The sequence below is a fragment of the Mycoplana sp. MJR14 genome (genome assembly GCF_029210525.1).
In the GTDB taxonomy this organism is placed as follows: domain Bacteria; phylum Pseudomonadota; class Alphaproteobacteria; order Rhizobiales; family Rhizobiaceae; genus Mycoplana.
On record NZ_JARGEO010000003.1, the window covers coordinates 113,253 to 341,591 of the forward strand.

Below are 228,339 nucleotides of genomic sequence, written 5' to 3' on the forward strand. Positions count from 1 at the left end.
TTCGCGCCGACGGCGGCCAGGAGCGGGAAGGGGGAGGCGAGCTGCCGGGCGAAATGGTGGACGCGGAAATAGGCGCCGTCGGCCCCCAGTTCCTCGGCCGCCACGGCGAGATCGATCGACTGCAGCAGCGCATCGCCCGCCGAGCGGGTCTGCGACTGGGGAGAGGGGGCCCAGTGGCCGAAGGAGAGAAATCCGATTTTCTTCATGATGATATCGCCCGATGCTGCCTCGTTTCGACCCTTGATGGCACAAGACGGAGCAGAGCGACAGGCGCGGAAACAAGAACGCTCTGTTCAGCGAGGCGAGCCTTTCGGTTACAGCCTCGCCGGGACGGCACCCGCAGGAACCGGCGAAGAGCAGCCGCAGTGAGCAAATTTCCCTAACGGGCAAGGCTGCGTGGGTGCGGGTGTTAACCATTTGTTAACCGTGAATCGCGTAGGTATCGAGAAGGAAAAATTAACGAAGATTTCCAACGTGTTAACAGATGCTCGCTCGATCCGTATCAAGGGCCGGTCCTTCCTGGCGCTGATGCTCTCGCCGGAACTGCCGCTGGACGAATGGCTGGCGCGCCTGGACGACCTCGCCGGACGTTCGGCGGGCTTCTTCCTGGAGCGGCCGATCGTGCTCGACGTCGCCGAGCTCGACATCGACCGGCACCAGCTGAAGGGACTGCTCGACGAGCTTGCCCGGCGCAACGTGCGCGTCATGGGCATCGAGGGCGGGCGGCCGTCGCTGTTCGAGCCCGGCATGCCGCCTGCGATGCGCGGCGGACGTCCCGCCCCGGACATCGAAGTGCCGGCGGCCGAGCCCGTGGCCACAGCGGCCGAGACGGCGCCGGCAGTTCGCCGGGAGCCGCAGGCCGCAAAGGCCCTGTCGTCGATGATCGTCCGGGAGCCGGTGCGCTCTGGCCAGTCGATCATCTTTCCGGAGGGCGACGTGACGGTGATCGGATCCGTCGCCTCGGGAGCCGAGATCATCGCCGGCGGCTCGGTGCACATCTACGGCACGCTCAGGGGAAGGGCGCTGGCGGGATCGGTCGGCAATGCCGGCGCGCGGATCTTCTGCCGGCGGCTGGAGGCGGAGCTGCTGGCGATCGACGGCGTCTACAAGACCGCCGAGGACATGGCGCCGGACCTGCGCGGCCAGGCGGTGCAGCTGTGGCTCGAAAACGATTCGATCAAGGCGGAAAGACTAAACTGAGCCGGCTGCCGGCCAGCAACAGGAGCGGGAAGATGGCAAAAGTAGTCGTGGTGACATCGGGCAAGGGCGGCGTCGGAAAGACGACTTCGAGCGCCGCTCTCGGGGCGGCGCTGGCCCAGCGCAACGAGAAGACCGTCGTCGTCGACTTCGACGTCGGCCTGCGCAATCTCGACCTCGTCATGGGCGCCGAGCGCCGGGTCGTCTACGACCTCGTCAACGTCATCCAGGGCGATGCCAAGCTGACGCAGGCGGTGATCCGCGACAAGCGCCTCGATACGCTGTATCTGCTGCCGGCCTCGCAGACCCGCGACAAGGACAGCCTGACGCCCGAGGGTGTCGAGCGGGTCATGAACGAGCTGAAGGAACAGTTTGACTGGATCATCTGCGACAGCCCGGCCGGGATCGAGCGCGGCGCCACGCTCGCCATGCGCCACGCCGACGTCGCCGTCGTCGTGACCAACCCGGAAGTCTCGTCGGTGCGCGATTCCGACCGCATCATCGGCCTCCTGGACGCCAAGACCGAGAAGGCCGAGCGCGGCGAGCGGATGGAAAAGCACCTGCTGCTCACCCGCTACGATCCGGCCCGCGCCGAGCGCGGCGACATGCTGAAGGTCGACGACGTGCTCGAGATCCTGTCGATCCCGCTGCTCGGCATCGTTCCTGAAAGCATGGACGTGCTGAAGGCCTCGAACATCGGCGCCCCGGTCACCCTCGCCGACAGCCGCTCGGCCCCGGCGCTCGCCTATCTCGACGCCGCCCGGCGGCTTGCGGGGGAAACCGTACCGATGACCATTCCGGGCGAGAAGCGCGGCATCTTCGGCAAGATTTTCGGACGGAGGGCAGCATGAGCATTTTCAGCCTCTTCCGCAAGCAGACCTCCGCCCCGGTGGCACGGGAGCGTCTGCAGGTGCTTCTGGCGCACGAACGGGCGTCGGTCGGCCAGTCGGACCTCGTCGCCATCCTCCGCGAGGAGATCCTCGCCGTCATCGCCAAGCACGTCGAGATCGACGACGAACGCGTGAGCGTGAAGATGGAGCGCGGCGAGCACGTCACCACGCTCGAGGTCGACATCGAGATCCCAGTCACCGTGACCATCCGCGCCGCCTGAGCACAGCCAATCGATCCGCGAGGTCAGCCTCGCGGATCGGCAAGGACTATCGGACACACTCCACATGCCGGTAGGCGACGACACCCATCCGACGTGGTCGTCTTGCCGATGGATCCGGCCCATGGGCTCCTTGCGGGTTCTTCGGGGTGCGCATCGCGCACCGGTGATCGCGGCGGTCCCCTTCGTCGTGTGGCGCTTGCATGCCGAGAGGAACTGACAAGGCGTTCGCCTTGCTGTAAAACCATCGAGGATTGAACCGGCCGGGCAGCATGATCCCGCGCCGCGGCAGCGGATAAACGGTGTGCCCGTGGACGGCATGAGCCTGTCGTATTGCACGGCGATACCGTAGCCTGCCTTTCCGTTGCAGTCTGCATCTGGGCGGCATGGCATTCCGCCGGGCGCGTCGGGTTCATGGTGGGGGAGGTTCATTGTCCAAGATCAGCGAGACGAGCACCCTGACCCAGGCGACCTGTCCGACCGAGGCGGTGATCCGCGTGGAGCGCTACGCCGCGACGTCCCGCATCCTTCACTGGATCGTGGCGGTGCTGGTGCTGGCGATCTGGCCGCTCGGCTTCTTCATCAAATTCACGAAGAAAGAGGTGACGCTCGACTTCTACATGGTCCACGAGAGCCTGGGGTTCCTGGTACTTTGGATCATGCTGGTGCGGGTCGGCAACAAGCTGCTGGTGAGGGCGCCGCAGCCGGAGGGCCCCGCGATCGAACGCCTGGTGGCCTCGGTCGTCCACGGCCTGCTCTATCTCTTCCTGATCATCATGCCGGTCAGCGGCTTCCTCGCCACGAACGCGCACGGATTTCCGCTTCTCTGGTTCGGCCTCGTTCCGATCTGGAGCCCGGTGGGCAAGGCGCCCGACATTGCCTGGACGCTTTCGGCGATCCATGCCTGGAGCGCATGGATCCTTCTGACGCTTTTCGCGTTGCATATCGGCGGCGTCCTGTTTCATCATGTGATCAGACGCGACAACACCCTATACCGGATGCTCTAGGGAGCGCGATGTTCAAGTTGGAGATGGATGAGGCGACCTGGTCGCGACTGCTGGTCCTTCGGCAGGGCGGGGGCGAAGGCGTGCCCACAGAGGCGGCCTATCGCCTCTACGCGCCGATCGCCGGGGCAACCGGTCGGTTCGTGATCGCGCAGGTGGGCCAGTCGCTCGACGGGCGCATCGCGACGCCCACGGGCGATGCCCGCGACGTCTCCGGTCAGGACGGGCTCGCCCATCTGCATCGATGTCGGGCGCTGGTGGATGCCGTGATCGTCGGCATCGGCACGGTCAGGGCCGACGATCCGAGGCTGTCGGTGAGGATGGTCAAGGGCGCGTCGCCGGTCCGCGTGATCGTCGACTGCCATGCGGAACTGGACGGCAGCGAGAGCCTGTTCCATGACGGCGGAGCGCCGGTGATCGTGTTTCGGAGCGCACGCGCCAAGGGCATCGTCCTGCCGGGTGCGGAGATCATCAGCCTCGAGCCCAAGGCCTGCGGCCTCGACCCGCACGACATCCTCGACGCCCTGGCGCAGCGCAGCCTCGATCGCGTGCTGGTCGAGGGCGGCGCCCGCACGATCGCGCGCTTCATCGCGGCGGGCCTCGTCGATCGGCTGCATGTGGCCATATCCCCGATCATCATCGGCTCCGGCCCGAGCGGCATTGCGCTCTCGCCGATCGAGAGCCTGGCCGGGGCCTATCGCCCCGTCACCGAGGTCTACGATCTCGGAACCGACATCCTGTTCGACTGCGCGCTGCGGCCGCAACGGGCCTCAGGCCGGCAGGGCCAGGAGGTCCGCGTGGCCAACGAGGCCTGAACCGCCGGGCGTGCCGATGGCCCCCAGCCGGTATTCCAGCCAGCCGTCGACCGTCGCCTCAGGCAGGTCCGAGATTTCGAGAAGCGGCCGGCGCAGGCCCTGCAGCAACTGCGCCTGCAATTCGGCGCTCTCCGCATCCAGGTGCCACGGGCTGTCTTCGACCCGCACCGTGAACCCGCGCGCGGCAAGATGGCGCGCGAGGCAGGCGGCCGCGTCGGGACCGAGCGCCGGGCCGAACCCCTTGTCCGTGCGCTGGTGGCTGTTGAACAGCGCCACCATCTGCGCATCGAGCGGATGCGACGGCGACCAGCGCATGGTCCCGTCATAGTTCAGCGCCGCGTAGAGACCGCAGCGCGCCGAGGCGAGCCGGTCGGCGAGCGCGGCGCAGAAGGGCTCGGAGCACAGGTCGAACAGGGCCGAGGCGGTGACGACGCCCACGCCCTCCAGCGGCAGGGCGTCGATGTCGGCGAGGTCGTGCCGGCGGAACGTCACGCCGGCATCCCGGCCGATCCGGCGCGCGGCCTCGTCGAGCAGCAGCGGATCGTTGTCCAGCATCAGCCAGCGCGCGCCGGCGGGCAGCCGGCCGGCGAGGCTCCGCCAGGTGGACCCGGTGCCGCAGCCGATGTCGAGAACAAGGGGATCGGGCAGGCTGCGGACATAGCTGGACAGCGCCTCCGTCAGCCCGCCGTGACGGGCGCGGCGATCGGCGGGCTCGCGCAGCGCCAGCCAGGCCTTGTCGAAGCCGCTCATCGCAGCGTCTCCAATGCTTGTGCGATGATCCCCACGGTCACGTCCCAGCCGGGCAGCGACGCGCCGGCGCGCCTTGCGGCGGCGGCCTTTGTCCGGCGCAGGCTCTTGTCCGCGACCAGGCTCCGCAGCGCGCGGGCGAAGGCGCTCACGTCGTCGACCGGCACCAGCATGCCTGCGTCCTCCGGCACGACCTCGGGAACGGCGCCCGCCCGGCAGGCGACGATCGGCAGCCCTTGCGAAAGGGCTTCGGCGAAGACCATGCCATACCCTTCGAAGCGGCTCGCAAGCGCGAAGACATCGGCGTCCGCCAGCAGCGCGCGGGTGTCCTCGCTTTCGCCGGCAAGCGATATCCGTTCCGCAAGGCCGAGCCTTTCCACCTGCTTTTCCAGAGCGGCGGCGGTTTGCGGATCGAGCTTGTGGCTGCCGACGATCGTTGCGCGCCAGGGCAGATCTTCGATCTCCTTCAGAGCGGCGATGAGCACGTCGTGCCCCTTGCGCGGGGTGAGCGTGCCGATGGAGAGGATATGCGCCGGGTCGCCCTCGCAGGTGGCCATCCGGGCCGGATCGGTGCCCGGGACGGCGACCACAAGCCGGTCGGGGCGGACATCGTAGTGTGCGGCGAGCGCGCGCGCGGTCATGGGCGAGGTGACGATGACGCGTCTGGCGAAGGACAGCGCGCGGCGCTCGCTGTCTTCGAACCGGCGCTGCTGGCCGGTGTCGAGCCCGGTCTCGAGGGCCAGCGGATGATGGACGAGCGCAACGATGCGCAGGCGCCGGGCTTCCCGCTCCGCCCACTGGTCCAACACGCCGAAGGCGAGACCGTCGACCACGAGCAGCCCGCCGTCGGGCAGTTGCGACAGCCGGCGCTCGGCTTCCTCCTTGACCTCCGGCGCGGGAAAGGGAAAGCCTTCGCCGAGCGGCAGGCACGCGACCGACCAGTTGCGTTCGGCAAGCCCGGCGATGACCCGGCGATCATAGGCATAGCCGCCGGTGTTCAGGGCCAGGTCGCCGGGAAAGGCGAAGGTGACATGACGGCTCAAAGGTCGGCCTCGTACCAGCCGCGGGCGGCATGCGATTCGTGAAGGGTCACCTTCAGCCGGCAGATCCGGTGGCTGCCCGGACCGAGCTTCTTCTCCGCAACGGCAGCCGCGAGCGCGTCGAAGATATGCTTGGCGATGACTTCCGTCGTCGTGACCTTGCCGGCGAAGACCGGGAGCGTGTCGAGGTTCTGATAGTTCAGCGGCTGCAGCACCTCGCCCAACACCGTCGTCGCCGCCCCGATATCGACCGCCAATCCGTCCTCGTCGAGATCGCGCGTGAAGAAGGCGGCGTCGACCACGAAGGTGGCGCCATGCATGCCCTGGGCGGGGCCGAAGACCGGGCGGGGAAGGCTGTGGGCGATCATGATGTGGTCGCGGACTTCAACGGCGAACATTCTCTTCCTACTCCGTGTAGCGGATACGATGGCAAAGGGTTTCGGCATCGGCAAGGATAGCCGGATAGGCGGCGGCGAGGTCGGCGAAGTGGGTCTCGCCGGAAATCAGCCTGTCGAGGCGGTCGTCGCGCAAGAGCTCCAGCGCCTTTTCGAGCCGTCGGGCATGGGGCCAGCGCGCGCGCCGCGCCGGCGGCAGCGAGCCGACCTGGGAACTGGCGATGGTGAGCCTGTGGGCGTGAAAGGCGCCGCCGAGCGGCAGGCTGACGGAGCGGTCGCCATACCAGCTCGCCTCGACGATGCGGGCTTCCTGTCCGGCGAGTTCGATGGCTCTCGACAGCGCTTCGGCCGAGCCGGAGGCGTTGACGAGCACGTCGAACGGGCCCGCCGCCGTCTCTCCGGTCGCAAAGCCGAGGCCGAGTGCCGCCGCCAGCGTCCGCCGGGCCGGATTGCGGTCGATCAGCAGGACGTCGGTGCCGATGATGCCCGCGGCGAGTTGGGCGACAAGGGCGCCGACGACGCCGGCCCCGAACACGGCGACCCGGTCCCCCGGCAGGATATCGGCGTCCCAGACGATGTTCAGCGCGGTCTCCATGTTCGCTGCCAGCACGGCGCGTGCCGGGGGCAGTCCCTCGGGCAGCGGCGTCACCGCGTCCGCGGCGACGGTGAAGACATCCTGATGCGGGTGGAGGCAGAACACCGTGCGGCCGGCAAGCGATGGGGGGCCCTGCTCGACCCGGCCCACGGCCGAATAGCCGTATTTCACCGGAAACGGAAAATCGCCGCCCATATGGGGGCCGCGCATGCGCTCGAACTCGCTCACCGGGACGCGGCCCTGAAAGACGAGGTTCTCCGTGCCGCGGCTGATGCCGCTGAACAGCATGCGCGCCCGCACTTGTCCGTCTCCCGGCGGAGGCAGCGGCTGCTCGCGGATCTCGCATATGCCGGCCGCCGGAATCCACAGGGCTCGGGCGCTGGCGGCGCCTGCCATTCCGGCTGTGCCGGTGTCCGGTTTCATGCGTCTCTCCCTGGCCAGCGGTGCGGCGGGCTCATCATCTCGCGGGATGCGGAGCCCGGGTCAAGATGCGCCGAATCTGCGGGGCGTGCCAATAGGTCTGTCTCGCCCGTTCTTTCGGTTTCAGGCTGAACGGGCAATGCCGCAGGCAGCGCGCTTGCGCGGAGGTACAATTTTCTTGTCATTCGATAGGCGTGATTGCCAAGGCAACGGTCTTCGCCAATAGTCCGGTGGAGATTGCTTCGCGTTCCGATGGAGGCATCGAGGTTGCGAGCCGCATTCCCCTGACGGGTGAGGTGAGGGTCGAGAAAGCCGTCTGTCCAACGACCAGGAAGGGAGAGAGCCGGTCACATGTTCGAAATCGCGATCCTTCTCGCAGCGGAGTAGGCGAAGATGCTGTTGGAGGAGACACCGGTCCTGCAGGGGCGTGTTGCGGAAGGCGCGCCGTCGCGAGCGCTGCGGGCCAATGCGCTGACCGTGCTCGGCTGTGTCTTCGCCGCTGCCGTCGCCGCCTATATGCTTGTCGCCTATCACCTGCCGCTCGGCGGTGGCGTCGTCATGGCCGCGGCGGTGCTGCTCCTGTTCATCTTCGCGCTCGTCCTCAGGGGCCTGCAGCATCACGGACACCAGCGCTTCGGCCTCGCCAACACCGTCACGGCGGTCCGGGCGGCGTTGGTCAGCATCATCGCTGCGGCCGTGTTCTATCCGGGCGCAGCGCAGAACATCGCGAATGCACCGTGGGTCTTCGTGGCCCTCGTGCTCGTGGCGCTGGTGCTGGATGGCGTCGACGGATTTGTGGCACGTCGCGAGGCACAGGTGTCCGCGCTGGGGGCACGCTTCGACATGGAGGTCGACGCCCTGCTGATCCTCTGCCTCTCCACCGCCGCCTTTCTGCTGGGCAAGGCAGGCGCATGGGTCCTGCTCATCGGGCTGATGCGCTACGCATTCCTGCTCCTGCACTATCCCGTGCCGCGTCTTGCGGGCGCGCTGCCGCCGTCGCTGTGGCGCAAGTTCGTCTGCGTGGTGCAGGTCGCGGTCCTGTGCCTGATCCTGGTGCCCGATATCGTCCAGCCGGTCTCGTCTTGGCTTGCGGCGATCGCCCTGCTTCTGCTTTGCCATTCCTTTGCGGTGGACTGCTTCTATCTCCTGACCAAGGCCGAGGTGCGGGAATGAACGTCCTGTCCAGTGTCGACACGGCGATCGGCGTCACGCGGTCGATGCTGATCTACTATGGCCAGCCGTGGCGCCGCCGGCAGCTCAGGCGCTTCTATCGCGAACTGGTCTCGCCCGGCGACCTCGTGTTCGACATCGGCGCCCATGTCGGCAGCCGCAGCCGGACGTTGATTTCGCTCGGCGCCGCGGTGGTGGCGGTGGAGCCACAGCCGGTCTTCGCCGACATCGTCGCGATGCACCTTTCCAGACAGTTGAAGGGCCTCGAGCGCCTGGCGGTCGGGGCCGCCGAGGGCGTGGCGACGCTTCATGTCTCGAGCCGCCATCCGACGGTCACGACCCTATCGAAACGCTTCATCGACGGTGTCAGCCACAGCGCCGGCTTTCGGGACGTGGTCTGGGACAGCGAGATCCGGCTGCCGGTGACCACTCTGGACCGGCTGATCGACAAATACGGTCTGCCCGCCTTCTGCAAGATCGACGTCGAGGGCGCGGAAAGCGACATCTTGCGCGGCCTTTCCAGACCGATCCGGCTCATCGCCTTCGAATATATCCCCGCCCTGCCGGAGGTGGCGCGCGAGGCAGTCGACCGGCTCGGGCAGCTCGGCAACTATCGCTTCAAGCGCGTCATCGGCGAGACCCACCGCTTCGTCGATGCCGAGTGGAAGGATGCGGCCGCGCTGTCGGCCGACCTTACCACGCTTTCGCCGGACAGCCCGTCAGGCGACATCTACGCCCGCCTGGCGCCGTGACATCGATGGCTGGTTCCCGTGCTTGCGAATGCCCCCGGCCTGCGCACGGTCATGTCGATCCGGCCGTTGCAAGTTGCGGCCCGATGGTCTGATGTGCGGGCGAAAGGGTGAAGCGGATGGTGCGGCTGAATTCGGAAGGTAGGGGCAAGCGGGTCTTCGGGTGGAAGGCCGCCCTCTCGGTCCTTGTCTTCGTCGTCATCGGTTCTGCCGCCTGCATCCTGCCGGACAGTCCGGACGCCTTCCATCCACAGGCTCTCCTGCGCCTGCCGATCGAGGTGCCGCTGACAGCGCTCGCCCTGCTGTTGCTGCCGCGGCGGGTGGCCATCGTGTGCGCGCTCCTTGCCGCGAGCCTCCTCTTCTGTCTCCTGTTCCTGAAGCTTGCGGACATCGGCGTGCTCTCGGCCTTCCAGCGCCGTTTCGATCCCTATCTCGACATGAAGATGCTGTTCGACGGCTGGAACATGCTGTCCGGCGCAGTCGGCACGGTGGGTGCGGCGCTGGCCATCGGCCTGGCGGTCGCTGTCCTGACCATGCTGGTCGGCATCTTCTTTTGGGCCTGCGTGGCGATGACGCGGCTCGGCCGGACTGCCAGGCGGATTGCCGTTGCAGGCTTTTCGATCGTTCTGGCCGCTGGCCTCGCACTCCTGGCGGCCGGCCCGCGCGGGGGAGGACAGGGCTTCGCCGATCTGCGGGCGGCGTCCTTTCTCGGTGCGCGGCTTTCGCTTGTGGCCACCTCCGTCGCCGACATCCGGGCGTTCGAGGCCGAGCTTGTCGCCGGGGACGCGCATGGTGCCGGCAAGCCGCTTTTCTCCCGCGTCAGGGGCCGCGACGTGATCCTCGTCTTCGTGGAATCCTACGGTCGAAGCGCCATCGAGGATCCGCGCTATGCCGGACTGATCGGGCCGCGGCTCGGGGACATCGGGCGGCGGCTTCAGGGCGCCGGCTTCGCCGTGGCCAGCGGCTGGACGCGCTCGCCGACCGTCGGCGGCCTCAGCTGGCTTGCCCATGGAACGCTGCTATCGGGCCTGTGGATCGACAGCCAGGCGCGCTACGACCGGCTGATGGAAAGCGATCGGGCGAGCCTGAACCGTCTGTTCCGTGATGCCGGATGGCGGACGGCGGCGGTCATGCCGGCGATCACGATGGACTGGCCGGAATCGGCCTATTTCGGCTATGACCAGATCCTGGCCGCGAAGGACCTCGGATACCGCGGCAGCCCCTTCAACTGGGTGACGATGCCGGACCAGTACACGCTTTCGGCCTTCGAGCGCCTTGCCCGTTCGCCGGCGAAGGCCGCGGGCAAGCCCGTCATGGCCGAAATCGCGCTGATTTCCAGCCATGCGCCGTGGACACCGGTGCCGAAGCTGATCGATTGGGATGCGGTCGGCGACGGCACCGCCTTCAACGGCCAGGCCGACAGCGGCGAGACGCCGGCTGTGGTCTGGGCCGATCACGATCGCGTCCGCCGGCAATACGTCGAAACCGTCGACTATGCGCTCCAGGCGCTGGGCGACTACATGCTGCGCTTCGGCGGGGATGCCGTCTTCGTGATCCTGGGCGACCACCAGCCGGCGGCGCTAATCACCGGTCCCGATGCCTCGCGCTCGGTTCCGATCCACATCGTCAGCCGCGACCACGCCCTCGTCCAGGGTTTCATCGCCGATGGCTTCGACGCCGGCATGACGCCGTCTCCGAAGGGGGCGGAACCGTCGATGGACAGCCTGCGGGAACGCCTGATCCGGCACTTCAGCAGGCCGTGATACCTGGCCACTGAACTTCCCCGCGCGCTACTCGGTGAAGGCCTCCTCGCGCTTGCGGCTGATGCTGGGCGACAGCACGAGACCGAGCACGACGACGGCGACGAGCAGCAGCGACAGGCTGAGCGGGCTGCGCACGAAGATCGTCGGATCGCCCTGGCTGATCAGCATCGCCCGGCGCAGGTTCTCCTCCAGCATCGGCCCGAGAATGAAGCCGAGCAGCAGCGGCGCCGGCTCGAAACGCATCTTGCTGAGCGCAAAGCCGACAACGCTGAAACCGGCCATGACGAACACGTCGAACACGCTGTTGTTGATGCTGTAGGCGCCGATGCAGCAGAAGCCGATGATGGCCGGAAACAGCAGATGATAGGGCACCGTCAGCATCCGCACCCAGAGCCCGATCAGCGGCAGGTTGAGGATGACGAGCATGAGATTGCCCGACCACATGGAGACGATCATGCCCCAGAACAGGTCGGGCTCGTCCGAGATCACGTTGGGGCCGGGGGTGATGCCCTGCAGGATCATCGCGCCGACCATGAGCGCCATGACCGGATTGCCGGGGATGCCGAGCGTCAGCATGGGAATGAAGGACGTCTGCGCACCGGCGTTGTTGGCCGATTCCGGCGCGGCGACGCCTTCGATCGCGCCCTTGCCGAATTCGGCGCCGTTGGGCGACAGGCGTTTCTCCATGGCGTAGGAGGCGAAGGAGGCGAGCATCGCGCCGCCGCCCGGCAGGACGCCGAGGAAGGAGCCGAGCGCGGTGCCGCGCAGCACCGGCCAGCGAATGCGCCTGAAGTCCTCTCGCGTCAGCATCAGCCCGGTCACGCGCTTGACGCCCACGGAGCGCTCCTGCTCGTTCTCGAGATTGCGCAGGATCTCGCAGATCCCGAAGATGCCCATGCTGACGGCGACGAAGTTGAGGCCGTCATAGAGTTCGGGAATGTCGAAGACGTAGCGCGGGGTGCCGCTCTCGACATCGGTCCCGACGGTGCCGAGCAGCAGCCCGAAGACGATCATCGCCATCGCCTTCTGCAGCGAGCCGCTGGCGAGCGCGACCGAGGCGACGAGGCCGAGCACCATCAGTGAGAAATATTCGGCCGGCCCGAAATTGAGTGCGACTGAGGCAAGCGGCGGTGCGGCCACCGCAAGCAGGATCGTCGCGACCGTGCCGGCGAAGAAGGAGCCGAGTGCTGCGGTCGCAAGCGCAGCCCCGGCGCGGCCGTTGCGGGCCATCTGGTAGCCGTCGATCGCTGTGACGACCGAAGAACTCTCGCCCGGCAGATTGATCAGGACCGCGGTGGTCGAGCCGCCATACTGCGCGCCGTAGAAGATGCCTGCGAGCATGATCAGCGCGGATTCCGGCGGCAGGCCGAAGGTGATCGGCAAGAGCATGGCGATGGTGGCGGTGGGGCCGAGTCCCGGCAGCACGCCGATCGCCGTGCCCAGAAGGCAGCCGATGAAGCCATAGAAAAGGTTCATCGGCAGAAACGCCGTCGAGGCACCGAGCCAGAGGTTCGAGAAGATATCCATATGCAATCCAATCCGGTTTCGCGGCTGGCGGGGAGTGTCAGGAAAGACCGCCGACGAAGGGGACCCAGGGCCCGAAGGCGCTGACGGGAAGCGACAGGAGCTTCGTGAACAGCAGCACGCAGCAGGCGGCGAGGAAGAGGCCGAGCAGGATCGAATGACGCCAGTTGGCATAGCGGCTGGCCGACGCGACGCCGACGATCAGGAAGAACATGGTCGGCGCAAGGCCGAGGCCCGCCAGCACCAGGCCGAAGCCGATCGGCGCAAGGATCACCAGGCCGTAGGCCTTCCAGTTCCAGGTCTCGGGGCCGTCCTGTTCCGCCTCGACCACCAGCGACTGCACGATGATGAGCGCGCCGAGCGCCATCAGGATCAGGCTGAGCATGGTCGGGAAATAGCCCGGTCCCATCTGGAAGGAGTTGCCGGCTTCCAGTTCGCGGCCGAACCAGATGAACAGCAGGCCGACAAGGATCATGGTTGCGCCGCCGACGAAGTCGCGGCCGTTTCTTATCTTCAGCATGGCATGATACTCGCGCGTGATAGATATGCCGGCCGGAGACGAGCTCCGGCCGGCAGCCGTTCTCACTGAAGCGGCACGTTGGCGGCCTTGATCACCTCGGCCCACTTCGCGGTTTCCTTGTCGATGAAGACCTGGAACTCTTCGGACGTGCTGCCCTCGGGCGTCACGCCCATGGCCTTGAGCTTCGCCTGCATCGCCGGATCGGCGATGATCGCCTGGACTTCCTTGCTGAGCTTTTCGACGATTTCCGGCGGCGTGCCGGCAGGAGCGAACAGGCCGTGCCACGAGGTCGCCTCGAAGCCGGGGATGACGCTTGCCATGGTCGGTACGTCCGCCAGGAGATCGGCCTTTTCCAGGCTGGTCACGGCGAGCGCCTTGACCTTGCCGGCCTTGACCTGCTGGGCGGCGGTCGGGATGTTGTCGAACATCATGTCGACATGGCCGGCGACCACATCGAGAATGGCCTGGCTGCTGCCCTTGTAGGGGACATGGGTCATCGTGACGCCGGCCTTGGTGGACAGAAGCTCGCCCGCGAGATGGATCGACGTGCCGACCCCCGAGGACGCGTAGGTGTGCTTGCCCGGTTCCGCTTTCAGAAACGCGATCAGTTCCTCGACGTTGTTCGCCTTGATCTTGTCCGGGTTGACGACCAGCACGTTCGGCAGGCTCGCGATCAGCGAAATCGGCGCAAAGCCCTTTTCCTTGTCGTACGGAAGGCTCTTGTAGAGCGTCTGGTTGATGGCATTCGAGCTCACCGTGCCCATGCCGATCGTGTAGCCGTCCGGTTCCGAGCGGGCGAGATCGCCAAGCCCGATATTGCCGCCCGCGCCGGGCTTGTTCTCGACGATGAAGCGCTGCCCCAGCCGCTTGTCCAGTTCCTCGGCGACGAGACGGCCAAAGGTGTCCGTGTTGCCGCCGGCCGCGAACGGCACGATGACCGTCACCGTCCTGGATGGGTAATCGTCGGCGCGGCTCGGCTGCATGCCTGCGGCACCCATTGCGGCCGCAACGGCCGCAAACGTCATGAAACGCTTGAGATTCATACTGTTTCCTCCACTTGCCTGGCTCTTGGCCAGCGCGACTGCCCCACTCTTCGAAACCCTCCTGACGAAGAAATGGAAGCGCTTTCATTTTAACTTCAAATTTCCTCACGGCAACCACGGGAGAAAAATTTAATGTCGTTTTGAATCAGCCTTTTAATGTGAATAGTTGCTAAATTTCGCGCAAGGGCACTTGATTGTCTGCAAAATGAAAGCGTAACTCATTTTGGCAGAGATGGCGGACATGGCCGAACACGACAAAGCAAAACACTTCAGGACCAACGGCCCGGTGACGTTGGCCGATATCGCCAGACTCGCCGGGGTGTCGCCGGTCACCGTCTCGCGCGCGATCAATACGCCGAATCTGGTCAAGCCGCGCACGCTGGATGCCATCGAGCGCGTGATCGCGAGGACGGGCTATGTGCCGAACCTGCTGGCAGGCGGGCTCGCCTCCCGGAAGACCCGGCTGATCGCCGCGATCGTGCCGTCCGTCGCCAGCACGATCTTTGCCGAGACCATCGAGGGGCTGAACGCCGAACTGGTGTCCGCGGGCTACCAGCTCCTGCTCGGCCTGTCCGGCTACGATGCCGGCCGGGAGCTCGAACTGACCCGGGCCATCCTGGCACGCCGCCCGGACGGCATTATCCTGACCGGCATCTCGCACCTGAAGGAGACGCGCGCGATGCTGACGGGCGCGGGCCTGCCGATCGTCGAGATATGGGATTCCACGCCGTCGCCGCTGGATACCGCCGTCGGCTTCTCGCACTACGCGGTGGGAAACCTGGTGGCGGAGCATCTTCTCCTCAAGGGTTACGACCGCTATGCCCAGGTGGGCGCGAACGACCCCCGCGCCGTCCAGCGCCGCGACGGTTTCGTCAATCGCCTGGCGGGGATCGCCGAGGTCGAACTGCCGACGATGGACATGGGCACGCCTTCCACCTTCCAGGACGGACGCGTTGCCATGGCGCAGCTTCTGGATCGCGGATCGGGCACGCTCGGGGTGTTCTGCTCGTCCGACGTCGTCGCGCACGGGGCCATGACCGAAGCCCATGCCCGGGGCTGCAGGATGCCGGACGATCTCGCCATCGTCGGCTTCGGCGATTTCGATTTCGCGCCCTTTACCCATCCGCCGCTGACGACCGTGCGGATAGACCGCCGCGACATCGGCACCAAGGCGGCGCGATCGATCCTGCGAAAGATCGCCGGCGATGAGAACGTGGAGGCGATGATCGACGTCGACTTCCACATCGTTGCGCGCGGAACGGCCTGATCCGGCCCGTAGGTTTAGCGCCCGGCCCGTCCGTCGCATCATCGGCGCCGCCGATCACGGGCCATCATGGCTGCAGCTATCGAACCAGGCATGGCCGCTTGTTGTCGAACCGCCAGTCGGGGACAAGGTATTGCATGGCAACCGCATCGTCGCGGGCGCCGAGGCCGTGCTCCAGATAGAGCTGATGCGCCTCTTCCACCCTTTCCATGTCCAGTTCGACGCCGAGCCCGGGGCGATCGGGGACCGCCACATGGCCATCCTCGATCCGGAGCGGTTCGCGCGTGAGGCGCTGGCCGTCCTGCCAGATCCAGTGAGTGTCGAGCGCGGTCACCCGGCCCGGTGCCGCAGCGCCCACCTGGGTGAACATGGCAAGCGACACGTCGAAATGGTTGTTGGAGTGGGAGCCCCAGGTCATGCCGAAGGTCTGGCAGACCTGCGCCACCCTGACAGATCCCTGCATCGTCCAGAAATGCGGATCGGCAAGCGGGATGTCGACGGATTGCAGCTGGATGGCATGGGACAGCTGCCGCCAGTCGGTTGCCACCATGTTGGTGGCCGTCGGCAGACCGGTCGCCCGGCGGAACTCCGCCATGATCTCGCGGCCGGAATAGCCCTGCTCGGCGCCGCAGGGGTCCTCGGCATAGGCCAGCACGTCGCCGCGCCCCTTGCACAGGCTGATCGCCTCGTCGAGCGACCAGGCACCGTTCGGGTCGAGCGTCACGCGCGCCTCCGGAAAGCGGCGGGCGACCGCGGTCACGACCTCGATCTCCCGTTCGCCGGCCAGCACGCCGCCCTTCAGCTTGAAATCCCGGAAACCGTAGCGTCGCTGTGCGGCTTCGGCGAGGCGGACGATGGCGTCGGGCGTCAGCGCTTCCTCGTCGCGAAGGCGCGTCCAGTCGTCCGTCGCGCCGCCGCCGGCGCGGTAGGGCAGGTCGGTCTTCTTCCGGTCGCCGACGAAGAACAGATAGCCCAGCATTTCCACGCGGTCGCGCTGCTGCCCCTCGCCGAGGAGGGCTGCGACCGGCACGCCGAGATGCTGGCCGAGCAGGTCCAGCATCGCCGATTCCAGCGCCGTCACCACATGGATCGTGGTGCGCAGATCGAAGGTCTGCAGGCCTCGCCCGCCGATGTCGCGGTCGCTGAACGTCTTGCGGACCCGGTCAAGCAGCATGTTGTAGCTGCCGATCGTCTGCCCGACGAGCAGCGGGGCTGCCTCTTCCAGCGTCCTGCGGATCGCCTCGCCACCGGGCACTTCGCCGATGCCCGTCCGTCCCGTGTCGTCCTCGACGATGGCGATGTTGCGCGTGAAGAACGGGGCGTGGGCGCCGCTCAGGTTCAAGAGCATGCTGTCCTGGCCGGCAACCGGGATGACGCGCACGGCAACGATCCTGGCCGTCTCCTTCATGAGATGGAGGTCGCGGTGGCTGTTCGCGGGCGTCTGGATCAACATGCTGTCCTCATCGATTGAAAATCCTGTGCTGCCGGGCAACGCCCGAATCAGGGCGGCGGGAAGGTCTGCTGCGCGAATGGCAGGCGCTTCCGGCGCCGCATGAAAGGCTCCCTTCCTTTCGCCGGCCCTATAAGTCGGCCTGTGTCCAGATTTGTCAATATCAGTAAATATTAGTAAATCTGCCGCTTGGAAAGTTCGTATCCCCACGCTAGGGTCCATCATGATCGAGACGAACCAACAGACCCGTCCCGTCGGCGATCTCTCGTCGCACGTGCTGGCCCAGCTTCAGGAAATGCTGGAATCCCCGTCCTGGTATGGCGGTGGCCGGCTGCCGCCGGAAGCCGAGTTGGCGCGACAATTCGGCGTGTCCCGCCCGGTGCTTCGCAAGGCGCTGGCCCATCTGCGCGAGAGCGGACGCATCATTTCCCGCCGCGGCTCTGCAAATTTCGTCCAGCCGAAGGCCGAGGCCGTGGCCAAGGCGTCGGATGTCCGGAGTCTTTCGATCCGCACCGTGTTCGACATGAAGCGATGCATGCGCTTCCGCCAGATCGTCGAATGCGCCGCCGCCGCCGATGCCGCACGCCGGCGCGATCCCGCCGGCATCGCCCGCATCGAAGAGGCGCAGTCGCGGATGCTGTCGTCGCCGGCGGGCGAGAGCATCTTCGAAGCCGATTTCGCCTTCCACATGGCCATCGCCGCGGCCACCGACAATCCCTATTTCACCTTTGCCCTGGCGACGATCCGCGACCAGATCAGGCTGACGGTGGAGTTCACGCGAAAGCTCCAGGGCCGTCCCGCCGACCAGGTTGCGCCCCGCGTCGTCGACGAGCATGGCGCGATCCTGGCCGCCATTCGCGCGGGCGATCCCGACGCGGCGCGGAAAGCCATGCAGGTCCACATGCGGCAGACCGCCATGCGGCTGCTGGCGGAGGAGTTGGACGGCTTCTCTGTCCTGGAAGACTAGAAGATCCGCGCTCCGGATCAACCATCACGCAAGCTTTGACAATGGAGGGAGGCCGTCATGTCGAGGAGACTGGCAGCGTCGTCGAGGATACCGGCAAACAGCACCTGGTTGCGCGCAAGGGCGACGCGCCGATGAAGACCGAACGCACCCTGCTGGCGGCAGCGCTGATGGTCGTGGCCGCCTTTCTCAACAGCCTGGATGCGGTGATCGTGCGCACGCTGGCGGGCGAAGTGCATCCGCTGATGATCGGCTTCTTTCGCTCCTTCTTCGGCCTGGTCGTCGTGCTGCCCTGGGTGTTCGCACGGGTTGACCTGAAGGCCTCTCCCTACCGCTTCCAGCATGTGCTGCGGGCCGGGCTGAAGCTTGCGTCGCTCGTTGCGCTGTTCGTGGCGTTCGCGCATGCGCCGCTGGCCGACGCCACGGCCATCAATTTCACGATGCCCGTGTTTCTCGTGCTCGGGGCTTGGCTGCTTCTCGGCGAAAGGATCGGGCTTTCGAGCATTGTCGGGGTGATCGCCGGCTTTGCCGGGATCGTCATCATCATCCGGCCCGGCGCGTCCGCCTTCGATCCATGGCTGCTGTTTGCGCTGGCCGGCGCGATCCTCACCGCGGCGAGCCAGCTGATGCTGCGCCGCATGGCGGTCCACGACACCACGCAGCGCCTCGTCGCCTGGAACCTGATCGCCACCGTGCCGCTCGGGGTTCTCGCCATGCTGCCGGTCTGGGTGACGCCCACGGGCGGGCAGATCACGCTGCTCGCCCTGCAGGGAGGGCTGGGGGCGCTGAACATGACGCTGATCACCAGGGCGTTCGGTCTGGCGAGCGCATCCTTCCTGGCACCCTTCGATTTCCTCAGGCTGCCGGTCGTCGCCTTTTTTGCCTTCCTGCTGTTCGGCGAGGTGGCACCCGTCGAGACCTGGGCCGGCGCGGCCATCATCTGTGCAGCGGCGTTGTTTTCCACCGGCAGCACCCACTTCCGGCGCCGCAAATAAGACACCTTGTGATTTTTCAAAAAAGGTGGTTCACAAAAATTCCAGATGCACTAGTATATCACTTATGGGTATGGTCGTCCGGGAACGGGCGACCATTTGGCCAATAGAGGAGATTGGTGCCACCCCGGCGCTCCGCCGCAGCGGAGAATCTCAAAACCAGGTGTGAAAACCGCGCATCATTCGCTTCGGGAGGAGACGCATGAGAAGTTTTTTGGGCAAGCGGGCGATAGCCAGCGGCGTTTCGCTGCTGGGTCTGATCGTGCTCGTGTTCTTTCTGTCGCGGCTGACGGGAGACCCGACCAATCTCTATCTGCCGCTTGATGCTTCGACCGAGGCACGCGAGCAGTTCCGCGAGATGCACGGGTTCAACGATCCGCTGATCGTGCAATTCGGCCGTTACGTCGCCGACCTGGCGCAGCTGAATTTCGGCCAATCCCTGCGGCAGGCCCGTCCTGCGATGGAAGTCGTGATCGAGGCGTTCGGCTGGACGCTGTGTCTCGCCGCGGTGACGATGACCATCGTCACCGTCAGCGCCATCGTCATCGGCTCGCTCGCCGCCTTCCGGGTCGGCGGCATCTTCGACCGGATGGCGACCTTCTTTTCGCTTGTCGGCGCATCGGCGCCGGACTTCTGGCTGGCGATCGTCGCGATCGTCATCTTCGCCGTCAATCTCCATTGGCTGCCGACATCGGGCACGGGCTCGGTCGCCCACTGGATCCTCCCGGTCAGCGTCCTGTTCATCCGGCCGTTCGGCCTCATCCTGCAGGTCGTGCGCGGTTCGATGATCAACGTGCTGTCGTCGGCCTACGTGAAGACGGCCCGGGCGAAGGGCGTGCGCAGCCGGTCGATCATCTTCGTCCACGGCCTGCGCAACGCCATGCTGCCGGTCATCACGGTGATCGGCGACCAGGCCGCCTCCATCCTCAATGGCGCCGTCGTGGTCGAAACCGTCTTCGGGTTCCCCGGCATCGGCAAGCTGATGATCGATTCCATCCTGCTGCGCGACTTCACCGTCGTGCTCGCCGTGATCATGGTCTCCGCACTGGCCATCTTCATCATGAACCTCTTGATCGACCTTGCCTATGCGATGCTCGATCCTCGAATTCGGTATTGAGCTATGACCATGACGGATGCACGGATCCTCACCGAAGAGACCCCCAAACGCAGCGGCGCGTTCTCGCGATGGCTGTCGATGCTTTGGGCGGACAAATTCGCCTTCTTCGCCGCCATCTTCCTGCTGATCGTTCTTCTCTGCGCGATCCTCGGCCCCTATTTCCTGGGCGATGCCGCAAACAAGATGAACCTGCGTGGCCGCAACGCGGCTCCCTTCCACCTCCGGCACGGCATCATGTACGTCCTGGGCGCCGATGCGCTGGGCCGACCGCTTCTGGCGCGGGTGATCGTCGCCGCCCAGAACACCATCCTGGTCGCGGCCGCGGCGGTCTGCGCCTCGGCCCTCCTCGGCAGCGCGCTCGGGCTCGTCGCCGGCTACAGCCGCCGCAGCGCGGCGCAATGGATCATGCGGCTCGGCGACGTGATCATGTCCTTCCCCTCGCTGCTTCTGGCGGTGATCGTGCTTTACATGCTGGAGCCGTCGGTCGCCAACATCGTGCTGGTGCTCGCGATCACGCGCATCCCGATCTACCTGCGCACCTCCCGCGCCGAGACGCTGGAAATCCGCGAGCGGATGTTCGTCCAGGCGGCAAAGGTGATGGGCGCGTCGAACACGCGCATCATCTTCCGCCATATCCTGCCGGTGATGCTGCCGACGCTGGTGACGATCGCAACGCTCGACTTCGCCTTCGTCATGCTGGCGGAATCCTCGCTGTCCTTCCTCGGCCTCGGCATCCAGGCACCGGAAATCACCTGGGGCCTGATGGTCAGCCAGGGACGGCCCTACCTCACCAACGCATGGTGGCTGTCCTTCTGGCCGGGCCTTGCGATCATCCTGACCACGCTCTCGCTCAATCTCCTGTCGAACTGGATGCGCATCGCGCTCGACCCGACGCAGCGTTGGCGCCTCGAAATGGGAGGACGGAAGAATGGCTGAGCATCTGCTTGAAGTGAAGGACCTCTCGGTCGAGTTCCACACCGCTGCCGGCACCGTCAAAGCGGTCCAGAACGTCAGCTGGCATCTGGATCGGGGCGAAACGCTTGCCATCCTGGGCGAAAGCGGTTCGGGAAAATCCGTATCCGCCTCCGCGGTCATGAACCTGATCGACATGCCGCCGGGCAAGATCACCTCCGGCACGATCCTGCTCGACGGCCGCGACATGCTGAAGATGACGCCGGAGGAACGACGCGCCATCAACGGCGCCAAGATCGCGATGATCTTCCAGGATCCGCTGGCGCATCTCAACCCGGTCTATCAGGTCGGCTGGCAGATCGCCGAAATGATGACCACCCATGGCGAGAGCGCGGAGAATGCGAAGAGCCGGGCGCGCGAGCTGTTGAAGCGCGTCGGCATCCCCGACCCCGATGCGGCGATGCGCAAATATCCCTTCCAGTTTTCCGGCGGCCAGCGGCAGCGGCTGATGATCGCCATGGCGCTCGCCTGCAAGCCGGACATCCTGATCGCCGACGAGCCGACCACGGCACTCGACGTGACGATCCAGGCGCAGGTGCTGGCGCTGCTCGACGAGTTGCAGCAGGAAACCGGCATGGGCATGCTGCTGATCACCCACGATCTCGGCGTCGTCGCCGAGATTGCCGATCGCGTGGTGGTCATGAACGCGGGCAACATCGTCGAGACGGGCGATGCGGCCGAGGTCTATCGCAATCCGAAGCACGCCTACACCCGCAAACTGATCGATGCCGCGCCGGGCAAGGGCGAGATGCCCGACGAACGCGACAGGAGCGGCGCGCCGCTTCTCCGCGCCGTTGGGCTCGAGAAGAACTACGGTGCGTTCCAGGCCCTCAAGGGCGTCGACCTGACGATCATGCCGGGCGAGACGGTGGCGGTGGTCGGCGAGAGCGGTTCCGGCAAGTCGACGCTTGCGCGCGCCATCCTCAGGCTCGATGATCCCGACAGCGGCAAGGTTCTCTACAACGACCGGGACCTGCTGACGATTTCCGACAAGGAGCTGTTCGGCCTCAGGCGCGACCTGCAGATGGTGTTCCAGGACCCCACGCAGTCGCTCAATCCGCGCATGACCGTCTTCCAGCTGATCTCCGAGGCCTGGGTCATCCATCCCTCCATCCTGCCGAAGCCGCAATGGAAGGAGCGGGTCGCCGAGCTTCTGGTCAAGGTCGGTCTCAGGCCGGAAATGGCCTCGCGCTATCCGCATCAGTTTTCCGGCGGCCAGCGCCAGCGCATCGCCATTGCCAGGGCGCTGGCGATGGAACCGAAGCTGATCGTCTGCGACGAGGCGGTCTCCGCCCTCGACGTCTCGATCCAGGCGCAGGTGATCGAGCTTCTGGACGGGCTGCGGCGCGAATTCGGGCTCTCCTATCTCTTCATCGCCCACGACCTGCCGGTCGTTCGCGACTTCGCCGACCGGGTGATCGTCATGCGGGCGGGAGAGATTGTCGAGGAAGGCCCGGTGCGGCAGATATTCGAGGCCCCCCGCCAGCCCTATACCCAGGCGCTTCTTGCCGCGAGCCTTGACCCCGATCCGGTGGTTCAGGCGGCCCGTCGCGATGCCCGGCAGCAACAGAAAGGACTGATGCCCGCATGAAACCCGATGTTCTCGTTGCCTATCCGCTGATGCCGCGCCAGATGGCGAAGCTGGAGGAAACCTATACGACGCACCGCCTCGACCGACTGGCCGGTGACGAACGGGAGGCGATGCTCGCCGCGGTCGGCCACAAATGCACGGCGATGGTGATCAACGGGCATGTGGCGGTCGACGAAGCCTTTCTCGACAAGCTGCCCGCGCTGAAGCTCGCCTCCTGTTCCTCGGCCGGCTACGACAAGATGGACGTCGCGGCGATGACGCGGCGCGGCATCAAGCTGACCAACACATCCGACGCCTTGCTCGACGATGTCGCCGACACGGCGATCCTGCTGATGCTGGCGGCCAGGCGCAGGCTCGTCGTGGGCGACCGCTATGTCCGTTCGGGCGACTGGGGCCGCAAGGGCATGCTGCCGCTGACCTCGTCGACCTCCGGCAAGAAGGCCGGCATCGTCGGCCTCGGGCGCATCGGCCAGGCCATCGCCCGGCGCTGCGAGGCGATGGGCATGACGATCGGCTACTACGGCCGTTCTCGCAAGCAGGGCGTCGACTACGCCTACTTCGCCGATCTGGTCGAGCTTGCCCGATGGGCGGACGTCCTGCTGGTCGCCACTCCCGGCGGGGCGGAGACCGAAGGGCTGATCTCGGCGCGCGTTCTCGATGCGCTCGGACCGACCGGCAGCTTCGTCAATATCGCGCGGGGCACGGTGGTGGACGAGCCGGCGCTGATCGCCGCACTGCGGGAAGGGCGGATCGCCTCGGCCGGCCTCGACGTCTTCTACAACGAGCCCCATCCGGATCCGGCCTTCGCTGCGCTCGACAACGCCGTGCTCTATCCGCATCACGCCAGCGGCACGGAGGAAACGCGCGACCGGATGGCACAGCTTGCGCTGGACAATCTTGCCGCCTTCTTTGCCGGAAAGCCGCTCCTGACGCCGGTGAACTGACGGATCGCAGGGCCGTTCGCGCGAATGCGGACGGCTATGCGAAATAGTCCGGGAAGGCCTGCCGCAGTTCCTCGACGCGGGCCACGGTCCGGCTCAGGTGATCGCGGATGGCCTCGACCGCGCCGTTCTCGTCCCTGGCCGCGATCGCCTCGATGACGGCCTTGTGCCCGCTGAGGATGCTGAGGATCTTGCCCTTTTCGGGCAGGTGGAGACGGCGGATGCGTTCCAGGTGCCCGGATCGCTCGCGGACGAGCTGGTGTAGGCCGGTACGCTTGACGCCGGCGAACAGCGTCTGGTGGAAGAGCTCGTCGAGCTCCTGGAATATCGCCAGCTGCTCGGGGTCGTCGGCGACGGCCTCCTGCATCTTGATGATGGAGCGGGCCCTGGTGATGGTGCCGGGATCCGGTTCGGCCGCGAGGCGACGGCACACCTCCGTCTCCAGCGCCACGCGCAGGAAATGCGCCTCGTAGACCTGCGGGACGTCGATCCGCGTCACGACGGTGCGCGACTGGGGATAGATCCGGATGAGGCCTTCCTGCTTGAGGAGCTGCATGGCCTCGCGGATCGGTGTCTGGCTGACCTCGTAGGTTTCGGTCAGGTCGGCGCGGGACAGCATGGTGTCCGGCGGCAACTGGATGGTGATGATCCGCTTGCGCAGATCGTCATAGATGCGCTGCACCGTGCCACCCGCCATGACCGGGAAGCCAGGTGCCGAAAGACCCAATGTGGCTGCGAGCGGTGTGTTCATTGCGAAAATTCCCTTTCGTCCCAATTTATCCACTGGCTCATTAGTCGACAAGAATGGGGCAGCGAAATTTACGCAAAAAAGCGGTTGATATAAATGTTCAACTGAAATATTAGTTAGTCCATGGAGCGCGGCGGCGGTTTGCGGTCGCGTAGGGAGTACAGCATGAGCCGGAAAAAGACCTACGACCAGTTGCGTTCGGCGCGCTGGATGGCGCCCGATGACCAGCGGTCCTTTGGGCATCGGTCGCGAACGATGCAGATGGGCTACGCGCCGGAGGACTGGCAGGGACGGCCGATCATCGCGATCCTGAACACATGGTCGGATGCGCAGCCGTGCCACATGCACTTTCGCGAGCGGGTCGACTGGGTCAAGCGCGGCATCCTGCAGTCCGGCGGCTTTCCGATGGAGCTTCCCGCGCTTTCGCTTTCGGAGAATTTCGTCAAGCCGACCACCATGCTCTATCGCAACATGCTGGCGATGGAGACGGAGGAGCTGTTGCGCAGCCATCCGGTCGACGGCGCCGTGCTGATGGGCGGCTGCGACAAGACCACGCCGGCACTGGTGATGGGTGCGGTCAGCATGGGCATTCCGTTCATCTACCTGCCCGCCGGCCCGATGCTGCGCGGCAACTATGCCGGCAAGGCGCTGGGTTCGGGGACGGACGGCTTCAAGTACTGGGACGAGCGCCGCGCCGGTACGATTTCCAAGGAGGAATGGCAGGGAATCGAAGGCGGCATCGCCCGCAGCTACGGCCACTGCATGACGATGGGGACGGCCTCCACCATGACGGCGATCGCCGAGGGCATGGGCCTGACCCTGCCCGGCGCCTCGTCCATTCCTGCGCCCGATGCCAATCACCAGCGCATGTCCGCCGCCTGCGGCCGGCGGATCGTCGAGATGGTCTGGGAGGACCTGACGCCCGACAAGATCATCACGCCGGCGGCGGTCAACAACGCCGTGACGGTCGCCATGGCGACGGGCTGTTCGACCAATGCGATCATCCACCTGATCGCCATGGCGCGGCGCGCCGGCGTTCCGCTTCAACTCGACGACCTCGACCGCATCGGCCGCACGACGCCGGTCATCGCCAATATCCGCCCCTCCGGGACCACCTACCTGATGGAGGACTTCTTCTATGCCGGCGGGCTCAGGGCGCTGATGAAGCAGCTCGGCGACAAGCTCGACCCGACGGCGATCACCGTGACCGGCAGGCCGCTGACCGAAGGGCTCGACGAGGTGAAGGTCTACAACGAGGACGTCATCCGGCCCCTGAGCAACCCGGTCTATCACGAGGGTTCGCTCGCCGTGCTGAAGGGCAATCTGTGTCCGGACGGCGCGGTCATCAAGCCCGCCGCCTGCGATCCCAAGTTTCACCGTCATCGCGGCCCGGCGCTCGTCGCCGACAGCTATCCGGAGCTCAAGAAGATCGTCGACGATCCGGATTATCCGCTGACCCCCGACACGGTGCTGGTGCTGCGCAACGCCGGCCCGCAGGGTGGGCCGGGCATGCCGGAATGGGGCATGATCCCGATGCCGAAGGCGCTGCTGAAGCTCGGCCTGCGTGATATGGTCCGTCTGTCGGATGCGCGCATGTCGGGGACGAGCTTTGGCGCCTGCGTTCTCCACGTGACGCCCGAAGCCTTCGTCGGCGGCCCGCTGGCGCTCTTGAAGACCGGAGACATGGTCGAGCTCGACATCCCGGCCCGCAGCCTCAACATGCTGGTTTCCGAGGCCGAGCTCGAGGCCCGCCGGGCCGCCTGGGTGGCGCCCGAGCCCCGTTTCGAGCGCGGCTACGGCTTCATGTTCACCAAGCATATCGAGCAGGCCGACAAGGGCTGCGACTTCGATTTCCTGAAAACGGAGTTTGGCGGAAAGACTGCCGAGCCCGTCATCAACTGAGGTAAGGACCATGTTGAATCTGAACAACCTGAGCATTCCCGCCCAGCCGCCCAAGGCCGGCTTCGCAAGCGGGCCGGCAAAGCTGGACGCCATCCGCTCGGTCACGCTTTCCTTGGCCTACCTGCCGCTGGCGCGGCCGATCAGCGATGCCAAGGTTCTGACGGGACGGCAGAAGCCGTTGACGCAGGTCGCCTTCCTCTTCTGCGAGATCACCACCGAAGCCGGCCATAGCGGCCTCGGCTTCAGCTATTCCAAGCGCGCCGGCGGCCCCGGCCTCTACGCCCATGCCTGCGAAATCGCCGACAACCTGATCGGCGAGGATCCGAACGACACCGCCAGGCTCTGGGACAAGCTCTGCTGGGCCGGCGCGTCGGTCGGCCGCTCCGGCATCGCCACCCAGGCGATCGCGGCGATGGACATCTGCCTCTGGGACCTGAAGGCCAAGCGGGCCGGCCTGCCGCTGGCCAAGCTCATCGGCGCGCAGCGCGACAGCGTCGCCTGCTACAACACCTCGGGCGGCTTCCTGTCGTCCAGCATCGAGGAGATCAAGGCCGCCATCGACAAGTCGCTGGATACAGGCATCGGCGGCATCAAGATCAAGGTCGGTCAGCCCGACCCGATGGAGGACCTGCGCCGCCTCGACGCCGTGATGACGCATGTCGCCGGGCGGGTCCCGGTCATGGTCGATGCCAACCAGCAGTGGGACCGCACGACCGCCCTGCGCTTCGGCCGACTGGTCGAGCCGCTCAATCTCGAATGGATCGAGGAGCCGCTCGACGCCTACGATGCCGAGGGACACGCCGCACTCGCACGCGAACTGGCAACGCCGATCGCCACCGGCGAGATGCTGGCCAGCGCCGACGAGCACATGGCGCTGATCCGCGCCGACGCCGTCGACTTCATCCAGCCGGACGCCCCGCGCGTCGGCGGCATTACCCAGTTCCTGAAGATCTGCGCCCAGGCGGAAGCCAAGCGCATGCGGCTTGCGCCGCATTTCGCCATGGAAATCCATCTTCACCTGGCGGCCGCCTATGCGCACGAGCCCTGGGTCGAGCATTTCGACTGGCTGGCACCGCTGTTCAACGAAGAGCTCGAGATCAAGGGCGGCCGCATGATCGTTCCGGGTCGACCCGGCCTCGGCTGCAGCCTGACGGGCAAGGCCCGCGACTGGACGGTCGAGACGAAGAGCTTCGGTGGCTGAGGAGACAGGACGATGAACCCCGCAACCCGCGAAAAACTGATGGGCGTCTCCGTGGCGACCCTGTGTTCGGCGCTCTTCAAGCGCGGCCTCAAGAACCAGACCATCCAGGACGTCCGCCCGGTCCGCGGCAAGGGCCGCAACATGGTCGGCCCTGCATTCACGCTGCGCTACATGCCGGCCCGCGAGGATCGCAACCCGATGTCGATCTTCCGCAATGCCGACCATCCCCAGCGCGTCGCGGTCGAGACCTGCCCCGAGGGCCATGTGCTGGTCATGGACAGCCGGAAGGATGCGCGCGCCGCTTCCGCAGGCGACATCCTGATCACCCGGCTGATGGTGCGCGGCGGCGCCGGCGTCGTGACCGATGGCGGTTTTCGCGACGCCATGCGGATCGCCGAACTGGACATTCCCGCCTATCACAGCCGCCCTTCGAGCCCGACGAACCTGACGCTGCATGAGGCGATCGACATCAACGTGCCGATCGGTTGCGGCGACGTCGCCGTCTTCCCGGGCGACATCATGGTGGGAGACGACGACAGCGTGATCGTCATCCCGGCCGAAATCGCCGACGAGATCGCCGACGAGGCCGTCGAGATGACCGCTTACGAGGATTTCGTCGTCGAGCGCGTCAAGCAGGGCGAGACGATCATCGGCCTCTATCCGGCGACGCGGGAGGAAAACCTGGCGCTGTTTTCCGAATGGCGCAAGGCGAACGGCCGCTAGGGCCGTCCGCACACCAAACAGTCTGGAACATGAAGAAGCCGGAACGCTGTTCCCGGCAAGGAGGATGATTTTGACCTGGGAACCGTCCGGCAAGCACCTGATTGCAGGCGAATGGGTCGCCGCGGAGGCGACCTTCCGCTCCGAGCCCGCGCACGGGCCTGCGCATGCCTTCTCCGTCGGAACCGTCGAACTGGTGGACCGCGCCTGCCAGGCCGCGGAGGCGGCCTTCGACGCCTATTCCGCAAAGAGCCGCGAGGAGCGGGCAGCCTTCCTCGATGCCATCGCCGAAGAAATCGAGGCGCGCGCCGCGGCGATCACCCTGATCGGCACGCAGGAGACCGGCCTGCCGGAAGGACGCCTCAACGGAGAGCGCGGCCGCACGACGAGCCAGCTGAAGCTGTTCGCCGAGCATATCCGCAAGGGCGCGCATCTCGACCTGCGCGTCGATGCCGCGCAGCCCGAACGTCAGCCCGCACCGCGCCCGGAAATCCGGCTGGCCCAGCGGCCGATCGGCCCTGTCGCAGTCTTCGGCGCCTCGAACTTCCCGCTCGCCTTTTCCACCGCCGGCGGCGACACGGCCGCGGCACTGGCGGCCGGTTGCCCGGTCGTCGTCAAGGGCCATTCCGCCCATCCCGGCACCGGGGAAATCGTGGCGCAGGCGGTTGCCGCGGCGGTTGCCCGCACCGGCATGCCGGCCGGCGTCTTCAGCCTGATCCAGGGTGGCCGCCGCGATGTCGGCACCGCGCTCGTCACCCATCCGGCGATCAAGGCGGTCGGCTTTACCGGCTCGCTGGCCGGCGGCCGCGCCCTGTTCGACCTCTGCGCCCAGCGCCCGGAGCCGATCCCGTTCTTCGGCGAACTCGGCAGCGTCAACCCGATGTTCCTGTTGCCGCAGGCGATGGCCGCCCGGGCGGAGCAGCTCGGTTCCGGCTGGGCCGCGTCGCTGACGATGGGGGCCGGCCAGTTCTGCACCAATCCCGGCGTCGCCGTCGTGATCGACGGCGCCGATGCCGACCGTTTCCGGGGCGCGGCGAAGGCAGCGCTTCAGGAGGTCGGCGCACAGACGATGCTGACCGACGGTATCGCCTCTGCCTATCGGGACGGCGTCGAACGCTTCAAGGTCAGCAATGCCGTGGCGCCGGTGCTTTCGAACGACAGCGCCGGGCGGGCGGCGCTGCCGAACCTCTTCGAGACCACCGGCGCGGCATGGCTGGCCGACCATTCGCTGGGCGAGGAGGTCTTCGGTCCGCTCGGGCTCATCGTCCGGGTCGGCTCGGCCGCCGAGATGAAGGAACTGGCGGCCGCCTTCCATGGCCAGCTGACGGCCACCATCCACATGGACGATGGCGACCTGCAGGCCGCGCAGGCGCTTCTGCCGGTTCTGGAGCGGAAGGCCGGCCGCGTGCTGGTGAACGGCTATCCGACCGGCGTGGAGGTTGTGGACTCCATGGTCCACGGCGGTCCCTACCCAGCCTCCACGAATTTCGGCGCCACCAGCGTCGGCACCCTTTCGATCCGCAGGTTCCTGCGTCCCGTCGCCTACCAGAATTTCCCTGCGGCGCTTCTGCCGCAAGATCTGCGCAACTGATCCAGGAGAAAATCATGATCGCCCCGACCGACCTGCGTGAAATCATCCGCAACGGCCTTCTTTCGTTTCCCGTCACCCCCTTCGACGCGGAGGACCGCTTTGCCGCCAAGCCGTTCGCCGCCCACCTGGAATGGCTGTCGTCCTATCCCGTCGCCGGGCTGATCGTCGCCGGCGGTACCGGCGAGCTGTTTTCGCTCGCGCCGAGCGAAGTCGTCGAGGTGGTCAAGGTCGCCCGCAGCGTTTCCGGCCATGCGCCCGTGATCGCCGGCTGCGGCTACGGCACCCGCATGGCCTGCGACATGGCGCGGGAGATCGAGAAGGCCGGCGGCGACGGCATCCTGCTCCTGCCGCACTATCTCACCGAGGCTCCGGCCGACGGCATCGCCGCGCGCGTACGCGCCGTCTGCAAATCGACCAACATGGGCGTCATCGTCTACAACCGCGGCCAGGCCCGCGTCTCCGCCGACCAGCTTGCCCAGTTGGCCGACGAGTGCCCGAACCTCATCGGCTTCAAGGACGGCACCGGCGACATCGACACCGTGCGCCGCGTCACCGTCGCGATGGGCGACCGCCTGTCCTACATCGGCGGCATGCCGACCCACGAACTGTTCGCCCAGGCCTACAAGGGTGCGGGCATGCCGACCTACTCCTCGGCCGTCTTCAACTTCGTGCCGGAGACGGCCCTGAAGTTCCATGCCGCCTTCACCGCCGGCGACGATGCGACCTGCGAAAAGATGCTGCAGGACTTCTACTATCCCTTCGCCAAGATCCGCGATCGCAAGAGCGGTTATGCCGTGTCGGCCATCAAGGCGGGCGTGCGTCTGCGCGGCTTCGAGGCGGGGCCGGTGCGTGCGCCGCTGACCGATCTCACCGAGGAAGAGGTCGACATGATGCGCAGCCTGATCGCGTCTGTCCGATGACCGGACCCGACCTTCGGGCCGCGCTCGGCGGCATCTCGGGCATCCTGGTGACGCCGTTCGATACGGACGACGTCATTGCGCCGCAGCGCCTGGCGCCGATCATCGATCGGGCGCTCGGTGCGGGGCTGCACGTCCCCGTCGTCAACGGCAACACCGGCGAGTTCTATGCCCTGACCGTCGACGAGGCTGAGCAGATGGCCGGCGAAGTCTGCGCGCTGGTCGCCGGCCGGGCGCCCGTGCTGGCCGGCGTCGGACGGTCGGTCAAGGATGCCTGCCGGCTGGCCGCTTCGGCGAAACGCGCGCACGCGGCCGGACTGATGGTCCACCAGCCGCCCGATCCTTTCGCAGCGCCGCGCGGCGTCGTCGACTATGTCCGGCGCGTCGCCGATGCCGGCGACGGGCTGCCGCTGATGCTCTACCTGCGCAACGACGCGATCGGAACCGCCGCGATTGCGGCGCTTTGCGCGGTGCCGGGCGTGATCGGCGTGAAATGGGCGACGCCGAATCCTCTGAAGCTCGCCGAGGCCATCTCGGCCTGCGACCCGTCGATCATCTGGGTCGGCGGACTGGCGGAGGTCTGGGCGCCAGCGCTCTATGCCGTCGGCGCGCGCGGCTTCACCTCGGGCCTCGTCAATGTCTGGCCGGAGCGGTCGCTGGCGATCCATGCCGCGCTGGAGGCCGGCGACTATGCCGGAGCGAGGGCGCTGATTGCGGAGATTGCCGTCTTCGAAGAGGTGCGGGCCATGGAGATGAACGGCACCAATGTCACCGGCGTCAAGAGCGCGCTGGCGGCGATGGGCCACGACTGCGGACCGACGCGGCCGCCGGCCGCATGGCCGCTGGCGCCCGAGCAGCACGCCAGGCTGACGGCGTTCCTGGTCGCGAACCGTCTGGTCGCGTCTTGAAACATTTGCTCAACTGGAATATTAGTGTAGATATGCATCAGTTCGATGGGGCCGTTGGAGAGAGGCGGCCCGGCATCGGAACAACCGACCGGCAAGGTCGAATTTAACCCGGAGATCGACACGCACCCGAAATGGTGCAATGGGAGGAGCCTGAAATGAAACTGCGCCTAGCAGCCCTGAATTTTTCGACCGCACTCGCCGTTCTGGCCAGTGGTGCGGCCTATGCCCAGGACGCCAATCGGGACGTGACAGTCGTCCTGGCGGAAACCGTCGATGTCGTGGAGCCCTGCATGGCCGCGCGCCAGGATGTGGGCCGCGTCATCTCCGAAAACGTCAACGAGATGCTGGTCGAGTTCGACTACTCGAACGGCGGCCTGAAGCCGCGGCTTGCCACCGAGTGGAAGCAGCTCAGCCCCGAGACGTGGGAATTCAAGCTGCGGCCGGGCGTCAAATGGCATGACGGCAAGGACTTCACCGCCAAGGACGTGCAGTTCACGATCGAGCGCAACACCGCCAAGAAGGTCAACTGCGAGGTCGGCGGCAAATATTTCGGTGGCACCGAGTTCAGCTTCGAAAGCCCCGATCCGAACACGATCCGCATCACCACCAAGCCGGCCCAGCCGATCCTGCCGCTGCTGATGACGATCATGCCGGTCGAATCGGCGGAGGCGACGCCGGAGGCCGAATATACCCGCAAGCCGATCGGTACCGGGCCCTATACCTTCGACAGCTGGACGGTCGGACAGTCGATCGTCCTGAAGCGCAACCCCAACTACTGGGGCGAGCAGCCGCAGGTGGAAAAGGCAACCTACCTGTTCCGCTCCGACAGCGCCGTGGCGGCCGCGATGGTCGATGCCGGCGAAGCCGATATCGTTCCGTCCGTATCGGTGCAGGACGCCACCAACGCCGAAACCGACTTCGCCTATCCGAATTCCGAAACCACGTCGCTGCGCATCGACACGCGCGTCGCGCCGCTCAACGATCGCCGCATCCGCGAGGCGATGAACATCGCCATCGACCGCCAGGCGATGCTCGGGACGCTGTTCCCGGAACAGGCGCAGATCGCAACGCAACTCGTCGTGCCGACCACGCTCGGTTACAATGCCGACATCAAGCCCTGGCCGTATGATCCGGAGCGGGCGAAGAAGCTGGTGGCCGAGGCCAAGGCCGACGGCGTGCCGGTCGATCAGGAGATCCGCATCATCGGCCGCAACGGCCAGTATCCGAACGCGACGGAAGCCATGGAAGCGATCATGGCGATGCTTCAGGAGATCGGCCTGAACGTCAAGCTCGACATGTACGACGTCTCCGTCTGGAACAACTACTTCGTCGCGCCCTTCGTGGCGGATTCGGGGCCGACGCTGACCCAGTCGCAGCATGACAACGCGACCGGCGATCCCGTCTTCACCGCCTATGTGAAATACGCCGAGGGCGGCTCCCATTCGATGGTCCGGGATCCGGCCGTCGACAAGATGATCGCCGAAGCCACGGCTGCCACGGGCGACGAGCGCACCAAGCTCTGGCAGGCGCTGTTCGCCAAGGTCAACGAGGAGATCATCGCCGACATCCCGATGTTCCACATGGTCGGCTTCACCCGCGTGGCGCCGCGCCTCGACTTCGAGCCGACGATCGCCGCGAACTCGGAACTGCAGCTGTCGCAGATCAAGTTCAAGTAACACCCGCAGGCGGGCCGCATGAGGCGGCCCGCCTCGCTGTTTCGCGGAACCCTTTCCGGTTTCGCGCGACCGTCGAAATGCAGGAATGATGGATTGAGCCATGCCGCTTGTTGACCGCGCAGCCCTTACCGATTTCGCCTACCGCATGCTGACCAGCGCCGGCATGGAGGCCGACAAGGCCGAGGCGACCGCCGCCATTCTGGTGGAGGGCGACATGATCGGTCACGAAACGCACGGGGTCAGCCTGTTGCACTGGTATGTCGAGGCGCTCGACGACGGATCGCTTGCCAGGTCCGGCTCCTACGAGGTCATTAACGACCGCGGCGCGGCCTTCGTCTGGGACGGAAAGCTGCTGCCCGGCGCCTGGCTCCTGACCAAGGCGCTCGATCAGGCCTGCGAGCGGGTGCGCGACTTCGGCATCGTCTCCGCGGCGATCCGCAACTGCCACCATACCTGTGCGCTGTCGGCCTTCATGCGCCAGGTGACCGAGCGCGGCCTGATCGTGCAGCTCTCCGTCTCCAACCCGGCCGCGAGCCGCGTCGCCCCCTATGGCGGGACGAAGCCGCTCCTGACGCCGAACCCGATGGCGGCCGGCTTTCCGACTTCGTCCGATCCCATCCTGATCGACGTTTCCTGCTCGATCACCACGACGACGATGACCCAGACGCTCGCCAAGGCCGAACAGAAGTTCCCCGAGGCCTGGGCGGTGACCGCCACCGGCGAGCCGAGCGACGATCCGAAGGAGATTACCGAGCGCGGCGGGTCGATGATGCCGCTTGGCGGCCAGTCGAAGGGGCACAAGGGTTTCGGGCTCGGACTGATGGTCGAACTGATGGGGCAGGGGCTTTCCGGCAAGGGCCGGGCAAACACCAGGCCCGGGCCGTTGTCGCAGAGTGCCTATCTGCAGGTCATCGATCCCGAATTCTTCGTCGGCCTCGACGCCTTCACCGAACAGGCGGACTGGATGGCAGCAGCCTGCCGCGACAACCCGCCGGCCGCCTGGAACAAGGGCAAGGTCCGCATGCCGGGCGACAGCGCCGCCCGCAGGCGTCGGGACGCGCTGGAGAAGGGCGTGCCCGTCTCCGATCTCACCTGGGAAAAGCTCCTGCGCGACGCGGAGCGCCTCGGGGTCGCGCCCGGTATCTGACGCGCAGGACGCCAATTCCCGCGTAGCCGCGATCGGTGAAAGAATATTCCTCCATCGTCATCGGAAATAATCCATAAAATCTATAAACTAAATTCTAGTTTGATAGGCTGGCCGTATCATTCCACGTGGGGACGTACGATGAGCCAGCAATCCGAAAGCATTTTCTCCGGGGGCCTGTCGCGCCGGGGCCTGATCAAGGCGGCCGGGGTGACGGCGGTGGCGGCGACCGCCGGCGTGATCGGCGCGCGTTCGACGCGCTACGCCATCGCCGGCAACCTCATCCCCATCAAGCTCGAGTGGACCGAGGTCGCCGCCTGCCATTCCCCCGTCGGCTTCGGCCTGTCCAAGGGGATCTACGCCAAGCACGGCCTCGAGGTGGAGCTGTTCTATCAGGGCGCCAGCGGCCAGACGCTCATCCAGGCGCTCGCCACCCGCAAGGCGGAGGCCGGCCCGGGCCTGCTCTACGACTGGCTGAAGCCGATCGAGCAGGGGTTCGACGTGCGGCTCTTCGCCGGCTCGCATGGCGGCTGCCAGAGCATCCTGGTGAAGCCGGACTCCGACATCAAGACGCTGACCGACCTCAAGGGCAGGACGATCGGCACTTTCGACGTCATGTCGCCCTCGCGCGTCGCCTTCTCCGTGGCGCTCGCCAAGGCCGGCCTGAACCCGGAAACCGACGTCACCTGGAAGGTCTTCCCGTTCGATCTCGTCGCCGAGGGCGTGCTGAAGGGCGAGGCCGACGCCGTCGCGCACATGGATCCCTGGGCCTATTCCTACGAGAAGAAACACGGCTTCCGCCGCGTCGCCGATACGCAGACCGGAACGTTCAAGGACCGGGTCTGCTGCGTTCTCGGAGTCAACGGCGACTACTACGAGGCCAACAAGGACGCCATCAAGCGCGTCGCGGCCGCCAACCTCGAAATCCACCAGTACACGGCCAAGCATCCGGACGAGGTCGCCAAGTGGTACTTCGAGACGCTGAAGCCGGGCCTGTCGCTGGAAGACCTGACGGAGGTTCTTGCCGCCTTCACCTATCACGACCACTGGTTCGGCAAGGATCTCCTGAAAGAGGTGAAGATCGGCTACGAGGACCTCAAGCTGACGGGCGTCATCGACGCGGGCACGGACCCCGAGGAGATCGCCAACCGCATCACCATCGACATCTTCGCGTGATGCCATGAGTGCTGCGGTCGAGGACACACTCGGCGGGGCCGGGCGGCGAACGCTCGCCCTGCCTTTCGGGGGCATCTGGCGCAACGGGCTTCTGGCGGCCGGCACGTGGGCTCTCGCCGCGGCGCTGACCTATGGTCTGCCCGACGTCATCGCCTGGGGCGCGACGGGGCTCTTTGCCGCCGTCATGCTCGTCGGCGCGGGGATCTTGCTTGCGCTGTCGGTGACGGTGCACAGGCTCGGCGGCTTCGGCCGCACGCTCATCCACTACGGGCCGTGGTTCATCGTGCTCGGCCTCTGGCTCGGCCTGTGGGAAGTGCTGACGGCCAAGCTCGGCTGGTTGCCCAAACCGTTCTTCTCGCCGCCGCAGGGACTGCTGCACGTCTATGTGACGGACTGGGAGCGGCTTCTGATCTGCATCGCCTATACGGGGCGGCTGTGGGGCCTCGGCTTCTTCTCCGGCATTCTCATAGGCTTCGCCGGCGGCGTGGCGCTCGGCTGGTCGAAGCGTTTCGCCTATTGGGGCATGCCGCTCCTGAAGCTCATCGGCCCGGTGCCGGCGAGCGCCTGGATCCCGTGCACCTTCTTCATCTTCCCGTCGACCTTCCATGCCTCGATCTTCCTCGTGGCGCTGGCGTCGGGCATTCCGGTGGCGATCCTGACGGCGGCGGGCGTCAGCCAGGTGAACCGATCCTTCTACGACGTCGCCCGCACGCTCGGGGCGGACAACCGCTTCCTCGTCTTCAAGGTCGCGATCCCCGCCTCGCTGCCGAACGTCTTCGTCGGCATCTTCATGGGCCTCTACTATTCCTTCGCCGTGCTGGTCGTCGCCGAGATGCTCGGCGCCAAGTTCGGGCTCGGCTGGTATCTCCAGTTCAACACGGCCTATTCGGCCTACGCCAACGTCTATGCCGCCCTCGTCATCATGGCGCTGATCTGCGCCGGGCTCGTGCGCCTGCTCTTCGTGGCGCGGGATCGGCTGCTCGGCTGGCAGAAGAGGATACTCTGATGGCGCTCGCTCTCGCAGCAACCACCCCTTCCGACAGCATCGCGCTCGATGTGGAAGGCGTTTCCCACCGCTATGAGCGCGACGGCACGGAGTTGCAGGTTCTCGACAATGTGAGCCTGACGATCGCGCCGGGCGAATTCGTCGCCCTGTTGGGGCCGTCGGGCTGCGGCAAGTCCACGCTGCTGCGGCTCGCCGCCGGCCTGGAGACGCCGACGACGGGCAAGGTGCTGGAAGACGGCAGGCCGATCACCGCGCCGAACCCGGACCGCATCCTCGTCTTCCAGGATGCGACGCTCTTTCCCTGGCGCACGGTGCGCGCCAACATCGCCACAGGCCTGGAGGCCCGTGGCCTGCTCGGCGAAAAGGGCCATCGGATCGACGAGGTGCTGAAACTGGTGAAGCTGGAAGGCTTTGCCGACTTCTACCCGCACCAGCTCTCCGGCGGCATGGCGCAGCGCGCAGCCCTTGCCCGCGCGCTCGTCAACGATCCGAAGCTGCTTCTGCTCGACGAGCCGTTCGGCAAGCTCGATTCGCTGACCCGGCTGCGCATGCAGAACGAACTCCTCGACCTCTGGAAGAGCGCCGGCTTCACCGCGCTGCTCGTCACGCACGATGTCGAGGAGGCGCTGCTTCTCGCCGACCGGGTGATCGTGCTCTCCGACCGGCCGGCCGCCATCATCGCGGAGGTGCGGGTCGACGAGCCGCATCCGCGCCAGCGCGACGATGCCAGTCTCGTTGCCCTCCGTCGCGCGCTGCTGGAAGAGCTGGGGATTTCCCATGACGTCTAGCGCTCGGCTTTCCTACCGGGCGGTGGCGGCTGTCGGCGGCGGGCTCGCGCTGCTCTCCCTCGGCTGGTGGTGGCTGATCTTCAGCAAGGTCGTCGAGAACGACTACCTCACCGTCCGCCAGGCCGTGACCTGCATTGCCGGGGCGACGGATCTGTGCGCGCTCGCCCAGGCGCTGTGCACCGACGCGCATCTCTACGGCATCCGGTGGTATGCGCCGGAAGCCTTCTGGGCCGCAACGGCCATCCTCGCCGCCGGCGTCCTTCTGTCCGTCCGCCCCTCGCACCGTTGAGTGCGTCTCACCAAAGGAGAAGTGTCATGACGATCCATCAGACCCCCGAGGTCGCCGAACAGGACATCGTGCAGGTTCCCGCCGGAACCGCCACCTTCAAGAGCCGCCATCCGGAAACGATCGCGCTGCACGGCGGCAGCTTCCGCTTCGATCCGGCAAGCGGCGCGGTGGCCGTGCCGATCTACCAGACCAGTTCCTTCCAGCTGCCCGGCACCGATGGCGCCGACAAGCTCTTCGCGCTGGAGGCGCCCGGCCATCTCTACACCCGCGTTTCCAACCCGACGCAGGATGCCTTCGAGCAGCGCCTGGCCGAGCTCGAGGGTGGGGCTGCCGCGCTGGCGCTCTCCTCCGGCCAGGCGGCTTCCGCCTTTGCGATCCTGAATGTGGCGCGCGCCGGCGACAACATCGTCAGCGCCGCCGGGCTCTATGGCGGCACGTGGGCGCTCTTTGCGGCGACCCTGAAGAGTTTCGGCATCGAGACCCGCTTCGTCGATGCCACCGATCCGGACGCCTTCGACAAGGCGACGGACGAGCGCACGCGCGCCTACTATGCCGAATCCCTGCCGAACCCGAAGCTGGAAGTGTTTCCGATCGCCGAAGTCGCCGCCATCGGCCGGCGCCACGGCATTCCGCTGATCGTCGACAACACCGCCGCCCCGCTGATCATCCGGCCGCTGGAGCATGGCGCGGCCGTCGTCGTCTATTCGACGACGAAATACATCGGCGGCCACGGCACTTCGATCGGCGGCGCGATCATCGACAGCGGCACCTTCCCCTGGACGGAGAACCCGACCCGCCAGCCGAACCTCACCGAGCCGGACCCGAGCTACCAGGGCAAGACCTGGATCGAGAAGGCGGCGGCGATCGGCTTCCATCCCTATATCCTGCGCGCCCGCGCCGTGCTCTTGCGCGATCTCGGCGCGGCGGTCAGTCCCCAGAACGCCTTCCAGTTCATCCAGGGCCTCGAGACCCTGCCGCTGCGCCTGCGCCAGCACAACGAGAATGCGGTCAGGATCGCCGAATACCTGAAGGGCCACCCGAAGGTGGAGCGCGTGATATTCCCGAAGTTCCAGGACGGCGCTGCGCGGGCGCGGGCGGAAAAATACCTCAAGCCCGGCCACTTCGGCGCGCTGGTCGGCTTCGAGCTGAAGGGCGGGCGGGAAGCGGGGCGCCGCTTCATCGACAGCCTGCAGCTGTTCTATCACCTGGCGAACATCGGCGATGCGCGGTCGCTGGCCATCCATCCCTCCACGACCACCCATTCGCAGCTCTCGCCGGAGGACCAGCTCGCCACCGGCGTCACACCCGGCTACGTGCGCCTCTCCATCGGTCTGGAACATCCCGACGACTTGATTGCCGATCTGGAGCGCGCGATTTCGCTCGCATGAGGCTTGCCGGCGATCGGCGCGGCGCCGGAGCGCGCCGTGCCACCTATTCCCAGCATTGGAGGAACCCGATCCATGACCATCCACACCAGACCTGTTCACCTGCCGACGGTCGACTTCTCCCGCTTTCACGGGAGTGCCGCCGAGCGCGAGAGCTTCATCAGGGAGCTGACGCTCGTCCTGCACGATCACGGCTTCTTCTACCTGACGGGCCACGGTGTGCCGCAGAGCCTGATCGACGATGTGCTGGCGACCTCGAAGCGCTTCTTCGCCCTGCCGGAGGAGGAGAAACTGGCCATCGAGATGGTGCAGTCGCCGCATTTCCGCGGCTACAACCGCGCCGGCTACGAGCGCACGCGCGGCGAGCAGGACTGGCGCGAGCAGCTCGACATCAACACCGAGGGCCAGCCGGTGGCGGCCGGGCCGGATACGCCGTGGAACCGGCTCTACGGCCCGAACCAGTGGCCGGAAGCCCTGCCGGAGTTGAAGCCGCTCCTGTTGCGCTATCAGCAGGAGGTCACCCGCATCGGCATCGATGTCCTGAAAGCGATCGCCCTTGCGCTCGGCCAGCCGGAGAACGTCTTCGCAGAGATCTATGAGCCTTCGCCTTCGCAGCTCCTGAAGATCATCCGCTATCCGGGCCGGGAGGCCGCCGGCAGCGACCAGGGCGTCGGCGCCCACAAGGACGGCGGTTTCGTCACCGTGCTTCTCCAGGACACGACACCCGGCCTGCGGATCCGCACCGAAGACGGCGTCTGGATCGAGGCGCCGCCGGTGCCCGGCACCTTCGTCATCAACAGCGGCGAGTTGCTGGAGCTCGCCACGAACGGCTTCGTGCGTGCCGACGTCCATGATGTCGTCACCCCGCCCGCCGGCACGGAGCGCTACTCGGTCGCCTTCTTCCTGGGCGCCCGCTACGACGCCACGATCCCCGTCATCCCGCTGCCGGACACTCTGAAGCGCGGTGAGCGCGGCGTCACGGTCGACGCGCTGAACCCGATCTTTCGCGAGGTCGGCATCAACCATTTGAAGAGCCGCCTGCGCTCGCATCCGGACGTGGCGGCAAGGCATCATCCGGACCTGCTCCACCTTCTCGATCTGCCGACCAGGGCCTGATCGAAAGACGGCCGACGCTCGGGGACCTTCAAGAACGAGTGCCGCGAAGCGAGAGATGAAGGAAATGCGCCCTGCCGGGAGAACCAGTCGCTGGTTTCCCGGCAGGCTTTTGCGTTTCGAGCCTTACCGATGCGATGCCCAGGGGACGAGGCGGCGCTCGACCAGCCGGGCGAGGAATTCCAGCAGGATGGCGATCAGCGCGATCACGATGATGCCGGCAATGACGATGTCGGTGACGAGGAACTGCGCCGCCGACTGGATCATGAAGCCGATCCCGCTCGTCGCGGCGACAAGTTCGGCGGCGACCAGCGTCGTCCAGCCCGCGCCGAGCGCGATGCGGATCCCGGTCAGGATCGACGGGACCGAACTCGGCAGGACGACCTGCGCCAGGATCTGCCTCGGGCTCGCGCCGAGCGAGCGCGCCGCGTTCACGTGTTCGCGGGAGACGGAACGGACGCCTGCGGACGTCGACAGTATGATCGAGGGCAGCATGGCCAGCGCGATGACGGTGATCTTGGATGCCTCGCCGATCCCGACCCAGATGATGACGAGCGGCAGGTAGGCGAGCGGGGGCAGGGGGCGCAGGAACTCGACGATGGGATCGAGGATGCCCCGGCCGAGGCGGCTCGTTCCGATGGCCAGGCCCGCCGGGATGCCGATCAGGACGGAGGCGATCAGGGCGCCGAAGATGCGATAGAGGCTCGCGCCCACGTGTTCGAAAAGCGTCGCGTCGACAAAGCCGGTGACGACCAGATTGTAGCCGGCGATGACGACCTGCCGGGGCGAGGGCAGGAAGACCGGCGAGACCACGCCCCGGGCAGAGGCGAGGCTCCACAATCCGATGATGGCAGCGATGGTGAGCGTCGAGATCACGGCGATCGGCACAGGTCTTACCGTCGCGGCAGCCTCCGCGGCCGGCCGTATGCCGGCGGGCGCTTCATTCTTCGCTTCTTCGGCGGCCTCTGCTTCGGCAAGGCGCGACAGGGGGCGAAGTTCGGTGAACAGGGTCATGCGGCGGCCTCCTCGTTCGGGAGCGAATGGATCAGGCTCGTCAGGCCATCGTGCAGGCGCTTGAACAGCGGCGACGCCCTGACCTTTTCGGTCGCGGCGCCGGCCAGGATCTCGGCGCTGAAGCCGGCCTCGATCTCGGCGGTCAGGCGACCGGGGTGAGGGGAGAGCACCAGCACGCGCGAGGCGAGGATGAGCGCCTCGTCGATGCTGTGGGTGATGAGGACCGCACCGGCGCCGCTGCGGGCCTGGATGCGCAGGAGAAACTCCTGCATGCGCGTGCGCGTCAGCGCATCGAGCGCGCCGAGCGGCTCGTCGAGCAGCAGGAAGCGCGGCTCCGCCGCCAGCGCCCGGGCGATGCCGACGCGCTGGCGCATGCCGCCCGACAGCTCCCAGACGTGGTGGTCGCCGGCGTCGCCGAGGCCCACCAGTTCCAGGAGCTGTTGCGCCCGCGCCTGGCGGGTTGCGCGCGGCATGCCCTTCAGCTTCAGCGGAAATGCGACGTTGTCCCGGGCATCGAGCCAGGGATAGAGCGCGTCGTCCTGGAAGACCACGGCGCGGTCGGCGCCAGGCCCCGGGATCGGCACGCCGTCGACGGCAATGGTGCCCGATGTCGGTGCGATGAAGCCGGCGGCGAGGTTCAGCAGGCTGGTCTTGCCGGACCCCGACCGGCCGATGATCGCGACAAGCTCGTTGGAGGCGACCTGCAGGTTGATGCCGTCGAGAACGAGACGGTCGTTGCCTGCGGCGCGGGACCCGGGCCGCGGCGGATAGCGCAGCGAGACGTCGCGAAACGACAGGATGCTCATGGGCGGGTCCCTCCTCTCGGATGTGGCAGTGTTCCGGCATCCGTCCTTGCGGAAGTGGCGGCCCGGTCGCGCACTGACGCGCTCGGGCCGCCGGTCCGCCGCAAGACGGCTGTGGCCTTATTGGGAGGGCTTGGCTGCATCCGTGACCCAGCGGGCGGATACGTAGGGCGAATAGTCGGAGAGTGCCGCCGGGATCTTGCCCTGCTCGAGCAGGAAGGCGGAGGTATCCGCCACCGCCTTCGCCGTGCCGCCGCCGAGCAGGGCCTCGCCGACCTGCTCCTCGAGCGTCGGGAAGGTGTAGCCCTTCAGCAGGGTGGGCACGTCTTCCTGCCTGGCTCCGGTCAGGCGCGCGATCTTCTCGGCTTCCGGCGAGGTGGCGTTCCAGGCGTCCGGATTGGCACGATAGGCCGCCGTCGCATCGCCCGTCACCTTCACGAAGGCCGTCACGATGTCAGGGTGCGCGTCTGCGAAGGCCTTGCTGACGATCCAGGCGTCGAAGGTCGGCCCGCCCCAACCGGCGACGTCGGCCGAGGTCGCAAGCACCTTGCCCGACGTCTTCAACTGGGCCAGGACGGGATCCCACACATAGGCGCCATCGATGTCTCCGCGTTCCCAGGCCGCGGCGATCTCGGGCGGGCGCAGGTTGAGGATCTCGACGGCCTTCGGATCGACGTTCCAGTGCTTGAGCGCCGTCAGCAGGCTGTAGTGGGCCGTGGAGACGAAGGGTGTCGCGATCTTCTTGCCCACGAGGTCTTCCGGCTTTGCGGCGGACTTGACCGTCAGCGCTTCCGCTTCGCTGATCAGCCCGACGACAAAGATGGTCTCGATGGGCAGCTCGCGGCTCGCCGCGGCTGCGAGCGGCGATGAGCCGACATAGCCGATGTCGAGCGAGCCGGACGCGATCGCCGCGATGACGTCCGCGCCGCCGTCGAACTTCTGCCAGTTGATCTTGGCGCCGGTGGCCTTTTCATAGGCGCCGTCGGCCTGGGGGACCCGTGACGGCTCGACGATCGGCTGGTAGCCGATGTTGAGCGTCACGTCATCGGCGGCTGCCGACTGGAACTGCGCTGTGAGGGCAACGGCAGCCGTTGCCGCCAACAAGGCCCTGCGGGTGATGTTCATGGTGGTCCTCTCCTCAATCTGATCCTGCCCCGCTCGGTGCCGGCGGGTTGGATTTAAGCTATCTAATCGATAAAAATAGTAGAGAAATTTTCGCCTCAAAGTTCAGGGGGCGCAGCAATTGATTTTGCGTCGTCTGTCGGCCGCTGAAGAATGCCTATCCGGCTGGAAGGCGGGGACGGATTTGCGTCGGTCCCACAATTGGCCGCGGGCAGGCGACGCGGGTGATGCCGAACGATTACGCCGCCTGCGCAAAAGTGATGGGCTTCCTGGAAAAGCACCTCAATATCATTGTTCTAGGGTGTATAAATTAATTACACAGTTTTTATATGATTTACGCAAATCCATGCCTAGAATGAGCCGGAATCATTTCCATTGAGTGGCCGCTTCCAAGGCACGCCAGACGTCGCAAGTTTTTTTAGAGTGGGCTGAAATGCTGACGAAAAAAGGAAAATACGGCCTGAAGGCGCTCGTTGACCTAGCGCGACTGGCGCCCGGCGAGACGGCATTCGTCAGCGAGATCGCCCTGCGCAACAACATTCCCAAGAAGTTCCTGGATACGATCCTGCTCGAGCTTCGCAACGCCGGCATGCTTCGCTCCAAGAAGGGGCCGGGCGGCGGCTACTCGCTTTCCCATCCGGCTTCCGAAATTCGCATTGGCCATGCCATTCGCGTCCTGGATGGTCCGCTGGCACCGATCCGTTGTGCGAGCCGTACGGCCTATGAGGCCTGCGAGGATTGCGCCGATCCGCAGGCCTGTCAGGTGCGCCGGGCGATGACAGAGGTCCGCGACGCCATTGCCGCGATCCTGGATACGATGACGCTCGAGCAGTTCGTCGCCGTTCCCGGTGCCGCTGCCATCATCGAGGATGGGCAACCGGAGAAGCTGGCCGGTTGAGGCGACAAGCCAGCGGGAACCCTCGCGACCGAAAGTCTGCGGTCGTGCTTCAAAGCTCTTCCGGGGGAGCGCGATGCCGGTCGAGACGCAGGTTGCCCGCCTGACGCAGCATGTCGGCGGTTGGCGCGTGTTCTGCCTCCGGCTCGCCCGTTCCGTGGGTTCCCGAAGCCGGCGCGAATGCTGTTCCGGCAGCACCGACGGCATCGGCTGCGGCAAAGCGCGCTGCCGCTGCCGCCAGGTAGGCGTTGATCCGGTGCTGTTCGGCAATGCCGATCTGGGCAGCGTCGATCGCCCGCCCGGCCTGCTCCATCGCGGCTTCGGCAGCCGATAGCCGCACCGAGGCAAGACCGATCGCAAGGGCATCCGGGGCACGCGCGTCCATCGCCTGTCGAAGCCGCTTTCGGGCGACGCCGATGTGCGCCGCAGCCTCGAGCAGCAGGGCCAGCGCTTGCGGCACGTCCGTGCGCGGCGGTTCGGCGATGGAATGGAGCAGGGCGCCGTTGTCGACGAGCACGTCTTTCAGCAGGACGTGCTCCGGCGGCTGCAGACCCGTGGCGTTCGGCTCGCAGCTGTTGGCGACATAGTGCAGGCCGTCGATCCGGGCGGGCAGCAGGAGTCGGGCGCTCTTCCCGGTATCGGTCCGCGTCGGAACCAGCAGCCAGTCGGCATGGCGGGCGCAGGGCGTACAGAGCGCCTCTCCCCCCAGCCGCCAGCCGACGCCGCTCGCCGCCAGCGGGAGCGGAGCGCCGCTCTCGGCGCCGCGATGAACGGGCCGTGCCTCGCACAGCCTGCCCCCGGCCAGCGCCGCGGGGAAGACCGTGTTCTGCTGGCCCTCCGTCCCATAGCTGCGGACCTGTTCCAGCGCCAGGAAATGGGCGGTGAGGATTTCGGCCAGCGCCGCGGACGTCTCGGACGCGATCGCACAGATTTCTGCCAGCACCACGTTGGATGCGTCGAGGCCGCCGTGCTCGGTCGGGATCGAAACGCCGAGCAGGCCGGACCGGGCCAGGAGGTCCAGCCGTGCCTGCGACGTCCCTGTCGCCGCCGTGGCGATCTCGAAACCGGAGGCGATGGCGTTCGCGATGGCAATCGCTTCGTCCTCCGCGCCGATCAGGGCGGCCGTCCGCACCGGTTGGCCAATCACTGGTGTCGTCCCCATGTCGGCTGCTCCTCGCATCATGCAGTTCAGGACGCACGGACCTTATCAGAGTAGGGAGATCATATTCTATAAAAAATGTATGGATTGATGTTCCCGCCTGTGATCCGATCTGAAAGGATCTGGGCCGCCGGGCAACCTGGCAATTGCCAAGAATGGCTGGAAAGGGGAAAACTGTTTCCGAAATTAGTACATAAAAAAGATAGACTAACTGTGCTAATTCGTCGCTCCACTCTAGGGTCTGTCCGTCTGGAGCTAGGAGCAGAAGATGACCCGCCAAATCCGTTTCAACGCCTTCGATATGAACTGCGTCGGCCACCAGTCGCCGGGATTGTGGGCCTACCCAGGTGACAAGTCCTGGAAATACAAGGACCTGGACTACTGGCAGGATCTGGCGCGCACGCTCGAGCGCGGCATCTTCGACGGCATCTTCATTGCGGATGTGATCGGCTACTACGACGTCTACAAGGGCTCGAACTACCACGCGATCCACCAGGCGGCGCAGCTTCCGGTCAACGATCCGCTCCAGTTAGCAGCTCCGATCGCGCTTGCGACCGAGCACCTCGGCATCGGGATTACCGCGTCGACGTCCTTCGAACATCCCTACACCTTCGCCCGCCGCATCGCGACCGCCGACCACCACACCAAGGGGCGCGTCGGCTGGAACATCGTCACGTCCTATCTGGAAAGCGGTGCGAAGAACGTCGGCGAGGGCGGCCTGCGCCGCCACGACAACCGCTACGAGGTGGCGAACGAATATGTCGAGGTGCTCTACAAGCTGCTCGAAGGATCCTGGGAGGACGGGGCCGTCGTCCGCGACGGGGAGAAGCGCATTTTCACCCATCCGGAGAAGGTCCACGAGATCGGCCACAAGGGCAAGTATTTCGATGTGCCGGGCTACGGGCTGACGGAGCCTTCGCCGCAGCGAACGCCGGTGCTCTACCAGGCGGGGGCCTCGGGACCGGGCAAGACCTTCGCCGCGCAGCACGCCGAATGCGTGTTCGTCGCCGCGCCGACCAAGTCGCTGCTGAAGGCCTACGTCGCCGAAATCCGTGCGCGCGCCGCCGCCGCCGGCCGTGATCCGAAGAAGATCTATATCTACACGCTGCTCACCATCATCACCGACGAGACGGAAGATAAGGCGCAACAGAAATTCGAAGACTACAAGAGGTACGTTTCCTACGACGGCTCGCTCGTCTTCATGTCGGGCTGGACTGGCATCGACTTCGGCCAGTATGCGCCGACGGATCTCGTCCGGAAGGTCGAGACCAACGCCATCCACTCGATCGTCGAGAACCTCGCGGGCGGCGACAAGTCCTGGACGATCGACGAACTCGCGCAGTTCGGCGGCATCGGCGGCATGGGGCCGGTCTTCGTCGGATCGCCGCAGCGCATCGCCGACATCCTGCAGGAGTGGGTCGAGGACACCGATGTCGACGGCTTCAACCTCGCCTATGCCGTCACACCCGGCAGCTTCGAGGACGTGGTCGATTTCATCGTGCCGGAATTGCAGAAACGCGGCGCCTATCCGACCGCCTACAGGCCCGGCACGCTGCGCGAAAAGCTCTTCGGCGACGGCCCGTACCTGCCCGTGTCCCATCCGGCCAACGGCTACCGGGACATCGAGGCGGTCAAGCGGCGGGAGGCGGATGCCGCCTCGCCGGTTTCCACCCTCAAGACGGCGAAGGGCTGAGACCGGTATGGCGAGCCTGCTCGAACTCAGCGACGTATCGCTCTCCTTTCGCGGCGTGACGGCGCTGAATGCGCTGAGCTTTGCGGTGGCGCGCGGCGAGATCTGCGCTCTCATCGGCCCGAATGGGGCGGGCAAGAGCTCGCTGCTGAACGTCATCAACGGCGTCTACCGCGCCGACGCCGGCGACATCGTCTTCGATGGCCGTCGTTTCGAGGCGATCCGGCCGGGCAAGGCGGCGCGCCTCGGCATCGGCCGCACCTTTCAGCACAATGCGCTCTTCCGCCGCCTGACGGTGCGGGAGAACGTGCTGACCGGGCTGTCCCGTCATGGCGGGGCGAGCTTCATCGAGAACGTGTTCCGCTTCGGCCGCGACCGGCAGGAGCGAAGGGACTTTTCCGCCCGCGCCGACCGGGTGATCGCCTTCCTCGGTCTCGACGCCGTGCGCGACCGCATCGTCTCCACCCTGTCCTACGGGATCCAGAAGCGGGTGGACCTCGCCCGCGCGCTCGTCTCCGAGCCGAAGCTCCTGCTGCTCGACGAGCCGATGGCCGGCATGAACCAGGACGAGAAGACGGAGATGAGCCGCATCATCGCCGAGGTCAACCGCGCCTTCGGCACCACCATCGTCCTGATCGAGCACGACGTCGGCATCGTGCTCGGGCTCGCCCATCACATCGTCGTCCTCGACTACGGCCGCAAGGTCGCCGACGGCGCGCCGGACGCGGTGCGCAACGACCCGGACGTCATCGCCGCCTATCTCGGCACGGTTCACTGAGGAGACGGTGATGGCATTCTTCCTGGAAACGCTGATCGCGGGCCTCTTCGCCGGCCTCATGTACGGCCTCGTCGCCATCGGCTTCGTGCTGATCTACAAGGCCTCGGGCGTCTTCAATTTCGCGCAAGGGGCGATGGTCTTCCTTGCGGCGCTCGTCTTCGTCACGCTGGTCGAGCGGGGCGTCCACTTCTGGGTGGCTTTCGCGGCGACCTCGGCGCTGATGGTTCTTGTCGCGATCGCCATCGAGGCGCTGGTGCTGCGGCCCCTGCGCAACCGCGATCCGCTGACGCTGTTCATGGCCACGCTCGGCCTGTCCTTCGTCATCGACGGCGCGACCCAGTTCTTCCTCGGCACCGACGTCCACATGCTCGACATCGGCATCGAGGACATCGCGCAGGACTATGGCGGGCTGTTCATCAGCCAGTTCGACATCATCGCATCCCTCATCGTCGTCGCGCTCGTCGCCGCGCTCGCGCTCGTCTTCAGCAAGACGCGGATGGGCATTTCGCTGAGGGCCGTCGCGGACGATACGCTGGCGGCGCAGTCGATCGGCATCCGGCTGCCGGTGATCTGGCGCATCGTCTGGAGCGTTGCGGGTATCGTGGCGCTGGTCGCCGGTCTTCTCTGGGGGGCGCGGCAGGGCGTGCAGTATTCGCTCTCGCTGGTGACGCTGAAGGCGCTGCCCGTGCTGATCATCGGCGGCTTCTCGTCGATCCCCGGCGCGATCGTCGGCGGGCTGATCGTCGGGGCCAGCGAGGCGCTTGCCGACATCTATCTCGGCCCGCTCGTCAACGGCAGCGTCTCCACCTGGTTCGCCTACATCCTCGCCGTCGCCTTCCTCCTCGTTCGCCCGGCCGGTCTTTTCGGCGACCGCGACATCGAAAGGGTCTGACCCATGACCACCCTTCAGGACACGCTCCCCGACACCGGCCCGGCCGCGCCCATCCTTTCGAATGCCGCGTTGCTGCGCCTCGCAGTCGTCGCTGCCGGTCTCGTCGTCGCCTTCGGCATCGTTCCGGCCGTCGCGCCCGACTACTGGCTGAGCTCGATCATCATTCCGACCGTCGTCATGGGGCTTGCGGGCATCTCGCTCAACCTGCTGCAGGGCTATGCGGGACTGGTCTCGCTCGGCTCGGCCGCCTTCATGTCGGTCGGCGTCTTCTCCGCCTACAATCTGATCCTGCGCGTGCCCGGCCTGCCGCTGCCCGCAGTTCTCCTGCTTTCCGGGCTGATCGCGGCGGCCGTCGGCGTCTTCTTCGGACTGCCGGCGCTGCGGATCAGGGGCTTCTACCTGGGCGCCTCGACGCTCGGCGCGCAGTTCTTCTTCCCGTGGCTGTTCACCAACTACCCGTGGTTTTCGAACGACAGCCAGTCGTTGACGATCTCGGCCCCGCGTCTCGAATTCCTCGGCTACGACCTGCAATCGCCGCTCGGGCGCTACCTGTTCGTCGCCACCGTCACGGCGCTCCTGATCGGTCTCGCCTTCCTGGTGGTCCGCAGCCGGCTCGGCCGGGAATGGATGGCGATCCGCGACCAGGAGACGGCCGCGTCCGTGCTCGGCATCCGCGTCGCCCGCCGCAAGCTGCAGGCCTATGCCATCAGCTCCTTCTTCCTCGGCATCACCGGCGTGCTCTGGGGTTTTGCCTATCTCGGCACCGCCGACGCCCACACCTACAATCTCGACAAGTCGTTCCAGGTCCTGTTCATCGTCCTCATCGGCGGAACGGCGACGATCTTCGGCAACTTCCTCGGCGCCGCCTTCATCGTGCTGACGCCGATCCTGCTCGACCATCTCGTGCTGGCGGCGAACATCGCCTACCTCAGCGACCAGGGGGCGATCACCAACCTGCAGCGCGTCATCTTCGGCGCGATCATCATCTTCATCCTGATCAAGGAGCCGGACGGGCTGTCTGCCTGGATCCGGCGGGGTGCGGAAGCACTCCGGGCGCGGCCGAAAACCTAGCCGCCGCCCAGGTTCCGTGCGGATCGGGCATGGCGCCGGATCTTCCGCCCGTTGTCGAAAGCCCCGGCGCCATCCTCTCGAGCAACACCATGGGGGTAACCATGTCGATACTATCCAGAACGCTTGCGCTGGCGACCAGCGCCGTGATCGCCGCCGCCACGCTGACCGGGCCCGCAACTGCGCAGGACGCGACCGGCCAGCAGCTCTATCCGCTCTTCACTTATCGCACCGGCCCCTATGCGCCCTCCTTCATCCCCTTCGGCGCCGGCAACATTGACTACCTGCGCTACGTCAACGAGGTGGAAGGCGGCGTCAACGGCGTGAAGATCCTGATCCAGGAATGCGAGACGGCCTACACCATCGAGCGCGGCATCGAGTGCTACGAGCGCTACAAGGGCGGCTTCAACGGCGCGCTGACGGCCGCCATCTATCCGCATTCGAGCGGGCTGGACGTGGCGCTGACCGACAAGGCGCGCCTCGACAAGATCCCGATCGTCAGCCCCGGCGGCGGCCAGAACATCGCCACCGACGGCCGGGTCTTCCCCTACCAGTTCCCGCTGATCTTCGACTACTGGAGCGAGGCGCAGATCATCGTCGACTACATCGCCCAGCAGGCCGGCGGCTATGACAAGCTGAAAGGCGTGAAGATCGCCACGCTCTACCACGATTCCGGCTACGGCCGCGACACGATCGAACCGCTCGGCATCCTCGCCAAGAAATACGGCTTCGAGGATATCCAGATCCCGGTCCCGCATCCGGGCGAGCAGCAGCAGGCGCAGTGGCAACAGATCCGCCGCGCCGGTGCCGACTGGGTGTTCCTGCGCGGCTGGGGCGTGATGACGCCGGTGGCGATCAAGACCGCCGCGCGCGTCGGCTTCCCCGCCGACCGCATCATCGGCGACATCTGGAGCGGCTCGGAAGACGATGCCCGTCCGGCGGGCGCCGCCGCCAAGGGCTATCTCGCCGTCTCCGTTTTCCCGCCGGGCACCGACTACGGCATCCTGAAGACGCTCAAGGAGAAGATCGTCGACGCAGGCCGGTCGGATCTGAAGGACAACAGCAAGTTCGGCACGGTCTACTACAACTACGGTGTGATCGAGGCGATCACCTTCGTCGAGGCGCTGCGCACCGGCCAGAAGAAATTCGGCAACCGGCCGCTGACGGCCGAGGAAGGCCAGTGGGCGCTCGAAAACCTGAACATCGACCAGAAGCGCATCGCCGAGCTTGGCGCCGAAGGCCTGATCAGCCCGCTGAAGACGACGATCGACAACCACAAGGGCGAGACGATCGCCGCCAAGATCATCCAGTGGAACGGCGAGACCTGGGACACCAGGACCGACTGGATCAAGGCCGACGCCACCCTGTTTGCCGACGTGATCAAGGCCAAGGCCGCTGCCTACGCCGCCGAGAAGGGCATCACGCCGCGCCAGGACGCCTCCAACTGAACGCAAGCAAGGGATCGCCGATCATGACCGAACCGAAAGCCGGCTTCCTCGAAGTCCGCAACGTGGAGGCCCTCTATGGTCAGGCGATCCTGGCCGTGCGCGACGTCTCGCTCAAGGTGGAGGAGGGCAGCATCGTTGCCCTCCTCGGCGCCAACGGCGCCGGCAAGTCGACGACGCTGAAGGCGATCTCCAATCTGCTCGGGCCGGCCCGCGGCCGGGTGAGCAAGGGCGACATCCGCTGGCGCGGCGAACCCGTCAGCGCGCTATCCGCCTCGAGGCTCGTTGCCCGCGGCATCGTGCAGGTGCTGGAGGGACGCCACGTGTTCCCGCAGCTGACGGTGGAGGAGAACATCCTCTCCGGCGGGTTCGTGCGCAGGCCGTCCCGCAGTGCGCTCAGCGACGGCCTCGAGCAGGTCTACACCTGGTTTCCCCGCCTCAAGCAGAAGCGAAGGACCAAGGCCGGCCTGACCTCCGGCGGCGAGCAGCAGATGGTCGCGATCGGCCGCGCCCTGATGACGAAGCCGAAGCTCGTCCTGCTCGACGAGCCGTCCATGGGGCTGGCGCCGATCATCGTCCAGGAGATCTTCGAGATCATTCGCGGCTTGAACCGGGATTCCGGCGTGAGCTTCCTGCTCGCCGAGCAGAACGCCAGCCTGGCGCTCAAATATGCCGACCACGGCTACGTTCTCGAAATGGGGCGGGTCGCCCTTTCAGGCACCGCCGCGGAACTGCGCGCCCGCGACGACGTGCACGACTTCTATCTGGGCGGTGCGCAGTCGCGCGTTCCCCACTGATTTTCAGCCAACAAGGAGCAGTCGCTGCCATGACCTTCGTCTACAGGGAAAACGTCCAGGGCGCCCGGCCGGATCTCTTGCAAAAATACGCCCCGGTGTTCCGCCGGATCGCCGAGGGTGCGCTCGAGCGCGAGCGCCAGCGGGTGCTGCCGCACGAAGAGATCAAATGGTTGAAGGAGGCGGGCTTTGCCGCTGTCCGCGTTCCCCGCGAACAGGGCGGCGACGGAGGGTCGCTGGTCGACCTGACGGCGCTTTTGATCGCGCTCGGCGAGGCCGATTCCAACATCCCGCAGGCGCTGCGCGGCCACGTCGTCTTTTCCGAGGACCGGATCTTCGCCGATCCCAGCCCGGAGCGGGACGTCTGGCTGAGGCGTTTCGTAGCCGGCGAGATTGCCGGCAACGCCTGGACCGAGATCGGCAATGTCGGCCTCTGGCAGACAGCAACCAGCGTGAAGACCGTGGACGGCATCTTCCGCCTCGACGGCCGCAAGTTCTACACGACCGGCAGCATCTTTGCCGACTGGATTGATGTCCTGGCGCGTCGCGAGGACGGCGTCGACGTGCTGGCGCTGGTCCGCGCCAACTCCGAAGGCGTCACCGTCAGCGACGACTGGGACGGCTTCGGCCAGAAGACGACGGGCAGCGGCGAGGCGGTCTTCCGGTCGGTCGCGGTCGATCCGGACAACATCCTTCCGTTCGAGGCGCGCGTTCCTTACCAGCATGCGCTCTACCAGCTCGTGCTCCTGGCTGCGCTCGCAGGCATCGGGCGCGCGATTGTGCGCGACACCGCCGAGCAGGTGCGCAACCGGACGCGCGTCTACAGCACCGGCACCGGCCCAACAGACCGTCAGGACCCGCAGATCCAGCAGGTGGTGGGCCAGCTTGCCGGCTTCTCCTATGCGACCGAGGCGGCCACCTTGCGCGCCGCTGCCGCCATCCAGCGCGCCTTCGAGGCGAAGACGGCCGGCCCGGACGCCGTCAAGGCCGCGACCGAGGCGGCCCATGTCGAGGTCTATTCGGCGCAGATCGTCGTGACCGAACTCACCCAGCGCGCCGGAAGCCTGCTCTTCAACGCGCTGAGTGCCTCGGCTGCCCGCGACAGCCACGCGCTCGACCGCCATTGGCGCAATGCCCGCACGATCTCCTCGCACAATCCGGTCATCAACAAGGAGCGGGTGATCGGCGACTGGCATGTCAACGGCGTCGTGCCGCCGATCAACTGGTCGATCGGTGTGCCCACGCCGCCGGTGGCATAGGCAGCCGGCAACCTCCGCCGGCTTGTTGGCGGTGAGCGGCGGCAGCGCCTGATCGGTGGCACGGACGCCGGCGCAACGGCGTGGTGCGCGAAAGGCCCGGCTGGGGGCAGCGTTAGGAGAAAAAACTCATCCTTGCGTGAAGCTTGGATTTTGCGTTCTCGCAGTTCGCTAAATTCTATAGATTATATGTTTTAACAGAATTTCTCACGAGGGGACGTCATGAAAATTTCGCGCCGCATATTCTCGACCGCACTCGCAGCCTCGCTCGCCATGCCGCTTCTGGTCGAAACCGGATGGGCGTCCGACAAGGTCGTCCGCATCGGTTACCAGAAATACGGAACGCTCGTTCTGCTCAAGGGGAAGGGGCTATTGGAAGAGAAGCTTGCGAAGATCGGCTACACGGTAACATGGACCGAGTTTCCCGCAGGCCCGCAGCTGCTCGAGGCGCTGAATGTCGGTGCGGTCGATTTCGGCACCACCGGTGAGACGCCGCCGATCTTCGCACAGGCCGCCGGCGCGCCGCTCATCTATGTCGCGCACGAACCGCCGGCCGCCCGCGGCGAGGCGATCCTCGTGCCGAAGGACAGTCCCATCAAGACGGTGGCAGACCTCAAGGGCAAGACGGTTGCGCTGAACAAGGGATCGAACGTGCACTTCCTGCTGGTGAAGGCGCTGGAAGAGGCCGGCCTCAAATACACCGACATAAAGACGACCTTCCTGCCGCCGGCCGACGGCCGCGCCGCCTTCGAGCAGGGGGCGGTGGATGCCTGGGTCATCTGGGATCCCTTCCAAGCCGCCGCCGAGGTGGCAATCGAGGCCCGTGAACTGCGAAACGGCGAAGGCATCGTGCCGAACCACCAGTTCTATCTCGGCGCCAGGCCCTTCGTGGAGGGCAACCCCGAGGCGGTGGACGTGGTGATCGAAGCCGTCGCGGCGATCGACGAGTGGGCGAAGGCCAATACCGCTGCCGCCGCCGCCGAGCTCGCGCCGTCCGTCGGCATTCCCGAGGACGTGCTTGCCGTCGCGCTGGAACGTCAGTCCTACGGCATCAAGGCCATCGACGAGAGCGTGATCAAGCAGCAGCAATCGATCGCCGACACCTTCTTCGACCTCGGCCTGATTCCGAACCGGATCTCGATTGCGGATGTCGTGCGCAAGGGTGGCGCCTGATGGCCGAGACGTCGGTGGCCGGCTACGCTGCCGGCGACATTCGCAGCCCCGTCCTGAAGGGCCTGGGGAGGGCGCTTGCGCCCTGGGCCCTTCCCATCGTGCTGCTGATCGCATGGGAGATCGCGGCCCGCACCGGTCTCGTCACGGCGCGCCTCATGCCGGCGCCAACGACGATCGCCGCGGCGTTCTGGAGATCGCTTCTGGACGGCTCGCTGCTCTTCCACACGCTCGCCTCCACGCAGCGCGCCCTGATCGGGCTTGTCATCGGCGGCGGGCTCGGCTTTGTGGCGGGGGTCGTCAACGGCCTGTGGAAGCCCGCCGAGACGCTGTTCGACAGCACGCTCCAGATGGTGCGCAACATCCCGCATCTCGCGCTCATTCCGTTGGTGATCCTCTGGTTCGGCATCGACGAGACGGCCAAGATCTTCCTTGTCTCCATCGGCGTTTTCTTCCCGATCTACATCAACACCTTCTACGGCGTGCGCACGATCGATCCGCAGCTCGTCGAGATGGCCTCCGTCTACGGGCTTGACCGCAAGGCCCTGATCCAGCGCATCATTCTGCCCGGCGCGCTGCCGTCCATTCTCGTCGGCCTGCGCTACGCCCTCGGCTTCATGTGGTTGACGCTGATCGTTGCCGAGACGATCTCGGCAACGAACGGCATCGGCTACATGACCATGAACGCGCGCGAGTTCCTGCAGACTGACGTCGTGCTCCTGGGCATTATCGTCTATGCGCTTCTCGGCAAGCTCGCGGACGTCGCGACCCGCGCCATCGAAAAGCGTGTGCTCCTCTGGCACCCGGCCTATCAGGTCAAGCAGGGGGACCGGCAATGAGCGTGGCCGATTTGCATGAGCCTGAAAGCGCTGGCGGCCTGCCGATAGCCCTGACCCGGGTCGAAAAATCCTTCGGCAGGCTCAGTGTGCTCGGCAATCTCAACCTGGAGATTCCCGCCGGCCAGTTTCTGGCGGTTGTCGGGCGGTCGGGGGGCGGCAAGTCGACGCTGATGCGCCTCATCGCGGGCCTCGACACGGCGAGCAGCGGCGGCGTCAGCATCGGCGGGCGCAAGGTCGAGCGGCTCCATCCCGCAGTGCGTCTGCTCTTTCAGGAGGCACGCCTTGTACCCTGGCAGCGCGTCGGCGAGAATGTCGGCATCGCCCGCGGCGTCGACTGGCAGGCGCGGGCACGGCGCGTCCTTGCCGATGTCGGGCTGGAGGGGCGCGAGAACGACTGGCCCACCGTGCTCTCCGGCGGACAGCGGCAACGCGTGGCGCTGGCCCGGGCGTTGGTCAGCGCGCCGCAGATCCTGCTGCTCGACGAGCCCTTCGGTGCCCTGGACGCGCTGACGCGCATCGAAATGCACCGCCTGCTGGAGCAGATCTGGTCCGACAGGGGATTTACGACGGTGCTGATCACCCACGACGTCGCCGAGGCCGTCGCGCTGGCCGATCGGGTCATCGTGCTGAAGGAGGGCGGCATCGCGCTTGACATCGACATCGATCTCGAGCGCCCCCGGCAGGAGCTTGCCGATCCGCGGGCCGTCGATCTCCAGCGGCAGATCCTCGAAGCGGTCTGATCCCGTCCGGTTCGGCCGCGAGGCCGGGACGATGACGGGCGTGACAGCGTCCCGCCGGAAGCGGATGGCCTTTCGTCGAAGCGCGACGCGGCCGCGATCGGCCGGACCCTGTTTAACCGGCATCGTTGGAAACGAAAAAACCGTTCGGGTTGCCCCGAACGGTTGCTGCGCGTCTGCGGGTCGACGATTACGACGCCGATGTGAGCTTGACGTTGCCGCCGTGGCCGCCACCGCCGAAGACGTGGCGGGCGCCGAAAGAGGAGCGGAGCTGGCCGTGCGGGCCGGGCAGGCCGAGCTCGGGGAAGAGCAGTTCGGAGACCCGGTAGGCTTCTTCGAGATGCGGGTAGCCCGAGGCAATGACCGTATCGATACCGAGCGCCTGGTACTCGCGCAGGCGGGCGGCGACGGTCTTCGGCGAACCGACCAATGCGGTGCCGGCGCCCGAACGCACGAGGCCGATGCCGGCCCAGAGGTTGGGCGAGACTTCCAGCTTGTCGCGACGGCCGTTGTGCAGCGCCACCATGCGCGCCTGGCCGACGGAATCGGAGTTCTTGGTCAGCACTTCCTGTGCCGCGGCGATGGCCTCGTCGGAGAGCTTCGAGATCAGCCGGTCGGCCGCCTCCCAGGCTTCGTCGTCCGTCTCGCGCACGATGAAGTGCAGACGGATGCCGAAGGAGGCCTCGCGGCCATGGGCGGCGGCGGCCTTGCGGGCGTGGGCGATTTTTTCGGCCACCTGCGCCGGCGGTTCGCCCCAGGTCAGGTACTTGTCGACGAGGCCGCCTGCGAAATCGATCGCGGCATCGGAGGAGCCGCCGAAATAGATCGGTGGGCGCGGCTGCTGCACCGGCGGCAGGCCGAGCTTGGCGTCGATCGCCTTGATATACTTGCCGTCGAGCGTGGAATGGCCGGTCTCGATCAGCTCGTTGAAGACCTGGAAGAATTCGGCGGCGTGGTCGTAGCGCTCGTCATGCGGCAGGAAGATGCCGTCGCCGGCCAGTTCCTGGGCGCTGCCGCCGACCACGATGTTGAGAAGAAGCCGGCCGTTCGAGACGCGGTCGAGCGTCGAAGCGAGGCGGGCGTAGTAGGCGGGGGTCGCGGTGCCGGGGCGGATCGCCACGAGGAACTTCAGCCGCTCGGTGCGGGCGGCGAGGTCGGCGGCCAGCACGAAGGATTCCTCGCAGGCCGCGCCGACCGGGATCAGCACGCCCGAATAGCCGAGACGGTCCGCGGCGACGGCGATCTCGCGGAAGTAGCCGGGATCGGCCGGCCGGGCGAGTTCGTCCGAACCGAGATAGGAACCATCGCCCGAGCTGGGGATGAACCAGAGGAAATCGAGAGGCTGGTCGGTTTTGGTCATGAAATATCATCCTGCATGGGCGGGCTGTCGATCAGGGGGCAGGCTTCCGCCTGCCCGGTCGCGGACAGAATAATAAATTCTATAGTTTGAGTAAGGAATTATATTTCTTCCTGGGTGGGCTCCTGGGATTTTTCGTCGCCGGCAGGCCCTGAACGGGGCCGGGGCTATGGGCGCCTTGCGCCCGCCGTGAGCTTGTTCTCCAGCCAGCGGCTGTAGCGCGACGCGCCGAAGCAGATGACGAAATAGACGACGGCGACAACGAGATAGGCCTCGTTGTAGAAGCCGAGCCATTGCGGATCGGCGGCGGACGCGCGGGCGGCGTTCAAGAGGTCGAAAATGCCGATGACGGCGAGCAGGGAGGTGGCGAGCAGGAAGCCGATGGCAAGGTTCACCATGCCGGGAATGACGATGCGCAACGCCTGCGGCAGGATGACGAGCCGCTGCGTGCGCCAGTAGCCGAGCCCCAGCGCCGTCGCCGCCTCATGTTGGCCGGAGGGGATGGCTTGCAGGCCGGCGCGGATGACCTCGGCGATGTAGGCGGCCCAGAACAGCGTGATCATGACGATGGCGCGCAGCATCTTGTCGAGGGAGAGCGCGTCCGGCAGGGCCATCGGCAGGATGAGCATGGCGACATAGAGGATGGCGACCATCGGCGTGCCGCGCATCAACTCGATGTAGAGCACCGAGAAGGTTCTGAAACCTCCGAGCGTCGAGCGGCGGGCAAGCGCCAGGAGCACGGCGATCGGCGTTGCCGCCGCAAAGCAGACGGCCCAGACGAAGAGCGTTACCGGCAGGCCGCCCCACTGGTTCGAGGCAACGGGTGTCGACGTGAAGGCGCCTTGCATCAGAAGCCAGCAGGCAAGGATGGTCAGCGGCCAGGCGATGAGCAGCGTGCGGCCCCACAGGCGCGGCAGCGCACTCGCGGTCAGGATCGCCGCCAGGAGCAGGATGACGAGTGACGGCCGCCATTGCAGGGCCGGCGGGTAGAAGGCGAAGAGGATGAAGCGCAGCTTGGCCGTCACGAAGGCCCAGCAGGCACCCTCACGCGTGCAGGACGTGGCATTTCCCGAGAAGGTGGCATCGAGCACCGCCCAGCGGAACAGCGGCGGCAGAGTCTGCGAGAGCAGCAGCAGCGTCGCGACGGTGACCAGTGTGTTGGCGCGCGTGCCGAAGAGGCCGGTGCGTAGCGTCGTGAGCAGACGGGGGGAGGCGGCGGTCATCGGGTGGAGCCCCGCAGCGCGACGCGGTTGTTGTAGAGGTTCATCAGGGCGGAGAGCGCGAGATTTATCGCGAGGAACGTGCCGATCAGGATGATCAGCGCCTCCATCGACTGGCCGGTCGTGTTGGCGGTGGTGTTGACGATGCTGACGAGGTCGGGGAAGCCGATGGCCACGGCAAGGCTCGAATCCTTGGTGAGATCGAGATAGCTCGAGGTCGTCAGCGGCGTGATGACGCGTAGAGCCTGCGGGAGCACGACGAGGCGGATGATCTGCCCGTCATGCAGGCCGAGCGCGCGGGCGGCTTCCCACTGGCCGGTGCCGACCGACTGGATGCCGGCGCGCACGATTTCGGCAATCAGCGCGGAGAACTTGACGACCAGACCGGTGAGGAGGGCTGCGAATTCCGGCGACAGATTGAGGCCGCCGCGGATGTTGAAGCCGGCAAGGGCAGGCACCTGTACGACCGGCCGGCCGCCGGAGAGCGCAAGCACGAGCAGGACCGCGATGACCGCGGTCGCGGCGGTGGCGGCGCCGGAGCGGCGTGACAGCCGGCCGGAAAGACGGAGCAGCAGCCAAAACACCCCGCCGAGGGCGCCGGCAAGCGCCAGTGCGGGGAGGAGGCCGAAGGGGCTACCCTCCAGCGACAGGGAGGGAATGGAGACGCCGCGATTGGTGAGGAACACGGCGCCGAAGAGGGCGGGCGCCTGGCGCGGGGCGGGCAGGGCCTTTGCCAGCGCCATCCAGAAGAACAATTGCAGGAGCAGCGGCGTGTTGCGGGTGATCTCGATGAACCAGCGCACGAGGCCGGAGAGCAGGAGATTACGCGACAGGCCGGCGACGCCGATGACGACGCCGAGCACGGTGGCGAGCAGGCAGCCGAGCAGCGAGACCTTCAGCGTGTTGAGAAGGCCGGCGGCGATCGCCCTCAGATAGGTGTCGCCCGCGCGAAAGGGGATGGCGCTTTCGCCGATCTCGAAATTGGCGGAGCTGGAGAGGAAGCCGAAGCCGGGCAGGATGCCGACGCGCGCCATGGTCTCCAGCACGTTGGAGACGAACAGCCAGCCCAGAAGTGCCAGCACTCCCAGGAAGGCGAGCTGGCCGAGTGGCCAGCCGCCCCACCAGGCGCGAATCCTGCCGAAGCGGCCGGGGCTCTTGAGCCCCGGCGCGGCGGTGCGGAACAGGCGTCTGTCGGACATCAGCGGAACGGCGGCGAATAGAGCAGGCCGCCATCGGTCCACAGGCTGTTGTAGCCGCGTTCCCAGCCGAGCGGCTTGAGGTTGCGGTCATAGATCTCGCCGTAATTGCCGACGGTCTTGATGATGTTGTAGGCCCATTTCGGATCGAGGCCGAGGTCCTTGGCAAAGGACGGATCGACGCCGAGGAAGCGCTGGATGGCCGGGTCCTCCGATTCCAGGAACTCGTCGACATTGGCCGAGGTGATGCCCCATTCCTCGGCCTGGAGGGTGGCGTTCACCGTCCAGTTGACGAGCTCCAGCCAGCGGTCGTCGCCGCCGGCAATCGCCGGTGCGAGCGGTTCCTTGGAGAGGCGCTCGGGCAGAAGCACGTAGTCGTCCGGCTTCTTCAGCTGCGTGCGCTTGCCGACGAGGTCGGAGGAATCCTGCGTGATCGCGTCGACGCGGCCCGATTCCAGCGCATCGATGAACTGGCCGGTGTCCTCGATGGTGACGGGCGTGAAGGTCTTGCCCGTCTTGCGGAAGAAGTCGGCGACGTTGAGTTCGCCGGTCGTGCCGCTCTGCGCGCCGATCGTGGCGCCATCGAGATCGGCGGCCTTGGTCACGCCGAGGTCCTTGCGCACCAGAATCCCCTGGCCGTCATAGAAGACCGTCGGGCCGAAGTGGAAGCCGAGCTTGAAGGCGCGGGTGGTGGTGACCGTCACGCCCGACAGCAGGATGTCGAACTCGCCGCTCTGGAGGGCGGGAAGGCGCTGCTGCGGCGAGGACGAGGTGAACTCGACCTTGTCGGGCGTGCCGAAGACGGTGATGGACAGCGCGCGACCGAAATCGATGAAGAAGCCCTGCCATTGGCCGTTGCTGTCGGGCGCGAAGAAGCCGGGCGTCGTGCCGACGCCGACCTTGATCGCACCGCGCTGGTTGATCTTGTCGAGCGTCGGGCCGGCATGGGCAAGGCCGGACAGCATCGTGGTTGCCAGGAAGGCGGCGGCAGCGGCCGACTGCATCGCTCGCCGGATGGTATTGTGCGCTATCATATTGAAATGTCCCCATTTTCAGAAAGAACTGAGCTTCCGTCGCATGGAGGTTCCGCCAAGCGAGAGAAGATATATCTATAATATCTATAAAAAGAGTATGATTAAGAAATGTGCATCCCAAATTGTTGGATGATAGAGGAAATTACTTCCGTGGGCTTGAGGATGAGGCACTGATTCCGATCTCCGCCCTGAACGAGGCGTGCTCGCGAACGGCGCGGGTGGCATTGGCTGGTGGGATGTCTGCGGCGTCTCTCCGTCCTTGATGGGGATACCCTTGAGCGAGGAGCAGACTGTGGCGACGGCTGGGTGGCAGGCATTCGGGGAGGCGCTGCGTTCAGCCTCGTTGCGCGTGCGGCGTTGAAAGAAACGGCATTCCAATTTAAACAACATAAAAACCATATATTTGCTGTATTTTTTATGCAGACCACCTACGCTCGCCGCCAGTTCCAACCGTGACCGATCGGTCGCGACAGCGACGAGTAGAAGAGCATGACGCAAATCGAGAATGCCTGGGGCGCCGGCCCCGACGACGGATATGAGGCGCTGGCGGAACCGTTTCGCCCGATCTTCGCGGACATCGCAGCAAAGGCCACCGATCGTGACCTGCAGCGCGACCTCCCGCACGAGGCGATCCGCCGCCTGAAGGCGGCCGGTTTCGGCGCCGTGCGCCTGCCGGTGGCGGCGGGTGGCAAGGGGGCGAGCCTGCCGCAGTTTTTCAATCTGCTGATCGAGCTTTCCGCCGCCGATTCCAACGTCACGCAGGCCCTGCGCGCCCATTTCGGCTTCACCGAGGATATCCTGAACACCAAGGATGCGGAGCGCCGCGCCCGCTGGTTCGCCCGCATCGCGGGCGGGGAGACGGCCGGCAGCGCCTGGAGCGAGATCGGGGCCGGGGCGACACTCGACCGCTTCTCCACCCATGTCGCGGAGAAGGACGGGACGCTCGTTCTCAACGGCGCGAAGTACTACACGACCGGCTCGCTCTTCGCCGACTGGATCGATGTCGGCGCGTCCAATGCGGCCGGCGAGGGCATATCGGTCGCCGTGCGCCGCGAGGCTGCCGGCGTCGAGGTCGTCGACGACTGGGACGGTTTCGGCCAGACGCTGACGGCGAGCGGCACCACGACCTTCCGCGATGTCGTGGTCGAGCCGCAGGACATCGTCGTCGACGAGGAGCGCTTCAAATACGGCGCCGCCTTCTACCAGCTCGTGCATCTCGCCACGCTCGCGGGCATTGGCCGGGCGATCACCGCCGACGTCGCCAGGGCCGTGGCGGAACGTCGCCGCACCTACACCCACGCCGCCGCGGCGCGCTCCAGCGAGGATCCGCAGGTCCTGCAGGTGGTGGGGCGCGTCCGCGCTGCCGCCTATGCCGCGGGGGCGATCACCCTTCAGGCGGCACGCAGTCTGGAGCGCGCCTTCGCGGCGCATTTCGTCGACGACGCGGTGGCGGAGGAAAAGGCGAATGCCATCGCCGAACTCGAGGCCGCACAGGCCCAGACGGTCGTCTCCGATCTCATCCTCGAGGCTTCGACGCTGCTTTTCGACGCGCTCGGCGCTTCGGCGACGAAGAAGCCCGCCGGCCTCGACCGCCACTGGCGCAACGCCCGCACGCTCGCCTCGCACAATCCGCGCATCTACAAGCACCGCATCATCGGCGACTTCGCCGTCAACGGCACGCCGCCACCCTATCAGTGGCGCATCGGCGCCAGCGCCGGCTGACGACCGCAGTAAGGCAAGGCTTGCTCCCCGGAACGGCGATTCGCGGGCGCCGTCCGCCGGGCGTCGTGGCTGACGGGCTGGCGGAAAGCGAGGCGGACGGTTTCAACCTCGCCCGCACCGCCGCGCCGGACGGCTGCCACAATTTCATTGCGCATACGGGGACGGTCGCTCCAAGGCCGCCCATGGCGGCAGCCTGCGCCGCGCCTCTCCGGCCCGGGCGACCGGCTTCCTGTGCGGCGAGCGGCGATTGACCTTACCCGGTGTATTCGATGATCGACAGACCGGCATTGTAGTCGGTGGCGTAGACGAGGCCGCTTGCGTCGACGAAGACGTCAGCGGACTGGATCACCCTCGCCCGTCCCGGTCGCCTGTCGGTCATCGTGCGGGGAGGGGCGGGGACCAGGGCCGCGGTTTCCTGTGGCCGGTAGGGATCGGAGATATCGAAGGCGCGGATGCCGGCATTCTGCCAGGTCGCGAAGATCAGCGTGTCGGAAACGAAGGCGCCCGGCCGGTTCTCGTGCAGGTTATGCGGGCCGAAATGGCCGCCCTTCCGCGCGTAGTCGATCTCGCCGGGGGTCGGGAAGGTCGAGATGCTGATCGGATTGCCCGGCTCGCGGATGTCGAAGACCCAGGTGTGCTTGCGGCCGTCCTCCTCATGGTCGAGCACCGCCTCGTCGGCGACGACGAGCAGGCCGCGCCCGACCAGCGGCAGCGGCGAATGCGTGCCGCCGCCATAGGGCGGGCACCAGTTGTGGTGCTTGATCAGTTTCGGATCGGCATGGTCCCTGACGTCGAGCAGGGTCAACCCGCCGTCGCGCCAGCAGGCATAGGCCGTATCGCCGTGGACGAGGGCGTGATGCAGGCCGTAGCGGCGGCCTTCCGGCGCCGTCGAGATTTCCCCGGCCGCCTTGTTCATGCCCGGCAGCCACCAGCGACCGACCAGTTCTGGCTTCGTCGGATCGGTCATGTCGATGGTGACGAAGATGTAGTCGCTGAAGCCGTCGAGCAGCGCCGAGGCGTAGGCATGGCGGCCGCCGACGTACCAGAGGCGGTGGAAGCCTATGCCGTCGACGTCGAGCTGGCCGATCTTCCGCGGCCTGTCCGGCGTCGAGATGTCGTAGACCGTCATGCCCGCCGTCCACGCCCGTTTGGCCGACGCGCCGCCGATCGTCTCTCCGACCGGCCTGGTGTAGTAGGCCTTCTCGTCGGCAAAGGTCTCGACGCCGGCGAACAGGTCCAGGGCGTTGATCACCAGCAGGAGGTCGTCATGCGTCTGGAGATGGATGTTCCAGGTGTTCGGCGGCGCCGGCACATAGGTGACATCGCCCGGCCTCCTCGGATCGCGCACGTCGACGATGGAAAAGCCCTGCGACCAGGGATGGCCGACATAGGCGAAGCCGCGATGGACCATCAGTTGCAGTCCGTCGCCGCGGCCGCCGATGTCGGAATGACCGACCAGTTTCATGTTACGGGCGAAATCGGGGGGCGGAAGGCTCATGGTGCCACTTCCTGGGGAGGAACGGGACGCCGCAAAGCGTCCGTCGTGAAGATAGTCGGCAACTTGCCCGGCGCGCGCTCATTTCACGACCTAAGGCGGAGGCGAGGGGTGGTTGCCCGAGACTGGGGTGCTCGCGAGCGCCTGCGGAGAGAAGCGGCGCCCCACCCGCTCGTCAGGCGAAATCCGAGGCGTTCAGGGGCGTGAAGGCGCCATAGCGGCCGTTGCTGTAGACGAGCGACCGGCCGTCGCCGATCGTCACCTCGACGACACGGCCGAGGATGATGCCGTGGCTGTGGCGCTCGATGATCTCCTCGACAACGCAATCGATGGATGCGAGGGCGCCGTGGAGCACGGGAGCGCCGCTGAGCCGCGTCAGCCAGTTCGCCCCCTCGTAGCGCGCCTCGCCCTTCGTTCCGCCGATGCCGGCGAAGCGGTTTGCGATCGCCTGGTGCTCATGGCCGAGGATATTGACGCAGAAGTGGCCGTAGCGGCTGATGACGGGGAAGGTCGAGGAACTGCGGTTGATGTTGACGATCATCGTCGGCGGCTCCATCGACAGGGCCGTTGCCGATGTGACCGTCGCCCCCGTCCGGTCGGTGCCTGCGCCGGCCGTGATCACCGAGACGGCGCCGGACACCGTCCTCATGGCGGACTTCAGCAGCGCGGGATCGACGATGGCGCGCGGGCCTTCGGCATTGTCGCGCTCGTTGCGCGTCAGGCTGACCATGTTCATTCGCGACCTCTTCTCTTGCCGCCCCGTGGGAGCATTTCGCGGCCAGAATGCAAATGGTTGCTTCTATTGTCAATAAAATTTATGGATTTAATATCATTGGGAGTCGCTCCCTTGCCACTGCAGCATTCGGCGCCGCGAGCGCCAGATGCGCTCGTAGAACGGAAACGATAGGCTATGATCGCGTGTGGAACCGTAGAGTTTAGGAAAATGATTGCGACGCCGGTCATTCGTTCCGTGGCAATCGTGGGCGGCGGCTTTGCCGGCGCCGCGGCGGCCTATCATCTCGCCGGCCGGTTGCCGCACGGTACGGCCAGAATCACCGTCTACGAACCACGCGCCTTCCTGGGAGGCGGGCTTGCCTACGACACCGAGGAACCCGTGCACCGCATCAACGTACCGGCCGTTCGGATGACGTTGCTGCCGGGCGACGACGAACATTTCCTGCGCTGGCTCGCAGACAGCGGCGCGCTGGCGGACGATCCGGCGGCCACGACGGCGGACGGCCATGTGTTCGCACGCCGTTCGGCCTTCGGCCGCTACGTGGCCGCCCAGCTCGAGCCGCTCTTGGCGAGTGGCGTGGTGGAGCATCGCAAGGCGCGCGTGCGCGCCATTGCACCGGCCGGCGACGGGCGCTGGCGTGTGGAAGCCGAGGGCTGCTCGCCGCTCCTTGCGGACGTCGTGATCGTCGCCACGACCCATCCGAGCCCGCAGGCGCCTGCAGCGCTCGCGCGGGCCCTGGAAGGACACCCGCGCTATGTCCCGGACGCCACCGTTCCCGGGGCCCTGTTCCCGATCCGTTCCGGTGATCGGGTGATGATCATAGGCGCGGGCCTGACGGCCGCGGATGTGATTGCCGTGCTGGACGCCGCAGGGCACCGGGGCGCGATTGCCGCGGTGTCCCGCCGCGGACTGCGCTCGCGCGGTCATCATCTTCCGCCACAGGAGCCGTTCGGCGAGTTCGTCACGAGCCCGGCCCGTTCGGCCCGGTCGCTGCTGAGGCGCGTGCGCCGGGCGGTGGCGGAGGCGGCAGCCGTGGGGGTGAGCTGGCACGCGGTCTTTGACCGTCTGAGGACGCAGGGGAGCGACATCTGGCGGGCGTTGCCCGTCACAGAACAGCGGCGGCTCGTGCGTTTCCTGCGTCCCTATTGGGACGTGCACCGCTTCCGGATCGCGCCGCAGGTGGAAGCCGTCATCGAGCACAGGCTCGCAGCGGGCACGTTGACGGTCGATGCCGCCGCGATCGTCGGCGTCGAGCGCCAGGAAGCCGGAGAAATCGCCGTCCGCCTCCGCCAGCGCCGGGACGGGAAGACGGTCGAGAAGCGCTGCGACGCCGTCGTGGTCACCACCGGGCCGGGGCACAGCGGGGTCCTGCGAAGCCAGCCGTTCCTGGCCGGGCTCGCCGCGGCGGGCGTGCTGCAGCTCGACATGGTCGGGCTCGGCATCGCTGTCGACGATAGCAGCCGACCGCTCGCCGCCGACGGCAGGCCGGCTGAGGCGCTCTACATCGCGGGCCCCTTGGCCCGTGGCACGTTCGGCGAACTGATGGGCCTGCCGCAGGTCACCGAACACGCAATCTTCGTGGCGGAGCAGGTTGCGCGCGACCTGATGCGCGCGGACGGAATGGCGACCTCGTCGCGGTGAGCGGCAGGAGCGCCAGGCCGGGCCTGGCTTGCCTGACTGGCCTGCCAACCCTTCAAAGCGTTCCATAATGTATATTATGCGAGATATTGGTCTAGCCGGGGTGAGGTCCAGTTTCAAATGCAGCGAAGGCGATATTCCCCATGATTCCGGGAGGATGAAATGGCCGCCTGCAGTGGCACATGGACGAACAGCGCCTCCCCCCGGCGCTCCGTCCGGAGCTAGTCCAGCGTCCGTACGAGCTTGACGAGCCAGTCGACGAAGACGCGCACCTTGTTGCTGAGGTGTCGTGTCTGCGGATAGACGACGTAGAGCGGCAGCGGCTCGCAGGTCCAGTCCGTCAGCACCGGCACCAGGCGGCCGTCGGCGAGCGCTTCGCGGGCCATGAACAGCGGCGCCTGCGCGATGCCGAAGCCCGACATGATGGCGGTCATGTAGGTGCGGGCGTCGTTGGCGGAGACGAGGTAGCGGGGCACGATCTCGGTGGTCTCGCCGTTCCTCGCGAACTCCATCGGCAGGATCCGCCCGGCCTGGGCCTGGAGGTAGCCGACGGCGAAATGGTCGCGCGTCAGGTCTTCCGGTTCGGACGGCAGGCCATGCTTCTCGATATAGAGCGGGGCCGCACAGGTGATCATCCGCATCTCCGACACCTTGCGGGCGACCAGCGACTGGTCGCTGGGCGTTCCGCCGCGCAAGGCGCAGTCGACGTTCTCGGCGATGTAGTCGACCAGGCGGTCGCCGACGCCGAGGTCGATATGGATCTGCGGATAGCGCGTGTGGAAATCGCACAGGGCCGGAACGACCAGGAGGTCGGCAAAGGCGCCCGCCATCTCGACGCGCAGGCGGCCGGACGGCTGGGCCTGCGAATTGGTGAGCGAGCCGTCGAGCTCGTCGATCTCCGACAGGATCTGCGTCGCCCGTTCATAATAGAGCGCGCCGTCGGTGGTCACCATGACCCGCCGCGTGGTACGGTTCAGAAGCGTGGTGCGCAGATGCGCCTCCAATCCCTGAATGAGATTGGTGACGGTGGTCTTGGGCATGTTGAGAGCGGTGGCGGCGCGCGAGAAATTGCCCGTCTCCACCACTCGAACGAAGACCCGCATCGCCGAAAGCTGGTCCAATTCCGTCGTCCTTCTCGCTGCAATGCACTATTATTCGAAATTTGGAACAGTGATGCCCAAAATCCCGCCCTTATCCAAGGGGGATGGAATAATAATATAAGAATTAAGTTGAGCAGGCACCCTTCCCTTCCGGAAGCAGGTTGTATGCGAAAGGCCAGAGCGATGAAAAGCGAATGGCGGGAGATGGAAGTCGACGGTGCGGCGGACCGCTATATGCCGATCCGCATCTACGACAGCGCCACCCGCGGAAAGACACCGCCGCTTGTGCTGTATTTCAGCGGCGGCGCCTTTCTCGACAGAGATAGGAACGGTGAGAGCCCGATTGCAAGGGCGTTTGCCAATTCGGGGGCGGTCGTCGTCGAGGCGGACTACGCCAAGCCCTCGGAGAACGTCTTTCCGAAGGCGCTGGAATTCGCCTTCTCCGCGTTGCGCTGCCTGAGCGGCAAGCGCAAGCAGTTCGGCAGCCAGCGTTCGCTGCTGCTGGTCGCCGGCGAAGAGGCGGGCGGCAATCTGGCGGCGGGCGTGGCGCTGAAGGCGCGCGACCAGATGCCGGACGAGATCGACGGCCAGATCCTGCTGTCGCCTCTGATCGACCCGCTGATGGCCACGGCCTCCTTCCGCGAAGCCGAAGGGGCCGGGATGCGGGAACGGTGGACGGAAGGCTGGAACCACTATCTCGGTTCCGGCGGGGGGTATTGCCACCCCTATGCCGCGCCGGGACATTGTTCGCGTCTGTCAGGAGTGGCTCCCGCACTCATCCTGACGTCCGCGGATGACCCGTTGCGGGACGAGGCCGCCGACTACGCTGCACGCCTGGCGGCGGCCGGCGTGACCGTGAAGAGCCGGGTGCTCCCGGCCTGCCGGGGCTGGACGCAGATATATGGTGCGGACCGGACGGAGGGTTGTGCGCCCCCGGACGAACTCCGCAGGGAATTTGAGGACTTTATCGGGGAACTGCAAAACAGGGCCTCCTGATTTTGAGAGAACAGATCGGTCCCATCTAGGACCGCAAGGAGATAGCAATGTCGTCGAACAAGAGACGCTGGGCCCTGTGGGGCGCCGGCCTGGGAATCTTCGCGTCCGTTTCCGGCGCAGCCCTGCACCTGGATTTCACCCCGGACGCGCATGCGACGTCCGAGGCCGCAGCGCCGGCTCCGGCCGTGCCGGTCACCGTCGTCGCCGTTCAACCGCGCAGCGTGACGACCTGGCAGGAGTTTTCCGGCAGGCTCGAGGCGGTCGACAGGGTAGAGGTTCGCTCCCGCGTCGCCGGTGCGATCCAGTCCGCGCATTTCCGCGAGGGCGCGCTGGTCAAGGCCGGCGACCTCCTGGTGAAGATCGATCCGGCGCCCTTCGAAGCGGCGGTCGCCCAGGCCGAAGGCCTCGTCGCCTCGGCCCGCGCCAAGCTCGATCTCGCCGATACCGAACTCGAGCGCGGCCGCAAGCTGGTCGTAAAGAACACGATCTCCGACAGCGACTTCGCCCAGCGCCAGAGCCTTCGCAGCGAGGCGCTGGCGAACCTGCAGGCGGCCGAGGCGGCGCTGACCACGGCACGCCTCGATCTCGGCTACACCGAGATCCGCGCGCCGATCTCCGGACGCGTCGGCAAGCTGGAGATCACCGCCGGCAATCTCGTCGCCGCGGGGTCGGCCTCCCCTGCCCTGACGACGCTGGTGTCCTCCGGGCCGATCTATGCGAGCTTCAACGCCAATGAGGAGCTGGTGGCGCGCGCGCTCGCCGAGCTTCCCGCAGCCGCCAACGGGCTCGCCGCGATCGACCAGATCCCGGTCGAGATCGGCACGCTCGGCGACGAGGGCACGCCGCTCGTCGGCAAGCTCCAGCTCATCGACAACGAGGTGGATGCGCAAAGCGGCACGATCCGCGTCCGCGCCGTCTTCGACAATCCCGGCGACCGGCTCATTCCCGGCCAGTTCGTCCGCATCCGCCTCGGCGAGCCGAAGGCCGAGGAACGGCTGATGGTCAGCGAACGCGCGGTCGGCACCGACCAGGACAAGAAGTTCGTCTTCGTCGTCGACAGCGGCAACACCGTCAACTACCGCCAGGTGCAGCTCGGCGCCTCGGTCGAGGGCATGCGCATCGTCGAGAAGGGCCTTTCGCCCGGCGACCGGATCATCGTCAACGGGTTGCAGCGCGTGCGCGCCGGCGTCGTCGTCGATCCGCAGACGGAAGTGGCCGCGGCCCAGTAACACTCACGACCGGCGGGTCGCGCCCGCCGGATTTTCCGATCGTTCAACTCTGCCTGCGGCCGCCGGCCGCAAGCCGGGGACTTTGCGTCCCCCGTTCAGCCCTTTGGAGAGGGTACCGCCATGAATATCTCACGGTTCTTCGTCGACCGCCCGGTCTTTGCGGGCGTCTTGTCGCTGTTGATCGTCATCGCCGGCCTGATCGGCATGCGCTCGCTGCCGATCTCGGAATATCCCGAAGTCGTCCCCCCGTCCGTCGTCGTCCGGGCCCAGTATCCCGGCGCCAATCCCAAGGTCATCGCCGAGACGGTGGCAACCCCGCTCGAGGAGCAGATCAACGGCGTCGAGGACATGCTCTACATGTCGAGCCAGGCGACCGCCGACGGCGTCATGACGCTGACGGTCACGTTCGCGCTCGGCACCGATCCCGACAAGGCCCAGCAGCTGGTGCAGAACCGCGTCTCGCAGGCCGAGCCGCGGCTGCCGGCGGAGGTGCGCGCGCTCGGCGTCACCACGGTGAAGAGCTCGCCGGACCTGATGATGGTGATCCACCTCAGCTCGCCCGACAACCGCTACGACATCACCTATCTGCGCAACTACGCCGTCCTCAACGTCAAGGACCGGCTGGCGCGCATCGATGGCGTCGGCCAGGTGCAGATCTTCGGCTCGGGCGACTATTCGATGCGCGTCTGGATCGATCCGCAGAAGGCCGCCGAGCGCGGGCTCGCGGCCAGCGACATCGTGGCGGCCATCCGCCAGCAGAACGTCCAGGCGGCGGCCGGCGTGATCGGCGCGTCCCCGAGCGTCGACGGCATCGACCTCCAGCTCTCAGTCAACGCGCAGGGACGTCTCCAGTCGCCGGAGGAATTCGGCCGCATCATCGTCAAGAGCGGCGAGAACGGCGCGATCACCCGCCTGCAGGACGTCGCCCGTGTCGAACTCGGCGCCGCCGACTACTCGCTGCGCTCGCTGCTCGACAACAAGGCGGCCGTGGCGATCCCGGTCTTCCAGGCTCCGGGTTCGAACGCGATCGAGATCTCCGATCAGGTGGCGGCGACGATGAACGAGCTGCAGGTCGCGATGCCCGAGGGCGTGCGCTACGACATCGTCTACGACACCACCCAGTTCGTGCGCGCCTCGATCGACAAGGTCGTCCACACGCTGCTCGAAGCGATCGCGCTCGTCGTGCTCGTCGTGATCCTGTTCCTGCAGACCTGGCGGGCGTCGATCATTCCCCTGCTCGCCGTGCCGGTCTCGATCATCGGCACCTTCGGCGTGATGTACGTCTTCGGCTTCTCCATCAATGCGCTCAGCCTGTTCGGACTGGTGCTGGCGATCGGTATCGTCGTCGACGACGCGATCGTGGTCGTGGAGAACGTCGAGCGCAACATAGAAAACGGGCTCTCGCCGCGTGAGGCGACCTACCGCGCCATGCGCGAAGTGTCGGGCCCGATCATCGCGATCGCGCTCGTGCTGGTCGCCGTCTTCGTGCCGCTCGCCTTCATCACGGGCCTGTCCGGCCAGTTCTACCGCCAGTTCGCGCTCACGATCGCGATCTCGACGGTGATCTCGGCGATCAACTCACTGACGCTGTCGCCGGCCCTCTCGGCGCTGCTCCTGAAGGACCATCACGCGAAGAAGGACTGGTTCACGCGGCTGATGGACCGCACGCTCGGCTGGTTCTTCCGCGGTTTCAACCGGGCGTTCGGCGCGAGCTCGAAAGCCTACGGGCGCGGGGTGGGCGCGATCCTGTCGCGCAAGAGCATCGTCATGGTGATCTACCTGCTGCTTTTGGGCGCCACCTACCAGCTGTTCCAGGCCGTTCCCGGCGGCTTCGTGCCGGCGCAGGACAAGCAGTACCTGATCGGCTTCGCCCAGCTTCCCGATGCGGCCACCCTCGACAGGACCGAGGACGTGATCGAGCGGATGAGCGAGATCACGCTCGCCCAGCCCGGTGTCGAACACGCGATCGCGTTCCCGGGGCTGTCGATCAACGGCTTCACCAACGGCTCGAACGCGGGCATCGTCTTCGTCGGTCTCGCGCCGTTCGAGGAACGCACGACGCCCGAGCTTTCCGCCGGCGCGATCGCGATGCAGCTCAACCAGAAGTTCGGGGCGATCCAGGACGCCTTCATCGCGATGTTCCCGCCCCCGCCCGTCCAGGGCCTCGGCACGACCGGCGGCTTCAAGCTGCAGATCGAGGACCGGGCCGGACTTGGCTACCAGGCATTGGACGAGGCGACCAAGGCCTTCCTCGCCAAGGCCTACCAGACGCCGGAGCTCGCGGGCCTGTTCTCGAGCTTCCAGATCAACGTGCCGCAGCTCTACGCCGACCTCGACCGCGAGAAGGCCGAGCAGCTCGGCGTCTCGGTGACCGACGTCTTCGATACGCTGCAGATCTACCTCGGCTCGCTCTACGTCAACGACTTCAACGCCTTCGGCCGCACCTACAGCGTGCGCGTCCAAGCCGACGCGAAGTTCCGCGCCCATGCCGAGGACATCGGCGCCTTGAAGGTTCGCTCCCAGTCCGGCGAGATGATCCCGCTCGCCACGCTCTTGAAGGTCGAGGCGACCACGGGGCCGGAGCGCACCACGCGCTACAACGGCTTCCTCGCCGCCGACATCAACGGCGGCCCGGCGCCGGGCTTCTCCTCCGGCCAGGCGCAGGATGCGATCGAACGAATCGCCGACGAGACGCTGCCGCCGGGAATCGGCTTCGAGTGGACCGACCTGACCTACCAGCAGATCCTGGCCGGCAATTCGGGCGTGATCGTCTTCCCGCTGGCGCTGCTGCTCGTCTATCTCGTGCTGGCGGCCCAGTATGAAAGCCTGACCCTGCCGCTTGCGATCATCCTGATCGTGCCGATGGGCCTTCTGGCGGCGCTGACCGGCGTCTGGCTCACGGGCGGAGACAACAACATCTTCACCCAGATCGGCCTGATCGTGCTGGTCGGGCTATCGGCGAAGAACGCGATCCTGATCGTCGAGTTCGCCCGCGAGCTCGAATTCGAGGGCCGTTCGCCGGTCAAGGCGGCGATCGAGGCGAGCCGGTTGCGGCTGCGGCCGATCCTGATGACGTCGGCGGCCTTCATCATGGGCGTCGTGCCGCTCGTCGTCTCGACCGGGGCGGGTGCGGAAATGCGGGCCGCGATGGGTGTCGCCGTCTTCTCCGGCATGATCGGCGTCACGCTGTTCGGCATCTTCATGACCCCGGTCTTCTATGTGCTCGTCCGCCGCCTGACCGGCGATCGGCCCCTGAAGCAATCGGGCGAATCGACCTTCGTGGCCGCACCGGCGGAATAAGCCGGATCGACATAGCGTTTTGCGAGACCTTCGACCCCGGGATGTCCTCATCCCGGGGTTTTGCGTATGGGCGGCGCCGCGCCGGTTACGGCCGGTGCGGCAGCAATCAGGCTCGGGCAAGTCAGCATCTCTAAAGCAGGGCACGGCGGTCGAACCGCCGGTTGTATTGCGGATTTTTTGATTTGAGGGCTTTGCAATTATGACGTCGATCGTTGCCTCCATGAGCATCACCCAGATCAGGTCCCTCCCGGCCTCGACCATCGCGTCCTGGACCGAGGAGGATGCGGCTGCGCTCACCGCTGCGCAGGCCGGCGCGCTGACCTCGTCGCAGGTCGCGGCCCTGTCGGCCAAGGTCGTCGCCAGCCTGAGCGCGTCGCAGATGTCCGCCCTGTCGCCGCAGGCGGTGATCGGGCTGAACCTGGATCAACTGGCGGCGCTGTCGACGGACAAGATCGCAAGCCTGACGAACTCGCAGGTCGCCGCCCTCAGCACGAGCCAGATCGTCGGTCTGTCGAGCAAGCAGGCGGAAGCGCTGACGTCGGCCCAGGTCGCAAGCCTCAGTGCGGCGCAGATCGCAGCCCTCAGCTCCAAGGATCTCGCGACCTTCTCGGAGGCCGATATCGCCGCGATCACGCCTGCGGCGCTGCGGGGGATGTCGGCCGAGGCAGTGGCCTCGCTCACCCCGGAGCAGGTCGCCGCGATGACGCCCGCGCAGATCGCCGCCCTGAAGGGCGACCAGATCGCGGCGCTGACGCCGGACCATATCGCCGTCCTCAACGCATCCCAGATCGGTGCGCTCACCGCCACGCAGGTCGCGTCCCTGTCCGGCGAGAGCCTGGCGGCATTTTCGCCCGAGCAGATCGCGGCCCTGAGCCCGAAGGCAATCGTCGGTCTCACCGTCGGCCAGGTCGCCTCGCTGAGCCTGGAGCAGACGGCGGCGCTGACGCCGACGCAGATCGCAAGCCTCAGCCTCAAGCAGGTCGGTGCCTTGAGCGCCGAGCAGCTCGGAACCTTCTCGCCGGCCGACATCAAGATGATCAGCACCAAGGCCATCGCCGGCCTGAGTGCCGCAAACGTCGCGTCGCTGAGCCTGGAGCAGGTTTCCGCCCTGGCGCCGGGCCAGATCGCGGTCATGGCCGCGAGCCAGCTGGCGGCGCTGTCGCCCGAGCAGGTTGGCGCGCTTTCGACCGCGCAGGTGGCCGCCCTCACCGCGACGCAGCTGGCAGCCCTGCCGCTCGACAGTATTGCGGCCTTGTCCGGCGAACAGATCGCGGCCCTCAGCGGCAATGCCGTTGCCGGCCTGACCCCGGCCCAGATCTCGTCGATGAGCCCCGAGCAGACCGAGGCGCTGACGAAGGCGCAGGTGGCGCGGCTCGGCGCCAGGCAGATCGCGGCCCTGACGCCGGATCAGCTGGCAACCTTCTCGCCCGACAAGATCGCCGCGATCACGCCTGTCGCGCTTTCGGGCCTGTCCGCCGACAACGTCGCCACGCTGACGGTGGACCAGGTCTCCGCCCTCACGCCGTCGCAGATCGCGTCGCTGAAGGGCGGCCAGATCGCGGCCCTGACGACGTCGCAGGTGCAGGCCATGACGACGACGCAGTTCCGCGCCCTCAGTGCCGCGCAGGTGTCGGCTTTGCCGGGCGACAGGATCGCCGCCCTGACCACCGACCAGCTGGCGGCGCTCAGCCCCCGGGCCATCGCGGGCCTGACGCCGGCGCAGATCACCGCCCTGTCTCAGGCGCAGATCGGATCCCTGACGACCACCCAGGTGGCCTACCTCAGTTCCAAGCAGATCGCCGCGTTCAGCCCGGACCAGCTCGAAGGGCTTTCGTCCGCCCAGATCGCCGCGATCGGCGCAACCGCCTTGTCGGGCCTGGGGCCCGAGGACGTGGCCGCACTGACGCTGGATCAGGTCTCGGCGCTGTCGCCCGGCCAGATCGCGGCCTTGAAGACCAACCAGATCGCCGCGCTGACGTCGGAACAGCTCGAACGCCTGTCGTCGGCGCAGATCGGTGCCCTGAGCGCGGCCCAGATCGCGGCCGTGCCCGCCGACCGGATCTCCGCCCTTTCCGACGAGCAGATTTCGGCCCTGACCACGCGCGCGGTCGCCGGCCTGACCGCGGGCCAGATCGCGGCCCTGTCGCCGGGCCAGATCGATGCGCTGTCGACGGCGCAGATCGGCGCGCTCACCTCCACCCAGCTTGCGGCGCTGAGCGCCGAGGCGCTTGCGACCTTCTCGGCCAAGGATATCGCCGCGATCAGCCCGAAGGCGCTGCCCGGACTGAGCCCCGCAAATGTCGGCTCGCTGTCGGCCGACCAGCTTGCCGCGCTGACGGCCGCCCAGGTCGCCAGCCTGAAGCCGGCCCAGGTCGCCGCCCTTTCGCCGAGCCAGGTGTCGGCCCTGACGCCCGCCCAGGTCGGCGCCCTGACCGCAGCCCAGGTCTCGGCCCTCGGCATCGATCATATCCGGGCGCTCTCCACGGAGCAGGTCTCCGCCCTGACGACCAAGGCGATCGTCGGGCTGACGGCCGCGCAGATCGCCGCGCTGTCGCCGGTGCAGGCGGAGGCCCTGACGGCCACGCAGGTGGGAAGCCTGAGCCTGGCGCAGGTGGCAGCCCTCGAGGCGGAGGATCTGGCCGCCTTCTCCGCCGCAGACATCGCCGCCATCAGTGCCAAGGCGATCGGCGGCCTGTCGGCCGCCAACATCGCCCTGCTGAGCCCGGAACAGGTGGCAGCCCTCACGCCTTCGCAGATCACGGCGCTGAAGCCCGCCCAGGTCGCGGCGTTCTCGCCCTCGCAGGTCGAGGCGCTCACGGCGACCCAGGTGCGGGCCCTCAGCGCCAGCCAGGTCGCAGCGCTGGGTGTCGAAAGCATCCAGGCCCTTTCGATCGAGCAGATTGCCGCCCTGAACGTCAAGGCGGTCGGAGGGCTGACGGCCGCCCAGGTCGCAGCCCTCGGACCGGAGCAGACGGAGGCCTTCACGGCGGCCCAGATCGGCGGGCTCACCGCGGCGCAGGTCGCAGCCCTGGAGGCGGAGGACCTTGCGACCTTCACGCCGGAGGAAATCGCGGCCATCCCGGCGGCGGCGATCTCCGGCATGACCCGCGAGAACATAGCAGCCCTCAGCCTCGACCAGATCGCCTCCTTGACGCCGAACCAGGTCGCCGCCCTGAAGGCGGACCAGGTCGGGGCCCTGACGCTCGCCCAGGTGCAGGTGCTCTCGCCGGGTCAGATCGCGGCGCTGACCGCCACCCAGGTGGCCGCGCTGCCGCCGGAGAACGTCGCGGCGCTTTCCATCGACCAGCTGGCCGCGCTGAGCACCAAGGCGATCCCCGGCCTGACGGCAAGCCAGATCGCGAGCCTGACCCCCAGCCAGGTCGACGCGTTCTCGGCCACGCAGATCGCGGCCCTGACCGCGACGCAGCTCGGCGCCATGTCGCCTGAGCAACTGGCGACGTTCTCGCCCGAAGACATCCCGGCGATCGGCACGGGCGCCGTCCCCGGGATTTCCGACGAGAATCTCGCCGGTCTCCCCGTCGAACAGATAAAGGCGCTGACCACGGCCCAGATCGCGGCCCTCAAGCCGAGCCAGATCCGTTCGCTGACATCGGCGCAGCTCGCGGCCCTGTCGGCGGCCCAGATCGGCGCCCTCAGTGCGACCCAGCTGGCGGCCCTGTCGCCGGACCGGATCGCCGATCTTACCACCACCCAGATCGCCGCGCTCAACCCGAAGGCGATCGCCGGTCTGTCCGCAGAGCAGGTGACCGCGCTGACGCCGACGCAGGTGGATGCGCTTTCGACCCCGCAGATCGGTGCGCTGACGGCAACGCAGATCGCCGCACTCAGCGCGGAGGATCTGGCGACGTTCTCGACCGCCGACCTGGCGGCGATCAGTGCGGCGGGCATCGCCGGGATGTCGGCCACACAGCTCGGCTCGCTCGGCCCGGACCAGATCGCCAGCCTGACCGCCGCGCAGATCGCGGCGCTGACGACCGAGCAGATCGGCGCCCTGTCGCCGTCTCAGGTCGGAGCCCTGACGACGACGCAGGTGCGCGCGCTGACCGCAACCCAGGTCGCCGCCCTGACGAGCGCGGGTCTCGCCGCCCTGTCGACCGGGCAGATCGCGGCGCTCGATCCGAAGGCCATTCCCGGCCTGACGGCATCGCAGATCGGCGCGCTGACCCCGTCGCAGATCGATGCGTTCACCACGAGCCAGCTCGCCGCCCTGACGGCGACGCAGGTCGCAGCGCTCGGACCGGACGATATCGCCACATTCGCGCCTGCCGACATCGCGGCCATCACCGCGGCGGCGATCACCGGCCTGTCGACCGAGAACATCGCAGCCCTCGATCATGAACAGCTGACGGCGCTGACGACGGGCCAGATCTCCAGCCTGACCTACTATCAGCTGAAGGCCCTGAGCACCGACCAGATCAGCGCGCTCACCCCCGGCCAGATCGGCGCCCTGAACCCCGTGCAGGTGGCAGCGCTCGGAACCGAGAAGATCCCGGCGCTCTCCACCGAACAGATCGCCGCACTGTCGCCCAAGGCCGTGGCCGGCCTGACCACGGCCCAGATCGCGGCTCTGAGCACGGCCCAGGCCGAGGCCCTGACGCCTGCCCAGGTCGCCGGTCTCACCGCGGAACAGATGGCGGCACTGAGCTCGGACAACCTGCGGACCTTCTCGACCGAGGACATCGCAGCGGTGAGCAAGACCGCGATCTCGGGCCTGACGGTGCTGAACATCAAGAGCCTGAGGCGCGAGCAGCTGCAGGCGATCACGCCCACGCAGATGGAAGGGCTGAGCTCGCAGCAGATCGCGGCGATCATCGCGGCCTACGAAGCCTTCTAGAGCATTTCCAGTGAAATCCAGTTCGGATTTCACGCCCGGACAATGCGTTAGAACAAGAAGCTAGGGCATTCCCGGTGAACCCGCGCTCACCGGGAATGCCCTAAGGCCTCATGGCGGGTCCGCGAAGGCGGACGGGGTTCATCGAAGACGCCGCCGGGGCAATGCCCGGCGGGCGCGCGGCCTGCAAAACATGAAGCCGCGGCAGCGACCACTAGTGTTCCCTCAGCCAGTCCTGCAGCTCCGCTTCGGCGCGCTCGAGCGCGCTGTAGTTCAGCAGCTTCCTCAGGAACGCCACCGTGACGGCGCGCGCACGCAGATTGAAGCGGCTGTCGTCCGGGTCGGCGGCGGTGGTCTGGTAGACCTCCAGCTTGTCGTAGAGGTGCTGCAGCCGGTTCTGAACGCTGCGCAGCGAGAGGTTTCGCCGCCGCGCGATCGCCCGGTCGGTCAGGCCGAGCGCGATGTCGACCAGCACCTCGTATTCGGAATCGGTGAAGCTGCGGGCGTGGCTGAGGCTCTTCTGCTGCAGGCCGCGCACCTCGCGATCGATCACGCACTGGCTTTCGACGAAGATCGAGCGCAGCGCCAGCTTCAGCCGCTCGTCGGAGGCCGACTTCAGCACGTATCCATAGGCCGCCCCATCGGGAACGATGCGCGACACGCCGCGGACATAGGCCTCGTCGGAATAGTTCGACCAGAACAGGATGCGCGTCTCCGGGCGCTCCTTCCAGATGGCGCGGGCCGCCTCGATGCCGTTCCGGTTTGCCATCTGCAGGTCCATCACGATGTGGGCGGAGCGATGATCCCGGGCGAGCCGCTCGCCGGCAATCCCGTTCTCGGCCTCGATGACGGTGTCGCATTCGGGCAATGCCGCACTGACCGCCTCGTGCAGATACGAGCGGTGCAGCGGGTCGTCTTCCACGATCAGAACCTTCATTGCGCGTCCTTCGTCGCCATGTCGTCCTCCAGTCCGGGCCGGCCGAGCGACAGCTGCACGGTCACCGTCGTGCCGCGATTGCCGCGTCCGGGCCCCAGCGCGAACTTCGCCGATATCAGCCGCGCCCGCGTCTTCATGTTGTCGATGCCGCCGCCGATGCGGCGGCGCCTGTCTGTCAGGCCGTTGCCGTCGTCGGTGGTCTCGATTTCGACCTGGCCGTTGGCGACCCGCAGCCGCACGGTGATCGACATCGGCTGGGCGTGGCGAACGGCATTGTTGATTGCCTCCTGGGTGATGCGGAAGAGGGCGACGCTGACCGTCGGCTCGAGATCGTCGAGGGCGCCCGCGGTTTCGTCGATCAACGCCCATTCGATCGGCGTGCCGCTGTCGCGGACCGACCGGTCGAGATGGTTCTCCAGCGCCTGGGCAAGGCCGAAGAGCTGCAAGACCGACGGCTTGGCCTCCTCGATGATCTGTCGCAGGTCCTGCATGCAGTGCTGCAGGCCGCGCGACACCGGCTCGAGCGCCGCCCCTGTCAGCTCGCCCGATTTCGCCAGCCGGTCGATCCGGCGCGACAGGCGCGTCAGGTCGGCGAGCGTCTGGTCGTGCAGGTCCATGCCGATGCGCTGGCGCTCCTGCTCGAGCGCCTCGGTCAGTTTCAGCGCGCCCTGCCGCAACCCCTCCTCCCGTGCCCGTGCTTCCGCCTCGACGATGGCCGACAGCTGCGCCTGCTCGGCCGCGCGCAGCGCAAAGAAATAGGGCGCCAGGAGATCGGCGATGATGCAGGCCCGCTCGACGTCCTCCATCGTATAGATGCCCGGCTTCTGCGACGAACAGCTGAGGGCGGCGATGATCGTCCCCTGCACTTTCAGCGGCACGTGCAGCCGGCTGCGCAGCGTCTGCTCGACGATCGGCCGCTTGAACGCGCCTTCGAAATGGAAGCGCGGATCGGCCATGGCGTCGTCGGTGAGCATGTAGTCGACCTCGCCGCGCAGCAGCGAGCGGATCGGGCTGTTGGCGACGGGCGCGGAGGCGACATCGCCCCAGGCCGTGTCCATGCCGGTTTCGTAGGCCGTGTGGTAGTTGCCGTCCACCATCAGCATGCAGACATCGAGATGGTCATGCGGGATGATGTGCGCCACCTCGGCTGCGACCGCGCGGATCGCCGAGCGGAAGTCGAGCTGGCCGGCGAGCAGCCGGGAAATACCGAGATAGTGATCGACCAGCGCAGCCGGTGCCATGTGCAGCATGTCGGCAATTCCTCCCGCGGTCGCCCCGCCCCGAACCAGGTTCGGGACCAGGCGCTCCTCAACGCCGCGACCGCTTCCTACAGTAAGCGCCCAAAGGGTCGCGTGCGTCCTGCATGAAACCGCAACTCGTTGCGCAATCCCCGCAAACAAGTTGCCGCATGGCGCCTATACAGATCGCCCGTTCTCCCTCATCCTGCCCTTACTGAGAGGAGGAAGCTCAGTGCAAGAACAATTTTCGTCGGCCTGCGGATCGAACGCGGGCGATGAACCGATCCGGTCGAAGGACGGATCCTGAGGGAGGATGACATGACAATTCGCAAGATGCTTCTGGCATCGGTCGCCGTCGCGTGCGCCGCCATGCCGATCACCGCGTTTGCCGACACGTCCGGCAAGAAGATCGCGCTGTCCAACAACTACGCCGGCAACTCGTGGCGACAGGCCATGCTGACGAGCTGGGACAAGGTGACCGGCGAGGCCGTCAAGGCCGGCGTCGTCGCCGCCGCCGATCCGTTCACGACCGCCGAGAACCAGGCGACCGAACAGGCCGCGCAGATCCAGAACATGATCCTGCAGGGCTATGACGCGATCGTGCTCAACGCCGCCTCGCCGACGGCGCTGAACGGCGCCGTCAAGGAAGCCTGCGATGCGGGCATCACCGTCGTCTCGTTCGACGGGATCGTGACGGAGCCCTGCGCCTGGCGCATTGCCGTCGACTTCAAGGAAATGGGCCGCAGCCAGGTCGAGTATCTCTCCAAGAAGCTGCCCCAGGGCGGCAACCTCCTGGAGATCCGCGGGCTTGCCGGCGTCTTCGTCGATGACGAGATCTCGGCGGGCATTCATGAGGGCGTCAAGCAGTTCCCGCAGTTCAAGATCGCCGGCTCGGTGCATGGCGACTGGGCGCAGGACGTGGCGCAGAAGGCCGTCGCCGGCATCCTGCCGAGCCTGCCGGAGATCGTCGGCGTCGTGACCCAGGGCGGCGACGGCTACGGCGCGGCACAGGCGATCGCGGCGGCCAAGCGGCCGATGCCGGTGATCGTCATGGGCAACCGTGAGGACGAGCTGAAGTGGTGGAAGGAGCAGAAGGACGCCAACGGCTATGAGACCATGTCGGTCTCGATCGCGCCCGGCGTCTCCACCCTCGCCTTCTGGGTCGCCCAGCAGATCCTGGACGGCAAGGAGGTCAAGAAGGACCTCGTGGTGCCGTTCCTGCGCATCGACCAGGACAACCTCGAACAGAACCTCGCCAACACCCAGGCCGGCGGCGTCGCCAACGTCGAATACTCGCAGGAAGACGCGCTCAAGGTCATCGAGGCAGCCAAGTAAGTACCTCCCAGACTGGCCGCGTGACCCCACCGGGTCGCGCGGCCGATTTTTTTGGAGTAGAAGACGACAGCAATGACGGGTGACATGCGCAAGGCGGTGATCGCGGTCGATGACGCCAAGGTGAGCTTCGGCGCGGTAAAGGCGCTCGACGGCGTGACGCTGTCGATCATGCCCGGCGAATGCGTCGGCCTCGTCGGTCACAACGGCGCCGGCAAGTCGACGATCGTCAGCGTCATCAACGGCGGACTGACGCCGCACCAGGGCACGGTTTCCGGCGACGGCGCGGTCATCGCGCCCTACGGCATCAATGCGGCCAGGACCCGCGGCGTCCGCTGCGTGTTCCAGGAGCTTTCGCTCTGCCCCAATCTCACGATCATCGAGAACACCCGCATCATGCACCGCCATCTCGGGGGCTTCGGCTGGCGCAAGCGCGCGAGACGGGTCATTGAGTCCAGTCTGGACACGGTCTTTCCCGGCCACGGCATCGAGAGCGACAGCACCGTCGGCGAACTGTCGATCGCCGAGCGGCAGATGGTCGAGATCGCCATGGCCTTTTCCGACGCCGGCATCGCGCCGAGGCTGGTGATCCTGGACGAGCCGACCTCCTCGCTCGATGCGAGCCTCGCCGAGCAGATGCTGGCCCATGTCCGCCGCTTCGTCGCGGCCGGCGGCGCCGTCGTCTTCATTTCGCATATCCTGCACGAGGTTCTCGCGACCGCGAGCCGCATCGTCGTGATGAAGGACGGCCGCATCGTCGCCGAGCGGCCGGCGGCTGCGTTCAGCGAGCACAGCCTCGTCGAGGCGATGGGCAGCGTGGTCAAGGGCGATGCCCACCGCCGCCGGTCCCGCGATCTGGCCGATGCCCCCGTGGCGCTCGAGCAGTCCGGACGGGGCATGGCGTTCAGGGCCGGAAAGGGAGAGATCGTCGGGCTCGCGGGGCTCGCCGGCCATGGCCAGACGCGAATGCTGATGACGCTGCACGCGGCCAACAGCGGTGACTGGCTGCCCCGTCGCGATCCGCTCGTGACCTTCGTCGCCGGCGACCGCCGGCTGAACGGCGTGTTCGAGCTCTGGAGCATTTTGAAGAACCTGTCGATCGCATCGCTCGACGGCGTCGCCAAGCGGGGCGTCCTGAACGCCGGCGCCGAGGCCGGGCGCGGCGCGGAGTGGAAGCGCCGCATCGAAATCCGCACGCAGGACATGGAAAACCGCATTCTGTCGCTGTCGGGCGGCAACCAGCAGAAGGTGCTGTTCGCGCGTGCGCTTTCGACGCGCGCGCCGGTCGTCTTGATGGACGACCCGATGCGCGGCGTGGATGTCGGCACCAAGCAGGAGGTCTACGAGATCGTCCGCCAGGAGGCCGATGCCGGCCGCACCTTCGTCTGGTATTCGACGGAAATGGAGGAAGTCTGCCTCTGCGACCGTGTCTATGTCTTCCGGGAAGGCGCGATCGTCGCCGAACTGACCGGCGAGGCGATCACCGAGGACAACATTCTGGCCGCCTCGTTCGCGGGAGCCGCCGCATGAAGCGCAGGATTTCCTCCGATGCCCTGCGCCTGGCGATACCGGCGCTGTCCCTGACGGTGCTGCTCGCCGCCGTGTTCTGGCTGCAGCCGCGGGCGATGAGCTATGTCGGGCTCAACCTGCTCTTCAACCTCGCCGTCCCGATCGCGCTCGCCACCATCGCGCAGATGCTGATCATGTCGGTCAACGACCTCGACCTGTCGATGGGCACCTTCGTCAGCTTCGTCGCCTGCGTGACCGCGACCTTCCTGCGCGACGCGCCGCTTGTCGGGGCGATGATCCTGGCGGGCGCCGTGGTGGTCTACGCCGTGCTCGGCGTCGTGATCTACCTGCGCGACCTGCCGTCGATCGTCGTCACGCTCGGCATGAGCTTCGTCTGGGCCGGCCTTGCCGTGCTGCTGCTGCCGGCGCCCGGCGGGCAGGCGCCGGACTGGGCGCGCGCGCTGATGACGGCCAAGCCGCCGCTGGTGCCGATGGCGATCGTCGCCAGCATCGTCATCGCCATCGCAGCCCATCTCCTCGTCATGCGCTCCTCGCTCGGCGTGCGCATCCGCGGCGTCGGCGGCAACCAGCGCTCGGTCGAGCGGGCGGGCTGGTCGGTCGTCGCCACACGCGCTGCGGCCTATGCGCTCGCGGGCGCCTTCGCCGTCCTCGCGGGCATCGCGCTCGTCGGGCTGACGACCTCGGCCGACGCCAACATCGCGCTGCGCTACACGCTCCTGTCGATCGCCGGCGTGATCCTCGGCGGCGGCGAGTTCATCGGCGGGCGCGTGTCGCCGATCGGCGCGGTGATCGGCGCCCTCACCCTGACGCTCGCCGGCTCGTTCCTCTCGTTCCTGCGGATTTCGCCCGACTGGCAGATCGGCGCGCAGGGCGCGATCCTCATCGTCGTGCTGGCGCTCCGCCTTCTTCTGCGGCGCATCGAAACCCGGGAGCAAGCACGATGACCGCAATCGCGCGACTTTCGCGAAAGCCCTGGATCTGGTCGTGGATCGCGGCCTTCGCCGTCTGGTTCGCCACCATCCTCGTCACCGGCGGGGCGAGCACGTTCGGGCTGTCCCAGGCGGCGCTGACCTTCGCGGCCTTTTCCATCATCGTCGGCATCGGCCAGATGTTCGTCATCACGCTCGGTCCCGGCAATATCGATCTCTCCGTTCCAGCGACGATGACGCTCGCCGGTACGGTGGCGCTGAAGCTGATGGACGTCGACAACGGCATGATCCTGCCGGGGCTGCTGGTTGCCGTCGCGATCGGCGTCGCGGTCGGGATCGGCAACTACGCCCTAATCAAGGCGCTGCGCATCCCGCCGATCATCGCGACGCTGTCGATGAGCTTCATCGTCCAGTCGGCGGCGATCTGGACCAACCGCGGCCTGCGCATCAAGCCGCCCTCCTTTCTCGCCGATTTCACCACGTCCAGCACGCTCGGTGTTCCGAACGTGGCGATCATTGCGCTGCTGATATCGCTGTTTGCCTGGTTCCTGCTGGAGAAGACCATCTACGGGCGCTGGATCTCGGCGATCGGACAGAGCATGCCGGCGGCCAGGATGGCGGGTATCCCGGTGGACGGCACGCGCTTCGTCACCTATGTCTTCTGCGCCGTTCTCGCCTCGCTCGCCGGCTACCTGCTCGCCTGCTTCTCCGGCGGCGCGGCGCTGAACATGGGCGGGGAATATCTCCTGATGTCCATTGCCGTCGTGGTCATCGGCGGAACGGCCGTTGCCGGCGGCGATTCCAACGTGCCGGGCATATGGGGAGCCTCGCTCTTCATGTTCCTGGTCGTGTCCATGCTCAATACGTACGGTCTCGGTGCGGGCATCCGCCTCGTGATGACCGGGATCATCATCATCAGCGTCATTCTGCTCGCCGGCGGCCGGCGGCCGGGCATGCGCTAGTTTCAGGACGACCCATCATGGCCCGCGACAGCCTCTACCAGATCGACGACCCACGCTTCATCCACCTGACTGTCGGCAGCGCCCGCCTGGAGGAACTCTATTCCGGCTGCCGCTGGGCGGAGGGGCCCGTCTGGTTCAGCGACGCCAACCAGCTCCTGTGGAGCGACATCCCCAACCAGCGCATGCTGCGCTGGGCGCCGGAGGCGGGCGTCTCGGTGTTCCGCCAGCCCTCGAACTTCGCGAACGGGCATACCCGCGACCGGCAGGGGCGGCTCGTCTCCTGCGAACACGGGATGCGGCGGGTGACCCGGACGGAAGTGGACGGCACGATCACCGTGCTTGCCGAGAGCTACCAGGGCAAGCGGCTCAACGCGCCGAACGACGTCGTGGTCCGGTCCGATGGCACCGTCTGGTTCACCGACCCCACCTACGGGATCCTTTCCGACTACGAAGGATACCGATCCGACCCCGAACAGCCGACGCGCAACGTCTACCGGCTCGACCCGCTCACCGGCGAGCTCGATGCCGTCGTCACCGATTTCAACCAGCCGAACGGTCTCGCCTTCTCGCCGGACGAGAAGATCCTCTACGTTGCCGACTCCGGCGCGAGCCACGACCAGGTCCTTCCGCGCCATATCCGCGCCTTCGACGTCGTCGACGGGCGCCGACTTGCCAACGACCGCGTCTTCGCCCTGATCGACAACGGCATACCGGACGGCATCCGCACCGACATCGCCGGCAATCTCTGGTCGAGCGCCGGCGACGGCGTGCATTGCTTCGCGCCCGACGGCACCCGCCTCGGCAAGATCCTGGTGCCGCAGACGGTCGCGAACCTGACCTTCGGCGGGCCGAGGCGGAACCGGCTCTTCATCGCCGCAACCAATTCGCTCTATTCGATCTACGTCACCGCCACCGGCGCCCAGGTGCCCTGAGCGGGGCGATTTCCGAAGGGCGTGCGTTGCATCGGAAGGCCCGGCCGCGGGTCGGCCGGCCGATTTCCGTGCCGCCGGTTCACTTGACCTGAAGCCGCCGGATGGGGTCTACTGCCCCCCGCAAGCCCCATTCCCGCTTCCCGGCTGGCCAAGCGACGTTCCGGCCGCCGCCGATTGATGTCACGCAAACGAGACGTTGGAGCGCTATGCTATCACTCTTGGCGATGTGTGCCGTTCGAGCCTGGATTTCGGCATGATTGACCCCTCTCCCGCGGGGCGCGTGCGCGCTGCGGGCGGGTTGCTGTCGAATTCGGACGCATCGGACGGCGGCCTTCAAGAGCTTTCGCAAATGACCAGAAGGAGTGGATATGATGTCCGAGCTATCCGGCATTCCGACTGCGCAGATGCTTTCCGACGCCTATTCCTACACCCTGGACGCCTGGCAGCGTTCGATCCTCTTTCTCGACGTCATGCGGCAGCGCGGCGAACAGTACGAGCAGCACGCAGCAGCCCGGGCGCCGCACGTGCTGGACTACGATGCCGAGCTCGTCTGTGACGGTCGCGAGCTGCCGCGGCCGGTGAACTACGGGCTGGTGCGGATCATTCCGCCCGAGGGCGTCACGATCGATTTGTCAAAGCGCCCCTTCGTCGTGGTCGACCCGCGCGCCGGGCACGGACCCGGCATCGGCGGGTTCAAGGCCGACAGCGAGATCGGCGTCGCGATGAAGGCCGGGCATCCCTGCTACTTCATCGGCTTCCTGCCCGAACCGATGCCCGGACAGACGATCGAGGACATCGCGCGGGCGGAGGCCGTGTTCCTCGAAAGGGTGATCGAGCGTCACCCCGATGCCGACGGCAAGCCTTGCGTCATCGGCAATTGCCAGGCGGGTTGGGCGATGATGATGCTGGCCGCGATGCGGCCGGAGCTGTTCGGGCCGGTCATCATCGCAGGCTCCCCCCTCTCCTATTGGGCGGGCGTGCATGGCCAGTACCCGATGCGCTATTCGGGCGGCCTGCTCGGCGGCAGCTGGCTGACGGCGCTGACCGGCGACCTCGGGGCGGGCAAGTTCGATGGCGCCTGGCTGGTGCAGAACTTCGAGAACCAGAATCCGGCCAACACGCTCTGGTCCAAGCAGTACAACCTCTATTCCAAGATCGACACCGAGGCCGAGCGCTATCTCGGCTTCGAGCGCTGGTGGGGCGGGCATGTCACGCTCAACGCCGAGGAAATGCAGTTCATCGTCGACGAGCTCTTCATCGGCAACAGGCTCGCCTCGGGCGAGGTCCGCACCTCCGACGGCACCGCGATCGACCTGCGCACGATCCGCTCGCCGATCGTGGTGTTCTGCTCCAAGGGCGACAACATCACGCCGCCGCAGCAGGCGCTCGACTGGATCCTCGACCTCTACGACAGCGTCGACGAGATCCGCTCGCTCGGCCAGACGATCGTCTACGTCGTCCACGAGAAGATCGGCCACCTCGGGATCTTCGTGTCTGCCGGGGTGGCGCGCAAGGAGCACGACGAATTCGCCTCCAACATCGATCTGATCGACGTGCTGCCGCCGGGGCTCTACGAGGCGGTCTTCGAACCGACCGGCGAGGCCGTCGAGCATCCGGAGCTGGTGACGGGCGAGTGGATCATGCGCTGCGAGGTCCGCACGCTGGACGATATCCGCGCCCTCGGCGGCAATGACATGGAGGACGAGCGCAGCTTCGAGGCCGCCGCCCGTCTCTCCGAGATCAACCTTTCGCTCTATCGCGCCTTCGTCCAGCCGGCGGTCAAGGCCGCGGTCAATCCGCCGATGGCCGAGGCGATGCGGCGGCTGCATCCGCTGCGCCTGTCCTACGAGTGGTTCGGCTCCTCCAACCCGTTCATGGCCTGGATTGCGAGTGCCGCCGAGCATGTTCGCGACGACCGCCACCAGGCCACGCCGGACAATCCGTTCATCGCCGTCCAGGAGCAGATGTCGACCCGGATCGTCGAAGCGCTCGAAGGCTGGCGCAAGATGACGGAGACGATGGCGGAGGAGACGTTCCGGATCGCCTATGGCGCACCGGCGCTGCAGGCGGCACTCGGCATCGATCCGACCTCGGACACGCCGCCGCGCAAGGCGCCGAAGAGCCTGCTGACGAAGACGCTGATCGAAGCGAAGACGGACGCGCTCAGGGCCAGGATCGCCCAGGGCGGCACCGTGGAGGGGCTGGTTCGTGCGCTGCTCTACGTCGGCCTGGCCCGCGGCGCGGTCGACGAGCGGGGTTTCGAGGCCATCCGCAGGGTGCGGCGGGCGCATGGGGACGCGACGCGGCTGAAGCTCGCCGATTTCAAGATGCTGGTGCGCGAGCAGTACGACATGCTGCTGATGGACGAGGCGGCGGCACTGGCGGCCATCCGGAAACTGCTGCCGGACGACAGGGACCAGCGCCGGGCCGCCTTCGATGCCTTGCGGGGCGTGCTGGAATCGTCCGGCACGCTCGGCGAAGCGGCAGCCGGGCGCCTGCGCCGGGTGGCCGAACTTTTCGATCTCGAAGACAGCAGTCCCGGCGATGCGCCGGCCCCTGTCGCCGTCCGCAGTGCCCACCGTACCCGCAGCGCATCCTGACCAACAGCCGGAGCCTGATCATTGACCGATCCCAGCGCGACAAACGCCGCACCGTCGAAATATGACCGCCTGATCGCCGCAGCCCAGGAAGCGCCCTCGGCGGTCACCATCGTCGCCCACCCCTGCGACGAGACCTCGCTGCGCGGGGCGCTGGAGGCCGCCGAGCAGGGCCTGATCGTCCCGGTGCTGGTCGGGCCCGAAGCCAGGATCCGCAAGGTGGCGGCGGAGAACGGGCTTGACCTCGACGATCACGAGATCGTCGATGCCCCGCACAGCCATGCCGCCGCTGCGAAGGCGGTCGCCCTGATCCGCGAGGGCAAGGGTGACCTTCTGATGAAGGGCAGCCTGCACACCGACGAGCTGATGCGCGAGGTCACCGCCTCGGCCACCGGCCTTCGCACCGAGCGTCGCATCAGCCACGTCTTCGTAATGGACGTGCTGGGACACGCCGACACGCTGTTCATCACCGATGCGGCGATCAACATCTTTCCCGACCTCGACGCCAAGCGCGACATCGTCCAGAACGCGATCGACCTCTGGGTCACGATCGGGCTCGGCGAGCCGCGGGTGGGGATCGTCTCGGCGGTCGAGACGGTGACGACGAAGATCCCCTCCACCATCGATGCGGCGGCGCTGTGCAAGATGGCCGAGCGCGGTCAGATCAAGGGCGGCATCCTCGACGGCCCGCTCGCCTTCGACAATGCCATCAGTCCGGAGGCGGCCGAGATCAAGGGGCTGACGTCGCCGGTCGCCGGCCGGGCGCAGATCATCGTCGTGCCGGACCTGGAGGCCGGAAACATGCTGGCCAAGAACCTGACCTTCCTCTCCCACGCGGACGCGGCCGGCATCGTCCTCGGCGCCCGCGTGCCGATCGTCCTGACCTCGCGCGCGGATTCGGTCCGAAGCCGGCTTGCCTCCTGCGCCGTCGCCTCCCTCTATGCGGCCGCGCGGCGGCGGCAGACGCAAGTGGCGGGCTGAGGCATGGACGCCATCCTCGTCGTCAACGCCGGCTCCTCGAGCCTCAAGTTCCAGATCTTCGGGGTGGCCGACGGTCGGCTGTCGCGCAGCATTCGCGGCCAGATGGACGGTATCGGCACCCGCCCGCGCCTTTTCGCCGGCACGGCTGCGGGCGAGACGCTGATCGAGCGCAGCTTCGAGCCGGCGGCGGTGAAGGACCTGCCGGCCGCCATTGCGGAGACCCGCACCTGGCTGCAGTCGCTCGGCGGGTTCACGCTGCGGGCCATCGGTCATCGCGTGGTTCACGGCGGGCCGGACTATGCGAAGCCGATCCTGATCGATCACGATATCCTCGACCGGCTGGCGACCTTCCAGGAACTCGCGCCGCTGCACCAGCCGAACAACCTGGCGCCGATCCGGCTTGCAATGGAGATCAATCCCGACGTTCCGCAGGTCGCCTGCTTCGACACCGCCTTCCATCGCGGCCATGCCCCGCACACCGACTGCTACGCCCTGCCCCGGGACTACTATGAGCATGGCGTGCGGCGGTACGGATTCCATGGCCTGTCCTACGAATACATCGCCGAGCGGCTGGCCGAGGTGGCCCCGGACGTCGCCCGCGGGCGGGTCATCGTCGCCCATCTCGGCAGCGGCGCATCGATGTGCGCGCTGAAGGACGGCCGCAGCGTCGAGACGACGATGGGCTTCACCGCCCTCGACGGCCTGCCGATGGGAACGCGACCCGGCCAGATGGATCCGGGCGTCGTGCTCTACCTGATCGAGCACAAGGGCATGAGCGCCGGCGAGGTCACCGACCTGCTCTATCGGTCGTCCGGCCTGAAAGGGCTTTCGGGGATCTCCGCCGACATGCGCGACCTGCTCGAAAGCGAGGACCCGCGGGCCGCCTTCGCCATCGATCATTTCGTCCATCGCTGCGCGCTCAGCGCCGGTCTTCTTTCCGCCGCCCTCGGCGGGCTGGACGCCTTCGTCTTCACCGCCGGAGTCGGCGAGAATTCGGCGCCGATCCGGGCCCGTATCGCCGAACGCCTCGGGTGGCTCGGCGCGGAGCTCGATCCGGCGGCGAACGCGGCCGGCGCGACGCTCATTTCCGCCCCGTCGAGCAAGGTCGCGCTCCACGTCCTGCCAACGGACGAGGAGCTGATGATCGCCCGCCACACGCTGGCGCTGATCGCCAGATCCTGAAACCCGCAGCCAATGGAGAAGCAGCCATGTCCCTTCCGGTCGTCAGTGCACAGCTTCTCAAGGGAAAGAAGGGCCTCGTGGTCGGCATCGCCAACGATCGGTCGATCGCCTGGGGCTGCGCGCGGGCCTTCCGCGCCTTCGGCGCCGAACTGGCGGTGACCTACCTCAACGACAAGGCGAAGCCGCATGTCGAGCCGCTCGCCCGCGAGCTGGACGCGCCGATCTTCATGCCGATGGACATGGCCGTCCCCGGCCAGCTCGAGGCGGTGTTCGAACACATCGCCGGCACCTGGGGTGAACTCGATTTCCTCGTGCACTCGATCGCCTTCTCGCCGAAGGAGGCGCTCGGCGGCCGCGTGGTCGACGTCTCGCGCGAGGGGTTTGCGCAGACGATGGAAATCTCCTGCTGGTCGTTCATCCGCATGGCTCACCTGGCCGAACCCCTGATGAAAAACGGCGGCACGCTGTTCACCATGACCTATTACGGCTCCCAGATGGTCGTGGAGAACTACAACATCATGGGCGTCGCCAAGGCCGCCCTCGAAAGTGCCGTGCGCTACCTTGCCGCCGAACTCGGGCCGAAGGGCATCCGCGTGCATGCGATCTCGCCCGGGGCGCTCGCGACGCGCGCGGCCTCGGGCATACCGGAATTCGACGCGTTGCTGGAGAAGACGCGCACCAGGGCCCCGGCGCGGGAGCTGATCAGCGTCGACGATGTCGGAGCGGCGACGGCCTTCCTCGCCCACGACGCCGCCCGCCTGATCACCGGACAGGTCCTCTACGTCGACGGCGGCTACCACATCGTCGATTGACCGGAGAGGCAAAGGGCGGGGACAGACAGGTGTGACGGCGGCCTGCTTCAATCGGCCGCCGCGACCGTTCCTAACCCTGCTGGAGAAACGCCAGCACCTGCTCTCGTGTCGGGATCGGGGCGACGGCGCCGTAGCCGCAGGTCGAAAGCGCTGCGGCGGCATTGGCGTATCGCGCCGCCTCCAGCGGCGGCTCGCCGCGCACCAGCATGGACAGGAACGCGCCGTCGAAGGTGTCGCCGGCGCCGGTGGCGTCCACCGTCTCCACCTTCCGCCCGGCGATGCGCCGGCGATCGCCCGGCTGAGCGACGAGCGCGCCTTGCGGCCCGAGCTTCAGCACCACGAGCGGCACGCCGAGGCCGAGGTAGAAGTCCGCGATCGCATCGGGGTCCTCGAGCCCGGTCAGCACGGTGGCGTCTTCCAGGCTCGGGAAGATCACGTCGCAGAGCGGGATGGTGGCGTGGGTGATAGCCCGTGCCCGCTGGAGCGGCCAGAGCTTCAGGCGGAGGTTGGTGTCGTAGGACACCTTGACGCCGTTTTCCCGCGCGATCTCGATGGCGGCCAGAACGCTGTCGCAGCAGCTGTCGCTGATCGCCTGGCTGATGCCGGACAGGTGCAGGAACCTGGCCCCCGCGATATAGTCGGCAGGCAGGTCGGCCGGCTTCATCAGGCTTGCCGCCGAGCCCGCCCGGCGGTAGCTGAACACGTGGCCTGCCGGCCCGTGGGTGACGAAATAGAGCCCGGTCGGCGCCTCGCCGTTACGGATGACCCTGCTGGTGTCGACGCCTTCCTGCCGCCAGAGTTCGACGAACATGTCGCCGAAGGTATCGTCGCCGAGCGCGGTCAGGTAGCCGGCGCGCGCCCCCTGCCGGGCCGCGGCGATGATGGCATTCGACGTGTCCCCGCCGTGGCCGAGACGGTAGTTCGCCGGCTCGGTGCCACGGGACGCCTGGTTGAACTCAATCAGCGGTTCGCCGAGCGCAATGATGTCAGGTTGCATGGGCTGTCTCAAATGCGTCCGTACTTCGCGAGACCCTCGCGGAGCGAGCCGGACTCGATGATCAGGCGGGCCTGTTCGAGTTCGCGCCGGTCGATTTCCAGGGCCATTTCGAGGACGGCCTCGGCGTGCTGGCGCGGCACCACCACGACGCCGTCGATGTCGCCGACGATGATGTCGCCGGAATGGACCATGATGCCGCCGATGCGGACCGGCTGGTTGGAGGAATAGGTGCGATAGCGACCGAGCGTCGTGCCCGGCGACGCGGAGCGCGCGTAGACGGGGAAGTCGTAGTCGCGGCGGATTTCGACGATGTCGCGCACGCCGCCATCCAGGATGGCCGCCTCATGCTTGTTGGCGACGGCGCCCGCCGTCATCAGCCCGCCCCAGACGGCGACGTTCTCCTCCTCGATGACCGAGATGCAGATGACGCTGCCCGCCGGGCTCTCGTCGATGATGTCCAGCGCGTGCTGGGGCGGGACGAATTCGTCCGAAGGTCCCTCCAGGACGGTGACGGCCGGCCCCACGATCTTCTTTTCGTTGATGCGCGGCTTGATGGTGCTGTCCATGTAGCCGCGGATACCGACGATCTTGTCCACTGCGTCGGCCGCAGAGGCCGTTGCCACGGTTCGAAATCCGGCAACCAGTTCGTCCAAAGTCATTTCGCATTCTCCTGCTTGTGGTCGTTGATGGGGTCCTGGCCGGCGGTCCGTTCCCAGCGGTTGACCCAGTTGCGCGGCACCTCGCCGCGGAACACGCGGTCGATTTCCTCGCTGGCCTTGCGGCGCAGGTCCCGGACGGACTCTTCCGAGTACCAGCCCGTATGATCGCTCACGATCACGTTCGGCAGGCTGAGGAGCGGATTGTCCTTTGCCGGCGGCTCCTCCTCGAAGACGTCGAGGCCCGCGCCGAAAAGGCGTCCCTCGGACAGCGCCTCGTAGAGGGCGCCGGTGTCGACAAGCCCGCCGCGCGAGGTGTTGACCAGGATCGCGCTCGGCTTCATCAGGGCCAGCCGCTCGCGGTTGATGATGTGCCGCGACTGGGCGGTGAGCGGCGCATGCAGCGAAACGACGTCCGCCTCACTGCAGATGCGTTCGACGCTGGCGAGCTCGGCCCCCTCAGGGGGCGTGGTGAGGAACGGGTCGAACACCAGTGTCCGCTCGTATCCGAGGGCCCGGGCCTTGCGATGGAACGCATGGCCGATCCGCCCATAGCCGACGAGGCCGAGCGTGCCGCCGCGGAGGCGGTACATCGGTTCGGCCCTCGCTATGTTCCAGGCGCCGTCGCGGACGGCCCGGTCCCGTGAGACGATCCTGCGGGCGACGGCAAAGAGGAGCGCGAGCGCATGGTCGCTGACCTCCTCCACGCCGTAGTCCGGGACATTGGCGACGAAGATGCCGCGCTCGGCCGCAAACGCGCGGTCGATGTTGTCGACGCCGACGCCGTAGCGGACGATGGCCCGGCAGGCGGGCATCGCCGCGATGGCCTCGGCGTTGACGGGGCTCTCGCGGACGAGGATGGCGTCCGCTCCCTCGACGGCGCGCCGCACCGCGTCGGCCCGGCCATGGCACGGCCTTTCGACAACGCGCGCGCCGAAAGACGCCAGCACGCTCTCCTCGATCTCGGTGCCGCCATAGCCCTCGTCGAGAACGACGACGAGGGGGCTTTGCAGGTGCGACGCGATTGTCATTTCCGACCTTTCGTTCTTACTGGCTGCCGCCGGCCGCCTCGACGGCCTTGACCAGCTTGTCCACCCATTCGGCGCCGACCTCGCTTTCGAGGTGCTTGCGCACGACCGGCTGGGCGAGATCGCGGAAGGCCGCGATCTCTTCGGCGCTCGGGACGTAGACTTCCATCCCGACGTCGGTCAGCGTCTTCTCGGCGGCAAGGTCGGTCGCGCGGGTCATGTTGCGGTGAATGTCGCGGGCTTCGACGACGCAGGTGTCGACCGCCTTCTTCTCGACGTCGGTCAGGCCCTGATAGAAGGTGTCGCTCATGAGATAGGCGTGCAGGCTGTAGACGTGGCCGTCGAGCGTTGCGTATTTCTGGCTCTGGTAGAGGCTCGCCGCCATGATGTTGGTGACGCCGTTCTCCTGGCCGTCGACGGTTCCCTGGGCCAGCGCGGCCGGCAGTTCGCCCCAGTCGATCGCCGACGGGCTGGCGCCGAGGCTTTCCATCAGCGAGATGAACACCGGCGCCGGCTGCACGCGCATCTTCAGGCCCTTGAGATCGTCGGGTGTCTTGATCGGGTGCTTGGAGTTGGTGAAGTGGCGAATGCCGTTGTCGGCATAGGCGAGCAGGCGGATGCCCGTCTCCTTCAGCATCGCATCGGCGAATTCCTTGCCGAAATCCCCGTCCAGCACCTTGTAGGCGGTCTCGTGGTTGGGGAAGATGTAAGGCAGGGCGAACACGTCGAACGGGCTGTAGACGCTCGAGATGCCGCCGTCGTGGACGACCGCCAGCTCGAGCGTGCCGAGGCGAAGGCCCTCCAGCGCCGTCGTCGCATTGCCGAGCTGGCCGGCCGGGAAGATCTGCACGTCGATCGAGCCGCTGGTCGCACCCTCGACGCATTTCTCGAAGGCGAGTGCCGCCGCATGCTTCGGCTGGTCCTCGCGGCCGGGCTGGTAGTGCGTGTATTTCATGACCTTCGGCGCGGCCGCGGCCATCGTGGCGTCCAGGGCCACCAGCGCGGTGGCGAGCAGGGCGAATTTCTTGAGCATTTCAGTTCCTCCCAATTGAACTGTTCAGGGTTGGTTTGATGTCAGCGGACGTATCCGAAGAGGTTGGGCAGCCAGGTGCTGAAGGCCGGCACCAGCGTCAGCAGCGCGAGCACGACGATCTCGGCGCCGAGAAGCGGCCACAGCTCGCGCACGAGCGCGTTCATCGGCACCTTCGTGACGACGGAGGTCACGAACAGCAGGCCTCCCACCGGCGGCGTGATCATGCCGAGCGTGAGATTGAGGATCACGATCATCGCGAACTGCAGGGAATCGATGCCGACGGCGTCGGCGACCGGCGCTAGGATCGGCACCAGGATCATCACGCCCGGAAGCGGCTCCATGAAGATGCCGAAGAGCAGCAGGAAGATGTTGACCGCGATCAGGAAGCCGAACGGGCCGAGGTCCAGCGAGACGATGAACTCCGAGATCGCCTGCGGCACCTGCAGGACGGTGAGCGCCCAGGAGAAGACGTCGGAGGTGGAGATCATCAGCATGACGGAGGCCGTCATGATCGCGGTTCGCACCAGGATGCCGGGAATTTTCTCGATGGTCAGCGTCCGGTAGACGAAGCGGCCGGCAAACCAGGCGTAGAAGACGGCGACGGCGGATGCCTCGGTGGGGGTGAAGGCGCCGGTGTGAATGCCGCCGAGGATGATCAGCGGCAGCATCAGCGCCGGAACCGCCCGCCAGACGATGACGATGAACTCGCGCAGCGTCGGGCGCATGTCCAGGCTGCGGTAGTTGCGCCGCACCGATATCCAGTGGTTGGTGAGCAGCAGCGCACCGGCGATCATCAGGCCGGGCACGATGCCGGCCAGGAACAGGCCCGCGACGCTGACGCTGTTGTCGGTCAGCGCATAGATCACCATGATGATCGAGGGCGGAATGATCGGGCCGACGATGGCCGCGGACGCCGTCATCGCGGCGGCGTAGCCGGGGCTGTAGCCGGTATCCCGCATCATCTTGGTGATGAGCGCGCCGGGGCCGGCGGCATCGGCGAGCGCCGAACCGCTGATGCCGGAGAAGAACGTCATCGTCAGGATGTTGGCATGGCCGAGGCCGCCGCGAACATGGCCGACGCAGGCAGATGCGAAGCGCAGCAACACTTCGGTGAGGCGCCCGCCGCTCATCATTTCCGCGGCCAGCAGGAAGAACGGGATCGCCAGAAGCGGAAAGCTGTCGAGCCCCGCGAACAGTCGCTGCGGAACGATCATCGCCGGGAAGCGACCGTCCACCAGCACGGCGACGAGGGTGGAAAGGCCGAGCGTGATGGCGACCGGAACGCCGATGACCAGGGTGATCAGGAAGCTGCCGAAGAGAACCGCACTCATAGGACGCTGAACTCCGCAGCCTGGGCCTGGGCGTCGCCGCTGTCTCTTGCGGCAAGCAGCTTGTGGGCGGTCAGACAGACATGGCCGAGCATCAACAGCGAACCGATGGGGATCGCCATGTAGACGGCGCCGAGCGACAGCCTGAGAACTGCGCTCTGCTGGCGCCATGCGAAGCTGGCATATTGCCAGCCGTACCAGGCGACGGCGGCGAAGAAGACGACGATCGCGACAAACACCACCAGCCGGAGCAGCCGTGCCCAGGGTTCGGGCAGGGCATTCTGGAGATTGTCGATGGCAATGTGGGCGCCCTCGCGCATCGCCAGCCCCACCGCCAGCCACGACACCCAGATCATCATGTAGCGGGTCAGTTCCTCCACCCAGGGAAGCGAGATGCCGGCGGCATAGCGCAAGGCGACATTGGCGAAGACCAGAACTGCCATGATCAGCAGAAGCGTCCCCACCACGAATTGATTGGCCCAGACGAAGGCGCGATCGAACCTAGAAAGCATTGCATTCCTCCAAGGGGATGCCGCCGGGCGGCATCCCCTGCATGCGATTTAGTTGAGATATGGCTCTGCCTTGACCGGCAGGCGCCAGATCGTGAAATTCGGAACGGACGGGTTCTCGAAGTTCATGTCCTGATCCACCCAGAGGTGGAGATGGTTGGAAATGACATGCAGGCTGCCGTCCGGCGCCCAGGCCAGCGTGTCGGGCCAGGACATCTCCGGATGATAGGCGACCTGCGACAGGCGGCGCGTCGCAGGATCCCATTTGAGGACGCCGTTCAGCTGGAGCGCGGTCAGGTAGACGTTGCCGTCCTTGTCCGCGGTCAGGCCGTCGGTGTTCGAGGGCAGCGTCACCTCCTCCCGGATGGCGCCCTGCAGCTCCGCTTCGGAGACCTTCGGATCGCGCAGCAACGCGGTCGGCAGCGAGTAGAGCGTGTTGCCCGTCAGGTTGGTCCAGTAGAGCGTCTGCTTGTCGCCGGAGAGCGCGATGCCGTCGGCACCGGTGCGCATGCGGCCGTTCTTGAGCACCTGGCGGCCGTCGATGGCGAAGCCGAAGTTGGGCTCGTCGTTGGTGAACCTGGTGGCGTTCAGGACGCGGCGGGCGGTGTTGGTGTTTTTGTCGTAGACGATCAGGCCGCCGCAGAGCGGGTCGCTGAAGATGCCGCTGTCGGTGATGTAGGCAAAGCCCGACGCGTTGTCGACGACGACGTCGTTCAAAAACGAGCAGGTCTTGTTCGACACCTCCGGCCCGAAGGCCAGCCGCTGGATTTCCTTGCCGGCCTTGATGTCCCAGAGGACGAGCTTCTCATCCTTCTCGCCCGAGGGGGCGCCGGCGACGTGGCCCTGGTCGAGGATCCACATGACGTCGTTCTCGTCGATCTCGAAGCCGAGAACGGCCTTGAGACCATCGGGGTTGTCGACGTCGTTCAGGGCTTGCGACGGAAATGGCTGGAGCGCGTAGCCGTCGCCGGCCTTGACGAGCTTCGAGACGGTCGCCGGAATGTCCGCGCCGCCCCAGCGGGCCGTCGTGACATACATGTCGCCGGCCGAATCGAACTTCAGCCCCTGCACCAGCGCCTTGCCCTTCAGGGGGCTCGCGTCCCACCGCTTCTGGATGTCGGCGTCGCCGGCCTGATAGGTCAGCGCGTTCAGACGGACGACCGGCTCGGCCGACTTGTCCTGAGCGTGCACTGCGCCGGCGCCGGCGAGCATGCCGAGGACGACTGCTGTCGTCGCCTTAAGAATTGTCATGATATCCTCCCTCCCAAATGGCATCTTCCTCTATGGATGCCAAACTGCTACCTTAGACAGCAGATGAAACTAAGGTAGCAGTTTCTTCACTGTTGTAAAGGGGTCCCTGATGAAGTCCTTGGCCAAGCCGTCGCCACGCAAGACAGCCGCGACCGAGAACACCGAAAAGAGAACGACGCGGCTCACCCGCCCTGCCCTCCTGGTCGACGAGGTCGTGCGCGCCATTCGCGACATGATCGTCGAAGGCCGGGTGCTGCCGGGCGAGCGGCTGTCGGAGAACGTGCTGGCCGCCGAACTCGGCGTATCGACGACGCCGGTGCGCGAGGCGATCGCGCTCCTGCGCCGCGAGGGGCTTGTGACGGTGCAGCCGCAATCGGGAACCTACGTTTTCGAGCTGCAGCCGGGCGAGCTCAACCAGCTCTGCGAGCTGCGGTTCGCGCTGGAGCCGGCAGCCGTCCAGCTCGCGCTCGACAAGCCCGGATCGAAGCTCGGCGACGAGCTTGCGGCGATTGTCGAGAAGATGGAGCGCGCGCAGGCGGAGAAGCGGACGAAGGACTACCTGGCGCTCGACACCGCCTTCCACGACGCGATCATCGCTGCGTCCGGAAATCCTTACATAACGAACGCCTACGCCCTGATCGGCGCCAAGATGGCGGCGCTGCGCAACCGCCTCGGCGACGATCCGCACCACATGGAGAAATCGATGCGGGAGCATGTGGAGATCGTCAGCGCGATCCGCGAGAAGGACCTTTCCCGCGCCGCCAACATCCTCGTGCGGCACATCGCCCGCAAGGAAGGCTCCTATTGGGAGCACCTCGACCCGGACCAGGCCTCGTCCTTCGTCAGTCCGGCTCGCGCCGACTGAGCCCTCCGGGGCGGCGGTGCGCCGGCTTGATCCGGGCGCCGCTGCCGCCGCATCCCTCCTGCCATCCGGCGGCCGAACGCCGCTTGCATCTTTAAAGGCTGGTGCCGGGACGATAAGGCTCTATCCTTGGCAGTCACGCGACCGGCGGACTGCGGCCCGTGCCCGCCGGGAGGAGGCGGCTGCAGGCGGCCGGCGCGCAGACAGAGGAGGAAACGATGCCAGAGGCTCCCAGGCCCCATCCCCGCGGCGGACTGTACTTTGAGGATTTCGTCGTCGGCACGACCATTGCCCACCGGCTGACGCGCACGGTCACCCAGATGGACAACATGCTGTTTTCCAACATGACCCTGAACCCGCAGCCGCTGCATATCGACGCGCATTTCTGCGCCACGGAAACCGAATGGGGAAAGCCGCTCGTCAATTCGCTGTTCACGCTCGGCCTGATGATCGGCATCTCCGTCAACGACACCACCGTCGGCACCACCATCGCCAATCTCGGCATGACGGACGTGAAATTTCCAGCCCCGCTGTTCGAGGGGGATACGGTCAACGTCGCCACCGAGATCGCCGGCAAGCGCGAGTCCAAGTCGCGCCCCGATGCGGGCATCGTCGAGTTCCTGCACCGGGCCTACAAGCAGGACGGCACGCTGGTCTGCGAATGCCGCCGCCAGGCCTTCATGCTGAAGAGGAGCAGGTGATGCGCTCGCTCCTGTTCGTTCCCGGCGACAGCGGAAGAAAGCTGGAGAAGGCTCTCGCCTCGCAAGCCGATGCGCTGCTGATCGACCTGGAGGATTCCGTGTCGCTCGAGGCCAAGGACGAGGCCCGGGCGATCACCGCGGCGTTCCTGCAGGAGCATGTCACGAGCCACGGCAGGCCGCGGCTCTTTGTGCGCGTCAACGGGTTGCAGACCGGCCTCATCGATGCCGATCTCGACCGGATCATGCCGGCGGCACCCGATGGCGTCGTGCTGCCGAAGGCGGTCGGCGGCACGGATGTGGCCCAGCTCGCAGCCCGGCTGTCGATGCGCGAGGAAAGTGCCGGCCTGGCGGCGACGCGGATTCTTGCGATCGCAACGGAAAATGCCGCGGGCGTCTTCGCGCTCGGCACCTTTGCCGGCTGCAGCGATCGCCTGGTCGGCCTCGCCTGGGGCGGCGAGGATCTTTCGGCGGACATCGGTGCTGCGTCCAACCGCACCGACAGCGGGGCCTATGCCGATCCCTACCGGCTGGCGCGGACGCTGACGCTGCTGGGCGCCGCGTCGGCGGGCGTTGCCGCCATCGATGCGGTCTACACGAATTTCCGCGACATGCAGGGGCTGGATGCGGAATGCCGGGAGGCGCGGCGCGACGGCTTCGTCGGCAAGATGGCGATCCATCCGGCGCAGGTCCCGATCATCAATGCGGCCTTCGCGCCGACGCCCGAGGAGATCGCCAGGGCTAGGGCGGTCGTCGCAGCGTTTGCCGACAACCCGGGCGCCGGCGTGGTCGGCGTCGACGGCGAGATGCTCGACCGGCCGCATCTGTTGCGGGCCGAGCGGCTGCTCGCCCGCGCCGGCGAGGGGAACTGAGCGAACAGGGCGTCGTGGCGGCAGGCGGGGTCGTGTCCCTCCCCTACCCCTGCGCCGCCTTCAACGTGCGAAGACGCTGTCGAAATCCTTGAACCCCTTGACCTCGATCGGGTTGCCGCTCGGGTCGAAGAAGAACATCGTCCGCTGCTCGCCCGGCTCGCCCTCGAAACGCACGACCGGGGGGATGTCGAAGGCGATGCCGCCCGCTTCGAGCCGCGCGGCCAGGGCGAACCAGTCGTCGAGCGGCAGGACGACGCCGAGATGCGGCATCATCACCATATGGTCGCCGACCTTGCCCGTGCGGGTCACTTCGAAGGGCTTGCCGAGATGCAGCGAGATCTGGTGGCCGAAGAAGTCGAAATCGACCCAGGTGTCGGTCGAGCGGCCCTCGGCGCAGCCGAGGACGCCGCCATAGAAGCGGCGCGCCTCGTCGAGATCGGTGACGTGGTAGGCGAGATGGAAGAGGGAGCGCATCGGTTCTCCTTGATGCCTGTCTGCGAGGACGAGTTCAGCATGGGTGCGGCCGCCTGCCGGCCTCTCCTGCTTCTCACGAAAGCGTTGCGATCGAAGGTTTCTCCGTCATGCCGGCGATGGCGTCTGCGAGCGCGCTCAGTCCGTCGATCAGCAGGTCTTCGGCCTCCGCCTGCGAGATCGCGGCGAAACGGACCGGGCGCCCGCTCGGCGTCTGCGCCAGCCGCGGCAGATCGATCGAGGCGACGGTGGCGATCTTCGGATAGCCGCCCGTCGTCTGGCGGTCCGCCATCAGCACGATCGGCCGGCCGGAGGCGGGTACCTGGATGGAGCCCGCCACGGTGCCGTCGGAGACGATGTCGTGGCCGCCCGCTGCGTGCAGCCGCGGCCCGTCGAGGACCTGCCCCATGCGGTCCCGGCTGGGGGAGACGATGAAGGGCTCCTCCAGAAAGTCCCGCCAGGCCGCCGCGTCGAAACGGTCGTCCTGCGGGCCCGGGACGACGCGAATCGGGCCGCGGACCTGCTGCCAGAACCGGCGGAATGCCAGAAGCGGCCCGGCCGCGGCCCAGCCCAGCGGCAAACGATCGTCCGCAGCCAGGCGGCGGCCGTCCAGGCCGCCGAGCCCGGAGCGAAGATGGGTCGCCCTCGCCCCCAGCACCGGCGGCGTGTCGATGCCGCCGGAGAAGGCGAGATAGCCCCACACCGCATCCCGCATCGCGCCGATCGCCAGCCTCTGCCCCGGCAGGAGGTGGTGGCTTTCCCAGGGGAATGCGGCCACGCCGTCGATCCGGATGTCCACCGCGCCGCCGGTGACGGCGAACCGGACGGGCTCCCACACCTCGAAGACGCCGCCGGTGCCGGCGAATTCGAGAACGGCGCAGTCGGCACCGTTGCCGACCAGCGCATTGGCAAGATCCATGGACGGGCCATCCATCGGACCCGACCCGGACACGCCGGCATGCAGCAGGCCCTTGCGGCCGCGATCCTGTACCGTGACCATCGGACCGGCCTGTCTGACCAGAAGCTCGGTCATGCGGGCTCGGGCTCCGCCCCCGTCAGGCCGGCCGCACTGGCAGCATCGAGCTCGGCCGCCTCGTCGGGGCCGATCGGTCGAAAGCGCACGCGGTCGCCGGCACGGAGCAGGAAGGGCTCGCTGCGCGATGGATCAAACAGCCTCAACGGCGTGCGGCCGATGTAGCGCCAGCCGCTGGGGCCGGGGACGGAATTGATGCTGGCCTGCCTGCCGCCGATGCCGATCGCGCCAGCCTCGACCCGCTGGCGCGGCGTGGCGAGCCGCGGCGTGTGCAAGATCTCCGGCAGCCCGCCGAGATAGGCAAAGCCCGGTGCGAAGCCGATCATGTAGACCCGGTACTCGGCATCGGCGTGGATCGCCACGAGCTCGTCCGTGCTCAGGCCCTTCATGTCGGCGAGTTCGTCGAGATCGAGGCCCACTTCGCCGCCATAGACGACCGGGACGACGAAGCGTCGGCCCGCCCGGCGGCCGGGCGTCGCTGCCCGCAGCCGTGCCTCCAGTTCCGGTTTGAGCGCCTGCGCACGCCGGACGGCGGGATCGTAGAGGACGAGCAGCGAACGATAGGTCGGCACGGTTTCGAGGATGGCATCGATCGGCCGTTCGGCCAGATCCGCGGCCAGCGCGACGACGCGGGCATTGACGTCCTCGTCGATCCCGTCCGACAGCTCGATCGACAGGGCGCTGTCGCCGCAGGCGACGATGCGGGGATACGTCACGGGCATCGCATCATGCGTCCTTCGATTCATCCTTGCCCCGGGGGCCGTTCCACGTCATTTCTTTTCCCAGGCCGGCGCTGCCCGTATGCGTCATGGCGCGGCAGGCCGGGCCGGTGACGTCGATACGGATCGCGCCTCGTTGCCGGCTCTGCACCGCTTCAGGACGGACTTGGCAATTCAGGACACCAACTGTATGCGAACACTGAGGATCATATGGGTGGAGTCCATTGCATGCAACACGTGAGGGGTAGCCGCCCGGGCGCAACGCCCGCCCTGAGCAGAGACACTGTGAGAGCATGACGAGCATCGATCTGAACTGCGACATGGGAGAGAGCTTCGGCGCCTACAGGATCGGCGACGACGCGGCGATGATGGATCTCATCACCAGCGCCAATATCGCCTGCGGCTTCCATGCCGGCGACCCGGTCGTCATGCGCGACACGATTCTTGCCGCCAAGGCGCGCGGCGTGTCGATCGGCGCGCATCCCTCGTTCATGGATCTCTACGGGTTCGGGCGCCGGCGCATTTCCGGCGAGCGGCCGGAGGATATCGAGGCCCAGTTGATCTACCAGATCGCGGCGATCCAGGGCATGGCGGCTGCGGCCGGCTGGCCGATCACCCACGTCAAGACCCACGGGGCGCTCGCGAACATGGCCGCCGAGGATGCCGAACTCGCCGCCGTCTGCGCCAGGGCGATCAAGGCCGTCGATCCCGGGCTGGTCCTCGTCGCACTTCCCTATTCGCAGGCGATGCGGGCGGCCGAGGCGGCCGGCCTGTCCGTGGCCTGCGAGGTCTATGCGGACCGGCGCTACGACGACAACGGCATGCTGGCCTCCCGGCAGGCGGAGGGTGCGGTCATCCACGACCTCCGCCAGAGCGTCGACCAGGTGCTGTCCATGGTGGTTGGGGGGCGCATTCCGACGATCGGCGGCAAGCAGCTGCCGGTGGAGGCTGCGACCGTCTGTATCCATGGCGACACGCCCGGTGCCGTCGGCGTGGCTCGTGCCCTGCGGCAGGCCCTCGCCGCGGAGGGGATCGAGTTCGCCCCGTTCAAGAAGCCCCATCTCCAGTAGAGGACATCCTTTTGACCCGTATCGTCTACCTGAACGGCGCCTGGTTCCCCGAGGCAGACGCCAAGGTCTCCGTCTTTGACCGCGGCTTCCTCTTTGCCGACGCGATCTACGAGGTGACGGCCGTGATCGGCGGCAGGCTCATCGAGTATGCCGGCCACGCCGCCCGCCTGCAGAGGTCCCTGGCCGAACTCGCCCTGCAACTCCCCCTGTCCCCGGAGGAGCTGTTGGCCGTCCATCGCGACATCGTCCGGCGCAACGACCTGCAGGAGGGTCTGATCTATCTGCAGGTCTCGCGCGGGGCTGCCGACCGCGACTTCTCCTATCCGAAGGACGCGGTCCCGACGGTCGTCCTGTTCACCCAGGCCAAGCCGGTTCTCGACAATCCGCGGGCAAAGACCGGAATATCGGTGGTGACGCAGCCCGATCTCCGCTGGGCGCGCCGGGACATCAAGACGGTGCAACTGCTCTATCCCTCCATGGCCAAGATGGAGGCCGCACGGCTCGGAGCCGACGATGCCTGGCTGGTCGAGGACGGCTTCGTCACCGAGGCGACGTCCGCAACCGCCCATATCGTGACGCGGGACGGTACGCTGGTTACCCGGGAGCTGTCGAACGCGATCCTGCACGGCATCACCCGCGCGAGCACGCTGGAAATCGCGCGGGGGGCCGGCATTCCCGTCGACGTGCGCCCGTTCACGCCGGAAGATGCGCTGGGCGCGGCGGAGGCCTTCATCACCTCGGCGACGAGTTTCGTGCTGCCTGTGACGCGGATCGACGGCCGGCCGGTCGGCAATGGCGTTCCGGGCCCGGTGACGGCGCGGCTGCGCGAACTCTACATCGCCGAAAAGCTCGCCAGCGCCATCTGAAACTGCGACAGAGGCGCGTCCGGTGGACGCCTCGGGGCGGAATGGCCAAGCGGCGAACGCCCAGAAGCGCCGGGCCTGTCCCGCACATGGATTGCGGGGTGCGGCCCTGCCGGGCCACCCGCTTTCTTTCCTGTTGTCTCACGACCCACCGTGCGGTAGCGGACGGCGTCCTCTCCTTTTCGAAGCCCTCATGTTCCTGTCCGAGATCCTCGCCATTTCCGCCGCCGCCTGCATTGCGCTGAGCGGCATGATCATCGGCGAACTCGCCGGCCGGGTGCCGCTGCTCGTCTTGACGCGCTGGCAGATGGTCGCAAGCTTCCTGATGACGGGCGCCGCTTCGCTCGCCGTCGGAGGGTGGTCGACGATCGCGCCGTGGCAGGCGGGCGCGCTGGCGCTGTCGAGCCTGTTCGGGATCATCATCGCGAGCACCACCTATTTCGCAGCGATCTTCATCGCCGGGCCGCGCCAGACCGCGCTGCTGTTTTCGCTGACCGCACCGTTTGCCTTGTTATCCGGCTACCTTTGGCTCGGCGAGACGGTGTCGGTCCAGCAGGGTTTCGGCATCGCGCTCGTGCTTGCGGGCGTGCTGCTGGCGATCGGCGCCGGCAAGCCGCGCCAGGACGGCAGGCGTCAGGGTAGGACGGATGCGGCCTCGCCGCCCGGCCGGCTTGCCCTCGGGGTCGCGCTCGGCGTGATCACCGCGCTCGGCCAGGCGCTCGGCAGCCTGGCCGCACGACCGGCGATGGCGGCGGGCGCCGAGCCGTTCACCGCCATGGCGATCCGCTCCGGCATCGCGGCCCTCTTCTTCGTGGCACTCCTGCCGCTCGGCGTCCCCGGGACGCGGAGCGCCGTCGTCCTGCCCATGCGCACGCGCCTGCTTGCGATTGCTTCCGCCTTCTTCGGCACCGGTCTCGGCATGTCGCTGCTGATGGCGGCGCTCGCACACGGCAATGTCGGCATCGTCTCGACGCTGTCGTCGCTGACGCCGGTCCTGATCCTGCCGATGGTCTGGGCGCGGACGGGCCATGCGCCGCCCGCCTCCGCCTGGGCCGGCGCGCTTCTGGCCGTCGCCGGCACCGCGCTGATCAGCCTGCAGATCGGCCCTGCGCCCTGAAAACGCCCGGTCCGGAGCAAGATTGTGTGCCTTTTGCGCAAGCAAGCCGGTGATATCCGGCAGGCTGCATCTTTCCATTCCGGCCGCAACCCGTTAATGGCTGTCGCAAAACTGTCATACATGGGAAAACTATCGTGCTGAGTTGGTTTCGCGCCCTGATGCCCCGGGAAGACCGGTTCTTCGACCTGTTCGATGCGCATGCGCTGACCGTAGTCGAGGCCGCCGAGGCGCTCGAGCAGGTCCTCGCTGGCGGTCCGGACCTCGAGCGGCATTGCACGAGGATCGTCGAACTCGAGGACAAGGCCGACCGGATCACCGCCGACGTGCTACTGGCCGTGCGCAAGAGCTTCATCACGCCCTTCGACCGCGGCGACATCAAGGACCTGATCCAGTCGCTCGACGACGCCATCGACATGATGCACAAGACCGTCAAGACGATCCGCCTGTTCGAGCAGAAGAGCTTCGACCCCGGCATGCGGGAGATGGGCGCGATCATCGTCAAGGCCGCCCGCCTCGTCGCCGAGGCCGTGCCGCTGCTCCACAAGATCGGGGCCAATGCGACGCGCCTGAACACGATCGCCGAGGAGGTGATGCGCATCGAGGGCCGTGCCGACGAGCTGCACGAGAAGGGGCTGAAGGACCTGTTCCAGCGCCATGGCGCCGCCAACCCGATGGCCTACATGATCGGCAGCGAGCTCTACGGCGAGCTGGAGAAGGTCGTCGATCGCTTCGAGGACGTGGCGAACGAAATCAGCGGCATCGTGATCGAGAACGTCTGATGGAGGCGACCCTCGCTCTTCCGTTGCTGGTGGCCCTCATCGGCATCGCGCTCCTGTTCGACTTCCTGAACGGCCTGCACGACGCGGCGAACTCGATCGCGACGATCGTCTCGACGCGGGTGCTGCGGCCGCAGTTCGCGGTGATGTGGGCCGCCTTCTTCAATTTCATCGCCTTCCTGTTCTTCGGGCTGCATGTGGCCGAGACGATCGGGAGAGGGATCATCGACCCGGCGATCGTCTCGCCGGCGGTGATCTTCTCCGCCCTGATGGGGGCGATCATCTGGAACGTCGTCACCTGGCTGTTCGGCATTCCCTCGAGCTCCTCGCATGCCCTGATCGGCGGCCTCGTCGGCGCCGGACTGGCCAGGAGCGGTTTTGATTCGATTGTGCTGTCGGGTGTCCTCAAGACGGTGGGCGCGATCTTCCTGTCGCCGGCGATCGGGTTCTTCCTGGCCCTGATGCTGGTTCTGCTCGTCTCCTGGATCTGCGTGCGGCAGACGCCGTTCGCCGTTGACAACGCGTTCCGCGGCCTGCAGTTCGTCTCCGCTTCGCTCTATTCGCTCGGCCACGGCGGCAACGATGCGCAGAAGACCATGGGCATCATCGCCGTCCTGCTCTATTCCCAGGGGCATCTCGGCCCGGAATTCCACGTCCCGCTCTGGGTGGTGATCACCTGCCAGGCCGCGATCGCGCTCGGCACGCTGTTCGGCGGCTGGCGCATCGTCCACACGATGGGTTCGAAGATTACCCGGCTCAACCCGATGCAGGGCTTCTGCGCGGAGACCGGCGGCGCGATCACGCTGTTTGCCGCCACCTGGCTCGGCATCCCGGTCTCGACCACGCACACCATCACCGGGGCGATCATCGGCGTCGGCGCGGCGCGGCGCCTCTCGGCGGTGCGCTGGGGGCTTGCCGGCAACATCGTCATCGCCTGGTTCATAACCCTGCCGGCGGCAGCGCTCGTCTCCGCCCTCACCTACTGGATCGTCGGCCTTTTCGGCGGCCACTGAACCGGGCACACCTTCTCGGTGCGCGGGAGCTCCGCACGGGCAAACGGCCCGTAGCGGACATACGCGCGTGGTTACATGTAGCTCCCTTGATCGCACTATCTTTGCCTCCGCAGTTGGAGGATAGTGATGATCCGACGATCGACCATGCCGTGTCCGGGAGGGCTTGCCTGAAAGCGGCCGCGCGGCGATGGCGGGGCATCCGGGACTGAAGCAATGTTCGGCGCAAGCCGCGGGAGGGCTGAAGGTCATGGGATTCGACGGGTTTTCACGTTCGTTGCGCTGGTCTCTTGTCATCGCCTTGCCGCTGGCCTTCGTCGGCGGGCTGGCGCCTGTTTCCCGGGCACTGGCGCAGCAGCAGACGGCGGCTGCGTCCGGCGCCGCTGGCGAAGCGGCAGACGAGCAGCCGGATCTCCTGACCGCGGACGAGCTGGAAGTGCTGGTGGCGCGCATCGCGCTCTACCCGGACGAGCTGGTCGCCCTCGTCAGTTCCGCCTCGCTCTATCCGCTGCAGATCGTCGAGGCGGAGCGTTTCCTGGGCCAGAAGGAGAAGGACAAGGACCTGCAGCCGAAGGACAGCTGGGACGACAGCGTCATTTCGCTGCTCAACTATCCCGACATCGTCAAGATGATGAGCGAGGACCTCGAGTGGACGCAGGCGCTGGGCAGCGCGCTCGCCTATCAGCAGAAGGACGTGCTGATGGCGATCCAGACGCTGCGCGACAAGGCTGTCGCGGACGGCGTCATCAAGACCGACGACAAGGTCAAGATCGTCAACGAGGGCGACAACGTCGTCATCCAGCCGGCCGATCCGGAGAAGGTCTACGTGCCGCGCTACGAGCCGGAAATGCTCTACGAGCCCGGCTATGCGCCGGCGCCGATCAGCTACTACGAGGACCCCTACCCCAACTACTACTATCCGTCCGCGCCCTATTTCGCCGCCGCGGTCACCGGGGCTGCGATCTGGGCCGCGACCGTCGACTGGGACGATTGGGGCGTGTGGGGCGGCCGCTGGGACGGTGATGTCGACATCGATTGCGACAAGTGCTTCAACGACATCGATATCGATCGCGACAAGTTCAAGATGAACGACGTCGACTGGAAGAACGTCGACCGGTCGAAGATCAAGTTCGACAAGAACCAGTTGGCGAATGTCGACCGCGACAGGATGAAGAACGAGTTCAAGGCCAACCGCGACAACAATATTTCCAAGCGCGCGAAGGACGTCCGCAAATCCGGCGGCGACATCGCTGCCAAACGGAGCGGGAAAGTCTCGGTCGACGATATTCGCAAGAGCAAGGTGGATGCGGATCGCGCCCGCCAGCGCGCGGGCTCGGCCGACAGGGCGCGCGGCGGCGGCCAGGCTGCGGCCGCCCGCCGGGATGGCGGAGGTGCGGTCAACCGCGCAGGCGGTTCCGCCGCGAGCAAGAAGGTGGCAAGCGCCAAGCCGAAGAACGTCAACCGGCAGGCCAACAAGCCGCGCCCCGGCGGACAGGTGCAGAAGCGCTCCGGCGGCAAGCCGTCGGCGCTCGGCAAGGTGAACAACCGCAAGCAGACGCAATTCGCCTCCCAGCGCGGACGGCAGTCGATGAGCGGCGGCGGGCATCGCCGGTCGCATGCCTCCGGCGGCGGCCGCCGTGGCGGCGGCGGTGGCGTCAGGCCGCGTGGTGGCGGTGGCGGTCGCAGGCGTTGAGGCAACCGGTCGGGAGGCTAGGATGAGACGTACAGCTTTCGATAGGGTGGCATTACCGTTCGCTGCCGCAATCCTTCTGGGCACGGCGATCGTTCCGCTGCCGGCGGCCGCCGCCGAGACGGAGGAGGATGTCCCGCTCACCGAATACCTGTCGGAAAAGGATCCGCCCGAATTCGACAGCCCGGAAAAGGCGGTGGATGCGTTCAAGTCGGCGGTGACGAATGGCGGCTTCGATCAACTGGCGGAACTGCTCGGACTCGACGCGGCCAAGGCGAAGACCAACGAAGACGCGATGGATACCTTCGCCGACATCCAGGCGGGCGTGCAGGAAAAGGTCGTCCTCGTCGATCAGGGTGCGGACAAGGTCCTCGAGATCGGCAACATCCTGTGGCCGCTCCCCTTCCCGCTCGTCCGCCACGACGATGGCAAATGGGCCTTCGATACGCTCGCAGGCCTCGACGAGATCGCCGACCGGCACGTCGGGGAGAACGAGCTGGAGACCATCGAGACGCTGAAGGCCTATGTCGATGCCCAGGAGGACTATGCGTCCGAGGATCGCGACGGCGACGGCGTTCTCGAATACGCCCAGCGGCTGATCAGCAGCGAGGGGGCCCATGACGGGCTCTACTGGCCCGCCGAGCAGGGCGACGCGGAGCAGAGTCCGGCCGGTCCAGCGCTCGCCGACGGCGACGCATTCGAAAAGGCGAAGGCCGGAGAGGGCTATCACGGCTACCGCTACCGCATTCTCGGCGGTCAGGGGGACAACATCGCCGGCGGTAAATACGACTATGTCATCAACGGCAACATGATCGCCGGCCACGGTGTCGTCGCCTGGCCGGTCAGATACGGCATCTCGGGCGTGAAGACCTTCCTCGTCAACAAGAACGGCATCATCTACGAGGCCGACCTCGGCGAGAACACGCCGGAAATCGCCTCGAGGATCCGCACCTTCAACCCGAACGACGAATGGGACATCGTCGCCGAGTGATGGCGCGGGAGGGAGGGCCCTGCCTGCAGGGCCGAACGCCTGAGGCGGCCGCGCCGCTTGCCTCAGACCTGGCGGGCCAGGTCGGCGAGATAGGTGTTCTCCGCGCGCGAGCCCGCATAGGCGGCCGGATCGATCTCTGCAAAAATCAGCGCCTCCCCTTCCGCCGGCGCCTGCACCAGCAGGTTGCCGTCCGGGGCGGCGATGCGTGACAGGCCGGCATAGCCGAAGGAGGGGTCGGCGCCGCAATGATTGACGTAGGCGACGAAGACCTGGTTTTCGAAGGCGCGGACCTGGATCATCTTCTCGGCGACGAAGGTTCCGGACGCGCCCATGGGCAACGCCGTCGGCACGACGACGAGGTCGACGCCGGCGAGCGCCAGCCGGCGGACGTTCTCCGGAAACTCGACGTCGTAGCAGATCAGCATGCCGAGATTGAGCCCGCACAGCTTGACCTGGACCGAGGAGGGAACGTCGGGACGGAACCACTGCCGTTCGTAGTCGCCATAGAGATGGGACTTGCGATAGACGGCATTCGTCCCGATGCCGTCGGTAAAGAGGGCACTGTTATAGACGTCGTCGCCATCGCGCTCGGCAAAGCCCGCGATGATGGCAAGGCCGCTCTCGCGCGCGATGGCGGAGAGCCTCTCCGCGACCGCGCCGTCGGCGGGCGAGGCGATGTCGGGAAAGGCGGCACCGGCGCCGTAGCCCGTCACCGCGAGCTCCGGCGCGACGAGCAGCTTCGCCCCGCCCGCGGCGGCCCTCTTCGCAGCGTCGGCGATCCGCGCGATGTTGGCATCGACGTCGCCGGGAACGGCCTGCATCTGCACGGCTGCGATTTTCATGCATTGTCCTCCCGCTTGTTGGCGCCCTGGAATATGGGGGTTTCCTGACCGTTTGCAATCATGTCCAGCGCGGCCTGGCGCCGCATGCCGTCATGCCCGCGCGGGATCGATCGCATCGAGGAAGCGCGACACGACGTCGTCGCCCGTCACCGGCTCGCTGCCCGCCATGACGGCGACGGAAAAGCCGATCAGCGAGGAGACCGGATTGTGGGTCGTCGCACCCGCCCTGAGGTTCATGACCAGCGTCGGGCAGAGGAACAGGCCGAGCCGGAGCACCGTCCGCCAGTCGGCCGGAAGCATGCCGCGCGCCGCGAGTTGGGCGAGCAACGGCCGCCACAGCCGTTCCGCCTTCACCTGCAGCAGCCCGAGCCGCACTTCGCTCGGCGCCCAGTCGGTGGTGACGTCGAGCACGCCGTCGGCATAGGTGGCCGTCGCCGCATAGCGCTCTGCTGCCATTGCCGGATCGTAGAGCCACAGCGGGTGGGCGAGGATATTGTGGAAGGTCGTCTTGATCTCGGCAAGCAGCGTCGGCACATGCTCGCCGGCAAAGGCCGGATCGAAGAAGGCAAGCGATGCCCGGCCCTCCTTCTCCTGGTACCAGACATTGGCATTGTGGGCGTCGCCATGGGCGGTGACGCCGCCGGCGTCGGCAAGGGCTTCCGGCTTCAGCCGCTGTACGGCGGCATCGAAGAGCGCGCCGACCGTACGCGTGTAGAGGGTGCCGTTGACGCGGAAGCGTGCCTTCGCGAAGGCCTCCCAGCCGAGGCTGACGCCGGGAAAGGCGAATTCCTGCCCGACATAGAAGCCTGCGAGCCGCCCGCCGGGATAGCGGCCGTCCGGATGCTCGACGAGCCGGTCGTAGAAGAGCCGATGGACGGGCTCGGCCGCAGCCTGTTGCGGCGTCACGGCATGCAGCGTCCGGCGATAGACGGCGAGGACGGCGTCCGAGAGGCCCGTCTCGGCAGCGATGGCAAGCCTGGTTCCCTCGGCATCCGGCTCAAGATCGAGCGCGCGCAGCACGTCGGAGAAGCGCGGGTCGGTCCGGCGCCGGTAGACGAGGATCTGTTCTCCCGGCAGGACGGACATCAGCACCGGCTGGTCGACCGGCAGCCCGGCGCGGGCGAGGATGTCGGCGCGGTAGTATTCGCCGCTCATCGCCTCCTCGCCGTCCTCCTGGTGGAACTTGAAGAAGAAGCCGCCCTCCGGCGTCTCGAAGAAGCCGTTCAGCGAATTGAGGCTGTACTGGTCGCGGTTGATCGTCAGACCGGTGGCCTCGACGGCGAACAGATCGCGCAGAAGCGCGACGAGCATGGCTTCCGCCGCACCGTCGCCCGCGCCGGCGAGCCTGCGGATTTCCGCGGTTCTGCTGAGGGCAATGCTCATGGATGTGGGCTCCTGTGGGCCATGGCCGGCACGTGGCCGCCATGCTTCATCGGCTGTTCGGGCGATAGCGGCTGCCGAGCGTGTAGCGGCTGCCGACATAGGTGAAGATGTTGACGGTGGCGACGAGCGGGCCGCTCCAGGTCTTCCGGTCGAGCACCAGGCAACTGTCTCCCGGCTGGATATGGAGCAGGCGCGCCTCCTGCGCCCCGGCGGGGCGTGCGCTGATCAGATGCTCCACTTCCGTCAGCGGCGTGGCGTTCTGCAGATATTCGTAGGTGGCCGTCGTCCTGAAATCCTGGTCGACATAGCCGGCAACCAGAGCGGGGTTGACGTAGCGCTCCTCGAGCTGCACCGGCAGGTCGTTCTCGAAGTGGATGATGACGGAATGGTCCACCGGCCGGGCGGAGGCGAACTCGAAGGCGAGCAGCAACTGCGGCGTTGGCCGTTCGATCCGTTCCAGCACCACGACCTCGGCGCGGTGGCGGCTGCCGCGGCCGCGGATCTCGGTGGCGATGTTGCTGATCTCGATCAGCGTCGACTGCGGCTTCGGCGGGGCGACGAAGGTGCCGACGCCCTGGATGCGGCGCAGATGCCCCTCGGACGTCAGCTCGCGCAGGGCCCGGTGCACGGTCATGCGGGAGACGCCGAGCGCGGAGACGAGCTCGTTTTCGGACGGCAGGCGGGTGTTTCTCGCCCACTTGCCGCTGCCGATGTTGCCGAGCACGAAATCCTTGACCTTCTCGTAGAGGGGGGATGCGGAATCGGAAAGCACGTCCATGGTCTTTGTCTCCCGCCAGGTTGTCGGCCTGTTGCATGGGGCGGCGGTCGCAGCCGCCCGTCAGTCGGCGATCGCCACGATGGTCTTGAGCGCGGCCGCCTCGCCCCTCAAGAGCCGGATGTAGGCGTCGGGCACCGCGTCCAGCGACGGCAGCACCTCGCACAGGCGGTCCAGCGGATCGGCAAGCCGCGGCAGGAGCGCCACGGCCTCGGGCAGTTCCTCGGCAAAGGCATGGCAGCCGACGAGCGCGATCTCGCGTTCCACCAGGATGTTCGGATCGAAATCGAGCCGGCCATGGCTGATGCCGACGAGCGCCAGGGCGCCGCCGCCGTGCAGAAGATGAAGCGCCTGGGCGATCGCGGCGGTGCTTCCCGTCGCGTCGATCGCATAGCGCAACCGTGCGCCGCCCAAGGCCGACGCGATGGCTCCGGCATCGAGCGCGACGGGGTGGCCGCCGGTCAGTCGTGCGACAACCTCCGTCCGGGCGGCATTGCGGTCGGCCAAGACGAGCGGGCCGTCGTGCAGGTCCGAAAGCAGGAGCGCGGCCAGGCCGCCGATGGTGCCGCAGCCGACGACGAGCACCGGTTCGCCGGCACGCGGGGCCAGGCGGCGCACGGCGTGCAGCGCCACGGCAAGCGGTTCCGCCATCGCCGCGACCTTCGCCGGCACCGAGGCCGCGTGCCGCACGAGGAGCCGCGCCGGCAGCTGGACCGCTTCGGCAAAGCCGCCGTCGCAGACCTCGCCGACGAAGCCGAGCGCCTCGCAGACATTGGTACGGCCGCTCTTGCAGGATGCGCACTCGCCGCACCAGAAGCGCGAATCCGCCACGACGAGATCGCCGACGGAGAGGTCGCCCACCCCTTCGCCCACCGCCGTCACCCGGCCGCAGAACTCGTGGCCGGCCGTCGACGGTCGGCGGCTGATCCATTGACCGGTGCGATAGTTGTGCAGGTCGGAGCCGCAGATGCCGGCGGCACGAACCTCGAGGGTGACGAAGCCGGCCGGCGGGGCGCCGGGCCTTTCGACCTCCTCGACCCGCAGATCCATGGCGTCGTGCAGCCGGACCGCCTTCATCGCTCAGGCATCCTTCTTCAGGTAGGCCTCGCGCAGCGGCGAGACGGCGAGCGCATGCGAGGAGAAGCCCTCGTAGAGCGCGAGGTTGTGGGAGTGCTTTGCAAATTCCGGATAGGCCGGCGCGGTGACGTAGCCGATCGAGCTGCGCTTGACGAAGTCGGTGACCGACAGCGGCCCGAAGGTGCGCGCCCAGCGGCTGGTCGGCAGGACCGCGTTCGGCCCCAGCGAGAAATTGGCGATGCTCACCGGCGTGTGCGTGCCCATCAGGATCTCGGAGGCCTCGGTGATGTGGCCGAGATGGATGAAGGGTTCGGTGGAGAGAAGCTCCAGGTGCTCCGGAGCATAGGCGTTGACGAAGGCGTAGCTCTCCTCGATCGAGGACGTCAGCACGACGCCGCCGGTCTTGCCGGTCAGCACGGCCCTGGAGAAAGCGACGCGCTGCTCGGTCATCCTGCTCCAGTGCTCGGGGAGCGCGGCCAGCGCCTGCTCGGCGACGCGGCGGCTGTGGGTGACGAGGTAGGCCGAGGAATCCGGGCCGTGCTCGGCCTCGATCAGGAGGTCGAGGGCGGCGAGGCCGCCGTGGACGGTGTCGTCGGCGAGGATCATCACTTCCGAGGGGCCGGCCGGCAGGCCGGTGTCGATGACGCCGGAGAGCGCCCGCTTGGCGGCCACGACCCAGGGGCTGCCGGGGCCGACGATCTTCAGCGCCGGCTTCACCGTTTCGGTGCCGTAGGCGACGGCGGCGACGGCCTGGGCGCCGCCGACCTTGTAGACGGTCTCGACGCCGGCGAGGCGGGCGGCGACGAGGGTTGCCGCATCGACCGTGCCATCGGGCGCCGGCGGCGTGATGATCGCGAGATCGGGAACGCCGGCGACGACCGCCGGCACCGACGTCATCATGGTGACGGAGGGAAACGAGCCTTTGCCGCGCGGGACGTAGAGCGCCACGGACCGGATCGGCGTGAAGCGGTCGCCGGCAAAGGCGCCGGGCCGGATCTCCTTCAGCCACATGGCCTCCGGCTTCTGCTCCTCGTGGAAATGGCGGATGTTGTCGATGCCGAACTTGATCGATTCAAGGACGCTGCCTTCGACCAGCTTGAAGGCGGCGTCGAATTCGGCCTCGGTCACCTTCAGGTTCGCCTCAGTGACGGCAGCCTTGTCGAGGTCGCGGCCGAAGCGGGCCAGTGCGGCGTCGCCCTCGGTGCGCACGGCCTCGAGGATCGGCGCGACCTTTTCGATGAAGCCGGAAATATCGGTCTCCGAGCGACGCAGCAGCGCGGCCTTCGCGTCGGCGGAGAGCGTCGCATATTCGTAGAATGACACGTCAGTCATGGCTTTGTCCTTCATGCCGGCCCGTTCGGCCGCTCCGTCATTTCGATTTGAGGAATATGTCGAGGCCGACCAGCCGGTCGAGCACCGCGATCGCGATCGCCGCGCTTGCGATGAACACCACCGATATGGCGGCGAGATCGGGCGTGATGATCGAACGGATCGAATTGTAGATCTGGACCGGCAGGGTGACGCTGCGCGCATCGACCAGAAGCAGGCTGACCAGGAACTCGTTGAGCGCCAGGATGAACATCAGGAGCGAGCCGGTGATGACGCCCGGCAGCACGGCGGGAAGCGTGATGTAGAGGAAGCGCTGCAGCGGCGGCGCGCCGCAATTGGCGGCGGCGAGTTCCAGGTCGGGCGACAGGTTGCTGGCGCTCGCCGTCACCGCCCAGATCATGAACGGCAGGTTGATGACGCAGCAGGCGATGCCGACCGGCCAGAGGCTGCCGAGCACGCCCATGTTGCCGAACACCAGCATCATGCCGATCCCCGAGCCGATCAGCGGGATGGTGAAGGGCAGCAGCAGGTAGATCTGGATCGATCGGGCGAAGCGGACGCGATACTTGGCGAGCGCGATGCCGGCGAGCGTTCCGACCGGGATCGAGACGATCGTGCAGATGCTGGCGACGATCAGCGAGCGGACGAAGGCCTGGCGCAGGTCGCTCGCCTGGGCGATCGCGCCGTACCACTTCAGCGACAGTCCTTCCGGCGGGAAGGTGATGATGTTGCCGGCGGTGAACGAGGCGCCGAGCACCACGATCGTCGGCGCCGACAGCATGACGAGGGCCGTGACCACGAAGGTCCAGATGACGATGGACTTGCTGCGGCTGCCGGTCATTTGCCCACTCCCGTCATTTGCGCTCTCCCGTCATGGCGAGCGTGCCGGCGCCGAACAGCATGAAGACGAGCCCGACCAGAAGCGAGCCGACGGCGACAAGCAGCAGCGACAGCGTGGCGCCCATGCCCTGGTCGGAGGTGCGGAAGAACTGGTCGTAGATGGCGTTGGCGATGAAATCCTGCGAGCCGCCGCCGAGGATGGCCGGAATGGCGAAGTCCGTCAGCGACAGCGTGACGACGACGAGGCCGGCGCCGACCAGGCCGGGGCGGGCGAGCGGCAGCACCACATGGCGGAAGGTGCCAAGCCAGGTGGCGCCGAGCGAGCTCGCGGCCGCCTCCAGCTCGGCCGGGATCGCCGTCAGCGCCGGCGCCAGCATCAAGACGGCAAAGGGCAGCATGTACTGGATGAGCCCGAACAGGACGGCCGGGTAATTGTAGAGAAGCCGCATCGGCGGTACGCCGACGAGCCCCAGCGCCTCGTTCACCATGCCCTGGTTGCCGAGGATGATCAGCCAGCCATAGGCGCGCACCACCTGGCCGATGAAGAAGGGCAGGAACAGCGCCACCAGCAGGACCTTGCGCAGTGCCGAGGACGGCGTGCGCACCATCAGGTAGGCGTAGGGAAAGGCGAGAATCAGGGTGATCACGGTGACGATCACCGAGCCGAGCAGGCTGCGTCCGGCGACGGTGGCGAAGAAGCTTTCGGTCAGCGCCCGCCGGTAGTTGGCGAGCGTGTAGTCCTCCGACATCAGGAAGGTCGAGGTATCGAGGACGCGCAGGCTGGAATCGCCGATCTGGACCAGGCCGAGCACGAGGATGCCGACGAGGAGGACGGCCGGCGCCAGCATCAGATAAGGCAAGGCCTTCGCGAAGCGGGCCGGCCAGAGGCGGGCGGCGATGGCTTCGAGCATGTCCATGACGCGCCACGTCAGGGGATAGGCGGCACGGGATTTGAGCATGGTTTCGGTCCTGCTGGCGATCTGTCGCTGTCTTGCGGGGCAGCTTTGCGGGGCGGTGCCCGCAGGGTGTCCCGCCGCGCCGGTCGCGCGGCGGGAGCCTGGGCATCAGCCCTGCATGATTTCCTTGAACTTTGCGAACCACTGGCTCTCGTTTTCGACCTGGATCTTCGAGGAGATGCGGATGAGATGCTTGAAGTCCTCTTCGGTCGTCGGATAGGACGGGTCGCCGACGAGATCGGCCGGCGGCGTCAGGCCGGGCACCACGCCCGGAAGGCCGAGGCCGTCGAGCCAGACCTGCTGGGCTTCCTTGGTCAGCGCATGGTTGATGTACTGCTTGGCCCAGTAGAGTTCGTTCTCCGGCAGGCCCTTGGGGATCCACAGGCCGTCGGTGTCGAACTTGGCGCCCTCCTCCGGCACGACCCAGGCGAGTTCGATGCCGTTCTTCTTGGCTTCGCGGGCATTGGTGGAGATCGTGCAGGCCGCGTCGATCTCGCCCTTCTGGAACCAGGTGGTGAAGTCCGGATCCTCGCCGAGCAGCGGCTGCTGCTCCTTGATCTTGGCGATGAAATCCCAGGCCGGCTGCATGTTGGCGGGGATGTCCTCCAGCTTGCCGCCGCCTGCGACCTGGGCGGGGAAGTGGAAGCCGATGCCGTCGTTGTAGAGCGCGATGCGACCCTTCAGCTTCGGATCGAGCAGGTCCTTCCAGGACTTCGGCGCGCCGTTCGGGAAGGCCGAGGGGCGGTAGGCCAGCACATAGACATAGCCGTAGGTGTTGACGATCGGATAGCCGTCGAGGCCGACCGGCTTGGCGAGTTCGGTGGTGTTCTTCAGGTTCGGAAGATCGGACAGGTCCTCGGTGACGCCGCGCAGCGCCGACTTGGTGGCGTTGGTCGTGGTGTCCCAGTTGATGTGGATCGGCGGCACGCGACCTTGCGCAACGGCGGCCCAGACCTTCGGCTGGATCTCGTTGTCTTCGGTCAGGTCATGGCGGACGGCGATGCCGGTCGCCTTGGTGAAGCTGTCGGAGACGCCGGCCTTCAGGCTGTCGACCCAGCTGCCGCCCCAGGCGCGGACGATGATCTCGGCCGGCTTCTCGGGCTCCTGGGCGAAGGCCTTGCCGGTGCCGAGCGTGGCCGATGCGCCGACGGCTGCCATCGAGGCGAGCAGCGTGCGGCGGCGGATTTCAGTGGTCAGGAATTTATCATGCGACATCGTGCGTTCTCCTCTGGCCGAAACCTTCTCGGGTTTACTTCTTGAAGACATGCATGTCCCGCGAATTCCAGCCGAGGCAGACGGTGTCGCCCGGGCTGAACTGCAGGTGGTTGACGGGATCGTGGTCGAAGACGCGGACGAGCTGGTCGCCGAGATGCGGCACGCGCACCTCGTAGACGATGCGCTCGCCTTCGAAAATGGCATCGGCGACCGTGCCCTCGAGGATGGTGTCGAGGCGGTCCAGCGCGTCCGCGCGCGGGGCGATGCGGATCTGCTCGGCACGCACGGCACCCGCGCAGGCGCCGCCCGTGGCCGGCGCGTCGCCGACCGCGACGCCGGTCAGGGTTCGTCCATGGGCCGTGACGGAGACGAGCGCGCCGTCGCGCGCGGCCACGACGCCCTCGATGAAATTGGTGACGCCGATGAAGTTGGCAACGAAGGTGTTGGCCGGGCTGCGGTAGGCGTGCACCGGTTCGGCCTTCTGCTGGATCCTGCCGCCTTCCATGACGATCACTTCGTCGGAGACGACGAGCGCCTCGCGCTGGTCATGGGTGACGTTGATCGTGGTGACGCCGAGTTCCTTCTGGATGCGGCGGAACTCGAGCTGCATCTCCTCGCGCAGCTTGCGGTCGAGGGCGGCGAGCGGTTCGTCGAGCAGGAGCAGGTCCGGCTCGAACACCAGGGCGCGCGCGATCGCCACGCGCTGCTGTTGGCCGCCGGAGAGTTCGTTGATGCGCCGGCCGCCATAGCCGCCGAGGCGGACGAGCTGCAGATAGCGCTCGACCTTCTCCGGGATCGCACGCGCATCATGGCGGCGCATCTTCAGTGGAAAGGCGACGTTTTCGGCCGCCGTCATGTGCGGGAACAGTGCCAGCTTCTGGAAGACCATGCCGATCGCCCGGCGATGCGGCGGAACGGCGCTGACGGGGCTGTTGTTGATGAAGATCTCGCCGCTCGTCGGCGCGTCGAAGCCGGCGATCATGCGCAGCAGCGTCGTCTTGCCCGAACCGGAGGGGCCGAGGATGGTCAGGAATTTGCCCTTGGGGAGGTCGAAGGAGGCGTTGCGGACGGCGTGCACGTCGCCGAAGGCCATGCCGACGTCCCGGACGGAGACGGCGATGGATTCGCGGGAAACGCGACGTTCGGCGGAAGCGGCTGGCATGGCTGGTCCCCCTGCCCTTGCGGGCTCATGCGCGGCGTTGCAGTTTCTCGGAAGACTGCTCCTTTGCCGCCAAGTTGTCTATACAAATACATACAGAGTGCGTCAACCGCATCTGCGTAAAAAACATGCTGCGGCGCGAAATGCCTTGAATATGGGCAGGACGGGCAAAGCCCGTGCAGGCCATGCGATGTCGTCGCCTCTCATATCGAAGCGAGGTAGCCACCGTCCACCGGAATGCAGTGACCCGTCACATAGGCGGCCGCATCGCTGCACAGGAAAATCACCACGCCGCCGATATCGCCCTCGCCGCCGAAGCGCCCCTGCGGGATCTTCGCCAGCATGCGCTGCTGCCAGGCGTCGTCGTCATAGAAGACTTCGGTCATGGCGGTGCGGAAATAGCCGGGCGCGATCGCGTTGACGCGGATGCCGTGCGGCGCCCACTCGGTCGCCAGGGCGCGCGTGATGCCGAGCAGGCCGGTCTTCGAGGCGCCGTAGGGGACGGCGGTCGGAATGCCGACGAAGGAGGTCAGCGAGCAGAGGTTGACGATGGCGCCGCCGCCGCGCTCCGCCATGATCCTCCCCGCGGCGCGGGCGCAGAAGAAGGCGCCCTTGAGATTGGTGTCGACGATGTTGTCCCACAGCGCCTCGTCGACCTCGAGCGAGGGGCGGACGCTCTCGAAGCCGGCATTGTTGATCAGGATATCGAGGCCGCCGAGCGCCTCTGCCGCCTGCTCGACCGTGGCCATGGATGCGCCGGTGTCGCGCACGTCCTGCGCCAGCGGCACGCACCGCACTCCCGCCTGCTCGACCAGCGCGACCGTCTCGGCCAGCGCCTCCTGCCTGCGGGCGGTCACTGCGACGTCGGCGCCGGCGCCGGCAAGGGCGAGCGCGATCGACTGGCCGATGCCGCGGCTGGCGCCTGTCACCAGCGCGCGCCGGCCGGCAAGGTCGAAAAGGGTGCGGGGCATGGCGGCTCCTTTCATGGCTTGTGGCCGGATCACAACATTAAACGCTTTACATGTCTATACATATGTACAGACTAGGCGGGCCATAGACGACCCTGGAACGACACTCATGGAGAATACCCAAATGGCCGATCCTTCAAGCCCCATTCGCGCAGAGGTTCGCGCCATTGCTCCCTACAATGCCGGGCTCACCATCGACGAGGTCCGCAGGCGCCACGGGATCGAGGTCGTGGCCAAGCTCGGCTCCAACGAGAACCCGAACGGCCCCTCGCCGTCTGTCGCGTCTTCTTTGTCGGCGATCCATGACCTGGCGCGGCTCTATCCCGACCCGAGCGGGCGGGCGCTTGCGGCCGAGATCGCCCAAAGGTTCGGCGTGGAGACCGGCCAGATCGTCCTCGGCAACGGCTCGGAGGACCTGATTGCCGTCATCTGCCGCTCGGCGGTGCGTCCGGGCGATGTGGTTGCCACGCTCTTTCCGTCGTTCCCGCTGCATGAGGACTACACGACGCTGATGGGCGGGCGGATCGACCGCGTCGTCGTGAAGGCGGACCTCACCGTCGACGTCGACGCGCTTGTCGAGGCGGTGCGCCGCAAGCCGCGCCTGCTTCTCTTTTCCAATCCGATGAACCCGGTCGGCGCCTGGCTGACGCCGGCGGACCTTCAACGGGTGATCGCGGCGGTGGATCCGGAGACGCTCGTCGTCGTCGACGAGGCCTATGCGGAATATGCGGCAGGTGAGGACTATCCCTCGGCGGTCGATGTCCTTCGCGCCACGTCCCTGAACTGGGCCGTCCTTCGCACCTTCTCCAAGGCCTACGGGCTCGCCGGCCTGCGCATCGGCTTCGGCATCACGAGTTCCGCGACGCTGTGCGGTTTCTTCGACCGGGCGCGCACGCCGTTCAACACCAATGCCGTCGCCCAGTCGGCCGCGCTCGCCGCCCTCGCCGACACGGCGCATCTCGATCATTCGGTCGCGATGGCGCTGGCGGAGCGGGATCGGATCGGCCAGGCGCTGTTCGCCCTCGGCTACAAGGTGGCGCCGTCGAAGTGCAACTTCCTGTTCTTCGATGCCGGCATGGACGCGACGGTGCTCGCCGAAGCGCTTCTGGCCCGCGGCGTCATCGTCAAGCCGTGGAAACAGCCGGGGTTCGAGACCTTCGTCCGCGTGAGCATCGGCAGCCCGCAGGAGAACGATCACTTCCTGGCGGCACTGAAGGTGGTGCGGGGCAGATGATGCAGATGTGGCTGCATTAACAGCTGTTGCACTTTCTCATGGCACGATATCGGGATGCCAAATGAGATTATTGCTCTGATTGACAAGCCACACCTGTTGATCGCTGTCCTCTTTGTTGGAGCATTGATTGGCATGGCGGTCGAGCACTTTGCGTCTGCCAGATCGCGACGGTTCTGGTGGGACACCAAGCGCAACCACAAGGGTGGCAACGCTCACACTCGGTTCGGAGCACAGATCGGGCCACAGCTTGTCAGGAAAGAAGATGCCGCCGATCAGTTGAGGACAGTAATGAGCGCGGACTTTGTTGTCCAACCGCTCCTGTCCAAGAGCGAAGCCCGAGTGTTTAAAGAACTCGAGCGTATCGTGTCGGAATGCAGCTCGACTTGGCAGGTCATGGCACAGGTATCGCTCGGGGAGGTGCTGCATTGTGCGGACGCGGACGCCTACCGTTGCATCAACTCCAAACGCGTCGATCTGTTGTTGATAGACGGTGACTGCCGGCCAAGGCACGCTATCGAATATCAGGGTTCAGGTCCTACCAGGGAAATGCGGCCGCGCGCGACGCCGTCAAGAAGGAGGCGCTGCGTCGAGCCGGCATCGGTTATCACGAAGTCGTTGCCGGTCTCACGACGCCGTCCGACCTCAGGCGGCTGATCGAAAGGCTCATGGACCAGCCGGCTGCGCGTTCGCAAAGCTCAAAGGGCGAAATCGCCTAGGTAGTTCTCGCGTCTACCTGTCGTTGTTCGCCATCGCTCCCAGCAGCTTCGGCAGGTCGCCGAAGCGGGCGACGAGGCCGAAGATGAGGGCTGCGATCGCCACGAACAGGATCGTCACCGAAGCCATGGTCGGGGTGTAGCCGTAGCGCAGCGCGTTGAAGATCTTGATCGGTAGCGTTTCCATGGTGAAGCCGACGGTCATGTAGGCGACGATGTATTCGTTCAGCGACAGCACGAAGGCAAACGCATAGCCCGAGACGAGGTAGGGCAGGATCAGCGGCAGCACCACGGTGCGGAAGATCGTCCGGTCGTCGGCGCCCATGGTCGCGGCCGCCTCGACCAGCGAGCGGTCGATCGAGGAAAAGCCGAGCGACAGCGTCACCAGCGGCAGGGTGACGAAGAAGATCGCGTGGCTGATCGCCGCCGTCCAGGGCTGGCCGTAGAAGCCGGTCGTGGCCCAGAAGGTCAGAAGTCCGAGCGCGGTGATGACCGGCGGCAGGGTGAAGGGCGCAATGCCGAGCAACTGGAAGATGTTGGCCCAGGGCGCGTGCCGGCGCCACAGGAACCAGGCGAGCGGCAACGCGATCGCGAGCGCCAGCGCTGCCGACACGGCGGCGAGCGTTACCGAGGCGAGAAGCGCGTTGCGCCATTCCGGATTGGTGAAGATCTCGCCGTACCAGGAGAGCGAGAAGCCCTGCGGCGGAAAGGCGAGCGTCTGCTTCTCGTTGACCGAGACGCCGGCGACGACGATCAGCGGCAGCGACAGGAACAGGCCGACGACGCCGAGGAAGAGGCGCTGCAGAAGCGTGGTCATGCGGCTTCTCCCTTGCGGCCGGCGATCAGCGTGAGCGCGACCAGGCCGAGCGTGACGAGCACGAGGAACACGGCCATGGCGGCGGCGAACGGCATGTTCGACTGGTAGATCGCCTGGTCGGTGATCAGCACCGACAGCGTCCAGTGCTGCGGCCGGCCGAGGATCTGCGGCAACAGGTAGGAGCCGAGCGCGAAGATGAAGACCATGATCAGCGTCGCCACGATGGTGTTGCGCAGCGCCGGCACGACCACGGTAAAGAAGGATTTGACCGGCGAGGCGCCGAGCGTGCGCGCGGCCTCCGTCAGCGTCGGGTCGAGCCGGACGAGCGCGGGATAGAGGACGAGCACGGTATAGGGCAGCGCCTGATAGACCATCGCCGTCAGCACCGCGCCGAAGCTCGGGTTCAGCGCCACCGGCTCGCCCATCAGGCCGATCGCGACGAGAAGATTGGTGATGCCGGCGGTGCGCGAGAACAGCGTCGACCAGGCAAAGCCGATGATGACTTCGGAGAGCGACAGCACCGATAGCAGCGCCACCAGCCAGACCACCTGCGTCCTGCGGCGCGCGCGCGACAGAAGATAGGTGAAGGGCACGGCGATCACGACGCAGCAGATCGCCACCGTGATCGCGAGAAACAGGGAAAAGCCCAGCACCTTGCCGAAGAACAGGCTGAGGAAGCGGGCATAGTTGTCGAAGACGAAGGCGGTCGAATAGAAGCCGGCCGGGTCGCGCTTGAAGAACGACACCGCGATCATCGTCGCGAACGGAATGACGAAGAAGACGATCAGCATGCCCGCCGGGAACAGCAGCGGGCCATAGTCGGAAAGTTTCTGCGGCGCCTCCCGTCTCATGACTTCAGCACCACGCAGGCCTCGGGCGACAGCCGGATGCCGACCTCCTGTCCGACGTGGACGTCCGGGCGGGCGTTCGGCATGGAGACGGCGACGATCTGCTTGTCGCCGGCCTCGACGAAGGTCTCGATCGTGCCGCCGAGATCGCGGATGAAGGTGACCCTGGCTGCGATCGCGCCGGGACCGGGGGCCGTCAGGTGGACGTCCTCGGGGCGGACGGACAGGACGCCGCGGGCCAGCCCGGCGGGCGCGGCCAGGCCCTCCACGGCGGTACCGAGGACCGTGACGCGGCCGGCGCTGTCGGTGGTGAAATCGATCAGGTTGGTCATGCCGATGAAGTCGGCGACGAAGGTGTCGGCGGGGCGGCGGTAGATCTCCACCGGGGCGGCGGCCTGGCGGATCTCGCCGCCGTTCATGACGACGACGGTGTCGGCCATCGTCATTGCCTCGCGCTGGTCGTGGGTGACGACGATCGTCGTGATGCCGAGCCGCTGCTGCAACTGCCGCAGTTCGACCTGCATCGCCTCGCGCAGCTTGGCGTCCAGCGCCGACAGCGGCTCGTCGAGCAGGAAGAGTTTCGGCGAGATGGCGAGCGCGCGGGCGATCGCGACGCGCTGCCGCTGGCCGCCGGACAGTTTCGAGACCGGACGGTCGGCATAGCCGGGCAGGTGGATCATCGACAGGAGTTCGTCGACGCGCTTCTTCTGGTCTTCCTTGCCGGTGCCGCGGATGCGCAGCGAATAGGCGATGTTCTCGCCGACGCTCAAGTGCGGAAACAGCGCCAGCGATTGGAACACCATGCCGAGCTCGCGCTTGTGCGTCGGCACGCGGGTGATGTCCGTGCCGTCCAGCTTGATCGCCCCGCCGGTGGGCAGGTCCAGCCCGGCGACCATGCGCATCAGCGTGGTCTTGCCGCAGCCGGACGGGCCGAGCAGGCAGACGAAGGTGCCGTGCGGAACGGTGAGGTCGACATTCTTCACCGCGGTGAAGCTGCCGAATTCCTTGGTGACGTTTTCAAGGGCCAGGCCGGACATGGTTTTCCCGTTCATTCGCGCCGCGCGCTTGAGTAGGTTCGCGCCATCCAATGAATACACTTGGACAGCCCTGCTGCACGGAGCATTTCGTTGCGCAGTCTACACCTCCCCCTTGAGGGGGGAGGTCGCGCGGAACGCGCGGGTGGGGGTGATGCCGCTGCGGACGCCGCGTGTCACCCCACCCCGGCACTGCGTGCCGACCCTCCCCCTCGAGGGGAGGGGTGTTGGTCAGCCGACGATCAGCTCGGTCCACTTCTGGTTCAGCCAGTCGGACTTCGTCTGGTACATGTCGTAGCGCGGGATGATCGGCTCGATGTCGGAGGAGACGGCCGCGAATTCCGCGTCCGTCAGGTCGAGCATCTCGCGCTTGACCGTCGGTGCGGTGCCGACCTTGCGCGACAGCGTCGCCTGGATCGCCGGCTGGCTCATGTAGTCGATGAAGACATGCGCTTCCTCGACCTTCTGCGAGGCGCGCGACAGCGCCCAGCAGCCGGAATCCTGGATGCCGCCTTCCTTCGGGAAGGTCGAGCGGACCGGGTGACCGTCGGCCGCGGCAAGGCCGGTGACGTCGTGATAGTACTGGCCCATCGGGATCTCGCCGGACTTCAGCGCCTGCTCGAACTGCGCCTCGTCGCGATACCAGAGCGCCACGTTCGGCTTGACTTCGGCAAGCTTCTCGAAGGCCTTCAGGATGCCTTCCTCGGTGTCGAGCACGCCGGTGCCGCCCATGAAGGTCTTGGCGGTGACTTCCAGCAGGAAGGAGTTGGAGACGAGGGCCAGCAGGCCGAGCTTGTCGGCATTGGCCGGATCCCACAGCGCCGCCCAGGAGGTCGGCGCTTCCTTGAAGACGCCGGTGTTGGTGACGAGGGTGATGTACCAGGCGACGGCCCCGATGCCGGCGACGCGGCCATCCGGATACTTGTTGACGAAGCGCTCGATCAGGTTGGCGCCGTTCTTGATCTTGCCCATGTCGAGCGGCGCCCAGAGCTCGGTCGCCTGGCCCTTGAGCATGGCGACCTGCGACATCATCGAGACGTCGGCGGGCGCCTGGCCGGCGCGGGCGGCCTGCTCGAGCTGGACCAGCCATGCCTCGCCGGTCGGCTCTGCGACGGATTCGACGGCGATGCCGGTCGCCTTGGTGAATTCGGGGAAGATGTTCTTGTCGAACGAATCCTTGAAGTAGCCGCCATAGACGCCGACCTTCAGGGACTTCTCCTGGGCGCGCAGGATCGACGGCATCGCCAGCAGCGATGCGCCTGCCATGCCGGCGCCGAGCACGCCGCGGCGGCTCAGGGTCACATTGAGGATGTCACGCATTGTCTTTCTCCATTCTGCACCCGAGGGGTTCGGCCGCCGGGTTGTTCCCATATTATAGTGCAAGTCAAGCCTTTGCGCCGACCGAAGGGCTGAACACCATCAGGCTCAGGATCTCGAACAGAACCTGGGCGCCGGCATGCGCGGTGTTGGTGGTGGCGTCATACTGGGGCGCGACCTCGACGACGTCGCCGCCGACGAGATTGACGCCCTTCAGCCCGCGCAGCAGTTCCAGCACTTCGCGAGTGGTCAGTCCGCCGATTTCCGGCGTGCCCGTTCCGGGTGCGAAGCTCGGGTCGAGGCTGTCGATGTCGAAGGAGAGATAGGTCGGTCCGTCGCCGACGACCGCCTTCGCCTTTTCGATGATCGCGGCAATGCCCATGTCGGTGATCTCCTCGGCATGGATGACGGTCATGCCGGATTCATAGGAGAATTCCCAGAGGTACTCCGACGAGCCGCGGATGCCGATCTGGATCGTGCGGGTCGGGTCGAGGACGCCGTCGAGCACGGCGTTGCGGAACGGGCCGCCGTGATGGAACTTGGTGCCGTCGAAGGAGCCGCTCGTGTCGCAATGGGCGTCGATGTGGATCAGGCCGACCGGCTTGTTCTTGCCGACCGCCTTCATGATCGGGTGGGTGATCGAATGGTCGCCGCCGACCGCGAGCGGGATCACCCCGGCGTCGACGATCTGGTTGAAGCGCTTCTCGATGTCCTCGTGGCTCATCTCCAGCCGGTAGCGGCTGCGGAAGGGGACGTCGCCGATGTCGGCGACGCGCAGGTCCTGCACCGGGGCGCAACCCAGAACGTGGTTGTAGGGGCCGATCCGCTCGATCGTGCGCATCGCCCGCGGTCCGAAGCGCGAACCCGGCCGGTTCGTCACGCCGAGATCCATCGGCACGCCGGTGATGGCCACCTGCAGATTGCCGAAGTCGGGGTTCTCGGCCTCGACCGGCATGTGCGGGGCCGCGAGGAACGTCGGCACGCCGGCATAGGGCGCCAGCCGCGTGCCGCTCTTGGAAAAGATCTTGTCGGCGACCTTGCGGAAGGCCGGATCGAAAATGTCTCCGCCGTGCCCGTCGCCGAATTTCTCGCGCAATGCCTGGAGCTTGCTGTCGTCGAATGCCATCGTCCGCCTCGCTTCTGGTCGCAATGGGGCAAGCGGGGGAGCCTGGTCTGGTCGCCGATGATGTCGTTCCCCCGGGCTTTTGCCCTTGTTTCCGTGATTACGTCGCAAAACGGCTGGAAAATCAATTGACAATGTTATAGGGTTTTACGTGAGAAAATTTCACATGTGAATCCGCTTCCGCCACCATGTCGAGCCGACTGCCGCCCCTCAATCCGTTGCGCGCCTTCGAGGCGGCCGCCCGCCGCGGTTCGGTCACGGCGGCGGCGCGCGAGCTCAACGTCACCCACGGCGCCATCAGCCACCAGATCCGGGCGCTCGAGGAGTCGCTCGGCGCCGTCCTGTTCGAGCGCGGCGGCAAGCGGTTGAAGCTGACATCGCAGGGGGCGCTGCTGCTGCCGGCCGTCACCGAGGCCTTTGGCGGCATTGCGGCGGCGACCGCGCTGATGAAGCGCCCGGCCACGAGCGGCTCGCTGACGATCACCTGCGTGCCGGCCCTTCTCTCGCTCTGGATCGTTCCGCGCCTCAACCGCTTCACCGAGCAGTATCCCGACGTGAAGCTGAGCCTCGTCGCCTCCAACGAGCCGGCGCAGGTCTTCTCGCGCGACGTCGACGTGTCGATCCTCTATGGCGACGGCAACTGGCCCGATTGCTGGACCCGCCTCTGGAGCCACCTGCGGCTGTTTCCGATCGCGAGCCCGACGCTCCTCAACAGCAGGCCGCTGCGCTCGGTGCGCGATCTCTCCGACCACACGCTGCTGCACGGGGACCGGGACGGGCGGGAGTGGAACACCTGGTTCGCCGCCGCCGATGCGGTCGACCTGCCGCGCGGGCAGCAACTCTTCACCAGCGATGCGCGCCTGTCCACCGAGGCGGCCGTGCACGGGCAGGGTATCGCGCTCGGCGATACGATCACAGCCGCCAACCTCATCGCGCGCGGCGAACTGGTCGTGCCGTTCGACCTCTCCGTGCCGGCCAACGACGCCTTCTATGTCGCCTGCCGGCACGAGGTGCGCGCTGCGCCCATCGTCAAGGTGTTCATCGACTGGCTGTTCGCCTCGCTGCAGGAGGACGGTCTGCCCGGACCGCAGACCTCGGCGCGCATGCTGTTGCGCACGCGCGGCGGACGCGCCGGCGAGGGCTACCAGCCGGTGTCCTCGCCGCGCACGCGTCCGCACGACAATACAAGAAAAAGCAGGACACGCGCTTGACGCGCTCCCTCATCGCAAGGACCGATCCCATGCCCAGATTCAATCCCCTCGTTGCGAACCTTGCCGCGCCGCCCATCCCCACCGTGTTTTCATGGGGCAGGAGCTATGACGGCCGCAGCGGGCCGCTGATCGACCTGTCGCAGGCGGTCCCCGGCTATCCCGCCCACCCGGAGATGTTGCGCCGGCTTGGCGACTATGCCGCCTCGAAAGCCTATACCGGCTACGGCCCGATCGAGGGGGAGAGCGTGCTGCGCCAGGCCTATGGCGCGCATGTCGCCTCGGTCTATGGTGCAGCACTCGACGCGGAGAACATCCACATCACGGCCGGGTGCAACCAGGCTTTCATCTGTGCCGCCATGGCGATCGCAGGCGCGGGCGATGCGATCCTGATGACCGATCCCTACTACTTCAACCAGGAGACCACCCTTGCGATGCTGGGCGTCAAGGTCCGGCTGGCGGCCTGCGATCCCGACAACGGCTTCCAGGTCGATCTCGCGGCGATCGAGGCGGCGATGGCGCCGGATGTGCGCGCGCTGGCGCTCGTCTCGCCCAACAACCCGACCGGTGCGGTCTATTCACCGGAGCTTCTGTTCGCCGTGTTCGATCTCTGCCGGAGCCGCGGCGTCTGGCTCATCCTGGACGAGACCTATCGCGACTTCCTGCCGGAGGCCGGTGTCCGCCCGCACGCCCTGTTCGAGAAGGCGGGATGGCAGGACACGCTGATCGGGCTCTACAGCTTCTCCAAGTCCTTCTGCATCCCGGGCCATCGGCTGGGCGCCATCACCGCGAGCCCGGCGGTCGTCGAACAGGTGGCCAAGGTGATGGACAACGTGCAGATCTGCCCGCCGCGCTCGGCGCAGGTGGCCGTCGCCGAGGCGCTGCCGCTTCTTTCCCAATGGCGCGAGGACAACCGCCTGGAGATCGCCCGCCGCGCCACGGCGCTGCGGGAGACGATGGAGGGGCTGAACGGATGGTCGATCGGCGCGGTCGGCGCCTACTTCTCCTTCATCCGCCATCCCTTTGCCAACAGGACCTCTGCGGAGGTTGCCGAGCGGCTGGCGAAGGAGGCGGGCATCCTTTGTCTGCCGGGCAGCTATTTCGGGCCGGGACAGGAACGCTATCTGCGCTTTGCGTTTGCCAACGCCGATGCGCCGACGATCCGGCTCCTGCGGCAGCGGTTGCAGGAATTCGGCGATCCTGCCTGAGCCGGTTCGCACCGGCCGCCGCAGTCTCGCATCGTAAAAGGCGGGGCGGCTGGCGGTAGGCCGGAGGGCCACAGGAGCATTGTCGTTTATCCCCAAGCGGGTGCCCCCTACTCCGACTTAACATATTGCCAACCGCCTCGATTGAGAGGACCCTCACTTCCGGCAATGGCGAGGAGGCGCCTGATGGACACCGCGGTGGAAGTCATCGGACAGGAGGAACTCGACAGTGCCTGGATCGAGCGAAGCGTCCTGTTCCAGATCAAGCGTTCCCAGTCGCTCCTGGCGCGACGTTTCCAGACGCGCTTTGCCCCCTTCGGCGTCACACCCAGCGAATACGGTGTCCTGCTTTTGATCGCCACCAACCCCGGCCGCAAGCAGACGGAGATCGCCGACGCGCTCGGCATCCAGCGCGCCAACTTCGTGCCCCTGATCAATGCGCTGGAGCGCAGGCTTCTGACCGAGCGCCGCCCCGCCCCGCAGGACAGGCGCTCGAACGCCTTGTACCTCACCCCTGCCGGCGAGGCGTTCGTCGAAAAGATCTGCCAGGCCGAGGCGCGATTCGAGGCCGAATGCACGGCCCAGCTCGGCGGGCGGGAAGCCCGCGAAGCCTTTCTCCTCCTGCTGTCGCGGCTTTCCATCTGATGACCGGGCTGGCGCCTGAGCCCGGCCTTTGGCCTTAAGCCGAGGAAATGATTCCGTTTCCGGCCGCGCTCCGGCTTGTGCTTCCGCCGAATAGACCTTGACGGCAACCGGGAATCGCCGCACCGTCCCTAACGGAAAACGATACCCAATTCGGTTTTCCCCGTAACCTCGGCCTTCGCCTGTTACATTCGGCCCGTGACGTATGCGTGGGGCGGCAACAGGGCAATGCCGAAAAGTCTCTCTTCCGGTCAGGGCGGCGGGGCGGCAAACGGGCGGGGCGCAACCGGAATTGGGCCGGATTTGGGAAGGACGCGCATGGCCATGTCGCCGAACATGACGACGGGTGCGGAGCCGACCGCCGACGAGGCGATCGCTTCCGATGCGCGCATCCTGTCGGCCCAGCTCAAATCCATGCGCGAGCGCTTCTTTCCTCCGACCGCGCGCAAGGTGTTGCGAAGCTTCACCTCCGGCGAGGCTGCCCGGCTGATCGGTGTTTCCGACGGCTATCTGCGCCAGCTCTCGCTGGCCGGCGAGGGACCGCAGCCTGAAACGGGTCCGGGCGGGCGCCGCTTCTATTCCCTGACTGACATCAATGCGCTGCGTGCGCACCTGGCCGACCAGGCGCTTGCCAAGGGCAATAGGACGAAGGCGCGCGCCTATCGCAAGTGGCGCGACGGCGCCAGCGGCGAGCACCTGCAGGTCGTCGCGGTGACGAACTTCAAGGGGGGCTCGGGAAAGACGACCTCGGCGGCACATCTGGCACAGTATCTGGCCCTTGCGGGCTATCGCGTGCTTGCCGTCGACCTCGACCCGCAAGCCTCGCTTTCGGCCCTGTTCGGCTACCAGCCGGAAATCGATCTCGAGGGCAACGACACGCTCTACGGCGCGATCCGCTATGACGACGAGGCGCGGCCGCTGAAGGACATTATCCGCAAGACCTATTTCGACGGGCTCGATCTCGTTCCGGGAAACCTGGAACTGCAGGAGTTCGAGCATGTGACGCCGCGGGCGCTGGCCAGCCGCCAGACGATGGCGCCGGGGCAGCCGCTGTTCTTCGCGCGCGTGCACGCAGCGCTGCGGACGGTGGAGCAGGACTACGACGTCGTCGTGCTCGATTGCCCGCCGCAGCTCGGTTATCTCACCCTGTCGGCGCTCTGCGCCTCGACGTCGGTGCTGGTCACCGTGCATCCGCAGATGCTCGACGTCGCCTCGATGAACCAGTTCCTGTTCATGACGTCCGATCTCCTCGGCGTGGTGCGCGAGGCCGGCGGCCGCCTGAACTTCGATTTCCTGCGCTATCTCGTCACCCGCTTCGAGCCCAACGACGGGCCGCAGGCGCAGATCGTCGGCCTGATGCGCTCGCTCTTTGCAGACCGCGTGCTGACCTCGCCGATGGTGAAGTCGACCGCCGTATCGGATGCCGGCCTGACCAAGGAGACCCTCTACGAGGTGGGACGGGAGAATTTCACCCGCGCCACCTATGACCGGGCCATGGAAAGCATGAACGCCGTCAACGCCGAAATCGAAGGCCTGATCTTGCAGGCCTGGGGCCGCGGCACATAGCAATTGCGTCCGGTCGCAGACGATCAGCGGCCGGGCATGATGAAGCAGAAACAGGAAAGGATCAGAGCAAGAAAAAAGGCCTCCAAAACGTCGCCGCTCCGGAAGCCCTCTTCAATGTAGCAATTCAAGAGAATCACTTCCGACCGTCAAAGTCAAGAGTCCGCACGGATTTCCCCCGGCGCGGAACCGATATCCTGTTGCCCGCCCGGTTGTGGTGGATCGACAGGAATGCTCCAATTTCAATGGGTTGGAGCCATCGCGCACGCTCTTAATGAACGTGCGAACGCTTTGTTGCGCCGTCCGGTTCGGCCTCTTGCCTCCTTGAGAGGGATGACCATGACGGAGAGACTGGCAACGACGCCTTTCGGCGGCGGCAGGATGACTGCGCGCGTCTTTGCGATGCAGAAGCATGTCGCGGATACCCAGGCGCGCCTTGCGGCGGACGGGGGCGGCAACGAGAACGGCACCAGCGAGAAGTGGCAGCTCTTGCGCGCCCTGACGGAGGCGCGCGTGCAGTACGGATTGTCCGATCGGACGCTGGCCGTGCTGGAGGCGCTCCTGAGCTTCCACCCGGACCGGATCCTCGACGGGCGCGCGCCGATCGTGGTCTTTCCCTCGAACGCGGAACTGTCGGTGCGCTCCAGGGGCATGGCGCCTGCGACGCTGCGGCGGCATCTGGCGATGCTGCAGCAGGCCGGCATGATCCTGCGTCGCGACAGTCCCAACGGCAAGCGCTACTGCCGCCGCGACGACCGCGGGGTGGTGGAGGACGCGTTCGGCTTCGATCTCGCGCCACTGGCGCTGATGGCCACCGACATTCACGAGCGCGCGGAACAGGCCCGTGCCGAGGCACGGCGCGTCCATGCGCTGCGTGCGGAGGTGACGCTGCATCTGCGCGACATCGCCAAGATCGTCGAAGCAGCGCTTGCCGAAGGACGCACGGGAAGCTGGGCCGAACACCAGTTGGCCCTTGCCGGTCTCTCGGGGCGGCTGGGCCGCGCCACGCCGGCGGAAGCCCTCATCGAGCGGAAGACGGCGCTGCTTGCGCTCAGGCGGGTCGTCGAGGACGACTACCTGAAATCGCTCACGGACGAAGAAATGAGCGCCAATGACGATCAAACTGAGCGGCATATTCAGAATTCAAACTCAGACCATCCAATTGAATTAAAAGGCCATGACATAAATCAGGAGGCGCGGGCGGCAAACGAGACCAAGGCGGAAGCCGGCAAGGGCGTCGCCGTCAGCCTGAAACGCGTGCTGGCCGCCTGCCCTGAAATCGGATCCTACGCCAGGGAAGGCATTTCCAGCTGGGCGGATCTGATCAAGGCTGCGGCGCTGGTCCGCTCGATGCTCGGGATTTCGCCGGATGCGTTCGAGAAAGCGCGCGCCGCAATGGGTGAAAGTGCCGCTGCGGTCGTGATCGCCGCCATGCTCGAGCGGTCCGACCAGATCCGCTCCCCGGGCGGGTACCTGCGGGAACTGACGCGCAAGGCCGAAGCCAAGCAGTTCTCCGTCCTGCCGATGATCAAGGCGCTCGAATGAGGGAAATCCGCTCATGCTGCGGACCACCCTATCCGGCGGGCAGGACCGGCCAGGTGGTGGTGATCCGCCCGTTTTCCATGATCTGGAGCGGTCCGAACTGCTGCAGCACCGCTTCGGACTGGGTGGGGCGGAAGAAGACGAGATCGTCCGGCGCAACCGGGTGGCTCGTCGAAAACGCCATCAGCTGCTGGTTGGAAGAGTCGCCCCAGATCCGGTTTCGCTTCAGGCCGGGCGGATAGACGGGCCGGGCCATGAACTTGCCGCCATAGAGGAAGCAGCCGTTGCGCGGAAAGAGGCCGAGCGCCTGAAACAGGGCGGACATCGGCCGCGGCCCCGGCAGTCGGGTCTTCAGAACCTTCAGCACGGGCGTTGCGATGAAGATCGCCGGTGCCAGCGCCCCCAGTCCGGGCCGGTCGAAATCCGTCGGCTTGACGAGGGCTGAGCCGATCGAGACTTCGTTGGCCACCATATTGTCGCTATGCGAAAAGGCCGTCTGACTGCCGCCCGTGTTGAGGATGGCCCGCTGCCCCGGGGGAAGAACGGCGACGAATTCGGAGAAGTGGGCCCGGGCCTGGAAAAGCGCGGCTTTCGGCCCGCCGAACAGGGCGGGAATGGCCGGGACATGGGCCTCGTATCCCATCACGCCCTCACATAGCAGCAGCGGTTCCGAAGAGGCGGCGCGGACGGCGCTGGCGAGATCGGCCGGCGTCTCGAACCCGCCGCGCTGCATGCCGATGTTGATCTCGAAGGCGATGCGCAAAGGCGTGCCGAGCGAACGTGCGAAGGACGCGTATTGGCCGAGGCGGACTTCGCTGTCGATCAGCCATGTCACCCGCCCGGCGAGCGCGCCGGCCTGATCGCGATCGGCATGCGCGAAGGCTTGTGTGACGGCGGCGATCGGCATGGGCTTGCCGAACAGGGCGTGCACATCGGGAAATTCGGCGAGCACCGCCAGCGTCACCGGCAGGTGGAAGCTCATGATCTTCCGTGTTCCGAGGATGCGCATCGCATGGGCGAGAAGGGGGAGCGCGGGAAGGGACTTGTCGACGAGGCGGATCGCGGGTCCGCCGCGCATCGCTTCGCGGAGGATGGAGAGGTTGGCGTTCAGCCGCTCGAGATCGATCACGAGCGCGGGCCGATGAATGCCTGCTTCTTCGAGCGCTGCCGACATCATGCCGAAATAGGCGGTTCTCTTCATGCCGAAAGACCGAACAGGCGTGCGAGATAGGGCGAGACGAAACGCTGGTCCGGGTCGAAGCTGCGGCGGACCTCCATGGCGTCCTTCCATCGCGGATAGAGAGCGGCAAGATCTGCGGCCACGAGGTTGTGCATCTTTCCCCAGTGCGGGCGGCCGCCGTAGCGCCGGAAGATCGTCTCCGCCGCAGCCATGAAGGCTCCCGGATCCTCGGCTGCGTCGTGATGGATGGCGATCGAACAGGTCTGGCGCCGATAGAACGGGCTGAGCCAGAAATTGTCTGCCGCCACCGAGCGCACTTCCATCGGGAAATAGACTTCAGGAAAGCGCTTCTCCGTCAGGGCGATGATCTCGGCCAGCGCCTTCGGGCCTTCTTCGAACGGCAGGTGATATTCCATCTCGTTGAACTTGCGGCGCCGGTCGCTGGCATAGACGTGCAGCCAGTCCTGGACGTAGTCTTCCTCCGGCAGGCGGGCCAGTGCGGCGCCGATCAATGCACGCCGCAGAGGCGGGAACCAGCCGAGCCAGCGCCGCAGGTTCTTCAGCGTCGACAGCCCCTCCTCGTCCTCCTCGGACGGGCGCGGCGTCACCGCGGCGGTGGACGGGTCGCTTGAAATCAGCAAGGCATGCCCGGAAAAGGGAATGAAGTAGAACTCGGCCGATCGGTGGCCGTTCATGAAGCTCTCGAAGCCGGACAGGATGTCGCCGATCGGGACCACCCAGCGGCGCCGGCGCAGGCGGTAGGTCGCGACGTTCTGCAGCGTCACCTCCGTCAGCGCCCCGAAGGCGCCGAGCGTGACACCGGTGGCCTCGATCGTCTCGCGATCGTTCTCCATCGAATAGCGCCGCACCTCTCCGCGACCATCCACGATCTCGATCCTGCGAAGCTGGGTGTGGTAGGCGCCGAGCGCGGGGCCGGAGCCGTGCGTCGCCGTGCCGAGCGCCCCGCCGATCGACTGCTTGTCGATATCGCCCATGTTGGGCAGCCCCTGCCCTACTCCGTGGAGTTGCTTGGTGAGATCGCCGAGGCGTGTCGCCGCTCCCACCGTTGCCTGCAGTTCGATCGGGTCATGCGACACGAGCCCCTGGAAGCGGTCGAGGTCGAGAATGGTCCCCTCGGTCTCGACCAGCGGCGTGAACGAATGGCCGGCGCCGGCGATCCTGATCGGACCGCGCGCCGTCCGGATCGTGTCGGCAAGCTCGGCAAGGCCGCGCGGTCGCAGGATCGCTGCGTTTCTGGCGACGACGCTTCCCGACCAGTTGCTCCAGGCGAGGTTTACGGTCTGGTTCATGCGCTGCCCTTGCTCTCGCGAATAGCGGGGGCGCGCGATACCCGTCCGCGCGCGTCGAGGATGCAGAAGGTCGCGAGCAGGACGAGCGAGGCGAGCAGGCAGCCGATGCCGAACAGCGGCACGGCTCCGACGCCCCGCGCCGATATCAGGAGCGTCGCGCCGACCGGTCCGATCGCCGCCCCGAGGAGCTGGCCCGCGGGCACGAGCAGCGCCGTGCGCCGGCTGGGATCGGCGACGATCGTCATCCGGATCTGGTAGGGCACGACAAAGAGCCAGACGTAGCCGGTAAGAAGGGCTGCAAACCAGAAAAGGGCGGCGCCCGGCACAGCGGCGAAAAGGCAGGCCGCCAGAAGGGCGCCGGCGATCGACAGGGCGATGGCGAACCTGTAGTCGAGCCGCCTTTCGACGAGCGTGGCGGTGAAGGCGCCTGCCACCTGCACCGCAAGTGCTACGGCCGTGATCAGTCCGACCGTCTGCGCGGTGAGCGCGGATGCCTGACCGAGCGGCTCGAGGAAGGCCCAGAGGGCGCCGATGAACAGGTAGAACGTGAAGATGACGGCGAGCGACAGCGTCGCCATCGGTCCGCCGATGCCGGCGCTCACCTGGAGGGTGTCGGGGATCGCCTCGTAGCGGCGGGGCAGGAACGGTACGGCGGCGATCGAGGCGACCGTCAGCAGGGCCAGTGCCTCAAAACCGCCGGCGGAGCCGGATGCGGGGATGACGGCGAGCGCGAGAACCGCGGCCAGGATGCACTGGGCGCCGGTCTGAAGGGTCAGGAAGATCCCGCCGAGCCGCTCGGGCCGCGTGGAGCGGGCGACCAGTTCCGTGGCGATGGCGACCAGGCCGCCCTCCGCCAGGCCGGCCAGCCCGCGCAGGCCGATCACGAGGTGCGGGCTGGTGGCCGTCGCGGTCAGATGACAGAGGAGCGCCAGCACAAGCAGAAGCGTCGCAGCCTTCGGGCGCAGGCGGTCGGGGGCGAGCGCCAGCGCCATCACCGCCGAGCCTGCCGCGATCGCGACCATCTCGATGGTCGCGGCCAGCGCGAGCTCGTCGAACGTCATGCGGTTGTCGGCAAAGAGTGCGCCGAGCAGGACGGGTTGAAGACCGAGAATGAGCAGGCCCACGGAACCGGTCCAGAGGGCCGCGGCGACCTGGCCGGGACGTGGATCGCCGCAGAGCCACGCATTCGCCGAAAGCCCCTCTCCTGCGCGGTCCACCATGCAGACGGCCTCCTGCCCTCATACCGCCGAAATATGATAGGGTATCATATTCACGGAATCGTGATGGTTCCCCCTCGACTTGTCAATGACAAAGTGCGCGCGCGCGAACGGCCGTCAGGAGAAGTGCGGCCGATGGCGCATTTTGGGACGTTCCAGGCGGAGGCGGGAAGAGTTCATTAAGTTTGAGTTGTTTTAGTAGGCTATCATGATGATGCCTCGGTGCCTCCGCGTCCAGCGCGGCGACGCAGCTTCGTTCACGGAAGCAGCCGAGAAGAAGCGAGGGTAGGCAGGTATGACGGCAGAGGCCGATGATCTCGCGCAGCGCCTGCGGCGCAAGCCGAAGCAGGAGCGCAGCCGGGAACGCGTCGAGGAAATTCTGCGCGTTGCAAAGCAATTGATCGGTGAAAAGGGCATCGACGGAATGACGATGCGCGAGGTGGCGCTTCTGACCGGCGGGCCGATCGCATCGGTCTATCAGTATTTTCCGAACAAGTCGGCGATCATCGCGATGCTGTACGAGCAGTACAGCGCGGCGACGCGCGCCGGCATCGAGGCCAGCCTCTCGAAGCTCACCGACCTTGCAGACGTGCGCGACGCCGCCGACGGCATCTTGGACGGCTACTATCTCCGTGTGGCCGGCGACCCCGCCATCCAGGACCTGCTCAACGCGATCCAGGCCGACAAGGAACTCCAGAACATGGACATCACCGAGACGCGGCGGCAGGCGGACCTGTTCTGCCAGCTGTCGTCGCATCTTGTGGCCGAGGGCGATCGCGAGCGGTTCGGGCGGCTGGTCTTCCTGCTGTTCCAGCTCGCCGGAAGCATGGTCCGCCTGGCGATCACGCTGCCGGCGGACGAGGCGGAGAACATGCTGGTCGACTTCAAGCAGATCATCCACGGCCAGCTTGCCGGCTTCTGTCCGGCGGGCAGCCAGCGCAACGCGCCGGAAAGCGCTTGACCTTCCCACGTGGGATGGCTCCAGGATGGCCGCCTGCAACAGGGAAAGATGAGATGCCGAACGAAGCTGCCATTGCCATGATCGTCGAGGACATGACCTGCGGCCACTGTGTCCGCACCATAACGTCCGCTGTGGAGGGTGCCTTTCCCGGCGCCAGGGTGTCGGCGGACCTGGCCACCCACCGCGTCACGATCTCCGGAACCTCGGACGCGCGCGCCGTTGCGGACGTGGTGGCCGCCGAAGGCTACGCGCCGGTACTCGTGGATGCGGCTGGCGCCCGATAGCGGGCCGGGGCGACGCTGACGCCTGGAAGAGCCGGCAGGGTTACGCAAGTCTGAAAAGCGTATGGCGTCGGAATGGCGCCTGCATTGCAAAAACCCCGGAGACCAGAGGCCTCCGGGGAAGGTGGGGCTCGCCGTGCGGACCGGCGGGTCTGCCCGGGGAGGATCAGAAGAAGCCCAGCGCCTTGGGGCTGTAGCTCACCAGCATGTTCTTGGTCTGCTGGTAGTGGTCGAGCATCATCTTGTGCGTCTCGCGGCCGACGCCGGACTGCTTGTAGCCGCCGAAGGCCGCATGGGCCGGATAGGCGTGGTAGCAGTTGGTCCAGACGCGACCGGCCTGGATCTCGCGGCCGAAGCGATAGGCGCGGTTGCCGTCACGCGTCCAGATGCCGGCGCCCAGCCCATAGAGCGTGTCGTTGGCGATCTCGAGCGCTTCCTTCTCGTCCTTGAAGGTCGTGACCGAGACGACCGGCCCGAAGATCTCCTCCTGGAAGATCCGCATCTTGTTGTGGCCCTTGAAGATCGTCGGGCTGACATAGTAGCCGCCGGCCAGGTCGCCGCCGAGATCGTTGCGCTTTCCGCCCGCCAGGACCTCCGCGCCTTCCTGCCGGCCGATCTCCAGATAGGCGAGGATCTTCTCGAGCTGTTCGCCCGAGGCCTGGGCGCCGATCATCGTGGCGGGATCGAGCGGATCGCCCTGCCTGATCGCCTCGACCCGCTTGACGGCCTTTTCCATGAAGCGGTCGAAGATGGATTCCTGGATCAGCGCCCGGCTCGGGCAGGTGCAGACCTCGCCCTGGTTGAGCGCGAACATGGCGAAGCCCTCGAGCGCCTTGTCGAGGAAGTCGTCGTCCTCGGCCATGACGTCGGCAAAGAAGATGTTCGGGGACTTGCCGCCGAGCTCGAGCGTCACCGGAATGAGGTTCTGGCTGGCATATTGCATGATCAGGCGGCCGGTGGACGTCTCGCCCGTGAATGCGATCTTGGCGATGCGCGGGCTGGTCGCCAGCGGCTTTCCGGCTTCCAGGCCGAAGCCGTTGACGATGTTGAGCACGCCAGGCGGCAGCAGGTCGCCCACGAGCTCGGCCCAGACGAGGATCGACGCCGGCGTCTGTTCGGCCGGTTTCAGGACGACGCAGTTTCCGGCCGCAAGCGCCGGCGCGAGCTTCCAGGCGGCCATCAGGATCGGGAAGTTCCAGGGGATGATCTGGCCGACGACGCCGAGCGGCTCGTGGAAATGATAGGCCACGGTATCCTGGTCGATCTCGCCGATCGAGCCTTCCTGGGCGCGGATGCAGGCGGCGAAATAGCGGAAATGATCGATCGCCAGCGGAATATCGGCCGCCATGGTCTCGCGGATCGGCTTGCCGTTGTCGAGGGTTTCGGCGCGGGCCAGCAGTTCGAGATTGTCCTCCATCCGCTGGGCAATCTTCGTCAGGATATTGGCGCGCTCGGTCGTGGATGTCCGGCCCCACTGGTCCTTGGCCGCATGGGCCGCGTCGAGGGCGGCCTCGATGTCGCGCTCGTCGGAACGGGCGACCTCGCACAGCTTTCCGCCGGTGACCGGCGTGAGGTTGTCGAAATACTTGCCTCCGATCGGCTGGCGCCATTCGCCGCCGATATAGTTGCCGTAGGTCAGCTTGAACGGTGTCTCGACGATCTTCTGATGCAGCATGTGATCCTCCCTTGATCTGGCTCGCTGGAAGCGACGGGCGGGAGTGTGCGTGCGTTTTCTCTAATGGAATAGCGGGGTCGGACGCTTCGGGGGCGCACCCTGTCGCAGGATTGAAACAGATGGCGCCGGCAAATGGAGCCTGGAACGGATTGCGATTTCAAGGGGTGACGGGCGCGTTCGCGCCGCCGTCTGCGCGACCGCAGGGCGGCCGTTCACGTTCGATGGCCGAACAGGCGTCGTCCCGAAGACGGCCGACCATCGGAAGACGGCTGCGATCAATGCAGCTCGAGCTTCTTGATCTTCCGGTGCAGCGTGGCGCGGCTCATGCCGAGGGCTGCGGCGGCGCGGGAGATGTTGCCATTGGTGCGCGAGAGCGCGCGGCGAAGCGCTGCCCGTTCCGCCTCCGCCAGTTCGCCGCTCGGCGCGTCCCGGCCCTCCTGCAACGCGTCGGCGGCGGGCAAGCCGGCGGCGATCCGGCCGTCGTCGAGCTTGAGCGCCAGGCGCGCCGCCCGTGTCGCGCCGACCACGAGATCGTCCTTGTCGACGGCCAGCAGGGCGGATGCCGAGTTGGCGCCGGCCGGCAGCATGATGAAGCGGGCGTCGGTGAAGGCGCTGCGGAACAGGTTGATCTCGATGCGCATGGCGGCATCGCGGACCGCCTGCGACAGGATCGACAGCGTCATCTCGTCGACATCGCCGCGGCAGGTCGAGATGTCGAGGGCAGCCGCGAGTTGGCCGCGATGGTCGCGGATCGGGGCGGTGGTGCAGGAGAGGCCGATGTTGGAGCAGAGGAAATGCTGGTCGCGGAAGACGGTCACGCAGCGCTCGTCGGCAATCGCCGTGCCGATGCCGTTGGTGCCGACGCTCGCCTCGGTCCAGACGGAACCGGTCCAGAGACCGAGGTCGTAGAAGTCCTTGTCGTCGCCGCGCGCGCCGCGCCGTTCGAGCGCGACGCCATGCCTGTCGGTCAACAGGATGCAGTAGCCCGCCCTGCCGAGCATGGCGAACAACCGATCCAGTTCGTCGGTGGCGTTTGCCACGAGCTGGCCGGACATCTCCTGGGCAAGATTAAACTCGCGCTCGGTGAGCCGCACCGGCGTGCGCGCCTCTTCTGGCGCGAGGCGATGCAGCGTCATGCAGCGCTGCCATGAGGCGACGATCGGCGAACTCGCCGCGGCCGAGCCCCGCAGCGCGGTCGAATAGACCTGTTCCGCATGCGCAGTTTCCGCGGGCGCGGGTTGTCCCACCATCGGCTCCTCCCTGAACCGCGGCGGATTGTGGCGCAATCTGCGGTCCGGGGCAACCGCGGCCTGTCGGGATGCGGGCGGGAGCGGCACGGAAAGTGTCTCAGTCTTGCGACACCTCCGGGCTCGCGCACGTCGTCCGGTGCGATCTTGCCGCGGCGACTGCCCGTCATGCCGGAAGACCGGCACAGGAAGGCCTTGATATGTCGACAGTTTGTCTGCAAACAAGGAAGGCAGAAGGCTGCCGGACGGGCGTCGGGACGAGGTAGGAGCAAGGGTTCGATGGAGTCAAGCAGGGCACGGGGCTCCGGCACCCAGTCGGTCTACAATGCCATCCGCCAGGAGATTCTCGCGATGGTGCTGGCGCCGGGCAGTCCGCTGGACGAGGTCCGCCTTTCGGAACGCTTCGGCATGTCGCGGACGCCCGTGCGCGAAGCGCTCCTGCGGCTGGCGGCGGATGGCCTGGTGACGACGCTGCCGAACCGCAACACGGTCGTCTCGGCGATCGATTTCGCGACGTTGCCCGCCTATTTCGAGGCGCTGACCCTGATGTATCGCGCCACGACGCGCGCGGCCGCCATGCACAGGGCGCCGAAGCTGATGGAGAAGGTGCATGCCCGCCAGCGCGACTTCCGCAAGGCGGTCGAGGATCGGGACGCCTTTGCCATGATCGAGGCCAACCGCGAATTCCACGTGGCGATCGCGGAGGTCGGCGGCAACGGCTACTACACGGGTTTCTTCGCGCGGCTCCTCGACGAGGGCCGGCGGATCCTGCGGCTCTACTACTCGACCTTCGAGGACCGCCTGCCGCGGCAGTATGTCGACGAGCACGAGGCGATCATCGCCGCGATCGAGGCCGGCGACGTCGATCTCTGCGACCGGCTGGCGACGCAGCATGCCGCACAGATCGTCCGCCAGATCCAGGACTATATTGCCCGCGACCTGCGCCAGCCGATGGACCTCGCCGAACGGTGAGGCGGGATCGGGTCCGGCTTCGGCCCCTCCCCCTCCCTTGCACCGGTCAGAGGCGCGGCCCGCCGCGCTCCTTTGTCATCTTCACCAGCCGGGCAAAGACCGCCCCGGACTGGCGCACGCCGTCATGTTCGTATTCGTTGGTCACCCAGGTCTCGAGGTTGCCGACGCGCCGTGCGGTTTCCAGCGACAGCCCGGCATCGACATACATGTCGTCGAAATAGACGGCGGCGGTGACCGGGACCTCGTTGTCGGCAAGCCTTTGCGGATCGTAGAGCCGCCCATGGCGCGGGCGCGCCGCAAGCGCCTCGACGGCCGCCCGGAAGGGCCGCAGCGAGCGTATCTCCTCGAACATCCACGGATACATCATCTCGCCGGTCATCTGCAGCGGCCGGTGCGTATCGGAGAATTCCAGATGCTCGGCACGGATGCGGTCGGCCGCCCAGGCGGTCGCGCCGTCTCCCTGCGCGTAGATGCTCTCCTGCAGCACGGCGAAGAGCGGATTGGCGTCATAGGAGGTGAGATCCATCACGGAGGCGAGGAAGTGGTCGGACAGCCGATCCTCGGCGGCTCCAGAGAAGGCCTCGTCCATCAGCCAATGGATGTTTTCGAAGCCCGGCGCCATTCCGAGGTCGATGCCGATCGTCTGCAGCCTGCGCACGCTCAGCCGGTCGCCGTCCGGCAGGCGCACGTCGTTGGCGGCGATGAAATCGGCGATGCGGCCGATCCGCTTCCGATCATGGGGATAGCGGCGATAGTAGCGGGCGTTCTTCTCGGCCACGCGCGGATAGGTGCGGCGGTAGATGTCGTCCGCGGTTGCTTCCAGCCCGGCGAGGCCGCCGGTGACGTAACAGGCTGCGAGGCCTTCGGGTGCGGCGGAGAGGTAGGTCAGCGTCAGGAAGCCGCCATAGCTCTGGCCGAGCGTTTCCCACTTCACCCCGCCGAACAGCGTCTTTCGCAGGTGCTCGCAATCGGCCACGATGCTGTCGGCGCGGAAATGGCAGAGATAGTCGGCGGCCGCCTCCCCGCTTGCGAAGGCCGCCATGGTGGCGCTTTCGATGCGGGAGCTCCGGCCCGTCCCGCGCTGGTCGACGAGAACGACGCGGTGCGTCTTCAGCGCCTCCGCCAGCCAGCTCGGTCCGCCGCCCGTCGGGCGCGGCGCCTTGCCGCCCGGTCCGCCCTGCAGGAAGACCAGGAGCGGCAGGGTCTCGCGGGCACGGGCGGCATCGCAGACTTCGCGGGCGAAAAGGTCGATCGTCGCGCCGTCCGGCTTCGACCAGTCCAGCGGGACGGGAACGAGGTGGTCGCGGACGAACATTCCGGGGATCGTATATTCGCGAATGGGCACGGATGGCTCCTTGCTTGCTGGACCGCCCGGCTGCGGGGCGCGCGACGGGTTGGCGAATTTGGAACAGCACTAGCGCGAGGCGCGCTCGCCTGCACGCGAAAAACGGAAGGCGGGCATTCCAGACATGGTTCGGTGCGAACACCGAATGGCTGTCGACAAACTGCGCACAATACTCCTATGCTGCACCTTCCGCCGGTGCGCAACACCCGAATGAACCCGAAACCGGAATATCCCATGACCCCTTCCCCTCCTCCCATCTCGGACACCGAACGGCAGACCCGGTTGCAGGCGTTGCGCCGGACCATGGACGCGATTGGCCTTGCGGGCACCCTGCTCGGCTCGACGGAGAGCCTGCGCTATTTCACCGGCCTCGTCTGGCACCAGAGCGAGCGGCTGCTCGGGGCGCTCGTCACGCCGACCGGGCTGACCTACATCGTCCCGGCCTTTGAGAAGAGCCGCGTCGAGACGTTGCCGCATCTGGAGGGCGAGATCGCCGTCTGGCAGGAGGAGGAAAGCCCTGCCGGCCTGGTGGCGTCGCTGCTGGGGCCGCGCGGCCGGCTGGCGCTCGACGATGCGCTGCCGCTGTTTGCCTATCATGCGCTTGCCGGCGTGCTCGGGGCGGACCGTCTCGTCGACGGCGGCCGGCTGATCCGGGCGTTGCGGCTGGCAAAGTCGCCGGCCGAGATCGCGCTGATCGCCTATGCGATGGGCCTGACGCTGGAGGTGCAACGGCGCGCGCACGCGATCATGCGGCCGGGGATCCGGGCCTCGGAGGTGGTGCGCTACATCGACGAGCAGCACCGGGAACTGGGGGCAGCGGGCGGCTCCACCTTCTGCATCGTCTCGTTCGGCACAGCGACCGCCCTCCCCCACGGCGCCGATGGCGACCAGACGCTTGCCGCCGGCGACGTGATCCTGGTCGATACCGGGACGCGGATCGACGGCTATCACTCGGACCTGACGCGGACCTATGTCCTGGAGGAGCCGGATGCGGCGTTCGCCCGTGCCTGGTCGATCGAGCGGGAGGCGCAGCAGGCGGTGTTCGACGCCGCCCGGCTGGGCGCGCCCTGCGAAAGCCTCGACGATGCCGCACGCGCGGTGATGGCACGCCACGGGCTCGGCCCCGACTACTGCCTGCCGGGGCTGCCGCACCGAGCGGGCCACGGACTGGGGCTGGAGATCCATGAGGAGCCCTATCTCGTCCGGGGCAACGGCACGAAGCTGGCCGAAGGCATGTGCTTCTCCAACGAGCCGATGATCGTCTTTCCGGGCCGGTTCGGGATCCGGCTCGAGGACCACATCCACATGACCGCGTCCGGCCCGGCCTGGTTCACGGCGCCCGCCAAAGGACCGGCGGAACCGTTCGGCTGAGGCAGCACGCCGACAGCCGGAATCGGAATAGGCTTGCTTTTGTCGACAGTTTGTATACTGATACGGCCATCGAGAAAAAGGAGGCTTCCCATGACCACCGGCTGGCACGGCGTATTCCCTGCGGTCACGACGCAGTTCAAGCAGGACCTTTCGGTCGACTATGAAGACACGCAGCGCGTTCAGGACGCGCTCGTCAAGGACGGCGTCAACGGCCTGATCGTGATGGGCACCTGCGGCGAGAACAATTCGCTGGATCCGGAAGAAAAGCGCCGGATCCTGAAGGGCGCCGTCGAGGTCGTGAAGGGCCGCGTGCCGGTGATCACCGGCGTTTCCGAGTTCGATACCCGTCGCGCCGTTGCCTATGCGAAGGACGCCGAAAAGCTCGGCGCCGACGGCCTGATGGTGCTGCCGGCGATGGTCTATGTGCCGAAGCCCGACGAACTCGTCGCCCATTTCAAGGCAGTCGCCGAGGCGACCTCGCTGCCGATCATGCTCTACAACAATCCGCCGGCCTACCGCGTCAACATCGGCGCCGACGTGCTGCGGCAGCTCGAGGGCGTCAGGAACATCAAGGCGGTCAAGGAGAGCGCTCCGGATCCGCGCCGTTTCACCGACCTGATCAACGAATTCGGCGACCGCTTCGACATCTTCGCCGGCCTCGACGACGTGGCCCTCGAGGGCCTGTTGCTCGGCGCCAAGGGCTGGGTCTCCGGCCTCACCAGCGCCTTCCCGCAGGAATCGGTGCAGCTGGTCGCCGCCGCCGATCGCGGCGACTGGGAGGAGGCCCGGCGCATCTACCGCTGGTTCATGCCGCTGCTGCACCTCGACGCCGAACACGACCTCGTCCAGTCGATCAAGCTCGCCGAGCAGATCATGGGCCGCGGCTCGGAGCGCGTGCGCATGCCGCGCCTGCCGCTCACCGGCGCCCGCCGGGCCGAAGTGACGGCGATGGTCGAGAAGGCCGCGGCAACCCGGCCGTCGGCATCGTAAGCCAAAAGACAAGGGCCGGCGCACGATCGCGCCGGCCGCGTCTCTTCTTCAGCCTCGGGCGGTCTTCGCCCGCAGGCTCATCCTTGCGCCACGCCGGCTTCCAGCCTGGCGCCGTCGAATTCCTTGATCATCCCGAGGATCGATCCGGTGTCCGGCATCAGGCAGGCCGCCGTTGCCAGCGCATCGGCGATGGCAGCCGATGGCGCCGAGATCGAGATCGCGCGCCACTGCGCCGGCGCCGGCATTCCGGTGGCAGGATCGAGGATATGGCCGTCCCTTCCCGTCTGGTCGAAGGTCGTGCCGAGCGGGGCCGAGGTCGCGAGCGCCCGTTGGCGCAGCGCCAGGCGATCGCCCGTCTCCAGCCGCACCGGCCAGCCGTCGCCCTCCGGCCGGCCGCCGAGGGCGCGGAGCTCCCCGGTGTCGATCAGGATCTCGGTCAGACCTTCGGCCTCCAGCAGCGCGGCGACCCGGTCGGCGACATAGCCCTGGCCGATGCCGTTCAGCGTCAGCGCCATGCCGGGCCGAAGCGTGATCGCCGCCGCGTCGAGCTCCACATGGCCCCAGCCGGTCCGGCGCCGCACCGCCGCGATGGCCCGCGGATCGGGCCGTCCGCCGCCGGCGGCGGCCTCGGCCCACAGCGCCCAGAGCGGCTGTACGGTCGGATCGAACCGCCCGCCGCTCGCCCGATGGACGGCGCCGGCGAGCGACAGGCATTCCAAGAGCTCGAAGGGCGGAGCGGCGAGATGCCCGTCCCGGTTCAGGAGCGACAGCGCGCTTTGCGGACGGTAGAGGCTGAGAATATCCTCCAGCCGGTCGATCTCGGCCATGACGCGGGCGGCGATGGCCTCTGCGTCGGGATGGTCGAGCCGGATCGAGGCGCGCGCGCCGAGCGCCTGCCCCGTCCACTGGCGAGTGGTTCGCGTCGTGGCGTGCGTCATGGCCGGCAGGCCGGCCAGGGGGACGGCCAGGGCGGAAATCGCGATCAGGCGGCGGCGGGTCATCAGCATGGTTCAACCTCCGGCTTTGTTGGGCAGGGCGCGCAGGCGGCCGCGAAAATCCTCGTCGTCGACGCCTTGGTCCGCGCCGGCCTCGACCGGTGCGAGCACCATGTCGTCGGGAATGTCGGCAAGCGTCAGCACGCGGCCGCCTTCGGCGCGGATAAAGGCCTCGGCGCGCTCGCGGCTGGCAAAGGGCACCGTCTCCGGCGCGCCCATGCCGCCCTGGCGGGCGGAGCCGACGACGTAGAAGGCCTTGTCGGCGGCAATCCAGTTGCCGTCGCCGGGCCGATCCCAGGTCGCGCCGGCATTGCCCATGTCATTGACGTAGACGGCGAGGATCGGCGCGACTTGCTCCGGCCCGCGGACATAGGCGATCGCATCGCGCACCTGGCTGAAGAACAGCGGCGCGGGGCTGCCGTCCAGGAAGACCTGGGCCTTGGGGCCGGGATGCTCGAGAAGGTTCATCTGGCAGTAGTAGCCGAGGGTCTCGGGTGTCATGTCCTGCGGCACGGTGCTTTGGGCCACCTCCTCCTTGCAGGCGGAGAGCAGCGCGAGTGCGGCGAGAAGAAGTGCGGGGCGCAGGCGATGTCTCATGGCGTCACCTTCCGGAAGGCTGCAACGGCGAGCGCGATCGCGGCAAGCGGCCAGACAAGCAGCGAGGCGGCCGATTGCCAGAGCGGGATCGCGCCCGCCGCTCCGCCGATGCCGCCGGCGGCCGCAACGGCCTGCGCCGCCGACAGGTTGAAGACGCGGAAGGCGTCGGCGGGATTGGCGAGCAGCGCCAGGGGCAGTGCGTGCGTGGTAAACGCCCCTCCCCCGTCCGTGACGATCAGCGCGAGGAGCGCGAGGTCGTAGAGCACCACCGCCACCAGCCAGAGCGCGATGGCCAGCCCGGCCGCACCCGAGGGACGCCGGGCCAGCACGGACAGCGCATAGCCCGCGCCGAGGAAGGTCGCGCCGAGCAGCACCGAGGTCCAGACCAGCCGCCACAGCGAGCCGAGCCCCTTGATCGCCTCCGGGTCGGACCAGACGGCCACGAGCGCTGCCGCGCCATAGCCGAGCGCCACCGCAAGGGCGAGGATCGCCAGGTGCGCGAGCAGCTTGCCGAGCAGGATCTGCAGGCGCGAGACGGGATAGGTGAGCAGGAGCGGCAGCGTGCCGCGCTCCACCTCGCCGGCGATCGCGTCGAAGCTCATCAGGAGCGCCAGCAGCGGCACCAGATAGACGGCGAGCGAGGTGAGTGAGGCGACCGTCACCGAGAGCCGGTCGACGCCGACGTCGCCCGTCGGCGCCGATCCGGCGGCCGAAAGGACCAGCGCGAACAGCACCATCATGCCGGTGGCGATCGTGACCCAGCGATTGCGGAAGGCGATGCGGAATTCGCACATCGCTGTGGCGAGGATGCGGCTCATTGCCCGTCCCTCCGGCTGAAATGGCTGTAGATGTCCTCGAGGCTCGGCGGGATCACGTCGAGATCGGCGACCTCGCCCCCAAGGGCTGCGATGCGGGCGAGAAGCGGCAGCTTTTCCGCCTGCGCGCAGGAAAGGCGCAGGAGACCGTCGCCGCCGGCGACCGCCTCGGGAAAGGCTGCGGTGAGCGACGCTGCGCGACCGGGTGCCGGGCGAACCAGGAGGGCGATGGGCAGCGCGGCGCGGGCGCGCAGGTCGGCAAGCGTGCCTTCCGCCACCAGTTCCCCGCCCGACAGGATGAGGATGCGGTCGGTGCGGGCCTCCACCTCTGTCAGCACATGGGAGGAGAGCAGGATCGCGGTTCCTTCGGCGGAAAGGCCGTCGAGCAGGTCGTAGAAGTCCCGTCGCGAGACCGGGTCGAGGCCCGAGGTCGGCTCGTCCAGCACGAGGAGACGCGGGCGGCCGATCAGCGTCTGGGCGAGGCCGACGCGCTGGCGCATGCCCTTGGAATAGGTGCCGATCCGCCGCCGCGCGGCATGGGCAAGCCCGACGCGCGCCAGAAGCTCCATCGCCTGGCGCGGATTTTCGCCGCGCAGCGCCAGATAGTGCCGAAGCTGCTCCTCCCCGGTCAGGGCCGGGTGAAAGGCTACGTTCTCCGGCAGATAGGCCAGCTGCGACCGCGCCGCCGCCGAACCGGGGGCCGCGCCGCACACCGAGACCTCGCCGCCGTCGAAGGGGATCAGCCCGAGGATGATCTTCATCATCGTCGATTTGCCGGCGCCATTGTGGCCGAGCAAGGCCGCCCGCCGTCCCGCCTCCAGCGTCAGCGAGACCGCCTTCAGCGCCTCGACGGACTGGAAGCGCTTAGTGAGCCGAGAGATCGTCAGTGTCCGTGTCATCAAAGTTTCCTTCGGCCCAGCGGCCGGCGGCCTCGGCTTCGTAGCCGAGGATTTCGGGCGGGACGGATATGGTGAGGGGCTGCATCAGGGGGGCGCTGTCGCGCACCCCTCCGGGCAGCGTGGCGGGAAAGTCCCGCTGGCTCCAGCGCACGAGCTGCACGGCGGGCGAGCCGATCAGCAGGCTCGCCGCCGGCTGCGACCAGAGGATCTGGTCCATCAGGTCGTTGGGCCGGTAGAAGCTGTCGGCTATGCCGTCGCCATTGAGGTCGAAGGCCGGATGGTCGGACCAGAAATTGCCCCTGCCCTCGTGGCTCCATTCCATGTTGCGGGTGCCGACATATTTCACCTGCTCGCGGTTTGCGACGAAGGCATTGTCGGTCAGCACGTTCTTCTCCGAGCCGGCGGTGAAATGGATGCCGATGCCGCAGCCCTCGAAACGGTTGTTCCAGATGAGGTTCTTGTGGGCGTTGTAGATGAAGAGGCATTTCTTCGTGCCGCCGCGCACCAGGTTGCCGGTGACGTCGGCGTTGTTGGCGTAGTTCAGCATCAGCCCGTGCTCGCGGTCGCCGAGGCTGAGATTGTCGCGGATCTTCGTCCGTTCCGAGAACATGATGGCAAAGCCGAGGTGGTTGCCGACCGATAGATTGCCGGAAACCTCGGTGTTGCGGGTGTACATGAAATGCACGGCAAAGCGCAGGTCGCGCATGAGATTGCCGCGATAGACGCTGTCGGCGCTGGCGTTGGAAAAGATGCCGTCGCGGCCGTAGCGGATGACATTGCCCTCCAGCAGCGTGCCGGGGCTGTTCCAGACATAGATGCCGTTGCCGCGTTCGTTCATGCGCGGGCTGTTCGTGCCGATGATCTCGTTGCCGGTGACGGCGGCGTTGCGGCCGCCATGCACGTCGATCCCGTGCATGTTTCCGGTGACGAGCAGCTTTTCGATGCGGGCGCGATCGGCCCCTTGCAGGATCTTCACCCCGGCGTCGAGATCCTGGTTGATGCGGCCGGAGCCGGTGACTGTGAAGCCCGTCAGGGTGACGTCCGGGGCGGAGATCGTCACCACGCTGCCCCTTCCCTGCCCGTCCACCACCGCCCCGCGCGGGCCGCGGATGGTGAGCGGACGGTCGATGGTGACGGGGCCGGCATAGGCCCCGTCTGTGAGCATCAGCACGTCGCCGGGTGCTGCCCCGGCGACGGCGGCTGCGAGGCTGCCCGTACCCGGCGCGACCGCGCGCTCCGCCGCAGCGAGCGGCGAGGCGAGAAGAAGGCCGATCAGCAGGGCGAGCCGGCGCATGGATCAGGCTTCCTTCGGTTCCACGAACATGCGCCCGCGCATTTCCATGTGCAGGGCATGGCAGAACCACTGGCAATAGTACCAGTAGACGCCCGGATTGGCGGCGATGAAGGTGACCGAGCTCGTCTGCTGCGGCCCGATCTCCATCGCCACGCCATGGTTGCCCAGGGTGAAGCCGTGCGTCAGGTCGTCGATCTCGTCGAGGTTGGTGACGATCACCGTGACCTCGTCGCCCTCCTTCACCGTGAAGCTTTCCTGGCTGAAGCTCGGCGCGACCGAGGTCATGTAGACGCGCACCTTGTTGCCGTCGCGGATCACGGCATCGGTCCATTCGTCCAAGTTGACGCCGTCGGCCTCGGCCTGCTTGCGCGTCTCGGCCCACATCGGGTCCTTGCGGTCCCAGGTCGAGCGGATGTTCGGCAGGATGGACGGCGCCACGGCGATGGCGTCATGCGGCTCGGCGAAGGTCGGGCCGTCGTGCACCAGCACCATCTTGTCGCCGGAGATGTCGATCAGCTGGTCGTTCTCCGGCTTCAGCGGGCCGACGTTCAGGAAGCGGTCCTTGGAGAACTTGCACAGGCACACCAGCCAGTCATTGGTCGCATCCAGCGTCTCGCCCATCACCGACTTCAGGTGGCCCGGCTGGTACTGGACGTCCAGCTTGTCCTTGATCGGGTTGATCTTTTCGCCGGCATAGGCGCGGATGGCCTCCTCGATGTTCCACTTCACCACCTGGCTGTCGAGGAAGAGCGAGGTATAGGCGTTGCCGCGCCCGTCGAAGGCGGTGTGCAGCGGGCCGAGGCCCAGTTCCGGCTCGGCCACCACGGCGCTGCGCGGCTCGGCGTTTTCGTAGAACAGCGCGTCGAACTTCGTCACGTCGAGCACGGTGACGGTCGGCGAGAGCTTGCCGGCAATGCACAGGTGTTTCTTGTCCGGCGCCATGTTGCAGCCGTGCGGGTTGTTGGCGATCGGGATGTAGCGGGTGAAGAGGGACTTGGCCTCCTTGCGGCCGTCGACGACCTTGACGCCGTTGATCTCCTCGTACTGGCCGGCGGCGATCGCCTTTTCGATCTCGGCGAGGTTGAAGACGACGACGTGGTCCATTTCGGACTTGGTCATCTCCTCCAGCGTCGTGCCCATCTCGGAGTTGTAGCTGGTCGAGAACGCCCACTTGCCCTCGTAGTCGGCGTCGCAGTTGTCGAGGTTGCCGGAGACCTTCACCTGCCAGGCGACTTCCCACTTGTCGGCGTCGACCGCGGTGAAGATGTTCACGTAGGACGATACGTCCTTCATGTTCGAGCCGTCGTTGACGAGCGGGGCTTCGTCCTCGCCGTTGCAGAACACGTAGTTCGAGCGCGGCCATTTCTGCGGACGCAGGCCGTGGATCCCCTTGGCGTTGGGAATTTCCAGGATGGCGTCGGTCTTCATCACGTCGCAGCGCACGCGCGCCACGCGGGTGTTGGCCTTGTCGTTCATGAACAGGTAGCGACCGTCGTACCTGCCCTCGGTGAAGGACATGTGGACATGGTGCAGGTCGCCGTTGTCGTGGATCTTCTTGCCGTTGGCGGCAAGCTGCTTCTTCGTCTTCTCCGACATCGTCCGCTGGTGGATGCGGATCGATTCATTGGTCTGCCCCCAGCCGGTGGCCGAGCACCGGTTGAACACCGGCACGCGCATCAGCTCGCGCATCGAGGGAATGCCGAGAATGCGCATCTCGCCGGTCTGGCCGGAGGACCAGAAGCCGTAGTAGTCGTCCAGCTTGCCGGGCGCGACGGCACCGTCCGCCCCGGCGGCGGCGGCGCGGGCCGGGGTCGCCAGCCCCGCCGACCCGAGGCCGAGCGCGGCCGGCCCCATCGTGCCGGCCAGAACGGCGGTGCCTGCCGTGGCGCTGAACAGCGCGCGACGGCTCATTCCCTTGTTTTCCTTGGATTCCATGATCGGCTCCTTGTGGTTAGACGGTTGGTTGGTGGATCGGGGCGCCGCCGGGGCTCGCCGCGAGCTTCGCCCGCGACTTCATCTTCTTGATCACCACGGGGCAGACGGATTCGGACTGGTAGAGCACCTGGCAGTGCAGGCAGTTGATGCACTCGTTCGGGTTGATCTCGCCGGTGCGGTGGATCGCCTGCACCGGACACTGGTTGGAGCAGGTCTGGCAGGGGTTTCCGCATTCGTGGTAACGCTTCAGCCAGTCGAACATGCGGATGCGCGCGGGGATCGCGAGTGCCGCACCCAGCGGGCAGAGGTAGCGGCAGTAGAACCGCTCGACGAAGAGCCCGGCGACGAGGAGCGCGGCCGCATAGGCCACGAACGGCCAGGCGCGGATGAACTTCAGGATGATCGCGGTCTTGAACGGCTCGATCTCGGCCAGATGCTCCGCCTGCTCGACGCTCATCAGCGAGACGCCGAAAAGACCGAGGAAGATCATGTACTTGATTGGCCAGAGCCGCTCATGCAGGCCCCAGGGCAGCGTCCATTGCGGAACGTGCAGCTTGCGCGCGATCTGGTTGGTCAGCTCCTGCAGGGCGCCGAAGGGGCAGAGCCAGCCGCAATAGGCGCCCCGCCCCCAGAAGAGCAGTGCGGCGGCGACGGCGAACCACAGGATGAAGGTGAGCGGATCGAGCAGGAACGCCTGCCAGCTGAAGCCGGACACCAGGCTGCCGAACAGCGCCATCAGATTGACAACCGAAAGTTGTGCGTTGGCGTACCAGCCGAGGAAGACCAGCGTCACCGTCAGGAAGGCCATGCGGAAGATGAAGAAGCCCTTGGCGTTCCTGACCGCATAGGTCTGGAAGAAGAACACCCCCGTCAGCACCACCAGCATGGAACCGAGGACCGCGATTTTCAGCTTGGAATCGCGCCAGATGCGCCTCCACAGGTCCGCCTGCGCGGTCCCCTCCCCGCGGTCGGCGACGGCGACGACGTCCTTTGCCGGCGGCGTAACGGCGCGCAGGTATTTCTGCGGCAGCTGGTAGCCGAGATCGAAGGTGTGGAAGACCTTCTCGATCGGCCCGACCTCGCGCTGCGCCAGAAGCTGGATGCGGAAGGGCTTGGTCGGATCGAAGCCGAGGCCGGCGGGAATTCGGAACAGGTCCATCTCGGTGAATTCCGGCGCGCCGGCCAGGGCGACGCCGCCGAGGCGGCGATGGTCGCGGTCGCGGAAGCGCACCGAGACATCGTCCTGGATCAGCACGATACGGTCGAAGATGCCGCCGCGCACATAGCCCGAGCCCTTGAACGAATAGAGCCCGCGCGCCATCACCGCGATGGCATTCTCCCCCTCGCCCAGCCAACCCTCGAGATTGGCCTCCTCGGCCGGGCCCAGCAGCGCCTTGCCGACCGGGGGAACGGAGACGAGCGCCGCCTGCATGTCGATGAAGGTGGTTTGCGGCGCTTCGGCGAGCGCGCGCTCGCGGGCGCGTTCGTCGGGATGCTCGGCGAAGGCGGCATTGACCTGGGCAACATCCAGCGACAGCCGGCGCAGGGTGCCATCGCCCTCGGCCTCGGCCCAGTCCGCCGGCGGGGCGGCGGCGGGATCGATCTCGAAACGGGGGCCGGCATTGGCCGTTTCCGGGGCCAGGCCGCCGAGGCCGAGCGCGCGCGCCACCTTCAGGCCGGAACGGACGATCGAATCGTCGATCACCATCACCGTCACGGTCGCGCCGGAGATGATGTCGACTTCATGCGCCGTGCCGCCGGATTTCGCCTCGGCGACGAGGTCGAGCCCGGCATAGCCGGCAACCAGCGCCTTCACCTTCGCCTCGGGAATTCCGATGAGGACGATCGGCTCGGAATGCTTCACCAGCCTCACGCCGACGATCTTCGCATCCGTGCCGACCGCCACCAGCGTGTGGATCGGCTTGCCCGAGTAGCCGGTCGTTCCGACGAAATCGGAGGTGACGAACACCCAGGCAACCGTCTGGCCGCCCTTCAGCACCGGCGCCACGGCGAGATCGTCGCGCACGGGGCCGAAACCGTCGGCGCCCGGCACGAGTTCCGAGGCCACCGTGTCCGGCAGATACTCCTGCAACACAGTCGCTGCGCGGGCGGAGACCGCAAGGCACAGACTGGCGCAAAGCAGAACGACAAGACGGAAGAGTTTCATTCCAGGGCATTCCAGCAAATTGTTGCCGGAGCATTGGAATGTTCACACCATCAGGTCTTTGCGCTGAATCAACCGGCTCATGAATACACGGCGATGCCGGGGCCGGTGCGTAATTCGGACGCAGCGCCGCGCCCTTAATTGTGCGTCCTGGCGGGTTGCATTCGCATGACTGTGCATCTTAACCCTTCGTTAACGATAAACCGTTTGACCGGCCGGGCAAATCAGTTGAAAAACAGTCGCGACGGAATTTTTCCGACTTTCTCCAATTAACCGTCGGGCTCTCATGGAAAACGCACTCAGACGACCCCAGGACCTCCTGTCCTCCGCCGACCGGATCATGCGCCATTCGCAGTTGCTGTCGGCGCAATTGCAAAATCTCCGGCAGCAGATGTACCCGCCCGAGGCGATGAAATCGCTGCGGACATTCTCGTCGAAGGATGCGGCCGCCCTTCTCGGCGTCGCCGAATCGACGCTGCGCCAGATGTCGCTGGATGGTGAGGCGGTGATCCCCGACCGGCAGGACAACGGCCGGCGCGTCTACACGCTGCCGCAGGTTAACGAGATACGCGCCTACCTGGCCAACCGGCGCCCGACCGAGGCGCTGGAGTTTCTGCCGCGCCGGCGCGCCGGCGACAAGCTGCAGGTGCTCGCGATCGCCAACTTCAAGGGCGGCTCGGCGAAGACGACGACGACCGTGCACCTGGCCCACTATCTCGCCCTGCAGGGACTGCGCGTCCTTGCGATCGACCTCGATCCGCAGGCATCGCTCTCCACCATGTTCGGCTACCAGCCGGAATTCGACGTGGACGCGAACCAGACGCTCTATGCGGCGATCCGCTACGACGAGAACGAGCGGGTCCCCCTCTCCGCAGTCATTCGGCGCACCTATTTCGACGGCGTCGACATCGTGCCCGGCAACCTCGAACTGATGGAATACGAGCACGAGACGCCGCAGGCGATCGCCAAGGGCCTGTCGCGCGGGGACGGGATGTTCTTCCGCCGGCTGAAAACCGTTCTCGGTGAGGTCGAGGACCGGTACGACGTCGTGCTGATCGACGCGCCGCCGCAGCTCGGCTATCTCACCCTCGGGGCGCTCTATGCGGCGACGGGGCTCTTGATCACCGTCCACCCGGCCATGCTCGACGTCGCCTCGATGAACCAGTTCCTGGCGATGACGAGCGACCTGCTCGGCGTGATCGAGGACGCCGGGGGCACGCTGGAGCACGACTTCATCCGCTATGTCCTGACCCGGCACAATCCGCACGACGTGCCGCAGGTGAATGTCGTGGCGCTGCTGCGTTCGCTGTTCGGCGAGGACGTGCTCGCCGCGTCGGTCGTCGACACGACCGCCATCGCCAGCGCGGGCCTTGAGAAGAAGAGCCTCTACGAGATGACGCGAGGCAGCGTCGGCCGTGATACGCTCAACCGCGCGCTCGAATCGGTCGGCGCCGTGAACGCCGAGATCTTCCGCCACATCAAGACAGTCTGGGGACGCAAATGAACAGCGCCAGTGATCGATCCAAGCGAATGAAGGCCATGTTCGGCGGCATCAACGCCGACGAGCTGGCCGCGGCGGTCGCCCCCTCGCCGCTGTCCCAGGCCGGCCGGCGGGTATCCTCCGGTGCCGTGCGCTCGATGCAGGATTCCTTCTCCGCCATCGAGGACGAGAACGCCCGCCTGCGCGAGCAGATCGCGGGCTCCGAGGCCGTCGTCGAACTCGGCCCCGAGCAGGTGGTCGCCTCCTTCGTGCGCGACCGCATGGACGGCCAGGTCGATCCGGATCTCGCGGAGCTGGTGCGCAGCATCGGCGAGCACGGCCAGCAGGTGCCGATCCTCGTGCGCCCGCACCCGGACGGGAACGGGCTGTTCCAGATCGCCTACGGCCATCGCCGGTGGCAGGCGGCGCGCGAACTGGGCCGCCCGGTCAAGGCGATCGTGCGGGAGCTGTCCGACGACGCCCTCGTCATCGCGCAGGGCAAGGAGAACAGCGAGCGGAAGGACCTGTCCTTCATCGAGCAGGCGCTTTTCGCGCAGGAGCTGAAGGAGCGCGGCTTCGATCGGCAAACGATTGCCGCCGCACTCGGGCGCAGCGAAGACAAGGGCCTGGCCTATATCTCGATCCTGACCTCGCTCGCCGGCGCATTCCCGCAGGAGATCGTCCGCAAGATCGGCCCGGCGCCGAAGACCGGCCGGCCGAAATGGGAGAAGCTGGCGGCGCATTTTTCGGACCGCAAGCTCCCGGCCGCCCGCTCCTCTGCGGCGAACGGACTGATGTCGTCCGACCGATGGCTGCGCGCCGACAGCGATGGCCGTTTCGCCCTGCTGCTCGCGCTGCTGGAGGCCAAGGAGAAGCCGGCGCCGGCGAAGAGCGTCATCAAGGATACGGCCGGCCAGGACGCGGTTTCGATCGAGCGGGCAGGGACGGTGACGCGCTTTTCCGTCGACGAGCGGCAGGTTCCGGGCCTTGCCGAGTGGCTGGCGCGGCAGCTGCCGGAGCTGTTGCAGCGCTTCGAGCAGTCGCGCGGCTGAACCGACCTGCGGGGCCCGCCGGCGTCGGCGGGCCCTGGAGGGTTTTCGGGCGAGGGGCTGAGGGCCGTCGCCCCTCTTATTGCACTGAAATCAAAGCATAAATTTCAAGGGCGTTTCAGCTGTAACACCCCTGGTAAGCAAGCCGAGGAGCGCCGGATGGCGAATCGCGGGACGCGCCGCCACCCGCCTGCCGATCCGCCCTGCCCGTCGTCAATCGCCCGATCCAAGGCCTTGAAATATCTTGCTAATCGATTTGATTTTCTTTCAATCGATTTGGTTTAGGCTAGGCGCCGGTCGGCCTGTTGCAACGCCCGTTGCTTCTGTGATTAGTGCCAACCACCCAGGAATTTTTGTCAGAACAGGGAGATACGGAATGGCGTTGATTACCATGCGGCAGTTGCTCGATCATGCTGCAGAGAACGACTACGCGCTGCCGGCGTTCAACGTGAACAACCTCGAATACATCCAGGCGGTCATGCGCGCCGCCGATGCGACCGATTCTCCGGTGATCCTGCAAGCGAGCCGCGGCGCCCGGGCCTATGCCGGCGACGCCTTCCTGCGTCACCTCATCCTCGGTGCGGCCGAGGAATATCCGCATATCCCGGTCTGCCTCCATCTCGACCACGGCGACCAGCCCTCCACCTGCATTTCCGCGATCACCAACGGGTTTACCTCGGTGATGATGGACGGTTCGCTGCTGGCCGACGGCAAGACGGTCGCAAGCTACGAATACAATGTCGGCGTCACGGCGGAAGTGGTGAAGATCGCGCATGCGGCGGGCGTCTCGGTCGAGGGCGAACTCGGCTGTCTCGGCAACCTGGAAACGGGCGCCGGCGACAAGGAAGACGGCCACGGATTCGAGGGCAAGCTGTCGCGCGAGGAGCTCCTGACCGATCCGGACCAGGCGTTGGATTTCGTCAGCAAGACCGGCGTCGACGCGCTCGCGGTCGCGATCGGCACCAGCCATGGCGCCTACAAGTTCACGCGCGAGCCCGACGGGGAGATCCTGTCGATCGAGACGATCGCGAAGATCAACCGGAAACTGCCGAACACGCATCTCGTCATGCATGGCTCGTCCTCCGTCCCGAAGGAACTGCAGGATCTGTTCAACGCCTATGGCGGGCAGATGAAGCCGACCTGGGGCGTGCCGGTGGCGGAGATCCAGAAGGCGATCCCGCTCGGCGTCCGCAAGGTCAACATCGACACCGACCTGCGCCTGGCGATGACCGGGACGATCCGCAAGCAGTTCACCGAGAACCCGGAGAACTTCGATCCGCGCAACTACCTGAAGCCGGCGACGGCCCTGATGGTCGAGGTCTGCAAGGAGCGCTTCGAGGCGTTCCGCTCGGCCGGCAAGGCCTCGAAGATCCGCGTCAAGCGCCTGCCGGACATGGCCAAGGCCTACGCCTCGGCATGAGCAAGGCGGTCCGGCGGGGAGGGGACTTCCCGTCCGGATCGGCCAAATGATCGCCGGCGTCGCGGAGATATTCGCGGCGCCGTTTTCGGTTCTCCGGGCCACGTCCGTCGGCGCATGGGTGGGGATCGATCCCGGATCGCGTGCCGGCCGCCGGACCCCGACATTATGGTTAAGAACCAGTGAATAAAGCAAACTGCCAGTTTGCTTTCGTTGCGTGCCGACAGCGTCGATAAATCAGCCTGTTACCCCGGTTGCGGAAAGACCCGGACGACCATGAAAAGCCGCCCGACAGGGCAGGGGAGGGGCTCGTCTTGGATTTCCGATGAACAGGGACGTTTGCCTCCCCGGATCCGCGACGGCCCGTTTCACGGGTACTGGTGTGGAATGATCCGCTGCGCATCGACGGCGGCGAAGGCGTGGCCGATCGTGGCCGGATCGCGAAGCGCGCGAGACGCCAGCTGTGCGACGTCGGCCCGGTGGATGAAGCCATGGATGTCCGCGCCCTGCAGCAGAAGGCCGCGACCCGTCGCCGGCTCGGACACGAGGCCGCCGGGACGCAGGATCGTCCAGTCCAGCGTCGTCGCCCTCAGCCGTTCCTCCGCCCGGGTCTTGGCGTCCACCGCCGCGCCGAAGGCGGCGATCGCACGAGCGGAGCGAAACGGCGCCATCTCGCCGCAGCCGATCGAGGTGACGAGCAGAAAGCGCCTGACCCGGCCGGTCGCCACGGCCGCGTCGATGACGTTGATGTTGCCCTCGTCGTCGGCCCGACGCCCGTCGCGCGCCTGTCCGCCCAGCGTGGAGACGATCTCGAAGTCGCCGCTGATCCGGCTCATGACGCCCGCCACGTCGGTCGGGGACAGGGCATCGCAATGCTCGACGATCGCGCCGGTGTCGGCGAGCGCGGTGACGTCCGACTGCCGCCGGACGGGGGCGACGACATGCCGGCCAGCGGCGCATTCCAGCCGCGCCAGTTCCAGCCCGACACCGCGACTGGCGCCGAAAATCAAAAGCGGCCGCATCTCAGGCAACCGCCGTCTCGGAAAACAGCGTGGCCAGACGGTCGAAGCGTTCGACCTGGTCGGCCTTCAGCTTCTTCTCGGCGTCCCGTCCGACGTAGATCTTGAAGATGGTCTCGCCATGGGCGTTGAAGAACTGCACCGACATCGTTTCCATGCCCATGAAGGGGCGGCGGACCAGGAAGATGGCCTTGCAGTTTTCCGGGCGCAGATGGCCGGAAAGGCCGGACCCGCCGCCCTGGAGGTTGTACATGCCATGGCCCATTCTGCCCCGCGGCATCGGCCCGGAAAACTCGACGATCGCATCGCTCGTATGGACGATGAACGTGATGTCGCCCCACTCGGCGATATCGCCGAGCACCTCGACGAACCGGCTGCCGTCGATGCGTGTCACGCCGCCCGGTAGGCATTCGACGACGCACTGGAGCGACACTCCGAATTGCTGCGCCAGGGCTTCGAGGATGCCGTCCGGCTTTTCGGCAATGGCCTGCCGTATCCGGTCGTACGTTTCCGAGTGGCTGATGTCCTGCATGGGATGGCTCCTTCAAAGGTGATTTCAATCAGGCGGCATCGATTGCGGATTGCAGCCTGTGTTCGAGGATGTCGTGGAAGGCGGCGATCAGGTTGGCGTACCAGAAGCGTCCCGCAACAGTGAGTTCGACCGTGTCGCCGGCGAAGGAGAGCAGTCCGGTTTCCTGCCATTGGGAAAGAAGGGGGGCGAACGACGCCGCCACCTCGTCACCTGCGAGCGCGGCAAGGCCCACGATGTCGAGCCGGCCGACCTCGAAGCTCGCCGTGACGAAGTTGCGCAGGGGCTGCAGGGCGTCGGATGTGGTGATCATGCCGAGCGGTTTGCAGCCGGCTGTGAGGTCCTGCCGGTACTGCACCAGGTCGCTGGCAAGCGCGTAGCTGATCTCGCCGATCGAGCCGCCCGCGCCGGAGCCGAAGGCGATGCAATCCGCGCCCTCCTTGATGAGGAGGTTGTAGAGGTTTCTCTCGCGCGTCGTGCGGCCCCAGTGGTTGTTGCTGATCTGCCGCCAGTTCCGGCGCCGGAGGAATTTCGCGCCGGCGTCGTAGAAGCCGCCCAGTTCCGCAAGGCCGGGTGCGGCGGGGAACTTTCCCGCGGCAATCGCCGTCGAGAGCGGGGTGCCGGGAATGAGGTTCAGCCCGTAGAGATCGATCCCGTCCGGGGCGAGCGCTGCGGCGGTTTCAAGGTCCTGCCGCCAGACCTCCGGCGTCTGGCCCGGCAGGCCGTAGATGAGGTCGATCACTAGCGCCGCCCGGTCGCGGTCCCGCAGGTCTTCCAGGAAGCGGATCGCCTCCTCGCGGCTGGCGCGCCTTCCCTGCCTGCGGCGAACGGCCGTGTCGAAACTCTGGACGCCGATCGAAAACCGGTTCGCGCCGGCTTCGAGGCAGGCGTCGATCTTCTCAGGGTCGAAATGAATGATGCGCCCTTCGACGGTGATCTCGCAATCGGCGGCGAGCGGCAGCTCGGCCCGGACCGTCGCGATGATGCGGGACAGTTCCGTGGCGCTCAGCGCCGTCGGCGTGCCGCCACCGAGATAGACCGCATGGACCGGACTGTTGCGGATCGCCGGCGATGCCGCCTCGCGGCGGATCTCTTCCACGACGAGACCGGCGTAGTCCGCGCCCGCATCCGGCACATAGGCGTTGCGGTAGAAACCGCAGAACAGGCAGTGATTGGCGCAGAAGGGGACGTGGATATAGGCGAGACGCTTGCGCGGAGGGGAGGGGACAGACAGGATCTGCTGCCATGTCGCCTGAAACTCGCCCGGCGGGAGACGCCGCCGGCCCCGGAACGGCATGACGGCACTGCGACGGGCAAACGCGTCGCGCAACGGATCCGAGCCGTCGCCGCTTGCAAAATGTCGCGAGAACTCCCCACCCACCATCGATCTGCCGGCCCCGCCCGATTTCCTGATCACCGCGGCGGACCCTATCGACGATAAACTTGAGTACTTTGCTCCACATCAAATACGGGATTGGTTTCGCATGTTTATTGCTACGACCGTCGCCTGCAGCGTGCGGGCCCGTTCCTTCCTGTGTTTGCCGCATCGCAAACACTGCGACAATAAGACGGGCCGGAAGACTGTTCAGGGTGAGGCGTGCTTGGTAAAGGCAGGGCACGAGAGGGTTCGATGAAGAGACGGATGCAACAGCGCGGGAACGGAATGGTGGCTCTGGCCGCCGCGATCCTGTTTGCGTTGCAGGCCCTCCTCGGCACGTTCGCGACCGCGGCGGCCGCCGCCGCTCCGGCGATGGTCGATGCGTTCGGCGATCCGCTCTGCATCACCCATCTGGAACAGCAGCCGACACCCGAGCCCGGCAAGGACCACTCGGCTGCGCCGGACTGCTGCACGCTTCTCTGCGGCGTGGCGACAGGCTTCGTGCCGACCGATCCCGGTGTCGCCACCCTGTTCAATCCGCTTGCCCAGCCATCGCAGCGGATGCCTGGCGGCAATGCGGCCCCGCTCGGGCCGGCGCATGACGACCTACCCGGCCATCCGCGCGGTCCCCCACTGGCCGGCTGATCGCACGCCGGCAACCCGTTCGACTGGACATGACGTTTCGACCGACCCCGCGCGACCGCGTCTGCGGGCGGGGAGGGCAGGGGTTCCGGGGCTATCGCGCCCCGGCCGACACCTGACCTGTCGTCGACCGAGCCAGCCGGCGCCCGCGACCCCCCAATCGCTTTTTCCCATTCCAAACCATGCCGGCAAGATGACCGGCTCCATTGGAGAACGACTATGCTGAAGAAAACTCTCGTCACCGTCGCCGCCCTCGCGCTCGGCGCAGGAACCGCCTTTGCCCACGTCTCGCTGCAATTGAAGGAAGCGCCGGTGGGATCGACCTATCGCGCGATCTTCCAGGTGCCGCACGGGTGCGAAGGCAAGCCGACGAACACGGTTCGCGTGCAGATCCCCGAGGGCGTGATCGCCGTCAAGTCGCAGCCGAAGGCCGGCTGGAAGCTGGACAAGATCAAGGGCCCTTACGCGAAATCCTATGACTACTACGGCACGCCCACCAGCGAAGGGGTCAAGGAAGTGGTCTGGAGCGGCGGCGCGCTTGCCGACGACGAGTATGACGAGTTCGTGCTGCGGGTCTACCTGACGAAGGACCTGAAGGCCGGCGAGACGCTCTATTTCCCGGTCGTGCAGGAATGCCCGGACGGCATGGCGGAGCGCTGGATCGAGATTCCGGCAAAAGGCCAGTCGGCCGACGACCTCGAGCTGCCCGCACCGGGCGTGACGCTGATCGAGGCCGTGGCCGGTCATTGACACCGAGGCGGCCGGCGCCATCGTGCGCCGGCCGTGCCTGTCGTCGGAGAACCTTCGTGATCGTGCACAACCGCAATCTCAGTCGATCCGGCATCCTGGCCCTGCTGGCCGGCCTGCTGTGGTGCTGCCTCGCCGGCATGGCGATGGCGCATGCATCGCTGACTGGGGCGGTCCCGCCGGACGGCGCGGTCGTGGGCACGCCACCGAAGACCCTCTCTCTGTCGTTCAGCGAGCCGGTGTCGCCGCTGGTGCTGAAGCTGATCCGGCCGGATGGCCAGGCGACGACGCTCGACGATTACATCCTTCGCGACACCACGCTGGATATCACCACCCCCGACGGCCTCGGGGCAGGGACCCATGTGCTGACCTGGCGCGTCGTCTCGGAGGACGGCCACCCCGTCGCGGGGTCCACGCTCTTTTCGATCGGTGCGCCGAGCAAGGGGACGCAGGCTGAGGGCGCGCCGATCGACTGGCCGGTGCGATCCGCACTCTGGCTTGCCCGGATCGCGATGTATGTCGGCCTCTTCTTCGGCATCGGCGGCGTCTTCGTGACGCGCTGGCTGACGCCCGGCGAGACCCCGCGGCTCGCCCGGGCGGCAACGCTGCTGGGTCTCGTCGCGACGGTGCTGTCGCTTGGATTGCAGGGCCTCGATGCCCTTGGCGCGCCGCTGGCCGCGCTCCTCGATCCCGCCGTCTGGAAGGCCGGCTTCGCGACGAGCTTCGGCGCGACCGTTGTGGTCCTGTCGGCGGGCTTCTGCCTTGCCGTCGCTGCCGCCCGCTCCGGGTCGGCCCTTGGCCGGGCGGCATCGCTCTTGGCACTCCTTGCAGGAAGCGGCGCGCTGGCCCTGAGCGGCCATGCGAGCGCCGCCGCTCCGCAATGGCTGACGCGCCCGGCGGTCTTCGTCCATGCGATCACGATCGCGATCTGGATCGGCGCCCTTCTGCCGCTGGCCGCTGCCTTGCGCGGCGATCCCGATGTCGGCCGGCAGGCGCTCGGCCGGTTCTTCCGGCTGATCCCGCTCTGCGTTGCGTTGCTCGTCCTGGCCGGCCTGCTTCTGGCTGCCATCCAGGTCCGCGATCCTGCCGCGCTGCTATCGACCGCCTATGGCCAGGTGCTTCTGGCGAAGGGTGCATTGCTGGCGGTTCTGTTCGGCGTGGTCGCCCTGAACCGCTGGATCCTCACCGGCCCGGCGGCCGAGGGTGACTGCAAGGCCGTACGCCGGCTAAGGAAATCCATCGCCGTCGAGATCCTGATCGTCGTGGCCGTCCTTGCGGCCGCTTCGGCGTGGCGGTTCACGCCGCCGCCGCGCGCGCTCGCCGTCACGGCGGCGCAGCCGGCTTCGGTTCATATCCATGCCGACAAGGCGATGGCGCAGGTCGCCGTCACGCCGGGGCATGCCGGCCCCGTCGCGATCTCGGCCGTCGTTCTTTCCCCCGACTTCAGCCCGCTCGCCGCCAAGGAAGTCACCTTCGTCCTGTCGAACGCGCAGGCAGGCATCGAGCCGATGCGCAGGAAAGCCGCCCTGCAGGCGGACGGGACCTGGCTCGCGTCCGACGTCGTCGTTCCGCTCGCCGGTCAATGGCAGCTGCGTATCGACATCCTCGTCAGCGACTTCGAGCTCCTGCGCCTGCAGGACGCGATCACGTTGCGCCCCTGAGAGCAAAAGGTGTCGCACCAAGGAGGTGCGGCACGCTTCAGTCCAGCGCGCGGGTCACGTCGTCGAAGAGTTCGTCGACCTCGAGCTGCCGGTCGATCAGGCCCTGCTGCCAGGAATAGCGGATGATCGTCTGAAGCGTCTTGCGGTTGGCCTCGACGCCGTAGGGCCGCGTGTCGAACCCCTTCAGCCCGGCCTTGGCCTTGCTTTCCTTCAGCATCCGGTAGAGTTCGCGCACGATGTCGGGTCGCGCCTCCGACAGGTCCTTGCGGACGACGAAGACGTGGTTCAGCGGGATCACGCCGGTCCGCTCGTACCAGGCCCTGGCGGCTTCCTGCGGGTCGGGGATGACGGTCTTCAGGCGTGGATCGTCCGGCATGTTGCTGCCCAGCATGGCGGCATCCAGCGAGCCGTCCAGAAGCATGTTGACCAGCTTCTGTCCCGGCGCGCCGCGCGTCACGTTCGACGGCTCGGCATAGTTCTCGACATGGGCGTCCTCGAAGCAGACCCAGGTGATCTTTTCCAGGTCCACGCCGTATTCGTTCTGCAGGATCCCGCGCACCCAGACGCCGGTGGTCTGCGTATAGGCGCGCACGCCCACGCGCTTGCCGGCGAGGTCGCCCGGCAGCAGGACCCGGTTTTCGGCGTTGTAGGCGATGCAGTGATGCTGGAAGCGGCCGGAAATGGGGGCCGGCATCAGCACCAGCGGGGCGCCGCGGGCCTTTGCCATCAGGAAGGTCACGATCGCCAGTTCGCCGGCCTGGAAAGCCGCCTCCCGGACGAAGGCCTTGAACCCGAGGTTGGAGGGATCGTAGTCGGCATAGTCGAGCCGCAGGAGCGGGGATGTCACCTCGCCGTTGCGCAGCGCCCGGGTCACCCCGTATTCGGCCAGCAGCGTATGGATGGGGATCTGGGTTTCGGTCATGGAGTTCTCCTCGGTTCTGTCGGGGAATTTCGATCTCAGAGTTCGTCGACGGTGCGCGGAAACACCGACTGGAAGCCTTCGGCGTATTGCGCATGGCGGCCGCCGGACTGGCCGCCGGAATTGCGCATGAAATGGTTGGCGCGGTTCTGAGCGAGCCGGGTGTAGTAGTCCCAGAGGTGTTCCTGGCCCTCCATGCATTCGATGGCGGCGTGCTTCTTCTCCCAGACCGGCGTGACGTCGAGGAACACGTCCGGCTTCCAGCCCATCTGCTCGGTCTGGTGCGGCTCGAACAGGTAGAGCTGCGGCGCTCCCAGCACCTTCTCGCCCGGATTGTGACCCCAGGCCTGGGCGATCATGCGCGTCTCCAGCGCCACCTGCGTGGCGTACATGTGGTCGGTGTTGTAGGGGTCGTACTGGGAGTGGCTCAGCATGAAGGCCGGCTGCACGGCGCGGATCACGTCGACGAGGCGATACTTGTCGTCGTCGGTCAGGCGCAGGGGATAGTCGCCGAGATCGAAGCTGACCAGATCGTGCACGCCGAGTGCCTGTGCGGCCTTCTCGGCCTCCGCGCGGCGGGCGGCCTTGACCTTGCCGAGGCTCATGCCCGGCTCCTTCCAGAGCTTGGCCGATTCGCCGCGCTCGCCGAAGGACAGGCAGACGACCGTTACCGCATAGCCCAGCGATGCGTGGAGCGCGATCGCGCCGCCGCACCGCCAGACGAAGTCGGCGGCATGGGCGCTGATGACGAGGGCGGTTTTCTTCTGCGACATGGACGGTCCTCCGATTGGCTATTTCGATCCCGGCGCGTCGGCAGCCGGTACGGTTTCGGCCGGCTCCTCGCCGCCGTTCAGTTCGACGATCCGCCGCTCGCGCAGTAGAACGAGCGCTCCCATCGAAAGGATGATCAGCCCGTTGACCGCCATGGCCCAGCGCGCGCCGATCAGGCCGGCGGCGCCCGCGGTGGCGGCCGTGCCCAGCTGCACCAGCCCCCTGTTCAGCATCAGGATCGAGATGACCCGCCCCCGGATGTGATCCGGCACCCGCATCTGCAGGATCGTGTTGTTGGCGGCGTTGTAGGCGATCTGGAATGCGCCGGCGGCCAGCAGCAGGACCGGCGCCACGACGAGAAACGGATTGGCGGCAAAGACGACGAGGACGGCCCCGAAGCCGATCAGGAAGATCGTCATCCATCGACCGGAGGCGGCCACGCGGGGCAGGCTTGCGAGCATGAGCGCGCCCGCGACCGATCCGCCGGCGGCAAACGCGGTAAGCAGGCCCAGGCCCTCCGGCCCGATGCGAAAGACATCGTGGGCAAACAGGGTCAGGATGCTGAGATAGGGCTGGCCGAAGAAGGTCGGCACCAGCGCGATCAGCACGAGCAGCAGCACCGTCCGCTCGCCGCGCACATAGGCCATGCCCTCGACGATGCTCTTGCGCAGCGACGGCGAGGGCGAACGCTGCGGATCGGGCGGAAACCGCATCGCCTGCAAGGACCCGATCACCACCACGAAGCTCGCCGCGTTCAGCGCGAAGCAGAAGCCGGTGCCGAGCGTGCCGATGATCACCCCGGCGAGCGCCGGCCCGAGGATCTTGGTCAGGTTGACCGTCATCGAATGCAGCGCGATCGCGTTCGGAAGGTCGCTTCTCGGCACCAGCTCGGAGATCAGCGAATGGCGGGCCGGCATGTTGAAGGCGGTGAAGATCCCGCGTCCGGTCGCGACCGTGAGAATGGCCCAGATCGGGGCGCCGCCCCACAGAACCATGACGGCCAGGAAGGCCGCCATCGCCATCGCCGCCGACTGGGTCAGCATCATCAGCCGACGGCGGGGCAGGCGGTCGGCCATCGCCCCGCCGACAAGGACAAACAGAAGGATCGGCAGACCCCGGCACAGGTTGACGAGCGCCAGGTGGAACGGCGAGCCGGTGGTCGCGACCACGAGCCAGTTCAGCGCCACCTGGTCCATCCAGTCGCCCGTGTTCGAAACCATCGTGCCGATCCACATCAGGCGATAGTTCCGATGGCGCAGCGCCGAGAAAGCCCGTCCTATCCTGCTCGCCGACCAGCGGATCATGGTGTGTCCCGCCGTACCGATCAGGCGTCCATGCGCGCGAGCGCGGCGCCGAGCCTCGGATAGACCTTCAGCACGTTCTCGTAATAGATCATGCGGCGGTCCTCCGCCGTCAGCCAGGGAACGTTGTCGATATAGCGCTTGGTGTCGTCGAAGCGGTGGCCGGTCTCGGGGTCGATCCCCTTGACCGCCCCGATCATCTCGGAGGCGAACAGCACGTTCTTCACCGGGATCACCTTCGTCAGGAGCTGCACGCCGGGATCGTGATAGACGCAGGTGTCGAAGAAGACGTTGTCGAGCAGCAGTTCGGGCAGAGGCGGCCGTTTCAGGTCCTGGGCCAGCCCGCGGTAGCGTCCCCAGTGATAGGGCACGGCGCCGCCGCCATGGGGAATGACGAACTTGAGCGTCGGGAAATCCTTGAACAGGTCCGACAGCAGAAGCTGCATGAAGGCCGTCGTGTCGGCCGCGAGGTAGTGCGCGCCGGTGCCATGGAAGCAGGGATTGCAGGACGAAGCGACATGGACCATGGCCGGCACGTCCAGTTCCACCAGCTTCTCGTAGAGCGGATACCAGTGGCGATCGGTCAGCGGCGGATCGGTCCAGTAGCCGCCGGAAGGATCGGGATTGAGGTTGCAGCCGACGAAGCCGAGTTCCGTCACGCAGCGCTCGAGCTCCGCGATGCAGTTTGCCGGCGCGACGCCCGGCGATTGCGGCAACTGGCAGACACCGACGAAGCTCTTAGGAAACAGCCGGGTGGCGCGGTAGATGAGGTCGTTGCAGACCTCGGCCCATTGCTGCGACACCTTCGCGTCGCCCTCGTGATGGGCCATCTTGCCGGCGCCGGGCGAAAAGAGCGTCACGTCCGTCCCGCGCTCCCGCTGCAGGCGCACCTGGTTGTCCTCCAGCGTCGAGCGGATCTCGTCGTCGGAGATGACCAGCTCGTCCTTGTGCGGTGCGGCCGCCTTTGCCTTGAAGGCCTCGAGCTGGCGGGCGCGGAAGGCCTGCAGCGCCTTGGGCGCGGTCGTGTAGTGTCCGTGGCAGTCGATGATCATGTCTTTTCTCCTCCTGGGTCCGCGGCAGCCGTTCAGAAGCCGGATTCGTCGATGAACAGCTCTTCGACGGAAACTTCGCGGGCCATGAGCTTCTGCTGTTCGGCGTAGAGCTTGAGGGCCTCGATCGACGGGCGGTTGGCGGAAAGGCCGTAGGGAAGGGGATCGGCCCCGACGATCTTCATCAGCTTGCGGCGGCCTTCGTCCTGCTTGGAGGAAGCCTCGCCGGAGCGCAGTCTCTCCAGGTAGATCTGCTTGGCCTTGAGGAAGGCGTTGTAGATCTTGGGCGCCACATCCGGCCGCGCGGCCAGGATCTCGTCGCGGATCACGAGCGTCGAATGCATCGGCAGGATGCCGGTGCGGGCAAACCATTCCGCCTCGGCCGCCTTGCCGTCGGGCAGGAGCTCGGGATAGCTGTCGACCGGCGTGGCCGAAGCCGCCCAACCCTCGGTCGGCGGACCGGCGCGCCCGATCCCGGCATTGGCGGTGAAGCCGGCCTGCAGGTCGCCGGCCGCCATCATGTCGGCCAGCGATCGTCCCTCGGGGGCGTGCACGACATTGGGCGGCAGCACCATCTGGGCCACGTGCTCCTCGTCGTCGACGACCCAGGTCACCTTCGAGCAGTCGAGCCCGTATTCGTTCTGCAGGATGCCGCGTGTCCACACGCCCGTCGTCACCGAATAGGCACGCACCCCGACCTTCCTGCCCTCGAGATCCCTCGGGTGGGCGATCCCGGCATCGGGCCGGACCACGAGGCCGGTGTGATGAAACTTGCGCTCGAAGAAGATCGGCAGCGCCGTGTAGGGGGCGCCGTGCGAGCGGGCGATGTAGTAGGTGGTCGAGGCCAGCTCGCAGGCGTCGAATTCCAGGTCGCGCACCATCCGGCGATAGGCGGCGATCTGGGGTTCGACCTCGATGAACTCGAATGCGATGCCGTCGAGGGTGACGGTGCCGTCCTTCAGCGGCATGGTATGCCCCTGGCTGCGGACGGAGATGGTCAGGCGAAGCGTGTCGGCCATCGGCGCGTTCCTTTCTTCAAGCGTGCGGGATGTCAGCTGCGGCCGGCCAGCCGGCGCCCGGTATCCAGGGCCGCGAACGAGCGCACCGGTGCCGCCAGCAGCAGGTCGAACCCGTCGGCCAGCACCTTCTCGACATTCTTGGAGCCGACATGCGGGTGGCCGACCCGCATTCCGCGCGCCTTGCAGGTGCGCACGATCTCGGCCATGGCCGCGACCACTTCGGGATGGTCGTATTCGCGCGGGTGGCCGAGTTCCTGGCTGAGGTCGCCCTCGCCGATCATCACAGCCCCGATTCCCGGGACCTTGGTCAGCATCTCGTCGAGGTTGGCGATGCCGGCCAGATCCTCGATCATCAGGATCACCAGGATCTCGCCTTCCGGCGCCAGCGGCCAGACGTCGGCCTTGCCGTAATACTCTCCGGTCCCGATCCCCCAGAAGCGCGCCGCCGTCTTGGGGCTGTCGCCGCGGATCCCCTGCGGCTCGAAGAGCGGAGCCGTCTCGCGCCGCGGGTAGCGGCAGGCGGCGACGGCGTTGTAGGCCTGTTCGGCGGTGCTGACATGCGGCCAGACGACGCCGAAGGCGCCCATGTCCAGCGCCTGCTTGGCCAGGAACTGGTTCATCTCGCCGCCGTTGGCCGGAATGCGCACGATCGGCGTCACGGCGGGGGCGCCGGTGGCGGCAATCGACTTGCGGCTCACCATCCATTGCAGCGTATCGCGCAGTTGCGCCGGATCCCAGGGACGATGCTCCATCTCGTAGATGACGCCGTCATAGGGGGCCTCGGTCACCCATATGGCGGATTCCATGTCCGCCGGAGCGAAGGTGCCGAAGGCCTTGCGTCCCTGCTCGAAAGCCGCGATCACCGAATTCAGTCTGGCCATGGCCGTCTCCTTTTTTTCCTGCTTCAAGCCCGCCCCGCCGGTCAGGCGGGCAGGTCCGCCCGCGCTGGCGGCAGGCGTGTCGTGTTGTCGAACAGTCCATCCACCGCGACCGGGTTCGGAGTGCGCCCCACGCGCACCCGTCAGGCCAGGCGCGGGTAGAGGATTTCGGCGGTTCCGCCGAGGATCATGTCGCGGTCCGCCGCGGTGAGGGAGGCGAGGTTCTGCCTGGCGCGCGCCACGATCTCGGCAAGGCTGCCTTCCGATGCCGGGTAGTTCGACCCGAAGGCGCAGCGATCGGCGCCGAAGGCCTCGACCAGCATCGGAAAGAAGGTTTCGGGCGAAGCCGCGCCCGAGGCCGCGAGATCGAAGGTGCGCGGGGTGACCTTGAGGTAGATGTTGGCCTGCTCGGCCAGATCGAACAGCGGCCGGGCGTTCGCATAGGGCGGGCCGTCGGTGATGTCGGCGCGGGCCAGGTGATCGATGACGATGCGGGTCTGCGGGAAACGCCGGGCCATCTCGACGACGGTCGGGAAAGCCGGCATCCGGCACTGGACACAGATCGGCAGTCCCAGTTCGCCGGCCTTTTCCCAGACCGGGAAAGAGCGGGGATCGTTCAGCCAGGAAAAGTCGAACGTCAGCTTGCTGCCGCCGGTATAGAGGCGCAGCCCCGTGATGCCCTTGCCGATCCAGCCCTGCATGACGTTGACGGCATTTGCGGAGAGCACGTCGATCGTGCCGACGGCGGTGAAACGGTCCGGATAGCGGGACACGGCCTCGGCCACATAGCTGTTGTCATAGCCGTAGCACGAAGCGGCCTGGACGAGTGCCGAGCTCGCAACACCCGCTTCGTCCATCGCCGCGATCATATCCTCGATGGTGACGTGATGCTCCTTCGACCAGTCCGACTGGTTGCCGCCCAGCGGCGCGCGCGGATAGGCCACCTCGTCGTCCGAGATCACATGCGGGTGGATGTCGTGAATTCTCTGCGTCATGTGCGTTGAACCCTCTCCTCTCGGGGCCGCGCACAGCGGGGCCCTGCCGCCGGGAGCGATCTCCAGGCGGCGCCCCGGCACGAGCCGGAAAAATGTTGCGGTGGTCGGAAGCCTAGACCGGAGGACCGGCCTGCACGTTTGCCGCTCCCCCGGCGGTGCCGGATGGCGCCGCTGCTTCCTTCTGACGAGCAAACTACAGGGACGCTGACGGCGAGGCCAATCGGAAGCGCGGCCTATGTCATAAGAAAATGAGAGACTGACTCATGGCAAATTATGGAGTTTCGTTGAAGTCATGGGGTTTTTGCCGGAATGAAATGCGCGATCAAACGGAAAAGGCCGCCCCTTGCCAGAGGCGGCCGAACCGTCCGGTCGTACCTTCCGGGCCCTTGCGGATCAGACCGAGGGAATGACGCGCAGGTCGGGGAATGCCTGGCCGATCCAGGTCAGCGGCCAGTTCAGGGTCAGGAGCTGGTCGAAGACGACATAGACGAACAGCGTCATGCCGATGGCCATGGGCAGGATCAGGCGCCAGCGCTCGCGTCCCTCGAAGTGCATGAAGCCTGCGACGAACAGCGGGATCGTGGGCAGGATCCCGATGGCGGCCATCGAAATGAGGAAGGCCAGCAGCCACGCCGCGAAGGAGAGGGCGCGCCGCAGGATCTCGGCGATCGGCAGGCCGTCATTGTCGTCGACCAGATCCATGTGGATCGCCTCGCTCGCCTCGGCGCGGGCGTCGTCCAGCGGCGAGGGCGCGGTGATGCCCCTGCGGAAGACCGCATTGCCGAGCGAGCAGAGTACGGCGACGAAGGCCACCCCGGTCACGATTTGCGGCACGAGCGCCGTGGACCAGCCCCATCCCATCGTCTGCCAGAAGAGAAAGGCCATCCCGGCGAGCAGGATCGTCGGGAAGAGGTCGGCGGGCGAGAACTTCGGCCTTCCGAAGTTGAGATCCCAGCCCTTGTGCCGGGCCAGGAGCGCACCGATCACCGGCCGCAGGATGCCGAGCGCGGCCAGGCCCAGGATGCAGATCACCATCGGATGCAGCAGCCAGTCGGCGCCGTAGAGGCGGATCGAGATGAACAGCTGCCGTTCGATCGTGTCGCCGAGAACGACGCCCAGGATCAGCGGCGCGCGCGGCCAGCGCAGGCGTTTCATCGTCCAGCCGGCCAGGCCGAAGACCAGCAGCGCCATCAGGTCGCCCCATTGCCGGGAGCCCTCATAGGCGCCGATGAAGATGATGCAGACCACGACGGGCAGCACCAGCGTGTAGCGCAGCGTCGCCAGCCGGGCGAATTGCGGGCTGAAGGCGTAGCAGAGGCCCGCGCCGATGATGTTGGCGATCGCGATCGACCACACCATCGAATAGGTGATCGACAGGTTCTTGGTCAGCATGTCGGGCCCGGGGACCAGCCCCTGCGACAGGAACGCGCCGAGGATGATCGCCATGCCGGCGGTGCCGGGAATGCCGAAGGCGATGGTGGTGATGAGGGAGCCGCCCTCCTTGGCATTGTTGGAGCTTTCGGAGGCGATGACGCCGCGCACGTCGCCCTTGCCGAAGGTCTGGTAGCCCCCCTTCACGGTCTTTGCGGCATGGGCGTAGGCGACCCAGTCGACGACGGCGCCGCCGATGCCGGGAATGGCGCCGAGCGCGGTGCCGATCCAGCTGCAGCGCAGGATCAGCCACCATTCGCGGAAGCAGTCCTTGGCGCCCTGCCAGATGCCGAGATTGACGTCCTGCAGCGGCTTGCCCTTCAGCGAATGACGCGAGACCATCATGTCGCAGAGTTCCGGCAGTGCGAACAGGCCGAGCGTGAGCGGCACCAGCGGCAGCCCTTCCCACAGGTAGAGGCTTTCGAAGGTCCAGCGGAAGGTGCCGGTGCGCGGTTCGGAGCCGATCATCGAGATCATCACCCCGATCGCGGCGGCGGCGAGCCCGCGCAAGGGCGTGCTGCTGGACAGGGCCGCCACCATGGACAGGCCCAGGATCGATATCGCCAGCATTTCCGGCGTACCGATATAGAGCATGACCGGCCGCAGGATCGGCACCGAGATGCCCAGCAGCACAGCGCCGAACAGTCCCCCCATCAGAGACGACATGTACGCGGCGCTCAGGGCGCGGCCCGCCTCGCCGCGCCTGGCCATCGGCAGGCCATCGAGAACCGTGGCCGCCGATCCCGCCCCGCCCGGCACGCCGAAGAGGATTGCCGGGATCGGATCGCCCGTCGAGGTGGTGGCACCCAGCCCGAGCAGGAAGGCGAAGGCGGTATAGGGATCCATCGCGAAGGTGAAGGGCAGGAGCAGCGCCGTGCCGGCGAGGCCGCCGATGCCGGGAACGATCCCGAGGATGACGCCCAGCAATGCCGCCAGGCAGAGAATGCCCAAGCGCATCGGATCCGCAAGTATCGTCAGCGCATCCCAGGCGGCAGCCAGCATGCTTACACTTTCGACGGGGTCCATTGTTCGTCCTATTCAAACGTGTCCGTTGATCTGCCGGGGCGGCAGCCCCGGCAGGCGGCATCAGGCCGGGTCAGCGGGAAACCAGCAGACCCTTGACGCGATCGAGCACCTCGGGCTGCGTCGCGTAGAGCTTGTCGAGGATCTGGTGGATCTCAAGGCCCGGGATCATCTCGACGGTGGCGTTCTGCTTGGCGACTTCGGCGACGAAGGCGGGATCCTTCGCTGCGGCCTCGAAGGCGGAGCGCAGGGCGGCCAGGCGGTCTTCCGGAACGCCGGGAGGGGCTGCGAACGGACGGCCCGCATCCAGCGGCAGGAACATGAATTCGAAGACCGAGCGCGCCTTGGGGTCGGTGACGCGGTCGAGGATCATCGGCACGTCCTTCACTGCGGGGCTCGGCCGCATGGCGAGCTGGGCGACGACGTGCAGCTTGCCTTCGGCCAGCCAGTTGGCGTCGTTGCCGCCGAGCAGGCTGGTGGTCGTCACCGCGCGGCCCTGGACCTCGCCCCGTTCCATCGCGAGGGCGATCTCGTCATTGCCCTTGTAGCCGGGAACGATGTCCAGCTTGCCGCCGAGATACTCGTTGATCATCGCCGGGAAGGTCCGGTTCTCGTTGTTGAACGAGGTCGAGCCGATGGTCAGCGGATGAACGAAGAGGTCGTCCAGCGTCTTGACCGGGGCGTTCTCCCAGGTGATCAGGACATAGCTTTCCTTGTTGAGGCTGCCGATCCAGCTCACCTCGCGCGGATCGAAGGCGAGCTTCTCGGCCGAGACCAGCGGCAGGTAGAGATTGTTGCGCTGCAGGGCGGCGATCATCGTGCCGTCCCGGGGCGCGCTGTTCTGCAACTGCGCCGCAGCGGTCAGGCCGCCGGCGCCGGGCACGTTGGTGACGACCACGTTCGGATGGCCGGGAATGTACTTGGACAGAAAGGGCGCAAAGGCACGGGCATAGAGGTCGGCGCCGCCGCCCGGCGCCGCCGAGACCATCAGCGTGACGGGGTTGGCGCTGTAGAATTCCTCGACCGTCTCGGCCATGGCCGGCGCGCCCGATAGCACGGCGGAAAGCGCGATGGTCGCTGCGGTGGCAAAATGCTTCAGTTTCACGGTTTTCTCCTCCCATTTGAACATTCCGGCCCGAGGGGCCGAAATCGGTTGGCATGTCACGCCGAAAGCAGCGACATGGTCGGTGCGACGGTCGTCCGGTTGCGCAGGTCGAGCAGCTCCTCGACGATCCGCGCCTGCCGCTCGCGCGGCAGAAGGTCGGCCGTAACCTCCTTGAACTTCTCCTCCACGGGGGCGCGCGACAGTCCGCGGTCCGGGAAGGAATGGCCCGGCGGATGCAGGCATTCCGTCTCGATGACCTCGCCTCCGGTCAGATGCACCCGGATCTGGCAGGGCATCGCCTCGGGCGACCGCGCCCGCAATTCCTCCGAGACCGACAGCCGCACCTTGGCGGTGAGCGCGCGCATTTCCGGCTGCGCCCAGCGCTCGTTCGCATACTGGCGCGGCGTCAACTCGCCGTCCGCAAGCACCACGGCGGGCAGAAAGGTGAAGCTGTGGTCGGCCGTCTCGTGCGTGGAGGGCGTCAGCCGCGGCTTCTCGGCCTGCTGCTTGCGGATGATCGGCAGGTCCGCCATGACCACGTCGATCGCCTCGATCCGGTCCAGCCGGCCGGCGAGCCTGCGATGGGCCTCCAGCGCCGCGACGATCTCGGCCTGGGCGGTGCCGATGCAGGCGAAGGTCTTGACGTGCGAGCGCAGGATGAACAGGTCCTCGACCGGGGCCCACAGCCGCTCGAAGCCGAGCGCCGGGGTGAAGACCTCCTGCAGGCCCCAGCGATGGTCCAGCACCTGGAGAGGACCGGTCATGCCCCTTGCCGCGAGCAGGGTGAGCTGCACGCCCTCGCGGGCGAGCAGCGCGCCCACCATGTTCTTGGCGCCGGAAAGTTCGCCGTAGCGCACGATCGAGGGCGTCGCGCAGCGCGCCATCGCCAGGGCCAGCGCGTTGGCCTGCCGGCGCTCGTCCAGGCCGAGGATGCGTCCCGCCATCGCGGCCGCGACGACGCCGACGGCACTCGCCCCGTCCCAGACGCTGTCCATCGGCATCAGGTCGCGAAGCCGCCGGAAGAGCTCGTAGCCCATGATGATCGCGGTCAGCACGTCCTGCCCGGACGCGCCATAGGCTTCGCCGACGGCGAGCGCTGCGGCGAGGACGTCGCTGCAGTGGCCGCCGATGTGCAGCTTGCCGTCCTTCTGGATGAACTGCACGTCGTTGAAATCCTGCGACCGCACCAGTGCGCAGTTCAGGAAGGTCGCATCCAGCACCGAGCCGCGGCCGGTATGACCGATCAGGGTGCAGACGGGCTTGCTGCCCAACTCGTCGATCATCTCGGCAACCCGCCGGGGCGCTGCGGCGTTGCGGGCCGAAAAGGCGCAGGCCACGGAATCCAGCGTCAGCAGCTCGGCCTGGCGAAGCGCAAGGTCGGAAACATAGGCGGGCTCCGTCGCCAGCGTCCATTTCGCCAGGCTTGCAATGGAGGAAACGCGGTTGTCGGCTTTCATGTCGTGCATCGGAATCCTTACGGTCGTCTTGCGCCGGCTGTCGGCGGGTTTCGAGTGGCCGGAAACCGTCAGGCGGTTCCACCGGCCGTCGGCATCGGCAGGGCAGGACGGGGCGCTCGTCCCGCCCGGGTCGGGGAGCCATCGGCCACGCCGATATCGCAAACGGCAGCCTTGTCCCGGGCGCAGCTCGCAACCGGGATCTGCCCAACATCTTGTGGCGGGTATTCCTCCTGCCGAACTCCCCATCCGGCAAGATACAGTCAGCCCCGGGAGCGCGAAAGTTTCAAATTAGAACTGCGTTGCCGAGCATAAGAAAATAGGTCAGTCCCTATTTTATGAAACGTCTGCGCTTCGAATTCACGCCGCACGCGAAGATAGGCGTCAAAAGCGTAGTATATTGAAATCATTTCCTTAAGGCGGATCGATCCCCGGACCTTCCAGCACTTTCCGGGCCAACTATCTGTCGTCTTGACGAACCGGCCCTATTGCGGATTGAATGAACCCATGCCGACGATCGCCCGAGAACCGACCAGCATCGGCGACAATACGCCACTGCCGAACCTGCGCCACCTCCGGGCGGTGGAGGCCGTGGGCCGGCATGCCAGCATCGGCAAGGCGGCGCTGGAACTGCGCCTGTCCCAGCCGGCCGTCACACAGGCGGTGGCCAAGGTGGAGGCCTCGCTGGGGCGGAGCCTTTTCCAGCGCCACCAGAAGGGCACCTATGTCACGCGCGCGGGCGAGGTCTATCTGAACCGCGTCCGCCGGTTCCTCGACCAGTGCGACGCGGCCTTCATCGCGGTGACGAGCGGCGAGCCGGGGCGCGCGCGCTACCTGACCAGCGTCCAGGTCCGCGGCCTGATCGCCATCGCCGGCAGCACGACCTTTTCCCAGGCGGCGCATATCAGCGGCATCTCCACCTCGTCCTTGCATCGCACCCTGCGCGATCTCGAGGCGCAGGTGGCCCAGCCGCTCTATACCAGCTCGCCGCTGGGGCTGCGGATGACCGATCCCGGCGCCACCCTCGCCCGCAGGCTGTCGCTCGCGCTGCGGGAGATGGATGCGGCGCTAGACGAGGTCAGCTCGCTCGACGGGCCGGAGAGCGGAAAGGTGCTGATCGGGGCGCTGCCGATGTCGGGCGCCTACCTGATCGGGGCGGCCATCGCCCGGCTGACCGAGCGGTTTCCGAAAGCCCGCGTGGTTGTCACCAACGCGCCCTATGCGATCCTGTTCAACAGCCTTCGCAGCGGCGGCATCGACATGATCTTCGGCGTGCTCCGGCGGCCGGACTGGGATATCGAAATCACCGAAATCCCGCTCTTCACCGATCCCTACTGCATCGTCGCCCGATCGGGTCATCCGCTGGCGCACAAGAACGAGATCACCCAGGAAGATCTCCTCCGGCACGACTGGATCGCGCCGGGGCAGGGCACGCCGCGCCGGCGCGAATATGACGCGCTCTTCGCCGGGCAGGACCAGCGGCCGAACATGCTGATCGAGACGAGCTCGCTGTCCACCATCCGGGCGATCCTGGCCTGCAGCAACCGGCTGGCCCTGGTCAGCCGCCACGAAATCGAGATGGACGAGCAGCTCGATCTTTTGACCGTGCTCAGGTGGACGCCGAGCTTCCCGCCCGCGACGAAGGGCATCTCCATCCGCTCCAACTGGCTGCCGACGCCGATCCAGCGGCAGTTCATCAGCATCCTGAAAGAGAGCGCCCACGCGCTGGAGGACGACGCGTAGGCGCGCGTTCGGTTCAAGGGAAGCGCTGCTTCACCCGAAGGTGAAGGCGTAGGCTTCGACGCCGGGGTCGAGGAAGCGGATCTCGAAGGTCCGTTCTTCCACCGGGCCCGCCTGGCGGACGAGCTGGTAGAGCCGCGTCGACGTCACCGTGCCGTTGCCGGCTTCGTCGATGTCGGCGCCATGGCCGGCGCCGGGCGGCTTGCCGTCGACCGTGACCTGGAAGCGGACCGGCTTGCGGTCGGGGCCGGGGCCGAGCACGAGATGCAGGTCGCGGGCGCTGAAGCGGTAGGCGATGCCGCCGCCCGGCCCCTCGAGCATGGCCTTCTCGCCGCCGACGGTCCATGTCCCGAACAGGCCCCATGTGTTGAGGGCCGGGCTTTCGACGGAATAGGCGCGCGGGACGTCGGCGGCGAGGCCCTCGGGGGATACGAAGTTCGCGGCGCGCTGATAGCCGAGATAGGTCTCGCCGGAGCGAAGGTTCGCGAGGTCGGGACCGGCCTCGGCGCCCTTGGCGTCGGGCGTGACCGCCGTGTCGGCCTCGCTGCCGCTGCCGGCTTCGCGCAACAGGTCCTGGATCGCCTTTTCGGTCTGCGCGTAGCTGCCCTCGCCGAAATGATGGTAGCGGATCCGGCCCTGCGCATCGATCAGGTAGTGGGCCGGCCAGTAGCTGTTGTCGAAGGCGCGCCAGATGCGATAGTCGTTGTCGATCGCGACCGGATAGGCGATGCCGAACGCGTCGACCGCCTTCCGGACGTTGTCGATCTTCTTCTCGAAGGCGAACTCCGGCGCGTGAACGCCGACCACCACCAGGCCCTGGTCCTGGTACTTCTCCGCCCAGGCGCGGACATAGGGGATCGTGCGGATGCAATTGATGCAGGAATAGGTCCAGAAGTCGACGAGCACGACCTTGCCGCGCAGCGCCTTGCCGTCGAGCGCCGGCGTGTTCAGCCATTCGACGGCGCCGTCGAGCGCGGGCGCGGGGCCTTCGTCCGGCAGGTCGCTGCGGAACGGCCCGGCAGGCCCGGCGACGACGGTGGTCGCCTCGGTGCCCGCGGCCGCGGGGTTGCGCTGGAGCCGGTCGAGCACGGTCTGCTCCAGGGCGGTGGTGCCGGCATAGGAAAGCCGCGCCAGCAGCCCGGTGTCGAGGCCGAGCGCGATGGTGGCGACGCCGGCCAGAACGGCAGCGCCCAGCACCTGGCGGACCCTTTCGCCGATGCCGAGCGACCGCTTCATGCCGACAAAGAGCCGTCCGCCGACGGCGAGCGCTGCGGCAAGCGAGGTCGCCGCACCGGCGGCATAGGCAAGGAGCAGCACGGTGGTTTCGAGATTGGCACCCTGAAGGGCCGCACCCGTCAGCACCAGGCCGAGAATCGGTCCGGCGCAGGGCGCCCAGAGCAGGCCGGTGGCGATGCCGAGGACGAGCGAGCGCCCGACCGTCGATCCGACGCCGGAGGAACCGGCCGTCTTCGCCAGCCGGTTGCCGAGGTCGACCACCGGCCGGGCGGCGATGCTCGCGATCCGCGGGGAGAGAAGGCTGAGGCCGAAGACGGCGAGAAGTGCGATCGCGGCGAGGCGGCCGTATTCGTTGGCGTGGATGGCCCAGCTGCCGCCGACCGCCGCCAGCGTCGCGACCAGCGCAAAGGTCACGGCCATGCCGATCAGCATCGGCAGCGTGCTGCGCAGGAAGGGTTGTTCCGCACGGGCGAAGACGAAGGGCAGGACGGGGAGGATGCACGGACTGAGGATGGTCAGCGCACCGCCGAGATAGGCAATGAGAACGAGCGTCATCTTCTTTTCCTTTGAGCCGAGGTTGGGCGCCGGCGGGCGACGCGGCGCGACCGGCACGGCGGCGATCTGGCCACCTGCTCGTATCCCGGATGTGTCCGGGCCCCGGTTGTTTTGTACCGAAGTGTAGGATGTCTTCGTCCGGCTGCAGGCGAGACGGGCCCTGTCCAGCAGGCGCCGGCGCCGGGGGCCGGAAATGTATCAGAGCGTATCCGGGCGGACGGATGCTACATTCGCATGCAATCGGGAGGCGGCGCGCACATACCGCGGATACATGGAGAGGGCATTTCGTGGCCATGTCCACATTCATCAGGAGAACGCCCGTGCCCGAAGCCATCGATCACCAACGCCGCCGGTTCTTCGGCCTTGCGGCCCTGTCCGTCGCGGCGGTCGACCTGGGCGCTGCGACAATCGCCAATGCGCAGTGGTCCGCGGCAAAAGCCGACACGACCTTCGGGGCGCTGAAGCAGGTGAGGGCGGGCGTGCTGGACATCGGCTATGCCGAGGCCGGCCCGGCGGACGGACCGGCGGTGCTGCTGGTGCACGGCTGGCCCTACGACATCCACAGCTTCGTCGACGTCGCCCCGATCCTCGCTGCGGCAGGCCATCGGGTGATCGTGCCCTATCTTCGCGGCTACGGCAGCACCCGCTTTCTGTCGGAAGAGACGCCGCGCAACGGCCAGCAGTCCGCGCTGGCCGTCGACATGATCGCATTGATGGATGCGCTCGGCATCGATAAGGCGATCGTCGCCGGCTACGACTGGGGCGCGCGCACCGTCAACATCATGGCGGCCCTCTGGCCCGAGCGCTGCCGGGCGATGGTCTCGGTCAGCGGCTACCTGATCGGCAGCCAGGCGGTGAATGCCAGGCCGCTTGCGCCGGCGGCCGAGCTTTCCTGGTGGTATCAGTTCTACTTCGCAACGGAGCGGGGCCGGCGCGGCTACGCGGCCAACACCCGCGACTTTGCGAGGCTGATCTGGCGCACGGCCTCGCCGACATGGAACTTCGACGAAGCGACCTTCGCGCGCTCGGCCGCAGCCTTCGACAATCCGGACCACGTCGCCATCACCATTCACAACTATCGTTGGCGCCTTGGGCTTGCGGAGGGAGAGGCACAGTACGACGCCTACGAACGCCGGCTTGCGCAGGCCCCTGCCATCGCGGTTCCGACGATGACCCTCGAAGGCGACGCCAATGGCGCGCCGCATCCCGATCCGGCAGCCTATGCCGGCAAGTTCACCGGAAAGTACGAGCACTGCACCCTTTCCGGCGGCATCGGCCACAACCTGCCACAGGAGGCCCCCCGGGCCTTCGCGCAGGCCGTGCTCGACGTCGCCCGCTTCTGAGCGAAGCCTGCTATCGCCATTTCCCCCTTCGCGGGAGGCGGCGCCAGGTCTAGGGTCAGGACCTATTAAATTCATCCGCCCGGAGGGTTCGGCTCCATGGGCCGCCTGATCGGAAGCAATGCTCGACAAGGCTAAAAGCCTTGCCTTGCGCTTGCTCCCTTCCATCCAATCCCATGGAGCCGAACAGAATGGATGAATTTAATAGGTCCTGACCCTAGAACGGTGTCGTGGCCGATGGGTCGCCACGGAGGTTTGAAAGTCCGCCCATGGAGCATATCGACCATATCCTGATCGTCGACGACGACCGCGAGATCCGCGAGCTGCTGTCCTCCTACCTGACGAAGAACGGGCTGCGGGCGAGCATCGCCGCGGACGGCCGGCAGATGCGGGCGTTCCTCGAGGCCAACACCGTCGATCTCATCGTGCTGGACGTCATGATGCCCGGCGATGACGGGCTCGTGCTGTGCCGGGAGCTGCGGGCGGGAAAACACAAGGCGACGCCGATCCTGATGCTGACGGCGCGCAGCGACGAGCTGGACCGCGTCATCGGCCTCGAGATGGGGGCCGACGACTACCTGGCCAAGCCGTTCGCCGCGCGCGAGCTGCTCGCCCGCATCAAGGCGGTGCTCAGGCGTACGCGCATGCTGCCGCCCAATCTGCAGATCAGCGAGGCGGGCCAGGTGCTCGCCTTCGGCGACTGGCGGCTCGACACCGTCGCCCGCCATCTCCTCGACCGGGAAGGCACCGCGATCGCGCTCAGCGGGGCGGAGTACCGCCTCCTGCGGGTCTTCATCGACCATCCGCAACGCGTGCTGAACCGCGACCAGCTCCTGAACCTGACGCAGGGCCGCGACGCGGATCTCTTCGACCGCTCCATCGATCTGCTCGTCAGCCGGCTGCGTCAGCGGCTCGGCGACGAGGCCCGCGAGCCGGTCTACATCAAGACGGTGCGCAGCGAAGGCTACGTGTTTTCCGTGCCGGTCGAGATCGCGGAGCCGCGGCGGTGAGGGCGGACGCCCTGGCCCGTTCGCTGCCCTGGCCGCGCACGCTGCGGGCCCGGATCTTCCTCGTTCTCTTCGTCGGACTCGCCATCGCCTACGGCCTGTCCTTCACCGTGCTCTCGATGGAGCGCTACATCTCGGCGAAGGCGATGATGCTGGGGACGCTGGAAAACGACGTGGCGACCTCCATCGCCGTTCTCGACCGGCTGCCGGCGGGCGACCGCGCCGGTCTCGTCGACCGCCTCGGCCGCGGCAACTACCGCCTCGTCCTCGGCAAGGGCCTGCCCGGCGTGCCCGACACGTCGCGCCGCGGCGCCGAGATCGCCGCCCGCATCGAGGAGGCCGTCGGCCACCGGTTCCCTGTTCGCATCGAGGCCATTCCCGGCGACGTCGCCCGCCTGCAGGCACACCTGACCCTCAGTGACGGCAATCCGCTGACGATCGACATCACCCCGCGCGGCGTGATGCCGGTGGCGGACTGGCTGCCCTATGTCTTCGTCGTGCAGATGGTTCTTCTCATGCTGTGCGCGTGGTACGCCGTGCGCCAGACGGTGCGGCCGCTGGAAACGCTGGCCGCGGCCGCCGATGCGCTCGATCCCAACCGGCCGGGACCGCCGCTCGGCGAACGGGGCCCGAGCGAGGTCGCCCACGCGGCGGCGGCCTTCAACGCCATGCGCGAGCGCATCGCGCATTATCTCGAGGAGCGCGTCCAGATCCTTGCGGCGATCTCGCACGACCTGCAGACGCCGATCACCCGGATGCGGCTGCGCGCGGACATGGCGGCCGAAACGCCCGAGCGGGAGAAGCTGATGCGCGACCTGGCCGAGATCGAACGGCTGGTGCAGGACGGCATCGCCTACGCCCGCAGCGCGCACGGCAGTGGCGAGAAGCCGTCGCGCATCGACCTCTCCTCCTTCATCGACAGCATCGCCTATGACTACCAGGACATGGGCAAGGCGGTCGCGGTTGCAGGCCCGATCTCCGGGACGATAGCGACCAGGCCCCATTCCCTTCGCCGCATCCTGACGAATTTCGTCGACAACGCCCTGAAGTTTGCCGGCAGCGCCGAGATTGCCGTCGCACGGGGGGCGGACGGCGGCACGGTCATCACCGTGCTCGACCGCGGGCCGGGCATTCCGGAGGAAAAGCTCGAAGCCGCCATGCAGCCGTTCTTCCGGCTGGAGCAATCGCGCAACCGCGAGACCGGTGGGGCAGGGCTCGGCCTTGCCATCGCCCAGCAGCTTGCAGCCTCGCTCGGCGGTACGGTGCGGCTCCGCAACCGTCCCGGCGGCGGGCTTGCGGCCGAGATATCGCTGCCCTGACGAAGATCCGGTCTGCCGTGCAAGTGTATCGGAGCGAAAGCCGGCCAGGCGCCGGTACGCTCTGATACATTTTCCTCCTTTGCTGAAACACGCCGGATACGTCGGTCCGTCAAACAGCCTGCGTCAACAACGTCGCTGTGTGCGGCAGAAGGAGAATTCCATGACGAAGCTCGACGATGTCCTCTACACCGGCAGGACCCACACGACCGGCGGCCGCGACGGTGCCGCACGCAGCGACGACGCGCAGCTCGATGTCCGCCTCTCGCCGCCGGGCAGCGGCAAGCCGGGCACCAATCCCGAGCAGCTCTTTGCCGCCGGCTGGTCCGCCTGCTTCATCGGGGCGCTCGGCTTTGCCGCGGCCGGCCGCAAGATCCGCCTGCCGGCCGGGACCGCCGTCGATGCGGAAGTGGACCTCGGCAAGACCGGCGAGGCCTATGGCCTGCAGGCGCGGCTGAACGTCAGCCTGCCGGGCCTGGACCCGGACGTCGCGCGTGCGCTGGTCGATCAGGCCCACCAGACCTGTCCCTATTCGCGGGCGACGCGCGGCAATATCGACGTGGTGCTGACGGTCGTCTGAGCGAGGGCGAGGCTGGAGGTTTCCGATGAAGCGCATGCTGGTCTTCCTGCTGGCCGCTGGCGTCCTTGCCGCACCCTGCGCCTACGACGCGTTCTCGCCGGAGCCGTCGCCGCTGGCGGCTCTCCTCGCGGTTGCCGCCGCGAACGGACCGCGGGGCTGACAGGGCTCGAGGGCGACCGCGCGAAACGGTCGCCCTCGAGCAGGTCTGATCCGGACCCAGTTTCCTGCATGGCACGGTTCGTGCCGGGTCCCCGGCCACCGCCGGCGACCCGAGGGACGTGCCCCGCGGGAAGGGCGCCCCCGCACGCTGCCCGGACTACGCTGCCGGCGCGAAGTCGGTCGAAACGGAAAGCGCGTGCCAGCGGGCCACGATCTCCGCGTCCGACACATGCTTGTCCCGGATCGCCGCGACCGTGTCGCTGCCGAGCGGCAGCCGGACGGGCGGTTGCGGGGTGTCGACGAGGGCGATCACCGCCTCGGCCAGCTTGTCCGGATTGCCGGGCTGGTTGTAGCTGATCTCCCGGGCCTTGATGCGCACCGCGCCTGCGGTTTCGGCATAGTCGCCGATCTCCGTCGGGCTCACGCTCAGGGACATCGCATCGAGGAAGTCGGTGCGGAAATAGCCGGGCTCGATCGCCGTCGCATGGATGCCGAGCGGAGCCAGTTCCTGCGCAAGGGCCTCGGTCAGGCCCTCGACGGCGAATTTCGTCGAGCAGTAGACGCCGAACCCCGCGCCGCTGCGATAGCCGCCGATCGAGGAGAAGTTGAGGATGTGCCCGGACCGCTGGCGGCGCATGTGTGGCAGCACGGCGCGGGTCACGGCGAGCAGCCCGAAGACATTGGTGCGGTACAGCGCCTCGATCTCGGCGCCGCTGGCCTCCTCGACCGCTCCGAGCAGGCCGTAGCCGGCGTTGTTGACCAGGACGTCGATCCGCCCGAAACGGGCGATCGCTTCCTTGACCGCCTGATGTGCCTGGGCCTCGTCGGTGACGTCGAGGGCCACGGCGAGAAGATCGGGCCGCTCGCCGAACCGTTCGGTGACGGCCTTCGGATTGCGGGCGGTGGCGACCACCTGGTCGCCGCTCGCCAGTGCCTTTTCCACGATGAGAGCGCCGAACCCGCGGGATGCGCCTGTGACGAACCATGTACGCATGTGAACCTCCTGTTTCTGTCGCCGCTCCGTCGTCGGCGGCTGGAGGATTTCTACCGCGTTGGCTTTGATGAGATAATAGACTGGATTATCCACGAGTTGCTGAATAGAATTCAGCAATGCGACATATCCTGCCCTCCGACCTCTCCCCGTTCCTGGCGCTGGCGCGGCACCGGAGCTTCCGTCGCGCCGCCGACGACCTCGGCTGCACGCCCTCGGCGCTGAGCCACGCGCTGAAGGCGCTGGAGGCGCGGCTCGACCTGCGCCTCTTCAACCGCACCACCCGCAGCGTCGCGCTCACCGAAGCCGGCGAACGGCTGCTTGCCCGCGTGGCGCCGGCCTTCCGCGACATCGAGGATGCGCTGGACGATCTCAACAACCTCCGGGGCACGCCGGTCGGACGGCTGCGGCTGAACGCGGCGCGCATCTCCTCCAAGATGGTCCTCCTGCCCTATGTCGTGCGGTTTCTCGAAGCCTATCCGCGCATCAGCATCGAGCTCGTGGTCGAGGACGATCTCGTCGACATGGTTTCGGAAGGCTTCGATGCCGGCGTGCGGTTTGGCGAGGTCGTCGCGCAGGACATGATCGCCGTGCCGATCGGGCCGCGCCAGCGATCGGCCATCGTGGCATCGCCCGCCTTCTTCGAGCGCCATCCGAAGCCGTCCAGCCCGGAGCAGCTGAAGGCGCTGCCCTGCATCGGCCTGCGCTTCGCAAGCGGCCGCGTCTACGCATGGGAATTCGAGCGCGGCGGCGTGGACCTGAGCGTGGAGGTGGAGGGGCCGCTGATCGTCGGCGACCAGGACATGATGGTCGACGCCGCACTCCACGGCGCAGGCGTCGCCTACGCCTTCGAGGACCAGGTGCGAGCGCTCGTCGAAGAAAAGCGGCTGGTCCGCGTGCTCGAGGACTGGTGCCCCTACTATGGCGGCTTCTATCTCTACTACCCGAGCCGGCGGCAGATGCCGGCCGCGCTCCGCGCCTTCGTCGATTTCGTGAGGACGACGGCCGCCGCGCCCGGATAGCTGCACCGGGGCAGGGCCGGGAGAGCGATTGCCGCCGAATTCAGCCGGCGGGCTTTTGGGCTACAACGGCATACCGGTGCTGCAGGCCGCGCGCGACGGCTTTGAAGAAGCCGAAATTCTTCGCCTGCGCCTTGTGGATTCGCCGAAGGTCGGTGTCGGTCCTCACGGCCGAAAACCCGGCCTCTTCCAACAGGCGAGCGACGGCTTCGGCCCTCGCGCCGCCGGAAAAATGGACGCGTGACATAATGCTCGCGTGCGTGTCGGCCATCACGGGCGGCGCTTGCGGCTCGGTCAGGCCCATTCGTTCGAGGATCGCGGCAAGCCGCTTCACCAGCCGCTCGGTATGGCCGATCGTGACGAAGTCGCCGTCGATGACGAGCAGCCTGCCGCCGGGTTTCAGCACACGCAGCCATTCACGGAAGCACGCTTCTGGGTCGACCAGCGTCCAGACGAGATGGCGGGTCACGATCACGTCATAGCTTTCATCGGCTTCAAGCGTGGTTTCCGCATCGCCGAGATGGAACCGGATGGTGCGACCGCGCGCAGAGGCCTTGGCGCGCGCCAGCGCCAGCATCGGTTCCGACCAGTCGATGCCGGTCACCCGGTAGCCGAGGTCGTCCATGAGATGGGACATCACGCCGGTGCCGCTCGCAAGATCAAGTGCGTTGCGGCCGTCTCCGGGGCCGAGATGCCGCTCAATCAGGGCGTGCCAGGCCGCCCGTTCGTCTTCGGAAAAGATCTCGTGGCCGGGCGACTGGTCGAACGTCGCTGCGCGGGCCGACCAATAGGCCCTGATTTCGTCCCGAAGGGTGAAATTGGCGCCGTCGGCCGTCCCGTCGCTCTGCATGTCTCGCTCCCATTCTCAGCTTCGAACTCTTCTAAAAGATAAATCTTGACTAAGAAAATCATCAAATAATAAGTGCCCGGCAGTTTCCACCGGAGATGAATCACATGCGTCTTTCTGGCAGGTCGGCGATCGTTGCCCTTGGCCTTCTCGTGTCCACCGCATTGCCGGCGATGGCCGATCCCGTCGTCGTGAAGGACGTGACGGGCCGCGACGTCGAAGTCGAGGTGCCGGTCAAGCACGTCATTCTCGGTGAAGGCCGCCAGATCTATTTCCTCGCGGCGCTCGACAAGGACAATCCCTTCCAGCACGTCGTCGGCTGGCGCGACGACCTGCCGAAGGCGGACCCGGAATCCTACGCCGCCTATCTCGCGAAGTATCCCGACATCGCCAAGCTGCCGACCTTCGGCGGCATGAAGGACGGCACGTTCGACATCGAGCAGGCCGTCGCCCTGAAGCCCGACGTCATCCTGATGAACGTCGACGCCAAGACCGCGACGGAGGAGGCCGGCTACATCGAGAAGCTCGCCAAGGTCGGCATTCCGCTCGTCTATGTCGATTTCCGCGAGAAGCCGATAGAAAATACCGAGCCGAGCATGCGCATCATGGGCACGCTGATGGGCAAGGAAAAGGTCGCCGAGGATTTCATCGCCTTCCGCGCCGATGCGATCAGGCAGGTGACGGACGTCCTTGAAAGGAACAAGCCGGCAAAGCCCGTCGTCTTCGTCGAGCGCGCCGGCGGCTACTCCGACGATTGCTGCATGTCCTTCGGCAACGAGAACTTCGGCAAGATGGTCGAGCTCGCCGGCGGCACGAACATGGCCAGGGAGATCATCCCCGGCACGTTCGGCACGGTCAATCCGGAGCAGATCATCGCCTCCAACCCGGACCAGGTCATCATCACCGGCGGGATGTGGGAAGGCTATGTGCCGGGCGGCAACTGGGTCGGCGTCGGCTATGGCGCGGATACCGCCGAGGCGCACCGCAAGCTCGAAAACCTGACCAAGCGCCCCGCCTTCACCGGCATCAAGGCGGTCAAGGATGGCAACGTCCATGCCATCTGGCACCAGTTCTACAACAACCCCTACCAGTTCGTCGCGATCCAGCAGATCGCCAAGTGGCTGCATCCGGATCTCTTTGCGGATCTCGACCCGGAAGCGACCTTCAAGGAACTGCACGCCCGCTTCCTGCCGCTCGACTACAAGCCGGGATATTTCGTCTCGCTGAAGGGCGAATAGCCGATGGCCGCGACGGCGATCGAAGCGAAGGTCACGGGGCGCGATCAGTATCGCGCCCTTGCCTTTCGGCGCATCCTCATCCTTGCAGGCCTTGGCATCGCGCTTGCGGCAAGCATCGCCGTCGACATGGCGCTGGGACCGGCGAACTACAGCATCGCCGAGGTTCTGTCCGCGCTCTTCTCGCCGGAGACGGCCGGGGACCAGCTGCGCGTCGTCATCTGGGACATCCGCATGCCGATCGCGCTGATGGCGGTCACCGTCGGGGCATCGCTGTCCGTCGCCGGTGCGCAGATGCAGACGATCCTGTCGAACCCGCTCGCGAGCCCCTTCACGCTCGGGATTTCGGCGGCTGCCAGCTTTGGTGCGGCGCTCGGGCTCGTCGCCGGTGTCGCCATCTTTCCGGGTGCCGTGCAATACATGGTGCCGGTTAATGCCTTCGTCATGGCTATGGTGGCCGCACTCTTCATCCATTTCGCCTCGACCCTGCGCGGGGTGACGGTCGAGACGATCGTGCTGCTCGGCATCGCGCTTGTCTTCACCTTCAACGCCGCCCTGTCGCTGCTCGAATACCTCGCCTCCGAGCAGGCGCTCGCCGCCGTCGTGTTCTGGACCATGGGCAGCCTCACCAAGGCGACCTGGGACAAGGTCTTCGTCACCGCCGCGATCCTGGTGGTGACGCTGCCGCTGTTCATGCGCAACGCCTGGGCGCTGACCGCCCTGAGGCTCGGCGACGACAAGGCGGCCAGCATGGGCGTCAACGTACGGCGCCTGCGCCTTCACACCATGCTCGTCGTCAGCCTGCTTGCCGCCATCCCCGTCTCCTTCGTCGGCACGATCGGCTTCGTCGGCCTCGTCGGCCCGCATATCGCCCGCATGGTCGTCGGCGAGGACCAGCGCTTCTTCCTGCCCGGTTCGGTGATCTGCGGGGCGTTGCTGCTTTCTGCGACGTCCGTCGTCAGCAAGGTGCTGATTCCCGGCGCGATCCTGCCGATTGGCGTGATCACGGCGCTCGTCGGCGTTCCCTTCTTCTTCGTCCTGATTTTCTCGAACCGGAGGCGGGCATGGTAGGTCTGGTTCTGAAGGACGTCGGCGCCAGCTATGGCCGCGCGACGGTTCTGTCCAGGGTCGCAATCGACCTGCTGACGCCCGGCGCGACGACGGCCGTGATCGGTCCGAATGCGGCGGGGAAGTCGACGCTGTTCAAGCGCATTGCCGGCCTCATTTCCGGTCCCGGCCTGGTCCAGCTTTCGGATGCGACGCGCGGCGACCGCTCGATCTGCTACATGCCGCAGGACACCGGCTCGAACGCCGTGCTCACGGTCTACGAGTCCTTGCTTCTTGCCGCAAAGCAGGGCGGTGGCTGGCGCGTCAACGACGACGAGCTCTTTGAAATCGACGCGATCCTGAAGGCGCTGCGGATCGAGGATCTTTCCTTCCGCGGGCTCGATGCCCTCTCCGGCGGCCAGCGGCAGCTCGTCTCGCTCGGCCAGGCGCTGGTGCGCAAGCCGGAAGTCCTGTTGATGGACGAACCGACGTCGGCGCTCGATCTCCATCGCCAGATCGACGTGCTGGAATTTGTCGCCGGTCTTGCCGGCCGCACGGGCATGATCGTCCTGATCGCGCTGCATGACCTCAATCATGCCCTGCGCTACTGCACGAACACGATCGTCATCGCCAATGGCGAGATGGCCGCGAGCGGAGCGACCGCCGACGTGATCACGCCGGCCATGCTGCGCGACATCTATCGTGTCGATGCCCGCATCGAATCCTGCTCCCGCGGCCGGCCCATGGTGATCGTCGACGGGGCGCTGTAGCCGCGTTCGTAGCGCACCGTTTACTTGCATCGGAATTAAGCAGAATATTAGCAATTGGGAGAAAGCCGTCGGCCCTACTCTCTTTGCGTTCCTTGCTCGAACGGCTTTCGCCCAGGTTCAAGGGAGGAACCGATCATGAGGCGGTATTTATTGTACGCGGCATCGACCGCGGCATTGTCGCTTGCTGTCTCGAATGCATGGGCGCAGTCGGGCAGCGTGGAGAAAGCGGTAGGCGGCTACAACTTCGAGGAGGCCGCCAAGGAGGACCCCGGCACGAAGGATTTCCATTCGGCCGACGGCCACCTGACCTTCGCCATCGTCACCCACACCGCCGGCAACGGCTTCTTCGATCCGGTCTATGTCGGCGCCACCGTTGCCGGCAACATGATCGGCGCGAAGATCCTGCTGCTCGGCTCGGAGTCGCCGGTGGACGATCCGGCCCGCGAAATCGAGATCCTGAACCAGATCGTGCAGGATCCGACGATCGACGGCATCATCATGACGACGCCGCAGGTCGGCGCCTACAACGACATCGTCAAGGCCGCCGAAGCCAAGGGCATCCCGGTGGCGACGACGAACTCCTTCGACGGCACCATCCTGAACCGCAGCAGCATCAGTCATACCGGCCAGGATGCGTCCGCGGCCGCGATCGGCGGCGAGGCGCTGGCCAAATGCGTGCTCGACAGCGGCAAGACCAGCGGTTCGATCGTGCTGCCGTCGTCCACCGCGATGGGCAACATCGAGGTGAACAACCGGGTGACCTCGGCCTTCAACGCCATCGTCAAGACGCTGAAGGACGCCGGCAAGCTCGAGAGCTTCAAGGTCGACGCCGGTCCGGAGAATGTCGGGATCGACACGAATCCGAACGATCCGGTCAACGCTCTGGTCTCGCTGTTCGAGTCGCGTGGCGATGTCGTCGGCGCCTTCACCGCCAACAACGTGTTCACGCCACCGCTCGTCAAGGCGGTGTCCCAGATGGGCCTGACCGGCAAGTTCTGCGCCTTCGGCTTCGACCTCGGGCCGGCGCAGCAGGAGGGCATCGCTGCCGGCAACCTGACCGGTTCGCTAGGACAGCAGCCGTTCCTGCAGGGCTTCTGGCCGGTGATGCAGCTCTATCTCCAGATCGACCGCGGCATCTCGGCCGCCAATCTGGACACCAGGGCTCAACTGGTGACGAAGGACAACGTCGCCAAGGTCGGCAAGCGGTTCGAGAACTGATCTTGCCCGAAGGGCGGGAGGGGCCGGGTCCCTCCCGCATCGCGGGCTGAAGAAGCAATCGGACCTCGCCCATGGTGCAACAGACGATTTCGCTCGGCCGACCACCTCCCCAGCTCGCTGGCGGCTGGGAGGCCGGGCTTTTGCTGTTCCTGGTCCTGCTCTACGCCGCGGGCGCGCTCGCAAACCCGACCTTCTTCGCTTCCACGGAGGCGCTCCATGCCCTGCTGCGCGACACCTCCCGGATCGGTATCATCGCGGTGGGGATGACCTTCGTCATCGTCAACAAGGACCTCGATCTCTCGGTCGGTTCCATCTACGGGCTCATCGCCGTGGTGTTCGCGCGGCTGTTTGCGCCCGGTCTGCTCGACCTCGGCATCGGGAGCGCGATCGTGCTATGCGGGCTTCTCGGGGCGGCGATCGGCCTCCTCAACGGGGTGCTCGTGACCGTCCTCAGGGCGCCGGCGTTCATCGCGACGCTGACGATGCTGTTCATCGGCCGCGGCCTCGTCCTGGCGCTGACCCAGGGCCAGGCGATCTACTATTCCGACCGGGCGGCCGAGTATCCCCGCTTCTTCCACCTGGGCGAAGCCAATGCGCTCGGCTTCAACAACCAGATCCTGGTCTTCGCCCTCGTCGCCACGGTCGGCGCCTGCGTGCTCGCCAAGACGCGCTGGGGCTACGAGACTTTCGCCACCGGCGGCAACGAGCAGGCGGCGATCTATGCCGGCATTCCGACGCGCTGGGTGCGCATCCGCGCCTATCTGATCTCGTCGTTGTGCGCGACCCTTGCGGCGCTCCTGTCGGCGGCACAGGACAAGGGGGTCACCCCACTCTACGGCGTCACCTGGGAGCTCACGGTGATCGCCGCGGTCATCATCGGCGGGGCGTCGATCCTCGGTGGCCGCGGCCGGGTGATCGGCTCCTGTCTCGGGGCTGCGGTCGTCGTCCTGATCGACAAGGTTCTGCGCGAGGGATGGCCGATCACGCGCATCGTCGTCATCGATGGGGAAAGCATCGCCGTCAACGCCCGGTTCACCCTGCCGGCGGGCGCCGTGCTGGTCTTCCTCGGGCTTCTTCTCGTCGCCGCGGTCCTGATCGAGCCGTACCTGATCCGCCGCCAGATCGCGGCAAGGGCCTGGGCCTGGCTGCGCGGCCGGCCGCCGCCGCCGGCCTCCGAGATGGGCGGAGTGGCCCTCGAAGGGGTGCAGACCAAGGGAGCCATGGCAAGCGACCTGGCGATGACGGCGACCGGCGTCGGCCGGTTTCTCGCCCGCCGTGACGCGCTTGCGATCATCCTGACGGCGCTCTTGTGGCTGACGGGGCTGGCGCTCAGGCCCGATTACTGGTGGAACCTCTCCAACACCTTCGCGATCCTGCTCAACTACACCGAGCTCGCGCTCATCGCCGTCGGGCTCACCTATGTCATCGCAGCCGGCGACATCGATCTCTCCGTCGGGGCGGTGCTGGCGCTCGCCGGCAGCACCGCGGCGTACTTCCTGAAGGTGGTGGGCGCCGATCCGATGACCGCGGTGGCGATGGGGCTGCTCGCGGGCATGACGGCCGGCCTCGTCAACGCCACCATCACGGTCGGCTTCAAGCTGCCGGCCTTCATCGCCACGCTCGGCATGTTCTACATCGCCCGCGGCCTTGCCGCCTGGTTCGTCGCCGGCCAGCAGCTGACCGGTTGGCCGGAGGGCTACAACCTGCTCGGCCGCAAGGCGAACGACGTCCTCCTCCATTTCGGCGTATCGCTGCCCCAAGGCTTGCTTCGCACCGTCGCCGAGGTCGTCAGCGTGCAGACGATCTGGATGGCCCTCGTCGCCCTGGTGGCCGGCGTCGTGCTCGCCTACACGCCGTTCGGGTTGAAGGTCCTCTCCACCGGGGGCAACCTCCGCGCCGCGAGCTATGCCGGCATCAACACGAACCGCGTCCGCTTCCTCGCACTCCTGCTGTCGGCGCTCTGCGCCTCGATGGCGGGGATCATCAACATCGCCTATTTCCGCAGTTTCAACCCGGTCGCCGGCCAGTTCCGCGAACTCGATGCCATCGCCTCGGTGATCATCGGCGGCGGCTCGATCTTCGGCGGCTACGGCACGATCATCGGCTCGCTCGCCGGCGCTGCGGCCATCACGCTCGTGCGTGCGCTGCTGCAGCTGAACGTCCAGGGGTTCACCATGCCGCAGCACTGGATCAACGTCTTCATCGGCGTCATCCTGATCGTGGCCGTGCTCATCGACATCTGGGTGCGCCAGGCAAACCTCGTCGGTCGCCTGAGGGCGCGTCTGGCGCAACGCAAACCGGCATCGGAGGCGCCGCATGCGGGATGACGCTGAAACACCGATCGTGGAGATGAAAGGGATCGAGAAGGCCTTCGGGGCGGTGCAGGCGCTGCGCTCGGTCGACCTCGTGCTCTATCCCGGCGAAATCCTCGGCCTGGTCGGCGACAATTCCGCCGGCAAGTCGACGCTGATGAAGATCCTGACGGGCGCCTACCAGCGCGACGCCGGGGAGATATTCGTCGCCGGCCGGCCGGTGCACTTCAAGAGCCCGCACGAGAGCCGCGACGCCGGCATCGAGATGATCTACCAGGATTTCGCACTCTGCGGGAACATGGACGTCGGCCAGAACATCTTTCTCGGCCGCTGGCCCTTGAGGGGGCCATTCGTCAGCCGGCGCCGGATGTATGCGGAGGCCGACAGGGTGCTGAAGCGCCTCAAGGTCGACGTCAACTCGGTCTACCAGAAGGTCGAGAGCCTGTCGGGCGGCCGCCAGCAATCGGTGGCAATCGCCCGCGCCATCTCCTTCGAGCCGCGTGTGGTGATCCTCGACGAGCCGACGGCCAACCTTTCGGCGATGGCGACCGAACGCCTGCTGGAAACGATGCTCGAACTCAAGAGGCAGGGCGTCGCCCAGATCATCATCTCGCACCGCCTGGTCGACATATTCGCGGTCGGCGACCGCGTCATGGTCCTGAAACGCGGCGAGTTCGTCGGCGACCGCTACATCCGGCAGACCGACGAGCACGAGGTCCTGGAGATCATCGTTTCCGGGACGCGGCAGAGCGCATTGACGGCGGACCAAGCAAGGCGATAGCGCCTGTTGTGGCGGCCGCTTCTCCGGCCTCGCGCCGGTCGGGCCCGCGACGCAAGCACTCCGAGGATGCCCCTGGCTCGTGACAATATTCTTGTGAAAAACAGAATACTAGGGCACAATTTGTGCATGCACCCCGAAGTGCGGAACTATCTCAATTCCGGCCATCTCGCGCCGATTGACAGTTCGCGTGGGAGGGCCGGCGTCAATGGACCAGGGGTTCTTTCTTCTGTTCGCCACGGTGTCCGTGATCACGGCCCTGATGCTGGTCGTGGCGCGAAATCCGGTGCACAGCGCCCTGGCGCTGATGGCCTGTTTCCTGCAGATTTCGGCAATCTTCGTCCTGCTCGAGGCGCCGCTGCTCGCGGTGATCCAGATCTTCGTCTATGTCGGCGCGATCATGGTCCTGTTCCTGTTCGTGATCATGATGATCGATATGCGCGAAGCCGTGCTGCAGCGGTTCTTGCCGGGCGGCAACCTGCCGGCCCTGGTGCTGCTGGTCGTGCTCGGGGTCGAGATGATCGTGCTGGTGTTCTGGAGCGACAGCTTCTCGGTCGCGACGCCTGCCACAGCCGGCGGCGGCGATACGATCCGGACGCTCGGCACGACGCTCTTTGCCGACTATCTCCTGCCGTTTGAAGCCGCCTCCGTCATCCTGCTCGTGGCCCTCGTCGGCGCCATCGTCCTGGCGCGGAAGGAGCCGGGCTGATGGTGCCGCTTTCCTGGTCTGTCCTGCTCGGCGTGGTCCTGTTCGTCATCGGCGCGGGAGGCGTGCTGCTTAGGCGCAACATCCTCGTCGTATTGATGTCGCTGGAGCTGCTGCTCAACTCGGTCAACATCAACTTCATCGCCTTCGGGCGTCACTACGACGATTTCCGCGGCCAGATCTTTGCGATCTTCGTGATCGCCATCACGGCGGCGGAAGTCGCCGTCGCCCTTGGCATCCTCGTCGCACTCGTGAGGAACAAGCACACCCTCAAGGTGGACGACGTCACCATCATGAAAGGATAGCGGCTTGGACCCGGCGATTTCGATCCGGCCGCTTGTTGCCGTCGCCGTTCCCGGTCTGGCGGCGCTCGCCATCCTTGTGCTGCGCAACCGCGAAACGCTGAGGGACGCCGTTTCGCCGCTCGCTGCGGTCATCCTGCTTGCGATCGTCGCCTCGATGGCGCCGACGGTGCTTTCAGGCGGGACGGTCGATCTGCGCCTTTTCGAGATCCTGCCGGGGATCGACTTCGCGTTCCGGGCCGACGCGCTCGGCATGGTGTTCGCCACGGTGTCGTCGCTCCTGTGGGTGCTGGCTGCGATCTACTCCATCGGCTACATGCGGCACCTGAACGAGCACGCACAGACCCGCTTCTTCGCCTGTTTCGCCACCAGCATCGCTGCAGCCGTCGGCGGCGCCTTCGCCGCCAATCTGTTCACGCTGGTCATCTTCTACGAGGTGCTGAGCCTCGTGACCTACCCGCTCGTCTATCACCACGAGGACGAGGAGGGATGGAGGGGCGCCCGCAAGTACCTCGTCTATCTGATGGGCGCCTCGAAGAGCGTCCTTCTCGCGGCGCTGGCGCTGACCTACACCATCGCAGGCTCGCTCGACTTCGTGCCGGGCGGGCTTCTGGCGGATGCCAACGCCTCGCCGGCGCTGCTGGCGACCGTCTACTTCTGCTACCTGTTCGGCTTCGCCAAGGCGGCCGTCATGCCGATGCACGCCTGGCTGCCTGCCGCCATGGTGGCGCCGACACCGGTGAGCGCGCTCCTGCATGCCGTGGCCGTGGTCAAGATGGGCGTGTTCTGCGTGCTGCGGCTGGTGTTCGACGTCTTCGGGGTCGGGCTGGTCGGCAGGCTCGGTCTCGGCATCGCCACCGCCTACCTGGTTTCGTTCACGATCCTGATGGCGTCGGTCTACGCCCTGACGCGGGACGACCTGAAGGCAAGGCTCGCCTATTCGACGGTGAGCCAGCTCTCCTACATCGTGCTGGGCGCGGTTCTGGTGTCGCCGGTCGCGATGGTCGGCGGCATCATCCATATCGCCGCGCACGCCTTCTCCAAGATCACGCTCTTCTTTTGCGCCGGCTCGATCTATTGCGCGTCGGGAAAACGCAACATCAGCGACATGGCCGGCATCGGCCGCAGGTTGCCCTGGACGATGGGCGCCTTTTTCGTCGCGTCGCTGAGCATGATCGGGATCCCGCCGACAGCCGGTTTCGTCAGCAAGTGGTATCTGGCGCAGGGAACGGTGGAGGGAGGGCAGGTCGCCTTCCTGGTCGTGCTCCTGGCGAGTTCGGTCCTCAACGCGGCCTACTTCCTGCCGGTCAGCTATGCCGCCTTCTTCCAGCCGGAGCCACAGGACGGTCGGGCGCCGGTTCGCGAGATTCCGATGGTGGCCGTCCCGCTGGTGGCGACCGCGGCGCTCTCGGTCTTGATGGGGATCTTCCCCGGCTATTTTCTCACGCTCGCGGACGGAGTGGTCAGATGATCAGGCATATCGTCGACTTCTTTGGTGACGAGGCCCAGACGCGGCTCCGCCGCCGGCTGTTCTATCTGGTGCTGGTCCTGGTCGTCGCCGCAGACTTCGTCGTTCCCCGCGAACACGCCGAATATCTCTGGGAGCGCCTGCCGGGCTGGTCGGCCGCCTATGGCTTCGGCTCCTGCGTGCTGCTGATCTTCGTTTCCAAGTTCCTTGGCCACCAAGGCGGGCTGATGCGGCGCGAGGACTATTATGACTGATGTCTTCGTAGATCCGGGCCTGCTGTTCATCCTCGGCGCCCTGCCGATCCCCTTCCTCAAGGGGGCGATCCGCAACGCCTACCTGCTGCTGATCCCGGTGCTGGCGATCCTCGCCGTGCTGACGCTGCAGCCGGGCACCTACGGTGCGGCAAGCTTCGCCGGCCAGGACATTCTCTTCGCAAAGGTCGACAAGCTCAGCATCGTCTTCGCCACCGTCTTCACCCTCATGGCGCTGATCGGCATGGTCTATGCGCTGCACGTAACGGCTGCTGGCCAGCATGTGGCGGCCTTCGTCTATGTCGGCAGCGCGCTCGGGGTGGTGTTCGCCGGCGACTACCTGACCCTCTACCTGTTCTGGGAGGCAATGGCGTTCGCGTCCGCCTACCTGGTCTTCGCGCAGGGCGGGGAGCAGGCGATCCGGGCCGGATTCCGCTATCTGATGGTCCATATCACCGGCGGCCTCGCCCTGTTCGGCGGCATCGTTCTGCACGGGCTCGCCACCGGCTCGCTGCTCTTCGGTCCGATCGAAGGCGGCCCGATCGGAGGCGGCCCGATCGAAGGCGGTATGGGCCTGGGCGCCTACCTGATCATGGCCGGGTTCCTGCTCAATGCGGCGGTGCCGCCGCTCAATGCCTGGCTCACGGACGCCTATCCCGAGGCGACCGTCACGGGCGCCGTGTTCATGAGCGCGTTTACCACCAAGACGGCCGTCTATGTGCTCGCGCGGGCGTTCCCGGGCACCGAGCTTCTGGTGGTGCTCGGCACCGTGATGGCGCTTTATGGCGTCGTCTACGCGGTGCTGGAAAACGACTGTCGGCGGCTGCTCGCCTATCACATCGTCAGCCAGGTGGGCTACATGGTGGCGGGCGTCGGCATCGGCACCGAACTGGCGGTGAACGGGGCCACCAGCCATGCCTTCGCGCATATCCTCTACAAGGCGCTGCTCTTCATGGGGGCCGGCGCGGTGATCTATGTCACCGGCCGGCGCAAGCTCACCGAGCTCGGCGGGCTCTACAGGACCATGCCGTGGACGGTGGCGCTCTACATGGTCGGCGCCCTTGCCATCTCGGCCTTCCCGTTGTTCTCCGGCTTCGTCACCAAATCGATGGTGGTGGCGGCGGCCGGACAGGATCATCGCGCGCTGGTGATGCTGGCGCTGACGATGGCCTCGTCGGGGACGTTCCTGCACACCGGGCTGAAGCTGCCCTACTACATGTTCTTCGGCACGGACCGGAAGCTGCAGGCGCGCGAGCCGCCGCGCAACATGCTGGTCGCCATGGCCATGGCGGCGGTGCTCTGCATCGCGATCGGGGTGTTCCCCGGTCCGCTCTATGCGCTTCTTCCCTATCCGGTCGCCTTCGAGCCCTACACCGGGCAGCACGTCACCGAGAGCCTCGGAATCCTGATGTTCACGGCCCTGGGGTTCGTGCTGTTCCTCAAGGCGCTCGACCCGGAGAACACGATCAGCCTCGACACCGACTGGTTCTATCGCAAGGGGGCGCGCGCCTTCATGTGGCTCGCCGAGCGACCGCTTGCGCGCTACGAACAGGCGGTGAGCAGCGTCTCCGAGGCCGTGGTGCTGCCGTTCCTGCATGGGGCGGCGCGGCTGGGGTTGCGGTTTGATCTCGGCGGCGTCGACGCCGTCGTGAACGGTGTCGCCCGCTCGGTCCTGCGCGGCGGCGGGGCGCTGCGGCGGCTGCAGACCGGCGTCGTGACCCACTATGCACTGGCGATGATCGCCGGCGTCGTCGCCGCCGTCGTCGTCTTTGCCGTGGCCTGGAGGTAGCGGCGATGGGGTTGCCGCTGCTCAGCCTCATTGTCCTTGTGCCCGCCGCCGGGGCCGTGGTCCTGATGGTTCTGCGCAGCGACGGCGCGGTGCGGTGGACGGCGCTCGCCGTCACCCTCCTCGACCTCGCGCTCTGCATCGCCATGCTCTCCGGTTTCGACACCACGACCCATGCGATGCAGTTTGCCGAAAGATACCCGTGGGTGCCGGCGCTCGGGATCGCCTTTGCGCTCGGCGTCGACGGCATCAGCGCACTCTTCGTGTTCCTGACGGCGCTGTTGGGCACGGTCTGCGTGCTCGCCTCGTGGGTCGCGATCGAAAGCAGGGTCAAGGCGTTCATGGTCAGCCTGCTCGCCATGCAGGCATTGATGCTCGGGGTGTTCTGCGCGCTCGACCTCTTCCTCTTCTACGTCTGCTGGGAGGCGATGCTGATCCCGATGTATCTGATCATCGGCATCTGGGGCGGAGAGGGCCGGATCTATGCGGCGTTCAAGTTCTTCCTCTACACGCTGGCCGGCAGCCTGCTGTTCCTGGTCGGCGTCATCGTGCTCTACCGGCATGGCGGACGGACCTTCGATATCCTCGCCCTGACGGCGCAGGACCTGCCGTTCGGGATCCAGTCGTGGTTGTTCTTCGCCTTCCTCGTCGCCTTTGCCGTCAAAGTGCCGATGGTGCCGGTTCATACCTGGCTGCCGGATGCCCATGTGCAGGCGCCGACCGCCGGCAGCATCATCCTCGCCGGCGTGCTGCTGAAGATGGGCGCCTATGGCTTCTTGAGGTTCTCGCTGCCGATGCTGCCGGAGGCGTCGGTCTACTATTCGACGCTGATGCTGGCGCTGTCGGCGCTTGCGATCGTCTATGGCGGGCTGCTGGCGCTGGCGCAGGACGACCTGAAGAAGCTGGTGGCCTATTCCAGCATCAGCCACATGGGTTTCGTGACGCTCGGCATCTTCGCGCTGAACCTCCGCGGGCTCCAGGGCGGCATCCTGCAGATGTTCAACCATGGCGTGACGACGGGCGCGCTGTTCCTCTTCGTCGGCCTGATCTACGAGCGGACGCACACGCGCAGCATCGCCGACTATGGCGGGCTGATGAAGCTCGTGCCGGTCTACACCTCGTTTCTGGCGCTGTTCACCCTGTCGTCGATGGCGCTGCCGGGGACGAACTCCTTCGTCGGCGAGCTGCTGGTGCTGTCCGGCGGATTTGCGGCCAACCTGGCGTTCGGCGCGATGGCCGTCCTGGGCGCCTTGCTGGGCGCTGCCTACCTGCTTGGCATGTATGGCAAGGTCGCGCTCGGTCCGGTGAGCCTGGTCACGCCATACAAGATGCGCGACGTGAACGCCCGCGAGATGGCGGCGATCCTGCCGCTGGCCGTCTTCGTGCTTTGGGTCGGGCTCTATCCGAAGCCCTTTCTCGCCATCACCGACGCCTCGGTGAGGTACCTGCTCGTGCAGGTCAACGCTGAGGGGACCGGCCGATGAACGCGGCAACGCTCTACCAGTCGGCCGTGGCGAGCCTGCCCGAGATCGTGGTGATCACCGGCGCCTGCATCCTGCTGATCCTCGGACAGCTCGTGCGGAAGCGACGGGAGGACGTCCTCCTCTGGGCCTCCGTCGCGGTCGTGGCGATTGCCGCTCTTTTGACCCTGATGCCGGCGGGCGAGGTCCGCACGGCCTATGCCGGCATGTTCGTCGCCGACAGCTTCTCCGTCTTCTTCAAGTCGATCTTCTACCTGACCACGCTCCTGACGTTCCTGCTGTCGCGCAGATACGCCGCTCTCGAGGGGATCGGGAGCAGCGAATACTATGTCCTGCTGCTCTTCACCCTCTCGGGGATGATGATCATGGCCTCGGCGACGGATCTCCTGTCGATCTATGTGGGCCTCGAGCTGACGGTGCTCTGCACCTACGTGCTGACCGGTTTCCTGCGGCACGAGCGGCGGTCGAACGAGGCGGCGCTGAAATATGTGATCCTGGGTGCCGTCTCGACCGGGATTTTCCTCTACGGCGTCTCGCTGGTCTATGGTCTCACCGGCACGACGCAACTGGACGCGATGGCCGCGGCGGTGGCCGGCGATCCACGCGATCCCGGATTGCTGCTGGCGGTGGTCTTCATCGTCGCAGGCCTGGTTTTCAAGGTCGGCGCGGTGCCGTTCCACATGTGGGTGCCGGATGTCTACGAGGGCGCGCCGACGACGATCACCGCGTTCATGTCGGTCGGACCGAAGGCGGCGGGCTTCGCGGTGATCCTGCGGGTGTTCCTCAACCCGCTGGTCGCCGGCTCGGACGCCTGGATCGTCGTCGCCGTGATCGCCGTGGTGACGATGGCGCTCGGCAGCTTCGTGGCGCTGGTGCAGGACAACTTCAAGCGCCTGCTCGCCTATTCCAGCATCGCCCATGCGGGGTTCGCGCTGTTCGGCATCGTGGCGGGCGGCGCGGACGGGATCGCCAGCGTGATGCTCTACCTCTTGATCTACGCCTTCATGAATCTCGGCATATTCGGCATCGTCATCATGATGCGGAACGGCGCCTTCTCCGGTGAGGTCATCGAGGACTATGCCGGTTTCGCCAGGTCGCATGCCGTGCTGGCGCTCCTGATGCTGCTCTATCTGTTCTCGCTGGCCGGCATTCCGCCGACGGCCGGGTTCTTCGCCAAGTTCTACGTGCTGGTCGCGCTCGTCGAGCGGGGCTTCGTCGTCCTGGCGGTCATCGCAGTGCTCTTGAGCGCCGTCGCCGCCTATTTCTACATCCGCATCGTCATGCTGATCTACATGCGCGAGCCGACAAGGGCGTTCGAACCGGCTCTGCCGCCGATGGTCCGCGCCACGCTCGCCGTGACGGCCGCCGGCACGATCGGCATCGGCCTGTTTCCGGCGTGGTTTCTGCAGCTTGCCCAGAACGCCGTGTTTGGCGGCTAATCGATTGGATTTGCAATGGTCCGGCCGCCGGAATAGACTTGAAGCCAGGAAAGGATGCCCAAGGCCCTTCCTCCGGGACGACAGCACGAGCAGTCCCGAAGCGCGGCCTGAGCAAAGCCAAGGTGAACGGCCATGGCTGCAATGGAATTCCTGCCGGTACTTTTCATGATCGCCGGAATCGTTCTGGTGGCGCTGGCGACGCTTTTTGTCTCCTCGCTGCTGCGCCCGTCCAATCCCTATCCTGAAAAGAATGCCCCCTACGAATGCGGCATGGATGCCGCAGGTGAGGCTGCCGGCGGCCGTTTCCGGGTGCCGTTCTTCATCCTCGCGATCCTGTTGGTGGTCTTCGATGTCGAGGCGATGTTCCTCTTTCCCTGGGCCGTCGTCCTGAAAGACATCGGGCTCGTCGGCTACGTCGAGATGTTCGTCTTCATGCTGCTGCTTCTCGTGGGCTTCGCCTACGCCTGGCTGAAGGGAGCGCTGGAATGGGAGGAGTAGGAAACGCCATCCGAGACAGCGTTCTTTTCACCACGGCCGACAGCGTCATCAACTGGAGCCGGCGGTCGGCCTTGTGGCCCGAGACCTTCGGTATCGCCTGCTGCGCCATCGAGATGATCTCGGCCGGATGCGCGCGCTATGATCTCGACCGGTTCGGCGTGGTGTTCCGCCCTTCGCCGCGCCAGTCCGACGTGATGATCATCGCCGGTACCGTGACCCGCAAGTTCGCGCCCGTCGTGCGCCGGCTCTACGACCAGATGCCCGAGCCGCGCTGGGTGATCGCCATGGGGACCTGCGCCATTTCCGGCGGCGTCTACAACACCTACGCCGTGGTGCAGGGCTCGGAGACTTTCGTGCCCGTCGACGTGCATGTGCCCGGCTGTCCGCCGCGGCCCGAGGCGCTGATGCACGGGTTCCTGCTGCTTCAGGAGAAGATCAAGCGGTCCCGCGCGCTGGCCGGAACGCCGCCCGACCGGGTCGCAGCGTCATGAGCGCGGAGATGTCCCTCATCCGCACCCTGATCGCGGAACGCTTCGGGGAGGCCATCGAGGCGCTCGGCTTCTCGCACGGGGTCCATGCCTTCGCCGCGCCGCCCGGCATGATCGTCGAGCTTTGCCGGTTCCTGAAGGAGCATCCGGCGCTGCGGTTCAATTTCCTCTCCGACGTCTGCGGGGTCGACCACTATCCCGAAACGCCGCGCTACGAGGCGGTGTACCACCTCTATTCGCTGCCGAACAAATGGCGCATCCGGATCAAGTGCCGGCTGGGTGATCCGCCGCGGATCCCCTCGGTCACGGGCGTCTGGCGCACCGCCAACTGGCACGAACGCGAGGCTTGGGACATGTACGGCATCCGCTTCGAGGGCCATCCCGATCTGCGCCGGATCTACATGTGGGAAGGCTTCGAAGGCTTTCCCCAGCGCAAGGATTTTCCCCTGCGCGGCTACAGGGACAAGCTGAACCCCTTCGGGGCCGAGGGGCCGCCGCCGACGGAGCCCGACCTCGCCACCCGGGAGATACCGCAAGGAGGCCGTTTGACGCCGGAGCGTTGAGATGACCGAAGTCACCGAACTCGAGAGGCCGGAAGGCGAAGCGCTGAACACCAGGGAAGTGCTTCTCAACCTCGGCCCGCAGCACCCCAGCACCCATGGGGTTCTCCGGCTCGTGCTCGAACTGGACGGCGAGTACGTCGAGCGCGTCGATCCGCATATTGGCTACCTCCACCGCGGCACGGAGAAGCTGGCGGAGAGCTTCACCTATACCCAGATCTTCCCGCTGACGGACCGGCTCGACTATCTCTGTCCGCCCTCCAACAACCTGGCGTTCGCGCTGGCGGTGGAGAAGCTCCTCGGCATCGAGGCGCCGATCCGCGCGCAGTACATCCGCGTCATGATGGCCGAGCTGGCGCGGATATCCGGTCACCTGCTGATCACCGGCGCGCTGCCGATGGACCTCGGCGCCATGACCGCGCTGCTCTACGCCATGCGCGAGCGCGAGATGATCATGGACCTCCTTGAAATGATCACCGGCGCGCGCATGCACACCTCCTTCTGCAGGGTCGGCGGCGTGCGCGAGGACCTGCCGGACGGGTTCCTGCCCAAGATCCGGGAATTCTGCGACATCTTCCCGAACCGGATCCGCGACTATGAACGGCTGCTGGAGAACAACCGCGTGTTCCTCAAGCGCACGGAAGGCATCGGCGTGATCTCCGGCGAGGACGCCGTCGATCTCGGCCTGAGCGGCCCGAACCTGCGTGCCTCCGGCGTCGACTGGGACATCCGGCGCGACGAGCCCTACGAGATCTACGACCGGCTCGATTTCAACGTCGTCACGCGCCCGGAAGGCGATTGCTACGCCCGCTGGCGCTGCCGGGTCGAGGAGATGCGCGAAAGCATCCGCATCATCGAGCAATGCCTCGACCAGATGCCCGAAGGCCCGTTCCAGGTCGACATGCCGACGATCGCCTTCCCCGTGGACAAGGAGCGCGTGCACTGCTCGATGGAGGCGCTGATCCAGCATTTCGACCTGTCGGCCTACGGCTTCGCCGTGCCTAGGGGCGAAGTCTATTCCGCAATCGAAGCGCCGAAGGGGGAGCTGGGGTTCTACATCATCAGCGACGGATCGCCGAAGCCGTTCCGCATGAAGGTGCGGGCGCCGTCCTTCGTCAACCTGCAGGCGCTCTTCGGCGTATCCAACGCCCGCTACCTGGCCGACATGATCGCCGTGCTCGGCAGCCTCGACCCGGTGATGGCGGAGGTGGACAAGTAGAGGAGGTTTGAACGCGATGGGCATGCGCGAACAGATCGAGACGGCGGCGGCGCGGTATCCCGACCGGCGCTCGGCGATCATGCCCGCGCTGCTGATCGCGCAGAAGGCGCATGGGCATCTGCCCGGCCCGGTGCTGGAGGAGGTGGCCGACATCCTCGGCGTCGAGCGGATCTGGGTCTATGAGCTCGCCACCTTCTACACGCTGTTCCATACCGAACCGGTGGGCCGGTACCACCTGCAGCTCTGCGACAATATCGCCTGCATGCTGTGCGGGGCCGAGCGCCTGTTGGCGCACATGGAAACGGTGCTCGGGATCAGCAAGGGCGAGACCACTCCGGACGGGCTGTTCACGATTTCGACCGTCGAGTGCCTCGGTGCCTGCGAGATGGCGCCGGTGATGCAGGTCGGCGACGACTATCACGGCAACCTCGATGCCGCACGGCTGGACGCGCTCCTGGGAAGCCTTCGGGCGGATGCCGGGCGGTTGGCGACCGTCGACCCCGCATCCGCGCCATCACCGGGAGAATAGCGCCATGTTCGAGCCGGTTCTCCTCAAAAACATCGACGTGCCGGACAGTCACCTGCTGTCGACCTACGAGGCCGGCGGCGGCTACCGGGCGCTGGCGAAGGTGTTGCGCGAATTCTCGCCGGACGACGTGGTCGAGCTCGTCAAGCAGTCCAACCTGCGCGGTCGCGGTGGCGCGGGCTTCCCGACGGGCATGAAGTGGAGCTTCGTGCCCAAGCGCGCCGACAAGCCGAAGTATCTGTGCTGCAACGCCGACGAGGGAGAACCCGGCACCTTCAAGGACCGGATCATCATGGAGCGCGACCCGCACCAGCTCATCGAGGGGCTGGCGGTCAGCGCCTATGCGATCGGGGCCAAGACCGCCTATGTCTATGTCCGCGGGGAATATGTGACAGCGATCCGTCGCCTCGAGCAGGCGATCGCCGAGGCGCAGGCGAAGGGGTATCTCGGCACGGGCATTCTCGGTACGGACTTCGCCTTCGCCGTGCACATCCATTGCGGCGCCGGCGCCTATATCTGCGGCGAAGAGACCGCGATGCTCGAATCGCTCGAGGGCAGGCGGGCGCAACCGCGGCTCAAGCCGCCGTTCCCGGCCGTTGCCGGGCTCTATGCCAGCCCGACCGTGATCAACAATGTCGAGACGCTCGCCTGCGTGCCGCACATCGTCGTGCGGGGGGCGGACTGGTTTCGAAATATCGGCCCGGCCAAGAGCCCCGGCCCGAAGCTCTATTGCCTGAGCGGCCAGGTACGAAAACCCGGCCTCTACGAGCTGCCGATGGGAATACCGCTGCGCGAACTGGTCGAGGAGCACGCCGGCGGCGCCCTTCCGGGACGCCGGATCAAGGCGGTGATCCCGGGCGGGGTCTCGGCGCCGGTGATCCCGGAGCGCGGGCTGGACGTGAGCATGGATTTCGATTCGCTCGCTGCCGTGGGCTCCATGCTCGGCTCGGCCGGCGTCGTCGTGATCGACGATACGACCTGCATGGTCAAGGTGGCCACCCGGATCGTCGAGTTCTTCCATCACGAGTCGTGCGGCAAGTGCACGCCGTGCCGGGAGGGACTGAACTGGGCCGTGAAGGTGATGCGCCGGATCGAGGCAGGGGAGGGCGAGCCGGGCGATCTGGAGCAGCTGGACGGGCTCTGCAAGGGCATTTTCGGCAACACGTTCTGTGCCCTGGGCGATGGCGCCGCCATGGGTTTGCGGGCAGCGCTGGCGCATTTCCGCGACGAGTTCGCCGCCCATATCGAGGAGCACAGGTGCCCGTTTCACTGAAGAGCCGGAGCTGCGAGGGAGGCATGGTCAACATCACGATCGACGGACAGACGCTGGAGGTTGAGGCCGGATCGACCGTGCTCCAGGCCGCCGAACGGCTGGGCATCGCGGTCCCGACCTTCTGCTACATGAAGCGGCTGCCGCCGCTCGCCTCCTGCCGCATGTGCCTGGTGGAGATCGAGGGGCTGCGGCGGTTGCAGCCGTCCTGCGCCACGGCCGTCACCGACGGGATGGTAGTGCGGACGAACACGCCGCTGATCGAGGAGACGCGCGCCTCCATGCTCGACATGCTGCTCGCAAACCACCCGCTCGACTGTCCGATCTGCGACAAGGGCGGCGAATGCGAGCTGCAGGACATGGTGATGGCCTACGGGCCCCGGAGAAGCGGCTTCCACGATTCCAAGCGCGTGTTCCACTCGAAGGACATTCGCCTCAGCCCGGTCGTCATCATGAACGTCAACCGCTGCATCCAGTGCCAGCGTTGCGTGCGGATGTGCGAGGAGGTCGTCGGCGCCGTCGCGCTGGGCACGGTCGAAAAGGGCATGGACACGGCCGTCACCGGCTTCGAAGGCAGCCTGGCGAGCTGCGACCAGTGCGGCAACTGCATCGAGGTCTGCCCGGTCGGAGCGCTGATGAGCTTCCCCTACCGCTACAAGGCGCGGCCCTGGGACCTCGCCGAGACCGATACGATCTGCCCCCATTGCGGCACCGGCTGCCAGCTCACCGTCGGTGCGCGCAAGGGCGAGTTCATGCGGGTCCGCTCGGATTGGGAACACGGGATGAACCGCGAGACGCTCTGCGTGCGCGGCCGCTTCGGCCTCGACTTCATCGATGGCTCGGCTCGGATCAAGCGGCCGATGATCCGCCGCGACGGCGCGCTCGTTCCGGTGTCCTGGGAGGAGGCCGGCGCGTATCTGCGCCAGCGCCTGCCGGCCGTCGAAAGCAAGGCTTGCGGCGGGCTGGCCTCGCCGCGGCTGCCGAACGAGGCGCTCTACCAGTTCCAGAAGCTGATGCGGACCGTATTCCGCACCAACAGCATCGACTGCTCGTCGCGCTGGTCCACCCCGGTCGACACGCTTGCTCCGCTGGTGGCGGGTCACTATGCCCGCGCGCCGCTCGAGGAACTGATCGGCAGGGACTGCGTGCTGGTCGTGGGCGGCAACGTGACCGAGGAGAACCCCGTCACCGAATACCTGCTGCGCGACGCCGCGCGGCGGCGGCAGGCCGGGTTGCTGATGCTTTCGGCGCGGCCGTCCCGTCTGGACGCCGATGCCCGCGCGGTGGTTCGCGTACCCCCTGGCGGCGAGGCGGCGGCCCTCGGCGCGGTGGTGGCCCGTCTCGCGGCCGCGGCCGGCCCGGCCCTTTCTGGCGACGTCGCCGCCATGATCGGCGAGCCGGGCAGCGGACCGACCATGGCCGCCGGCGGCGACCAACTCGACCGCCTGGCGACCGCGCTCACAGATGGCGGGAGCGTCACCCTGCTTGTCAGCGCCGACATCCTGAGGGCGCCATCGGCGCGCGCGACGCTGGAGCAGATCAGCAACTGCCTGCAGGTGCTCCGCACCCTCGGCAAGGCGCCGGCGATACAGTTCCTTTTCGACCGCGCCAACCAGCTGGGCGCATGGGACATGGGCGTCCTGCCCTCCGCGCTGCCGGGATTGCGCGACATCGGCGACAATGCGGCGCACGCGGCGTTCGAGCGGGCCTGGGGCGTCGCAATCCCGTCCGAACCGGGTGCGGATTTCGACGCGATGCTGGACCTCTGCGACAACGGCAAAATGGGCGCGCTCTACGTCGTCGGAAGCGATCCCCTGATGTGCTATCCCGACCGGCATTTCGTGCAGCGGGCGCTTGCGGCGGCGGAACTCCTGATCGTCCAGGACGCCTTCCTCACCGATACGGCGGGGCTGGCGGACGTGGTTCTGCCCGCAGCGAGCTACGGCGAGGAACCGGGCACCTTCACCAACAACGAGGGCCGGATCCAGATGGTGCGCAAGTTCCGCGAGCCTGCCTTCGAGGCACGGGGCAACCTGGCGATCTTCGACTTCGTCGCGGCGCTCCACGACCAGGTGCCGCAGCCATCGACGCAGGGCGAAATCTTCGACGAGATCGCCCGGCTGGTGCCCGCCTACGAGGGGCTCACCCAGGACGGGCTTGGCCGCGACGGCGCCTTTACCAGGGCGGGCCGGACAGAACCGGCCCTGCGGTTCTTCGCCCCGCCGCCGGCGCCTGCAGTTACCGGCCGGCTGATGCTGATCGTCGGCAACGGCCTGTTCCACAACGGATATCTGACCGGGCATTCGGAGATCCTCAACACGGTCGCCGACGACCCCTATGTGGAGATGGGGGCGCAGGATGCCGCGGAGCGGGCCCTCCTGGATGGCGACCAGGTGGTCGTGCGATCCGCGCAAGGGGAACTGACGGCGAAGCTGAAGCTCAACAGGCGTTTTCCCAAGGGGCTCGTCTTCGTTCCCGAGAACTACAGGGCCCTGCGCCTCAACAGCCTGATGCGGCGCGGCGAGTATCCCTGTCCGGTGGAGGTTGAAAGGGCGCCCGGTGCTGTCGGGGTCGTCCCGATCGCGGGCCTGGGGGCCGGAGCGCAGGATTTCGCTCAGGGCCTGCCCGGCGGCCCCTCCTGACCGGTCCGGCCGCCGTCAGTGATAGTAGGTTCCGGAAATGTAGTCGTGCAGGTCCTGCTCCGTGCGCATCGCCTCCTCCAGCCGGTGCTTGACCACGTCGCCGATGCTGACGATGCCGGCAAGGGCGTCGCCGTCCATGACCAGCACGTGGCGCGTGCGGCGCTCGGTCATGATGGCCATCGCCACCGGCAGTATGTCCTGCGGCGAACAGGTCGCGACGTTGAGGTTCATGATGTCTGCGACCCGCATCAGCGGAGCCTCGGTTCCGTATCTGGCGACGGCATTGCAGCAGTCCCGTTCCGATACCGTCCCCAGGCATTCCCCCCGGGACCGGCCGACGACCACGAAGCCGATGTTGTTGTCGCGAAACAGCCGCAGCACTTCCAGCATCGTCTGGTCCGGACTGACCGAGATGACCTCGGGCGACTTGCCCTTCAGGATTTGGTAGACGAGCATCCGTGCCTCCTGTCTGCGCGCCCGGTCCGGGTGTGCGCGCGTTCATGTGCGTCTGATATTCCGCCACCAGTTGTAGCCCCGCGGCTCGTTCGTCTCGACCAGCACGTCCTTTTGCGTGTTCAGGCGCGCGGCGACCACGCCGCCGCCGGTCGCCGCCTTGCCCGGCTTGGCGAGCAGGTCGTCGCGACCGATCACGAGGTCGCGGGAGGAGAAGCTGGAGAATTCGTATTGCTGGCCAAGCGCGATGGCGTCTGCCGGGCAGGCGTCCTCGCAAAGCCCACAGAACAGGCACCGGGCCGTGTCGATCTCGAACTTCGCCGGATGACGATTGCCGTTCTCGTCCTCGTAGGGGACCACCTCGATGCAGTCGCAGGGACAGATCCGCGCGCAGAGTTCGCAGGCGACGCATTTGATCTCGCCCGCTTCGTCGCGCTTGAGGAAATGGTGCCCGCGGTAGCGCGCATAGGGGAGCCATTTCTCCTTGTCCGGATACTGCATGGTCACGGATCTGGAGAACATGTAGCCGAACGTCAGCGCGAGGCCATTCGCCAGATCGGCGAAAAACGCCCAACCGATCCACGTCCCAGCTCTGTCCAGTGCGCGCGACATCGCCGCCCCGTTCCGGAGCCGCTGCGGCTCCTAAGAGATAGCAACACCAGTGATAATTATGTTCGCCAACGACAGCGGAAGCAAGACTTTCCAGCCGATCGCCATCAGCTGATCGTAGCGGTAGCGGGGGAAGGTGAAGCGGAACCACATGAACAGGTAGACGAAGAACGCCACCTTGAGGACGAACCAGACGAGCGGCGGCAGGGGGATCAGCACGCCGTTCCAGCCGCCGAAGAACAGGATCACCGTCAGGACCGACACCAGCAGCATGATAACGTATTCGCTGACCATGAACAGCGCGAAGCGGATCCCGCTGTATTCGGTATGGAACCCCGCGCCGAGATCGCCTTCCGCTTCCGAAAGGTCGAAAGGAATGCGCTGCGCTTCGGCGAGCCCGGCAACGAAGAAGACGAAGAAGCCGACCGGCTGGTAGACGACGTTCCAGAGATCGGCCTGCGCGCGCACGATGTCGAGCAGGCTCATGGATTGCGCCAGCATGACCACCCCGATCACCGCAAACCCCATGGGGATCTCGTAGCTGATCATTTGCGCGCAGGTCCTGAGGCTGCCGAGGACGGCGTATTTGCTGTTGGCGGCCCAGCCACCGAAGATGACGCCGTAGACCTCGATGCCGATCACCGCGATGACGAAGAGAAGCGCCACGTTCATGTCGGAGAGGTATAGCGTGATCTCGGTGCCGCGGACCGAAATGCTCTCGCCGAAGGGGATCGCGACGAACACCACGAAGGGCGGGGCGAGCGCCAGGATCGGCGCCAGCTTGAACAGGAACCGGTCGGCCTCGGCGGGGATGTGATCCTCCTTGGTCAGGAGCTTGATGCCGTCCGCCACCGGTTGCAGCAGGCCGTGCCACCCCACCCGCATCGGCCCCATGCGCTGCTGGATGTGCCCGGCGATCTTGCGTTCCAGCCAGGTCAGCGGCAAGGGCAGCAACAGCAGGATCGCAATCAGAAACGCGACCTTGAAGACGATCAGACCAAGGGCAACGACAGTCTCCATGATCCGCGGCTACTTTGCGACGGGTTGAAACCTGCGACCGGATCCAAGTTTATATCACACACCGACCTTCAAATGCACGGGCACGGCGGGATGTGCCATTTGCCATGCCCCTTCGTCGAGATAGACGTCGAGCGGAAAGCGCATTTGTCTATGAACGGTTCCTTCGCCGGACACACCTCCAGGATCACGACATGATCAGGCCGCCATCGACGTTGATCGTCTGGCCGGTGATGTAGGCCGCGTCGGCGGAGGCGAGGAATGCCACGAGGGCGGCGACTTCGGCCGGGGTGCCGGCGCGGCCCATCGGAATGCCCTCGACCCACTCGGCCATCAGTTCGCCGGGACCGTATTCCCCGAGCATCTGCCCCCAGACGCGGTCGTTGTAGTCCCACATCTCGGTGTGGATGATGCCGGGGCAAATGGCGTTGGCGGTGATGCCCTCGCGGGCAAGCTCCTTGGCCAGGCTCTGCGTCAGGCCGACGACGCCGAATTTCGAGGCGGCGTAGTGCGGGGTGTAGATGAAGCCCTGGCGGGCCTGGCCGGAGGCGGTGTTGATCAGCCGGCCCTTCGTGCCGCTGGCGCGAAAGCGGCGGATCGCCTCCTGGCAGCAGAGGAAGACGCCCTTGGTGTTGACGTCGAGGTTCAGGTCCCATTCGCGCTCGGTCAGGTCCTGCACCTTGGCGATGGTGATGACGCCGGCGTTTTGGACGGAGACGGAGATCGCGCCGAGCCTGGCCTCGGCCTCGCCATAGGCTTCCTTCACGGCCGCCGCATCCGTCACGTCCAGCACGAGGCCGAGCACCTCGGCACCGGTGTCCGCGGCGAGCGCATCGGCTGCGGCCGGCGTGTCCTTTTCGATCGCCGCGATGGCAACTTTCGCGCCTTCCTCGGCGAAGCGCCTGGCGATGCCGCGCCCGATGCCCTTGTTTCCCCCGGTGACGAAAACCGTCTGGCCTGCAAAACGTCTCATGGTCTTCTCTCCATAGTGCGCAGCAGGCCGAGGACCGGTCCGGAATGGATCAGGCCGTGAGCCGAGCTGCCGTGAACTTGTCGGTGACGAGCACATCGATGATGCCCAGTTTCAGGGCGCCGGCGATGGCCTCTGTCTTCGATTCCCCGCCCGCAAGGGCGATGACGCGGTCGGTCTTGCGCAGGTCTTCCAGCGAGATGCCGATGACCCGCTCGTTGAGCGGGGTCTCCACCGGTCTGCCGTCCTTGTCGTAGAACCGGTAGGAGATCTCGCCGACGGCGCCGGCCTCGTGCAGCATCGCCATTTCCTGGCGGGAGAACGTGTTGCCGGAGCGCGCCAGGAGCTCGGACGGCTCCACCGCGCCGACGCCGATGATGGCGAGGCTGAGGCGGCCGAACAGGTCCATGGTTTCGCGCACGACCGGGTCGGCCAGCATGACGAGCTTGGCCTCGCGGGACGAGGTGATGCCTTGCACGAGCAGCAGCCGCGGCTCGCCGCCGGTGAGCTTTGCCAGGCGCGCCGTCAGCTGGGTGGCATGGGTCTGGACCGAGGCGTCGCCCATGCCGCCGAGAATCTGGACGATGTATTTGGCCTTGGCGTTCTTGAGCGGGTGGATGTTGTCCACCATGCGCAGGATGGTCTGGCTCCAGCTCGAGACGCCGATGATCTCGTCCTGTTGCAGCGTGACCTCGAGGAAATGGGCGGCCGCCTCGCCGATGCGGGCCATGATCGCGCCGTCGCGGTCTTCCGAACAGTCGATGACGATCGCCTCCGTCAGACCGTAGCGCCCGCGCAGCGCCGTTTCGAGCTCGGCGAAGGTGCCGGCCGGCGGGATCACCGTCGTGCGGACGATGTCCTCCTGCTCGGCCCTCTTCAGCATGCGCGAAACCGTCGCCTGCGACATGTGCATGATCTCTGCGATCTCGGCCTGCCGCCTGCCTTCGATATGATACATCTGGGCGATGCGGGCGATCAGTCGCAGCTCGTTGAGCCGTCCCATGGGGTTCTCCGTAGTGAATTTTTATTCACTCATAGTGGAAGGACCCGGAACGGTCGAGCGGTAGATTGCATCCCTCCAGACGAGGAGGCGATCCGCAGCGTCTCCGGCGCGCGGCAGGATGGGATTGCCGGTGCGCGGCAGGGCGGCGATGGCGGCCAGATCCGGCCAGACGCCGAGGGACAGGCCGGCGAGGTAGGCAGCTCCCAGCGCCGAGGCTTCGGGCGCATCGCATTGGGTGATGACGTGGTCCAGCGTGTCGGCGATGCATTGCATGAGGAAGGTGTTCTGGCTCGGGCCGCCATCGGCATAGAGACGACCGAGCGGCGTCGGCGATTGCGCCGACATGGCCTTGAAGACGTCGTGAACCTGGAAGGCCATGGAATCAGTCACGGCGCGGGCCATCTGCGCGCGGGTGGTGTTGAAGGTGATGCCCGAGAACAGCGCCCGCGCATCGGCCTGCCAGTAGGGCGCGCCGAGGCCGACGAAGGCCGGCACGAAACCGGGACCGCCCGGCTCGGCGGTGGCGGCGAGATCGGTCAGCGCCTGCACGTCCGGCAGGCCAAGCATCCCGGCCATCCAGGGCAGGGCCGCGGCCGAGACGAGGATGTTGCCCTCGAAGGCATAGGTCGGCCGCCCGTCGATCGACCAGGCGATCGTCGTGGTGATGCCCTGCTGCGGGGGGATGAAGCCTGGAAGCGTCGTCATGATCGACGAGCCGGTGCCGAAGGTGACCTTGCTGTCGCCGGGGTTGAAGGCGCCGTGGCCGAACAGGGCGGCATGGCTGTCGCCGATGGCGGACGCGATCGGGGTTCCGTCTTTCAGGCCCGGAACGTTCTTTGTCACGCCGAAGCGCGAGGCGCTGTCGCGCACCTCGGGCAGGGCGGACTTTCCGACGCCGAACAAGTCGCAGAGTTCGTCGCTCCAGGACTTCCGGTTCAGGTCGAAGAGCTGGCTGCGTGCGGCATTGGCGGCATCGCAGGCATGGACGGCGCCGCCGGTGAAGCAATGGATCAGCCAGGCATCGATCGTGCCGAGCCGCGCCTTCCGACCCGCCGGCACTCGATCGAGCAGCCACTTCATCTTGGGGCCGGGGAACATCGGATCGATCGGCAGGCCGGTGAGCGCCTGCACGCGGGGCGCATGGCCTGCGGCGATCAGTTCGGCACAGGCTGCCGTGCTGCGGCGGCACTGCCAGCTGACCACCGGGCCGAGCGGCTCTCCGGTTTCGGCATCCCAGACGGTGACGGATTCGCGCTGGTTGGAAACGGCGATCCCGAGGATGTCGACGGCGGGGCCCGCCTGCAGGCAGGCGGCGATGGCCTCGCATACGGATTGCCACAGGCGCAGCGGGCTCTGCTCCACCCAGCCGGGTTGCGGGTGTTCGATGCCAACCGGAGAGGCGCCGCGCGACAGGATGTCGCCGGTCGTGGACACGAGCACGGCCTTGGAGTTGGTGGTGCCCTGGTCGATGGCGAGAATGGCGGTCGTCATGGCAGCTCCGGAAAGCGGAAATAGGGGGCGCGGCGAACGGGAGGACTTGCCGCGCCCGGCACGAAATCTAAACGCGCACGCTCATGCGCGGGAAGACTTTCGTGCAATCAATGCAACCGCCGCCTCGGCGATTGCGGCAGGCGACATGCCGAATTCGTCCAGCAGGAATTCGGCCGATCCGGTGGGCGCGAAGATGCCCGGCACGCCGAGGATCTTCATCGGCACCGGGGCGTCGGAAACGACGAATTCCGCGATTGCCGAACCCAGCCCGCCGATGGTCGAATGTTCTTCCGCCGTCAGGATGGCGCCGGTGTCGCGCGCTGCCGCCGAAATGGCCTCGACATCGAGCGGCCGGACGGTCGCCATGTTGAGGACGCGTGCCTCGATGCCCTTGCCGGCGAGAATATCGGCGGCCTTCATCATGCGGTGGGTCACGGTGCCGTTGGCAATCAGGGTGATCGCGTCGCCGTCGCGCAGCAGATTGGCCTTGCCGAGCTCGAACGTGTGGCCGGCCGGCAGCAGATCGGGAACGCCGACACGCGACAGGCGCAGGAACACCGGACCGTCATGGCCTGCAGCCCATTCCACGGCGGCGGCGGTTTCGATCGAGTCGCAGGGTGCGACGACCGGAAGGTTCGGCAGCACGCGGGTCCAGGCGAAATCCTCGATGGAGTGATGCGTCGGTCCGAGCTCGCCATAGGCCATGCCGGAAGAGATGCCGACCAGCTTCACATTGGCGTTCGAATAGGCGATGTCCGCCTTGATCTGTTCCAGCGAGCGGCCGGTCAGGAAGCAGGCGGCGCCACAGACGAAGGGCAGGAGCCCGCCGTTCGCCAGGCCGGCGCCGACGCCGACCATGTTCTGTTCGGCAATGCCGACATTGACCAGCCGCTCCGGCCATTTCGCCTTGAAGCCGCCGAGCTTCGAGGACCCGACCGAATCGTTGCAGACCGCCACGATCCTGGAATTGTCGGCGCCGAGACGCTCCAGCACGGCCACGAAGGCGTCGCGGCAATCGTGGAGCTTGGGGGCAGGGGTCACGGCATTCATCACAGCGCCTCCGAAAGTTCGGCCACGGCGATCTTGTACTGTTCGGCATTCGGCACCTTGTGGTGCCAGTCCACGGTGTCCTGCATGAAGGAGATGCCGTGGCCCTTGTTGGTGTGGGCGACGATGCAGTGCGGGCGTTCGCCACGCTTTTCCAGCGCCGGAACGATTTCGTCCATCACGTTGCCGTTGATCTCCGTGACATCCCAGCCGAAAGCCGACAGCTTGGCCGGGAAGGGGGCGAGATTGTTGGTATCCTTCAGCGAGGCGCCCTGCTGGAAGCGATTGTGGTCGATGATGAGCGTCAGGTTGTCGAGGCCGAATTGTGCGGCCGAGGCGATGGCTTCCCAGTTCGAGCCTTCCTGCATCTCGCCGTCACCGGTCATGACATAGGTGTGGTAGCGCGCGCCCGTCAGCTTCGCCGCCTTCGCCATGCCGACGGCGACCGGCAGGCCATGGCCGAGCGGGCCGGTGTTGGTCTCGACGCCTGGCACCTTGTTGCAGTTGGGGTGGCCGTTGAGGCGCGAATGCGGCTTCAGGAAGGTGCTGATCTCCTCCTCCGGGATGAAGCCGCGCTTGGCCAGCGTCACGTAGAGCGCCAGGGCGACATGGCCCTTCGACAGCACGAAGCGATCGCGGTCGGGATGCTTCGGCTGATCCGGCCAGACCCGCAGGACGCGGAAGTAGAGCGCGGTCAGAATGTCGATGGCGGACATTTCCCCGCCGATATGGCCGGCGCCGGCTTCGAAAACCGCTTGCAGATCGCGCAGGCGGATCTGTCGAGCGATGCGGTCGAGATCGTTCGGCTGCATGAAACCCTCTGAGTGAATAAATATACAGTCAGCTATATACTTGCACGAGGTTTCGTCAAGTCAAGGGAAAATTGCGTGATCGGAGGAAAGAAATGCCGCCCATGTCGTATTGACACCTGGGCCATCGATCATATACGAATTTAAAGACGAGCATGAATATTTATGCGTTGCGCTGCAAAGCCGCAACGAAGCGGGAGGAGCGCTCATGGTGGCGGCGGTAAAGGCAAGGATGGGAATCTCGGGCGGGATGCTCCCCTCGCTGCGTGGGGCGACCGGTCCATTGATCGGCCTCATCGTGCTCTGCCTGTTCCTGACATTTGCGACCGACAAGTTCCTGTCCATCCGCAATTTCCTGAATGTGCTCGATCAGATCACCGTGCTCGGCGTCATGGCCGTCGGCATGACGCTGGTCATCCTGATTGGCGGCATCGACCTCGCGGTCGGCTCGGTCATGGCGCTGGCGATGATGGTGCTCGGCTATCTGAACGTCGTCGCCGGGGTGCCGATGTGGCTTGCCATTCCGCTGGCCCTGCTCGTCGCCTCGCTGAACGGGCTGGTCGCCGGCCTGCTCATCACGCGCTTCAACGTGCCCGCCTTCATCGCCACGCTCGCCATGATGTCGATCGCGCGCGGCCTTGCGAACATGATCACCGACGGCCAGCAGATCATCGGCTTTCCCGCCTGGTTCAACATGATGGCGATCGTGCGTTTCGGCGGCTTCCTGACGCTGACGGTCGCCGTGATGGTGGTGGTCTTCATCGTCGGGCTTCTCTACCAGCGCTATCGCCACGGCGGCCGCGTGCTGTACGCCATCGGCGGCAATGCCGAGGTGGCGCGGCTTGCCGGCATCAATGTCCAGCGCGCCACCGTGCTCGTCTATATCGTGTGCAGCTTCCTGGCCGGCCTCTCCGGCATGGTGCTCGCCGCCCGGCTCGACTCGGTCCAGCCGTCGTCCGGCGTTTCCTATGAACTCGACGCGATCGCGGCCGTGGTCATCGGCGGCACCTCGCTCTCCGGCGGCACCGGCGGCATCGGCGGCACCATCATCGGCGTCCTGATCATCGGCGTGCTGCGCAACGGCCTCAACCTGCTCAGCGTCTCGCCGTTCATGCAGCAGGTCATCATCGGCGCCGTCATCGTGCTCGCCGTCACGGCCGAAACCTACCGCAAGCGCAAGTGAGGAGCTTCGCCCGGCAGTGCATTGAAATCGGTCGGCAATGGTGCCGGCCGGCAAAAGGGAAGGGGGCCTCCTGCAAGCCGCAGGGCGCCACCGGGAAACTCGGAGGAGAAACCATGAAACTGTCCAGACTGCTGATGGCGGCATCCGCGGCCACGATCCTTGCATCCCCGCTCGGCGCGTCGGCCGCCGAAGTCAAGAAGATCGGCCTTGCCGTGCCGAACCTGCAGGCCGACTTCTTCAACCAGATCAAGCTCGGCGTCGAAAAATACGCGAAGGAAAAGGGCATCGAGGTCATTGTCGTCGACGCCAAGAACGACACCAACACCCAGGTCAGCCAGGTGCAGGACCTGATGACCCAGGATATCGGCGCGTTCATCTACATTCCGGCCGGCGCTGCCGCGGCCGCCGTGCCGACCCGCCTTGCCCGCGAGGCCGGAATTCCGGTGATCAACGTCGACCGTGTTCCGGAAGGTGCGCCGGGCGATACGTTCATCGCCGGCGAAAGCGTCGAATCCGCCTACGCCGTCTGCAAGCATATCATCGAGAAGGCCGGCGGTTCGGGCAAGATGGCGATCATCCACGGCCAGAAGGGCACGACACCGGAGGTCGACCGCTTCACCGGCTGCAAGCGCGCCATCGACGAGAACAAGGGCGTGGAACTGGTCGACCAGCAGTGGAGCAACATGTGGTCCGCCGACGAGGGCTTCTCGATCGCGCAGAACATGCTGCAGGCCAATCCGGACATCACCATCATCTTCGGCCAGGCCGATGGCCTTGCGATGGGTGCGGCCAAGGCGGTCGATGTGGCCAATCTCTCGGACAAGGTGATCATCGGCGGCTATGATGGCGACGTCTCGGCGCTCGAATACCTTGCCAAGTGCAACGGGCCCTTCATCGCGACCGCGACGCAGAGCACGCAGAAGATGGGCGTGCTCGCCGTCGAATCCGCGCTGGCCGTCGCCGCCGGCCAGAAGGTCGAGGAGCGCCAGACGCCGAACGCTGTGCTGACGACGTGCGAAAACGCACCGGAATTCGTCAAGAGCCATCCGTAAACCGGACCCGAAAGGCAGCGCCATGACGACACGCTCTCCCATCCTGTCGCTCCGTGGGATCCACAAGTCCTACGGTCCGATCAAGGTGCTCCATGGTTTCGATCTCGACATCCATCCGGGAGAGGTCGTGGCGCTGCTCGGCGAAAACGGTGCCGGAAAATCGACCCTGTCGAACATCATTTCCGGCACCGTGCAGCCCTCGGCGGGGGAGATGACCTGGCTCGGCAGGACCTATGCCCCCGCCAATCCGCGCGCCGCGATGGACGAGGGGGTCGGCATGATCCACCAGGAGCTGAAGCTTCTGCCGAAGCTCTCGATCGCCGAAAACGTCTTCGTCGGCCGCTACCCGCTGCGGTCCGGCCGCATCGACCGCAAGGCCATGGAAGAGCGGGCGCGCAGCGGTCTCCGGAGGCTCGGCCTCGAGATTTCGCCGGACCGGCTGGTCGAGGGGCTTTCGACCGGCAAGCAGCAGCTCATCGAAATCGCCAAGGCGCTGACGCTCAACGCGCGCCTGCTCATTCTGGACGAGCCGACCGCCGCCCTCGGCGGCGAGGAGACCCAGCTTCTCTTCCAGCAGATCGAGCGGCTGAAGGCCGACGGCGTCGGCATCATCTACATCTCCCATCGGCTCGAGGAAATTCGCCAGATCGCCGACCGGATCGTGGTCATGCGCGACGGTGCCAAGGTCCAGGAATTCGACAGCGGCGACGTGCCGATCCGGACGATCGTGGAGGCCATGGTCGGGCGCTCGCTCGAGCGCATGTTCCCGGCGCTTCCGGTTCCGTCCGAAGAAGTCGCCCTCGAGGTGCGCGATCTCACTTCGCCCTCCAACGCGTTCCGCAACATCAGCTTCTCCGTGCGCAAGGGTGAGGTCTTCGGCGTCGCCGGCCTCATGGGCGCCGGTCGCACGGAACTGGTGCGCGCCATCACCGGCGCCGATCCGATTTCCGGTGGCGAGGTTCTGCTGCATGGCAAGGCCGTCACCCCGCGCTCGCCGATCGACGCGATCCGCAACGGCATTGTCCTCGTGCCGGAGGACCGCAAGCTGCAGGGCGTGGTGCTCGACCATTCGATCGCCGAGAACATCGGCTATGCCAATCTCGGCGAGATCTCCCGCAACGGCTGGATCTCCTCGCGCCGCATCCGCGAGTTCGCCGACGAGTTCATCCGCAAGTTCGGGGTGAAGGGGCGCGGCGGGCAGAATGCCGGCGAGCTGTCCGGCGGCAACCAGCAGAAGGTGGTGCTGGCCAAATGGCTGGCGCGCAAGCCGGAGGTCGTGGTGCTGGACGAGCCGACGCGCGGCATCGACGTCGGCGCGCGCTCGTCGATCTACGATCTCATCATCGACCTCGCCCGGCAGGGCGTCGCGGTGATCGTGGTCAGCTCGGATCTCGAGGAAGTCCTCGGGGTCTCGAGCCGCATCATGGTCATGGCCCAAGGAAAGCAGGCCGGTATCCTGAACCGAGAGGACGCAAACGACGTCTCGGTCATGGAACTGGCCACCACCTGACAAGGAAGACTGCACACATGTCCGACATCACGCTCAACGCACCCAAGCTGTTCGATCTCTCGGGGAACGTCGCCTTCGTGACCGGCGCGGGCAGCGGCATCGGCCAGCGCATCGCCATGGGCCTTGCCCAATGCGGCGCGGATGTCGCGCTGCTCGACCGCCGTACCGACGACGGCCTGGCGACGACCGCCGAGTTCATCGCCAGGGCCGGTCGCCGCAGCATCCGGATCGCCGCTGACGTGACCAGCGGTGCCGCGCTCAACGATGCCGTCGCCCGCACCGAAGCCGAGCTCGGCGCCCTGACGCTGGCCGTCAACGCGGCCGGCATCGCCAACGCCAATCCGGCGGAGGAGATGGAGGAAAGCCAGTTCCAGACGATGATGGACATCAACCTGAAGGGTGTGTTCCTCTCCTGCCAGGCGGAGGCGCGCGCCATGCTGAAGGGCGGTCGCGGCGCCATCGTCAACATCGCCTCGATGTCCGGCGTCATCGTCAATCGCGGCCTCAGCCAGTGCCACTACAATGCCTCCAAGGCCGGCGTCATCCACATGACCAAGTCGATGGCGATGGAGTGGGTCGGGCGCGGCATCCGCGTCAATACGATCAGCCCCGGCTATACGGCGACGCCGATGAACACGCGACCCGAAATGGTGCACCAGACGAAGCTGTTCGAGGAGCAGACGCCGATGCAGCGCATGGCGAGCGTCGACGAAATGGTCGGCCCTGCCGTGTTCCTGCTGTCGGACGCGGCGAGCTTCGTCACCGGCGTCGATCTGCTCGTCGACGGCGGCTTCTGCTGCTGGTGATCTTTCCGGAGGCCGACGGAACGCCGGCCCCTTGCATTCCGCTGCAGGAATTCCTTATTAAAACGTGTTCTCAGGGCGGGGTGAAACTCCCCACCGGCGGTATCCGGAGCGATCCGGGAGCCCGCGAGCGCTTTCACGAAGGTGGAAGGTCAGCAGACCCGGTGAGAGGCCGGGGCCGACGGTTACAGTCCGGATGGAAGAGGACATGTCTGCAGAACCGCCCTTGCCGGGCGGGGTGCGGGCCTGTTCGCCCAAGGGATGAAACGCCGACACGGCACCCCTTGAAAGGCAATGAAATGACACTCTCGAAAATTGAAGACGCAATCGCCGCCTTGGCGCGCGGTGGCATGATCGTGGTCGTCGACGACGAAAGCCGCGAGAACGAAGGCGACATCATCGTCGCCTCGGACGCGGTAACGCCGGAGGCGATCGCCTTCATGATGAAGCACGCCCGCGGCCTGATCTGCGTGGCGATGGAAGGCGAACGGCTCGATGCGCTCGACCTCCCGCTGATGGTTCCGCAGAACACCGAATATCTTCAGACGGCCTTCACCGTGTCGGTCGACTATATTCCCGGAACGACCACCGGCATCTCCGCTTTCGACCGTGCCGCGACCGTGAAGGCGCTGATGGATCCTGCGACGGCGCCTAAGGATTTCGCCCGCCCCGGCCACATCTTCCCCCTGCGCGCCCATCCGCGCGGTGTGCGCGGCCGCCCGGGCCACACGGAAGCTGCGGTCGATCTGGCGCGTCTTGCCGGCATGGCCCCATCCGGCGTGATCTGCGAAGTCGCCAACGATGACGGCACCATGGCCCGGCTGCCGGAACTGGTCGCCTTCGCCGCGCTTCACCAGCTGCCCCTGATCAGCATCGAAGACCTGATCGCTTACCTCGAGGCGCGCGTGGTGCAGGCGGCATAGAACCCATTTTGCGATTGACGGCAGGAGCAGACGGAGTGCTCCGCCCATTTACCGGTCTGCGGAAGGTCCCGGTGAGGGCCTTGCCGGGTTGCAACGGCGTCGCGTGACCTGCGCAGCACGCGGCGGCGGCCGCCCCGTATCGGCGACTGCACCTGTGGCTCGACCTGCCGGCAGCGACGCCCAGCGTTCACCGTTTGAAATAAATATCACGCGATAAAATATATAGCAGTCACCTTGACGGACCCCGGAATGAAGGGTAATCAATCGACATGCGATAAATTTCTTGGAGGGAAATTTCTTGCATCTCTGGTTACTCCATTCCTGGGAGGGGAATATGTTGAAGTACCTGAAAAGGGCGGCAAGCCTTGGCGTGAGCGTCTTCATCGTCGGCGCGGCCGTCTCGCCCGCCGGTGCGGCCGGGAAATTCGCCTGCGAGCCGGGTGAGACCTACGTGATGAACGTCATGGTGTCGGCCCATCCCTACTGGGTGCCGGTATTCGAAGGCTTCAAGCAGGCGGCGCAGTCGCTGGGTTGCGAAGCGGTTTTCTCCGGCACGCCGGACTATGACATCACCAAGCAGATCGCGTCTTTCGAGCAGGACCTGGTGAAGCAGCCCAAGGGCGTATTGCTGCATCCGATGCAGTCGGACCCGTTCATCGAGCCGATCAACAAGGCGGTCGATTCCGGCGTGTCGATCACCACCTTCGCGGCGGATTCGCCGAAATCGAAGCGCACGGCCTACATTACCTCGGACAACGTGGCCGAAGCGAAGTTCGCATCGGAGGAAATCGTCAGGCAGCTCGGCCCCAAGGGCGAATTCGCCGTGCTGGAAAACCCCGGCCAAAGCAATCACGACCTGCGCGTGACGGCCCTGATCGACTACATGGCGCGCACCTATCCCGACATGAAGCTGGTGGCGCGCCAGGCGACCAACCAGGACGCCAATGCCGCCTATCAGGCCGTGTCGGCGATGCTGCAGGCCAATCCGAACCTCGGCGCCCTGTGGATCCCGGAAGCCGGTTCGGCCGAAGGTGCCGTGACCGCCGTGCTGGAGGCGAAGAAGAAGGTGCTGATCATCCACGCCGACATCACGCCGACCACGCTGGATCACATCAAGGCCGGCAACATCCATATGGCCATCAACCCGAACCAGGGCGTGCAGGGCTTCATGGGGTTCATCAACACCTTCCTCGGCGCCCATCCCGACCTGCTCGATCCGTTCAACGACTACAAGCTCTCCGGCTTCAACCCGCTGCAGATTCCGTCGATGGACAATGGCTTCGCGGTCATCACCAAGGCCAACGCGTCGGCCTTCGATCTCAACGACTACATGAAGAACCGCTGATTTCGAGTGCGGTCATCCCGGCGGCCGTCGCGGACCGCCGCCGGGCGGCCTGGCGTGAGGATGCGTGAAACAGGGGAGGGGCGAGATGGGCGACGTACTGCTTGCCATCGAGGATGTGCATAAGTCCTTCGGGCCGGTGCAGGCTCTTCGGGGCGCGCGCCTGGAGCTGAGAAAGGGCGAAATCCACGCCCTCGCCGGCGAGAATGGCGCCGGAAAATCCACCCTGATGCATGTCATCGACGGCATTCTGCAGCCCGACTCCGGAGAGATCCGGCTCGACGGTCGCAAGGTACGGATCTCCTCGCCGCACGAGGCCCACAGGCTGGGCATCGGCTTCGTCCATCAGGAAATCGCGCTTTGCCCGGAGATCTCCGTGGCCGAGAACATGTACATGTCCGAGACCAATTCCAGTCCCGCCTGGTTCATGCGCTATGCCGACCTCAATCGCCGGGCGGCCGCGGTGCTCGGCGAACTCGGCGACATCGACCCTGCGGCGAAAGCCGGAAGCCTGTCCATTTCACAACAGCAGATCGTCGAGATCGCCAAGGCGCTGACGCTCGACTGCCGCATCCTGATTCTGGACGAGCCGACCGCGGCGCTGACGGAAGCCGAAGCGAAGATCCTGTTCCGCATCATGCACCGGCTGGCCGAGAAGGGCATTGCCATCATCTACATTTCCCATCGCATGGCCGAGATCTTCGCGCATTGCGACCGCATCACCGTCATGCGCGACGGCTGCCATGTGCGCACTGCCGATATCGCCGAGATCACCCAGGAAGAGGTGATCAACTGCATGGTCGGCCGGGTCTTGAGCAATCTCTATCCGGCCAAGCAGACCGAGGACGAGCGGTCTGCCCGCATCATTCTTTCGGTCCGCGGGCTTTGCGAGGGAAGGCGGATATTCAATGTCGGCTTCGATCTCTTCGAGGGCGAAATTCTGGGCCTTGCCGGCCTGATCGGCGCGGGGCGGAGCGAGATCGTTCGTGGCATCTGCCAGCTCGAGGGCCGGGCGACCGGCGAGGTCGCGCTCTGCGGGCGACGCCTCGATCTGCGCGACTACCGCGACAGCATCCGCGAGGGCATCGTCTACCTGTCGGAAGACCGAAAGAGCGACGGCCTGTTTCTCGACATGTCCATCGCCGCGAATGTCTCCGCACTCGACATCAATCTGATTTCGAACGGCATGGGTCTGCTCGAACGGCGTCGCGAACTGGCGCGGGCGAGGGAGCTCGGCCAGCGCCTGCAGCTCAGGGCCAGCAGCGTCGAGGCCCCCGTGTCCTCGTTGAGCGGCGGCAACCAGCAGAAAGTGGCGCTGGCAAAGATGCTGTCGGTCGACCCCAGGGTGATCTTCCTGGATGAACCGACCCGCGGCGTCGATGTCGGCGCCAAGGCGGAGATCCATCGCCAATTGCGCGCCCTGGCGCGGGAAGGTGTCGGAATTGTCGTCATATCGTCGGAACTGCCCGAGCTGATCGGCATCAGCGACCGGGTGCTCGTTGTCCGGGAGGGGCGCATCGCGGGAGAGGTGCGCGGCGCCGACATGACGGAAGAAAGGATCATGCATCTGGCGTCGATCGATATCGGTCCGGCAACGGCACGTGCTTGAGGGAGTGAGGAGCATGCTAGCAACCCAGGAACAGCAGCCAGGCACGTCGTCGGCAATACGCCGGCCCGGCTGGTTCGATACCATGATCAGGGCACGCGAGACCGGCCTGATCCTCATCATCATGACGCTGTTTTGCGGAATGTCGCTGATCTCGCCCTACTTCCTGACGGTGGAAAATATCCGGGCCATGGCCATGGCCTTTGCGGTCGAGGGTATTCTCGTCGTCGGCATGACCATCCTGCTGATATCGGGCGGCATCGACCTGTCGGTCGGCTCGGTGACGGCGCTCGCCATGGTGACCGGCGGGTGGCTGTTCCTCAATGGCATCGATCCCTGGGCCGCTGCCGCCATGGCGATCGGATTGACGATGCTGATCGGCATGGCCATGGGCTTCTTGACCACGGTGGTCGGCCTTCATCATTTCATCGTGTCGCTGGCCGTCATGGTCATTGCCCGCGGGGTCTGCCTGCTGGCGACCGGCGGGCGGCCGCTCGGCCTCTATTCGCTGCCGCCCGAGTTCAAGTTCATCGGCCAGGGCACGATCCGGAATATTCCGCTCGTCATCATCATCTTTGTGGTCGTCGTTGTGGCCTTCGACCTGATGCTGCGCCGCACGACCATCTTCCGAAAGGTGTTCTACACCGGCAGCAACCCCAAGGCGGCGGCCTTTTCCGGCATCCGGGTCGGCCGGGTGATCTTCGCCACGACGACGCTTTGCTCCACCCTCTGCGGCGTTGCCGGCGTGATCTACATGGCCCGGTTCGGATCGGCCCAGCCCAGCTTCGGCGTCGGCATGGAACTCAATGTCATTGCGGCGGCGGTCATCGGCGGGGCAAGCCTTTCGGGCGGGTCCGGGACCATTCTCGGCGCCATCCTCGGTGCGGTTCTCCTGTCCATGGTCTCCAGTTCGCTCGCCTTGCTCAACGTCTCGGTCTATTGGCAAGACATCATACGCGGCAGCATCCTGCTGGCGGCAGTGCTGTTCGATCACTACCTCGTCCGGCGGCGCCGTTGAGAACTGTTCAGGGAAAAGAGATCCAGGCCATGGCGGATATCAGGGAAGACTTCGACCAGCAGAGGCAGATGTATTCCGTCCTCGTGCTGCACTTCATCGAAGGCTTGAAACAGTCGGAGATCGCCGAACGGCTCAACCTGTCCCATTCGAAGGTCAACCGGCTGATCGCGACCGGGCGGAAGGCGGGCATGGTCAAGATTGCGATCTCCAGCCCGTATCAGAGGCTCGTCGATCTGGAGAAGGATCTGGTCGGCCGCTTTTCGCTGCGGCAGTCGGTGGTGACGCCGACGGTGTCGGACAATCCGGAGACGACGCTGCAAATGGTCGGCCGCGTCGCGGCAAGCCATATGCTGGAGAGCCTGAGGGATGGCGACGTCATTGCGATTACGGGCGGCAAGGCGGTCAGCGCCGTGGTCGAGAACCTGGAGGCCGAGCGCCGGTTCGACGTGCGGGTCGTGCCTCTGACCGGCGGCGTGCAGGGCAAGCACTATACCGACGTCAATCATCTCGCCGCGCTCCTGGCGGAAAAGCTCGGCGGCAGCGCGTCGCTGGTGCATGCGCCGCTCTTTGCCGAGGATGCCGAGCAGCGGGATCTCTTGATGAACGTCGCCTCGATCCGCGAGGTGTTCGATCTCGCCCGGCGGGCGACCGTCGCACTCGTCGGCATCGGTTCGGTCGAGGCGCCGGGCTCGGGCTACTACGATCTGCTGCCCGACCCCGCCCGCGGCGGCAAGGCGCTGGTCGATGCCGGGATCGTGGGCGAGTTCCTGGCGCATCTGATCAGCGCCGACGGCTCGCTCGCCAATATCGACCTGAATTCGCGGGTCGTGGCGCTGCCGCCGGGGCAGTTCGACAATTGCCGCAACGTCATCGGCGTCGCGGCTGGAGAATTCAAGGCCGGTCCGGTGGCGGCGGCCCTGGCAGGACGCTACCTCACCTCGCTCGTCGTCGATGAGGCCGTCGCCAAGCATATCATGGGCCATATCGGGGCAGCAGAACATGGCAAGTAATCAGGTCAGGACGAGGCCGGTCGGCAAGAGCGGCATTCAGGCATCGGTGGTCGGGCTGGGAACCTGGGCCATCGGCGGCTGGATGTGGGGCGGCACCGACGAGCGGCAGTCCATCGCCGCGATCCAGGCGTCCATCGATGAGGGCATTTCGCTGATCGACACCGCGCCCGCCTATGGGATGGGCCTGTCGGAAACCATTGTCGGCCGCGCCATCAAGGGCCGGCGTGACAAGGTGGTGCTGGCGACCAAATGCGGCCTCGTCTGGCACACGACGAAGGGCAACTATTTCTTCGAGCAGGACGGCAAGCCGGTGCATCGCCATCTCGGCGCCGATTCGATCGCCTACGAGCTCGAGCAGAGCCTGAGGCGGCTCGGCACCGATCATATCGACCACTACATCACCCACTGGCAGGATGCGACCACGCCGATAGCCGAAAGCATGGAAGCGCTGATCCGCCTGAAGGAGCAGGGAAAGATCCGCTCCATCGGCGCCAGCAACGTGTCGCCGGGGGACTTGAAGGCGTATGTCGAGAGCGGGGCCATCGACGCGATCCAGGAGGAATATTCCATGGTGGCCCGGGACATCGAAGGAACGCTGCTGCCGGTTGCGATGGAAAACGGCGTCTCGGTGCTCAGCTACTCCTCGCTGGCGCTCGGGCTGTTGTCGGGAAAGGTCGGACCGGAACGGGTGTTTGCCGAAGACGACCAGCGGCATGGCAATCCGCGCTTCAGCCAGGACAACAGGCGGAAAGTGGCACAGCTGGCGAATGCCGTCCTGCCATTGGCCGAGGCCCACAAGGTCTCCATGGCCCAGTTGGTGATCGCCTGGACGGTGCAGCAACCCGGCATAACCTTCTCGCTCTGCGGGGCGCGCGATCCGGCGCAGGCGCGGGAAAATGCCGCTGCCGCGCGAT

Annotated in this window: 204 protein-coding genes, 1 pseudogene and 1 riboswitch (2 of these 206 running past the window's edge); of the genes and pseudogenes, 120 read left to right on the plus strand and 85 right to left on the minus strand. The window is 66.6% G+C overall.

The features are described from left to right. Positions 1-206, minus strand: partial view of an LLM class flavin-dependent oxidoreductase gene (locus P0086_RS08550; protein WP_112607037.1) — the 5' end (the start) only. It extends 817 nt beyond the left edge of the window; the window shows 206 of its 1,023 coding nt (coding positions 1-206); its start codon is at positions 204-206; its stop codon lies beyond the left edge, outside the window. 259 nt (positions 207-465) lie between these two features. Here P0086_RS08550 and minC point away from each other — a divergent pair, with 259 nt between their 5' ends. From minC to P0086_RS08575, 5 genes are all read left to right on the plus strand, one after another. After that, entirely contained in the window at positions 466-1,200 is a 735-nt protein-coding gene (gene minC, locus P0086_RS08555; protein ID WP_112595094.1) for a septum site-determining protein MinC, read from the plus strand. A 32-nt stretch (positions 1,201-1,232) separates the two neighbouring features. Continuing rightward, complete coding sequence (minD, locus tag P0086_RS08560; RefSeq protein WP_112594878.1) at positions 1,233-2,048, plus strand: septum site-determining protein MinD; 816 nt, start codon at positions 1,233-1,235, stop codon at positions 2,046-2,048. Further along, a complete protein-coding gene (gene minE / locus P0086_RS08565; protein ID WP_112594880.1) occupies positions 2,045-2,308 on the plus strand; it encodes a cell division topological specificity factor MinE in 264 nt (87 codons plus the stop codon). The genes minD and minE overlap by 4 nt, the downstream gene beginning before the upstream one ends. 428 nt (positions 2,309-2,736) lie before the next feature. Further along, entirely contained in the window at positions 2,737-3,312 is a 576-nt protein-coding gene (locus P0086_RS08570) for a cytochrome b (RefSeq protein ID WP_345799309.1), read from the plus strand. Positions 3,313-3,320: 8 nt separating this feature from the next. Next, positions 3,321-4,124 carry a RibD family protein gene (locus tag P0086_RS08575; protein ID WP_275784613.1) on the plus strand — a complete coding sequence of 268 codons (804 nt, stop codon included), beginning with the start codon at positions 3,321-3,323 and terminating at the stop codon, positions 4,122-4,124. Here the strand turns inward: P0086_RS08575 and P0086_RS08580 are convergent. Genes P0086_RS08580 through P0086_RS08595 form a run of 4 tightly spaced genes read right to left on the minus strand, consistent with a single transcriptional unit; the run spans position 4,080 to position 7,324 of the window. Beyond that, positions 4,080-4,874, minus strand: a complete 795-nt coding sequence (locus P0086_RS08580; protein WP_275784616.1) for a class I SAM-dependent methyltransferase — start codon at positions 4,872-4,874, stop codon at positions 4,080-4,082. The genes P0086_RS08575 and P0086_RS08580 overlap by 45 nt on opposite strands. Then, positions 4,871-5,914 carry a glycosyltransferase family 4 protein gene (locus P0086_RS08585; RefSeq protein WP_275784619.1) on the minus strand — a complete coding sequence of 348 codons (1,044 nt, stop codon included), beginning with the start codon at positions 5,912-5,914 and terminating at the stop codon, positions 4,871-4,873. Before P0086_RS08585 ends, P0086_RS08580 begins: the two co-directional genes overlap by 4 nt. Continuing rightward, entirely contained in the window at positions 5,911-6,309 is a 399-nt protein-coding gene (locus P0086_RS08590) for a 6-carboxytetrahydropterin synthase (RefSeq protein WP_148191094.1), read from the minus strand. Before P0086_RS08590 ends, P0086_RS08585 begins: the two co-directional genes overlap by 4 nt. Positions 6,310-6,316: 7 nt before the next feature. Beyond that, positions 6,317-7,324 (minus strand): zinc-binding alcohol dehydrogenase, encoded by a 1,008-nt coding sequence (locus P0086_RS08595; RefSeq protein WP_275784621.1) that lies wholly within the window; start codon positions 7,322-7,324, stop codon positions 6,317-6,319. A 390-nt stretch (positions 7,325-7,714) separates the two neighbouring features. Here P0086_RS08595 and P0086_RS08600 point away from each other — a divergent pair, with 390 nt between their 5' ends. The 3 genes from P0086_RS08600 to P0086_RS08610 all read left to right on the plus strand — a co-directional run bounded on the left by P0086_RS08600 (position 7,715) and on the right by P0086_RS08610 (position 11,003). After that, complete coding sequence (locus tag P0086_RS08600) at positions 7,715-8,494, plus strand: CDP-alcohol phosphatidyltransferase family protein (protein WP_275784624.1); 780 nt, start codon at positions 7,715-7,717, stop codon at positions 8,492-8,494. Then, positions 8,491-9,243, plus strand: a complete 753-nt coding sequence (locus P0086_RS08605; protein ID WP_275784626.1) for an FkbM family methyltransferase — start codon at positions 8,491-8,493, stop codon at positions 9,241-9,243. Before P0086_RS08600 ends, P0086_RS08605 begins: the two co-directional genes overlap by 4 nt. A gap of 116 nt (positions 9,244-9,359) precedes the next feature. Next, positions 9,360-11,003, plus strand: coding sequence for a sulfatase (locus P0086_RS08610; protein WP_275784628.1), 1,644 nt, complete (start codon positions 9,360-9,362; stop codon positions 11,001-11,003). Between the two features lie 27 nt (positions 11,004-11,030). On the opposite strand, the gene P0086_RS08615 is transcribed toward P0086_RS08610, so the two are convergent. From P0086_RS08615 to P0086_RS08625, 3 genes are all read right to left on the minus strand, one after another. Next, positions 11,031-12,530: a tripartite tricarboxylate transporter permease gene (locus P0086_RS08615; protein ID WP_275784631.1), complete on the minus strand. Its 1,500-nt coding sequence runs from the start codon at positions 12,528-12,530 to the stop codon at positions 11,031-11,033. A gap of 37 nt (positions 12,531-12,567) precedes the next feature. Then, positions 12,568-13,047 carry a tripartite tricarboxylate transporter TctB family protein gene (locus P0086_RS08620; protein WP_112613173.1) on the minus strand — a complete coding sequence of 160 codons (480 nt, stop codon included), beginning with the start codon at positions 13,045-13,047 and terminating at the stop codon, positions 12,568-12,570. Between the two features lie 62 nt (positions 13,048-13,109). Continuing rightward, positions 13,110-14,090, minus strand: coding sequence for a tripartite tricarboxylate transporter substrate binding protein (locus tag P0086_RS08625; protein WP_112594902.1), 981 nt, complete (start codon positions 14,088-14,090; stop codon positions 13,110-13,112). Positions 14,091-14,331: 241 nt separating this feature from the next. On the opposite strand from P0086_RS08625, the gene P0086_RS08630 reads away from it, so the two are divergent. Beyond that, positions 14,332-15,357 carry a LacI family DNA-binding transcriptional regulator gene (locus tag P0086_RS08630; protein ID WP_112595098.1) on the plus strand — a complete coding sequence of 342 codons (1,026 nt, stop codon included), beginning with the start codon at positions 14,332-14,334 and terminating at the stop codon, positions 15,355-15,357. 76 nt (positions 15,358-15,433) lie between these two features. Here the strand turns inward: P0086_RS08630 and gudD are convergent, their stop codons facing one another. Beyond that, positions 15,434-16,762 carry a glucarate dehydratase gene (gudD, locus tag P0086_RS08635; RefSeq protein WP_275785248.1) on the minus strand — a complete coding sequence of 443 codons (1,329 nt, stop codon included), beginning with the start codon at positions 16,760-16,762 and terminating at the stop codon, positions 15,434-15,436. Positions 16,763-17,027: 265 nt separating this feature from the next. On the opposite strand from gudD, the gene P0086_RS08640 reads away from it, so the two are divergent. The 6 genes from P0086_RS08640 to P0086_RS08665 all read left to right on the plus strand — a co-directional run bounded on the left by P0086_RS08640 (position 17,028) and on the right by P0086_RS08665 (position 23,384). Further along, positions 17,028-17,771, plus strand: a complete 744-nt coding sequence (locus P0086_RS08640; protein WP_275784640.1) for an FCD domain-containing protein — start codon at positions 17,028-17,030, stop codon at positions 17,769-17,771. Between the two features lie 131 nt (positions 17,772-17,902). Beyond that, entirely contained in the window at positions 17,903-18,763 is an 861-nt protein-coding gene (locus P0086_RS08645; protein WP_275785250.1) for a DMT family transporter, read from the plus strand. Between the two features lie 199 nt (positions 18,764-18,962). Then, positions 18,963-19,877 carry an ABC transporter permease gene (locus tag P0086_RS08650; RefSeq protein WP_112594906.1) on the plus strand — a complete coding sequence of 305 codons (915 nt, stop codon included), beginning with the start codon at positions 18,963-18,965 and terminating at the stop codon, positions 19,875-19,877. 3 nt (positions 19,878-19,880) lie between these two features. Beyond that, a complete protein-coding gene (locus tag P0086_RS08655; RefSeq protein WP_275784643.1) occupies positions 19,881-20,813 on the plus strand; it encodes an ABC transporter permease in 933 nt (310 codons plus the stop codon). Beyond that, entirely contained in the window at positions 20,806-22,440 is a 1,635-nt protein-coding gene (locus P0086_RS08660; protein ID WP_112607059.1) for an ABC transporter ATP-binding protein, read from the plus strand. Before P0086_RS08655 ends, P0086_RS08660 begins: the two co-directional genes overlap by 8 nt. Further along, on the plus strand, positions 22,437-23,384 hold the full coding sequence (locus P0086_RS08665; RefSeq protein WP_275784646.1) for a 2-hydroxyacid dehydrogenase: 948 nt from the start codon (positions 22,437-22,439) through the stop codon (positions 23,382-23,384). The genes P0086_RS08660 and P0086_RS08665 overlap by 4 nt, the downstream gene beginning before the upstream one ends. Positions 23,385-23,418: 34 nt before the next feature. Here the strand turns inward: P0086_RS08665 and P0086_RS08670 are convergent, their stop codons facing one another. Beyond that, the gene (locus P0086_RS08670) at positions 23,419-24,132 is read right to left on the minus strand and encodes a GntR family transcriptional regulator (protein WP_112594912.1); all 714 of its coding nucleotides are present in this window, start codon (positions 24,130-24,132) and stop codon (positions 23,419-23,421) included. Positions 24,133-24,294: 162 nt separating this feature from the next. Between P0086_RS08670 and araD the strand changes: the two genes are divergently transcribed. The 14 genes from araD to P0086_RS08740 all read left to right on the plus strand — a co-directional run bounded on the left by araD (position 24,295) and on the right by P0086_RS08740 (position 39,948). After that, entirely contained in the window at positions 24,295-26,031 is a 1,737-nt protein-coding gene (gene araD / locus P0086_RS08675) for an L-arabinonate dehydratase (protein WP_148657284.1), read from the plus strand. 10 nt (positions 26,032-26,041) lie between these two features. Beyond that, positions 26,042-27,232 carry a mandelate racemase/muconate lactonizing enzyme family protein gene (locus P0086_RS08680; RefSeq protein ID WP_275784652.1) on the plus strand — a complete coding sequence of 397 codons (1,191 nt, stop codon included), beginning with the start codon at positions 26,042-26,044 and terminating at the stop codon, positions 27,230-27,232. A gap of 12 nt (positions 27,233-27,244) precedes the next feature. After that, positions 27,245-27,955 carry a ribonuclease activity regulator RraA gene (locus tag P0086_RS08685; protein WP_112594918.1) on the plus strand — a complete coding sequence of 237 codons (711 nt, stop codon included), beginning with the start codon at positions 27,245-27,247 and terminating at the stop codon, positions 27,953-27,955. Positions 27,956-28,025: 70 nt separating this feature from the next. After that, positions 28,026-29,543: an aldehyde dehydrogenase (NADP(+)) gene (locus P0086_RS08690; protein ID WP_275784656.1), complete on the plus strand. Its 1,518-nt coding sequence runs from the start codon at positions 28,026-28,028 to the stop codon at positions 29,541-29,543. A gap of 14 nt (positions 29,544-29,557) precedes the next feature. After that, on the plus strand, positions 29,558-30,463 hold the full coding sequence (locus tag P0086_RS08695) for a 5-dehydro-4-deoxyglucarate dehydratase (RefSeq protein WP_275784687.1): 906 nt from the start codon (positions 29,558-29,560) through the stop codon (positions 30,461-30,463). Continuing rightward, on the plus strand, positions 30,460-31,368 hold the full coding sequence (locus P0086_RS08700; RefSeq protein WP_148177733.1) for a dihydrodipicolinate synthase family protein: 909 nt from the start codon (positions 30,460-30,462) through the stop codon (positions 31,366-31,368). Before P0086_RS08695 ends, P0086_RS08700 begins: the two co-directional genes overlap by 4 nt. Before the next feature lie 155 nt (positions 31,369-31,523). Continuing rightward, on the plus strand, positions 31,524-33,044 hold the full coding sequence (locus P0086_RS08705) for an ABC transporter substrate-binding protein (protein WP_112594926.1): 1,521 nt from the start codon (positions 31,524-31,526) through the stop codon (positions 33,042-33,044). 100 nt (positions 33,045-33,144) lie between these two features. Next, positions 33,145-34,191: an Ldh family oxidoreductase gene (locus P0086_RS08710; RefSeq protein WP_275784692.1), complete on the plus strand. Its 1,047-nt coding sequence runs from the start codon at positions 33,145-33,147 to the stop codon at positions 34,189-34,191. Positions 34,192-34,329: 138 nt separating this feature from the next. Further along, complete coding sequence (locus P0086_RS08715; protein WP_275784695.1) at positions 34,330-35,364, plus strand: ABC transporter substrate-binding protein; 1,035 nt, start codon at positions 34,330-34,332, stop codon at positions 35,362-35,364. Between the two features lie 4 nt (positions 35,365-35,368). Then, positions 35,369-36,370: an ABC transporter permease subunit gene (locus P0086_RS08720; RefSeq protein WP_275784698.1), complete on the plus strand. Its 1,002-nt coding sequence runs from the start codon at positions 35,369-35,371 to the stop codon at positions 36,368-36,370. Beyond that, entirely contained in the window at positions 36,370-37,158 is a 789-nt protein-coding gene (locus P0086_RS08725) for an ABC transporter ATP-binding protein (protein WP_112607083.1), read from the plus strand. Before P0086_RS08720 ends, P0086_RS08725 begins: the two co-directional genes overlap by 1 nt. Further along, positions 37,148-37,447, plus strand: a complete 300-nt coding sequence (locus tag P0086_RS08730) for a hypothetical protein (RefSeq protein ID WP_275784703.1) — start codon at positions 37,148-37,150, stop codon at positions 37,445-37,447. Before P0086_RS08725 ends, P0086_RS08730 begins: the two co-directional genes overlap by 11 nt. 26 nt (positions 37,448-37,473) lie before the next feature. Then, on the plus strand, positions 37,474-38,835 hold the full coding sequence (locus tag P0086_RS08735; RefSeq protein ID WP_275784706.1) for an O-acetylhomoserine aminocarboxypropyltransferase/cysteine synthase family protein: 1,362 nt from the start codon (positions 37,474-37,476) through the stop codon (positions 38,833-38,835). 72 nt (positions 38,836-38,907) lie between these two features. Further along, a complete protein-coding gene (locus P0086_RS08740) occupies positions 38,908-39,948 on the plus strand; it encodes a 2-oxoglutarate and iron-dependent oxygenase domain-containing protein (protein WP_275784707.1) in 1,041 nt (346 codons plus the stop codon). Positions 39,949-40,071: 123 nt separating this feature from the next. Here P0086_RS08740 and P0086_RS08745 read toward each other — a convergent pair whose 3' ends face one another. The 3 genes from P0086_RS08745 to tauA form a co-directional block, all read right to left on the minus strand. Further along, positions 40,072-40,959, minus strand: a complete 888-nt coding sequence (locus P0086_RS08745) for an ABC transporter permease subunit (RefSeq protein WP_275784710.1) — start codon at positions 40,957-40,959, stop codon at positions 40,072-40,074. Then, on the minus strand, positions 40,956-41,765 hold the full coding sequence (locus tag P0086_RS08750; protein WP_275784713.1) for an ABC transporter ATP-binding protein: 810 nt from the start codon (positions 41,763-41,765) through the stop codon (positions 40,956-40,958). The genes P0086_RS08745 and P0086_RS08750 overlap by 4 nt, the downstream gene beginning before the upstream one ends. A 117-nt stretch (positions 41,766-41,882) precedes the next feature. Then, positions 41,883-42,887, minus strand: coding sequence for a taurine ABC transporter substrate-binding protein (tauA, locus tag P0086_RS08755; protein WP_275784715.1), 1,005 nt, complete (start codon positions 42,885-42,887; stop codon positions 41,883-41,885). A 430-nt stretch (positions 42,888-43,317) separates the two neighbouring features. Between tauA and P0086_RS08760 the strand changes: the two genes are divergently transcribed. Continuing rightward, a complete protein-coding gene (locus P0086_RS08760; protein WP_112607097.1) occupies positions 43,318-43,782 on the plus strand; it encodes an Rrf2 family transcriptional regulator in 465 nt (154 codons plus the stop codon). A 49-nt stretch (positions 43,783-43,831) separates the two neighbouring features. Here the strand turns inward: P0086_RS08760 and P0086_RS08765 are convergent, their stop codons facing one another. After that, complete coding sequence (locus P0086_RS08765; protein WP_275784718.1) at positions 43,832-44,941, minus strand: acyl-CoA dehydrogenase family protein; 1,110 nt, start codon at positions 44,939-44,941, stop codon at positions 43,832-43,834. A 265-nt stretch (positions 44,942-45,206) separates the two neighbouring features. Between P0086_RS08765 and P0086_RS08770 the strand changes: the two genes are divergently transcribed. From P0086_RS08770 to P0086_RS08815, 10 genes are all read left to right on the plus strand, one after another. Continuing rightward, on the plus strand, positions 45,207-46,631 hold the full coding sequence (locus tag P0086_RS08770) for an LLM class flavin-dependent oxidoreductase (protein WP_275784721.1): 1,425 nt from the start codon (positions 45,207-45,209) through the stop codon (positions 46,629-46,631). A 7-nt stretch (positions 46,632-46,638) separates the two neighbouring features. After that, complete coding sequence (locus P0086_RS08775) at positions 46,639-47,406, plus strand: ABC transporter ATP-binding protein (protein WP_148655631.1); 768 nt, start codon at positions 46,639-46,641, stop codon at positions 47,404-47,406. A gap of 10 nt (positions 47,407-47,416) precedes the next feature. After that, positions 47,417-48,298, plus strand: a complete 882-nt coding sequence (locus P0086_RS08780) for a branched-chain amino acid ABC transporter permease (RefSeq protein WP_275784724.1) — start codon at positions 47,417-47,419, stop codon at positions 48,296-48,298. Between the two features lie 3 nt (positions 48,299-48,301). Then, complete coding sequence (locus tag P0086_RS08785; RefSeq protein ID WP_275784726.1) at positions 48,302-49,369, plus strand: branched-chain amino acid ABC transporter permease; 1,068 nt, start codon at positions 48,302-48,304, stop codon at positions 49,367-49,369. Positions 49,370-49,398: 29 nt separating this feature from the next. Then, positions 49,399-50,814, plus strand: coding sequence for an ABC transporter substrate-binding protein (locus tag P0086_RS08790; protein WP_275784730.1), 1,416 nt, complete (start codon positions 49,399-49,401; stop codon positions 50,812-50,814). A 23-nt stretch (positions 50,815-50,837) separates the two neighbouring features. Next, the gene (locus tag P0086_RS08795; protein WP_275784733.1) at positions 50,838-51,608 is read left to right on the plus strand and encodes an ABC transporter ATP-binding protein; all 771 of its coding nucleotides are present in this window, start codon (positions 50,838-50,840) and stop codon (positions 51,606-51,608) included. Positions 51,609-51,637: 29 nt separating this feature from the next. Further along, positions 51,638-52,864: an acyl-CoA dehydrogenase family protein gene (locus P0086_RS08800; protein WP_275784735.1), complete on the plus strand. Its 1,227-nt coding sequence runs from the start codon at positions 51,638-51,640 to the stop codon at positions 52,862-52,864. Positions 52,865-53,083: 219 nt separating this feature from the next. Next, positions 53,084-54,034 carry a sulfonate ABC transporter substrate-binding protein gene (locus P0086_RS08805; RefSeq protein WP_112594963.1) on the plus strand — a complete coding sequence of 317 codons (951 nt, stop codon included), beginning with the start codon at positions 53,084-53,086 and terminating at the stop codon, positions 54,032-54,034. Then, positions 54,034-54,870 (plus strand): ABC transporter permease subunit, encoded by an 837-nt coding sequence (locus P0086_RS08810; protein ID WP_112594965.1) that lies wholly within the window; start codon positions 54,034-54,036, stop codon positions 54,868-54,870. The genes P0086_RS08805 and P0086_RS08810 overlap by 1 nt, the downstream gene beginning before the upstream one ends. Continuing rightward, the gene (locus tag P0086_RS08815) at positions 54,867-55,610 is read left to right on the plus strand and encodes an ATP-binding cassette domain-containing protein (RefSeq protein ID WP_275784737.1); all 744 of its coding nucleotides are present in this window, start codon (positions 54,867-54,869) and stop codon (positions 55,608-55,610) included. The genes P0086_RS08810 and P0086_RS08815 overlap by 4 nt, the downstream gene beginning before the upstream one ends. 187 nt (positions 55,611-55,797) lie before the next feature. On the opposite strand, the gene ssuD is transcribed toward P0086_RS08815, so the two are convergent. From ssuD to P0086_RS08835, 4 genes are all read right to left on the minus strand, one after another. Beyond that, entirely contained in the window at positions 55,798-56,967 is a 1,170-nt protein-coding gene (gene ssuD, locus P0086_RS08820; protein WP_112613201.1) for an FMNH2-dependent alkanesulfonate monooxygenase, read from the minus strand. A gap of 164 nt (positions 56,968-57,131) precedes the next feature. After that, entirely contained in the window at positions 57,132-58,187 is a 1,056-nt protein-coding gene (locus P0086_RS08825; RefSeq protein ID WP_275784740.1) for an amino acid ABC transporter permease, read from the minus strand. Then, positions 58,184-59,383: an ABC transporter permease subunit gene (locus P0086_RS08830; RefSeq protein ID WP_275784742.1), complete on the minus strand. Its 1,200-nt coding sequence runs from the start codon at positions 59,381-59,383 to the stop codon at positions 58,184-58,186. Before P0086_RS08830 ends, P0086_RS08825 begins: the two co-directional genes overlap by 4 nt. Continuing rightward, positions 59,383-60,384 carry an amino acid ABC transporter substrate-binding protein gene (locus P0086_RS08835; RefSeq protein ID WP_275785254.1) on the minus strand — a complete coding sequence of 334 codons (1,002 nt, stop codon included), beginning with the start codon at positions 60,382-60,384 and terminating at the stop codon, positions 59,383-59,385. The genes P0086_RS08830 and P0086_RS08835 overlap by 1 nt, the downstream gene beginning before the upstream one ends. A gap of 519 nt (positions 60,385-60,903) precedes the next feature. Between P0086_RS08835 and P0086_RS08840 the strand changes: the two genes are divergently transcribed. Then, the gene (locus P0086_RS08840; protein ID WP_275784744.1) at positions 60,904-62,136 is read left to right on the plus strand and encodes an acyl-CoA dehydrogenase family protein; all 1,233 of its coding nucleotides are present in this window, start codon (positions 60,904-60,906) and stop codon (positions 62,134-62,136) included. Between the two features lie 253 nt (positions 62,137-62,389). Here the strand turns inward: P0086_RS08840 and P0086_RS08845 are convergent, their stop codons facing one another. Further along, positions 62,390-63,634: a hypothetical protein gene (locus tag P0086_RS08845; protein WP_275784746.1), complete on the minus strand. Its 1,245-nt coding sequence runs from the start codon at positions 63,632-63,634 to the stop codon at positions 62,390-62,392. Positions 63,635-63,806: 172 nt separating this feature from the next. Next, on the minus strand, positions 63,807-64,367 hold the full coding sequence (locus tag P0086_RS08850; protein WP_275784748.1) for a flavin reductase family protein: 561 nt from the start codon (positions 64,365-64,367) through the stop codon (positions 63,807-63,809). 207 nt (positions 64,368-64,574) lie between these two features. On the opposite strand from P0086_RS08850, the gene P0086_RS08855 reads away from it, so the two are divergent. Then, on the plus strand, positions 64,575-66,008 hold the full coding sequence (locus P0086_RS08855) for an FAD-dependent oxidoreductase (protein WP_275784749.1): 1,434 nt from the start codon (positions 64,575-64,577) through the stop codon (positions 66,006-66,008). A 218-nt stretch (positions 66,009-66,226) separates the two neighbouring features. Here P0086_RS08855 and P0086_RS08860 read toward each other — a convergent pair whose 3' ends face one another. Continuing rightward, positions 66,227-67,126 carry a LysR family transcriptional regulator gene (locus tag P0086_RS08860; RefSeq protein ID WP_148187681.1) on the minus strand — a complete coding sequence of 300 codons (900 nt, stop codon included), beginning with the start codon at positions 67,124-67,126 and terminating at the stop codon, positions 66,227-66,229. Positions 67,127-67,288: 162 nt separating this feature from the next. Between P0086_RS08860 and P0086_RS08865 the strand changes: the two genes are divergently transcribed. The 4 genes from P0086_RS08865 to P0086_RS08880 all read left to right on the plus strand — a co-directional run bounded on the left by P0086_RS08865 (position 67,289) and on the right by P0086_RS08880 (position 77,485). Next, positions 67,289-68,101 carry an alpha/beta hydrolase gene (locus P0086_RS08865; RefSeq protein ID WP_275784752.1) on the plus strand — a complete coding sequence of 271 codons (813 nt, stop codon included), beginning with the start codon at positions 67,289-67,291 and terminating at the stop codon, positions 68,099-68,101. A 47-nt stretch (positions 68,102-68,148) separates the two neighbouring features. Then, entirely contained in the window at positions 68,149-69,330 is a 1,182-nt protein-coding gene (locus P0086_RS08870) for an efflux RND transporter periplasmic adaptor subunit (RefSeq protein ID WP_112600555.1), read from the plus strand. A 120-nt stretch (positions 69,331-69,450) separates the two neighbouring features. Then, on the plus strand, positions 69,451-72,630 hold the full coding sequence (locus P0086_RS08875) for a multidrug efflux RND transporter permease subunit (RefSeq protein WP_275784754.1): 3,180 nt from the start codon (positions 69,451-69,453) through the stop codon (positions 72,628-72,630). 199 nt (positions 72,631-72,829) lie between these two features. Further along, positions 72,830-77,485 (plus strand): hypothetical protein, encoded by a 4,656-nt coding sequence (locus P0086_RS08880; protein ID WP_275784756.1) that lies wholly within the window; start codon positions 72,830-72,832, stop codon positions 77,483-77,485. Between the two features lie 211 nt (positions 77,486-77,696). Here P0086_RS08880 and P0086_RS08885 read toward each other — a convergent pair whose 3' ends face one another. Both P0086_RS08885 and P0086_RS08890 read right to left on the minus strand, forming a co-directional pair. After that, positions 77,697-78,419, minus strand: a complete 723-nt coding sequence (locus tag P0086_RS08885; protein WP_112594992.1) for a response regulator transcription factor — start codon at positions 78,417-78,419, stop codon at positions 77,697-77,699. Beyond that, entirely contained in the window at positions 78,416-79,669 is a 1,254-nt protein-coding gene (locus tag P0086_RS08890) for a sensor histidine kinase (protein ID WP_148187680.1), read from the minus strand. The genes P0086_RS08885 and P0086_RS08890 overlap by 4 nt, the downstream gene beginning before the upstream one ends. Before the next feature lie 306 nt (positions 79,670-79,975). Between P0086_RS08890 and P0086_RS08895 the strand changes: the two genes are divergently transcribed. From P0086_RS08895 to fabI, 9 genes are all read left to right on the plus strand, one after another. After that, positions 79,976-80,992 (plus strand): ABC transporter substrate-binding protein, encoded by a 1,017-nt coding sequence (locus tag P0086_RS08895; protein ID WP_112607146.1) that lies wholly within the window; start codon positions 79,976-79,978, stop codon positions 80,990-80,992. Between the two features lie 72 nt (positions 80,993-81,064). Then, a complete protein-coding gene (locus P0086_RS08900) occupies positions 81,065-82,519 on the plus strand; it encodes a sugar ABC transporter ATP-binding protein (RefSeq protein ID WP_275784758.1) in 1,455 nt (484 codons plus the stop codon). Continuing rightward, positions 82,516-83,463 carry an ABC transporter permease gene (locus P0086_RS08905; protein ID WP_275784760.1) on the plus strand — a complete coding sequence of 316 codons (948 nt, stop codon included), beginning with the start codon at positions 82,516-82,518 and terminating at the stop codon, positions 83,461-83,463. Before P0086_RS08900 ends, P0086_RS08905 begins: the two co-directional genes overlap by 4 nt. After that, positions 83,460-84,410 carry an ABC transporter permease gene (locus P0086_RS08910; protein WP_112607152.1) on the plus strand — a complete coding sequence of 317 codons (951 nt, stop codon included), beginning with the start codon at positions 83,460-83,462 and terminating at the stop codon, positions 84,408-84,410. Before P0086_RS08905 ends, P0086_RS08910 begins: the two co-directional genes overlap by 4 nt. A gap of 17 nt (positions 84,411-84,427) precedes the next feature. After that, positions 84,428-85,342: an SMP-30/gluconolactonase/LRE family protein gene (locus P0086_RS08915; protein WP_112613210.1), complete on the plus strand. Its 915-nt coding sequence runs from the start codon at positions 84,428-84,430 to the stop codon at positions 85,340-85,342. Positions 85,343-85,713: 371 nt separating this feature from the next. After that, a complete protein-coding gene (locus P0086_RS08920; RefSeq protein WP_275784763.1) occupies positions 85,714-87,942 on the plus strand; it encodes a DUF3141 domain-containing protein in 2,229 nt (742 codons plus the stop codon). Positions 87,943-87,963: 21 nt separating this feature from the next. Next, positions 87,964-88,920, plus strand: coding sequence for a phosphate acetyltransferase (locus tag P0086_RS08925; protein ID WP_275784766.1), 957 nt, complete (start codon positions 87,964-87,966; stop codon positions 88,918-88,920). Between the two features lie 3 nt (positions 88,921-88,923). Next, positions 88,924-90,102 carry an acetate kinase gene (locus tag P0086_RS08930; RefSeq protein ID WP_275784767.1) on the plus strand — a complete coding sequence of 393 codons (1,179 nt, stop codon included), beginning with the start codon at positions 88,924-88,926 and terminating at the stop codon, positions 90,100-90,102. Positions 90,103-90,128: 26 nt separating this feature from the next. After that, positions 90,129-90,914: an enoyl-ACP reductase FabI gene (gene fabI, locus P0086_RS08935; protein ID WP_112613212.1), complete on the plus strand. Its 786-nt coding sequence runs from the start codon at positions 90,129-90,131 to the stop codon at positions 90,912-90,914. Positions 90,915-90,984: 70 nt separating this feature from the next. On the opposite strand, the gene P0086_RS08940 is transcribed toward fabI, so the two are convergent. Genes P0086_RS08940 through P0086_RS08970 form a run of 7 tightly spaced genes read right to left on the minus strand, consistent with a single transcriptional unit; the run spans position 90,985 to position 97,716 of the window. Further along, complete coding sequence (locus P0086_RS08940; RefSeq protein WP_275784769.1) at positions 90,985-91,911, minus strand: sugar kinase; 927 nt, start codon at positions 91,909-91,911, stop codon at positions 90,985-90,987. 8 nt (positions 91,912-91,919) lie between these two features. Continuing rightward, positions 91,920-92,570: an RraA family protein gene (locus tag P0086_RS08945; protein ID WP_112613214.1), complete on the minus strand. Its 651-nt coding sequence runs from the start codon at positions 92,568-92,570 to the stop codon at positions 91,920-91,922. Continuing rightward, complete coding sequence (locus P0086_RS08950) at positions 92,567-93,598, minus strand: C-terminal binding protein (protein WP_275784772.1); 1,032 nt, start codon at positions 93,596-93,598, stop codon at positions 92,567-92,569. Before P0086_RS08950 ends, P0086_RS08945 begins: the two co-directional genes overlap by 4 nt. 16 nt (positions 93,599-93,614) lie before the next feature. After that, complete coding sequence (locus P0086_RS08955; RefSeq protein WP_275784774.1) at positions 93,615-94,628, minus strand: DctP family TRAP transporter solute-binding subunit; 1,014 nt, start codon at positions 94,626-94,628, stop codon at positions 93,615-93,617. 41 nt (positions 94,629-94,669) lie between these two features. Beyond that, entirely contained in the window at positions 94,670-95,959 is a 1,290-nt protein-coding gene (locus P0086_RS08960; protein WP_112595020.1) for a TRAP transporter large permease, read from the minus strand. After that, a complete protein-coding gene (locus tag P0086_RS08965) occupies positions 95,956-96,468 on the minus strand; it encodes a TRAP transporter small permease (RefSeq protein ID WP_275784776.1) in 513 nt (170 codons plus the stop codon). The genes P0086_RS08960 and P0086_RS08965 overlap by 4 nt, the downstream gene beginning before the upstream one ends. A 48-nt stretch (positions 96,469-96,516) precedes the next feature. Further along, on the minus strand, positions 96,517-97,716 hold the full coding sequence (locus tag P0086_RS08970; protein WP_275784778.1) for an L-dopachrome tautomerase-related protein: 1,200 nt from the start codon (positions 97,714-97,716) through the stop codon (positions 96,517-96,519). 109 nt (positions 97,717-97,825) lie between these two features. On the opposite strand from P0086_RS08970, the gene P0086_RS08975 reads away from it, so the two are divergent. The 3 genes from P0086_RS08975 to P0086_RS08985 all read left to right on the plus strand — a co-directional run bounded on the left by P0086_RS08975 (position 97,826) and on the right by P0086_RS08985 (position 100,148). Further along, the gene (locus tag P0086_RS08975; RefSeq protein ID WP_112607176.1) at positions 97,826-98,581 is read left to right on the plus strand and encodes a GntR family transcriptional regulator; all 756 of its coding nucleotides are present in this window, start codon (positions 97,826-97,828) and stop codon (positions 98,579-98,581) included. Between the two features lie 215 nt (positions 98,582-98,796). After that, complete coding sequence (locus P0086_RS08980) at positions 98,797-99,279, plus strand: MaoC family dehydratase (protein ID WP_112595028.1); 483 nt, start codon at positions 98,797-98,799, stop codon at positions 99,277-99,279. Then, positions 99,279-100,148, plus strand: a complete 870-nt coding sequence (locus P0086_RS08985) for a CoA ester lyase (RefSeq protein ID WP_148150464.1) — start codon at positions 99,279-99,281, stop codon at positions 100,146-100,148. The genes P0086_RS08980 and P0086_RS08985 overlap by 1 nt, the downstream gene beginning before the upstream one ends. A gap of 60 nt (positions 100,149-100,208) precedes the next feature. Here P0086_RS08985 and P0086_RS08990 read toward each other — a convergent pair whose 3' ends face one another. The 3 genes from P0086_RS08990 to pxpB form a co-directional block, all read right to left on the minus strand. Next, positions 100,209-100,622 (minus strand): VOC family protein, encoded by a 414-nt coding sequence (locus tag P0086_RS08990; RefSeq protein ID WP_275784782.1) that lies wholly within the window; start codon positions 100,620-100,622, stop codon positions 100,209-100,211. Between the two features lie 73 nt (positions 100,623-100,695). Continuing rightward, entirely contained in the window at positions 100,696-101,652 is a 957-nt protein-coding gene (locus P0086_RS08995; RefSeq protein WP_275784783.1) for a biotin-dependent carboxyltransferase family protein, read from the minus strand. After that, entirely contained in the window at positions 101,649-102,374 is a 726-nt protein-coding gene (pxpB, locus tag P0086_RS09000) for a 5-oxoprolinase subunit PxpB (RefSeq protein ID WP_275784784.1), read from the minus strand. The genes P0086_RS08995 and pxpB overlap by 4 nt, the downstream gene beginning before the upstream one ends. Positions 102,375-102,664: 290 nt before the next feature. On the opposite strand from pxpB, the gene P0086_RS09005 reads away from it, so the two are divergent. The 7 genes from P0086_RS09005 to P0086_RS09035 all read left to right on the plus strand — a co-directional run bounded on the left by P0086_RS09005 (position 102,665) and on the right by P0086_RS09035 (position 109,888). Beyond that, on the plus strand, positions 102,665-103,441 hold the full coding sequence (locus tag P0086_RS09005; protein WP_275784785.1) for a 5-oxoprolinase subunit PxpA: 777 nt from the start codon (positions 102,665-102,667) through the stop codon (positions 103,439-103,441). Between the two features lie 11 nt (positions 103,442-103,452). Further along, complete coding sequence (locus P0086_RS09010) at positions 103,453-104,307, plus strand: D-amino-acid transaminase (protein WP_275784787.1); 855 nt, start codon at positions 103,453-103,455, stop codon at positions 104,305-104,307. A 190-nt stretch (positions 104,308-104,497) separates the two neighbouring features. Beyond that, positions 104,498-105,421, plus strand: a complete 924-nt coding sequence (locus P0086_RS09015; RefSeq protein ID WP_112595040.1) for a DMT family transporter — start codon at positions 104,498-104,500, stop codon at positions 105,419-105,421. Between the two features lie 134 nt (positions 105,422-105,555). Next, positions 105,556-106,200: a DUF47 domain-containing protein gene (locus P0086_RS09020; RefSeq protein WP_112613224.1), complete on the plus strand. Its 645-nt coding sequence runs from the start codon at positions 105,556-105,558 to the stop codon at positions 106,198-106,200. Then, entirely contained in the window at positions 106,200-107,210 is a 1,011-nt protein-coding gene (locus P0086_RS09025) for an inorganic phosphate transporter (protein WP_112595044.1), read from the plus strand. Before P0086_RS09020 ends, P0086_RS09025 begins: the two co-directional genes overlap by 1 nt. A gap of 247 nt (positions 107,211-107,457) precedes the next feature. After that, positions 107,458-108,900: a DUF3300 domain-containing protein gene (locus tag P0086_RS09030; RefSeq protein WP_148652049.1), complete on the plus strand. Its 1,443-nt coding sequence runs from the start codon at positions 107,458-107,460 to the stop codon at positions 108,898-108,900. Between the two features lie 22 nt (positions 108,901-108,922). Then, on the plus strand, positions 108,923-109,888 hold the full coding sequence (locus P0086_RS09035; RefSeq protein WP_275784791.1) for a DUF2950 family protein: 966 nt from the start codon (positions 108,923-108,925) through the stop codon (positions 109,886-109,888). A 62-nt stretch (positions 109,889-109,950) separates the two neighbouring features. Here the strand turns inward: P0086_RS09035 and P0086_RS09040 are convergent, their stop codons facing one another. From P0086_RS09040 to P0086_RS09085, 10 genes are all read right to left on the minus strand, one after another. Further along, positions 109,951-110,730: a carbon-nitrogen hydrolase family protein gene (locus P0086_RS09040; protein ID WP_275784793.1), complete on the minus strand. Its 780-nt coding sequence runs from the start codon at positions 110,728-110,730 to the stop codon at positions 109,951-109,953. A gap of 90 nt (positions 110,731-110,820) precedes the next feature. Beyond that, positions 110,821-112,041: a hypothetical protein gene (locus tag P0086_RS09045; RefSeq protein ID WP_275785256.1), complete on the minus strand. Its 1,221-nt coding sequence runs from the start codon at positions 112,039-112,041 to the stop codon at positions 110,821-110,823. A 118-nt stretch (positions 112,042-112,159) separates the two neighbouring features. Then, a complete protein-coding gene (gene hutC, locus P0086_RS09050; RefSeq protein ID WP_112595053.1) occupies positions 112,160-112,891 on the minus strand; it encodes a histidine utilization repressor in 732 nt (243 codons plus the stop codon). A 60-nt stretch (positions 112,892-112,951) separates the two neighbouring features. Beyond that, a complete protein-coding gene (locus P0086_RS09055) occupies positions 112,952-113,965 on the minus strand; it encodes an alcohol dehydrogenase catalytic domain-containing protein (protein WP_275784795.1) in 1,014 nt (337 codons plus the stop codon). A 3-nt stretch (positions 113,966-113,968) separates the two neighbouring features. Further along, entirely contained in the window at positions 113,969-115,297 is a 1,329-nt protein-coding gene (gene hisD, locus P0086_RS09060; protein ID WP_275784797.1) for a histidinol dehydrogenase, read from the minus strand. 37 nt (positions 115,298-115,334) lie between these two features. Further along, a complete protein-coding gene (locus P0086_RS09065; RefSeq protein WP_112613229.1) occupies positions 115,335-116,135 on the minus strand; it encodes an ABC transporter permease in 801 nt (266 codons plus the stop codon). Between the two features lie 13 nt (positions 116,136-116,148). Then, complete coding sequence (locus P0086_RS09070) at positions 116,149-117,093, minus strand: ABC transporter permease (RefSeq protein WP_275784799.1); 945 nt, start codon at positions 117,091-117,093, stop codon at positions 116,149-116,151. 105 nt (positions 117,094-117,198) lie between these two features. Beyond that, positions 117,199-118,305 (minus strand): PotD/PotF family extracellular solute-binding protein, encoded by a 1,107-nt coding sequence (locus P0086_RS09075; RefSeq protein WP_112595061.1) that lies wholly within the window; start codon positions 118,303-118,305, stop codon positions 117,199-117,201. A gap of 34 nt (positions 118,306-118,339) precedes the next feature. After that, positions 118,340-119,467 (minus strand): ABC transporter ATP-binding protein, encoded by a 1,128-nt coding sequence (locus tag P0086_RS09080; RefSeq protein ID WP_275784801.1) that lies wholly within the window; start codon positions 119,465-119,467, stop codon positions 118,340-118,342. Positions 119,468-119,667: 200 nt separating this feature from the next. Beyond that, a complete protein-coding gene (locus P0086_RS09085; protein WP_275784803.1) occupies positions 119,668-120,435 on the minus strand; it encodes a glucose 1-dehydrogenase in 768 nt (255 codons plus the stop codon). 121 nt (positions 120,436-120,556) lie between these two features. Between P0086_RS09085 and P0086_RS09090 the strand changes: the two genes are divergently transcribed. After that, complete coding sequence (locus P0086_RS09090) at positions 120,557-121,666, plus strand: histidinol-phosphate transaminase (protein ID WP_275785258.1); 1,110 nt, start codon at positions 120,557-120,559, stop codon at positions 121,664-121,666. A 54-nt stretch (positions 121,667-121,720) separates the two neighbouring features. Next, a pseudogene (locus P0086_RS09095) lies at positions 121,721-122,382 on the plus strand (DUF2726 domain-containing protein). A gap of 13 nt (positions 122,383-122,395) precedes the next feature. Here the strand turns inward: P0086_RS09095 and P0086_RS09100 are convergent. The 5 genes from P0086_RS09100 to speB form a co-directional block, all read right to left on the minus strand. Continuing rightward, positions 122,396-123,196, minus strand: a complete 801-nt coding sequence (locus P0086_RS09100) for an ABC transporter permease (RefSeq protein WP_148656844.1) — start codon at positions 123,194-123,196, stop codon at positions 122,396-122,398. Then, entirely contained in the window at positions 123,193-124,047 is an 855-nt protein-coding gene (locus tag P0086_RS09105; RefSeq protein WP_112595070.1) for an ABC transporter permease, read from the minus strand. Before P0086_RS09105 ends, P0086_RS09100 begins: the two co-directional genes overlap by 4 nt. Continuing rightward, positions 124,044-125,081, minus strand: a complete 1,038-nt coding sequence (locus P0086_RS09110; protein ID WP_275784805.1) for an ABC transporter ATP-binding protein — start codon at positions 125,079-125,081, stop codon at positions 124,044-124,046. The genes P0086_RS09105 and P0086_RS09110 overlap by 4 nt, the downstream gene beginning before the upstream one ends. A 228-nt stretch (positions 125,082-125,309) precedes the next feature. Beyond that, complete coding sequence (locus P0086_RS09115) at positions 125,310-126,398, minus strand: ABC transporter substrate-binding protein (RefSeq protein WP_112599893.1); 1,089 nt, start codon at positions 126,396-126,398, stop codon at positions 125,310-125,312. A 64-nt stretch (positions 126,399-126,462) separates the two neighbouring features. Continuing rightward, on the minus strand, positions 126,463-127,521 hold the full coding sequence (speB, locus tag P0086_RS09120) for an agmatinase (RefSeq protein WP_275784807.1): 1,059 nt from the start codon (positions 127,519-127,521) through the stop codon (positions 126,463-126,465). 185 nt (positions 127,522-127,706) lie between these two features. On the opposite strand from speB, the gene gcvA reads away from it, so the two are divergent. The 5 genes from gcvA (at position 127,707) to repC (ending at position 133,681) form a co-directional block, all read left to right on the plus strand. Beyond that, positions 127,707-128,729, plus strand: a complete 1,023-nt coding sequence (gcvA, locus tag P0086_RS09125; RefSeq protein ID WP_112599891.1) for a transcriptional regulator GcvA — start codon at positions 127,707-127,709, stop codon at positions 128,727-128,729. Positions 128,730-128,758: 29 nt separating this feature from the next. Next, positions 128,759-129,934 carry an aminotransferase gene (locus P0086_RS09130; RefSeq protein WP_275784811.1) on the plus strand — a complete coding sequence of 392 codons (1,176 nt, stop codon included), beginning with the start codon at positions 128,759-128,761 and terminating at the stop codon, positions 129,932-129,934. 183 nt (positions 129,935-130,117) lie between these two features. Next, complete coding sequence (locus P0086_RS09135) at positions 130,118-130,576, plus strand: MarR family winged helix-turn-helix transcriptional regulator (RefSeq protein WP_162702326.1); 459 nt, start codon at positions 130,118-130,120, stop codon at positions 130,574-130,576. A gap of 315 nt (positions 130,577-130,891) precedes the next feature. Next, positions 130,892-132,139 carry a plasmid partitioning protein RepA gene (gene repA, locus P0086_RS09140; RefSeq protein ID WP_112613236.1) on the plus strand — a complete coding sequence of 416 codons (1,248 nt, stop codon included), beginning with the start codon at positions 130,892-130,894 and terminating at the stop codon, positions 132,137-132,139. 336 nt (positions 132,140-132,475) lie between these two features. Next, positions 132,476-133,681 carry a plasmid replication protein RepC gene (repC, locus tag P0086_RS09145; protein WP_275784814.1) on the plus strand — a complete coding sequence of 402 codons (1,206 nt, stop codon included), beginning with the start codon at positions 132,476-132,478 and terminating at the stop codon, positions 133,679-133,681. Between the two features lie 28 nt (positions 133,682-133,709). Here repC and P0086_RS09150 read toward each other — a convergent pair whose 3' ends face one another. From P0086_RS09150 to P0086_RS09160, 3 genes are read right to left on the minus strand one after another with little or no spacing between them, the layout of a single operon-like run. After that, entirely contained in the window at positions 133,710-134,879 is a 1,170-nt protein-coding gene (locus tag P0086_RS09150) for an alanine racemase (protein ID WP_275784816.1), read from the minus strand. Further along, the gene (locus P0086_RS09155) at positions 134,876-136,168 is read right to left on the minus strand and encodes a D-arabinono-1,4-lactone oxidase (protein ID WP_275784818.1); all 1,293 of its coding nucleotides are present in this window, start codon (positions 136,166-136,168) and stop codon (positions 134,876-134,878) included. Before P0086_RS09155 ends, P0086_RS09150 begins: the two co-directional genes overlap by 4 nt. Then, positions 136,165-137,388 carry an MFS transporter gene (locus P0086_RS09160; RefSeq protein WP_275784820.1) on the minus strand — a complete coding sequence of 408 codons (1,224 nt, stop codon included), beginning with the start codon at positions 137,386-137,388 and terminating at the stop codon, positions 136,165-136,167. Before P0086_RS09160 ends, P0086_RS09155 begins: the two co-directional genes overlap by 4 nt. Positions 137,389-137,680: 292 nt before the next feature. Between P0086_RS09160 and P0086_RS09165 the strand changes: the two genes are divergently transcribed. Both P0086_RS09165 and P0086_RS09170 read left to right on the plus strand, forming a co-directional pair. Then, positions 137,681-138,346, plus strand: coding sequence for a TetR/AcrR family transcriptional regulator (locus P0086_RS09165; RefSeq protein WP_112600016.1), 666 nt, complete (start codon positions 137,681-137,683; stop codon positions 138,344-138,346). Between the two features lie 53 nt (positions 138,347-138,399). After that, a complete protein-coding gene (locus tag P0086_RS09170; RefSeq protein ID WP_275784821.1) occupies positions 138,400-138,630 on the plus strand; it encodes a heavy-metal-associated domain-containing protein in 231 nt (76 codons plus the stop codon). A 163-nt stretch (positions 138,631-138,793) separates the two neighbouring features. On the opposite strand, the gene adh is transcribed toward P0086_RS09170, so the two are convergent. Together adh and P0086_RS09180 are read right to left on the minus strand one after the other, a co-directional pair. Next, positions 138,794-140,302, minus strand: a complete 1,509-nt coding sequence (adh, locus tag P0086_RS09175) for an aldehyde dehydrogenase (RefSeq protein ID WP_112613240.1) — start codon at positions 140,300-140,302, stop codon at positions 138,794-138,796. Positions 140,303-140,577: 275 nt separating this feature from the next. Beyond that, a complete protein-coding gene (locus P0086_RS09180) occupies positions 140,578-141,552 on the minus strand; it encodes a helix-turn-helix domain-containing protein (protein WP_275784823.1) in 975 nt (324 codons plus the stop codon). Positions 141,553-141,828: 276 nt separating this feature from the next. Here P0086_RS09180 and P0086_RS09185 point away from each other — a divergent pair, with 276 nt between their 5' ends. Further along, the gene (locus P0086_RS09185; RefSeq protein WP_148188098.1) at positions 141,829-142,521 is read left to right on the plus strand and encodes a GntR family transcriptional regulator; all 693 of its coding nucleotides are present in this window, start codon (positions 141,829-141,831) and stop codon (positions 142,519-142,521) included. A gap of 46 nt (positions 142,522-142,567) precedes the next feature. Here P0086_RS09185 and P0086_RS09190 read toward each other — a convergent pair whose 3' ends face one another. Further along, positions 142,568-143,836: an alpha/beta fold hydrolase gene (locus tag P0086_RS09190; protein WP_275785261.1), complete on the minus strand. Its 1,269-nt coding sequence runs from the start codon at positions 143,834-143,836 to the stop codon at positions 142,568-142,570. Positions 143,837-144,100: 264 nt separating this feature from the next. Here P0086_RS09190 and P0086_RS09195 point away from each other — a divergent pair, with 264 nt between their 5' ends. Beyond that, complete coding sequence (locus tag P0086_RS09195) at positions 144,101-145,237, plus strand: Xaa-Pro peptidase family protein (protein WP_275784825.1); 1,137 nt, start codon at positions 144,101-144,103, stop codon at positions 145,235-145,237. Positions 145,238-145,327: 90 nt separating this feature from the next. Continuing rightward, the gene (locus tag P0086_RS09200; protein ID WP_112600010.1) at positions 145,328-146,227 is read left to right on the plus strand and encodes a dihydrodipicolinate synthase family protein; all 900 of its coding nucleotides are present in this window, start codon (positions 145,328-145,330) and stop codon (positions 146,225-146,227) included. A 77-nt stretch (positions 146,228-146,304) separates the two neighbouring features. On the opposite strand, the gene P0086_RS09205 is transcribed toward P0086_RS09200, so the two are convergent. Genes P0086_RS09205 through P0086_RS09235 form a run of 7 tightly spaced genes read right to left on the minus strand, consistent with a single transcriptional unit; the run spans position 146,305 to position 154,929 of the window. Then, positions 146,305-147,234: an FAD:protein FMN transferase gene (locus tag P0086_RS09205; RefSeq protein WP_275784827.1), complete on the minus strand. Its 930-nt coding sequence runs from the start codon at positions 147,232-147,234 to the stop codon at positions 146,305-146,307. A gap of 3 nt (positions 147,235-147,237) precedes the next feature. Further along, complete coding sequence (locus tag P0086_RS09210) at positions 147,238-147,819, minus strand: nitrous oxide reductase accessory protein NosL (protein WP_275784829.1); 582 nt, start codon at positions 147,817-147,819, stop codon at positions 147,238-147,240. Then, positions 147,816-148,637, minus strand: a complete 822-nt coding sequence (locus P0086_RS09215; RefSeq protein ID WP_275784832.1) for an ABC transporter permease subunit — start codon at positions 148,635-148,637, stop codon at positions 147,816-147,818. Before P0086_RS09215 ends, P0086_RS09210 begins: the two co-directional genes overlap by 4 nt. Beyond that, a complete protein-coding gene (locus P0086_RS09220) occupies positions 148,634-149,533 on the minus strand; it encodes an ABC transporter ATP-binding protein (RefSeq protein WP_275784834.1) in 900 nt (299 codons plus the stop codon). Before P0086_RS09220 ends, P0086_RS09215 begins: the two co-directional genes overlap by 4 nt. Further along, the gene (locus tag P0086_RS09225; RefSeq protein WP_275784837.1) at positions 149,499-150,827 is read right to left on the minus strand and encodes a nitrous oxide reductase family maturation protein NosD; all 1,329 of its coding nucleotides are present in this window, start codon (positions 150,825-150,827) and stop codon (positions 149,499-149,501) included. Before P0086_RS09225 ends, P0086_RS09220 begins: the two co-directional genes overlap by 35 nt. Positions 150,828-150,830: 3 nt before the next feature. Next, the gene (gene nosZ / locus P0086_RS09230) at positions 150,831-152,762 is read right to left on the minus strand and encodes a TAT-dependent nitrous-oxide reductase (protein WP_112607246.1); all 1,932 of its coding nucleotides are present in this window, start codon (positions 152,760-152,762) and stop codon (positions 150,831-150,833) included. 16 nt (positions 152,763-152,778) lie between these two features. Further along, entirely contained in the window at positions 152,779-154,929 is a 2,151-nt protein-coding gene (locus P0086_RS09235) for a NosR/NirI family protein (RefSeq protein ID WP_275784840.1), read from the minus strand. Positions 154,930-155,212: 283 nt separating this feature from the next. Between P0086_RS09235 and repA (P0086_RS09240) the strand changes: the two genes are divergently transcribed. From repA (P0086_RS09240) to fba, 3 genes are all read left to right on the plus strand, one after another. Beyond that, complete coding sequence (repA, locus tag P0086_RS09240; RefSeq protein ID WP_275784843.1) at positions 155,213-156,430, plus strand: plasmid partitioning protein RepA; 1,218 nt, start codon at positions 155,213-155,215, stop codon at positions 156,428-156,430. Next, the gene (repB, locus tag P0086_RS09245) at positions 156,427-157,458 is read left to right on the plus strand and encodes a plasmid partitioning protein RepB (RefSeq protein WP_275784845.1); all 1,032 of its coding nucleotides are present in this window, start codon (positions 156,427-156,429) and stop codon (positions 157,456-157,458) included. The genes repA (P0086_RS09240) and repB overlap by 4 nt, the downstream gene beginning before the upstream one ends. Positions 157,459-157,831: 373 nt before the next feature. After that, the gene (gene fba, locus P0086_RS09250) at positions 157,832-158,875 is read left to right on the plus strand and encodes a class II fructose-bisphosphate aldolase (RefSeq protein ID WP_112607252.1); all 1,044 of its coding nucleotides are present in this window, start codon (positions 157,832-157,834) and stop codon (positions 158,873-158,875) included. A 365-nt stretch (positions 158,876-159,240) separates the two neighbouring features. On the opposite strand, the gene P0086_RS09255 is transcribed toward fba, so the two are convergent. Genes P0086_RS09255 through hutW form a run of 3 tightly spaced genes read right to left on the minus strand, consistent with a single transcriptional unit; the run spans position 159,241 to position 161,804 of the window. Next, positions 159,241-159,894: an NAD(P)H-binding protein gene (locus P0086_RS09255; RefSeq protein WP_275784848.1), complete on the minus strand. Its 654-nt coding sequence runs from the start codon at positions 159,892-159,894 to the stop codon at positions 159,241-159,243. 1 nt (position 159,895) lies between these two features. Further along, complete coding sequence (gene hutX, locus P0086_RS09260; RefSeq protein ID WP_275784851.1) at positions 159,896-160,423, minus strand: heme utilization cystosolic carrier protein HutX; 528 nt, start codon at positions 160,421-160,423, stop codon at positions 159,896-159,898. A 28-nt stretch (positions 160,424-160,451) separates the two neighbouring features. After that, positions 160,452-161,804 (minus strand): heme anaerobic degradation radical SAM methyltransferase ChuW/HutW, encoded by a 1,353-nt coding sequence (gene hutW, locus P0086_RS09265; RefSeq protein WP_275785263.1) that lies wholly within the window; start codon positions 161,802-161,804, stop codon positions 160,452-160,454. 279 nt (positions 161,805-162,083) lie between these two features. On the opposite strand from hutW, the gene P0086_RS09270 reads away from it, so the two are divergent. The 3 genes from P0086_RS09270 (at position 162,084) to P0086_RS09280 (ending at position 164,848) form a co-directional block, all read left to right on the plus strand. Continuing rightward, a complete protein-coding gene (locus P0086_RS09270; RefSeq protein WP_275784854.1) occupies positions 162,084-162,443 on the plus strand; it encodes a hypothetical protein in 360 nt (119 codons plus the stop codon). 216 nt (positions 162,444-162,659) lie between these two features. Further along, a complete protein-coding gene (locus P0086_RS09275; protein ID WP_112600317.1) occupies positions 162,660-163,190 on the plus strand; it encodes a DUF1775 domain-containing protein in 531 nt (176 codons plus the stop codon). 56 nt (positions 163,191-163,246) lie between these two features. After that, entirely contained in the window at positions 163,247-164,848 is a 1,602-nt protein-coding gene (locus tag P0086_RS09280) for a copper resistance protein CopC (RefSeq protein ID WP_275784858.1), read from the plus strand. Between the two features lie 37 nt (positions 164,849-164,885). Here the strand turns inward: P0086_RS09280 and P0086_RS09285 are convergent, their stop codons facing one another. The 10 genes from P0086_RS09285 to P0086_RS09330 all read right to left on the minus strand — a co-directional run bounded on the left by P0086_RS09285 (position 164,886) and on the right by P0086_RS09330 (position 176,805). Further along, on the minus strand, positions 164,886-165,770 hold the full coding sequence (locus tag P0086_RS09285; protein WP_275784860.1) for a phosphate ABC transporter substrate-binding protein: 885 nt from the start codon (positions 165,768-165,770) through the stop codon (positions 164,886-164,888). A gap of 35 nt (positions 165,771-165,805) precedes the next feature. Next, the gene (locus P0086_RS09290; RefSeq protein WP_275784862.1) at positions 165,806-166,540 is read right to left on the minus strand and encodes a PIG-L deacetylase family protein; all 735 of its coding nucleotides are present in this window, start codon (positions 166,538-166,540) and stop codon (positions 165,806-165,808) included. An 18-nt stretch (positions 166,541-166,558) separates the two neighbouring features. Beyond that, positions 166,559-167,842: an MFS transporter gene (locus tag P0086_RS09295; protein ID WP_275784863.1), complete on the minus strand. Its 1,284-nt coding sequence runs from the start codon at positions 167,840-167,842 to the stop codon at positions 166,559-166,561. A gap of 20 nt (positions 167,843-167,862) precedes the next feature. Then, positions 167,863-168,891: an amidohydrolase family protein gene (locus P0086_RS09300; RefSeq protein WP_112607268.1), complete on the minus strand. Its 1,029-nt coding sequence runs from the start codon at positions 168,889-168,891 to the stop codon at positions 167,863-167,865. A 32-nt stretch (positions 168,892-168,923) separates the two neighbouring features. Next, complete coding sequence (locus P0086_RS09305; protein ID WP_275784865.1) at positions 168,924-169,907, minus strand: ABC transporter substrate-binding protein; 984 nt, start codon at positions 169,905-169,907, stop codon at positions 168,924-168,926. A gap of 32 nt (positions 169,908-169,939) precedes the next feature. After that, positions 169,940-170,788 carry an aldolase/citrate lyase family protein gene (locus P0086_RS09310; protein ID WP_275784867.1) on the minus strand — a complete coding sequence of 283 codons (849 nt, stop codon included), beginning with the start codon at positions 170,786-170,788 and terminating at the stop codon, positions 169,940-169,942. 140 nt (positions 170,789-170,928) lie between these two features. After that, positions 170,929-171,780, minus strand: a complete 852-nt coding sequence (locus P0086_RS09315; protein ID WP_148177812.1) for an amidohydrolase family protein — start codon at positions 171,778-171,780, stop codon at positions 170,929-170,931. Positions 171,781-172,173: 393 nt separating this feature from the next. Continuing rightward, positions 172,174-174,237 carry a tripartite tricarboxylate transporter permease gene (locus P0086_RS09320; RefSeq protein WP_275784870.1) on the minus strand — a complete coding sequence of 688 codons (2,064 nt, stop codon included), beginning with the start codon at positions 174,235-174,237 and terminating at the stop codon, positions 172,174-172,176. Positions 174,238-174,307: 70 nt separating this feature from the next. Beyond that, positions 174,308-175,339: a tripartite tricarboxylate transporter substrate-binding protein gene (locus P0086_RS09325; protein ID WP_162702328.1), complete on the minus strand. Its 1,032-nt coding sequence runs from the start codon at positions 175,337-175,339 to the stop codon at positions 174,308-174,310. Positions 175,340-175,395: 56 nt separating this feature from the next. Next, the gene (locus tag P0086_RS09330; RefSeq protein ID WP_275784874.1) at positions 175,396-176,805 is read right to left on the minus strand and encodes an MmgE/PrpD family protein; all 1,410 of its coding nucleotides are present in this window, start codon (positions 176,803-176,805) and stop codon (positions 175,396-175,398) included. A gap of 495 nt (positions 176,806-177,300) precedes the next feature. Here P0086_RS09330 and P0086_RS09335 point away from each other — a divergent pair, with 495 nt between their 5' ends. Further along, positions 177,301-178,536 carry a LysR family transcriptional regulator gene (locus P0086_RS09335; RefSeq protein WP_112597044.1) on the plus strand — a complete coding sequence of 412 codons (1,236 nt, stop codon included), beginning with the start codon at positions 177,301-177,303 and terminating at the stop codon, positions 178,534-178,536. A 30-nt stretch (positions 178,537-178,566) separates the two neighbouring features. Here P0086_RS09335 and P0086_RS09340 read toward each other — a convergent pair whose 3' ends face one another. Next, positions 178,567-180,324, minus strand: coding sequence for a cytochrome c biogenesis protein DipZ (locus tag P0086_RS09340; RefSeq protein ID WP_275784877.1), 1,758 nt, complete (start codon positions 180,322-180,324; stop codon positions 178,567-178,569). A 320-nt stretch (positions 180,325-180,644) separates the two neighbouring features. Between P0086_RS09340 and P0086_RS09345 the strand changes: the two genes are divergently transcribed. From P0086_RS09345 to P0086_RS09365, 5 genes are all read left to right on the plus strand, one after another. Continuing rightward, positions 180,645-181,667 (plus strand): alpha/beta hydrolase, encoded by a 1,023-nt coding sequence (locus P0086_RS09345; protein WP_275784880.1) that lies wholly within the window; start codon positions 180,645-180,647, stop codon positions 181,665-181,667. A gap of 266 nt (positions 181,668-181,933) precedes the next feature. Next, entirely contained in the window at positions 181,934-182,674 is a 741-nt protein-coding gene (locus P0086_RS09350) for a response regulator (RefSeq protein WP_112613263.1), read from the plus strand. Further along, positions 182,671-183,990, plus strand: coding sequence for an ATP-binding protein (locus tag P0086_RS09355; protein WP_275784886.1), 1,320 nt, complete (start codon positions 182,671-182,673; stop codon positions 183,988-183,990). Before P0086_RS09350 ends, P0086_RS09355 begins: the two co-directional genes overlap by 4 nt. Positions 183,991-184,150: 160 nt before the next feature. Beyond that, positions 184,151-184,567, plus strand: coding sequence for an organic hydroperoxide resistance protein (locus tag P0086_RS09360; RefSeq protein ID WP_148652082.1), 417 nt, complete (start codon positions 184,151-184,153; stop codon positions 184,565-184,567). A 25-nt stretch (positions 184,568-184,592) separates the two neighbouring features. Continuing rightward, positions 184,593-184,727: a hypothetical protein gene (locus P0086_RS09365; RefSeq protein WP_275784888.1), complete on the plus strand. Its 135-nt coding sequence runs from the start codon at positions 184,593-184,595 to the stop codon at positions 184,725-184,727. Between the two features lie 156 nt (positions 184,728-184,883). On the opposite strand, the gene P0086_RS09370 is transcribed toward P0086_RS09365, so the two are convergent. Further along, the gene (locus P0086_RS09370) at positions 184,884-185,720 is read right to left on the minus strand and encodes an oxidoreductase (RefSeq protein WP_275784891.1); all 837 of its coding nucleotides are present in this window, start codon (positions 185,718-185,720) and stop codon (positions 184,884-184,886) included. A gap of 116 nt (positions 185,721-185,836) precedes the next feature. Here P0086_RS09370 and P0086_RS09375 point away from each other — a divergent pair, with 116 nt between their 5' ends. Then, positions 185,837-186,739, plus strand: coding sequence for a LysR family transcriptional regulator (locus P0086_RS09375; protein WP_275784894.1), 903 nt, complete (start codon positions 185,837-185,839; stop codon positions 186,737-186,739). A 40-nt stretch (positions 186,740-186,779) separates the two neighbouring features. Here P0086_RS09375 and P0086_RS09380 read toward each other — a convergent pair whose 3' ends face one another. Then, entirely contained in the window at positions 186,780-187,586 is an 807-nt protein-coding gene (locus P0086_RS09380; RefSeq protein ID WP_275784897.1) for a class I SAM-dependent methyltransferase, read from the minus strand. Between the two features lie 104 nt (positions 187,587-187,690). Here P0086_RS09380 and P0086_RS09385 point away from each other — a divergent pair, with 104 nt between their 5' ends. From P0086_RS09385 to nuoG, 20 genes are all read left to right on the plus strand, one after another. Then, entirely contained in the window at positions 187,691-188,821 is a 1,131-nt protein-coding gene (locus P0086_RS09385; protein WP_275784900.1) for an ABC transporter substrate-binding protein, read from the plus strand. A gap of 3 nt (positions 188,822-188,824) precedes the next feature. Then, positions 188,825-189,889 (plus strand): iron ABC transporter permease, encoded by a 1,065-nt coding sequence (locus P0086_RS09390; RefSeq protein WP_148150548.1) that lies wholly within the window; start codon positions 188,825-188,827, stop codon positions 189,887-189,889. Next, on the plus strand, positions 189,883-190,635 hold the full coding sequence (locus tag P0086_RS09395) for an ABC transporter ATP-binding protein (protein ID WP_148150550.1): 753 nt from the start codon (positions 189,883-189,885) through the stop codon (positions 190,633-190,635). The genes P0086_RS09390 and P0086_RS09395 overlap by 7 nt, the downstream gene beginning before the upstream one ends. 135 nt (positions 190,636-190,770) lie before the next feature. Then, on the plus strand, positions 190,771-191,853 hold the full coding sequence (locus P0086_RS09400; protein WP_148150552.1) for a substrate-binding domain-containing protein: 1,083 nt from the start codon (positions 190,771-190,773) through the stop codon (positions 191,851-191,853). Between the two features lie 71 nt (positions 191,854-191,924). Continuing rightward, positions 191,925-194,180, plus strand: a complete 2,256-nt coding sequence (locus tag P0086_RS09405; protein WP_275784907.1) for an ABC transporter permease — start codon at positions 191,925-191,927, stop codon at positions 194,178-194,180. Continuing rightward, positions 194,170-194,946, plus strand: a complete 777-nt coding sequence (locus tag P0086_RS09410; RefSeq protein WP_275784910.1) for an ATP-binding cassette domain-containing protein — start codon at positions 194,170-194,172, stop codon at positions 194,944-194,946. Before P0086_RS09405 ends, P0086_RS09410 begins: the two co-directional genes overlap by 11 nt. 205 nt (positions 194,947-195,151) lie before the next feature. Beyond that, positions 195,152-195,652, plus strand: coding sequence for an NADH-quinone oxidoreductase subunit J (locus P0086_RS09415; RefSeq protein WP_112597070.1), 501 nt, complete (start codon positions 195,152-195,154; stop codon positions 195,650-195,652). Next, a complete protein-coding gene (nuoK, locus tag P0086_RS09420; protein ID WP_112597072.1) occupies positions 195,652-195,954 on the plus strand; it encodes an NADH-quinone oxidoreductase subunit NuoK in 303 nt (100 codons plus the stop codon). The genes P0086_RS09415 and nuoK overlap by 1 nt, the downstream gene beginning before the upstream one ends. A gap of 4 nt (positions 195,955-195,958) precedes the next feature. Further along, on the plus strand, positions 195,959-197,422 hold the full coding sequence (locus tag P0086_RS09425) for a monovalent cation/H+ antiporter subunit D family protein (protein ID WP_275784913.1): 1,464 nt from the start codon (positions 195,959-195,961) through the stop codon (positions 197,420-197,422). Then, positions 197,419-197,673 (plus strand): hypothetical protein, encoded by a 255-nt coding sequence (locus P0086_RS09430; RefSeq protein WP_275784915.1) that lies wholly within the window; start codon positions 197,419-197,421, stop codon positions 197,671-197,673. The genes P0086_RS09425 and P0086_RS09430 overlap by 4 nt, the downstream gene beginning before the upstream one ends. Beyond that, positions 197,666-199,459 carry a Na(+)/H(+) antiporter subunit D gene (locus P0086_RS09435; protein ID WP_275784918.1) on the plus strand — a complete coding sequence of 598 codons (1,794 nt, stop codon included), beginning with the start codon at positions 197,666-197,668 and terminating at the stop codon, positions 199,457-199,459. The genes P0086_RS09430 and P0086_RS09435 overlap by 8 nt, the downstream gene beginning before the upstream one ends. Before the next feature lie 5 nt (positions 199,460-199,464). Continuing rightward, a complete protein-coding gene (locus P0086_RS09440; protein WP_275784921.1) occupies positions 199,465-200,940 on the plus strand; it encodes a NuoM family protein in 1,476 nt (491 codons plus the stop codon). Further along, positions 200,937-202,376, plus strand: coding sequence for an NADH-quinone oxidoreductase subunit N (locus P0086_RS09445; RefSeq protein WP_275784924.1), 1,440 nt, complete (start codon positions 200,937-200,939; stop codon positions 202,374-202,376). The genes P0086_RS09440 and P0086_RS09445 overlap by 4 nt, the downstream gene beginning before the upstream one ends. Positions 202,377-202,508: 132 nt before the next feature. Next, the gene (locus P0086_RS09450) at positions 202,509-202,874 is read left to right on the plus strand and encodes an NADH-quinone oxidoreductase subunit A (protein ID WP_112607308.1); all 366 of its coding nucleotides are present in this window, start codon (positions 202,509-202,511) and stop codon (positions 202,872-202,874) included. Further along, positions 202,862-203,365: an NADH-quinone oxidoreductase subunit B gene (locus tag P0086_RS09455; protein ID WP_112607310.1), complete on the plus strand. Its 504-nt coding sequence runs from the start codon at positions 202,862-202,864 to the stop codon at positions 203,363-203,365. Before P0086_RS09450 ends, P0086_RS09455 begins: the two co-directional genes overlap by 13 nt. After that, positions 203,362-203,925 (plus strand): NADH-quinone oxidoreductase subunit C, encoded by a 564-nt coding sequence (locus P0086_RS09460; RefSeq protein WP_275784931.1) that lies wholly within the window; start codon positions 203,362-203,364, stop codon positions 203,923-203,925. The genes P0086_RS09455 and P0086_RS09460 overlap by 4 nt, the downstream gene beginning before the upstream one ends. Before the next feature lies 1 nt (position 203,926). Further along, positions 203,927-205,141, plus strand: a complete 1,215-nt coding sequence (gene nuoD, locus P0086_RS09465; protein ID WP_112607314.1) for an NADH dehydrogenase (quinone) subunit D — start codon at positions 203,927-203,929, stop codon at positions 205,139-205,141. A 16-nt stretch (positions 205,142-205,157) separates the two neighbouring features. After that, positions 205,158-205,670 carry an NADH-quinone oxidoreductase subunit NuoE gene (gene nuoE / locus P0086_RS09470; protein ID WP_275784933.1) on the plus strand — a complete coding sequence of 171 codons (513 nt, stop codon included), beginning with the start codon at positions 205,158-205,160 and terminating at the stop codon, positions 205,668-205,670. A gap of 4 nt (positions 205,671-205,674) precedes the next feature. After that, on the plus strand, positions 205,675-206,940 hold the full coding sequence (gene nuoF, locus P0086_RS09475) for an NADH-quinone oxidoreductase subunit NuoF (protein WP_275784935.1): 1,266 nt from the start codon (positions 205,675-205,677) through the stop codon (positions 206,938-206,940). A gap of 23 nt (positions 206,941-206,963) precedes the next feature. After that, positions 206,964-209,579, plus strand: a complete 2,616-nt coding sequence (nuoG, locus tag P0086_RS09480) for an NADH-quinone oxidoreductase subunit NuoG (RefSeq protein WP_275785265.1) — start codon at positions 206,964-206,966, stop codon at positions 209,577-209,579. A 15-nt stretch (positions 209,580-209,594) separates the two neighbouring features. Here nuoG and P0086_RS09485 read toward each other — a convergent pair whose 3' ends face one another. From P0086_RS09485 to P0086_RS09520, 8 genes are all read right to left on the minus strand, one after another. Beyond that, a complete protein-coding gene (locus tag P0086_RS09485) occupies positions 209,595-210,035 on the minus strand; it encodes a CBS domain-containing protein (protein WP_112607322.1) in 441 nt (146 codons plus the stop codon). Between the two features lie 42 nt (positions 210,036-210,077). Further along, positions 210,078-210,644 carry an NADH-quinone oxidoreductase subunit I gene (locus P0086_RS09490; protein WP_112597096.1) on the minus strand — a complete coding sequence of 189 codons (567 nt, stop codon included), beginning with the start codon at positions 210,642-210,644 and terminating at the stop codon, positions 210,078-210,080. A 30-nt stretch (positions 210,645-210,674) separates the two neighbouring features. After that, positions 210,675-211,661 carry an NADH-quinone oxidoreductase subunit NuoH gene (nuoH, locus tag P0086_RS09495; RefSeq protein WP_112597097.1) on the minus strand — a complete coding sequence of 329 codons (987 nt, stop codon included), beginning with the start codon at positions 211,659-211,661 and terminating at the stop codon, positions 210,675-210,677. A gap of 184 nt (positions 211,662-211,845) precedes the next feature. Next, positions 211,846-212,631: an SDR family oxidoreductase gene (locus P0086_RS09500; RefSeq protein ID WP_112597099.1), complete on the minus strand. Its 786-nt coding sequence runs from the start codon at positions 212,629-212,631 to the stop codon at positions 211,846-211,848. Positions 212,632-212,680: 49 nt separating this feature from the next. Next, the gene (locus tag P0086_RS09505; RefSeq protein WP_148190778.1) at positions 212,681-213,631 is read right to left on the minus strand and encodes a sugar-binding transcriptional regulator; all 951 of its coding nucleotides are present in this window, start codon (positions 213,629-213,631) and stop codon (positions 212,681-212,683) included. A 21-nt stretch (positions 213,632-213,652) separates the two neighbouring features. Next, the gene (locus P0086_RS09510) at positions 213,653-215,122 is read right to left on the minus strand and encodes an FGGY-family carbohydrate kinase (protein WP_275784940.1); all 1,470 of its coding nucleotides are present in this window, start codon (positions 215,120-215,122) and stop codon (positions 213,653-213,655) included. An 81-nt stretch (positions 215,123-215,203) separates the two neighbouring features. After that, positions 215,204-216,172, minus strand: coding sequence for a transketolase family protein (locus P0086_RS09515; protein ID WP_148656342.1), 969 nt, complete (start codon positions 216,170-216,172; stop codon positions 215,204-215,206). Beyond that, a complete protein-coding gene (locus P0086_RS09520; RefSeq protein WP_162714926.1) occupies positions 216,172-216,981 on the minus strand; it encodes a transketolase in 810 nt (269 codons plus the stop codon). Before P0086_RS09520 ends, P0086_RS09515 begins: the two co-directional genes overlap by 1 nt. A 205-nt stretch (positions 216,982-217,186) precedes the next feature. Between P0086_RS09520 and P0086_RS09525 the strand changes: the two genes are divergently transcribed. The 10 genes from P0086_RS09525 to P0086_RS09570 form a co-directional block, all read left to right on the plus strand. Continuing rightward, a complete protein-coding gene (locus P0086_RS09525) occupies positions 217,187-218,161 on the plus strand; it encodes an ABC transporter permease (protein WP_275784942.1) in 975 nt (324 codons plus the stop codon). Between the two features lie 113 nt (positions 218,162-218,274). Then, a complete protein-coding gene (locus P0086_RS09530; protein WP_275784943.1) occupies positions 218,275-219,213 on the plus strand; it encodes a substrate-binding domain-containing protein in 939 nt (312 codons plus the stop codon). A 22-nt stretch (positions 219,214-219,235) separates the two neighbouring features. Then, a complete protein-coding gene (locus P0086_RS09535; RefSeq protein ID WP_275784945.1) occupies positions 219,236-220,723 on the plus strand; it encodes a sugar ABC transporter ATP-binding protein in 1,488 nt (495 codons plus the stop codon). A 17-nt stretch (positions 220,724-220,740) separates the two neighbouring features. Continuing rightward, positions 220,741-221,529, plus strand: coding sequence for an SDR family oxidoreductase (locus P0086_RS09540; RefSeq protein WP_112607342.1), 789 nt, complete (start codon positions 220,741-220,743; stop codon positions 221,527-221,529). A 62-nt stretch (positions 221,530-221,591) separates the two neighbouring features. Then, a riboswitch (FMN riboswitch) is annotated at positions 221,592-221,738 on the plus strand. Between the two features lie 87 nt (positions 221,739-221,825). Further along, the gene (ribB, locus tag P0086_RS09545; protein WP_112597118.1) at positions 221,826-222,449 is read left to right on the plus strand and encodes a 3,4-dihydroxy-2-butanone-4-phosphate synthase; all 624 of its coding nucleotides are present in this window, start codon (positions 221,826-221,828) and stop codon (positions 222,447-222,449) included. A 334-nt stretch (positions 222,450-222,783) separates the two neighbouring features. Further along, entirely contained in the window at positions 222,784-223,794 is a 1,011-nt protein-coding gene (locus tag P0086_RS09550) for a substrate-binding domain-containing protein (protein ID WP_148177845.1), read from the plus strand. An 85-nt stretch (positions 223,795-223,879) separates the two neighbouring features. Next, complete coding sequence (locus tag P0086_RS09555) at positions 223,880-225,400, plus strand: sugar ABC transporter ATP-binding protein (protein ID WP_275784947.1); 1,521 nt, start codon at positions 223,880-223,882, stop codon at positions 225,398-225,400. 13 nt (positions 225,401-225,413) lie between these two features. Continuing rightward, positions 225,414-226,415: an ABC transporter permease gene (locus tag P0086_RS09560; RefSeq protein ID WP_112597124.1), complete on the plus strand. Its 1,002-nt coding sequence runs from the start codon at positions 225,414-225,416 to the stop codon at positions 226,413-226,415. Between the two features lie 29 nt (positions 226,416-226,444). Beyond that, a complete protein-coding gene (locus P0086_RS09565) occupies positions 226,445-227,425 on the plus strand; it encodes a sugar-binding transcriptional regulator (RefSeq protein ID WP_162714627.1) in 981 nt (326 codons plus the stop codon). After that, positions 227,415-228,339 carry the 5' portion of an aldo/keto reductase gene (locus P0086_RS09570; protein WP_275784950.1) on the plus strand. 74 nt of this gene lie beyond the right edge of the window, so 925 of the gene's 999 nt are visible here — the first part of the coding sequence; it begins with the start codon at positions 227,415-227,417; its stop codon lies beyond the right edge, outside the window. The genes P0086_RS09565 and P0086_RS09570 overlap by 11 nt, the downstream gene beginning before the upstream one ends.

Bases quoted from the DNA above. Each gene is read 5' to 3' on its own strand.
- minD (WP_112594878.1), top strand. From the start codon at position 1,233: ATGGCAAAAGTAGTCGTGGTGACATCGGGCAAGGGCGGCGTCGGAAAG.
- minE (WP_112594880.1), top strand. From the start codon at position 2,045: ATGAGCATTTTCAGCCTCTTCCGCAAGCAGACCTCCGCCCCGGTGGCA.
- P0086_RS08575 (WP_275784613.1), top strand. From the start codon at position 3,321: ATGTTCAAGTTGGAGATGGATGAGGCGACCTGGTCGCGACTGCTGGTC.
- P0086_RS08580 (WP_275784616.1), bottom strand. From the start codon at position 4,874: ATGAGCGGCTTCGACAAGGCCTGGCTGGCGCTGCGCGAGCCCGCCGAT.
- P0086_RS08590 (WP_148191094.1), bottom strand. From the start codon at position 6,309: ATGTTCGCCGTTGAAGTCCGCGACCACATCATGATCGCCCACAGCCTT.
- P0086_RS08595 (WP_275784621.1), bottom strand. From the start codon at position 7,324: ATGAAACCGGACACCGGCACAGCCGGAATGGCAGGCGCCGCCAGCGCC.
- P0086_RS08600 (WP_275784624.1), top strand. From the start codon at position 7,715: ATGCTGTTGGAGGAGACACCGGTCCTGCAGGGGCGTGTTGCGGAAGGC.
- P0086_RS08605 (WP_275784626.1), top strand. From the start codon at position 8,491: ATGAACGTCCTGTCCAGTGTCGACACGGCGATCGGCGTCACGCGGTCG.
- P0086_RS08610 (WP_275784628.1), top strand. From the start codon at position 9,360: ATGGTGCGGCTGAATTCGGAAGGTAGGGGCAAGCGGGTCTTCGGGTGG.
- P0086_RS08615 (WP_275784631.1), bottom strand. From the start codon at position 12,530: ATGGATATCTTCTCGAACCTCTGGCTCGGTGCCTCGACGGCGTTTCTG.
- P0086_RS08620 (WP_112613173.1), bottom strand. From the start codon at position 13,047: ATGCTGAAGATAAGAAACGGCCGCGACTTCGTCGGCGGCGCAACCATG.
- P0086_RS08625 (WP_112594902.1), bottom strand. From the start codon at position 14,090: ATGAATCTCAAGCGTTTCATGACGTTTGCGGCCGTTGCGGCCGCAATG.
- P0086_RS08630 (WP_112595098.1), top strand. From the start codon at position 14,332: ATGGCCGAACACGACAAAGCAAAACACTTCAGGACCAACGGCCCGGTG.
- gudD (WP_275785248.1), bottom strand. From the start codon at position 16,762: ATGAAGGAGACGGCCAGGATCGTTGCCGTGCGCGTCATCCCGGTTGCC.
- P0086_RS08640 (WP_275784640.1), top strand. From the start codon at position 17,028: ATGATCGAGACGAACCAACAGACCCGTCCCGTCGGCGATCTCTCGTCG.
- P0086_RS08645 (WP_275785250.1), top strand. From the start codon at position 17,903: ATGAAGACCGAACGCACCCTGCTGGCGGCAGCGCTGATGGTCGTGGCC.
- P0086_RS08650 (WP_112594906.1), top strand. From the start codon at position 18,963: ATGAGAAGTTTTTTGGGCAAGCGGGCGATAGCCAGCGGCGTTTCGCTG.
- P0086_RS08655 (WP_275784643.1), top strand. From the start codon at position 19,881: ATGACCATGACGGATGCACGGATCCTCACCGAAGAGACCCCCAAACGC.
- P0086_RS08660 (WP_112607059.1), top strand. From the start codon at position 20,806: ATGGCTGAGCATCTGCTTGAAGTGAAGGACCTCTCGGTCGAGTTCCAC.
- P0086_RS08665 (WP_275784646.1), top strand. From the start codon at position 22,437: ATGAAACCCGATGTTCTCGTTGCCTATCCGCTGATGCCGCGCCAGATG.
- P0086_RS08670 (WP_112594912.1), bottom strand. From the start codon at position 24,132: ATGAACACACCGCTCGCAGCCACATTGGGTCTTTCGGCACCTGGCTTC.
- araD (WP_148657284.1), top strand. From the start codon at position 24,295: ATGAGCCGGAAAAAGACCTACGACCAGTTGCGTTCGGCGCGCTGGATG.
- P0086_RS08680 (WP_275784652.1), top strand. From the start codon at position 26,042: ATGTTGAATCTGAACAACCTGAGCATTCCCGCCCAGCCGCCCAAGGCC.
- P0086_RS08685 (WP_112594918.1), top strand. From the start codon at position 27,245: ATGAACCCCGCAACCCGCGAAAAACTGATGGGCGTCTCCGTGGCGACC.
- P0086_RS08695 (WP_275784687.1), top strand. From the start codon at position 29,558: ATGATCGCCCCGACCGACCTGCGTGAAATCATCCGCAACGGCCTTCTT.
- P0086_RS08700 (WP_148177733.1), top strand. From the start codon at position 30,460: ATGACCGGACCCGACCTTCGGGCCGCGCTCGGCGGCATCTCGGGCATC.
- P0086_RS08705 (WP_112594926.1), top strand. From the start codon at position 31,524: ATGAAACTGCGCCTAGCAGCCCTGAATTTTTCGACCGCACTCGCCGTT.
- P0086_RS08710 (WP_275784692.1), top strand. From the start codon at position 33,145: ATGCCGCTTGTTGACCGCGCAGCCCTTACCGATTTCGCCTACCGCATG.
- P0086_RS08715 (WP_275784695.1), top strand. From the start codon at position 34,330: ATGAGCCAGCAATCCGAAAGCATTTTCTCCGGGGGCCTGTCGCGCCGG.
- P0086_RS08720 (WP_275784698.1), top strand. From the start codon at position 35,369: ATGAGTGCTGCGGTCGAGGACACACTCGGCGGGGCCGGGCGGCGAACG.
- P0086_RS08725 (WP_112607083.1), top strand. From the start codon at position 36,370: ATGGCGCTCGCTCTCGCAGCAACCACCCCTTCCGACAGCATCGCGCTC.
- P0086_RS08730 (WP_275784703.1), top strand. From the start codon at position 37,148: ATGACGTCTAGCGCTCGGCTTTCCTACCGGGCGGTGGCGGCTGTCGGC.
- P0086_RS08735 (WP_275784706.1), top strand. From the start codon at position 37,474: ATGACGATCCATCAGACCCCCGAGGTCGCCGAACAGGACATCGTGCAG.
- P0086_RS08740 (WP_275784707.1), top strand. From the start codon at position 38,908: ATGACCATCCACACCAGACCTGTTCACCTGCCGACGGTCGACTTCTCC.
- P0086_RS08745 (WP_275784710.1), bottom strand. From the start codon at position 40,959: ATGACCCTGTTCACCGAACTTCGCCCCCTGTCGCGCCTTGCCGAAGCA.
- P0086_RS08750 (WP_275784713.1), bottom strand. From the start codon at position 41,765: ATGAGCATCCTGTCGTTTCGCGACGTCTCGCTGCGCTATCCGCCGCGG.
- tauA (WP_275784715.1), bottom strand. From the start codon at position 42,887: ATGAACATCACCCGCAGGGCCTTGTTGGCGGCAACGGCTGCCGTTGCC.
- P0086_RS08760 (WP_112607097.1), top strand. From the start codon at position 43,318: ATGCTGACGAAAAAAGGAAAATACGGCCTGAAGGCGCTCGTTGACCTA.
- P0086_RS08765 (WP_275784718.1), bottom strand. From the start codon at position 44,941: ATGGGGACGACACCAGTGATTGGCCAACCGGTGCGGACGGCCGCCCTG.
- P0086_RS08770 (WP_275784721.1), top strand. From the start codon at position 45,207: ATGACCCGCCAAATCCGTTTCAACGCCTTCGATATGAACTGCGTCGGC.
- P0086_RS08775 (WP_148655631.1), top strand. From the start codon at position 46,639: ATGGCGAGCCTGCTCGAACTCAGCGACGTATCGCTCTCCTTTCGCGGC.
- P0086_RS08780 (WP_275784724.1), top strand. From the start codon at position 47,417: ATGGCATTCTTCCTGGAAACGCTGATCGCGGGCCTCTTCGCCGGCCTC.
- P0086_RS08785 (WP_275784726.1), top strand. From the start codon at position 48,302: ATGACCACCCTTCAGGACACGCTCCCCGACACCGGCCCGGCCGCGCCC.
- P0086_RS08790 (WP_275784730.1), top strand. From the start codon at position 49,399: ATGGCGCCGGATCTTCCGCCCGTTGTCGAAAGCCCCGGCGCCATCCTC.
- P0086_RS08795 (WP_275784733.1), top strand. From the start codon at position 50,838: ATGACCGAACCGAAAGCCGGCTTCCTCGAAGTCCGCAACGTGGAGGCC.
- P0086_RS08800 (WP_275784735.1), top strand. From the start codon at position 51,638: ATGACCTTCGTCTACAGGGAAAACGTCCAGGGCGCCCGGCCGGATCTC.
- P0086_RS08805 (WP_112594963.1), top strand. From the start codon at position 53,084: ATGAAAATTTCGCGCCGCATATTCTCGACCGCACTCGCAGCCTCGCTC.
- P0086_RS08810 (WP_112594965.1), top strand. From the start codon at position 54,034: ATGGCCGAGACGTCGGTGGCCGGCTACGCTGCCGGCGACATTCGCAGC.
- P0086_RS08815 (WP_275784737.1), top strand. From the start codon at position 54,867: ATGAGCGTGGCCGATTTGCATGAGCCTGAAAGCGCTGGCGGCCTGCCG.
- ssuD (WP_112613201.1), bottom strand. From the start codon at position 56,967: ATGACCAAAACCGACCAGCCTCTCGATTTCCTCTGGTTCATCCCCAGC.
- P0086_RS08825 (WP_275784740.1), bottom strand. From the start codon at position 58,187: ATGACCGCCGCCTCCCCCCGTCTGCTCACGACGCTACGCACCGGCCTC.
- P0086_RS08830 (WP_275784742.1), bottom strand. From the start codon at position 59,383: ATGTCCGACAGACGCCTGTTCCGCACCGCCGCGCCGGGGCTCAAGAGC.
- P0086_RS08835 (WP_275785254.1), bottom strand. From the start codon at position 60,384: ATGCAGTCGGCCGCTGCCGCCGCCTTCCTGGCAACCACGATGCTGTCC.
- P0086_RS08840 (WP_275784744.1), top strand. From the start codon at position 60,904: ATGACGCAAATCGAGAATGCCTGGGGCGCCGGCCCCGACGACGGATAT.
- P0086_RS08845 (WP_275784746.1), bottom strand. From the start codon at position 63,634: ATGAGCCTTCCGCCCCCCGATTTCGCCCGTAACATGAAACTGGTCGGT.
- P0086_RS08850 (WP_275784748.1), bottom strand. From the start codon at position 64,367: ATGAACATGGTCAGCCTGACGCGCAACGAGCGCGACAATGCCGAAGGC.
- P0086_RS08855 (WP_275784749.1), top strand. From the start codon at position 64,575: ATGATTGCGACGCCGGTCATTCGTTCCGTGGCAATCGTGGGCGGCGGC.
- P0086_RS08865 (WP_275784752.1), top strand. From the start codon at position 67,289: ATGAAAAGCGAATGGCGGGAGATGGAAGTCGACGGTGCGGCGGACCGC.
- P0086_RS08870 (WP_112600555.1), top strand. From the start codon at position 68,149: ATGTCGTCGAACAAGAGACGCTGGGCCCTGTGGGGCGCCGGCCTGGGA.
- P0086_RS08875 (WP_275784754.1), top strand. From the start codon at position 69,451: ATGAATATCTCACGGTTCTTCGTCGACCGCCCGGTCTTTGCGGGCGTC.
- P0086_RS08880 (WP_275784756.1), top strand. From the start codon at position 72,830: ATGACGTCGATCGTTGCCTCCATGAGCATCACCCAGATCAGGTCCCTC.
- P0086_RS08885 (WP_112594992.1), bottom strand. From the start codon at position 78,419: ATGAAGGTTCTGATCGTGGAAGACGACCCGCTGCACCGCTCGTATCTG.
- P0086_RS08890 (WP_148187680.1), bottom strand. From the start codon at position 79,669: ATGCTGCACATGGCACCGGCTGCGCTGGTCGATCACTATCTCGGTATT.
- P0086_RS08895 (WP_112607146.1), top strand. From the start codon at position 79,976: ATGACAATTCGCAAGATGCTTCTGGCATCGGTCGCCGTCGCGTGCGCC.
- P0086_RS08900 (WP_275784758.1), top strand. From the start codon at position 81,065: ATGACGGGTGACATGCGCAAGGCGGTGATCGCGGTCGATGACGCCAAG.
- P0086_RS08905 (WP_275784760.1), top strand. From the start codon at position 82,516: ATGAAGCGCAGGATTTCCTCCGATGCCCTGCGCCTGGCGATACCGGCG.
- P0086_RS08910 (WP_112607152.1), top strand. From the start codon at position 83,460: ATGACCGCAATCGCGCGACTTTCGCGAAAGCCCTGGATCTGGTCGTGG.
- P0086_RS08915 (WP_112613210.1), top strand. From the start codon at position 84,428: ATGGCCCGCGACAGCCTCTACCAGATCGACGACCCACGCTTCATCCAC.
- P0086_RS08920 (WP_275784763.1), top strand. From the start codon at position 85,714: ATGTCCGAGCTATCCGGCATTCCGACTGCGCAGATGCTTTCCGACGCC.
- P0086_RS08930 (WP_275784767.1), top strand. From the start codon at position 88,924: ATGGACGCCATCCTCGTCGTCAACGCCGGCTCCTCGAGCCTCAAGTTC.
- fabI (WP_112613212.1), top strand. From the start codon at position 90,129: ATGTCCCTTCCGGTCGTCAGTGCACAGCTTCTCAAGGGAAAGAAGGGC.
- P0086_RS08940 (WP_275784769.1), bottom strand. From the start codon at position 91,911: ATGCAACCTGACATCATTGCGCTCGGCGAACCGCTGATTGAGTTCAAC.
- P0086_RS08945 (WP_112613214.1), bottom strand. From the start codon at position 92,570: ATGACTTTGGACGAACTGGTTGCCGGATTTCGAACCGTGGCAACGGCC.
- P0086_RS08950 (WP_275784772.1), bottom strand. From the start codon at position 93,598: ATGACAATCGCGTCGCACCTGCAAAGCCCCCTCGTCGTCGTTCTCGAC.
- P0086_RS08955 (WP_275784774.1), bottom strand. From the start codon at position 94,628: ATGCTCAAGAAATTCGCCCTGCTCGCCACCGCGCTGGTGGCCCTGGAC.
- P0086_RS08960 (WP_112595020.1), bottom strand. From the start codon at position 95,959: ATGAGTGCGGTTCTCTTCGGCAGCTTCCTGATCACCCTGGTCATCGGC.
- P0086_RS08965 (WP_275784776.1), bottom strand. From the start codon at position 96,468: ATGCTTTCTAGGTTCGATCGCGCCTTCGTCTGGGCCAATCAATTCGTG.
- P0086_RS08970 (WP_275784778.1), bottom strand. From the start codon at position 97,716: ATGACAATTCTTAAGGCGACGACAGCAGTCGTCCTCGGCATGCTCGCC.
- P0086_RS08975 (WP_112607176.1), top strand. From the start codon at position 97,826: ATGAAGTCCTTGGCCAAGCCGTCGCCACGCAAGACAGCCGCGACCGAG.
- P0086_RS08980 (WP_112595028.1), top strand. From the start codon at position 98,797: ATGCCAGAGGCTCCCAGGCCCCATCCCCGCGGCGGACTGTACTTTGAG.
- P0086_RS08985 (WP_148150464.1), top strand. From the start codon at position 99,279: ATGCGCTCGCTCCTGTTCGTTCCCGGCGACAGCGGAAGAAAGCTGGAG.
- P0086_RS08990 (WP_275784782.1), bottom strand. From the start codon at position 100,622: ATGCGCTCCCTCTTCCATCTCGCCTACCACGTCACCGATCTCGACGAG.
- P0086_RS08995 (WP_275784783.1), bottom strand. From the start codon at position 101,652: ATGACCGAGCTTCTGGTCAGACAGGCCGGTCCGATGGTCACGGTACAG.
- pxpB (WP_275784784.1), bottom strand. From the start codon at position 102,374: ATGCCCGTGACGTATCCCCGCATCGTCGCCTGCGGCGACAGCGCCCTG.
- P0086_RS09005 (WP_275784785.1), top strand. From the start codon at position 102,665: ATGACGAGCATCGATCTGAACTGCGACATGGGAGAGAGCTTCGGCGCC.
- P0086_RS09015 (WP_112595040.1), top strand. From the start codon at position 104,498: ATGTTCCTGTCCGAGATCCTCGCCATTTCCGCCGCCGCCTGCATTGCG.
- P0086_RS09025 (WP_112595044.1), top strand. From the start codon at position 106,200: ATGGAGGCGACCCTCGCTCTTCCGTTGCTGGTGGCCCTCATCGGCATC.
- P0086_RS09030 (WP_148652049.1), top strand. From the start codon at position 107,458: ATGGGATTCGACGGGTTTTCACGTTCGTTGCGCTGGTCTCTTGTCATC.
- P0086_RS09035 (WP_275784791.1), top strand. From the start codon at position 108,923: ATGAGACGTACAGCTTTCGATAGGGTGGCATTACCGTTCGCTGCCGCA.
- P0086_RS09040 (WP_275784793.1), bottom strand. From the start codon at position 110,730: ATGAAAATCGCAGCCGTGCAGATGCAGGCCGTTCCCGGCGACGTCGAT.
- P0086_RS09045 (WP_275785256.1), bottom strand. From the start codon at position 112,041: ATGCTCGTCGCGCTTCTGCGCGATCTGTTCGCCGTCGAGGCCACCGGT.
- hutC (WP_112595053.1), bottom strand. From the start codon at position 112,891: ATGGACGTGCTTTCCGATTCCGCATCCCCCCTCTACGAGAAGGTCAAG.
- P0086_RS09055 (WP_275784795.1), bottom strand. From the start codon at position 113,965: ATGAAGGCGGTCCGGCTGCACGACGCCATGGATCTGCGGGTCGAGGAG.
- hisD (WP_275784797.1), bottom strand. From the start codon at position 115,297: ATGACTGACGTGTCATTCTACGAATATGCGACGCTCTCCGCCGACGCG.
- P0086_RS09065 (WP_112613229.1), bottom strand. From the start codon at position 116,135: ATGACCGGCAGCCGCAGCAAGTCCATCGTCATCTGGACCTTCGTGGTC.
- P0086_RS09070 (WP_275784799.1), bottom strand. From the start codon at position 117,093: ATGCTCAAATCCCGTGCCGCCTATCCCCTGACGTGGCGCGTCATGGAC.
- P0086_RS09075 (WP_112595061.1), bottom strand. From the start codon at position 118,305: ATGTCGCATGATAAATTCCTGACCACTGAAATCCGCCGCCGCACGCTG.
- P0086_RS09080 (WP_275784801.1), bottom strand. From the start codon at position 119,467: ATGCCAGCCGCTTCCGCCGAACGTCGCGTTTCCCGCGAATCCATCGCC.
- P0086_RS09085 (WP_275784803.1), bottom strand. From the start codon at position 120,435: ATGCCCCGCACCCTTTTCGACCTTGCCGGCCGGCGCGCGCTGGTGACA.
- P0086_RS09090 (WP_275785258.1), top strand. From the start codon at position 120,557: ATGGCCGATCCTTCAAGCCCCATTCGCGCAGAGGTTCGCGCCATTGCT.
- P0086_RS09100 (WP_148656844.1), bottom strand. From the start codon at position 123,196: ATGACCACGCTTCTGCAGCGCCTCTTCCTCGGCGTCGTCGGCCTGTTC.
- P0086_RS09105 (WP_112595070.1), bottom strand. From the start codon at position 124,047: ATGAGACGGGAGGCGCCGCAGAAACTTTCCGACTATGGCCCGCTGCTG.
- P0086_RS09110 (WP_275784805.1), bottom strand. From the start codon at position 125,081: ATGTCCGGCCTGGCCCTTGAAAACGTCACCAAGGAATTCGGCAGCTTC.
- P0086_RS09115 (WP_112599893.1), bottom strand. From the start codon at position 126,398: ATGCGTGACATCCTCAATGTGACCCTGAGCCGCCGCGGCGTGCTCGGC.
- speB (WP_275784807.1), bottom strand. From the start codon at position 127,521: ATGGCATTCGACGACAGCAAGCTCCAGGCATTGCGCGAGAAATTCGGC.
- gcvA (WP_112599891.1), top strand. From the start codon at position 127,707: ATGTCGAGCCGACTGCCGCCCCTCAATCCGTTGCGCGCCTTCGAGGCG.
- P0086_RS09130 (WP_275784811.1), top strand. From the start codon at position 128,759: ATGCCCAGATTCAATCCCCTCGTTGCGAACCTTGCCGCGCCGCCCATC.
- P0086_RS09135 (WP_162702326.1), top strand. From the start codon at position 130,118: ATGGACACCGCGGTGGAAGTCATCGGACAGGAGGAACTCGACAGTGCC.
- repA (WP_112613236.1), top strand. From the start codon at position 130,892: ATGGCCATGTCGCCGAACATGACGACGGGTGCGGAGCCGACCGCCGAC.
- repC (WP_275784814.1), top strand. From the start codon at position 132,476: ATGACGGAGAGACTGGCAACGACGCCTTTCGGCGGCGGCAGGATGACT.
- P0086_RS09150 (WP_275784816.1), bottom strand. From the start codon at position 134,879: ATGAAGAGAACCGCCTATTTCGGCATGATGTCGGCAGCGCTCGAAGAA.
- P0086_RS09155 (WP_275784818.1), bottom strand. From the start codon at position 136,168: ATGAACCAGACCGTAAACCTCGCCTGGAGCAACTGGTCGGGAAGCGTC.
- P0086_RS09160 (WP_275784820.1), bottom strand. From the start codon at position 137,388: ATGGTGGACCGCGCAGGAGAGGGGCTTTCGGCGAATGCGTGGCTCTGC.
- P0086_RS09165 (WP_112600016.1), top strand. From the start codon at position 137,681: ATGACGGCAGAGGCCGATGATCTCGCGCAGCGCCTGCGGCGCAAGCCG.
- P0086_RS09170 (WP_275784821.1), top strand. From the start codon at position 138,400: ATGCCGAACGAAGCTGCCATTGCCATGATCGTCGAGGACATGACCTGC.
- adh (WP_112613240.1), bottom strand. From the start codon at position 140,302: ATGCTGCATCAGAAGATCGTCGAGACACCGTTCAAGCTGACCTACGGC.
- P0086_RS09180 (WP_275784823.1), bottom strand. From the start codon at position 141,552: ATGGTGGGACAACCCGCGCCCGCGGAAACTGCGCATGCGGAACAGGTC.
- P0086_RS09185 (WP_148188098.1), top strand. From the start codon at position 141,829: ATGGAGTCAAGCAGGGCACGGGGCTCCGGCACCCAGTCGGTCTACAAT.
- P0086_RS09190 (WP_275785261.1), bottom strand. From the start codon at position 143,836: ATGTTCGTCCGCGACCACCTCGTTCCCGTCCCGCTGGACTGGTCGAAG.
- P0086_RS09195 (WP_275784825.1), top strand. From the start codon at position 144,101: ATGACCCCTTCCCCTCCTCCCATCTCGGACACCGAACGGCAGACCCGG.
- P0086_RS09200 (WP_112600010.1), top strand. From the start codon at position 145,328: ATGACCACCGGCTGGCACGGCGTATTCCCTGCGGTCACGACGCAGTTC.
- P0086_RS09205 (WP_275784827.1), bottom strand. From the start codon at position 147,234: ATGCTGATGACCCGCCGCCGCCTGATCGCGATTTCCGCCCTGGCCGTC.
- P0086_RS09210 (WP_275784829.1), bottom strand. From the start codon at position 147,819: ATGAGACATCGCCTGCGCCCCGCACTTCTTCTCGCCGCACTCGCGCTG.
- P0086_RS09215 (WP_275784832.1), bottom strand. From the start codon at position 148,637: ATGAGCCGCATCCTCGCCACAGCGATGTGCGAATTCCGCATCGCCTTC.
- P0086_RS09220 (WP_275784834.1), bottom strand. From the start codon at position 149,533: ATGACACGGACACTGACGATCTCTCGGCTCACTAAGCGCTTCCAGTCC.
- P0086_RS09225 (WP_275784837.1), bottom strand. From the start codon at position 150,827: ATGCGCCGGCTCGCCCTGCTGATCGGCCTTCTTCTCGCCTCGCCGCTC.
- nosZ (WP_112607246.1), bottom strand. From the start codon at position 152,762: ATGGAATCCAAGGAAAACAAGGGAATGAGCCGTCGCGCGCTGTTCAGC.
- P0086_RS09235 (WP_275784840.1), bottom strand. From the start codon at position 154,929: ATGAAACTCTTCCGTCTTGTCGTTCTGCTTTGCGCCAGTCTGTGCCTT.
- repA (WP_275784843.1), top strand. From the start codon at position 155,213: ATGGAAAACGCACTCAGACGACCCCAGGACCTCCTGTCCTCCGCCGAC.
- repB (WP_275784845.1), top strand. From the start codon at position 156,427: ATGAACAGCGCCAGTGATCGATCCAAGCGAATGAAGGCCATGTTCGGC.
- fba (WP_112607252.1), top strand. From the start codon at position 157,832: ATGGCGTTGATTACCATGCGGCAGTTGCTCGATCATGCTGCAGAGAAC.
- P0086_RS09255 (WP_275784848.1), bottom strand. From the start codon at position 159,894: ATGCGGCCGCTTTTGATTTTCGGCGCCAGTCGCGGTGTCGGGCTGGAA.
- hutX (WP_275784851.1), bottom strand. From the start codon at position 160,423: ATGCAGGACATCAGCCACTCGGAAACGTACGACCGGATACGGCAGGCC.
- hutW (WP_275785263.1), bottom strand. From the start codon at position 161,804: ATGGTGGGTGGGGAGTTCTCGCGACATTTTGCAAGCGGCGACGGCTCG.
- P0086_RS09270 (WP_275784854.1), top strand. From the start codon at position 162,084: ATGGTGGCTCTGGCCGCCGCGATCCTGTTTGCGTTGCAGGCCCTCCTC.
- P0086_RS09275 (WP_112600317.1), top strand. From the start codon at position 162,660: ATGCTGAAGAAAACTCTCGTCACCGTCGCCGCCCTCGCGCTCGGCGCA.
- P0086_RS09285 (WP_275784860.1), bottom strand. From the start codon at position 165,770: ATGACCGAAACCCAGATCCCCATCCATACGCTGCTGGCCGAATACGGG.
- P0086_RS09290 (WP_275784862.1), bottom strand. From the start codon at position 166,540: ATGTCGCAGAAGAAAACCGCCCTCGTCATCAGCGCCCATGCCGCCGAC.
- P0086_RS09295 (WP_275784863.1), bottom strand. From the start codon at position 167,842: ATGATCCGCTGGTCGGCGAGCAGGATAGGACGGGCTTTCTCGGCGCTG.
- P0086_RS09300 (WP_112607268.1), bottom strand. From the start codon at position 168,891: ATGATCATCGACTGCCACGGACACTACACGACCGCGCCCAAGGCGCTG.
- P0086_RS09305 (WP_275784865.1), bottom strand. From the start codon at position 169,907: ATGGCCGACACGCTTCGCCTGACCATCTCCGTCCGCAGCCAGGGGCAT.
- P0086_RS09310 (WP_275784867.1), bottom strand. From the start codon at position 170,788: ATGGCCAGACTGAATTCGGTGATCGCGGCTTTCGAGCAGGGACGCAAG.
- P0086_RS09315 (WP_148177812.1), bottom strand. From the start codon at position 171,780: ATGACGCAGAGAATTCACGACATCCACCCGCATGTGATCTCGGACGAC.
- P0086_RS09320 (WP_275784870.1), bottom strand. From the start codon at position 174,237: ATGGACCCCGTCGAAAGTGTAAGCATGCTGGCTGCCGCCTGGGATGCG.
- P0086_RS09330 (WP_275784874.1), bottom strand. From the start codon at position 176,805: ATGCACGACATGAAAGCCGACAACCGCGTTTCCTCCATTGCAAGCCTG.
- P0086_RS09335 (WP_112597044.1), top strand. From the start codon at position 177,301: ATGCCGACGATCGCCCGAGAACCGACCAGCATCGGCGACAATACGCCA.
- P0086_RS09340 (WP_275784877.1), bottom strand. From the start codon at position 180,324: ATGACGCTCGTTCTCATTGCCTATCTCGGCGGTGCGCTGACCATCCTC.
- P0086_RS09350 (WP_112613263.1), top strand. From the start codon at position 181,934: ATGGAGCATATCGACCATATCCTGATCGTCGACGACGACCGCGAGATC.
- P0086_RS09360 (WP_148652082.1), top strand. From the start codon at position 184,151: ATGACGAAGCTCGACGATGTCCTCTACACCGGCAGGACCCACACGACC.
- P0086_RS09365 (WP_275784888.1), top strand. From the start codon at position 184,593: ATGAAGCGCATGCTGGTCTTCCTGCTGGCCGCTGGCGTCCTTGCCGCA.
- P0086_RS09370 (WP_275784891.1), bottom strand. From the start codon at position 185,720: ATGCGTACATGGTTCGTCACAGGCGCATCCCGCGGGTTCGGCGCTCTC.
- P0086_RS09375 (WP_275784894.1), top strand. From the start codon at position 185,837: ATGCGACATATCCTGCCCTCCGACCTCTCCCCGTTCCTGGCGCTGGCG.
- P0086_RS09380 (WP_275784897.1), bottom strand. From the start codon at position 187,586: ATGCAGAGCGACGGGACGGCCGACGGCGCCAATTTCACCCTTCGGGAC.
- P0086_RS09385 (WP_275784900.1), top strand. From the start codon at position 187,691: ATGCGTCTTTCTGGCAGGTCGGCGATCGTTGCCCTTGGCCTTCTCGTG.
- P0086_RS09390 (WP_148150548.1), top strand. From the start codon at position 188,825: ATGGCCGCGACGGCGATCGAAGCGAAGGTCACGGGGCGCGATCAGTAT.
- P0086_RS09395 (WP_148150550.1), top strand. From the start codon at position 189,883: ATGGTAGGTCTGGTTCTGAAGGACGTCGGCGCCAGCTATGGCCGCGCG.
- P0086_RS09400 (WP_148150552.1), top strand. From the start codon at position 190,771: ATGAGGCGGTATTTATTGTACGCGGCATCGACCGCGGCATTGTCGCTT.
- P0086_RS09405 (WP_275784907.1), top strand. From the start codon at position 191,925: ATGGTGCAACAGACGATTTCGCTCGGCCGACCACCTCCCCAGCTCGCT.
- P0086_RS09410 (WP_275784910.1), top strand. From the start codon at position 194,170: ATGCGGGATGACGCTGAAACACCGATCGTGGAGATGAAAGGGATCGAG.
- P0086_RS09415 (WP_112597070.1), top strand. From the start codon at position 195,152: ATGGACCAGGGGTTCTTTCTTCTGTTCGCCACGGTGTCCGTGATCACG.
- nuoK (WP_112597072.1), top strand. From the start codon at position 195,652: ATGGTGCCGCTTTCCTGGTCTGTCCTGCTCGGCGTGGTCCTGTTCGTC.
- P0086_RS09430 (WP_275784915.1), top strand. From the start codon at position 197,419: ATGATCAGGCATATCGTCGACTTCTTTGGTGACGAGGCCCAGACGCGG.
- P0086_RS09435 (WP_275784918.1), top strand. From the start codon at position 197,666: ATGACTGATGTCTTCGTAGATCCGGGCCTGCTGTTCATCCTCGGCGCC.
- P0086_RS09440 (WP_275784921.1), top strand. From the start codon at position 199,465: ATGGGGTTGCCGCTGCTCAGCCTCATTGTCCTTGTGCCCGCCGCCGGG.
- P0086_RS09445 (WP_275784924.1), top strand. From the start codon at position 200,937: ATGAACGCGGCAACGCTCTACCAGTCGGCCGTGGCGAGCCTGCCCGAG.
- P0086_RS09450 (WP_112607308.1), top strand. From the start codon at position 202,509: ATGGCTGCAATGGAATTCCTGCCGGTACTTTTCATGATCGCCGGAATC.
- P0086_RS09455 (WP_112607310.1), top strand. From the start codon at position 202,862: ATGGGAGGAGTAGGAAACGCCATCCGAGACAGCGTTCTTTTCACCACG.
- P0086_RS09460 (WP_275784931.1), top strand. From the start codon at position 203,362: ATGAGCGCGGAGATGTCCCTCATCCGCACCCTGATCGCGGAACGCTTC.
- nuoD (WP_112607314.1), top strand. From the start codon at position 203,927: ATGACCGAAGTCACCGAACTCGAGAGGCCGGAAGGCGAAGCGCTGAAC.
- nuoE (WP_275784933.1), top strand. From the start codon at position 205,158: ATGGGCATGCGCGAACAGATCGAGACGGCGGCGGCGCGGTATCCCGAC.
- nuoF (WP_275784935.1), top strand. From the start codon at position 205,675: ATGTTCGAGCCGGTTCTCCTCAAAAACATCGACGTGCCGGACAGTCAC.
- nuoG (WP_275785265.1), top strand. From the start codon at position 206,964: ATGGTCAACATCACGATCGACGGACAGACGCTGGAGGTTGAGGCCGGA.
- P0086_RS09485 (WP_112607322.1), bottom strand. From the start codon at position 210,035: ATGCTCGTCTACCAAATCCTGAAGGGCAAGTCGCCCGAGGTCATCTCG.
- P0086_RS09490 (WP_112597096.1), bottom strand. From the start codon at position 210,644: ATGTCGCGCGCACTGGACAGAGCTGGGACGTGGATCGGTTGGGCGTTT.
- nuoH (WP_112597097.1), bottom strand. From the start codon at position 211,661: ATGGAGACTGTCGTTGCCCTTGGTCTGATCGTCTTCAAGGTCGCGTTT.
- P0086_RS09500 (WP_112597099.1), bottom strand. From the start codon at position 212,631: ATGAGACGTTTTGCAGGCCAGACGGTTTTCGTCACCGGGGGAAACAAG.
- P0086_RS09505 (WP_148190778.1), bottom strand. From the start codon at position 213,631: ATGGGACGGCTCAACGAGCTGCGACTGATCGCCCGCATCGCCCAGATG.
- P0086_RS09510 (WP_275784940.1), bottom strand. From the start codon at position 215,122: ATGACGACCGCCATTCTCGCCATCGACCAGGGCACCACCAACTCCAAG.
- P0086_RS09515 (WP_148656342.1), bottom strand. From the start codon at position 216,172: ATGAATGCCGTGACCCCTGCCCCCAAGCTCCACGATTGCCGCGACGCC.
- P0086_RS09520 (WP_162714926.1), bottom strand. From the start codon at position 216,981: ATGCAGCCGAACGATCTCGACCGCATCGCTCGACAGATCCGCCTGCGC.
- P0086_RS09525 (WP_275784942.1), top strand. From the start codon at position 217,187: ATGGTGGCGGCGGTAAAGGCAAGGATGGGAATCTCGGGCGGGATGCTC.
- P0086_RS09530 (WP_275784943.1), top strand. From the start codon at position 218,275: ATGAAACTGTCCAGACTGCTGATGGCGGCATCCGCGGCCACGATCCTT.
- P0086_RS09535 (WP_275784945.1), top strand. From the start codon at position 219,236: ATGACGACACGCTCTCCCATCCTGTCGCTCCGTGGGATCCACAAGTCC.
- P0086_RS09540 (WP_112607342.1), top strand. From the start codon at position 220,741: ATGTCCGACATCACGCTCAACGCACCCAAGCTGTTCGATCTCTCGGGG.
- ribB (WP_112597118.1), top strand. From the start codon at position 221,826: ATGACACTCTCGAAAATTGAAGACGCAATCGCCGCCTTGGCGCGCGGT.
- P0086_RS09550 (WP_148177845.1), top strand. From the start codon at position 222,784: ATGTTGAAGTACCTGAAAAGGGCGGCAAGCCTTGGCGTGAGCGTCTTC.
- P0086_RS09555 (WP_275784947.1), top strand. From the start codon at position 223,880: ATGGGCGACGTACTGCTTGCCATCGAGGATGTGCATAAGTCCTTCGGG.
- P0086_RS09560 (WP_112597124.1), top strand. From the start codon at position 225,414: ATGCTAGCAACCCAGGAACAGCAGCCAGGCACGTCGTCGGCAATACGC.
- P0086_RS09565 (WP_162714627.1), top strand. From the start codon at position 226,445: ATGGCGGATATCAGGGAAGACTTCGACCAGCAGAGGCAGATGTATTCC.